189 protein-coding genes, 2 tRNA genes, 2 pseudogenes and 1 riboswitch are annotated in these 227,506 nt (G+C 48.9%); of the genes and pseudogenes, 116 read left to right on the forward strand and 77 right to left on the reverse strand.

What is annotated here, in order from left to right; translation table 11 throughout:
• The 3 genes and pseudogenes from L9G74_RS10595 to L9G74_RS10605 form a co-directional block, all read right to left on the reverse strand.
• Positions 1-359, reverse strand: a pseudogene (locus L9G74_RS10595) (hypothetical protein); the annotation flags it as partial.
• A 57-nt stretch (positions 360-416) separates the two neighbouring features.
• The gene (locus L9G74_RS10600; RefSeq protein WP_238896292.1) at positions 417-4,721 is read right to left on the reverse strand and encodes an EAL domain-containing protein; all 4,305 of its coding nucleotides are present in this window, start codon (positions 4,719-4,721) and stop codon (positions 417-419) included.
• Between the two features lie 153 nt (positions 4,722-4,874).
• A complete protein-coding gene (locus L9G74_RS10605; RefSeq protein WP_438944557.1) occupies positions 4,875-7,664 on the reverse strand; it encodes an insulinase family protein in 2,790 nt (929 codons plus the stop codon).
• 341 nt (positions 7,665-8,005) lie between these two features.
• On the opposite strand from L9G74_RS10605, the gene sixA reads away from it, so the two are divergent.
• The gene (gene sixA, locus L9G74_RS10610) at positions 8,006-8,476 is read left to right on the forward strand and encodes a phosphohistidine phosphatase SixA (RefSeq protein WP_238896294.1); all 471 of its coding nucleotides are present in this window, start codon (positions 8,006-8,008) and stop codon (positions 8,474-8,476) included.
• Positions 8,477-8,579: 103 nt separating this feature from the next.
• Here sixA and smrB read toward each other — a convergent pair whose 3' ends face one another.
• On the reverse strand, positions 8,580-9,110 hold the full coding sequence (gene smrB / locus L9G74_RS10615) for an endonuclease SmrB (RefSeq protein WP_238896295.1): 531 nt from the start codon (positions 9,108-9,110) through the stop codon (positions 8,580-8,582).
• A gap of 81 nt (positions 9,111-9,191) precedes the next feature.
• Between smrB and prmB the strand changes: the two genes are divergently transcribed.
• From prmB to L9G74_RS10640, 5 genes are read left to right on the forward strand one after another with little or no spacing between them, the layout of a single operon-like run.
• Positions 9,192-10,136 (forward strand): 50S ribosomal protein L3 N(5)-glutamine methyltransferase, encoded by a 945-nt coding sequence (gene prmB / locus L9G74_RS10620; RefSeq protein WP_238896296.1) that lies wholly within the window; start codon positions 9,192-9,194, stop codon positions 10,134-10,136.
• 38 nt (positions 10,137-10,174) lie between these two features.
• Positions 10,175-11,269 carry a chorismate synthase gene (aroC, locus tag L9G74_RS10625; protein ID WP_238896297.1) on the forward strand — a complete coding sequence of 365 codons (1,095 nt, stop codon included), beginning with the start codon at positions 10,175-10,177 and terminating at the stop codon, positions 11,267-11,269.
• A 21-nt stretch (positions 11,270-11,290) separates the two neighbouring features.
• A complete protein-coding gene (locus L9G74_RS10630; protein WP_238896298.1) occupies positions 11,291-12,475 on the forward strand; it encodes an MFS transporter in 1,185 nt (394 codons plus the stop codon).
• 32 nt (positions 12,476-12,507) lie between these two features.
• Positions 12,508-13,644, forward strand: a complete 1,137-nt coding sequence (locus L9G74_RS10635; protein ID WP_238896299.1) for an ATP-NAD kinase family protein — start codon at positions 12,508-12,510, stop codon at positions 13,642-13,644.
• A 3-nt stretch (positions 13,645-13,647) separates the two neighbouring features.
• Positions 13,648-13,914, forward strand: a complete 267-nt coding sequence (locus tag L9G74_RS10640) for a YfcL family protein (protein ID WP_238896300.1) — start codon at positions 13,648-13,650, stop codon at positions 13,912-13,914.
• Between the two features lie 139 nt (positions 13,915-14,053).
• Here L9G74_RS10640 and mnmC1 read toward each other — a convergent pair whose 3' ends face one another.
• Positions 14,054-15,931: an FAD-dependent 5-carboxymethylaminomethyl-2-thiouridine(34) oxidoreductase MnmC1 gene (gene mnmC1, locus L9G74_RS10645; RefSeq protein ID WP_238896301.1), complete on the reverse strand. Its 1,878-nt coding sequence runs from the start codon at positions 15,929-15,931 to the stop codon at positions 14,054-14,056.
• Positions 15,932-16,095: 164 nt separating this feature from the next.
• Here mnmC1 and fabB point away from each other — a divergent pair, with 164 nt between their 5' ends.
• The 10 genes from fabB (at position 16,096) to L9G74_RS10695 (ending at position 28,874) form a co-directional block, all read left to right on the forward strand.
• Positions 16,096-17,310 carry a beta-ketoacyl-ACP synthase I gene (gene fabB / locus L9G74_RS10650; protein ID WP_238896302.1) on the forward strand — a complete coding sequence of 405 codons (1,215 nt, stop codon included), beginning with the start codon at positions 16,096-16,098 and terminating at the stop codon, positions 17,308-17,310.
• Positions 17,311-17,697: 387 nt separating this feature from the next.
• Positions 17,698-18,825, forward strand: a complete 1,128-nt coding sequence (gene pdxB / locus L9G74_RS10655; RefSeq protein WP_238896303.1) for a 4-phosphoerythronate dehydrogenase PdxB — start codon at positions 17,698-17,700, stop codon at positions 18,823-18,825.
• A complete protein-coding gene (locus tag L9G74_RS10660; protein WP_238896304.1) occupies positions 18,826-19,842 on the forward strand; it encodes an aspartate-semialdehyde dehydrogenase in 1,017 nt (338 codons plus the stop codon).
• A 176-nt stretch (positions 19,843-20,018) separates the two neighbouring features.
• Positions 20,019-23,054, forward strand: a complete 3,036-nt coding sequence (locus L9G74_RS10665) for a FimV/HubP family polar landmark protein (RefSeq protein ID WP_238896305.1) — start codon at positions 20,019-20,021, stop codon at positions 23,052-23,054.
• 181 nt (positions 23,055-23,235) lie between these two features.
• The gene (gene truA, locus L9G74_RS10670) at positions 23,236-24,021 is read left to right on the forward strand and encodes a tRNA pseudouridine(38-40) synthase TruA (protein ID WP_238896306.1); all 786 of its coding nucleotides are present in this window, start codon (positions 23,236-23,238) and stop codon (positions 24,019-24,021) included.
• A gap of 24 nt (positions 24,022-24,045) precedes the next feature.
• Positions 24,046-25,341 carry a bifunctional tetrahydrofolate synthase/dihydrofolate synthase gene (folC, locus tag L9G74_RS10675; RefSeq protein ID WP_238896307.1) on the forward strand — a complete coding sequence of 432 codons (1,296 nt, stop codon included), beginning with the start codon at positions 24,046-24,048 and terminating at the stop codon, positions 25,339-25,341.
• 5 nt (positions 25,342-25,346) lie between these two features.
• Positions 25,347-25,979, forward strand: coding sequence for an SPOR domain-containing protein (locus L9G74_RS10680; RefSeq protein WP_238896308.1), 633 nt, complete (start codon positions 25,347-25,349; stop codon positions 25,977-25,979).
• A 106-nt stretch (positions 25,980-26,085) separates the two neighbouring features.
• Entirely contained in the window at positions 26,086-26,574 is a 489-nt protein-coding gene (locus L9G74_RS10685) for a CvpA family protein (RefSeq protein ID WP_238896309.1), read from the forward strand.
• A gap of 39 nt (positions 26,575-26,613) precedes the next feature.
• On the forward strand, positions 26,614-28,128 hold the full coding sequence (gene purF, locus L9G74_RS10690; RefSeq protein WP_238896310.1) for an amidophosphoribosyltransferase: 1,515 nt from the start codon (positions 26,614-26,616) through the stop codon (positions 28,126-28,128).
• Between the two features lie 245 nt (positions 28,129-28,373).
• A complete protein-coding gene (locus L9G74_RS10695; RefSeq protein WP_238896311.1) occupies positions 28,374-28,874 on the forward strand; it encodes a DUF6622 family protein in 501 nt (166 codons plus the stop codon).
• A gap of 101 nt (positions 28,875-28,975) precedes the next feature.
• On the opposite strand, the gene metG is transcribed toward L9G74_RS10695, so the two are convergent.
• Positions 28,976-31,006 (reverse strand): methionine--tRNA ligase, encoded by a 2,031-nt coding sequence (gene metG / locus L9G74_RS10700; RefSeq protein WP_238896312.1) that lies wholly within the window; start codon positions 31,004-31,006, stop codon positions 28,976-28,978.
• Between the two features lie 158 nt (positions 31,007-31,164).
• Between metG and apbC the strand changes: the two genes are divergently transcribed.
• Genes apbC through L9G74_RS10745 form a run of 9 tightly spaced genes read left to right on the forward strand, consistent with a single transcriptional unit; the run spans position 31,165 to position 38,057 of the window.
• On the forward strand, positions 31,165-32,283 hold the full coding sequence (gene apbC / locus L9G74_RS10705) for an iron-sulfur cluster carrier protein ApbC (RefSeq protein WP_238896313.1): 1,119 nt from the start codon (positions 31,165-31,167) through the stop codon (positions 32,281-32,283).
• A 3-nt stretch (positions 32,284-32,286) separates the two neighbouring features.
• Positions 32,287-32,925: a uridine kinase gene (gene udk / locus L9G74_RS10710; RefSeq protein WP_238896314.1), complete on the forward strand. Its 639-nt coding sequence runs from the start codon at positions 32,287-32,289 to the stop codon at positions 32,923-32,925.
• A gap of 12 nt (positions 32,926-32,937) precedes the next feature.
• The gene (dcd, locus tag L9G74_RS10715; RefSeq protein ID WP_238896315.1) at positions 32,938-33,519 is read left to right on the forward strand and encodes a dCTP deaminase; all 582 of its coding nucleotides are present in this window, start codon (positions 32,938-32,940) and stop codon (positions 33,517-33,519) included.
• A 4-nt stretch (positions 33,520-33,523) separates the two neighbouring features.
• Positions 33,524-34,351 carry an aminodeoxychorismate lyase gene (pabC, locus tag L9G74_RS10720; RefSeq protein WP_238896316.1) on the forward strand — a complete coding sequence of 276 codons (828 nt, stop codon included), beginning with the start codon at positions 33,524-33,526 and terminating at the stop codon, positions 34,349-34,351.
• Complete coding sequence (mltG, locus tag L9G74_RS10725; RefSeq protein ID WP_438944558.1) at positions 34,351-35,358, forward strand: endolytic transglycosylase MltG; 1,008 nt, start codon at positions 34,351-34,353, stop codon at positions 35,356-35,358. The genes pabC and mltG overlap by 1 nt, the downstream gene beginning before the upstream one ends.
• Entirely contained in the window at positions 35,358-35,996 is a 639-nt protein-coding gene (gene tmk / locus L9G74_RS10730; RefSeq protein ID WP_238896318.1) for a dTMP kinase, read from the forward strand. Before mltG ends, tmk begins: the two co-directional genes overlap by 1 nt.
• Positions 35,993-36,895: a DNA polymerase III subunit delta' gene (holB, locus tag L9G74_RS10735; RefSeq protein ID WP_238896319.1), complete on the forward strand. Its 903-nt coding sequence runs from the start codon at positions 35,993-35,995 to the stop codon at positions 36,893-36,895. The genes tmk and holB overlap by 4 nt, the downstream gene beginning before the upstream one ends.
• A gap of 9 nt (positions 36,896-36,904) precedes the next feature.
• Entirely contained in the window at positions 36,905-37,231 is a 327-nt protein-coding gene (locus L9G74_RS10740; RefSeq protein ID WP_238896320.1) for a PilZ domain-containing protein, read from the forward strand.
• A gap of 43 nt (positions 37,232-37,274) precedes the next feature.
• Positions 37,275-38,057, forward strand: a complete 783-nt coding sequence (locus L9G74_RS10745) for a TatD family hydrolase (RefSeq protein ID WP_238896321.1) — start codon at positions 37,275-37,277, stop codon at positions 38,055-38,057.
• Positions 38,058-38,376: 319 nt separating this feature from the next.
• Here the strand turns inward: L9G74_RS10745 and rsmF are convergent, their stop codons facing one another.
• Positions 38,377-39,807, reverse strand: coding sequence for a 16S rRNA (cytosine(1407)-C(5))-methyltransferase RsmF (rsmF, locus tag L9G74_RS10750; protein ID WP_238896322.1), 1,431 nt, complete (start codon positions 39,805-39,807; stop codon positions 38,377-38,379).
• Positions 39,808-39,877: 70 nt separating this feature from the next.
• On the opposite strand from rsmF, the gene L9G74_RS10755 reads away from it, so the two are divergent.
• The 3 genes from L9G74_RS10755 (at position 39,878) to L9G74_RS10765 (ending at position 43,211) form a co-directional block, all read left to right on the forward strand.
• The gene (locus tag L9G74_RS10755) at positions 39,878-41,104 is read left to right on the forward strand and encodes a nucleoside recognition domain-containing protein (protein ID WP_238896323.1); all 1,227 of its coding nucleotides are present in this window, start codon (positions 39,878-39,880) and stop codon (positions 41,102-41,104) included.
• A gap of 181 nt (positions 41,105-41,285) precedes the next feature.
• Positions 41,286-41,819, forward strand: coding sequence for a hypothetical protein (locus L9G74_RS10760; protein WP_238896324.1), 534 nt, complete (start codon positions 41,286-41,288; stop codon positions 41,817-41,819).
• A gap of 624 nt (positions 41,820-42,443) precedes the next feature.
• Complete coding sequence (locus tag L9G74_RS10765) at positions 42,444-43,211, forward strand: hypothetical protein (RefSeq protein ID WP_238896325.1); 768 nt, start codon at positions 42,444-42,446, stop codon at positions 43,209-43,211.
• Between the two features lie 257 nt (positions 43,212-43,468).
• Here the strand turns inward: L9G74_RS10765 and L9G74_RS10770 are convergent, their stop codons facing one another.
• From L9G74_RS10770 to L9G74_RS10780, 3 genes are read right to left on the reverse strand one after another with little or no spacing between them, the layout of a single operon-like run.
• Positions 43,469-46,066: an MlaD family protein gene (locus tag L9G74_RS10770; protein ID WP_438944563.1), complete on the reverse strand. Its 2,598-nt coding sequence runs from the start codon at positions 46,064-46,066 to the stop codon at positions 43,469-43,471.
• Positions 46,053-46,682: a paraquat-inducible protein A gene (locus tag L9G74_RS10775; RefSeq protein WP_238896327.1), complete on the reverse strand. Its 630-nt coding sequence runs from the start codon at positions 46,680-46,682 to the stop codon at positions 46,053-46,055. The genes L9G74_RS10770 and L9G74_RS10775 overlap by 14 nt, the downstream gene beginning before the upstream one ends.
• A complete protein-coding gene (locus L9G74_RS10780) occupies positions 46,660-47,310 on the reverse strand; it encodes a paraquat-inducible protein A (RefSeq protein ID WP_238896535.1) in 651 nt (216 codons plus the stop codon). The genes L9G74_RS10775 and L9G74_RS10780 overlap by 23 nt, the downstream gene beginning before the upstream one ends.
• Before the next feature lie 172 nt (positions 47,311-47,482).
• Here L9G74_RS10780 and L9G74_RS10785 point away from each other — a divergent pair, with 172 nt between their 5' ends.
• The 9 genes from L9G74_RS10785 (at position 47,483) to L9G74_RS10825 (ending at position 61,255) form a co-directional block, all read left to right on the forward strand.
• Positions 47,483-47,770: a YebG family protein gene (locus L9G74_RS10785; RefSeq protein ID WP_238896328.1), complete on the forward strand. Its 288-nt coding sequence runs from the start codon at positions 47,483-47,485 to the stop codon at positions 47,768-47,770.
• A 3-nt stretch (positions 47,771-47,773) separates the two neighbouring features.
• Positions 47,774-48,232, forward strand: coding sequence for a free L-methionine (R)-S-oxide reductase MsrC (locus L9G74_RS10790; RefSeq protein ID WP_238896329.1), 459 nt, complete (start codon positions 47,774-47,776; stop codon positions 48,230-48,232).
• Positions 48,233-48,479: 247 nt separating this feature from the next.
• Positions 48,480-49,133, forward strand: coding sequence for an RNA chaperone ProQ (gene proQ / locus L9G74_RS10795; protein WP_238896330.1), 654 nt, complete (start codon positions 48,480-48,482; stop codon positions 49,131-49,133).
• Between the two features lie 30 nt (positions 49,134-49,163).
• Positions 49,164-51,227, forward strand: coding sequence for a carboxy terminal-processing peptidase (prc, locus tag L9G74_RS10800; RefSeq protein WP_238896331.1), 2,064 nt, complete (start codon positions 49,164-49,166; stop codon positions 51,225-51,227).
• Between the two features lie 94 nt (positions 51,228-51,321).
• Positions 51,322-53,913, forward strand: a complete 2,592-nt coding sequence (gene pepN / locus L9G74_RS10805; protein ID WP_238896333.1) for an aminopeptidase N — start codon at positions 51,322-51,324, stop codon at positions 53,911-53,913.
• Between the two features lie 3 nt (positions 53,914-53,916).
• Complete coding sequence (locus L9G74_RS10810; protein ID WP_238896334.1) at positions 53,917-54,135, forward strand: DUF2835 domain-containing protein; 219 nt, start codon at positions 53,917-53,919, stop codon at positions 54,133-54,135.
• A 450-nt stretch (positions 54,136-54,585) separates the two neighbouring features.
• Positions 54,586-59,433, forward strand: coding sequence for an NAD-glutamate dehydrogenase (locus L9G74_RS10815; RefSeq protein WP_238896335.1), 4,848 nt, complete (start codon positions 54,586-54,588; stop codon positions 59,431-59,433).
• A 62-nt stretch (positions 59,434-59,495) separates the two neighbouring features.
• Positions 59,496-60,515, forward strand: coding sequence for a quinone-dependent dihydroorotate dehydrogenase (gene pyrD / locus L9G74_RS10820; RefSeq protein ID WP_238896337.1), 1,020 nt, complete (start codon positions 59,496-59,498; stop codon positions 60,513-60,515).
• 206 nt (positions 60,516-60,721) lie between these two features.
• Positions 60,722-61,255, forward strand: a complete 534-nt coding sequence (locus L9G74_RS10825; protein ID WP_238896338.1) for a cell division protein ZapC — start codon at positions 60,722-60,724, stop codon at positions 61,253-61,255.
• A 110-nt stretch (positions 61,256-61,365) separates the two neighbouring features.
• On the opposite strand, the gene hisIE is transcribed toward L9G74_RS10825, so the two are convergent.
• The 8 genes from hisIE to hisG are packed head-to-tail and all read right to left on the reverse strand — an operon-like array spanning position 61,366 to position 68,608.
• Positions 61,366-62,016: a bifunctional phosphoribosyl-AMP cyclohydrolase/phosphoribosyl-ATP diphosphatase HisIE gene (hisIE, locus tag L9G74_RS10830; protein WP_438944559.1), complete on the reverse strand. Its 651-nt coding sequence runs from the start codon at positions 62,014-62,016 to the stop codon at positions 61,366-61,368.
• A 14-nt stretch (positions 62,017-62,030) separates the two neighbouring features.
• Positions 62,031-62,828, reverse strand: coding sequence for an imidazole glycerol phosphate synthase subunit HisF (gene hisF / locus L9G74_RS10835; RefSeq protein WP_238896339.1), 798 nt, complete (start codon positions 62,826-62,828; stop codon positions 62,031-62,033).
• The gene (gene hisA / locus L9G74_RS10840) at positions 62,810-63,547 is read right to left on the reverse strand and encodes a 1-(5-phosphoribosyl)-5-[(5-phosphoribosylamino)methylideneamino]imidazole-4-carboxamide isomerase (RefSeq protein ID WP_238896340.1); all 738 of its coding nucleotides are present in this window, start codon (positions 63,545-63,547) and stop codon (positions 62,810-62,812) included. Before hisA ends, hisF begins: the two co-directional genes overlap by 19 nt.
• Positions 63,544-64,224 (reverse strand): imidazole glycerol phosphate synthase subunit HisH, encoded by a 681-nt coding sequence (gene hisH, locus L9G74_RS10845; RefSeq protein WP_238896342.1) that lies wholly within the window; start codon positions 64,222-64,224, stop codon positions 63,544-63,546. The genes hisA and hisH overlap by 4 nt, the downstream gene beginning before the upstream one ends.
• Positions 64,224-65,291, reverse strand: a complete 1,068-nt coding sequence (hisB, locus tag L9G74_RS10850) for a bifunctional histidinol-phosphatase/imidazoleglycerol-phosphate dehydratase HisB (RefSeq protein ID WP_238896343.1) — start codon at positions 65,289-65,291, stop codon at positions 64,224-64,226. Before hisB ends, hisH begins: the two co-directional genes overlap by 1 nt.
• A gap of 43 nt (positions 65,292-65,334) precedes the next feature.
• The gene (hisC, locus tag L9G74_RS10855) at positions 65,335-66,402 is read right to left on the reverse strand and encodes a histidinol-phosphate transaminase (protein WP_238896345.1); all 1,068 of its coding nucleotides are present in this window, start codon (positions 66,400-66,402) and stop codon (positions 65,335-65,337) included.
• Positions 66,381-67,703 carry a histidinol dehydrogenase gene (hisD, locus tag L9G74_RS10860; RefSeq protein ID WP_238896346.1) on the reverse strand — a complete coding sequence of 441 codons (1,323 nt, stop codon included), beginning with the start codon at positions 67,701-67,703 and terminating at the stop codon, positions 66,381-66,383. Before hisD ends, hisC begins: the two co-directional genes overlap by 22 nt.
• A gap of 5 nt (positions 67,704-67,708) precedes the next feature.
• The gene (gene hisG, locus L9G74_RS10865; RefSeq protein ID WP_238896348.1) at positions 67,709-68,608 is read right to left on the reverse strand and encodes an ATP phosphoribosyltransferase; all 900 of its coding nucleotides are present in this window, start codon (positions 68,606-68,608) and stop codon (positions 67,709-67,711) included.
• A gap of 563 nt (positions 68,609-69,171) precedes the next feature.
• Here hisG and yoaA point away from each other — a divergent pair.
• The 5 genes from yoaA (at position 69,172) to L9G74_RS10890 (ending at position 76,936) form a co-directional block, all read left to right on the forward strand.
• Positions 69,172-71,139 carry a DNA repair helicase YoaA gene (gene yoaA, locus L9G74_RS10870; RefSeq protein ID WP_238896350.1) on the forward strand — a complete coding sequence of 656 codons (1,968 nt, stop codon included), beginning with the start codon at positions 69,172-69,174 and terminating at the stop codon, positions 71,137-71,139.
• 600 nt (positions 71,140-71,739) lie between these two features.
• Positions 71,740-72,468, forward strand: a complete 729-nt coding sequence (locus L9G74_RS10875; RefSeq protein ID WP_238896351.1) for a hypothetical protein — start codon at positions 71,740-71,742, stop codon at positions 72,466-72,468.
• Entirely contained in the window at positions 72,465-73,358 is an 894-nt protein-coding gene (locus L9G74_RS10880) for a radical SAM family protein (RefSeq protein ID WP_238896352.1), read from the forward strand. Before L9G74_RS10875 ends, L9G74_RS10880 begins: the two co-directional genes overlap by 4 nt.
• 580 nt (positions 73,359-73,938) lie before the next feature.
• Positions 73,939-76,413 (forward strand): M1 family metallopeptidase, encoded by a 2,475-nt coding sequence (locus L9G74_RS10885; RefSeq protein WP_238896354.1) that lies wholly within the window; start codon positions 73,939-73,941, stop codon positions 76,411-76,413.
• Positions 76,403-76,936 carry a DUF6702 family protein gene (locus L9G74_RS10890; RefSeq protein ID WP_438944560.1) on the forward strand — a complete coding sequence of 178 codons (534 nt, stop codon included), beginning with the start codon at positions 76,403-76,405 and terminating at the stop codon, positions 76,934-76,936. Before L9G74_RS10885 ends, L9G74_RS10890 begins: the two co-directional genes overlap by 11 nt.
• 68 nt (positions 76,937-77,004) lie before the next feature.
• Here the strand turns inward: L9G74_RS10890 and L9G74_RS10895 are convergent, their stop codons facing one another.
• Positions 77,005-77,934, reverse strand: coding sequence for an alpha/beta hydrolase (locus L9G74_RS10895; RefSeq protein ID WP_238896355.1), 930 nt, complete (start codon positions 77,932-77,934; stop codon positions 77,005-77,007).
• 298 nt (positions 77,935-78,232) lie between these two features.
• Between L9G74_RS10895 and L9G74_RS10900 the strand changes: the two genes are divergently transcribed.
• Positions 78,233-78,574 (forward strand): hypothetical protein, encoded by a 342-nt coding sequence (locus L9G74_RS10900; protein WP_238896357.1) that lies wholly within the window; start codon positions 78,233-78,235, stop codon positions 78,572-78,574.
• Positions 78,575-78,617: 43 nt separating this feature from the next.
• Positions 78,618-78,824, forward strand: coding sequence for a hypothetical protein (locus L9G74_RS10905; protein ID WP_238896358.1), 207 nt, complete (start codon positions 78,618-78,620; stop codon positions 78,822-78,824).
• Between the two features lie 71 nt (positions 78,825-78,895).
• Here the strand turns inward: L9G74_RS10905 and hemB are convergent, their stop codons facing one another.
• Positions 78,896-79,903 carry a porphobilinogen synthase gene (gene hemB / locus L9G74_RS10910; RefSeq protein WP_238896360.1) on the reverse strand — a complete coding sequence of 336 codons (1,008 nt, stop codon included), beginning with the start codon at positions 79,901-79,903 and terminating at the stop codon, positions 78,896-78,898.
• A gap of 297 nt (positions 79,904-80,200) precedes the next feature.
• Between hemB and tsaB the strand changes: the two genes are divergently transcribed.
• The 6 genes from tsaB to rnd all read left to right on the forward strand — a co-directional run bounded on the left by tsaB (position 80,201) and on the right by rnd (position 85,962).
• Positions 80,201-80,914, forward strand: a complete 714-nt coding sequence (gene tsaB / locus L9G74_RS10915; RefSeq protein ID WP_238896361.1) for a tRNA (adenosine(37)-N6)-threonylcarbamoyltransferase complex dimerization subunit type 1 TsaB — start codon at positions 80,201-80,203, stop codon at positions 80,912-80,914.
• Positions 80,915-80,999: 85 nt separating this feature from the next.
• Positions 81,000-81,293 carry a hypothetical protein gene (locus tag L9G74_RS10920; protein WP_238896362.1) on the forward strand — a complete coding sequence of 98 codons (294 nt, stop codon included), beginning with the start codon at positions 81,000-81,002 and terminating at the stop codon, positions 81,291-81,293.
• The gene (locus L9G74_RS10925; protein ID WP_238896363.1) at positions 81,286-81,975 is read left to right on the forward strand and encodes a M50 family metallopeptidase; all 690 of its coding nucleotides are present in this window, start codon (positions 81,286-81,288) and stop codon (positions 81,973-81,975) included. The genes L9G74_RS10920 and L9G74_RS10925 overlap by 8 nt, the downstream gene beginning before the upstream one ends.
• A 36-nt stretch (positions 81,976-82,011) precedes the next feature.
• Positions 82,012-82,908 (forward strand): alpha/beta fold hydrolase, encoded by an 897-nt coding sequence (locus L9G74_RS10930; protein ID WP_238896364.1) that lies wholly within the window; start codon positions 82,012-82,014, stop codon positions 82,906-82,908.
• 192 nt (positions 82,909-83,100) lie between these two features.
• The gene (gene fadD / locus L9G74_RS10935; protein ID WP_238896365.1) at positions 83,101-84,774 is read left to right on the forward strand and encodes a long-chain-fatty-acid--CoA ligase FadD; all 1,674 of its coding nucleotides are present in this window, start codon (positions 83,101-83,103) and stop codon (positions 84,772-84,774) included.
• 69 nt (positions 84,775-84,843) lie between these two features.
• Positions 84,844-85,962, forward strand: a complete 1,119-nt coding sequence (gene rnd, locus L9G74_RS10940; RefSeq protein ID WP_238896366.1) for a ribonuclease D — start codon at positions 84,844-84,846, stop codon at positions 85,960-85,962.
• 52 nt (positions 85,963-86,014) lie between these two features.
• Here rnd and L9G74_RS10945 read toward each other — a convergent pair whose 3' ends face one another.
• A complete protein-coding gene (locus tag L9G74_RS10945) occupies positions 86,015-87,607 on the reverse strand; it encodes a bacteriohemerythrin (RefSeq protein WP_238896367.1) in 1,593 nt (530 codons plus the stop codon).
• A gap of 283 nt (positions 87,608-87,890) precedes the next feature.
• On the opposite strand from L9G74_RS10945, the gene L9G74_RS10950 reads away from it, so the two are divergent.
• Positions 87,891-88,250 carry a hypothetical protein gene (locus L9G74_RS10950; protein WP_238896368.1) on the forward strand — a complete coding sequence of 120 codons (360 nt, stop codon included), beginning with the start codon at positions 87,891-87,893 and terminating at the stop codon, positions 88,248-88,250.
• Positions 88,251-88,360: 110 nt separating this feature from the next.
• On the opposite strand, the gene hypA is transcribed toward L9G74_RS10950, so the two are convergent.
• From hypA to hyaA (L9G74_RS11020), 14 genes are all read right to left on the reverse strand, one after another.
• Positions 88,361-88,708, reverse strand: coding sequence for a hydrogenase/urease nickel incorporation protein HypA (gene hypA, locus L9G74_RS10955; protein WP_238896370.1), 348 nt, complete (start codon positions 88,706-88,708; stop codon positions 88,361-88,363).
• The gene (gene hypE / locus L9G74_RS10960) at positions 88,708-89,715 is read right to left on the reverse strand and encodes a hydrogenase expression/formation protein HypE (protein ID WP_238896371.1); all 1,008 of its coding nucleotides are present in this window, start codon (positions 89,713-89,715) and stop codon (positions 88,708-88,710) included. The genes hypA and hypE overlap by 1 nt, the downstream gene beginning before the upstream one ends.
• A 3-nt stretch (positions 89,716-89,718) precedes the next feature.
• Positions 89,719-90,843, reverse strand: coding sequence for a hydrogenase formation protein HypD (gene hypD, locus L9G74_RS10965; protein WP_238896373.1), 1,125 nt, complete (start codon positions 90,841-90,843; stop codon positions 89,719-89,721).
• Positions 90,836-91,081: a HypC/HybG/HupF family hydrogenase formation chaperone gene (locus L9G74_RS10970; protein ID WP_238896374.1), complete on the reverse strand. Its 246-nt coding sequence runs from the start codon at positions 91,079-91,081 to the stop codon at positions 90,836-90,838. The genes hypD and L9G74_RS10970 overlap by 8 nt, the downstream gene beginning before the upstream one ends.
• Entirely contained in the window at positions 91,081-91,863 is a 783-nt protein-coding gene (gene hypB, locus L9G74_RS10975) for a hydrogenase nickel incorporation protein HypB (protein ID WP_238896375.1), read from the reverse strand. Before hypB ends, L9G74_RS10970 begins: the two co-directional genes overlap by 1 nt.
• A gap of 29 nt (positions 91,864-91,892) precedes the next feature.
• The gene (gene hypF / locus L9G74_RS10980) at positions 91,893-94,268 is read right to left on the reverse strand and encodes a carbamoyltransferase HypF (protein ID WP_238896376.1); all 2,376 of its coding nucleotides are present in this window, start codon (positions 94,266-94,268) and stop codon (positions 91,893-91,895) included.
• A 1-nt stretch (position 94,269) separates the two neighbouring features.
• Positions 94,270-96,066, reverse strand: coding sequence for a NiFe hydrogenase (locus tag L9G74_RS10985; protein ID WP_238896378.1), 1,797 nt, complete (start codon positions 96,064-96,066; stop codon positions 94,270-94,272).
• Position 96,067: 1 nt separating this feature from the next.
• Positions 96,068-96,667 carry a HyaD/HybD family hydrogenase maturation endopeptidase gene (locus tag L9G74_RS10990; RefSeq protein ID WP_238896379.1) on the reverse strand — a complete coding sequence of 200 codons (600 nt, stop codon included), beginning with the start codon at positions 96,665-96,667 and terminating at the stop codon, positions 96,068-96,070.
• 7 nt (positions 96,668-96,674) lie between these two features.
• Positions 96,675-97,346 carry a Ni/Fe-hydrogenase, b-type cytochrome subunit gene (gene cybH, locus L9G74_RS10995; protein WP_238896381.1) on the reverse strand — a complete coding sequence of 224 codons (672 nt, stop codon included), beginning with the start codon at positions 97,344-97,346 and terminating at the stop codon, positions 96,675-96,677.
• A gap of 11 nt (positions 97,347-97,357) precedes the next feature.
• Positions 97,358-99,061, reverse strand: coding sequence for a nickel-dependent hydrogenase large subunit (hyaB, locus tag L9G74_RS11000; protein WP_238896383.1), 1,704 nt, complete (start codon positions 99,059-99,061; stop codon positions 97,358-97,360).
• Positions 99,062-99,065: 4 nt separating this feature from the next.
• Entirely contained in the window at positions 99,066-100,202 is a 1,137-nt protein-coding gene (gene hyaA, locus L9G74_RS11005) for a nickel-dependent hydrogenase small subunit (RefSeq protein WP_238896384.1), read from the reverse strand.
• Positions 100,203-100,658: 456 nt separating this feature from the next.
• Positions 100,659-101,333: a Ni/Fe-hydrogenase, b-type cytochrome subunit gene (gene cybH / locus L9G74_RS11010; protein ID WP_238896385.1), complete on the reverse strand. Its 675-nt coding sequence runs from the start codon at positions 101,331-101,333 to the stop codon at positions 100,659-100,661.
• 10 nt (positions 101,334-101,343) lie between these two features.
• A complete protein-coding gene (gene hyaB / locus L9G74_RS11015) occupies positions 101,344-103,047 on the reverse strand; it encodes a nickel-dependent hydrogenase large subunit (protein ID WP_238896387.1) in 1,704 nt (567 codons plus the stop codon).
• Between the two features lie 3 nt (positions 103,048-103,050).
• Positions 103,051-104,187: a nickel-dependent hydrogenase small subunit gene (gene hyaA / locus L9G74_RS11020; RefSeq protein ID WP_238896388.1), complete on the reverse strand. Its 1,137-nt coding sequence runs from the start codon at positions 104,185-104,187 to the stop codon at positions 103,051-103,053.
• Between the two features lie 322 nt (positions 104,188-104,509).
• Between hyaA (L9G74_RS11020) and L9G74_RS11025 the strand changes: the two genes are divergently transcribed.
• Positions 104,510-105,169, forward strand: coding sequence for a response regulator (locus L9G74_RS11025; protein ID WP_238896389.1), 660 nt, complete (start codon positions 104,510-104,512; stop codon positions 105,167-105,169).
• A gap of 2 nt (positions 105,170-105,171) precedes the next feature.
• On the forward strand, positions 105,172-106,569 hold the full coding sequence (locus L9G74_RS11030; RefSeq protein WP_238896391.1) for an ATP-binding protein: 1,398 nt from the start codon (positions 105,172-105,174) through the stop codon (positions 106,567-106,569).
• Here the strand turns inward: L9G74_RS11030 and nikR are convergent.
• Together nikR and asnS are read right to left on the reverse strand one after the other, a co-directional pair.
• On the reverse strand, positions 106,566-106,979 hold the full coding sequence (gene nikR / locus L9G74_RS11035) for a nickel-responsive transcriptional regulator NikR (RefSeq protein WP_238896392.1): 414 nt from the start codon (positions 106,977-106,979) through the stop codon (positions 106,566-106,568). The genes L9G74_RS11030 and nikR overlap by 4 nt on opposite strands.
• Positions 106,980-107,102: 123 nt before the next feature.
• A complete protein-coding gene (gene asnS / locus L9G74_RS11040; RefSeq protein ID WP_238896393.1) occupies positions 107,103-108,503 on the reverse strand; it encodes an asparagine--tRNA ligase in 1,401 nt (466 codons plus the stop codon).
• Positions 108,504-108,694: 191 nt separating this feature from the next.
• Between asnS and L9G74_RS11045 the strand changes: the two genes are divergently transcribed.
• Positions 108,695-109,030: a hypothetical protein gene (locus L9G74_RS11045; protein WP_238896395.1), complete on the forward strand. Its 336-nt coding sequence runs from the start codon at positions 108,695-108,697 to the stop codon at positions 109,028-109,030.
• On the opposite strand, the gene L9G74_RS11050 is transcribed toward L9G74_RS11045, so the two are convergent.
• Both L9G74_RS11050 and pabB read right to left on the reverse strand, forming a co-directional pair.
• Positions 109,022-109,606, reverse strand: coding sequence for a CoA pyrophosphatase (locus tag L9G74_RS11050; RefSeq protein WP_238896396.1), 585 nt, complete (start codon positions 109,604-109,606; stop codon positions 109,022-109,024). The genes L9G74_RS11045 and L9G74_RS11050 overlap by 9 nt on opposite strands.
• A 4-nt stretch (positions 109,607-109,610) precedes the next feature.
• Positions 109,611-111,059 carry an aminodeoxychorismate synthase component I gene (gene pabB / locus L9G74_RS11055; RefSeq protein ID WP_238896398.1) on the reverse strand — a complete coding sequence of 483 codons (1,449 nt, stop codon included), beginning with the start codon at positions 111,057-111,059 and terminating at the stop codon, positions 109,611-109,613.
• Positions 111,060-111,290: 231 nt separating this feature from the next.
• Between pabB and L9G74_RS11060 the strand changes: the two genes are divergently transcribed.
• The 5 genes from L9G74_RS11060 (at position 111,291) to L9G74_RS11080 (ending at position 121,398) form a co-directional block, all read left to right on the forward strand.
• Positions 111,291-112,808: a fumarate hydratase gene (locus L9G74_RS11060; RefSeq protein ID WP_238896400.1), complete on the forward strand. Its 1,518-nt coding sequence runs from the start codon at positions 111,291-111,293 to the stop codon at positions 112,806-112,808.
• Positions 112,809-112,878: 70 nt separating this feature from the next.
• Positions 112,879-114,939, forward strand: a complete 2,061-nt coding sequence (locus L9G74_RS11065; RefSeq protein WP_238896401.1) for a dipeptidyl-peptidase 5 — start codon at positions 112,879-112,881, stop codon at positions 114,937-114,939.
• A gap of 536 nt (positions 114,940-115,475) precedes the next feature.
• Complete coding sequence (locus L9G74_RS11070; protein ID WP_238896402.1) at positions 115,476-117,140, forward strand: glucan biosynthesis protein G; 1,665 nt, start codon at positions 115,476-115,478, stop codon at positions 117,138-117,140.
• Between the two features lie 12 nt (positions 117,141-117,152).
• Positions 117,153-119,363 carry a glucans biosynthesis glucosyltransferase MdoH gene (gene mdoH / locus L9G74_RS11075; RefSeq protein ID WP_238896404.1) on the forward strand — a complete coding sequence of 737 codons (2,211 nt, stop codon included), beginning with the start codon at positions 117,153-117,155 and terminating at the stop codon, positions 119,361-119,363.
• Between the two features lie 274 nt (positions 119,364-119,637).
• Entirely contained in the window at positions 119,638-121,398 is a 1,761-nt protein-coding gene (locus tag L9G74_RS11080) for an acyl-CoA dehydrogenase family protein (RefSeq protein ID WP_238896406.1), read from the forward strand.
• Positions 121,399-121,432: 34 nt separating this feature from the next.
• Here the strand turns inward: L9G74_RS11080 and dacB are convergent, their stop codons facing one another.
• Both dacB and L9G74_RS11090 read right to left on the reverse strand, forming a co-directional pair.
• Positions 121,433-122,986, reverse strand: a complete 1,554-nt coding sequence (dacB, locus tag L9G74_RS11085) for a D-alanyl-D-alanine carboxypeptidase/D-alanyl-D-alanine endopeptidase (protein WP_238896407.1) — start codon at positions 122,984-122,986, stop codon at positions 121,433-121,435.
• Between the two features lie 23 nt (positions 122,987-123,009).
• A complete protein-coding gene (locus L9G74_RS11090) occupies positions 123,010-123,180 on the reverse strand; it encodes a hypothetical protein (protein ID WP_238896408.1) in 171 nt (56 codons plus the stop codon).
• A 268-nt stretch (positions 123,181-123,448) separates the two neighbouring features.
• On the opposite strand from L9G74_RS11090, the gene pssA reads away from it, so the two are divergent.
• Together pssA and L9G74_RS11100 are read left to right on the forward strand one after the other, a co-directional pair.
• The gene (pssA, locus tag L9G74_RS11095; protein ID WP_238896409.1) at positions 123,449-124,756 is read left to right on the forward strand and encodes a CDP-diacylglycerol--serine O-phosphatidyltransferase; all 1,308 of its coding nucleotides are present in this window, start codon (positions 123,449-123,451) and stop codon (positions 124,754-124,756) included.
• Between the two features lie 18 nt (positions 124,757-124,774).
• Positions 124,775-125,551, forward strand: a complete 777-nt coding sequence (locus L9G74_RS11100; protein ID WP_238896410.1) for a tRNA-uridine aminocarboxypropyltransferase — start codon at positions 124,775-124,777, stop codon at positions 125,549-125,551.
• Positions 125,552-125,573: 22 nt separating this feature from the next.
• Here the strand turns inward: L9G74_RS11100 and L9G74_RS11105 are convergent, their stop codons facing one another.
• Positions 125,574-126,263, reverse strand: coding sequence for a tRNA/rRNA methyltransferase (locus L9G74_RS11105; protein WP_238896411.1), 690 nt, complete (start codon positions 126,261-126,263; stop codon positions 125,574-125,576).
• Positions 126,264-126,464: 201 nt separating this feature from the next.
• Here L9G74_RS11105 and dmeF point away from each other — a divergent pair, with 201 nt between their 5' ends.
• From dmeF to L9G74_RS11145, 8 genes are all read left to right on the forward strand, one after another.
• Entirely contained in the window at positions 126,465-127,553 is a 1,089-nt protein-coding gene (gene dmeF, locus L9G74_RS11110; protein ID WP_238896412.1) for a CDF family Co(II)/Ni(II) efflux transporter DmeF, read from the forward strand.
• Positions 127,554-127,567: 14 nt separating this feature from the next.
• Positions 127,568-127,993: a MarR family winged helix-turn-helix transcriptional regulator gene (locus L9G74_RS11115; protein ID WP_238896414.1), complete on the forward strand. Its 426-nt coding sequence runs from the start codon at positions 127,568-127,570 to the stop codon at positions 127,991-127,993.
• 116 nt (positions 127,994-128,109) lie between these two features.
• Positions 128,110-129,747, forward strand: a complete 1,638-nt coding sequence (locus tag L9G74_RS11120; RefSeq protein WP_238896415.1) for a phosphoethanolamine transferase — start codon at positions 128,110-128,112, stop codon at positions 129,745-129,747.
• A gap of 172 nt (positions 129,748-129,919) precedes the next feature.
• On the forward strand, positions 129,920-130,717 hold the full coding sequence (locus tag L9G74_RS11125) for a DUF2726 domain-containing protein (RefSeq protein WP_238896416.1): 798 nt from the start codon (positions 129,920-129,922) through the stop codon (positions 130,715-130,717).
• 719 nt (positions 130,718-131,436) lie between these two features.
• A complete protein-coding gene (locus tag L9G74_RS11130; protein WP_238896418.1) occupies positions 131,437-131,751 on the forward strand; it encodes a hypothetical protein in 315 nt (104 codons plus the stop codon).
• Between the two features lie 97 nt (positions 131,752-131,848).
• Complete coding sequence (locus L9G74_RS11135; protein ID WP_238896419.1) at positions 131,849-132,445, forward strand: DUF6624 domain-containing protein; 597 nt, start codon at positions 131,849-131,851, stop codon at positions 132,443-132,445.
• Positions 132,446-132,554: 109 nt separating this feature from the next.
• Complete coding sequence (locus L9G74_RS11140) at positions 132,555-132,992, forward strand: hypothetical protein (RefSeq protein WP_238896421.1); 438 nt, start codon at positions 132,555-132,557, stop codon at positions 132,990-132,992.
• A 142-nt stretch (positions 132,993-133,134) separates the two neighbouring features.
• A complete protein-coding gene (locus L9G74_RS11145) occupies positions 133,135-133,473 on the forward strand; it encodes a hypothetical protein (protein WP_238896422.1) in 339 nt (112 codons plus the stop codon).
• Positions 133,474-133,667: 194 nt separating this feature from the next.
• Here L9G74_RS11145 and L9G74_RS11150 read toward each other — a convergent pair whose 3' ends face one another.
• A complete protein-coding gene (locus tag L9G74_RS11150) occupies positions 133,668-136,367 on the reverse strand; it encodes a bifunctional acetate--CoA ligase family protein/GNAT family N-acetyltransferase (protein ID WP_238896423.1) in 2,700 nt (899 codons plus the stop codon).
• 106 nt (positions 136,368-136,473) lie between these two features.
• Positions 136,474-138,102, reverse strand: a complete 1,629-nt coding sequence (locus tag L9G74_RS11155; protein WP_238896425.1) for a methyl-accepting chemotaxis protein — start codon at positions 138,100-138,102, stop codon at positions 136,474-136,476.
• Positions 138,103-138,455: 353 nt separating this feature from the next.
• Here L9G74_RS11155 and L9G74_RS11160 point away from each other — a divergent pair, with 353 nt between their 5' ends.
• The gene (locus L9G74_RS11160; RefSeq protein ID WP_238896427.1) at positions 138,456-138,677 is read left to right on the forward strand and encodes a hypothetical protein; all 222 of its coding nucleotides are present in this window, start codon (positions 138,456-138,458) and stop codon (positions 138,675-138,677) included.
• A gap of 37 nt (positions 138,678-138,714) precedes the next feature.
• Here the strand turns inward: L9G74_RS11160 and L9G74_RS11165 are convergent, their stop codons facing one another.
• The 4 genes from L9G74_RS11165 to L9G74_RS11180 all read right to left on the reverse strand — a co-directional run bounded on the left by L9G74_RS11165 (position 138,715) and on the right by L9G74_RS11180 (position 141,625).
• Complete coding sequence (locus tag L9G74_RS11165) at positions 138,715-139,071, reverse strand: hypothetical protein (protein WP_238896429.1); 357 nt, start codon at positions 139,069-139,071, stop codon at positions 138,715-138,717.
• Between the two features lie 281 nt (positions 139,072-139,352).
• Positions 139,353-139,429: transfer RNA gene (locus L9G74_RS11170), tRNA-Pro, on the reverse strand.
• Positions 139,430-139,562: 133 nt separating this feature from the next.
• The gene (locus L9G74_RS11175; RefSeq protein ID WP_238896431.1) at positions 139,563-141,347 is read right to left on the reverse strand and encodes a DUF3413 domain-containing protein; all 1,785 of its coding nucleotides are present in this window, start codon (positions 141,345-141,347) and stop codon (positions 139,563-139,565) included.
• 65 nt (positions 141,348-141,412) lie between these two features.
• Positions 141,413-141,625 carry a DUF1414 domain-containing protein gene (locus tag L9G74_RS11180; RefSeq protein ID WP_238896432.1) on the reverse strand — a complete coding sequence of 71 codons (213 nt, stop codon included), beginning with the start codon at positions 141,623-141,625 and terminating at the stop codon, positions 141,413-141,415.
• Between the two features lie 73 nt (positions 141,626-141,698).
• Between L9G74_RS11180 and yejK the strand changes: the two genes are divergently transcribed.
• The gene (gene yejK / locus L9G74_RS11185) at positions 141,699-142,727 is read left to right on the forward strand and encodes a nucleoid-associated protein YejK (protein ID WP_238896434.1); all 1,029 of its coding nucleotides are present in this window, start codon (positions 141,699-141,701) and stop codon (positions 142,725-142,727) included.
• A 66-nt stretch (positions 142,728-142,793) separates the two neighbouring features.
• Here yejK and L9G74_RS11190 read toward each other — a convergent pair whose 3' ends face one another.
• Positions 142,794-144,143, reverse strand: a complete 1,350-nt coding sequence (locus L9G74_RS11190; RefSeq protein WP_238896436.1) for a dihydroorotase — start codon at positions 144,141-144,143, stop codon at positions 142,794-142,796.
• A 193-nt stretch (positions 144,144-144,336) separates the two neighbouring features.
• On the opposite strand from L9G74_RS11190, the gene L9G74_RS11195 reads away from it, so the two are divergent.
• The 4 genes from L9G74_RS11195 (at position 144,337) to L9G74_RS11210 (ending at position 148,127) form a co-directional block, all read left to right on the forward strand.
• Positions 144,337-145,221, forward strand: a complete 885-nt coding sequence (locus L9G74_RS11195) for a 6-carboxytetrahydropterin synthase (RefSeq protein ID WP_238896438.1) — start codon at positions 144,337-144,339, stop codon at positions 145,219-145,221.
• Between the two features lie 86 nt (positions 145,222-145,307).
• Positions 145,308-146,108: a M23 family metallopeptidase gene (locus L9G74_RS11200; protein WP_238896540.1), complete on the forward strand. Its 801-nt coding sequence runs from the start codon at positions 145,308-145,310 to the stop codon at positions 146,106-146,108.
• Between the two features lie 196 nt (positions 146,109-146,304).
• Positions 146,305-146,496: a hypothetical protein gene (locus tag L9G74_RS11205; protein ID WP_238896439.1), complete on the forward strand. Its 192-nt coding sequence runs from the start codon at positions 146,305-146,307 to the stop codon at positions 146,494-146,496.
• A complete protein-coding gene (locus L9G74_RS11210) occupies positions 146,487-148,127 on the forward strand; it encodes a diacylglycerol kinase family protein (protein ID WP_238896441.1) in 1,641 nt (546 codons plus the stop codon). The genes L9G74_RS11205 and L9G74_RS11210 overlap by 10 nt, the downstream gene beginning before the upstream one ends.
• A gap of 6 nt (positions 148,128-148,133) precedes the next feature.
• Here L9G74_RS11210 and L9G74_RS11215 read toward each other — a convergent pair whose 3' ends face one another.
• Positions 148,134-149,501: a sigma-54 interaction domain-containing protein gene (locus L9G74_RS11215; RefSeq protein ID WP_238896442.1), complete on the reverse strand. Its 1,368-nt coding sequence runs from the start codon at positions 149,499-149,501 to the stop codon at positions 148,134-148,136.
• Positions 149,502-149,626: 125 nt separating this feature from the next.
• Here L9G74_RS11215 and L9G74_RS11220 point away from each other — a divergent pair, with 125 nt between their 5' ends.
• Both L9G74_RS11220 and L9G74_RS11225 read left to right on the forward strand, forming a co-directional pair.
• Positions 149,627-150,130, forward strand: coding sequence for a hypothetical protein (locus tag L9G74_RS11220; protein ID WP_238896444.1), 504 nt, complete (start codon positions 149,627-149,629; stop codon positions 150,128-150,130).
• 209 nt (positions 150,131-150,339) lie between these two features.
• Positions 150,340-150,897 (forward strand): BON domain-containing protein, encoded by a 558-nt coding sequence (locus L9G74_RS11225; RefSeq protein WP_438944561.1) that lies wholly within the window; start codon positions 150,340-150,342, stop codon positions 150,895-150,897.
• A 136-nt stretch (positions 150,898-151,033) separates the two neighbouring features.
• On the opposite strand, the gene L9G74_RS11230 is transcribed toward L9G74_RS11225, so the two are convergent.
• Both L9G74_RS11230 and L9G74_RS11235 read right to left on the reverse strand, forming a co-directional pair.
• Positions 151,034-151,591 (reverse strand): VOC family protein, encoded by a 558-nt coding sequence (locus L9G74_RS11230; RefSeq protein WP_238896445.1) that lies wholly within the window; start codon positions 151,589-151,591, stop codon positions 151,034-151,036.
• An 11-nt stretch (positions 151,592-151,602) separates the two neighbouring features.
• Positions 151,603-152,097, reverse strand: a complete 495-nt coding sequence (locus tag L9G74_RS11235; RefSeq protein WP_238896447.1) for a L,D-transpeptidase family protein — start codon at positions 152,095-152,097, stop codon at positions 151,603-151,605.
• Between the two features lie 219 nt (positions 152,098-152,316).
• Between L9G74_RS11235 and L9G74_RS11240 the strand changes: the two genes are divergently transcribed.
• Together L9G74_RS11240 and L9G74_RS11245 are read left to right on the forward strand one after the other, a co-directional pair.
• The gene (locus L9G74_RS11240) at positions 152,317-153,174 is read left to right on the forward strand and encodes an ion transporter (protein WP_238896448.1); all 858 of its coding nucleotides are present in this window, start codon (positions 152,317-152,319) and stop codon (positions 153,172-153,174) included.
• Positions 153,175-153,185: 11 nt separating this feature from the next.
• Positions 153,186-154,541, forward strand: coding sequence for an MATE family efflux transporter (locus L9G74_RS11245; protein WP_238896542.1), 1,356 nt, complete (start codon positions 153,186-153,188; stop codon positions 154,539-154,541).
• A 52-nt stretch (positions 154,542-154,593) separates the two neighbouring features.
• Here L9G74_RS11245 and L9G74_RS11250 read toward each other — a convergent pair whose 3' ends face one another.
• Positions 154,594-156,384: a SulP family inorganic anion transporter gene (locus L9G74_RS11250; protein WP_238896544.1), complete on the reverse strand. Its 1,791-nt coding sequence runs from the start codon at positions 156,382-156,384 to the stop codon at positions 154,594-154,596.
• Positions 156,385-156,591: 207 nt separating this feature from the next.
• Here L9G74_RS11250 and L9G74_RS11255 point away from each other — a divergent pair, with 207 nt between their 5' ends.
• Positions 156,592-156,738 carry a hypothetical protein gene (locus tag L9G74_RS11255; protein ID WP_238896450.1) on the forward strand — a complete coding sequence of 49 codons (147 nt, stop codon included), beginning with the start codon at positions 156,592-156,594 and terminating at the stop codon, positions 156,736-156,738.
• Between the two features lie 39 nt (positions 156,739-156,777).
• Here the strand turns inward: L9G74_RS11255 and L9G74_RS11260 are convergent, their stop codons facing one another.
• The gene (locus tag L9G74_RS11260) at positions 156,778-159,477 is read right to left on the reverse strand and encodes a M16 family metallopeptidase (RefSeq protein ID WP_238896452.1); all 2,700 of its coding nucleotides are present in this window, start codon (positions 159,475-159,477) and stop codon (positions 156,778-156,780) included.
• Positions 159,478-160,663: 1,186 nt separating this feature from the next.
• On the opposite strand from L9G74_RS11260, the gene L9G74_RS11265 reads away from it, so the two are divergent.
• Positions 160,664-162,568: a HAMP domain-containing methyl-accepting chemotaxis protein gene (locus L9G74_RS11265; RefSeq protein WP_238896454.1), complete on the forward strand. Its 1,905-nt coding sequence runs from the start codon at positions 160,664-160,666 to the stop codon at positions 162,566-162,568.
• Positions 162,569-162,712: 144 nt separating this feature from the next.
• On the opposite strand, the gene fadE is transcribed toward L9G74_RS11265, so the two are convergent.
• Positions 162,713-165,166: an acyl-CoA dehydrogenase FadE gene (gene fadE / locus L9G74_RS11270; protein ID WP_238896455.1), complete on the reverse strand. Its 2,454-nt coding sequence runs from the start codon at positions 165,164-165,166 to the stop codon at positions 162,713-162,715.
• A 220-nt stretch (positions 165,167-165,386) separates the two neighbouring features.
• On the opposite strand from fadE, the gene L9G74_RS11275 reads away from it, so the two are divergent.
• Entirely contained in the window at positions 165,387-166,190 is an 804-nt protein-coding gene (locus L9G74_RS11275; RefSeq protein ID WP_238896457.1) for a class II glutamine amidotransferase, read from the forward strand.
• Here the strand turns inward: L9G74_RS11275 and L9G74_RS11280 are convergent.
• Positions 166,131-166,871, reverse strand: a complete 741-nt coding sequence (locus L9G74_RS11280; RefSeq protein ID WP_238896458.1) for a DUF3108 domain-containing protein — start codon at positions 166,869-166,871, stop codon at positions 166,131-166,133. The genes L9G74_RS11275 and L9G74_RS11280 overlap by 60 nt on opposite strands.
• Positions 166,872-166,885: 14 nt before the next feature.
• Positions 166,886-167,242: an MGMT family protein gene (locus L9G74_RS11285; protein ID WP_238896460.1), complete on the reverse strand. Its 357-nt coding sequence runs from the start codon at positions 167,240-167,242 to the stop codon at positions 166,886-166,888.
• A gap of 254 nt (positions 167,243-167,496) precedes the next feature.
• Here L9G74_RS11285 and imuA point away from each other — a divergent pair, with 254 nt between their 5' ends.
• The 3 genes from imuA to L9G74_RS11300 are packed head-to-tail and all read left to right on the forward strand — an operon-like array spanning position 167,497 to position 172,995.
• Positions 167,497-168,282, forward strand: coding sequence for a translesion DNA synthesis-associated protein ImuA (gene imuA, locus L9G74_RS11290; RefSeq protein ID WP_238896461.1), 786 nt, complete (start codon positions 167,497-167,499; stop codon positions 168,280-168,282).
• Positions 168,275-169,885 (forward strand): Y-family DNA polymerase, encoded by a 1,611-nt coding sequence (locus L9G74_RS11295; protein ID WP_238896462.1) that lies wholly within the window; start codon positions 168,275-168,277, stop codon positions 169,883-169,885. Before imuA ends, L9G74_RS11295 begins: the two co-directional genes overlap by 8 nt.
• On the forward strand, positions 169,882-172,995 hold the full coding sequence (locus L9G74_RS11300) for an error-prone DNA polymerase (protein WP_238896464.1): 3,114 nt from the start codon (positions 169,882-169,884) through the stop codon (positions 172,993-172,995). The genes L9G74_RS11295 and L9G74_RS11300 overlap by 4 nt, the downstream gene beginning before the upstream one ends.
• 59 nt (positions 172,996-173,054) lie before the next feature.
• Here L9G74_RS11300 and trhA read toward each other — a convergent pair whose 3' ends face one another.
• Positions 173,055-173,723: a PAQR family membrane homeostasis protein TrhA gene (trhA, locus tag L9G74_RS11305; RefSeq protein ID WP_238896466.1), complete on the reverse strand. Its 669-nt coding sequence runs from the start codon at positions 173,721-173,723 to the stop codon at positions 173,055-173,057.
• 291 nt (positions 173,724-174,014) lie between these two features.
• Here trhA and L9G74_RS11310 point away from each other — a divergent pair, with 291 nt between their 5' ends.
• The 3 genes from L9G74_RS11310 to L9G74_RS11320 all read left to right on the forward strand — a co-directional run bounded on the left by L9G74_RS11310 (position 174,015) and on the right by L9G74_RS11320 (position 176,497).
• Positions 174,015-174,713: a hypothetical protein gene (locus L9G74_RS11310; protein WP_238896467.1), complete on the forward strand. Its 699-nt coding sequence runs from the start codon at positions 174,015-174,017 to the stop codon at positions 174,711-174,713.
• A 487-nt stretch (positions 174,714-175,200) separates the two neighbouring features.
• Positions 175,201-175,458, forward strand: coding sequence for a chemotaxis protein (locus L9G74_RS11315; protein WP_238896469.1), 258 nt, complete (start codon positions 175,201-175,203; stop codon positions 175,456-175,458).
• A 1-nt stretch (position 175,459) separates the two neighbouring features.
• Positions 175,460-176,497 (forward strand): putative metalloprotease CJM1_0395 family protein, encoded by a 1,038-nt coding sequence (locus L9G74_RS11320; RefSeq protein WP_238896470.1) that lies wholly within the window; start codon positions 175,460-175,462, stop codon positions 176,495-176,497.
• Here the strand turns inward: L9G74_RS11320 and L9G74_RS11325 are convergent.
• From L9G74_RS11325 to cmoA, 4 genes are all read right to left on the reverse strand, one after another.
• Positions 176,476-177,402, reverse strand: coding sequence for a LysR family transcriptional regulator (locus L9G74_RS11325; RefSeq protein WP_238896472.1), 927 nt, complete (start codon positions 177,400-177,402; stop codon positions 176,476-176,478). The genes L9G74_RS11320 and L9G74_RS11325 overlap by 22 nt on opposite strands.
• A 184-nt stretch (positions 177,403-177,586) precedes the next feature.
• Positions 177,587-179,290, reverse strand: coding sequence for a M3 family metallopeptidase (locus L9G74_RS11330; RefSeq protein ID WP_238896474.1), 1,704 nt, complete (start codon positions 179,288-179,290; stop codon positions 177,587-177,589).
• A 26-nt stretch (positions 179,291-179,316) separates the two neighbouring features.
• Positions 179,317-180,285 carry a tRNA 5-methoxyuridine(34)/uridine 5-oxyacetic acid(34) synthase CmoB gene (gene cmoB, locus L9G74_RS11335; protein ID WP_238896545.1) on the reverse strand — a complete coding sequence of 323 codons (969 nt, stop codon included), beginning with the start codon at positions 180,283-180,285 and terminating at the stop codon, positions 179,317-179,319.
• Entirely contained in the window at positions 180,282-181,013 is a 732-nt protein-coding gene (gene cmoA / locus L9G74_RS11340) for a carboxy-S-adenosyl-L-methionine synthase CmoA (RefSeq protein WP_238896476.1), read from the reverse strand. The genes cmoB and cmoA overlap by 4 nt, the downstream gene beginning before the upstream one ends.
• A 291-nt stretch (positions 181,014-181,304) precedes the next feature.
• Between cmoA and aspS the strand changes: the two genes are divergently transcribed.
• The 5 genes from aspS (at position 181,305) to ruvB (ending at position 186,087) form a co-directional block, all read left to right on the forward strand.
• Positions 181,305-183,089: an aspartate--tRNA ligase gene (aspS, locus tag L9G74_RS11345; RefSeq protein ID WP_238896478.1), complete on the forward strand. Its 1,785-nt coding sequence runs from the start codon at positions 181,305-181,307 to the stop codon at positions 183,087-183,089.
• A 90-nt stretch (positions 183,090-183,179) separates the two neighbouring features.
• A complete protein-coding gene (locus L9G74_RS11350) occupies positions 183,180-183,926 on the forward strand; it encodes a YebC/PmpR family DNA-binding transcriptional regulator (RefSeq protein ID WP_238896480.1) in 747 nt (248 codons plus the stop codon).
• Positions 183,927-183,931: 5 nt separating this feature from the next.
• The gene (ruvC, locus tag L9G74_RS11355; protein ID WP_238896481.1) at positions 183,932-184,453 is read left to right on the forward strand and encodes a crossover junction endodeoxyribonuclease RuvC; all 522 of its coding nucleotides are present in this window, start codon (positions 183,932-183,934) and stop codon (positions 184,451-184,453) included.
• The gene (ruvA, locus tag L9G74_RS11360; protein WP_238896483.1) at positions 184,450-185,067 is read left to right on the forward strand and encodes a Holliday junction branch migration protein RuvA; all 618 of its coding nucleotides are present in this window, start codon (positions 184,450-184,452) and stop codon (positions 185,065-185,067) included. The genes ruvC and ruvA overlap by 4 nt, the downstream gene beginning before the upstream one ends.
• A 12-nt stretch (positions 185,068-185,079) precedes the next feature.
• Positions 185,080-186,087, forward strand: coding sequence for a Holliday junction branch migration DNA helicase RuvB (gene ruvB, locus L9G74_RS11365; RefSeq protein WP_238896484.1), 1,008 nt, complete (start codon positions 185,080-185,082; stop codon positions 186,085-186,087).
• Between the two features lie 102 nt (positions 186,088-186,189).
• On the opposite strand, the gene L9G74_RS11370 is transcribed toward ruvB, so the two are convergent.
• Positions 186,190-187,422, reverse strand: coding sequence for a uracil-xanthine permease family protein (locus L9G74_RS11370; protein WP_238896485.1), 1,233 nt, complete (start codon positions 187,420-187,422; stop codon positions 186,190-186,192).
• Positions 187,423-187,575: 153 nt separating this feature from the next.
• Here L9G74_RS11370 and L9G74_RS11375 point away from each other — a divergent pair, with 153 nt between their 5' ends.
• Positions 187,576-188,727, forward strand: coding sequence for a DUF2066 domain-containing protein (locus tag L9G74_RS11375; RefSeq protein ID WP_238896487.1), 1,152 nt, complete (start codon positions 187,576-187,578; stop codon positions 188,725-188,727).
• 26 nt (positions 188,728-188,753) lie between these two features.
• Positions 188,754-189,464: a DnaA inactivator Hda gene (hda, locus tag L9G74_RS11380; protein WP_238896489.1), complete on the forward strand. Its 711-nt coding sequence runs from the start codon at positions 188,754-188,756 to the stop codon at positions 189,462-189,464.
• A 119-nt stretch (positions 189,465-189,583) separates the two neighbouring features.
• Here the strand turns inward: hda and arsC are convergent, their stop codons facing one another.
• Both arsC and bepA read right to left on the reverse strand, forming a co-directional pair.
• Positions 189,584-189,937: an arsenate reductase (glutaredoxin) gene (gene arsC / locus L9G74_RS11385; RefSeq protein WP_238896490.1), complete on the reverse strand. Its 354-nt coding sequence runs from the start codon at positions 189,935-189,937 to the stop codon at positions 189,584-189,586.
• A 61-nt stretch (positions 189,938-189,998) separates the two neighbouring features.
• On the reverse strand, positions 189,999-191,468 hold the full coding sequence (gene bepA / locus L9G74_RS11390) for a beta-barrel assembly-enhancing protease (RefSeq protein ID WP_438944562.1): 1,470 nt from the start codon (positions 191,466-191,468) through the stop codon (positions 189,999-190,001).
• A 372-nt stretch (positions 191,469-191,840) separates the two neighbouring features.
• Here bepA and L9G74_RS11395 point away from each other — a divergent pair, with 372 nt between their 5' ends.
• Complete coding sequence (locus L9G74_RS11395) at positions 191,841-192,929, forward strand: AI-2E family transporter (RefSeq protein ID WP_238896492.1); 1,089 nt, start codon at positions 191,841-191,843, stop codon at positions 192,927-192,929.
• 86 nt (positions 192,930-193,015) lie between these two features.
• Here L9G74_RS11395 and msrA read toward each other — a convergent pair whose 3' ends face one another.
• Positions 193,016-193,495 (reverse strand): peptide-methionine (S)-S-oxide reductase MsrA, encoded by a 480-nt coding sequence (msrA, locus tag L9G74_RS11400; protein ID WP_238896493.1) that lies wholly within the window; start codon positions 193,493-193,495, stop codon positions 193,016-193,018.
• A 167-nt stretch (positions 193,496-193,662) separates the two neighbouring features.
• Here msrA and astE point away from each other — a divergent pair, with 167 nt between their 5' ends.
• The 17 genes from astE to thiH all read left to right on the forward strand — a co-directional run bounded on the left by astE (position 193,663) and on the right by thiH (position 213,205).
• Positions 193,663-194,679 carry a succinylglutamate desuccinylase gene (astE, locus tag L9G74_RS11405; protein WP_238896495.1) on the forward strand — a complete coding sequence of 339 codons (1,017 nt, stop codon included), beginning with the start codon at positions 193,663-193,665 and terminating at the stop codon, positions 194,677-194,679.
• Positions 194,680-194,829: 150 nt separating this feature from the next.
• On the forward strand, positions 194,830-196,008 hold the full coding sequence (locus tag L9G74_RS11410; protein WP_238896497.1) for a thiamine pyrophosphate-dependent dehydrogenase E1 component subunit alpha: 1,179 nt from the start codon (positions 194,830-194,832) through the stop codon (positions 196,006-196,008).
• Between the two features lie 2 nt (positions 196,009-196,010).
• Positions 196,011-196,988 (forward strand): alpha-ketoacid dehydrogenase subunit beta, encoded by a 978-nt coding sequence (locus tag L9G74_RS11415; protein ID WP_238896499.1) that lies wholly within the window; start codon positions 196,011-196,013, stop codon positions 196,986-196,988.
• A gap of 9 nt (positions 196,989-196,997) precedes the next feature.
• Entirely contained in the window at positions 196,998-198,569 is a 1,572-nt protein-coding gene (locus L9G74_RS11420; protein WP_238896501.1) for a dihydrolipoyllysine-residue acetyltransferase, read from the forward strand.
• Between the two features lie 227 nt (positions 198,570-198,796).
• Positions 198,797-199,867, forward strand: a complete 1,071-nt coding sequence (gene nadA / locus L9G74_RS11425) for a quinolinate synthase NadA (protein ID WP_238896502.1) — start codon at positions 198,797-198,799, stop codon at positions 199,865-199,867.
• A 323-nt stretch (positions 199,868-200,190) separates the two neighbouring features.
• Positions 200,191-202,191, forward strand: a complete 2,001-nt coding sequence (locus L9G74_RS11430) for a methyl-accepting chemotaxis protein (RefSeq protein ID WP_238896504.1) — start codon at positions 200,191-200,193, stop codon at positions 202,189-202,191.
• Between the two features lie 132 nt (positions 202,192-202,323).
• Positions 202,324-202,411: transfer RNA gene (locus L9G74_RS11435), tRNA-Ser, on the forward strand.
• Positions 202,412-202,855: 444 nt separating this feature from the next.
• Entirely contained in the window at positions 202,856-203,491 is a 636-nt protein-coding gene (locus L9G74_RS11440) for an HNH endonuclease family protein (protein ID WP_238896505.1), read from the forward strand.
• Between the two features lie 450 nt (positions 203,492-203,941).
• Positions 203,942-204,067, forward strand: coding sequence for a hypothetical protein (locus L9G74_RS22315; protein WP_275297374.1), 126 nt, complete (start codon positions 203,942-203,944; stop codon positions 204,065-204,067).
• Positions 204,068-204,271: 204 nt separating this feature from the next.
• Positions 204,272-205,468 (forward strand): amino acid aminotransferase, encoded by a 1,197-nt coding sequence (locus tag L9G74_RS11445; RefSeq protein WP_238896507.1) that lies wholly within the window; start codon positions 204,272-204,274, stop codon positions 205,466-205,468.
• A 152-nt stretch (positions 205,469-205,620) separates the two neighbouring features.
• The gene (locus tag L9G74_RS11450) at positions 205,621-206,457 is read left to right on the forward strand and encodes a glucosaminidase domain-containing protein (protein WP_238896508.1); all 837 of its coding nucleotides are present in this window, start codon (positions 205,621-205,623) and stop codon (positions 206,455-206,457) included.
• Positions 206,458-206,640: 183 nt separating this feature from the next.
• Positions 206,641-206,741, forward strand: a riboswitch (TPP riboswitch).
• A gap of 156 nt (positions 206,742-206,897) precedes the next feature.
• Positions 206,898-208,787 carry a phosphomethylpyrimidine synthase ThiC gene (gene thiC / locus L9G74_RS11455; protein ID WP_238896510.1) on the forward strand — a complete coding sequence of 630 codons (1,890 nt, stop codon included), beginning with the start codon at positions 206,898-206,900 and terminating at the stop codon, positions 208,785-208,787.
• Positions 208,784-210,325, forward strand: coding sequence for a thiamine phosphate synthase (gene thiE / locus L9G74_RS11460; protein WP_238896511.1), 1,542 nt, complete (start codon positions 208,784-208,786; stop codon positions 210,323-210,325). Before thiC ends, thiE begins: the two co-directional genes overlap by 4 nt.
• Positions 210,318-211,100, forward strand: a complete 783-nt coding sequence (locus L9G74_RS11465) for a HesA/MoeB/ThiF family protein (protein WP_238896513.1) — start codon at positions 210,318-210,320, stop codon at positions 211,098-211,100. Before thiE ends, L9G74_RS11465 begins: the two co-directional genes overlap by 8 nt.
• Positions 211,097-211,297: a sulfur carrier protein ThiS gene (gene thiS / locus L9G74_RS11470; protein WP_238896515.1), complete on the forward strand. Its 201-nt coding sequence runs from the start codon at positions 211,097-211,099 to the stop codon at positions 211,295-211,297. Before L9G74_RS11465 ends, thiS begins: the two co-directional genes overlap by 4 nt.
• Positions 211,298-211,299: 2 nt before the next feature.
• The gene (locus L9G74_RS11475) at positions 211,300-212,073 is read left to right on the forward strand and encodes a thiazole synthase (RefSeq protein WP_238896547.1); all 774 of its coding nucleotides are present in this window, start codon (positions 211,300-211,302) and stop codon (positions 212,071-212,073) included.
• A 1-nt stretch (position 212,074) separates the two neighbouring features.
• Entirely contained in the window at positions 212,075-213,205 is a 1,131-nt protein-coding gene (thiH, locus tag L9G74_RS11480) for a 2-iminoacetate synthase ThiH (protein WP_238896516.1), read from the forward strand.
• A 61-nt stretch (positions 213,206-213,266) separates the two neighbouring features.
• Here thiH and bcp read toward each other — a convergent pair whose 3' ends face one another.
• Both bcp and L9G74_RS11490 read right to left on the reverse strand, forming a co-directional pair.
• Positions 213,267-213,740, reverse strand: coding sequence for a thioredoxin-dependent thiol peroxidase (gene bcp / locus L9G74_RS11485; RefSeq protein ID WP_238896517.1), 474 nt, complete (start codon positions 213,738-213,740; stop codon positions 213,267-213,269).
• Positions 213,741-213,764: 24 nt separating this feature from the next.
• On the reverse strand, positions 213,765-214,307 hold the full coding sequence (locus tag L9G74_RS11490; RefSeq protein ID WP_238896518.1) for a glycine cleavage system transcriptional repressor: 543 nt from the start codon (positions 214,305-214,307) through the stop codon (positions 213,765-213,767).
• A gap of 176 nt (positions 214,308-214,483) precedes the next feature.
• Here L9G74_RS11490 and dapA point away from each other — a divergent pair, with 176 nt between their 5' ends.
• Complete coding sequence (dapA, locus tag L9G74_RS11495; RefSeq protein WP_238896520.1) at positions 214,484-215,368, forward strand: 4-hydroxy-tetrahydrodipicolinate synthase; 885 nt, start codon at positions 214,484-214,486, stop codon at positions 215,366-215,368.
• 4 nt (positions 215,369-215,372) lie between these two features.
• A complete protein-coding gene (bamC, locus tag L9G74_RS11500) occupies positions 215,373-216,485 on the forward strand; it encodes an NlpB/DapX family lipoprotein (protein ID WP_238896521.1) in 1,113 nt (370 codons plus the stop codon).
• A gap of 69 nt (positions 216,486-216,554) precedes the next feature.
• On the opposite strand, the gene ttcA is transcribed toward bamC, so the two are convergent.
• The 4 genes from ttcA to L9G74_RS11520 form a co-directional block, all read right to left on the reverse strand.
• Positions 216,555-217,496, reverse strand: a complete 942-nt coding sequence (gene ttcA / locus L9G74_RS11505; RefSeq protein ID WP_238896523.1) for a tRNA 2-thiocytidine(32) synthetase TtcA — start codon at positions 217,494-217,496, stop codon at positions 216,555-216,557.
• Positions 217,497-217,573: 77 nt separating this feature from the next.
• Entirely contained in the window at positions 217,574-218,500 is a 927-nt protein-coding gene (gene uspE / locus L9G74_RS11510) for a universal stress protein UspE (protein WP_238896549.1), read from the reverse strand.
• 99 nt (positions 218,501-218,599) lie between these two features.
• Positions 218,600-219,349 (reverse strand): electron transport transcriptional regulator EtrA, encoded by a 750-nt coding sequence (gene etrA / locus L9G74_RS11515; RefSeq protein ID WP_238896524.1) that lies wholly within the window; start codon positions 219,347-219,349, stop codon positions 218,600-218,602.
• 227 nt (positions 219,350-219,576) lie between these two features.
• Positions 219,577-219,750 (reverse strand): cbb3-type cytochrome oxidase assembly protein, encoded by a 174-nt coding sequence (locus L9G74_RS11520; RefSeq protein ID WP_238896526.1) that lies wholly within the window; start codon positions 219,748-219,750, stop codon positions 219,577-219,579.
• A gap of 203 nt (positions 219,751-219,953) precedes the next feature.
• Here L9G74_RS11520 and L9G74_RS11525 point away from each other — a divergent pair, with 203 nt between their 5' ends.
• Entirely contained in the window at positions 219,954-221,150 is a 1,197-nt protein-coding gene (locus L9G74_RS11525) for a pyridoxal phosphate-dependent aminotransferase (protein ID WP_238896528.1), read from the forward strand.
• A 24-nt stretch (positions 221,151-221,174) separates the two neighbouring features.
• On the opposite strand, the gene L9G74_RS11530 is transcribed toward L9G74_RS11525, so the two are convergent.
• The 5 genes and pseudogenes from L9G74_RS11530 to L9G74_RS11550 form a co-directional block, all read right to left on the reverse strand.
• Complete coding sequence (locus L9G74_RS11530) at positions 221,175-222,440, reverse strand: tyrosine-type recombinase/integrase (RefSeq protein WP_238896529.1); 1,266 nt, start codon at positions 222,438-222,440, stop codon at positions 221,175-221,177.
• Positions 222,441-223,638: 1,198 nt separating this feature from the next.
• A complete protein-coding gene (locus L9G74_RS11535) occupies positions 223,639-224,514 on the reverse strand; it encodes a hypothetical protein (protein WP_238896530.1) in 876 nt (291 codons plus the stop codon).
• A 75-nt stretch (positions 224,515-224,589) separates the two neighbouring features.
• On the reverse strand, positions 224,590-225,249 hold the full coding sequence (locus tag L9G74_RS11540) for a response regulator transcription factor (RefSeq protein ID WP_238896532.1): 660 nt from the start codon (positions 225,247-225,249) through the stop codon (positions 224,590-224,592).
• Entirely contained in the window at positions 225,242-226,696 is a 1,455-nt protein-coding gene (locus tag L9G74_RS11545; RefSeq protein WP_238896533.1) for a sensor histidine kinase, read from the reverse strand. Before L9G74_RS11545 ends, L9G74_RS11540 begins: the two co-directional genes overlap by 8 nt.
• A 578-nt stretch (positions 226,697-227,274) precedes the next feature.
• Positions 227,275-227,506: pseudogene (locus L9G74_RS11550) on the reverse strand (hypothetical protein); the annotation flags it as partial.

The following is a 227,506-nucleotide window of genomic DNA, read 5'->3' on the forward strand; positions in this document are numbered from 1 at the left end:
GGTACGCTAGCTAACTCAGCTGGCTTCAGTTTAATGTACGGTACGCTAGCTAACTCAGCTGGCTTCAGTTTAATGTATGGTACGCTAGCTAACTCAGCTGGCTTCAGTTTAATGTACGGTACGCTAGCTAGTTCAACTGACTTCAGTTTAATAGAAGGTACAGCGGCCGCAGCTTCATTAGCATTTACAACGTTGTCGTATTGAGGCGCTGCACGTTGGAGTTCATTGGTGATATTGGTGGTGTCAATTTCAATTCTTGGCGTGGCAGCAAGTGATGAAAATGAGGTAACCAAAAAAGCGCTAACTAACAGTCCTTTATTCATAGCATTTTCTCTCTTTATTGATAGATGAAGATTCACATTTTGATCTTCATTTGGCAGAGATTATTAAGCACATGCTATGCCAACTTTTTAAATCTAGTTGTTATTCAACTTTTCTGAGGCAAATGTTGTATCAGCTTTGGTTTGTAAGTAATTGGTAAACTCTTTCGCTGAAATCGCTTTGCTATATATAAATCCTTGTATTTCTTCGCATTTTAACGCCTTCAGAATGCTCAACTGCTCGGAGTGTTCAACGCCTTCTCCTACGACTCTAAGGCCCATGTTGTGAGCGATAGTAATGATAGAATCCACCATCTTGAGGTCACGATCGGACTTATCAATATCATCTACAAATGCTTTATCTATCTTAAGTGTATGAATTGGAAACCGTTTTAAATAAGAAAGCGAAGAGTAACCAGTACCAAAATCATCAAGCGCTAGACTGATCCCCATATTTGCTAACTGATGCATTACTTTTATCGCTTTTTCTGGCTGGCTGATCACCGTCCCTTCAGTGATTTCTAGCTCTAAATTACTGGCCGGTAATTTGGTGAGACGTAAAATTGACTCTATGCGTGTTTGCAAGTCAGGTAAGGCAAATTGCCGTGACGATAAATTGACAGCTACACGCCCATCAAAGAGCCCCTGCTCACGCCAGCCTTGTGCTGCGAAACAAGCTTTTCTTAGTACTACGTCGCCAATTTCCACAATTAATCCTGTTTCTTCGGCCAGCGGAATAAATTCTATTGGAGAAATCAGCCCATGGATTGGGTGATTTAGACGAACTAATGCTTCCATTCCGGCTAGTTTGCCTGTCGCAACATGGATTTTTGGCTGGAAATAAACATCAAGGAGATCATCACGCAGCGCTTCACGAATAAGACTTTCAACCTCTAACTGCCTTAAAGCGTTACGATTTAATGATTCTGAGTAGAATTGGTAACGATTGCCGCCTGCCGATTTGGCGTGGTACATCGCAATATCGGCTTTACGCAGCAATGCTTGTTCGTTTTGTTCGTCTTCCGGATACAGCACAATGCCAATACTGACGCCAACGACAATAATTTCGCCAGATAGCGAGAACGATTCTTTGAATGCTTCTATAACCTCGTTGGCAATAATGGCGCTAGCAGCAATATCTGAACTCTTATCAATTAATAAGGCAAACTCATCGCCGCCTAAGCGATAGAGGTTGGTATGCTTAGGAATAATATTTTTAAGACGTTGTGCGACAAATTTCAGTAATTGATCGCCGATTTGATGTCCAAGAGAGTCATTAATTTTCTTAAAGTTATCTAAGTCCATCATCATTAGTGTGTGATGAGTGTCTTTCTTAACTAAGTTTTCTAACGTGACCAGTAGACTCGAACGATTTGGCAACGATGTAAGTAAGTCAGTGTTTGTTAAACGACGTAGTTCAGCTTCCTGTTTTTTGCGTAAGGAAATGTCTGAAAAAACACCAACAAAATGCGTCAGTTCGCCTAACTCATCGTAAATGGCATCAATGCTTAGTTCCATTAAAAACTCACTTCCATCACCTTTGACAGCTTCTATTTCGGTCATCCAACGACCTTGTTGCTGCAATAGAATCATGATCTGCCGATTGTATTCGTCAGAATATTTAGAAAAATGTAGTGGGGTAGCGATGAGTTGTTCTTTTACACATTTTGTGATGTCGCAGGTTGCATCATTGACTTCAACAAAATGAAAGCGGGTGTCTAAAATAAACACGCCCTCGGATATATTTTCGATGGCTCGCTCAAATAATTTGAGTTGTTCCTCAGTCGTCTTAAAACTATTGATATTTTTGATGGTACCGGTCATACGCAGCGGTTTATCTTTATTATCACGTTCAACCACCTTAGCGCGGTCAAGAATCCACAACCAATCACCGCTGTTGCTTCGTACACGGTAGGTCGCTTCAAAGTGCTCTGTTTCACCATTAAAATGGCTATCAAGAGCATTCTTCACTCGGTTAAGGTCTTGTGGATGAATATTACTTTCTTTCTGTGAGATACCAGCACGATGGCCGTCTTGCGGAAACTCTAATGCTCCCCATATATTGGAACGGTATATCTTGCCTGACTCAATATCCCAGTCCCACATCTCATCGCCACTACCCCACAAGGAGAGTTTGAGGCGTTCTTCGCTTTGGGCTATTTGTCGTTGCACGGCTCTGCGTCTTAGAAATGCACGTGACACAATAAACAGAAAACTTAAAGCGACTAGAGCATAGATAACTTTGGCTTCGGTAGTCATCCAAAATGGGGGTCTTATCTCGATAGCATAGCTTTCAATATCGCCTTTTTTTCCTGTCAACGGGTCAATAGCATATAGCTGAAAAACATAGTTTCCTGGTGAGAGATTTGTATATGTTGCATTATCAATACCGTTACTCGATATCCAGCTGTCAGATAAACCTTGCATTTTATACACGTAATTTACCTTTGTCTGGCTAGTGTATGTAGAGCTAAAAAAAAGTGTGAAAGGGTAGTCGGTATAATTTAAGGAGAGAGGGGCTATTTTTGATAGAAAATCCACAGCCTCGGATTGAGGCACTGGAATGTTAAATAAGGAGTAAGACACAATCTTTGCATTAGTTTTAATCGGTGATGTAATCTTTTCTAAGAAGGCTTTTTTTTGTAAAATGCTTAGCCCGTCCATACCTCCCAAGATAAATCGGTTATTGATATTTATAGCTGATTGGGAGTTGTATTCTTCTTGCGCCCCGAATGTTTTTTTTATTGAGAAAAATTCGTTATTATATAATGCTATGACATCTCTAACTGATGATGCCAATAATAAGTCATTGCTGGATGTCATAGAAAATATAGGTTGTCCTGATTTATACAGTTCAGAAATTGCTCCATGCTTATCTATTTTTAATATTTTGTTGCTTGTACCAAAGTATAGTTCATCTTGATATTCTGAAATTGAAAAAACAAAATCCGAATCATATATTTTTTTTAGGTTTAGGTCGGTTGAAATTGTATACAAACCTGACTGACTCGCTATAAATATATTTTTGTCACTGTTTTTGTAAATATCAAAGATCGGGCTTTTTTTATTGGTTGAATATGTTTCCAATATTTCATTGGTTCGGCTATCTAGGACTATCAGATCACCTTCTGTTGTACCAATGTAAACTTTCTCATCAAAGACTCTTATTGCTGATGTAGAGATATTTAACGTTGTATTTAGTGGTGGATGCGATGATTGGTTGTCAGCTTTTTGGGGGAGTTGATAAATATCTAAGCCGGACAGCGAGCCGACATAGATTTTGTCTTCTGATAATCCGATGGTTTTTGCACCAAATTTTTTTGACTTGAATGAAAAGCATAAAGAAGTAAGTTCGTGATTATATATTGCTACCGTTTCACCTTCTAGAGCAATGGCAATATATTCTTTATTACTTCTAATAGACCAAATGCTAGAATGATTTAAAGGAATGTTTTTTAAGATGTTTCTATCGTTCCAAATTATTGAAAAACCATTGTTATAGTTGGAGGTGAAAATTCCACCTTTTATTTTTTTTATGAAATTCTTGGTGAAGAAATTTATTTCTTTTATATGTTCTATTTGGGTTTTCTTGTTTTCCAAGTTGTATTTCAATATGGATTTTTTTTGGAAAAAGATGATTGATTCATTATCTACAATGAATGAGAATATTTTTTTGTTTGAGTGTATTATTTCTTCGTTTTCATTATAGATTGAGTTGTTTTTTAAGTAATAGAGTTTGTTGTTATTAGAATAGACATGTTCTACATTGGTGCTGTAGAGTTTTCCTTCTGAGTAAAGGTTTCCACTATAGTCGAGAATATAAAGTTTGTTATTGGCGATAGCAGCTGTTTTAACATCATTATGAAGTAACTTCTCCCTGTGTTCTTCTTGGTTCTTTATGGTAATTACGTCATCTTCTGATATTACTTTTATGTAGTCATTGTAACCGTTGATACTTGTAATGGCCGTTTTAATTGTACTTTTTGTAAATATGCCTCTTTCACTGTTGTATATTTGAAGCCCTTTATCGGTACCCACATAGAGCTTCTTTTTACCTTGGTCAAAATAAAGTGCTTTGATGAAAGAACTACCTAGCCCCGATCCATCATTGACATAGAATTGTTTGAAGGATTTACCATCAAATCGGTTGAGACCGTTAATGGTTCCAACCCATATGTAGCCTTCTTCATCTTCGGCAACAGAAGTCACAATACTTTGAGATAAGCCTTCCGATACACCATAATTATCAACATTAAGTGTGACCGTCGGACTTAAATCACTTGTGGCGACATCTGCAGCAGGTGTTGTTACCTGCTGGGGGTCATCGATATTGGCCAAAACGGCACTGGAAAAAGTCAGTTGGATAAAAAATAGCAACCCAAAAAAAATCTTAATCGGCATAGTTGTTGTCTTTATGTGGTTGATGCCAAGTCAGTAATTGTTCACTGTTTCAGAAAGTAACGTTTTTGTCAAAAGTAAACGTTTATCTAACAAATAAAACTGTTTAGTTTGATACTTTTATCGACATTTTGACGGTTAATTCGCTCCGCTTGGTTAGAATTCGAAGTTATTGCTGGTTTGCTTAAACGCACGCAGGTCGTTGATCGATTTGCCGTCAGGCGTACGCGCGTTATCGCGATGTTGTTCACCCGTGCTAAATAACACCAATCTGTCGGCCGTTTTTGTACGCATTTTCTGCATCATAAATTTAATCAGATCAGCGCGTGTTAGCTTGGTGACTTCTGATACCACTTGTTCTCGTTGGTTAAACTGGTAATCCTTGTTGCCGATGCTGACCCAATAACGTTGACTGCGAGTTTTCAGGTTGGCGTCATGCTCCATCACTTGATGGATCAATCCCTCCTTGGTGCTTTCCCACTGAGTATTGGTGATTTGCATGACGGCGTAATTAAAATCGGCAATGAACTGATCGATGATTTCTAATAGTTGAGTTGGGCCCGCTACCGGTGATTGTACATAAAAGATAATACCGGGATGTCGATTCAGTGGTAGATAACCGGTACCGAGCATATAGCCGAGCTGTTTCTCGGTGCGTAGCTCATGGAAGAAGGGCGACGACATGGTATGGTTGAGCAGGCTGAACAACGCCATCTCTGCTGGGGTCGCGCCTACTGATTGGTAATAGACAATAATCGCGCTGTCTTGATGATTGATGTCAAGTTCTCGCAGTAGCGTACCGCGTCCCGCAAGATTGACTAGCTCTCGACTCGATTCGTTAGTTGGTGAGGTCACCAAAGAAAGAATATGCCGTAGTTTCTTAGCTAGGGTTTTGGCTTCACTAGCAAGCCAATCGCCGTAGACTAGACCTTCAAGGTAAATTTTCTCGAAGAATGACTCCACGTGTTGTTGTAGATCGTCAAAACTACATTCTTCGAGCAATAAGGCCATTTTGTGTGGATCATAACTGCGCTGCTGTAGTGTCACCGTGAGTGCCGTAAACAGCTGCGAAATCGGTTTCGATTGCACGTGGTTATACCAACTGCGCAGCAACTGGGCCTTCATATTATGAAATCTTTCGGCGGAGAACTGGGCGCCTTTGGCTTTCTCAATTAACACCGCGAGTAACTTCTCTTGCTGTCCGGTGTAGCCGGTGAGATGCAGAGTAATCCCCCCTTGGTGTGGATAGATGTTGTAGCTTAAGCCCGCAACTTCTGCCGCATAAGTGTATTCGGCTAAATGATCTAGCAGGAGTTCTACATATAAGCGGGTGAGGGCGGCGTGGCGCGCGCTTTTGGCCGCTTCGGCCGAATCTAACGATAAATAAAGATGTCCTTTGGGAACATTAAACTCGTCGTCTTTCTTGTGCCAGATACGAAAACCAGCGCCTTCAGCAACGATGACCGGTACTTCAGCTACATCCTGCTCCTGCCTGACGAAGCTGTCAGCCACAATAAACGGGTTGGCGGCAGGCAGATGCATTCCCTCCGGTATCTTGGGTGCGCGCCATTTCGCCATTATGTCACTATCGATGTCGTTGACGGCGTAAGGCGTGTCGTACCAGTTTGCCTGTTGATTCGCCGGAAGCTCACTCGCAACCAGTTGCAACCGCATATTCTCTGGCGTCATGAGCGACAACATGTAGCGCGTCCGCTCTACATCAAATGATTGCATCATATAATCACCCCACATGGCATCTTCAGGGGCAAAGTGATGTAAGTTCATGCTCAGATGGCTGGCCAGATCCATCGCCTTGATTTGTTCTTGGTAACGAAATGACAGCGCGAGTAGATTTTTACGTTCTTGATAACGCCATGCTTCCAAACCGTGTTCGGCGATAAGTTTTATATAGGCAAAACACGCATACACCACCTCTTGATAGTGCTGCAGCCCTTTTTCTGTTAGCTGCACGCTGATGTTGTACTCTTTGAAATTGTAGCCTTGAATACCGCCGCCGGCAGACAGATTAACTGCAAGTCCTTGGTTTTTTAGCCAAGATAACAAACTGCCTTCAGACTCATTGCCAAGAAGGTGACTAATGAAGGTCAATGGTTTCTGCCGATATTGCGCACTGATCGACGGAATACTAAAACTGATGCCTAATTTCTTTTGCTCTTTTAAGGGCAAAATGGTGATTAACTTGCCGAGTTCATTGCTGCTTAACAGCGGAGTATCTGGGTAGTCTTTGAGCAGCGGCTTACGCGGAATTAATGCAAAGTATTTATGGGCAAACACCTCTAGTTCATCCAGCGATTGTGGCGCTACCAAACATAACGTCATTAAATCTGCGCTGTAATGAGATTGATAGAAATCCACCAATTCCGCTCTAAGTTGCTGGGGATCTCCCGCGAGAGTCTGTAAATTGCCAACGGAGAATTTCGAAAACGGATGCGCTGGATTGACCGTCTCTTTCAGCACTTGATAGACGCGACGAATATCGTCTTTTTGTTTTAGGCGAAACTCAGACTCAATGGCATGGCGTTCGCGGTCAACCAACTCTTCATTAAATAGCGGTGCGATAAAAAACTGACTGAAGCGGTCTAGCGCTTCTGGATACACTTCATCATTCACCGAAAAGAAGAAGTTGGTGTGTTCGGTGCCCGTCCAAGCGTTATTGTTGCCACCATGATGATTGATGAATTCGAGAAAGCTGCTGGCGTCTGGGTATTTCTCTGTACCTAAAAACAGCATATGTTCGAGGAAATGTGCCATGCCCGGACGTTCGGCCGGGTCGTCAAAGTGGCCGACATTGACCGCAACTGAGGCGGCGGCTTGACTTGCATCACTGTCACTAACGAGCATAACTTTCATGCCGTTGGACAAGCAGAGAAAGCGATACGCTCTCGAATCGTTCGGGCTGGTAATAACGTCGTGTGTTGGCGTCAAAAGTCAAATCTCAGTCACAATGCAATTGCTACTATAATGGAGCCGAATCAGCCGCTTGGCAAATGTAGCTACGGGCTGTTTCTCTTTGCTGGTTGTTTTTGCAGCTGGCAGCGCGTGATTTAGACAAAGTAGGTGATGTACCGTGTCGTTATTCCCCGTAAACAGCAGCTAACACTAAATAGATTTCGCTCTGTCGCTGCCCGCTGGGGGCATTTAAACGCCAAAGATCAACAGCCTCTAGTGCATTAAACCAGCAAAAAGTAAACAACGGTTGTCCCAACAGGAGAAAAGATTACAATAGGCGGTCATAATAAAAACAGAACCTCAGCAGTGAGTGGTATATGCAGCTATTTCTAATGCGGCACGGGGAAGCAGAACATCATGCGCGTAGCGACCGCGAACGGGCATTGACAGACGCTGGTCTGCATCATTCTGGCATGATGAGTGAGTGGCTTAAAAATAGTATCACCGAGTTTGATTTGGTGTTGGTTAGTCCTTATTTGCGTGCCATGCAGACGTGGAATGAAGTCGCTACCCATTTTGCCTCACCTAAAAAGGTTAAAATATTGGATGAGTTGGTGCCTGCAGCCGATCCTGATATGTCGTCGCGGTTAGTGCTGGCTTATGCTGAGCAGTTTAAGGCGCATAACGTGTTGGTGGTTTCCCATATGCCATTGCTTGGTTATATGGTGAGTGAGCTGGTGCCAGGTATTGAACCTCCACTATTCGCTACCTCGTCGGTGGCGATGATCGATTTCATGGGCAAACACGCATCGCTCATGTGGCAACAATCGCCGCACAGTATCGGCTAAATCACTTCATAAAAAATAAGCGCCAATTAGGCGCTTATTTTTTATCTGGCTTCGGACAACCGAGAGTTAATATCTTTAAGGTGTGTTAACTGCTGACGGCGTTTTAACGTTTGTGCGGGTGAGCGCCAACATCGACTAATACCAATAACGCGGCATCGCCACCCCATTCTTTATTCGCCTGATGAAAGGCTTTTACGTCGGGGTGCTGCGCTAACCACAGCGGCAGTTGCTGTTTAAGAATGCCGGTGCCATGGCCATGCATCACGCAGCAGCAGGGGGCATGCTCGCGCACACAGGCTTGAATAACCGCAGCTATTTCGCGTTTGGCTTCTGCTTGGCGCATACCGTGTAGATCTAATAAATACTCGGGCACGTAATCGCCACGCCGCAAGCGTTTAACTTCAACCGCTTCGGTATCTTCCCTATGCCAACGCATCGGTCCATCGCTGGGTAATAAGGGCTGATAAATGTCAGAAAAGGTCACTTCGGCTTGTTTGCGGGCTTTATGCTCCACAATCTGCTGACGGGATTTTTTAGGCGGCCGAAAGTGCAGCGTGTCTTGCTGTAATGGCTTGACTCCGCGCAATAATTTGGCAAATTCGGCTTCGCCGTTGTCATCGAATTCTTCGTTCATGGCGGCATTTTATTGAATTCTATTCCTTCTGAACAGAGTTCAGTTACAATGGGGCGGTTATAAGCATCCCGGAGTGGTATTTTGGACAAGATTTTTGTTGATGAAGCAGTCACAGAGCTGCGCACCGTAGCTGATATGTTGCGTTGGGCGGTGAGTCGTTTTAACGACGCAGGGATTTACTACGGTCATGGAACCGACAATGCGTGGGACGAAGCGATTTCATTAGTATTTCATTCGTTGCACCTGCCAGAAGAGATTGGCCCACAAGTGCTGCACGCCAACCTTACCAGTAGCGAAAAACACAAAATCGTTGAATTGATCATCCGTCGCGTACGTGAGCGTATTCCGGTGCCTTATTTGACGCATCGCGCCACCTTTGCTGGTTTAGAATTTTATGTCGACGAGCGCGTGTTAGTGCCGCGGTCACCGATTGCAGAGATGATTGAAAATCAGTTCAGCCCTTGGCTGTATAACAAGCCAGTGAATCGGGTGTTGGATCTGTGTACTGGCAGCGCCTGTATCGCCATCGGTTGTGCTTATGCGTTTGAAGAGGCCGAAGTGGACGCGCTGGATATCAGCGAAGATGCATTAGAAGTGGCGCAAATCAACATTGAAACACTGGGTGTGATGGATCGCGTTTATCCAATGCAATCCGACTTGTTCTCGGCGTTGCCTAAAGGGCCACAATACGATTTGATCGTGTCCAATCCGCCATACGTTGATGCCGAAGATATTGCCGACATGCCAGAGGAATATCATCACGAGCCTGAAATCGGTTTAGCATCTGGTTTTGATGGTTTGGATTTGACCAAACGCATTATCGCCAACGCCGCGGATTATCTTACCGAAAATGGCCTGTTGGTGGTTGAAGTGGGGAACTCTATGGTGCATTTGATGGAGCAGTACCCAGAGGTGCCATTCACTTGGGTGACCTTTGAACGCGGTGGTGACGGCGTATTCGTATTGACCCGTGATCAACTGGTTGAGCACCAAGCGGAATTTGCCGCATTTCGCGATAGCGAGTAATTCATAAAATAAAATCGACAGAGGGGTGGAGTAGCTAGATGTCAGGAAACAGCATTGGTCAAAATTTTGTAGTAACCACGTTTGGAGAAAGTCATGGTGTAGCGCTTGGCTGCATTATTGATGGTTGTCCACCAGGGCTGGAATTGACTGAAGCTGATATGCAGCACGATCTTGATCGTCGCCGCCCCGGCACGTCGCGTCACACCACCGCTCGTCGTGAGCCAGATGAAGTGCAAATTTTGTCTGGCGTATTTGAAGGCAAAACCACTGGTACATCAATCGGTTTGCTGATCCACAATACCGATCAGCGCAGCCAAGATTACTCCAATATCAAAGACCAATTCCGTCCCGGTCATGCCGATTACACCTACCAGCAAAAATATGGTACCCGTGATTATCGCGGCGGTGGCCGTTCATCTGCCCGCGAAACCGCGATGCGCGTTGCTGCTGGCGCAGTCGCTAAAAAATATCTCAAAAGCCATTTTGGGGTAGAGATCCGCGGTTATCTGTCACAACTTGGTCCCATCGTCGCTGAGACTATCGACTTTGACCAGATTGAGCAGAACGACTTTTTCTTCCCCGATGCCAGTAAAGTTGAACAGCTCGATAGCTACATGCGCGAGCTGCGTAAAGAGCATGATTCGATTGGCGCCAAAGTATCTGTGGTCGCCACCAATGTGCCTGTCGGTTTAGGTGAGCCGGTATTTGATCGTCTCGATGCCGATATCGCCCATGCCTTGATGGGCATCAACGCAGTTAAAGGCGTGGAGATCGGTGATGGCTTTGCCGTTGTTAATCAAAAAGGCTCTGAACATCGCGATTTGATGTCGCCTGCAGGCTTCGCCTCTAATCATGCCGGTGGCGTGTTGGGCGGGATCTCTTCTGGTCAGCCGATTTTGGCACACATGGCATTGAAACCGACCTCAAGTATCAGCATTCCTGGTGAAACCATTACCGTGCAAGGCGACAGCACTGAAGTGGTCACCAAAGGCCGTCACGATCCCTGCGTGGGTATCCGTGCCGTGCCGATTGCCGAAGCGATGCTAGCGATTGTGCTGCTGGACCATCTGCTGCGCAATCGCGCGCAAAATTTTGATGTGAACAGCCCAACACCTGTACTGGGAATGCGTTAACTCTTTAAAGCTAACTACACTATGTCAAATCTATTCACTACCGGAGGACCATTACGATGGCTCTCCGGTTGTTACTTTTTCTACTTCGCCATTCTGGGCGCGTTAATTCCTTATCTGGGCGTGTTCTTTGAACATCGCGGCTTTGATGCCGCTGAAATTGGCTTCTTGATGGCGATTTTCATGGGCACCCGCATCGTTGCGCCCAACATCTGGGCGGCAGTGGCGGATCGGCGTGGCCTGCGGGCTGAGTTGGTCAAGCTGGGGAGTTTTACGGCGGCAGTCGGTTACTTAAGCTTTTTCTACGATGGCGGCTTTTGGTATCTGGCCGCCAGCTTGACCTTTTACACCTTCTTCTGGAACGCGATTCTGGCGCAGGTGGAAGTGTTGACCTTAGACACGCTCGGTAAAAACGCGCATCGCTATGGTGCTATCCGTAGTTACGGTAGCGTCGGTTATATCATCTGGGTGGTGATCACTGGCTGGCTGGTCAATGAGTGGGGCGCCGAAATGGTGCTGTGGGTCGGCTTAGCACTGTTTACTGGTTTGTTTATCTGCTCCGCGCCGCTACCTTCGAGCAAAGCGCTTAATCCGGTAGATGCCGCTAAACCAAAAAAACCATTGGTGTTTAACCGCGCCATTGTGCTGTTTCTATTATCCGCATTGTTATTGCAAGCCAGCGTTGGGCCATTTTATGGTTTCTTCGTGCTATATCTGAAAAAAGTCGGTTATAGCGAAACCGTCTCTGGCGTGTTTGTGGCGATGGGCGCATTGGCCGAAATCTTCATGTTTATGCTGGTGCCTAAGCTGCTACGCAAATTTAACCTGAAAACCTTGATGATGTTTAGCATGTTGATGACCGCCATTCGCTGGTGTTTGGTGTCGACGGTACCAGACCATATCGGCGCTTTGGTGCTGAGTCAGATTTTGCACGCATTTACTTTCGGCTTAGTGCATGCAGCGTCGATCCAATTTGTGCATCGCAATTTCGCCAAGGAGCACGCCAGCAAAGGCCAAGCGCTGTATGCCAGTATGAGCTTTGGGTTAGGCGGGGCGATCGGCAACTGGATCAGCGGCCATATCTGGGGCGATGGCAGCGGTGCGGCTTATGTGTGGCTGTTCTCCGCCGCTTGCGCATTAGCGGCCATGGTGGTGGTGTATTTTATTCCGACATCAGCCTGTAAAGTGGAAACCACGGCAGAGGCCTAAAGTTGGCTAAATAATGCGATTAAGGACGAACCATGAAACCGCAGCATAAGTTTCGCTTAGGACTGATTATTAATCCGCTGGCTGGCTTGGGGGGCAGTGTCGCCCTCAAAGGCAGTGACGGCGTGGCTGACGAAGCACTAGCCCGTGGCGCAGAGCCCAAAGCACCGCTGCGCGCAGCGCAAGCATTAGCCGCATTGCAGCCATTTGCTGATAAAGTGGAGGTTTACACGGCCTCTGGCGAACTGGGTGAGCGGGTGGCAAGCGAGTTAGGCTTTGCCACACAGGTGTTGTATCAGGCGGATGCATCACCAACGACTGCAGCGGATACCAAAGCAGCGGTTAACGCGCTAGCGGCCGCATCACTTGATCTATTGCTGTTTGTCGGTGGTGATGGCACCGCACGCGATGTGTATAGCGTGGTTGATGAGCAGCAAGTGGTGCTTGGTGTGCCCGCTGGCGTAAAAATCCATTCTGGCGTGTATGCCATTACGCCGCATGCGGCTGGCAAAGTGCTGCAACTGCTGTTAAACGGTGAGTTAGTTAGCTTGATGGACGCCGACGTGATGGACATTGATGAAGTGGCTTTTCGTGCCGGCACAGTCAAGGCGCGGCGCTTCGGTGAGATGCGCGTGCCTGCTGAGCCACGCTACATTCAAGCGGTTAAGATGGGCGGCCGTGAAGTTGATGAGTTGGTGCTGGCTGATATCGCCGCTGAAGTGATTGATAACATGGAAGATGAGCTGTTTATCATGGGCTCAGGTTCTACCGTGGCTGCCATTATGGAAGATTTGGGGCTGCCTAACAGCTTGCTCGGTGTGGATTTAGTACAAGATAAACAGCTCGTTGCCAGCGATTTAACCGCCAATGAGTTGCTAACAGCGAGCAAAGATCAACCCACGAAACTGGTGATCACCTTAATTGGCGGCCAAGGGCACATCCTCGGTCGTGGCAATCAGCAGTTGTCGCCAGCGCTTATTCGGCAGATTGGTAAGGACAACATCATCATTGTTGCGACTAAAACCAAACTGAAAGCACTTGAAGGTCGGCCACTAATCGTGGATAGTGGCGACCCTGAATTAGATGCCGAACTGTGCGGCTATTATCGAATTGTGACCGGATACCGGGATTACGTCATGTACCGGGTTGCCAATCCGGATTTAGCGGAGTGACACATGTTGGAACATTATGAGCAGCAGCTCGAGCAGTGGATAAATGAGATAGTGGTAACTGGCGATGACGATGCTTTATTTGCGAGCGGTTACCTGCAAGGTCATTTTGCGGTGGTGTTATCAGAGTTAGAAGTAGAAGCCGATCACAGCGTGGCTGCGCTGGATGATAAAATGAAAAACTGCTTAAAACTGGCCGCTAAAGAGCTAGAAGATCACGACTATCGCTTAGTGGCCGATGCGTGGCAATCGCTGCGTACCAAACTAGCATAACGATAGCACTGGCGGTGATATCATCGCCAAACGATAACAAGCCCCATCACGCTGATGCGCATGGGGCTTTGTTGTATCTCAGGCTTAATGATGATGTGAATAGGCTTGGCGGAGATGAGTGAAACAACGCATGGATTCGTTAGCTATTTAGCGCACGGCCTTTAAGCAATTTACGCATCCACATGCGATTCGGATTCAGCGCTTCAAGCACGGCTTGGTTCACTGGCATCGGCAAGCCTAACAATTCACAGGCGAGGATCTCCGCCGCCAGCGGACCGCTACAGATGCCACGTGAGCCTAAACCTGCCAGCAAGTACAAACCCTCGAGTACCGGTGCAGCGGTGTTTTGCCAATATTCGATACTTTCTGGTGTGGGGCCAAGTTCATCAGCCTGAGCAAAAATTGCCGCCGCATCTGGCGCGGCACCGACCATCGGTAAATGATCGCGCGTGACCATTCTTACGCCAGCGCGGGCAGCGGTGCCAATCTCAATCGTCTCTACCCAAGTGTGCTCAGGGTAACTCAACCGCATTTTATCGAGGTTATCTTGCTGCTCGCTGGCGCGAATGTCGATGCTGCGGTCGCCTTTGATGTAAGTGGCACCCAAGCAATGTTGCTGTTGCCATTGCGGCGTTAAATAGCCTTTGGCGCACAGCACGGTTTTTAATGGGTTTAACTCGGTAGTGCTGTTGATTTCACTCACTTGACCACGAAACGGTGAGATAGGCAGTTGGGCGGTTTGTGGCAGTAGCGTGATGCCAGCGCCATTAGCCAGCACCAGTTGTTTAAACGGGCCGAAACTTTGCGCTGCACCATGTAACAGCCAGCCATCGCTTACTTGCTCAATCCGCTCGATATGGCAATTAGGCATAAATTCACATAAGCCTGTCTGCTCGGCTTGTCGTACCGTTGCTTGGCAGAGTTGCTGCGGGCACACCCAACCAGCAAGCGGGTAGTAAAGCGCTTGTTCTTTAAGCTCAATGCCCGCGATGGCAGATGCGGTCGCGCTATCAATTTGCGTTAGCAGTTCGGCGGGCCACGGTTGACCAGCAAATATTTTATCGAGCCGCTGGCGACTGCGATCATCAAAACCTGTCTGTAGCACACCACAAAAATCATACGGCAGGGTAGGTTCGGCTTGCGCTAGCGCGGCGATTTGCGCGCGGCTAAATTCATAACCTTGCACGAAAAAGTCGTTTTGGACTGAGCTTTCGGGAGTTAGCAGCGGATATAACGCGCCTTGGCGGTTACCACTGGCCGCTTCGCCTGCGGCCGCTTCGGCACAAAATAGCGTGCTGGCTTGCCCTTTATTGGCTAAGGCGAGTGCCAATTGGCTGCCTGCAACACCGGCGCCAATAATGGCGATGGCATGCAGCGCGGATGTCACCGCCGGTGCAACATACACCGGAAACGGCAAACGTTGCTGCTGCTGTTGATGGCATAAAGCCGCCCGTTCGCTAGCGGCGATGGTATCGTCTGTCGTGCAGATTTGCTCGGTTTGTGTTAACTGCAATCCAGCCGTCATCAATCTATGGCTTAATACGGCATCAGCTTTACTGAGTTCGACACGGGCACTGCGGGTACTCATCGCGGCCATGCGCCAGATGCAGTTTTGCGTTAACGCACTTGCGCTACTATCTAAGTGCCAACGGTCAATAAAAGGCTGGTTGAACACTTGTTGCGCTAATTGGGTTTGGCTAAGGTGGCCGTGAATTTCCACATAAAAATGCTGACAAACAAAGCGTTGCCCGTTGCTAAGTGCCATACTGGTCATCTGTTGCAGTGCGTTGATGAGTTGACCCCATTCGGCGCTGAGATTTGACGGCAGTTGTGTTAACTGCTGCCGTAGTTGCGCCAGCAGTTGCTCAGTCGGTGTATCGTTTGCTGATAAATACAGCAATATATTCGGTGCTGCTGCGGTGGCGGATGCGCTAAGTTGCTTAAAAATTGACTCAATCGAGCTTGTGCCGCAAAAAGCGTGAGTCAAAAATGAGCGGTTGTTTTGGAATGTTTGCACTGTAACTACCGGAAATTTAAAGGGCTATATGTGACTTTGACGTCGTAAATGGGCATCATTTTAGCCTGAGTCATGGAAAGCTGACCACTTGTCGAGAGTAAAACCGCTAACATTGCGTCAGCAAAATTTGAATGTACACAATTGTACGGAATGGATAGTAAAACATGAAAAGAGTCGTGATCACCGGAATTGGCGTCGTTTCAAGTATCGGTAATAACAAACAAGAAGTGACTGAATCATTACGTGAAGGCCGCAGTGGTATTACGCATTCAGCCCAGTTTGAAGAGATGCAACTGCGTAGTCAGGTCTGGGGAAACGTTAAACTCGATCCATCTGAGCTGATCGATCGTAAAGCATTACGTTTCATGGGCGATGCAGCGGCTTACGCTTATATCGCGATGCAAGAAGCGATTGCCGATGCCAATCTGACCGAAGAACAGTATTCAAATCCTCGTGTAGGCTTAATCGCAGGTTCAGGCGGTGCATCATCTGCCAACCAAGTACAAGCGGCTGATACGCTGCGTACTAAAGGTGTTAAGCGCATTGGCCCTTATATTGTGCCTCGCATCATGTCGAGCACGGCCAGTGCATGTTTGGCAACCCCATTTAAAATTAAAGGCATGAACTACTCGATCAGTTCTGCTTGTGCTACCAGCGCCCACTGTATTGGCCACGCCGTTGAGCTGATCCAAATGGGTAAACAAGACATGGTATTTGCCGGTGGTGCTGAAGAGATCAACTGGACCCTGACCATGGGCTTTGACGCCATGGGTGCACTGTCATTCAAATACAATGACACACCAGAAAAAGCGTCTCGTACCTATGACGCCGACCGTGATGGTTTTGTTATCTCTGGTGGCGGCGGTATCGTGGTTGTTGAAGAGCTGGAACATGCTCTGGCACGCGGCGCGAAAATCTACGCAGAAGTGGTCGGTTATGGCGCGTCTTCAGACGGTTATGACATGGTAGCGCCAAGCGGTGAAGGTGCCATCCGCTGTATGCAGATGGCGATGCAAGATGTAGATACACCAATCGATTACATCAACACTCACGGTACTTCTACGCCTGTAGGTGACGTGCGTGAACTGGAAGCGATTAAAGAAGTCTTCGGTGACAAAGTGCCACCAATTGCTTCTACCAAGTCGATGACTGGTCACGCCCTCGGTGCCGCTGGTGTGCACGAAGCTATCTACAGTTTGATCATGTTGGAAAATGGCTTTATCGCGCCATCAATCAACATCGACAACTTAGATGAAGCAGCGGTTGGCATGCCAATCGTACGCGAATATCGCGATGCGCCGTTGACTACCGTCATGAGCAACAGCTTCGGTTTCGGTGGTACTAACGCGACATTAGTGATGCGTAAATACCAAGACTAATCAGTAGTCTACTGTGTGAAGAAGGAAGCTGCGGCTTCCTTTTTTATTGCCTGCGTGGTGCGAAGCCAATGAGTCGCTATTACGGGGCAATGTTTGAATTGATTAAAGTTTTGAACCCAGCGCTGTTAGTGAGGTTTAGCCCAAGAAGCACGCGGGCAACCGCAGAGATTAACAAGCGTTTGCATGAAGCTTCGGACAGCAACAGCACGCAATTAATTTGGTGTTAGCTGCTGCTGGTGAAGCATAACTAAGCAGAACATCTAAGGCGCTGCATTATTTACACTCTGCCTGCTGCAAAAACAATCAGCAAAGATAAACAGCCCCTAGGACATTGGTCACAGTCCTTGGTAAGATGCCGCTCCACTTTGGTTAATTCTAAAACGCCTCATGAAATTGGTGGTTGATGAAAACATGCCGTATGTTCGCGAACTATTTGCGGATTTCGGTGAAATTGTGGCGGTTAATGGCCGTCATCTTTCGGCAGAGCAAGTCAGTGATGCTGACGTGCTGTTAGTGCGCTCTGTGACGCAGGTTAACTCAGCGTTGCTTGCCCAAAACAGCCAACTCAAGTTTGTCGGTAGTGCCACGATTGGTACTGATCATATCGACCAAGACTATCTCGCTTCACGCAATATTCCGTTTTCCAGTGCACCTGGCTGTAACGCAACATCGGTCGGTGAATACGTGTTTAATGCCTTGCTGGAGCTGGCTGAAAAATACGGTGCCGACTTGCATGACAAAACCGTCGGCATTGTGGGGGCGGGTAATACCGGCTCAGCCGTGGCGCGTTGCCTTAGCGCATGGGGCGTTAACGTCATGCTGTGCGATCCACCGCTGCAGCGCAGTGGCGATGATCGAGAGTTTTTCCCGCTCGATACCTTAATCGCACAAGCCGATGTGCTGACGTTCCATGTGCCGCTTACGCATGACGGGGCTGATGCCACGTTCCATCTGCTCGACGCTGCCAAGATTGCTCGCTTAAAATCCAACATGTGGTTGATCAATGCTTGTCGTGGCGAAGTGATAGACAACCACGCGTTATTAGCGCGGCAGCAAACTCAGCCGATGCCGGTGGTCTTGGATGTGTGGGAGGGAGAGCCGCAGCCATTGGCAGCACTGGTGCCGCTGGTGGACATTGCCACACCGCATATTGCTGGCTACAGTCTTGAGGGTAAAGCCCTCGGTACGTTTATGTTGTACCAGCGCTTGTGTGAATTGTTAGGGCGGAGCATCGATAAATCATTGGCCGACCTGTTGCCAAAAGCTTGGTTCCAGCAGGTTAATTTGCGTCAAACACCAGATCAAGCTGGGTTGTTACGCTTGTGTCGTTTTGTCTATGATTTGCGCGATGATGACCGCCAATTCCGGAAAATTCATCAAATTCCGGACGGATTTGACAATATGAGAAAAAATCATCGCCATCGAAGAGAATTCAGCGCGCTAGCTCTGGTAAATGCTGATGGTTCTGAGGTAGATTGTCTCACTAAACTAGGTTTTGCAGGAGTCGTTCGGTAAATGTCGCAGGAATATAATGTTGTAGTATTGGGTGCTTCCGGTGCTGTGGGCCAAACCATGATTGAGGTTCTGGAGCAGCGCAACTTTCCGGTAGCCAAATTGTTTCCGTTAGCTAGCAGCAGAAGTGCAGGCAACACGGTAACCTTCCACGGTAAACAAGTTGAAATTCTCGACGTGGAAACCTTCGACTGGACGCAAGCGCAAATTGGTTTCTTCTCAGCAGGTGGTGATGTTTCTGCTAAATGGGCACCGATTGCCGGTGATGCAGGCTGTGTGGTTATCGATAACACCTCACACTTCCGCTATGACGCAGATATCCCATTGGTGGTGCCAGAGGTTAACCCGCATGCGATTGCGGATTTCCGTAACCGTAACATCATCGCTAACCCAAACTGTTCAACGATTCAGATGTTGGTAGCGCTGAAACCTATTTATGACCACTTTGGTATCAGCCGCATCAACGTTGCTACCTATCAATCGGTCTCTGGTACCGGTAAAAAAGCGATTGAAGAGCTGGCGACACAAAGCGCTAAATTGCTGCAAGGTTTGCCGTCAGATCCTAAAGTGTATCCAAAACAGATCGCCTTCAACGTGTTGCCACATATCGATAAATTTATGGATAACGGCTACACCAAAGAAGAGATGAAAATGGTGTGGGAAACCCAAAAAATCTTTGGTGACAACTCCATTCTGGTTAACCCAACGGCCGCGCGCGTGCCAGTATTTTACGGTCACTCAGAAGCGGTACATATCGAAACATTGCAACCTGTTGATGCCGCAGCGGTGAAAGCCGTGCTGCGTGATGCGCCAGGTGTGGTGTTGTTTGAAGATGATGATGACTATCCGACAGCCGCCACTAACGCTGCTGGTGAAGATCCGGTGTTCGTCGGTCGTATTCGTAAAGACATTTCGCATGAGTATGGCATCAACCTGTGGGTGGTATCAGATAACATTCGCAAAGGTGCTGCACTGAACAGCGTACAGATCGGTGAATTGTTAATTCGCGATTATTTTTAAAGCTATTGATTTTGTTCGATATGTGATTAAAGCCTGCATCGCGCAGGCTTTTTTTGTTTTGCAATTGTGAACAGTAGCAGGGCAGTGATTTCTGGTTTATAGTAAACCCAATAAATACAAATGCCTAACGCCTGTGGTTTATGGGCGATCATCAGCGCTTAGAAAGGGAATAGTGAATGAACTTTCGCACTTCTTACTTGGTGGGCTTGGCAGCGATTTTTTCCGCAGTTGCTGTACCGCTGTTTGTGCCACAAGCTCAAAGTGAGGTTCTAAAAGTTACTGGTCCTAATGGAGAAACTCGCCAGCAAGTTCGGCAGTATGGACCTACATCAGTTAACGACACATTTTGGAGTATCGCTCAGAAAGTTCGACCTGACGATAGCATCTCAATTTATCAAGTGATGGCCGCCATTTTCGAGGCCAACCCACAAGCGTTTACCAGCGACAACTACAACAGTCTTGAACGTGGCATGATTTTGCTGATCCCATCCAAAGAAGTGATGGCGGCCATTCCTGTAAATCTTGCGCGTAGTCGTGCCGAACAAGACGATAGAAATTGGAATTCAAAAGCGGTCACAACGGCGGCCGCTAAGCCGGTGCCTAAGCTTACCCCTGAAGTGAGCACTCCTGCGCCGAAAGCGACCCCGCCGACTCAAGCTGCGAAGCCAGCACCTAAAGCTGCAGAATCCGCAGTCGTTAATGCCGCTAACGCAGAGTTGGAAGCACTACGGCAGGAAAATGGTCAGCTAAAACAGCAGCTCGCCGATCTACAGCAGTCGTTGGCCTCATCTGAATCTCAACGCGAAGCGCTACAACTGCAAAACAAGTCGCTCGATGAGCGCTTTGCTCAAATTGATGCGGAATTGGCGGATACCAAGCTGCAATTAGCGCGGTTAAAAGAGGAGTTGGCTGCTCAGGCTGCTGACGCGGAACAGAAAGCGGCGGCAGCGCAAGCCGAAACGCAAGCGCCCGCCGTGGAAATGCCCAGCGATACTTGGCGTAACTTGTTAGACAATCCGCTGTTGCTTGGTGCCATTACTGGCGGCCCAGCGTTGCTATTGTTGTTACTGCTATGGTTCTTCCTCCACCGTAAACGCGCTGCAGCAGATGCTGCCGCCAAAAATGAACCGATGGACGGTGCAGGTGCCGCCGCACCTTTGTCTGGACTGAATAGCGACCTTGATGCTGACGAAAGTGCCATCCATTTAGACGATGAACAGCACGATTCACTCGATTCGCTGCTGGATGTTGACAACATTGATCTGCAACCGGAAATTGAGCTGGAGCATGAAGATGAGCAGATGGCGATGGCGCAAGAGATGTTTGTGGATTCAGGGGCATCAGATGATGCTGAGCTGTTGGCTGCAGACGAAGGGCAATCTCTAGATGATCTTTGGGCGGAAGCCATGGGTGAGCAAGAGCCCGCACCGCAGCAAAAAGCGGCAGCAAAAGATGACTTTGATTCACTGCTCGATGGCGTAGATAACGAACCGTCGTTGCAAGCCTCGCTGCCAGATGATGTTGCTGCGGTATTGGAGCAGGATTTTGGCAGTGACGATGCTACCGATGAGCTGTTAGCTGAACTGGATGAGGAACTGGGTACGAGTGATACCGATCTTGATGCCGATGCTTTGCTAGCTGAGCTAGAAGGTGATTTCGGTGCTAGCCGTCAACCCGAAAAAGCATCTGACCAAATCATTGATGCCGATGAACTGCTTGCCGCGCTTGAAGGCGATCTAGAGGATAGCGACGAACCAGCAAGCTCAGTGTCTGAGCACACGCTCGATGCCGATGAGTTATTGGCTGAATTTGCTGAAGCCGCACCAGCTGAACGCGAAGACGTGACAGCCGATATTGCTAATGACGACGCTCAAGCACCTGCTGTTACGGCTCAAGCAACAAGCGCAGAAGAGACCGCACTAGATGAAGATCTCAGCGCCGCGATTGCCGCTGAATTGGAGCAAGACGACGACGGCGAATTAGCACTCGATCCCGATGCACTATTGGCAGAACTACAAGCTGAACCAGAGCCAGAAGATCTGTCTGAGGCTATTGCCGCTGAACTTGAAGATGAAACCTTAGCCGAATCTGCCGATGAACTTGATCCAGAAGCTTTGTTGGCTGAATTGGAAGCCGAACCACAGCCAGAAGATCTTTCCGAAGAGATAGCCGCCGAGCTTGAAGAAGATGTATTGACAGAGCCAGCGCTTGTCGAAGAGTTAGATCCGGACGCGTTAATCGCCGAACTGGAAGCGCCCGAAGATCTGTCCGATGAAATTGCCGCTGAACTGGCAGATGAAACCAGTGCTGATTTGGCAGACGACGATTTCTTAGACGCTGATGCGCTGCTGGCTGAACTTGAAGGCGATGATGCTACGCTGTCACTCGATGACGACCTCTCTGCTGATGCCGGAGATGCGCCAAGTGAGTACGATGAAATGGATGCCGATGCATTGTTGGCTGAACTGCAACAAGACAGCCCACTCGCCGTAGCGCCAGACGATGCCGCTGACGATGAACAGACATTTGATTTCTCGCTAGAAGATGAGTTATCCGTTGATGACGATGAAAATCTCGACAATCTGTTAGCTGAGTTGTCACAAGAGGAAGAGAAAAAGGCGAAGTCGAGCAAAGATAGCGGTTTCTTTGACGATCTAAAAGCGGCGCGTAAAGCTGATGCTGACGCAGATCTCACCTCATTGAGTGATGATGAGCTGTTAAAGCAGTTTGCTATTGATGCGCCAGATACTGACGATGGCGATGTTAGTTTCGAATTGACCTTAGATGATGATGAGCCTGAAGACACACCGCGTCTTACCGTCGATGAAGCGTTGGCCGCGCTGGACTCGCAAGAGATAGCTAAACGGCCAATTCGGCCAGTGTCTGATATCGATTTAGCGGCATTCCAGAAAGAGAATGGTTTCATCGATATTGAGCGCTTACTGAATGACGCGCAGGAGTCAGAAAGCGAAAGTGATCCGTACCAATCGCGCGATGTTGACGTTGGTGATATTGACTCCCTGATGGGCGACACCGCCATGGTTGACGTGGATGACGAAGAAAACTCCGTCAATGCCAAACTTGACTTAGCCCGTGCCTACATCGAAATTGATGATAGCGATAGTGCCAAAGTGTTGCTGCAAGAAGTACAAGCGGATGGTAACGCCCGTCAGCAAGAGGAAGCCGCCCATTTACTTAAAGATATAAGCTAACATTATCCCGAAGAAACGGCACCGCAAGGTGCCGTTTTTGTTGGTAGAGAACTGATGGACATTATCGCTATAAACCGTATGGTTGTTACTGCTGCGAGTTTAACCAGTTCCGCGGATTAACAGCGGTTTCAGCGTGATGATTGTGATAGAATCCGCCACCTTAGATTGAAAGGGGGAGTGTATGCGGATTGCATTAGGCGTCGAATATGACGGCAATGGTTTTTTTGGCTGGCAACGACAAAACGAAGTTGATTCTGTGCAAGGCCAGTTAGAGCGCGTATTGTCACAGATTGCTAATGAGCCGATTGAATTGCAATGTGCTGGCCGCACTGATGCTGGCGTACATGCGACTGGGCAAGTGGTGCATTTTGATACCACCGCCGTCCGCAATGTTGGTGCTTGGACCATGGGCGTCAACGCCAATCTCCCTGACAATATCGCCGTACGTTGGGCGCAAGAAGTCGATGACGAGTTTCATGCGCGTTTCTCTGCCACCGCCCGTCGCTATCGCTATATCATCTTCAATCATAACTATCGGCCCGGCATTTTGCGCCGCGGCGTGAGCCATTATCACGGCGATTTGGACGAGCAAAAAATGCATCGCGCCGCGCAACAGTTGCTTGGTGAGCACGACTTTACTAGCTTCCGCGCCGTGCAGTGCCAATCGCGTACACCATTTCGCAATGTGCACCGCGTAGATGTTATCCGCCGTGGCAACTTTGTGATTGTCGATATCTCGGCCAATGCGTTTTTGCACCACATGGTGCGTAATATCGTCGGCTCGTTATTAGAAGTGGGTTATGGCAACAAGCCAGAAGCCTGGATTGCTGAAGTGCTGGCAGAAAAAGATCGTACCAAAGCGGCTGCAACAGCTAAGCCGCATGGCTTGTATCTGGTAGATGTGACTTATCCCGAGTCATTTAACTTACCCCAGCCTCCATTAGGGCCACTTTTCCTCGATATTTAATCTGGTAGTAATAGGAATACTTTCATGACTAAGCCTGCTGAACCGCTGCAAGCGCCTGCTCACAATGCCACCATTGATGTGTGGCTTGATTATCAACTCGCTTTGCATTCGATTGAGATTGATATGGGCCTTAGTCGCGTGACGCAAGTCGCTGAGCGATTGGAGCTACTCCGCAGCGACAGCAAGGTGATTACGGTTGGCGGCACTAATGGCAAAGGCACGACTTGTCGCATGTTGGAAGAGATCTTACTCGCGGCAGATTATTCCGTTGGTGTTTACAGCTCGCCCCACTTAGAGCATTACAATGAGCGTATTCGCATCAACCATAACAATGTAGCTGATGCCGCTATTGTTGCTGCTTTCGAGCAGATTGAAGCTGCGCGCGGTGATATCTCGCTGACGTTTTTTGAATTCGGTACCTTGGCAGCGCTGCTGCTGTTCAAACAGCAACGGCCAGATGTGGTGATCCTCGAAGTCGGCTTAGGCGGTCGCCTTGATGCGACCAATATTATTGACGCAGACATCAGTGCGATTACCTCGGTCGACCTCGATCATCAAGCATTTTTGGGCAACACCCGTGAACAGGTTGGCTACGAAAAAGCTGGTATTTGTCGCCAGAGTCGTCCACTGATTGTTGGTGAACCCAATATGCCAGTAACGGTCGCAGAAGTTGCAAGCGCCAAAGGCGCAGCGCTCAAACGGGTAGGGCATGAGTTTAGCTATCAAGCCGATAGTCATCAGTGGCTATTTAGCGGTGAACTGTGGCAACTTACTGCGCTGCCGCTGCCACAACTGCCATTACCGAACGCCGCGACGACACTGGCAATACTGGAACAGTTGATGCCGCAACTGCCCGAGGCTGCCATTCATGCTGGTTTGAAAAATGCCACTTTGGTCGGCCGCATGGAGCAATTAAGCCAACAACCGTTATTAGTGCTAGACGTTGCTCATAATCCCCATGCTGCGCGCTATTTGGTGACCAAGTTAGCGGAATTGAGACAACAACGTCCTGTCAGCAGCCGCTGCTATGCCATTTGCGGTATGTTGAAAGACAAAGATATTCACGGTGTGTTGGAAATTGTTGCGCCGATGGTAGATGCTTGGTCGCTGGTGACTATTCATAACGAACGTGGCGCAACTGCGCAAATGTTGCAGCAAGCCTTGCCAGAAGGGCAACATGCAACCCAATTTGATGATTTTTCGACTGCTTGGCGCACGCTTGCAACCACAGTTCGCCAAGAAGATGTGGTAATCGTGTTTGGCTCCTTTTACACTGTGTCAGGTTTTAAAGAAGTTGTGCAAACTATCGGAAAGGAATAGAGATTTTGGCAACACAGTTTCACAATCGTTTAGTGGGTACTATTGTTATCGCCGCACTCGGGGTGATTTTTCTACCAGATATTTTAGACGGTAAAAAATCGCTTAAACCTGAGCAGTTTGCGGAGATCCCGTTACGGCCAGAAACCGTGACGTTGCAGCCCGATCCGCAAGTAGAAAAAGTGTTAGAAGAACCACAATCACTGCAACCGATATCCACCGCAGATGACAGCGCGGAAACCACCACGATTGCCGCAGCCGATAAACCCAAGCAGGAAACTAACAGCGTTCCGCCAGCCGAACAGCCCAAGCCAACGGCAACCGCAACCGCAACCGCAGCCGTTACCGAGAAACCGCCTGAGGAACCTAAACCAACCGTAGCCACTAAGCCGCAAGTGGCATGGACGCTACAACTAGGTGCCTTTAGTAGTGCGGCAAATGTCAAAGGATTGGTGGCAAAACTGCGTAAAGCGGGCTTCGCTGCCTACACGCTGCCATCTACGCCAGTAGAAGGCAAACTCACTCGGGTATTCGTTGGTCCTGAGGTCTCACTCGACAAACTGCAAAGCCAACAACAAAAAGTGGAATCACTCACCTCGCTAAAAGGTAAAGTGATCCGTTTCAATCCATTAGAACATTGAGTCAATGACGTTTTTCAGAACAATAATTTCTGAATGTGGAGGTGAGAATGCTCTCACTCTCTGGTAGAATCGCGCCGTTCTCAATCATTGCTGGACACTTCTACCCATGGTTTGGATAGATTACGCCATCATTATCATCATCGGACTATCGACACTGGTCAGTTTGATCCGTGGCTTCGCTAAAGAAGCAATGTCGCTAGTCGTCTGGTTTGCTGCCTTTTTTATCGCGAGTCAGTTTTATCAGGAACTTGCAGCCTATATCACGCAGATTAACGACGAAATGTTGCGCAACGGCGTTGCCGTAGCCTTGTTGTTTGTTGCGACCTTGATTGTAGGCGCCATCGTTAATTACTTGATTGGACAGCTGGTATCCAGAACCGGCCTAACTGGCACCGACCGTGTGCTAGGGCTAGTTTTTGGGGCGATTAGAGGCGCGTTGATAGTGAGCGCTTTGCTCTTTTTTATGGATGCCTTTACTGGCGCCCCCAAAACAGATTGGTGGCAGGCATCGAAGTTAGTGCCAGAATTTGGAACGGTGATCCAGTGGTTCTTCCACTACTTGGAAAACACCTCCAGCTTTGTACCCAAAATATAAAAAGATAATTCAAACATCTTAATACGAGGAAACTTACCCATGTGTGGTATCGTCGGAATAGTTGGCCGCTCATCGGTTAATCAAACCATTTATGATGCATTAACTGTGTTACAGCATCGTGGTCAGGATGCGGCGGGTATTGTGACCGTAGACGAGCGCGCATTTCGTTTGCGTAAAGCTAACGGCCTAGTCAAAGATGTGTTTGAACCTAAACACATGCAGCGCCTGCAAGGCAATGCCGGTATCGGCCACTGCCGTTATCCAACGGCTGGTAGTTCAAGTGCCTCTGAAGCACAGCCTTTCTATGTGAATTCTCCGTTCGGGATATCGTTGGCACACAACGGTAACCTGACTAATACCGTGCAACTGGCTGAAGGCTTGTTGCAGAAACGTCGCCACGTCAACACCACTTCTGACTCAGAAGTGTTGCTGAACCTGCTGGCAGACGAAATCGATAAAACTGACAGCGCAAAATTATCACCTGATGAAGTGTTTGACGCCGTAGCGCGCGTACACGATCAAGCTCGTGGTGCTTACGCTGTGGTAGCGATGATTGTAGGTAACGGCCTGCTGGCGTTCCGCGATCCCTTCGGCATTCGCCCACTGATCCTCGGTAAACACGAAACGGCCAACGGTACTGAGTACATGGTGGCCTCTGAAAGCGTAGCGCTAGATGCTGTTGGCTTTGAAGTGATGCGTGATGTTGCACCGGGTGAAGCCATTTACGTCACCTTAGACGGTGAACTTTACACCCGTCAATGTGCGCAATCACCGGTATACAGCCCATGTATTTTTGAGTTTGTGTATTTTGCCCGTCCAGATTCAACCATCGACAAAGTGTCGGTTTACGCTAGCCGCGTGAACATGGGCACCAAACTCGGTGAAAAGATCAAAAAAGAATGGTACGACCATGACATCGACGTGGTCATCCCAATTCCTGAAACGTCTGTAGACGTAGCGTTGGAAATCGCCCGCACCATGGATCTGCCATATCGCCAAGGTTTTGTGAAAAACCGCTATATCGGCCGTACCTTTATCATGCCGGGGCAGCAGCAACGTCGTAAATCTGTACGTCGGAAACTGAACGCCATCAACGCCGAGTTTAAAGATAAAAACGTGCTGTTGGTGGATGACTCTATCGTGCGCGGTACCACTTCTGAGCAGATTATCGAAATGGCGCGCGAAGCTGGAGCCAAGAAAGTGTACTTTGCCTCTGCTGCACCAGAAATTCGTTTCCCGAACGTTTATGGTATCGACATGCCAACCTCGAATGAGCTGATTGCCTATGGCCGTGACTCAGATGAGATTGCTAAGTTGATTGGTGCTGATGGCATCATCTTCCAAAACCTCGACGATTTGGTTGACGCGGTGCGCATGGAAAATCCAGATATCAAACGCTTTGAAACCTCAGTGTTTGACGGTCATTACATCACTAAAGATGTTGACCAAGCTTATCTGGATCACCTGACGCAACTACGTAACGATGACGCCAAAGCTAACCGCAACCGCGACATCGGTACCAACCTAGAGATGCACAACGAAGGGCATCCGTAGGCCGATTCCGTTTCATTGAATTGAAGATTGAAAAGCAGCGCCGAGGCGCTGCTTTTTTTATCATATCAAACCACCGCCTCGGGCTCCGGTGATTGTTTTGTGGCATTACCATGGGACTAAATACCGTATCGGAAGGTGATTGTGGATTGCGACAAGTAAGCAACATGGTTTCATTTAGCTTGACTGGCTAAAACTCATATGGCATTTGTAGTCACATTATTTACATAATGTTCACATGGACGTTTATGGCTTGGAATATCTTAACCCACACACCTACTTGGGTTTATTTACTGTTCATCGGTTTGTGTTTACTTGGCTGGAAGCAAAGCCGAACTCGAACGGTAAAGCAATCAATGTTACTGATGTTGCCTCTCGCGATGTTGCTTTATTCCTATTTTGGCGTTCGGTCCAGCTTTGGACAAGCGCCCAACGTATTGCTGCTCTGGTTCGTCGGCGTTGTATTGTGCACGTTGATAGGCCTCAAATTATTCCCGCCTGTGTCGGCGCAATATCGGGCAGCGGATAACACTTTTGTGGTGGACGGCAGTTGGTGGCCGATGCTGTTTATCCTAGCTATTTTTTTGACACGATATGCGGTAGGGGTGATAGCTAGCATTAACCCGACGATGTTTCAGAATACGCTGACGGTGTTAGTTTTCGCGATGCTCTATGGTGTGTTAAGTGGCGCATTCGTCGTAAGGGCGATCAGCGTGTTAAAAACTAAGCATCAAGTCCGCGCTAGCTGAGTGCCACGGCTTAGCGTGTATGTCATTAACCTTAATTTGTTGTGCTGCGAGTAACAAAAAGGCCGCTTTCGCGGCCTTTTTAATGTTCAACGTCAAGCGAATTACTTTACGCGCATACCCGGTTGGGCGCCTTCGTGTGGTTCCAAAATCCACAGGTCTTTGCCGCCTGGGCCAGCAGCCAGCACCATGCCTTCAGACATGCCGAAACGCATTTTACGTGGTGCGAGGTTGGCGACCATCACCGTCAGTTTGCCTTCCAGGTCTTCTGGATTGTAAGCCGATTTAATACCTGCAAACACTTGGCGCGTTTCGCCGCCGATATCCAATTGCAGTTTCAGCAGTTTGTTGGCTTCTGGTACGGCTTCCGCTTTTTTGATCAGCGCGATACGCAGGTCAACTTTTGCAAAATCATCATATTCGATGGTGTCGCTGATTGGGTCATCTGCCAGTGGGCCTGTAGCTTGTGCTGGTTCAGCTGTGGCTTGCAGGTTTTCTTTTGAGGCTTCAACCATGGCGCTTACTTTGTCTAACTCAACACGTTGCATCATAGGTTTGAACGCGTTGATGGCATGGCCGTCAATTGAGTTATTTAAGCCTGACCATGTCAGCTCAAGAGCCATAAACGCTTCAACGTCGCTAGACAGACGTGGCAACACTGGCTTGAGGTAAGTCACCAGAATGCGGAACAGGTTCAAGGCCACAGAACAAACTTGGTGCGCGCGTTCCAGCGTTTCATCCGCTTTGACCAACTGCCAAGGCGCTTCATCCGCCACATAGGCGTTGGCAATATCCGCTAGCGCCATGATTTCACGAATCGCTTTGCCAAATTCGCGCGCTTCGTAGAAGGCTGCAATCTGCTCTTGTTTGGCAAGGAATGATTCCGCCAAGCTGTTGTCGCTAACTACCGCTAATTTGCCGTCAAAGCGTTTAGTGATAAAACCTGCGGTACGGCTCGCCAAGTTGACCAGTTTACCGACCAAGTCAGAGTTCACACGTTGGGTGAAGTCTTCCAAGTTCAGGTCGAGGTCATCGATACGGCCAGACAGTTTAGCTGCATAGTAGTAACGCAGATATTCTGGGTCTAAGTGATCCAGATAGGTACGCGCTTTAATGAAGGTGCCTTTTGATTTTGACATCTTGGCGCCGTTCACGGTCACGTAGCCGTGAGCATAGACGTTGGTTGGTTGGCGATAGCCAGCACCTTTCAACATTGCAGGCCAGAACAAGCTGTGGAAGTACACAATATCTTTACCGATGAAGTGATACACCTCAGCGTTTGAATCGGCGTTCCAGAACTCGTCAAAGTTCAAATCACCCCGTTTGTTGCACAGGTTTTGGAATGAACCCATGTAGCCGATTGGGGCATCCAACCAAACGTAGAAATATTTGCCTTCAGCGCCCGGAATTTCGAAACCAAAATATGGCGCATCACGGCTGATGTCCCACATCTGCAAGCCTTGCTCAAACCATTCATTCAGTTTGTTGGCAATTTCAGGTTGCAGTGAACCTGAGTGTGTCCACTCTTTCAACATGCCTTCAAACGCTGGCAGGTCGAAGAAGTAGTGCTCTGATTCTTTCAATACTGGCGTCGCACCACTGACTGCTGAACGTGGATTAATCAGTTCAGTCGGGCTGTAAGTTGCGCCACAAGCGTCACAGTTGTCGCCGTATTGATCTTCTGACTTACATTTAGGGCAGGTGCCTTTAACGAAGCGGTCTGGCAGGAACATCTGTTTTTCTGGGTCAAACAGTTGCGAAATGGTTTTGGTTTTGATGTAACCGTTTTCGCGTAGTTTGAGGTAGATACCTTGCGCTAATTCGCGGTTTTCTTCGCTATGCGTGCTGTGGTAATTATCAAAACCGATGTTGAAGCCAGCAAAGTCGGCTTGGTGCTCAGTGTTCACCTGAGCAATCATCTCCTCAGGAGAGATCCCCATCTGCTGGGCCTTAAGCATGATAGGTGTGCCGTGGGCATCATCTGCGCAAATGTAATGACATTCGTTGCCGCGTAACTTTTGAAAACGCTGCCAAATATCGGTTTGAATATACTCCAGCATGTGCCCCAAATGGATTGGTCCATTGGCATAAGGTAGGGCGCTGGTCACAAGAATTTTACGTTGAGAATCTGACATCTTTTATACGATCTAACTAAAGGCCCAAATAGTGGCACAGATACTAACCGATCCATCGCTTATTTTCACCAATCGGTGCGATAAGTGCGTTAAATGTATTCCAAATTCGCTGCTAATATCTGGTACACTTGCCCAAATTTATTTGCGGGGATTGTGTTTTGTCTTCTGAAACTCAGGATTTTCGTCTCGACGATGCACTGCTGGCAAAAGTGTTAGCAGTTTTAAACGCTTATCAAGATCCTTACCTGAAACAAGGTTTGGTTGATGCAGGAATGGTTAATAAGCTGGCTTTGGAAGGCCAACGCTTGCAACTGGGGTTAGTTTATCCCTATCCGTGCCAGTCGCAGTACCGCGACACAGTCATGGCAATCACCAATGCTTTGGTAGCGGCCTGTAGCGAGATTGAAGAAGTAGAAGCTGAAATCGATCTGCAAATCAAAAGTTATTCTGCCCTCGGCAATATCCCGCCAATTCCTAACGTTAAACAAGTGATTGCCGTTGCTTCAGGCAAAGGTGGCGTCGGTAAATCAACGACCTCAGTCAACTTGGCGCTGGCGTTAGCCGCTGAAGGCGCAACCGTCGGTATTCTGGACGCGGATATCTACGGCCCATCCATTCCGATGATGCTCGGCGTGGAAGGTTTCCGCCCACTGTCACCAGACGGTAAACACATGACTTGTGCCAATGCGCATGGCATTAGCGCACAAAGTATCGGTTTTATTTTGGGTGAAGACCAAGCCGCTGTATGGCGTGGCCCAATGGCAGCGGGCACCTTAGTGCAGCTAGTCAATGAAACGCTGTGGCAAGACCTTGACTATTTAGTGGTCGACTTGCCACCAGGCACAGGTGATATCCAACTGACACTGTCACAAAAAGTGCCAGTGAGCGGCGCGGTTATTGTGACCACACCACAAGATGTGGCTTTGGCGGACGCGCAAAAAGGCGTGACCATGTTCCAGAAAGTGAACATCCCAGTATTAGGCGTGGTGGAGAACATGAGTTTCTACCTTTGCCCCGAATGTGGTCATAAAGATCACCCATTTGGTAGCCACGGTGGTCAACGTATTGCCGACCGTTACGGCGTGCCGTTGCTGGGCGCGTTGCCACTGAATATTCAGATCCGTGAAAACATGGATAACGGTACCCCATCAGTTGTGGCGGAGCCGGAAGGTGAAGTCGCGGGTATCTATCGCGATTTAGCCCGTAAAGTTGCTGCTGGTTTAGCGCTGCAACAAGTAAGTCCTGTCGTTTCTATTGCAATTTCGGATGATGAGTAACCCATGAGTACGCCTGATTGTGTAGTGATTGGTATTGCCGGCGCCTCGGCTTCCGGCAAAAGTTTAATTGCCCGCACTATTTATGAAGAGTTGTGCCGTGATTTGGGTACAGACCAAATTGGGGTGATCAGTGAAGACAGTTACTACCGTGACCAAAGCCACTTGGCGATGGAACAGCGGGTGCTGACCAACTATGACCACCCTAAAGCGTTAGATCATGAGCTACTGGGCACGCACTTGGCGACCTTGAAAGAGGGCAAGCCAGTCGAGATCCCATGCTACAGCTACACCCAGCATACCCGCACAGGCGAGTTCATGCTGATGACGCCGAAGAAAGTGATCATCCTCGAAGGCATTTTGCTGCTGACTGACCAGCGTCTACGCGGTTTGTTAGATGCCAGTGTGTTCATGGACACACCGCTGGATATCTGTTTGCTGCGCCGTTTGAAACGTGACGTAGAAGAACGCGGCAGAACCATGGACTCAGTGTTGGCGCAGTACCAAAGTACTGTGCGACCAATGTATCTGCAGTTTATTGAACCGTCTAAGCAATACGCGGACATCATCGTGCCTCGTGGCGGTAAAAACCGTATCGCGACCGATATTCTTAAAGCGCGAATTCAGCACCTGTTGGTGAAGTAAGGAGAGTGCCATATGCGTTTGACAGATAACGAAATTATCGCCGCGCTGGACGACGGTACCATCGGCATTGAGCCTCGGCCAGAAAACGACGCCATCAGCGGCGTCAGTGTCGACGTGCGTTTAGGGCATGCGTTTCGTGTATTTAAAGACCATACCGCGCCCTATATCGATTTGAGTGGCCCCAAAGCCGAAGTGCAAGAAGCGCTGGATCGGGTGATGAGCGACCAAATTGATATTGCTGACGGTGATGCGTTCTTCCTGCATCCGGGCGAGTTGGCGTTAGCTGTGACCTTTGAAAGCGTGCATCTGCCAGCAGACATCGTCGGCTGGTTGGATGGTCGTTCATCCTTGGCGCGTTTGGGGTTGATGGTGCACGTCACAGCGCATCGTATCGATCCGGGTTGGCAAGGTCGCATCGTGCTGGAATTCTACAACAGCGGTAAATTGCCGTTGGCACTGCGCCCAATGATGACCATTGGCGCGCTGAACTTTGAGCGTTTGTCTGGCCCAGTGGCTAAGCCATATAACACCCGCAAAAACGCCAAATATAAAGATCAGCAAGACGCGGTAGCGAGCCGGATCAGTCAGGACTAAGCGCGTGGCGGACGTCTGGATTAACGGCGACAAGGAAAGCATGCTCGATCCGCGCGATCGGGCATTTACCTATGGTGACGGTGTGTTCGCCACCATGGCGGTGGATAGCCGTGGTCAGCTGCGTTTTGCTGAGAGTTATTGGCAGCGATTGCAAGATGGCTCCGCTCGACTTGGATTCCATTGGCAACCCAGCGCCAGCCTGTTAGCGCAGATCCATGACCTCGCAGCCAAACATCCACTGCATTGCCTCAAGTTACAACTATCTCGTGGTGTTGGTGGTCGCGGTTATGCCGCGCCGGCAACGCCGCAAATCACCGAAGTGATATCTATCAGTCCACTGCCAGCCCATTATCGCCAGTGGCAAACCGACGGCATCAGCTTGGCAACGTCATCGGTCAAGTTAGCGCGCCAGCCGTTATTGGCAGGCTTTAAACACTGCAATCGTCTCGAGCAAGTATTGATAAAACAGCATGCATTACCTGCGGGGTATGACGACTGGCTAGTGTTAGATACTGAGCAGCAGGTGGTTGAATCTTCGATGGCAAACTTGGTGTTGTTGGTTGAACAGCAACAACAGTTACACGCCTTGGTGCCTAGCCACGCTTATGCGGGGGTGGCTGGCGTAATGCGGCAACAACTGTTGCAGGCGTTACTGGCCGAAGGCATTCATCTTCATATTCGTGAATTCGGCATCAGCGAACTACGACAAGCCAAACATCTGTTGCTGTGTAATAGTTTGCTGGGTATGGTAGACGTTTGCCGAGTCGATAATTCATCTTTTGCGCGTTGGCAAGGTACAGCGCGCTTGCAGCAACTACTGGTACCTCATTAATGACTAAATGGATGTTACGACTCTTAGCCGCGTTGTTCAGTGTCGCGGTCATTGCCGCTGTTGCAGGAATGTGGGCGTTTCATCAAACCCAAGCGTTAGCCCAACAATCACTAGCGGTTACTGAACCGCAGGAACTTACGCTTGAACATGGCACCTCGTTTCGTTCCCTCGGTAAGGCATTAGCCGACAAGCAGTTAATCACCTATGACTGGCGCTGGAAACTGCTAGGTAAGCTGCATCCTGAACTTACCGCTATCCAAAGTGGTCTCTATCAAATTGACAGCAGCGACACAGTAAACAGCTTGCTTGAGCGCATCATTCGTGGTGATGAAAAGCGCTTTTTCTTGACCTTGATTGAAGGCAAAACGGTGCAGGAATGGCTGCTGTATTTGCAAACCTTGCCACATCTGAGTGTTGACCAAGAAGCCTTCAACCGTGTGCTGGCGGCACATGGCGATAGCAGCAATCATCCCGAAGGTAAGTTTTTCCCAGATACTTATCAGTACCGCGCTTCAAGTGGTATTGAGTCGATATTGACCCAAAGTTATCTCAAAATGCAGCAAGCACTCGATAAGGCTTGGCAGCAGCGAGACAGCAATTTGCCGCTGGAAACGCCGTATGAATTGTTAACGTTGGCATCGATTATTGAAAAAGAAACCGGGCAGGAGTCTGAACGGCCATTGATTGCGGCAGTGTTTATCAATCGCTTACGCAAAGGTATGCGCCTGCAAACCGATCCTACGGTGATTTACGGCATGGGCGCGCGCTACGACGGCAATATTCGCCGTAAAGATTTGCGTGAAGCCACGCCGTACAACACATATCGTATCAACGGCTTACCACCAACGCCCATCGCTGCGCCTGGGCTTGAATCTTTGCTAGCAGCGGCGCATCCTGCCGATGTGGCATATCTTTATTTTGTGTCGCGTAATGACGGCTCGCACATCTTTTCCAACACGCTGGCCGAACATAATAAAGCGGTCGATAAATATCAGAGAAATCGTTAATGGATCATTCGACACCCGCCGGAAAATTTATTGTGATTGAAGGCTTAGAAGGCGCCGGTAAATCTAGCGCTATTGCCTTAGTTAAACAGTTTTTGACTGAACTGAATCAGGCTGAGCCTGTATGCACTCGCGAGCCAGGCGGTACGCCGTTGGCCGAAAAAATCCGCACCTTAGTGAAAGAGGTCAATCACGATGACCCACTGTGCGATGAAGCCGAATGTTTGTTGATGTACGCAGCCCGCGCTCAGCTGGTCGCCAATGTGATTAAACCAGCTTTGGCCAACGGCCGTTGGGTGCTGGGCGATCGCCACAACTTGTCGTCACTGGCGTATCAAGGCGGTGGCCGCGGTATGTTGCCGTTGGTGCAAGCAATTAGTGCAGCCACGCTCAAAGGATTTAAACCTGATTTGACGTTATATTTGGATATTCCACCTAAAGTGGGCTTGGCGCGGGCAGCAAATCGCGGCGCGTTAGATCGTATCGAGCAGCAAGCTATCGACTTTTTTGAGCGCGCCCGCAACACCTATCTAACGTTAGCCAACGCCGATGACACTATCGAGGTGATTGATGCATCACAACCAATGGATGCGGTACATCGCGATATTCTCAGTGCGTTACAACGTAGGTTAACCGCATGAGTCAATTACCTTGGCTGCAGCCAGCATTACAACAGTTTCGCCAACAACAGCAGGCAGGGCGGTTAGCTCACGCGCTATTGTTGCCGTTAACTGTGGGTGATGGCGGTTTATTGCTGGCCGAGCAGTTTGTGGCGCTGACACTGTGTGAACAGCACAGTGCGTGCGGCATGTGCCGCAGTTGTAAGTTGTTGCAGGCGGGTAACCATCCCGATGTGCATTGGCTTAAAGCTGACGGCAATCAAATCAAAGTCGAGCAAGTCCGCGAACTGTGCCAATCGTTAACCGCGACCGCCCAGCAGGGCGGTTATCGCGTCGCGGTGATAGAGCAAAGTGAACGGATGAATACCGCTGCGGCCAACGCCTTGCTGAAAACCCTCGAAGAACCTGGGCGTAACACCTTGCTGATCTTGCAAACCGATATCAGCAGCAGTTTGTTGCCCACCATTACCAGCCGCTGCCAACGAGTGGCAGCACCAACGCCAACAGCTGCTCAAGTGCAGCAGTGGTTGGCACCTCAAACCTTAACCGATGATGTTTTGGCATGGGCTTTGCCAGTATTAGGCGGTGCTCTGGCATTAAGGGATGCGCTACAAAGCGACCGTTTTGCTGAGCTGGCCAAGCTGAAAGATGCCATCGAACAGAGTTTTATATCTGGTCACGTTGATCCACAACTGGCAGATATTAAAGAAGATAGTATTTTTGATGCGCTATCCTTAAGTTATCGCGTACTGCTGCAACAGATGCGCGCCGGCAATAAGGATGCATTTGTAATGAGTGCGATTGCGGCGTTAGCCGAGCGGATCATGCGTGATAGCCAGCAACTGCGACGGATGCCAACTGTCAATTATTTGGCATTAATCCAGAGTTATGTCCTAGACTATAACAGACTGAAAAACTAACACTATCTTATGGTTGATTTGATCGCTAACTTTGACACTTTGCACCAGTTGTATCGTGCCTATATGCCGTTCATCGCGCCGGCAGGGTTATTTGTGGCTACGACGGAACCACATTTTCTCGGGCAAGAGCTGAAAATTGGCTATCGCTTGCCCGGCGCGACGCAGGTCAACGAGTTTCATGGTGTGGTGGTGTGGATTAATCCTCTCGGGGCCTCTGGCGGTCGCCCAGCCGGTATTGGCGTTAAAATTCTTAGCGATGCGCCAGAGCATAAACAACGCATTGAGAACCTGCTGTCCCGCGAACTTGCCAGCGGCGATTTGACCTGCACCATGTAGCACAGTTATCCTGTGCGCCCTCAAGTGATTCCCGGAAGTTGTTGTGTTAGTTGATTCCCATTGCCATCTTGACCGTTTGAAAGCGGCGCCAGATGAAGCCTCATTAAATGCTGTGTTAACCGATGCCGCAGCGCTCGGTATTTCTCATTTCCTCTGCGTTAACGTACGCCTGCAAGAATTCGAAGCGATGCAGCAACGGATGCAGCCATACAACAACGTATTTTTGTCGGCGGGTGTGCACCCGCTCGATGTCGAAAATGGTGTGTCGGCCGATGATTTGCGTCGCTTTGCCGCCAACGAACGGGTGGTCGCCATTGGCGAGACTGGCTTGGATTATTTTTACAGTCCAGACAACAAGCGTGAACAGCAACAGTGTTTTGAAACCCAAGTTGAAGTTGCGGTGGACATCAACAAGCCGCTGATCATTCATACCCGCGATGCACGCCAAGACACTTTAGATATTTTGAAAGCTGGTCATGCCGAGAAGTGTGGCGGGGTATTGCACTGTTTTACCGAAAGCTTGGAAATGGCACAAGCGGCCATTGAGATGGGCTTTTACATTTCGATTTCGGGGATTGTCACGTTCCGTAACGCTGACGCGTTGCGTGAGGTGGTCAAACAGCTCCCTAAAGAGCGGCTATTGGTGGAAACCGATTCGCCGTTCTTGGCGCCAATACCGCATCGCGGTAAAGAAAACCAACCGGCATTTGTTAAGGATGTGGCGCAGTTTATTGCAGATCTGCGTGGTGAGTCATTGGAAGAACTGGCCAGTTACACCACCGCTAACTTCTTTAATTGTTTTAAAGGCGCGGCAAAACTGCGTTAATTCGGCAAATTTTGCATAAAAAAAGGCCCAAAACTATTTCCAATGTTCTGGGCCTAGGGGAATGGCTCATAAAGAGCCGTGCGCTTAAGTTGAGATGTGACAGGATTGCTATCTCTGATTAAAGAGTAGTCGATATTTAACATTTCGAATCATAACGAGCGAAAATGTCTAGATGATAAAAGCATAAAATATAACCAGAGGTTATATTTTATGCTAAGTCTCTAAAATTAAGCGGGTTATCGTAGGGGCTGTTTATCTTTGCTGATTGTTTTTTGCAGCTGTCAGAGCGTGATTTAAGCAAGGCAGGTAATGTGCCTAGTTATTCATTACCAACAGTCCCTAAGCTGCTTGATAGCTTGTCACGCACTTGATGGCGTGGCAATTGGTTCTTTAAGCGGTGACCTAAGTGCTTCACCATGCCCAATGGCACCTGCTGATAACTCACTAAACATTCACCTTGCGCTGGCGCACTGCTGGTTAACGCAATATCGCGCCCCATCAAAAACTCAATTGCTTGCGCTTCATCCAACTCGATAGCATCCGCCGCTGCGCCCAGCGCTGACAACGCCTCTTGTTGTAACTTTATGCCGTGCTTACTCAGCTCTGCCAGCTTTAAGCCGATGCGCTGAAACCGAATCAACGGCAACAACGGGGCGATGCCGTGCGGGAACAACCATAGTTCATCATCGCGTTGCCATACATCGTCAATGTTGAGCTCTGCGTTGAGCCTCTCTGCCACATAGCGTTGCAGTTCGGCAAAGGTTTTAGCGTTGACTTGGGCAAATGGAAACTTGCGCTGTGCTTTGGGGGCGGGTTTTAGCCGTTCAACTGAAGCGGTTTTGCGTAGCTTGGCGACAAAGAAGCCTTCGCTATCGTAAATTTGCGGCCAAATGTGCAAAAAGCCTTCATCACTGCAGGCTTTATCTGCGCCATCAAACAAGTGTTCTAGCGAGACAAACTCCACCGCATGTGGGTAAGTTTGCTTGAGGAAGTGACACACCTGATGGTTTTCTAATTTATTCAACGTACAAGTGGAATACACTAAGGTGCCTCCGGGCTTGAGTGCTTGAAACGCGGAGATGATCAAATCTCGTTGCGTTGCGGCAATCTCATCAATATCGCTTTGGCGCCAGTCTTTCAGGGCGAGCGGATCTTTACGAATGGTGCCTTCGCCACTGCAAGGCGCGTCCAGCAAAATGGCATCAAACGTTTCGTACAGATACTCACCAAATACCCGCGCATCAAAATGCGTCATGGCGGTGTTGCTTACGCCCATTCGGGCAATATTGGCATGGAGAATTTTGGTACGGCTTGAAGAATATTCATTGGCAACCAACACACCTTGGTTGTGCATCAACGCCGCGATTTGCGTGGTCTTTGAACCCGGTGCAGATGCCATGTCCAACACGTAATCGGCTTGGTCTAGTGCAGCAAACAATGCCGTTGGCGGCATCATTGAACTTGCTTCTTGGATGTAAAATAAACCTTGCAGATGTTCTACAGTATTACCGGGTTGTACGTTATCGGGGGCGGTAAACCAAAAACCATCAGCGCACCAAGGAATCGCGCTGAGTTGCCAACCTTTGGCAATAAGCTGTTCAGCGAGTGCCGCCGAGGTGATTTTTAGTGTGTTAACTCGCAGCGACGGACGCAGTGGCTTGTCACAATAGGCGATAAAGTCATCCATCGACAGCCCATCAGGCAAATCTTGGGCGATGCTATTGATAAAATCTTGATTTAATTGAACCATAACCGATAAAACAGCATTACAAAGTGCGCGGATTATAGCACCTGCCGATTCAAAAAGCTGGAGAGCGATTTTGCTTAATAAAATTTGGACTTACTTTTTTGTCATCGCGTTGGCGGCGATAGTGTGGCGTTTAGCTCACGGTGATACACAAGTCGCTGGTGTTGCCATAAAAGCCGTATTTGATAGCGCCGAATTGGCGGCAACTATCGCGTTAGGGCTAATCGGTGTGCTGAGCCTGTGGATGGGCTTAATGAGGTTGGGGGAACAGTCCGGCATGATCGGCTTGATCTCGCGGATATTTGAGCCGCTATTAGGTAAGTTAATGCCGGAATTGCCCAAAGGTGACCGTGCTTTTGGTAGCGTGACCATGAACCTCACCGCCAATATGTTTGGCCTCGATAATGCCGCTACACCGCTTGGACTTAAGGCGATGGAAGATCTGCAACGGCATAATCCCAGTAAAGATACTGCCAGTAACGCGCAGATTATGTTTTTGGTGCTGAACACCTCATCGGTGACATTAGTGCCGGTGACGATATTTCTTTATCGCGCCCAGCAGGGCGCTGCTGCTCCCGCCGATGTGTTTCTGCCAATTCTGTTAGCAACCTCTGCCTCAACGTTGGCGGGGTTGATATCGGTGGCGGTGATGCAACGCTTGCCGCTGCTTAATTTAACCTTTGCCGCTTATGCGGGTGTATGCCTTACCTTGTTTGGTGCGATGATCGCTTACCTGACCACCTTGACGGCCGATGCGATCGGCGCGATGTCCACACTCATCGGTAATTTAGTGTTGCTTAGCTTAGTCTTTTTATTGGTGCTTGCGGCGGTGGTGCGCAAGGTGCCGGTGTATGACGAGTTCGTTGAGGGCGCCAAAGAGGGCTTTAGCCAATCTGTAAAACTGATCCCGTATTTATTAGCGATGCTGCTGGCCATTGCGTTATTGCGTGGCTCTGGTGCGTTAGACCTATTTTTGGATGCCGTGCGTTGGTGTGTCAATTCCGTTGGTTTAGATAACCGCTTTGTAGATGCGCTGCCCACCGGCTTAATGCAGCCGTTAAGTGGCTCTGGTGCACGTGCTCTGGCGCTGGAAACGATGTCGCATTACGGCGTTGATTCATTCCCGGGGCGTCTATCCGCCATCTTCCAAGGCAGTACCGAAACCACGTTTTATGTATTTGCCGTGTATTTTGGGGCTGTCGGCATCAGAAATGGCCGTCATGCCATCGGTTGCGGTCTGATAGCCGACTTGACCGGGATTATCGCCGCGATATTTGTCGCGTATTGGTTTTATGGGTGAGAGTGCTTAAGGGGAAATGAATAATGCTTCAACTTAACGCTGCCCCATTGCATGCTTTAACATCGTTTGCTGGAAGATTATGAGACATGATTGTTGACCAAATTTTAGTAATGCTACAGAGTGACTATTCTATCGGTGGCAATTCACTACAGATTTGGGCATTAGGCGTAAGAGGGCTTTTATGGAACTTTCAAATACTCTAACAATTTCTCAATTAGCATTTGGTGTAAATGCAGTTATTGGATTTATGCTCACGCGTTACTTTAATGAAATAAATAGCTTCACTGAGGCGGGGTCGCGATTTATTGGTGAGTACAAAGTACACGAAGCATCTTTTGATGTTGAGGAAGATGACTTAATTAAAGCTGTAGAGCGCGTGTTGCCTGACTTCAAAATGATATCAAAAATATATCTGATAATTATGTTTTACTCGCTTCTGTGTGTCATTGTTAGTTTCAGCGTATTGATTATAGCTTCGTTATACCCAGCGCTTGATGTTAGCAGTTTTGTATTTGTTCTTATTTCATTTATTTTAGTTGTTCTAAATCCTTTTATTTATCATGTGGTTGAATGTAGATTTGTCATAGAATACGAACATGCCAAAATGTTTATGGAAGATATAAATCAATATGCTGAAGATTCTGAGAAGTTGCAACCATTCAAATCATTGATATTCCTAGAAAGTTATAAAAGAAAACATAATTACAAGTGGTAATAGCGAATCCCTAACCGGGTAGCAGTAGAAACGCAATGGCTAAATTCAATAGTGGAAAGGCATACCACGGGTCTGAAGTCAGGGCGTGAGCGTACTTCGTTTGTTTCTTGAACAAGTCGTATTCGAGCTTAAAAACTAAGTCAATTTCCACAAAATTTGCCGAGAAAATACAAATTGTTTAGTTCAAAAGATAAACGCATTGCTTGTTTGATAAACGAAGAGGTTAGTGTGCTCTCACCTTGGGTCTGAAGTAGTCATGAACGGAGGTCTTACCTGAGCAACAGGTACCGACTATTTCTACTTTTTTTCCTAAGTGCCCAGATAAGCACATCATGCGAGTTTTAGATTATGAAGTCAGGTCAGAAGACTGTAAAATCCATAACACTTTGAGTTTTCAATAAAAACTAAGCGTTTTTTACACTGGCTTTTGAGCTCTATTGTGAGAGCTGTAAGCACAAAGATTTTGTGAAAATTTCAAATACTGGCTGGCATGGTGGTACTCATGATCAGACACTATACAAATCCAACTTATAACAAAGCTAAGCACATTTGCCCATGCAAAAGACGCATAGATTGGACTTCGCTGTCGCTCGGCCAGTGTTGCATTACAAGGGAAGGTATCGAATGGCATCAAGATTTTTCTCAGACCCAGAATCAGTACTAGGGACATTAGCGAGATTATTCGCAGCTGATGGTGCTGCGAGAGAAGTGGCTATCTTGACTTACTCTACGCCAGAAATCGTAGAGTCACATTACGATAATTGGAACGGAGGTACGTATTATTTCAATCTATTCTTGCATGTTCCAATTAATCTGTACCCGCAGGTAGAAGGCTCAAAGGACCAAATAGCAACTGCGATAAAGGAACAAATCCAAGTATTCCTGCAAGGCAATGAGCATGAGATCCTTTCGGAAATTGCCATTGTCCCTGCTGTTGTTGACGATCCTCAATGGCGTGAAAAAGCAGCAGCTTGGTTGTCTGGTTCAAAAGTATCTAATCAAGGCCGAGTAAGATCAGATAATGTTGCTCCTCTTACGCAAGATGGTTTGCTTTTCAGATCCCGACCCGAAATTCATGTTTATAAAGCATTAAAAGCAACTGGCGTATCATTTGCTCCACTTCCGGTTTTTATTAGAGGAGGCGAGTCTTACAGTCGTATTGAACCTGATTTTGTACTTATCTATAAGGGCATCACAATGGTTCTTGAAGTCGATGGTGATACAGTGCATACAGAAACACCTGCCGAAGCTCAGGCAAGAATTCGGACGCTCCAACATGAAGGTGTTCATGTAGAGCGTATCGCTGCAAGTGAGTGCGATACGCCGCAAAAAGCTAAAGAAGTTGCAGAAAAGGTTTTAAATACATTTCAAAAGCTCAAAGATGCAAAATAAGTCTAACAAAAAGCTGCACGACGAATTCGATTTTGTGTATTGCGCGTTGCAACGTTTTCAGACAAAAATGCTCGCCGTAATATGTTCAGGTGAGCTTGGAACTACCCCATAGAATTTTTATCCGAAACTGACGAGTTAGAGTTAAGGTTTCAACTCGGAATTGTCCAATGCTTTGCTAGAAAGGCGGACTTTTATTGAGTCCGCCTTTTGCATTTTTATCAGTTCCGAATCCATCGGTTTTTAATAATCATTAGCCACTACAAGGTTGGTGACCAGCTAAGCCATTTTTCTTCTGGCTTGTCGGCTAGTTCGAATTGCTGAGGTAGTTGCTCTGCTGCGGTAGCGGGGTGTTCAGTAGCAACTCCAATGCCGCCGGTGAGAATGGTTTCTACCGAGCCCGCATCAATCTGCACGCCGGAGAAAATCCCCGCATCCACTTTTATGCCAGACAAATCAAAGAAGCGGCTGCTGGCATTGATCAAGTGACGATAACGTTCAGCGATGATGGCGTTAATCACTACATGGTCACCACTGTCGGCTAACTGATATTGCGCCACTTTACCAATCAAAATACCGCGATAGAAAATGCCAGTACCTTGTTTGATTGAGCCTAGCTCCGCGCGTACCAAACTGAGTTGCAGCGGGTTACCGTTATCAATGCCATCATCGGCAGCTTGCACTGCAAAACTGTCAGCACGTGTCGTTTGTTTACCGGGCGTGACGCTGATAAAGGGACCAGTGAGCACTGCGGTTGCGTTTTTCACGCCCCGTAGCGATAGCTCGGCGTCTTCAATACGATATTGGCTATCACTACGCAGCAGTTGATCGGCAAAGCGCCCATCGATATAAGCGCTGGCGCGTAGGCTTTGCAGATCGTCGGCCAAATGTACTTGGGCAATGGTACCGACCGAGTTACCTAGGTAACGAATATCAGCGCCAGCTTTCATGGCTGAATTGACTGGGAGTTGTAAGGTGAACGGTACTGATTGGCGTTCAGCCAAGCTTTTAGAGGCATATAGCAAGTGGTTGTCGCTAGCTGATTCATCAAGCAAACCAAGCGAAATACCGCCTTTTAAAATGCCGGAAAGTGGTGCTACTGCAACGTTGACCCCGCCTAAGCCACCATCAATGGTCAGTGCTTCAGTTGGCCAAAAGATGCTGCGTTCGTTAAGTAATGATTGGTAGGTATGCTCAATTGCCAGTGATATAGCGAACTGATCTTGTTCTGCCTGCCACTTCACTCCGGCAACTTGGCCAATCTTCATTTTTTTGTAGTACACGTCGCTACCGGGATTGACTGCGACGCTGCTGCTATACAACTGCCATGTGAGTTGTTGCGCTTGCTGCTGTGCCAGTTGTGCTTGCTCTGCCGATTCATAGATAGGTAAGGTGGCATCGGCAGTTAATGCTGCGCCGTTACCGGGGCGTAGGTCGATACGGCCTTTGGTCAGGTTGCCAACGTCAGTGCCTTTAATTTCAATACCATCCAGCGATGCGTTAACTTGCACCGGTGGCTGCACAATAAAGTCACTGCCTTGCGTCACCAGATTTTTGAATGGCGCCTCAATTTCAACCTCAACATTCACTTGGCTAAAATCTTTCGCTAAGTTAACGCCAGTAACTTGGCCGATAGTAACATTGCGATAGCGAATTTCTGCCCCAACGGCTGCGCCCGGATTATTATCGGCGTGTAACGTCAGTTTGAGCGGATTACCGTCTAGCTCAGGCGCGCTGCTAAGTAGCGGGTATTCAGTTTGTGCGGCGCCAGTGCCGGGACTAAAACGAATAACATTGCCGCTGATTAAGCGTTCTGGATGGCTGATCTTGCTTAATGACAGTTGCGCACCCTCGGTCCAAAATTCGGCGGTGCCGCCAATCAATTCGGAGTAGGGGGTATCCATACGCACATGAATGGCTACGCCGTCCTCGGTAAGACGCAACTCTTCTACTTCACCTACTGGTAAGTCGCGAAACACCACATCCGTGCCGATTTTAATGCCGTCAGCAGATTTGGCTGTCAGCAAAAAGCTTGCACCACCGTGGGCTTCTTTCTCGTTATTGTAGAGTTGGTACAGCTGTTCAGATTCAGCTTCTTTGGAGGCATCTGGTGAACTGAAACTGACGCCACCGGCCAAGATTGACGCGATACTTTCGGTATCCACTTTAATGCCGGCCAAGGACGCATCCACTCGAACGCCGGAGACGTTCCAAAAGCGTGAGTCTTGCTTAACTAAATGCGCATATTGGTGTTGCACAAAGCCTTTGAGTTGAATGTGATGCTTTTCATCGAGGTGGTAACTAACAATGTTACCTACGGGAATTTGGCGATAGAAAATAGGCGAGCCAACATCAAGTGAACCGAGTTTATCGGCTTTCAATTCAACCACTAAACCATCTTCAGATGGTACGATGGCCGGTGATTCGCGCTCCGCTTCAAAATGGTCGCGATAATCGCCGTCGCCGGGCAGCATGCCAATATAGTTGCCGGAGAACAGCGCATCTAGCCCTTCAACACCGGTGATGGTTGCTTTAGGGGTGACCAACCAAAATTTAGTGCTGTCTTTCAATAGGTTGCCAGCGCGATAGTCCAGCACCAGATCAACGTTCACGCCTTTCAGTTGGTCATCAATGGAAATATCGACCACTTTACCCACGTTCAGGCCTTTATAGCGCACTAAGGTTTTGCTGACATCGATCCCGGTGGCACTTGGAAAATGCACTCGCACGTCGATACCCGATTCGCGAATGCTTTTAATCCCTAACCACGCGCCCAACGCCAGTGCGATGATGGGCAGTAACCACACGGGAGAGAACAGTTTTTTGCGCACAACTTTTGGTTGTTCAGGAGTTGTCATCATTTTTATCCAGTTGATCCCAAAGTAGCCGCGTATCCAAAGTTTTGGCGGCTAACTGAGTAAATAAAATAACCAGTGCAAAGGCGGTAGCGGCAGGGGCGGGTTGTGCATCCAGCAATTGCCCCATATTCACTAATGCTACCGATAACGATATGACGAATAGATCGAGCATCGACCAGCGGCCAATCCATTCAATAATATGAAAACCTGTAGTGAGTTTACGTTTTGATATCGGTATTTTGAAGGTGATCGCCGACAGATAAAATCCTAAGCCAAGTATCTTCAACCACGGCACTAAAATACTGGCAGTAAATACAATAATGGCAATTGGCAGCAGGTCGGCATGCACTAATCGCAAAATGCCGGAGAAAATCGTTTCGTGGGTGACATTGCCGCTTTTCACCAAAGTGGTGATTGGATAGATATTGGCTGGCACCAATAAAATGGCGGCGGTGATCAACAACGCCCAACTGCTTTGCAGGCTGCGGTAGTCACGTGGTGTAATCTTGGCGTGGCAACGGTCGCAATACTGCTCATGTTGGTCATTGAGCAGGCCACAGACATGGCAGCGATAGATGCCTAAATCGAGTCCTCTAGCTTTCGTCGCTGGCTTCACCTACATATCCCCACATGTGTTCGAGATTATATTCTCGCTGCAAAAATAGCGTCACCACAAACAATAAAGTGAAGCACAGTGTGCCTAAGCCGAAATAGACATCAGCAAAATCAGACAACTGAAACGAGGTCACCAAAAAGCTGATCACATAGATTTCGAGCATCGAAAGCTGACTAATGAGTCCGTGGTAACGTAGCAAGCCATTTAAGGTGTCGCGGCCAAACTTAGTGCGATACCAACCTGTTTGCACAATTAGCACTTGCGCCAGAATGGAGCAAAGTAACACTGCTGGTGCCAACACTGCGCCAAGCAATACGCCTAAACCAACAACCCAATAGCCTTGGTGCCAAACCGCCATCGCGCCATCAAACACGGTGCTGGTACGAATACTGCCAAGAAAATGCAGCTCTAACACTGGATAAATCATTGCTGGGATATATAACAAGATGGCGGTAATGCACAGCGCCATGACCCCATTGAGCGCACAATAGGGTTTATCGTATAACGGTGTATTGCATTGCGGGCATACGGCTCTAACACCTGACGGCAGCGCGCGTTTGCTGACCACTAAATCACACCCACTGCACACAATCAGATTGCAATGCTTACCCGGCTTAACCGGTGTCATTAACATAGGGGGAACGACTCCAACAGGCATCTAAAATGGCGTTGGCTTTCAATGATATCGCTAGCCAACCATCAGGAGTGGTAATCATAACAGAAACAGAAAGAAGGTTGCACGTAGGCTAGGGAATATGCGATGCTAACCACTGTATAAAAATCCAGTTCAAGAGGCAGTCATGGCTGTTATTACAAAATTTGTGGTTGTCAGAGATGGGGTAGAAAAAATGACGTTTGCTTCCAAAAAAGAGGCTGATGCGTATGATCGCATGCTCGATGTCGCTGACAATCTAATTCCTTTTCTGCAACAAGGTGAGTTAGAGCTACAAGACAGTAGCTTGGAAAAACTTGCTTTTTATTTAGCGTCCAATAAAGATACGCTGGCGAATCTGCTTAAAGGTGCTGCTCCCGTAAAGGCCGCGCCCGCTAAGCGGAGTAAAAAATCTGAAGCGCAACAAAGCGAGTAGTTAATGACCTCTGAGTTTTACCATTCTCTCAACCGTCAGGTTGAAGCACTATTTACCGGCGAAGACGATCTGATTGCCGCCATGGCCAACTTTTCAGCACTGATCAATGAACAGTTAACCGAGCTTAACTGGGCGGGGTTTTATCTGCTTAAAGGTGACGAGCTGGTGTTAGGCCCGTTTCAAGGCAAAGTGGCTTGTGTGCGTATTCCGGTAGGTAAAGGCGTATGTGGTACTGCCGTAGCATTGAATCAAACCCAGCGGGTTGATAATGTGCACGAGTTTGATGGCCACATCGCCTGCGATTCGGCGAGTAACTCTGAAATTGTGGTGCCAGTACGCCATAATGGACAAGTCGTTGCAGTGTTAGATATCGACAGCCCAGTATTTTCAAGATTCACTGAAATTGATCAATTGGGCATTGAAACCTTGGTTTCTACCTTCGAAAAATGCGTGTTTGCTTAAAAGGCGCACGATTTTGCACTGATTGTAGTCGATTTCGTCACAAGGCCGCTTATAATAGGCGGCTTTGGTGGACTGCTAATACTTTGTTTCTGGTAAGTAACAGGCAGAGTTGCTATGGTAAATTGATACCGTCAGCAGCCCTTTCATTCAAATAAGCGCGCTGTCCAGAGCGGATAGTAGTAATTAATGACCCAGTCGCGTGCACTTAATAACCCGTGCTGGCGTCCCTGTAATTTGTGGATCTATTATGGAATCAACAGAAAAGTTGACCGATACCAACGCCATTCTGGCATATCTTTACGAGACGTTCCCGTTATGTTTTATCGCTGAGGGCGAAGCTAAACCTCTGAAAATTGGTTTATTTCAAGACTTGGCTGAACGGTTAGCCGACGATTCCAAAGTCAGCAAAACACAGTTACGTATTGCTATTCGTCGCTACACTAATAGCTGGCGCTATTTGAAAGCCTTGAAAGAAGGCGTACAACGCGTTGATCTCGATGGCAACCCATGTGGTGCTTTGGAAGCTGAGCATGTAGAACATGCACAGAAAGCGTTGAAAGAAAGCCAAGACAAAGCTCGCGCTCGTCGTCAAGAAGTGAACAAAGCCGCTGGTAAAGATGAGCAGAAGCCTCGCGATGCTGCAAAACGTAAGCCTCGCGCTAAAGCAGAATTCGCTAAAAAAGCCGTTGGTAAAAAACCAGCAGCTAAAAAAGTTGAAGCTCCAGCAGTGAATCTTGTGCCTGCTGAGTTGTCCCAATTGTCATCTGGTCAAAAAGTTAACGTGAAACTGGGGGCGACTCCGGTACCAGGTGTGATTAGCGACATCAACAAAGAAGACATTCAAGTTCAACTGAATACAGGGTTGACTGTGAAGGTAAAAGCAGAGCATATTCTGCTGTAACAAGGAAAGATACTTAGGAGTAACTTGCTGATGCGAAAGATTATTATAGCTGCGTCAATGGCCAGTATGTTGTTGGGTTCCCAGGCGTTTGCTATATCCCCCACCATTCCGATCAGCGAGTTACCTGAGCTGCATCAAGAGCCCCAACATCAGGTTACTAGTAAGCGTGTCGCTGGGCTCTTTACTCGATCTCATTACCATCGCATCACCTTGGATGACCAGTTTTCTCAAGCGATATTTGATCGTTTCTTGGAGCAACTGGACTATCGTAAAAACATCTTATTACAAAGTGATGTCGATAAATTCAGACAGCAGTACGAGACCAAATTTGATGACATGATCAAAAGCGGTCAGTTAGAACCTGCTTACCAAATGTTCGATTTAGTACAGCAAAAGAGCTATGAGCGTTTCGCTTATGCGCTGACCTTGCTCGACACTAAAATGAACTTCGATGTTGCCGGTGATAAATACGTTTTTGATCGCAAAGAAGCTGCTTGGCCGAAGAATGAAGCCGAGCTGGATGAATTGTGGCGCCAACGTGTTAAATACGATGCGTTAAGTTTGAAATTGACGGGCAAAGAATGGCCTGAAATTGTCGAAGTGCTGCAAAAGCGCTACAACAACGCCATCAAACGCATGAAGCAAACCAATAGTGAAGACGTATTCCAAGGTTTGATGAACGCCTTTGCACGTAGCATTGAACCGCACACTAGCTATTTGTCACCACGCAATGCCGAACGTTTTGAGATGGAGATGAATCTCAGTCTGGAAGGTATTGGCGCCGTATTGCAGATGGAAGATGACTACACCGTCATCAAAAGCTTAGTTGCCGGTGGCCCGGCCGCATCTAGCGGTAAGTTGGAGCCAGACGACAAGATTATCGGTGTTGGCCAAGACAACGGCGAAATCGTTGATGTAATTGGCTGGCGTTTAGATGATGTGGTTGACCTGATCAAAGGGCCGAAGGGTAGCAGCGTGACCCTGCAAGTGTTACCTAAGAAAGGCGGCAACACAGCTAAACCATTCAACGTGACCGTTACTCGTGACAAAATCCGCTTAGAAGACCGCGCTGCAACCTCAAAAGTGATTGAGCCAACAGAAGGCCCATATGCGCACCGTAAGATAGGTGTGGTTGAAGTGCCAGGCTTCTACATGAACCTATCTAACGATGTCGCGAAAGAGTTGGAAAAACTCAAAGCGGATAAAGTGGAAGGTATCGTGCTTGATCTACGCGGTAACGGTGGTGGCGCATTAACTGAAGCGACATTGATGACCGGTTTGTTCATCGATCAAGGTCCAGTAGTGCAAATCCGTGATGCTTCAGGCCGTATTACTGAAAACCGCGATAACGATGGCAAAACCTACTACGATGGGCCGCTGACCGTATTGGTTGACCGCTATTCAGCATCAGCGTCAGAGATTTTTGCTGCCGCGTTGCAAGATTATGGGCGTGCACTGATTGTGGGTGAATCTACCTTTGGTAAAGGTACGGTACAACAGCATAAGAGCTTGGGCCGTATCTACGACATGTACGATAAGCCGATTGGACACGTGCAATATACCATTGCCAAGTTCTACCGTATTAACGGTGGCAGCACCCAGCGTAAAGGCGTAACACCGGATATTCTGTTCCCAACAGCGTTGGATGCAGGTGAATACGGTGAAGCTGAGCAAGATAATGCATTGCCTTGGGATCAAGTTCCGCCAGCGCAGTATCAGCCACTGAACAACGTGACTAATGCTGAAGTGAGCGTGTTAGATAAAGAACACGTGCAGCGTATCGCCAAGAATGTTGAGTTTTCTTACGTTCAAGAAGATATCAAACTGTTCCGCGCTCACCATAAAGAGAAGAGTGTATCGCTGGTAGAAAGCGAACGTCTTAAAGAGCGTGATGATGAAGATACTAAAGCCTTAGCGCGTTTGAACGAACGTCGTCAAAAGCACGGTTTAAAACCATTAGCCAAGTTGGATGATGAAGAAGAGGTTAGCAAAGAGGAAAAAGAGATTGCTAAACCGGATGTCTTCCTAGATGAGGCCGCCTTTATCACCCTAGATATGGTGGATTACAAAGCCAAAACTAGCCACAACGGCTAAACTAAACACCACTAAAAAAGCGCGCATAATGCGCGCTTTTTCGTCACATGACTGCATGATGCAGCATAGTAAAAATTCAATTAGAGGCCGTAATATGTCAGATAATCAAACCTCTCCAGTCACCGCGGTACAGCCTGCCGCCAAACGCCTTGCCGATTACCTGCCACCAGACTACTTGGTGCCAGCATTGAATTTAACTTTTCGTTTAGCACCGCAAACGACTCGCGTGACAGCGGTCAGCCAAATCGAACGTAATGGTGAGCACCAACGGCCACTGATATTAGATGGCGAGCAACAACAGATCGAACAAGTGCTGGTTGATGGGGCCGAAGTGGCTTATCAACACACAGATGGCAAACTTACGCTTGCTAACGTACCGGCCAAATTTGAACTGACCCTAGTGACAGTGATTGATCCTCAAGGTAATTCAAGCCTTGAAGGTCTGTACATGTCAGATGGTGCCTATTGCACCCAGTGCGAAGCGGAAGGTTTCCGTCGCATTACCTTCTTCCCTGATCGCCCTGATGTGTTAAGCCGTTTCTCGGTGCGGATTGAAGCACCGACTGAATTCCCATTTTTGCTCAGCAACGGCAACAAAGTGGAACAGGGGCGTTTGGATGATGGTTGGCACTATGCTTGTTGGCAAGACCCATTCCCAAAACCTTGTTATCTGTTTGCCTTAGTTGCCGGTGATTTTGACCTGCTCGAAGACAACTTTACGACGAAGAGTGAGCGTGACGTCAAGTTGCAGGTGTTTGTTGATAAAGGCAATTTGAATAAAGCCCACCATGCCATGGCCTCGCTAAAAAAAGCCATGGCGTGGGACGAAAGTCGTTTTGATTTGGAATACGACCTCGATATCTACATGATCGTGGCGGTGGATTTCTTCAATATGGGCGCCATGGAGAACAAAGGCCTTAACGTCTTCAACACCAAGTATGTGTTAGCAGATGAACAAACCGCCACCGATGAAGATTTCCATGGTATTGAATCTGTGATTGGCCATGAATACTTCCACAACTGGACTGGTAACCGCGTCACTTGCCGTGATTGGTTCCAACTGAGTTTGAAAGAAGGCTTAACCGTATTCCGCGATCAAGAGTTCAGCTCTGATGTTGGCTCTCGCGCCGTGAACCGTATTCATGCCATCAAAGTGATGAAAAACCATCAGTTTGCCGAAGATGCTGGCCCAATGTCACATCCAATTCGTCCGGAAGAAGTGATTGAAATGAACAACTTCTACACCGTGACTGTGTATGACAAAGGCGCTGAAGTGATCCGTATGATGCACACTTTGTTAGGTGAGCAAGGTTTCCAAGCGGGCATGAAACTCTATTTTGAGCGTCATGACGGCCAAGCGGTCACCTGTGATGATTTTGTGCAAGCAATGCAAGACGCCAGCGGAAAAGACCTCAGCCAGTTCCGTCGTTGGTACAGTCAAGCAGGCACACCAGAGCTGACGGTGACTGACAGTTATGATGCAGATAAAGGCGTGTATCGTTTAGACGTTAAACAATTCACCCCAACACGCAGCAACGAACAGCCAAAACTGCCGCTGCATATTCCATTTAGCGTTGAACTACTCGATAACGAAGGCAACAGCCTAGTGAATGAGTTACTGGAACTCACCGAAGCGTCACAAAGCTTTGAGTTTGATGTTAAGGGCGGGGCACCGGTGCCATCACTGTTGCAAGATTTCTCTGCGCCAGTGAAATTGCATTATCAATATGCCACCGCACAACTACTCGTACTGATGGGCTTTGCCAGCAGTGAAGTGGCGCGCTGGGAAGCTTCTGTGTCTCTGTTTAGCCAAGCGGTGTGGCAAAACGTGGCACGTTTGCAACAGCAGCAGGCCATGAGTTTAGATAGCAGTGTCATCGACGCCTTCCGCGCCGTGGTATTGCACGCTACCCAAGACCATGCGTTATCGGCTGAGATGTTGAAATTTGCCACTGCTAACTCATTGATTGAGCAGGTTGAGCAAGTGGATTTGGACGCATTGTTCAGCGCACGTGACTTTGTAATCGATGCCATCGCCGATGCCACAGAAGATGAACTGCTGGCACGTTATCGAGAGTTGGTCGGGCAAGATAATGCTGCCAGCCGCAGCTTTAAAAATGCCATTTTGGCCTTGTTAGCCCGCAGCGCCGATGGTCATGAGAGTTTGTTAACGCAACAGTTCAACGCTGCCGAAGGGATGACTGATGCGCTGGGCGCACTAGCTGCCGCCGTGGCTGGTAGCGCCGATTGCCGTGACGAGCTGTTAGAGCAATTTGGTAAGCAATGGCAAGATACGCCGCTAGTGATGGACAAATGGTTCACGCTGCAAGGTTCTATCAATGAAGACAGCGTGCTGCAACGTTTGACAGGCTTGCAAGATCATCCTGCATTTAGCTTCAATAACCCGAACCGCGTTCGTTCATTGCTGGGTGCCTTTGCATCGACTAACTTGCCGCAGTTCCATCGCGCTGATGGGCAAGGCTATCAGTTTTTAACCAACGTGATTAAAAAGATGAATGGCCTCAACCCACAGGTGGCAGCGCGGATTATGACACCACTGATCCAGTTCAGTAAATTTGATGCGCAGCGTCAGCAGCAGTTGAAAGCTTGCTTGCAACAGTTGTTAGATTTGCCTGATTTGTCGCGCGATGTGTATGAGAAAGCCAGCAAGGCGTTAGGGCAATAGTCGATGCGTGAGTTTGTTTTTCGGATGGCTCTCAGCTTTGATGAGTTTAAGCCTTATTACCAAGGTTATGCCGAAAATGTACAAGTCACCGATATCAACGGGTTAGTGCTGCGGATTGGTGCGCGGCACTTTCGACCATTTCTTACCGGCAGCGGCATTAATGGTACTTTCAAGTTGGTGATCGATGAGCAAGGGCGCTTGCAGTCGTTGCATAAACTGTAATTATTAGCCACCTCGCGGTGGCTTTTTTGTCACTGCTCTACCACAGTTCGGCTTTGCTAGGGGCTGTTTATCTTTGCTGGTTGTTTTTGCAGCAGGTAGAGCGTGATTTAGGCCAGGCAGGTGAGGTGCCGTGTAGTTACTCTCCACCAACAGCCTAGGCGCGGGGGAATGTTAGTATTTTTGTTTTGTCGATTAGCTAAAAGGCGTGTTATCGGTAACATTGTCAGTTTTGGTAGGGCAAGTGTTGGGGTAACTGTCCAGCAACAGTAAAAAAATCTTTACTGAGATTGGATAACATATTTATTTCAAACTAAAATTTTGCTCGAAATGAACAATATTTGGTAATAAACTTCGGCGTATGACCTCGGTCACACTATTCATTCTAGGCCAGGGTCTGCAAAAATCCCTTAAATGAAAAAGCGTTCGACCGACGCTTAAGGAAACCTCATTATGGCTTTGAACCATTCAACGCCCTCCGTATTGCTGGAAAATGTTGTCAGCCTAATCCATAACAAAATTGCGCATGATAATGCTAAGCAAGTCGAGCAGTTTGCCACTTGTATGTATGCGCACATGTCAAAAGACGATTTACGCGCTCGCAATGACAGCGATCTTTATGGCGCACTTTTGAGCTTATGGAATGCGCTCGACAAGACCGAAATTGGCCAAACTCACATGCGGGTGTTCAACCCTAGTCAGTCTAAGCATGGCTGGCAGAGTACCCATACCGTGATCGAAGTCGTGCAACCTGATATGCCGTTTCTGGTGGACTCGCTCAGCATGGCGCTGAGCCGTTTAGGTATCACCGCACACATGATGTTGCACACGCCGTTAGCGATTGAACGCGATGGCAAACGTATTGAACGAGTTTCGCCGGTAAAAGGCAGCAGCGATGATAGTGACAAGGTGGCTGTTTTTCTCATTGAGATCGACCGTCAAAGCAGCGAAGCCGATTTAAAACACATCGAAAAAGAGCTGGAAACAACGCTGGCTGACGTGGCTGCTGCTGTATGTGATTGGCAGCCAATGATGGAAAAGATGGCCGACATCGCCGAGCAGTTGCCTAACTTGCCATTCCCAGGCCAGCAGCACGAACTCGATGAAGCCATCAGCTTTATTAAATATCTGAGCGATCATCATTTTACCCTGCTAGGTTATCGCTACTACGAGCTGCGCCGTATTGAAGGCGATGTCGAGCTGGTGCCCGATATGAACTCCAGCCTAGGTTTGATGAAAAAGCCGGGCAAAGATCAACCCGAGCACGGCTTACGCCTGTCTAATTTCTCTGACTCGGCTCGCCGCCAAGCGCTAGATAGTAAAGTGCTGGTGTTAACCAAGAGTAGCGCCCGCAGCCGCGTGCACCGTCCAGCCTATGTTGACTATGTCGGCATCAAACGTTTTGACGAGCAGGGCAATGTGATTGGTGAAGCACGTTTTGTCGGTCTGTACACGTCAAACCTGTACAACCGCAGCCCGCGTGCTATTCCAATGTTGGCCGAGAAAGTACAACGTGTGATGGACATGTCTGAACTGACACCACGCTCGCACGATTTCAAAACCCTGCTGAACATTTTGGAAAACTTGCCACGCGATGAAATTATTCAAGCGTCAGTGGATGAGTTGTACGAAATGGCGCGCGGCGTGCTGGAAATGCAAGATCGCGATAAGTTGCGCTTGTTTGTGCGTAAAGACGGTTACGGCCGCTTTATCTCTTGCTTGGTGTATGTATCGAAAGACCGTTACAACACCCGCCTGCGCCAAGACACGCAACGTATTCTTGCCGAAAGTTTTAAAAGCTCAGAGGAAGTGGAATTTACCACCTATTTCTCTGAATCTTCCCTATGCCGTACCCATTATCGGGTCAAGGTAGACAATAACAATAATATGGATGTCGATGTGGCACAGATAGAACAAAACCTGATTGAAGCCGCCCGCTCATGGGACGATAAACTTTCCACTGCACTGCATAGTTCAGCCGGTGAAGAGTTGGGCACTCGTTGCTTTAAACGTTACGCCAGCGCCTTCCCGCAAAGCTATAAAGATGACGTATTGCCGCCATCTGCTGTAGTCGATATTCAACAGCTCGAAGCGCTCGATGATGACCATCGTTTGGGTATGCTGTTCTATCAACCACAAGAATCCGCTAAGCAAGGCAACAAAGTTCGTCTGAAACTGTTCCACAAAGATGAGCCAATTCATCTGTCAGACGTACTGCCAATGCTGGAAAACTTTGGTCTGCGCGTGATTAACGAACGCCCATACGAAGTGATTACCGCTGACGGCGCGACATACTGGATCCTCGACTTCTTGATGACAGTGCAACATGCGGTGTCTGATGAGATTGTTGACAGCCAAGACCGTTTCCAAAACGCCTTGTCACTGGTATGGAACAAAACCTTAGAAGATGACGGTTTCAACCGCTTAGTATTGGCAACTAACCTGACTGGCCGCGAAGTGTCAGTGGTACGTGCTTATGCTAAATATATGCGCCAGATTGATGCGACCTTCAGCCAAGCGTATATCGAAGAAACCTTTGCCCGTTATCCGCAAATCGCCGATTCACTGGTGAAAATGTTCGTGCGTAAATTCAATCCAAAATTGAAAACCCGCACTACCGCCAAGTTTGTTGAGCAGATCAATCTGCGCCTTGAAGATGTGGCTAGCCTTGATGACGACCGTATCATCCGTCGTTATCTCGACTTGATTAACGCAACCCAGCGTACCAACTTCTATCAAACCACTGAGAATGGCGAGTTCAAGAGCTATGTGTCCTTCAAGTTCGCGCCGGACCAAATCCCTGAAATGCCAAAACCGCTGCCGAAGTATGAAATCTTCGTCTACAGCCCACGGGTTGAAGGTGTGCACCTACGCGGTGGCCGCGTAGCGCGTGGTGGTTTGCGTTGGTCGGATCGTCGTGAAGACTTCCGTACTGAAGTACTGGGTCTGGTAAAAGCGCAGCAAGTGAAAAACACCGTTATTGTACCGGTGGGCGCTAAAGGTGGTTTCGTCTGTAAACAGATGCCACAACAAGCCTCACGTGAAGCGGTATTCCAAGAAGGCCAAGCATGTTATCGCCTGTTTATCCGCGGCTTGCTGGATATCACTGACAACATCGTCAACAAAGAGATCGTGCCGCCAGTGGATGTGGTCCGTCATGACGAAGACGACCCATATTTGGTGGTTGCAGCCGACAAAGGTACTGCGACTTTCTCTGATCTTGCCAACAGCATTGCGCTGGAATATGGCTTCTGGTTGGGTGATGCGTTTGCTTCTGGTGGTTCACACGGTTACGACCACAAGAAAATGGGTATCACTGCCCGTGGTGCGTGGGAATCTGTGAAACGTCACTTCCGTGAAGTTGGCATTGATTGCCAAACTACCGAGTTTACCTGTGTGGGTATTGGTGACATGGCCGGTGACGTGTTTGGTAACGGTATGTTGTTGTCTGAGCATACTTTGCTGCAAGCAGCGTTCAACCACATGCACATTTTCATTGACCCAACGCCTGATGCAGCGAGCAGCTTTGCTGAGCGCCAACGCATGTTTGATCTGCCACGCTCAAGCTGGGATGACTACAACAAAGCGTTGATCTCTAAAGGCGGTGGCATCTTCCTGCGCAGTGCTAAATCGATTTCATTAACGCCTGAAATGAAACAGATGCTTGGCACCAGCAAGGCCACGATGAACCCAACCGAACTGATCCACGAATTGCTGAAAATGCCAGTGGATCTGCTGTGGAATGGCGGTATCGGTACTTACGTTAAATCGTCTAAAGAAACCAACGCCGAAGTGGGCGACCGCGCTAACGATGCATTGCGTGTTAACGGTAACCAACTGCGTGCCAAGATTATTGGCGAGGGCGGTAACTTAGGTTGTACTCAGTTAGGCCGTATCGAATACTGCGCTAACGGTGGCCGCATGAACACTGACTTCGTGGATAACGTTGGCGGTGTGGACTGTTCCGATAACGAAGTCAATATCAAGATTTTGCTGAACAGCTTAGTGGCCGAAGGCGACTTGACCCTGAAACAGCGTAACGTGTTGCTAGAAGAGATGACCGACGAAGTCGCCGATATCGTGATTCAAGACTGTATCGACCAGACCCGCACCATCTCCGTGACCCAAACGCACGCAGCGAGCCAGTTGAAAGAACACATCCGCTTTATCCATTATTTGGAAAAAGAGGGCAAACTGGACCGCGCGTTGGAGTTCCTGCCAACAGAGGAAGAACTGAACGAACGTCAGGCGGGCAACCGTGGTCTGACACGTCCAGAGCTGTCAGTGTTGGTGGCTTACGCCAAAATGCTGCTCAAAGAGCAACTGGTCACGCCAGAAGTGACCGATGATCCACATCTGAGCCAGTTGTTGGTGGATTACTTCCCGAAAAAACTGCAAAAAATCTATGCAGACAAGATGAGTTCGCACCCATTGCGTGGCGAAATCATTGCCACCTCACTCGCCAATCAGTTGGTGAACGAGATGGGCTTAAACTTCATCCAACGTATGCAGGATGAGACTGGTGCCTCAGTTGCTGAAGCCGCTGTATGTTACTCTATGACAAGAGAAATATTCGGATTAGGTGATTTAGTTTCAAACATTTCGAAACTGGGCAGCAGCGTACCGGCCGTGGTTCAAAGTGAAATGTTGCATCAGTTGCGTCGTAATATGCGCCGAGCTTGTCGCTGGGTGCTGCGTAATCGCAACCGTAGCTTCAACATTGAGCAAACCGTTAGCTTCTTCAAACCGGTGTTTGAAGTGCTGCGTGACAACGTTCACAACTACTTAGTTGAAGACGAATGGCACGGTATCGATATTGATGTCAAAGCATTGGAACGTGAAGGTGTACCTGAAGATGTAGCCAACTTGGTTGCTAAAATGAGTACCTTGTTCTGTGCCTTGGATATCGCCCAAATTGCTGAAATTGAGCAAAAGCCGGTAGCGTTAGTGGCTGAGACTTATTATAAGTTAGGCGCTAAAGTCGAGCTGCACTGGTTCCTTGAGCAGATTACTGCGCAAACCGCCGCGAACCATTGGCAAGCGCTGGCACGTGCCGCCTTTAGAGAAGAACTCGATTGGCAGCAACGCTCATTGACCTCGGTAGTATTGCGTAACTGTGATGGGGTGTGTGACTCATCAGCGGTGTTAACGCAATGGATTGACAGCCACCAAAGCCTGCTGGAACGTTGGTTCAGCATGTTGGCCGATTTCAAAACGTCCGGTGTGCATGAGTTTGCTAAGTTTTCGGTAGCGTTGAGAGAGCTAAATCTCCTCATTCTGCACTGTGAAGGGCAGCGATAAATATTATAAAATTTCAAGCCCTGGCATAATGCCGGGGCTTTTTTTAGGTCTTAGGAGAACACATGTTTTACGAACTCGCACAAAAGGTCATGTTTCAGATGGACCCGGAGCTTGCGCATAACTTTGCCATGAAAGGGCTTGGTGCTACCGCAAACTCGCCACTGAACTGCTTTTACAAGCAGAATATTGCCCCTGCGCCGGTGACATTTATGGGGGTGACATTTCCCAACCCTGTAGGTTTAGCCGCTGGCATGGATAAAGACGGTGAATGCATCGACGCATTTAGCGCCATGGGCTTTGGTCATGTTGAAGTCGGTACTGTGACGCCACGTCCGCAACCGGGTAACGACAAACCGCGCTTGTTTCGTATTAAGCCTGCAAAAGCGATCATCAACCGTATGGGATTTAATAACAAAGGTGTCGATAACCTCGTTAAAAATCTTATTGCGAAAAAATCCAATGCAGTGGTTGGTGTGAATATCGGTAAAAATAAAGACACACCAGTAGAGCAGGGCAAGGATGATTATTTAATCTGTTTAGATAAAGTTTATCCATATGCCGATTATATCGCGGTGAATATTTCATCGCCGAACACTCCCGGTTTGCGCACTATGCAATATGGCGAGTTATTAGAAGACTTACTTAGCAGTTTAAAAACTCGTCAAAAAGAGTTAGCTGAAAAATATAATAAGTATGTACCGATTGCCCTAAAAATTGCCCCTGATCTTAACGAAGACGAAATTCAAAAAATCGCCGATGCGTTATTGGCGAACGAATTTGATGGTGTCATTGCCACCAACACCACCTTAAGCCGTGACGGTGTCAGCGGTTTGGCTAACTCCAACGAGACGGGTGGCATGAGTGGCAAGCCACTCAATGAGCTATCTACCAAAGTGATCAAGCAATTGGCTACCTGCCTGAAAGGACAGATCCCGATTCTTGGCGGCGGTGGTATTAACAGCGCTGAAGATGCATTGGCAAAACTAGATGCTGGCGCCACTATGGTGCAAATTTATTCAGGCTTTATTTACCAAGGCCCGAAATTAATTAAAGATATTGTGGATGCATATCGATCTAAATAAATAGATCTGATCGCAAATACAATATTTGATCTAAAAAAGGATCGCGATTGCGATCCTTTTTAGATCTTGTTAAATAAAAATATTTTTTGGAAATTTTATCTAAACTGTTGTAATCTTGGTCAAATAATAGCAGCTTAATTTTGAAATTGATTAAATTACCAGCTAAATTGACATTGGATAAATAATAAGGCCGAACGGATTACGCTATGTTATTAATGCCTGATAAAACTTGGCAGTGGGGATATAACGCTTCGTACGATGCGTTAAGTATATCTCTGGGTGCCGATATGGAGTTTCTAACTCCTTATAAAAGTAAGGTGTTGATCCCTGATGCATTCAGCGCTGCTGAGTTCGATGTTGAACATGCCCGTTATTACATGGACATTGTCGAGCGGTTAGGCAAGCGTATGTCACTGGCAGACGCCTATCTAGTGCAGGTTGCGCTAAACGCCACCGCTGCGCGTTTTATGCAAAAACCGCAGATGCCTAAATCCTGGTTCTTTGAGTCGAGCGACGTTTGCGTTTACAGTGAGCCCGGCAAACTGTTTGATTTACGCTGTAACGGTGACCGTGTATTGGTGTTGGTGGTAGAGACCAGCCTGCAGGCATCGTTGGTGATGTTGCTCGATGAATGCTGCGCCTTGAGCGACAGCAAGCAGCTAAAGCGGTTTGATACCATCAAAGTGATGCACGATAGATTGCATCCGTTACGCGCCCAGCAGCAGATTGTGGCCGCATAAATCAACGCACATATTGCGTAGATGTTAATGGTTTGGAAATAACAAAGGCGATCATAATGATCGCCTTTGTTGATCTTGCACATCGATCGCCGTAAACGATCTCTAGCGGCTTATTTTGCTTTGCGGTGACGCTTAGCCAGATTGGCGTGGATCTGCGCCAAACTCATCTCTTGGTCTTCCAACAGCACCAGCAAGTGATAGATCAAATCTGAGGCTTCGTTCACCAACTCTTCTTTATCATGCGTTGCTGCTGCCAAGGCAGTTTCTAATCCTTCTTCGCCCACTTTTTGCGAAATACGTTTGGTACCACGGGCAAACAGTGAGGCGGTATAGCTGCTGCTTGGGTCAGCATTTTTACGGCCATGGATTAAGGTTTCCAATTCATGCACGAATGGATGCACCTCTTCACCATCCCAGCAACTTTCCGTGCCGTTGTGGCAGGTTGGGCCAACTGGCACGGCTTGCACCAGCAGCGAGTCGTTGTCGCAATCCACCGCCACTGACACCAGTTGCAGATGGTTGCCTGAGCTTTCACCTTTGGTCCACAAGCGTTGTTTGCTGCGGCTGAAGAAGGTCACTAGCTGTTTATCAAAGCTCGCTTGCAGTGCTGCTTGGTCCATATAACCGAGCATCAGCACTTTGGCGGAATAGTAGTTCTGCACCACTACTGGCACCAAGCCATCTTGTTTTTGCCAATCAATGCCAGCCAGCAGCGTTTGTTGCTGCTCGGTGGTCATTGCAAATAGAGTTTCAGTTTCCATGGAAAATCCTGTTATTAAGCGATGCGCTGATGGCGGTCATCAGCGCGAATGCAGATCTGCTGTTCACGCAGATACTGCTTTAAATCGGGAATCGGGATGATGCCTTTGTGGAACACGCTGGCGGCCAGCGCGGCGTCTACTTGTGCTTCAACAAATACGTCGCGGAAGTGCTCCATGGCGCCCGCACCACCCGAGGCCACTAATGGCACATCACATACGGCACGTACTTTACTGAGCTGCACTAAGTCATAACCTTGGCGCACACCATCAGAGTTCATCACGTTCAATACGATTTCACCGCAGCCTTGTTTCTGGGCTTCTTCCACCCAATCGAGCGTATACCATTGGGTATCGCGGGTAGCGGCTTCATCACCGGTAAATTGTTTGACTTTGTAGCTGCCACTGTCGGCATCAAAGAAGGAGTCGATACCGACGACCACACATTGACGACCAAACTCGTCGTGCAAACGACGGATCAAGCTTGGATCAGACAGTGCAGGGGAGTTGACCGAAATCTTATCGGCACCAAAGGCGAGAATTTCTCGTGCTTGTTCGATAGTTTTAATCCCGCCAGCCACGCAGAACGGAATATCGATGCGCTCCGCCACTCGGCTTACCCAAGATTTATCGACCACGCGGTCGTGGGCACTGGCGGTGATGTCGTAAAACACCAGCTCATCAGCGCCTTCTTCGGCGTAACGTTGTGCCAATGGCACAATATCGCCAACAATTTCGTGGTTACGGAATTGCACACCTTTAACCACTTTGCCTGCTTTTACGTCGAGGCAGGGAACTATGCGTTTGGCCAGCATGTGATTGCCTCCTGTACGCTGAATTGATTGGTGAGTAACGCTTTGCCAATAATGATGCCACTGGCGCCGCTGTCGCGCACTGCGGCGACATCGTCCAAGGTGGCTATACCGCCCGATGCTTGCCATAGGATTTCTGGAAACTTCTCTGCTAGCTCTTGATAAAGTGAATTGTTGGCACCGGTCATGGTGCCATCGCGGCTAATATCGGTCACCAGCGCGTGTTTCAATCCTACCGGCGCAAACTCGGCGACCAATGATTCCAGCGTTTTACCGCCGCCACTTTGCCAGCCGTGAACCGCCACAATTTTCTCGCCGTCAGCGTTGATGTTCACATCCAGCGCTAAGCAGATGGCTTCGGCACCAAAGCGTACAAACCAGCTTTTAACTAGCTCAGGTTCGCGCACCGCCAACGAGCCAATCACTACCCGCGAAGCACCGCATGCCAGTAACTCTTCGACCTGTTCGACCGAGCGAATACCGCCGCCCACTTGCAGTGGGGTGTTCAAACCAGCGGCTAATTCGGCAATCAGTTTCGTTTGGCGTTTGGCGGGGTCTTTGGCGCCAGTTAAATCCACCAAGTGCAGTTGTTTAGCACCTTGTGCTTCATAAGATTGCAGCTGCGCTAGCGGGCTTAAATCAAAGGTGGTTTGTTGGTCGTAGTCGCCTTGATACAGGCGCACAACTTGACCGTCAATCAGATCGATTGCAGGAATGATCATGCGGCACCTCCGATCACGCGTGCGTTGTAAGCCGCTAAGCTGTCACTGTCCAATTTGAGGAAGTTTGCCAGCATTTTAGCACCCACTGCGGCGCTTTTTTCTGGGTGAAATTGCAGCCCCATAAAGTTGCCGTCGGCAATCGCCGCGCTAAATACTTCACCGTATTCACTGGTGGCAATACTGTATTCGCTCACTGGCGCGCAGAATGAATGCACAAAGTAAACAAAATCACCGGCGTTGATGCCTTCAAGCAGCGGGTGCACTTGGCCGTTTTTCAGCACGGGCGTTAGTTGGTTCCAGCCCATGTGGGGCGTGGGTAAACCTTGAGTATCCAAGGCGCGCACTTCAGTCGGGATTAAGCCTAAGCATGGCGTATCGGCGGCGATAGCGCCTTGTTCGGTGGATTTGCTGGTCATCAACTGCATGCCAAGGCATACGCCCATTACGGGTTGTGTTAAGCCTTGTACCAGCGCCATCAGGTTTTTCTGCTTCAGCGAGTTCATCGCTGCTGGCGCGCTACCCACACCGGGCAATACCACCCGCGTTGCCGCTTTAATGGCATCAGCATCGTCAGTCACCAATACATCGGCGCCCAAACGCTCAAACGCAAACCGCACTGAGCTTAAGTTGGCGCAGCCGGTATCGATGATCACGGTCGCTGCTGTCGTTTTAGTCATTACAGCACTCCTTTACTTGATGGCAGTGCGTCGCCTTCCACTTTGATGGCTTGACGCAGGGCACGCCCTAGCGCCTTAAACAGCGCTTCTACCTTGTGGTGTTCGTTGGCACCAGTGCAGCCAATGTGCAGTGTGCAACGTAAACCGTCGGCAAATGAACGGAAAAAGTGCGGCACCATCTCTGTTGCCATGCCGCCAACCGCATCACGCTCAAACTCACCACTGAATTTAATAAACGGACGGCCAGACAGATCCAGCAAACATTCGCCACTGGCTTCATCCATCGGCAAGCTAAAGCCGAAACGGCCGATACCACGTTTGTCACCCAAGGCTTGGCGCAACGCATCGCCGAGCGCTAAACCGGTGTCTTCCACGCTATGGTGATCGTCGATGTGCAGGTCACCTTGCACTTGTACGCTCAGGGTAAAGTTACCGTGAGTGGCGATTTGATCCAGCATGTGGTCGAAAAAGCCAATCCCAGTATTAATGCTGTTGCCACTGGCGTTGTCCAAATCCACTTTGACGCGAATGTCAGTTTCTTTGGTGGTACGTACCACTTCCGCTTGGCGGCCGCGATTCAGCAGTTGTTGACAGATATCGTCCCAACCTAGCGTGTCGCGGTTGTACTGGAAGCTTTGCAGCCCCATGGCGTCAGCGAGTTGCACATCAGTGATGCGGTCGCCAATCACTGCCGAGGTGGTGAAATCCACTTTGCCAGCCGTGAGGTAATCTTTCACTAAGCCCAATTTTGGCTTGCGGCAGCTACAGTTATCGCCGGGAAAATGTGGGCAGATCAGCACGTCATCAAACTTCACGCCTTGGCTTTCAAAAATCTGCATCATCAGCTTGTGTGGCGCATCGAAATCCGCTTGCGGGAAGGAATCGGTGCCCAAGCCATCTTGGTTCGATACCATCACCAAGCGGTAGCCTGCGGCCATTAACTTTAGCAGCGCGGGGATCGCTTGCGGCTCAAACGCCAGCTTATCGAGGCGGTCTAACTGTTTGTCGACCGGCGGCTCTTCTACCAAGGTGCCATCGCGATCGATAAAGAGAATTTTCTGACTCATAGGGTGTTCACCTTATTTGCCGCTGTAGCGGCTAATTTTGTTCTTATTTGTTTAAAATATTACGCAGCACGGCAATAATTTGGTTGGTTTCGGCTTCATTGGTGAAGCTGAAACGAATCGCATCCACTAAGCGAGGGTCGCGATACGCCCGCGCCACAATCCCCGCCTCTTTCAAACCATTGCTGACCGTTGCCACATCATCAAAATACGCTAGCAGGAAGTTCGCACCACTTGGCACCACGTTGGCACCCAGTTCAGTTAAGGCATCACCCAAGCGTTTGCCTTGGGCTTTGAGCAACTCCACATCTGCCAACATATTGCTGATGCCGGCATCGCTGAGTGCATTTACCGCCAAGGTGGATACTGGCAGTGGCACTGGATAGGGTGCGATCACCAACATGATGATGTTGATAACATCGGTATTTGCCATCAAAAAGCCACAGCGAGCGCCTGCTAAGGCAAAGGCTTTGGACAGGGTGCGCAAGATCACCAGATTTGGGTAACTTGCCAGCAAGTTGGCCACGCTGTATTCCGGGCAGAACTCAATATAGGCTTCATCCACCACTACCAGTTGCTCGGGCAGTTGTTGCAACACTTGCTCGATGCGTTCAACGCTCAAAACGGTGCCCGTTGGGTTGTTGGGGTTACAGATGAACACCAACTTGCAGCCTTTTACGCCGCTGACATCCGCTGGCAACGCATAATCTTCCGTCAGACTCAGCGCATTAACGCCCACATTGAAGGTCTTGGCGCTAATGCTGTACATGCCGTAAGTCGGGCCAAAGATGGCGATGCTGTCGCGGCCGGGTACGCAGAAGGCGCGGATCAACAGCTCAATCGCTTCATCCGCACCGCGACCACAGACGATGTTAGCCGCCGGCACTTTGCTGTATTTGCTGTACGCCTCAATCAATTCTGGTGGTTGGCATTCTGGATAGCGGTTCAAACGCGCCAACTCCGTGCGGTTAAACGGGCTTTCGTTGGCATTGATCCAGATATCGCCACGGCCACCAATACGGCGGGCGCTTTGGTAGGGTTCTAAATTCAGTAATTCAGGGCGAGCCAAACGCTCAGCCAGATTCAGCGTACTCATTTCAATTGCTCCGACCATGTGACGGCTTCAGTTTCAATCGCCTGCAACCGCAGCGCAACGGCATTTTTGTGGGCGTCTAACTGCTCGGCGGCGGCCAGCGTCATGACGGCTTGTCCTAAATTTTGTAAGCCAGTGGCAGACAACTCTTGCACCGTAAAGCGGCGGGAGAAATCGGCCAAGCTCAGGCTAGATACCGTGCGGCTATAACCATAAGTCGGCAATACGTGGTTGGTGCCGCTGGCATAGTCACCGACAGATTCTGGGGTGAAACGTCCTAGAAATACCGAACCAGCGGCGCGCACATATTTCAACACTTCGCGTGGCTCAGCGGTTTGAATGATCAAGTGCTCTGGGCCATACAGATTGGATACGGCAGCGGCTTGCTGCATGTTGTTCACCAGCAAGGTGCGGCTGCATGACAGCGCTTGAGTGGCAATCTCTGCCCGTGGCAGTTGCGCCAATTGCTGATTCAGCTCAACTTCTACCGCTTCAGCTAACGCTTGGCTGTCGGTGACCAACATCACTTGCGAGTCTGGGCCGTGCTCTGCTTGCGATAACAGATCCGCGGCGATAAACGCAGGCGAGGCATCTTTATCGGCAATCACTAACACTTCCGATGGTCCTGCTGGCATGTCGATGCTGACGCAAGCGCGCGAGTCTTGTGACACTTGGCGTTTTGCTTCGGTCACAAAGCGGTTGCCTGGGCCAAAGATTTTGTCGACGGGCTTAATGGTTTCAGTACCAAAGGCGAGGGCGGCGACCGCTTGCGCGCCACCAGCTTGATAGATTTCATTGACGCCGCACTGAGTGGCTGCGTAAACAATGGCGTCATCAATCGGCGGCGGGCTGATCAGCACGCGACGGTCGCAACCAGCGATTTTTGCAGGCAACGCCAACATCATCACGGTAGAGATCAGCGGCGCACTGCCACCGGGAATGTACAAACCCACAGCTTCAATCGCTTCGCTGCGTAGCTCACAACGGACGCCCGGTTGGGTATCTAAGGCAATCGGCGTTGGCTTTTGCGCTTGGTGAAAGGTGCTGATGTTTTGCATCGCCAGTTGAATGGCGGCCTTCAACTCATCGTTGACGCGACTGCAAGCGGCGTCGATGTCAGCCGTCGATAACTGGATGTTGTCGATCTGCGTTTTATCGAAACGGGCGGCATAGTCACGCAGGGCGGTGTCGCCTTTAGCAATCACAGTGTCGATAATCTCGCTCACCGTCACTTCTAATTGTTGGTCACCCACCAGTGGTGAGCGGGTTAGCGCGGCTTTTTGTGCCGCACTGTCCAACTGATCCCAATTCAGCAATTCCATCGCACTTACCCCATCATTTTTTCAATTGGCATCACCAGAATTGAAGTGGCGCCCAACGCTTCCAGTTCTTCCATGGTGTCCCAGAACAGGTCTTCACTGCTTACTGCGTGGATGGCAACGCGGTTGGTGTCGTCATTCAGTGGCAATACGGTGGGGTTTTCTGCCCCTGGCAGCAGTGACACAATTTTGTCCAGTTTATCGGTTGGGGCGTGCAGCAGAATGTATTTGCTTTCACGGGCGCGGATAACGCCGTTGATGCGGCTCATCAGTTTGTTGATAAGGGCTTGTTGAGCGGGGTCTTGCGTTTGATTGGATTGGATTAAGCAGGCCATTGAGCGGAAGATAACATCGGTTTCATATAAGCCGTTGGCTTCGAGGGTGGCACCGGTGGATACCAAGTCGCAGATACCGTCGGCCAAACCTGCACGTGGCGCCACTTCTACTGAACCTTTCAGCATGCAATCGCGATAAGCAATGCCTTGTTGGTTCATGTAGCGACGCAGCAGGTTAGGGTAGCTGGTCGCCAAACGCATGTTTTGCAGGCTTTGCGGGCCGTCGTATTCCACTTCGTTTGGTACTGCCAGTGACAGGCGGCACGCACCAAAATCCAGTTGGCGCAGTTTGTTCACTTCGGCGTTTTTGCCTAAAGCTTCGCGCTCCAGTTGTTCCTCTTCCAGAACGTTTTCACCGACGATACCGAGGTCAACCACACCGTCCATCACCAAGCCTGGAATATCATCGTCACGTACGCGCAGTAGATCCAGTGGCATGTTGTCAGCGTGAGCGATAAGACGTTGTTCATTCACGTTAAATTTAACACCGCACAGTTTCAGTAACTGTTGCGATTCTTTCGACAAACGCCCGGATTTTTGGATGGCGATTCTGATGCGTTTCGATGTTGTCATTGTGCTATTTCCCTGATTGTTGATTCGTAAATTTGGTACCAGATAACAAAAAACCCCCGGAATTCCTTCCGAGGGTTATAAGTGATCTTGAATCAACCGCCAGAAGGAATGCACCTTCGGCAGTCAGCTCCGAAGGCTACCGCTTATGATGGTGATGGTGGTGGTTGCCGAACTGGAACTGAGTCATGTAACTAAATCCTGTTTTATCAACTTAATCGCGGTGCAATTAAGTAAAATTCTTTGATGTTTACTGCTATGCAGCAACAATGTGATGGTTAAGTTAATCTGTTGAAACTTAATTTGCAACCCCCAATTTTGCATTTTTCATCATTCACTCATAAAAGCTTGCAGGCGGCGGCTAGCTGATACCGCCATTTCGTAGGGTGGCGCGTGTTTAAAATAGACCGTGCAGTTTGCCGCGAATGATCAATGCCTTGCAAACTTGCAGCGGCTAATCGCGTGCCTCAAACACGCGCTGCTTGCGGCTAAAAAGCACCAGCAACAGCCAACCGCCGCTAAACACTTGTGGTCGCCGTATAAAAAGCGATAATTCAGCACTGTATTTGTTACCACGCTGCATTTGGCCGGAGTTTTTTATCAATCGCTTGCAACAAGAAGTCGCCCGTATATTTGCCGACAATGGCGCGCTCGCCAGCGGCGTGCGTGGTTACAAAATTCGTCATGAACAAGTCACCATGTCGCAAGCGGTGGCGGGCTTGCTATCTGATAAACAGACAAGCAAACCGTTAGTGCTAGAAGCGGGCACTGGCGTGGGTAAAACCTTTGCTTATCTGGTGCCAGCGTTGCTCTCTGGTCAGCAAGTGATTATCTCCACCGGCAGTAAAAACCTGCAAGAGCAGCTGTTTTATAAAGATATTCCAGCGCTGCTGGAACTGCTGCAAATCTCCCCCAAAGTGGCGCTGCTCAAAGGCCGTAACAACTACTTGTGCCAACTGCGGCTGGAGCAACAACTTAACGGCGCGCAATCGCTCGATGAGCGGGTATTGGATGATCTGCTGCGTATTCAGCTATGGTCGGCGTCGACTACCGATGGCGATCTCGGCACCATCGCCAGCGTGTCGGAACAATCGCACGCCTTGCCGCTGGTGGCCTCCACCAAAGACAGCTGCACCGGCAAACGTTGCCCACATTACGATGCTTGTTTTACCCGCAAAGCGCGCCTAAAAACCCTTGATGCCAAATTGATTGTGGTCAACCACCACCTGTTTTTTGCCGATTGGGTGTTAAAAGACACCGGCTTTGCCGAGCTGTTGCCCGATGCCGATGCGCTGGTGTTTGATGAAGCGCACCAACTGCCCGATATCGCCGTCAGTTATTTTGGTCAGCAGTTATCGCTCAACAGCTTGTATCGCATGCTCGAACGGATGGAAAAACTCTATGAAGCCGAGTTTCGTGATACGCCACAACTGGGTGAACTTATTCGCCGGCTGATGACGCGTTTGCGCGATTGGGGCATGAGCCTTACTAACCGCGACTTGCAAGATTGGCGCATGGTGCTGGCCGACAAAACCCTCGCCAGCCAAAGCTGGCAAATGCTAGATGAGTTTCACAGCCTTGAACGCGTGCTGCTCGGTAACGTTGGTCGCCATGATGACCTCGATGACTACTTTGAAAAGTGGCAAGAACTCACTGGCAAATTCAATCAGTTTCTCGCCTGCGACAACCCGCAAGCGGCGTACACCATTGAGCCAAGTAAAGATCTGCCGTTACTGCGCATGGCACCGATTGACGTCACCAAAGAGTGCCAAGCGCTGTTCAATGCCGACAAAAAATGGGTGTTCACCTCCGCCACGTTGCAGGTTAACCGATCGCTCGCGCACTTCAGCAAAGGCTTGGGCTTAAAAGCGTGCGATGAATTGATCCTTGACAGCCCATTTAACTACCAGCAAAACGCCTTGTTTTGTGTGCCACGGCAACTGGGTGATGTGCGCAGCAACAGCGATTATCAATTTACGCGCTGGTTAGAGATCTGCATGCAGGCCATCAACGCCGCCAAAGGTCGCACTTTTATTCTGTTCACCAGCCACCGCATGCTGGAAAAAACCGCCCGCGCGCTGCAAGGCCGCTGCCACTACCCGTTGCTCGTGCAGGGCACAGCCAGTAAACAAAGCCTGCTGAAAAAATTTCGCCAACTCGGCAACGCCGTGCTGCTTGGCACCGGCAGTTTTTGGGAAGGCGTCGACGTCCGCGGTAAACTACTATCTTGCGTCATCATCGACAAACTGCCGTTCGTGTCACCCGACGATAATCTCTACCGCGCTCGTGCCAATGCCCTCAGCCAACGCGGCGGCGACCCATTCCGCGACATTTCGCTACCGCAAGCCGTCATCGCCCTGAAACAAGGCTTTGGCCGCCTCATCCGTGATGAACAAGATGCCGGCGTGCTGATCCTGTGCGACAACCGCATCGTCAACCGCGACTACGGCGCCGCATTTCTAAACTCACTGCCACCAATGGCGAGGACGCGTGAGATGGCACGTGTTGTCCATTTTTTGGAGCAAATCAAATGATATTCATCATTTGATTTATGGGTTGGTTGTGTTGGCTGAACGTTGGGAAGCTTTTTGACAGCAACTCATTTGCTGATTGTTTTGAAGTGGTTAATCACCTGCGGTGGGGACATGCATGGATGCATTAATGCCGTGGAGGACAGGACGTCCAAGAACGGCCAATGCACATGCAGCCATGTGGCACGATGCAAGTACGTCTCTGTAATCTCGACGCCAGCCAATTACATCCATGTAATTGGCCAGCTCGTCATCCTCGGCTCGCGCTCATAAGCACATCGCTGCGCGATATTCGCCATGCTGGCGACGGCCACAAGTCCGCATGTGCTGGATATTCTCGGCGTTATCCTGTGAAATTCGTGTTTGCTGAAGATCAATCCGGTGAAAGCTTTATGCTCAAAAAGGTCCTAGTTTAAAGGCTCAGGGGCATTTCTATTGTCATTAATTGGCCTATTTTCCCCGATGATTCAGTGTGGTGGAGATGAAATCGTAATGTGAACTTGTATCTACTTAGTGAGTAGACGATGATTTAATAATTTAATTTCGGTGGTAGCATTAGTACCCTCGTCAACACGACTATATTTTCATTATGAGGTAATAAAAATGATGAGTGCTAGCTCAAGAGAGCGCTGGAGTACTAAGACAATTACAACGATAACTTTGCTTGTTTCAGTTGTTCTGATTGCTACGTCGCTCCTTTATACTGATAAATTTGCAGATTGGAAAAATATTCAGATCAGTGTTGCTTGCTCAATATTGGCTAGTAACATCATAATGTTTTTAACTTCAGAGTATATGCTGAGAAGTCAAAGAAGAAGCGAAATTATTGACCGTTGGGGAGTTGAAGCAATCTACAGAACTAGAGCAGAGATGAATACAGCTACTAATATTTCTCTGTTGCAGTGTAATGAAACCATAGAAATTGTGGCGTTTGGACTTAAATCTTTCAGGGAGGCAAAGTCTGAAGAGATAGAAACTCTTTTACAAAAAGGGGTAAGCATTAAAATTTTGACTATAAATCCAGATTCAAAAATACTGGATTTTGTCGACCAACGAGAAGATTTATTGACAGGGTCAACTAAAAAATCGTTAGAAGATTTGGCTTCCTGGGTTGCAGCATTGAAAGCAAAATCAAAAAAATTTAATATTGAAATTCGTTTCTACGACGCGTTACCATTGGATTTTTACTTCAAAGTAGATGAGAGAGTTTACGTAGGACCATACTTAAAAGGTTTATCCAGTCAGCAAACTATATCTTATGAATTTTCCAGAGGAGAAGGTTATTCCTATTGGAGTAAGTATTTTTCTAAACTTTGGGAAGAAAGTAAGTGATACGTAAACCAGATTATGAAAGAGGTCGTGTTTTCATTAGTCCAATATTAGGTTGCAATGCTCAATGCCACTTCTGTTATATATATGATAAAGGCTATACAACGAAAGCGGTAAAAAATGGTTTCGATATAGATCAAGTTCTCCTCTACCTAGACTCTCATGCAGCCTTTCAGCACGGTAAAGATGGTTCAATCATCTCAATTGGTGCATGGGGAGATCCTTTTCCTCGGTATAGTAAAAACTTGTGTTACCACTCGATGAATTGGTTAAAAAAACTTGCAGAGCTTAGAAACCCAATTCAAATCATGAGCCGATATGAATTGCATCAAGATATACTGGAAGAAATTGTTAATGTGAATCGATATCATGGACATTTAATGTACTCCACATCGATTAGTTCAATTGAAAATTTTAGGCTAATCGAACCATATTCTGACATGCCAGTTAAAAGGTTAAATAGTGTTAGACTTCTCAATGATGCTGGTATTGCGACAAATGTAATGGTTAAGCCATTTATTCAAGGCATTACAGATTTAGAAGTGAACCAAATCGCTTTAGCATTGCTCGATAGTGGAATTAGGCATTGTGTTGTGGGAGATTTGCTCCTAGACAGTACAATTAAAAATAAGCTTTCCATCAATAATATAATAACTGCTAGTGGTAGTGATAACTTATGCAAACAAGTGTTGGATTGTACTTCCGGGGAAACTTATGAACTTAATACATCCATTGAAATGAACGATTTTTGCGATGCACTATCATATCGTGGTCTTAATGTTTTCAAAAAGTCTAGTTGTGTAAACTCTTTTATACTAGGTAAGCCAAATCCAGCAAATTATAAAGATTCAGACCCTAATGGTTATTGTATAAAGTGTGGCGTTTGTGAATAAAAAGGATGCAACTAATAATGGTGTTAAAATCGTTTTTTTATAAATATATGGAATGGTTCCCATAAAAATTTTCTGCTGTAAACCGTGTGTGAACCCTAAACATTCAGGCAACTCCGATTTCCCCTTCGGCGTGGCGTAGGTGCGTTGGGCAGACATTGAGTAATCGAGGTATGGATACCGAGAAGCGATGGTGAGTCAGGGACGACGAATCAGAGCGATTTGCGAAAATGGCAAACCAGAAGCGCCGTAGCGTTTCACGCCGTGGGGCGTCGTCGGGTTTCCAAAGGGCGAGGGACGAGCATCGTCCTTTGGCTCTGGTGTGGAACGAGTAGTTCCACGACTTTCGCAACGGCAGGTTGCAATCACGCAGTGATAATCTTTCCCACGCGTTAGCGTGAAATGGCGCCAGCCATTCAGCCATGCAACCGCAGGTTGCTAATCCCCGAGTATTACTGCTCGCCCCACATTTCCATTCTGTTACAAATTAGTTACCCATCCTTGCCATATATCCGGCCTGTCGATGTTAAAAATGTTATAACATAACGCCCTTAGTTAAGCCCCCGATTGATAAGGACACATAATGAGAACGCGCCCAACGCGTCTGCTATGGTTAGCGCCGGTACTAGGTTTACTCGTACACGTGCCAGCGACTTATGCAGCAATTCAACAAACTAAAGGCGACTTCGAAGATAAGTTTCGACAACTAGACGAAGTGCTGCCAACCCCGAACGTTTACCGCAACGCCGCAGGCGAGGCGGGTCATCAATACTGGCAACAACAAGTCGACTACGTGATTAACGCCAAACTCGACGAGAACAAAAAGCGTATTGATGCGTCTGAAAAAATCACTTACCACAACAACTCGCCAGACACGCTGAAATATTTGTGGATCCAACTGGATCAAAATAAATTCCGCCCTGATTCCATGTCAGCGTTGACGGAAACCTTTGGTGGCAATAGCGGCCGTGGCCCAGCATCGCAATCCGCCAGTGATGATAAACCAGCAAAACTGAGCTTGGGTGCACTGCGTCGCCAGCATTTTGTGGCGGATCACGAGCTGGGTTTCCAAATCAATTCGGTTAAGAGTGACGGCGACGATCTGCACTATGTGATTGTGGGCACGCTGATGCGTATCGATTTGGCCGAACCGCTCAAGTCCGGCAAGTCTGTTAAATTCTCCATCGATTACGGCTACAACATTGTCGAAGAAGATGCGGTATCTGCGCGTTCTGGCTACGAGCATTTCCCTGATGATAAGCGCGAAGGCGGCAATGATATCTTCCTGTTGGCGCAGTGGTTCCCACGTTTAGCGGCGTACACCGACTATGAAGCATGGACCAATAAAGAGTTTTTAGGCCGCGGTGAGTTTACCTTGGAGTTTGGTAACTACGACGTGTCGATGACCGTGCCAGCCGATCACATTGTGTCGGCCACCGGTGTGCTGCAAAACCCGAAAGATGTGCTGACCAGCACGCAACGCGATCGTCTTGAGCAAGCTAAAACCGCTAAGCGTCCAGTATTTATCGTGACCGAGGAAGAAGCGCTCGAAAACGAAAAAGCGGGTACTGATAAAACTAAAACGTGGCGCTTTAAAGCCGACAACGTGCGTGATTTTGCGTGGGCCTCCTCACGTAAATTTATGTGGGATGCCAAAGGCGTTGAGCAGGGCGGCCCGCAAAAACATGTAATGGCGATGTCGTTCTACCCGAAAGAGGGCGGCGATTTGTGGAAGAAATATTCCACTGAAGCCGTGGTACATACGCTGGATGTGTATAACCGTTTCACCTTTAACTATCCGTACCCAACCGCGCAGTCAGTTAACGGCCCGGTAGGTGGTATGGAATATCCGATGATTTCGTTCAACGGCCCACGTACCGAGCTGCAAGATGATGGTTCGCGTACTTACTCGTTATCAGAAAAACGTTTTCTGATCGGGGTGGTGATCCACGAAGTCGGCCATAACTATTTCCCGATGGTGGTTAACTCGGATGAACGCCAATGGACGTGGATGGACGAGGGCTTAAACAGCTTCTTGGATGGCGTTGCTGGCCGCGAGTGGGACCCAAAAATCCCTTGGGGTGTGGAGCCGCGTGATGTTGTGGGTTACATGAAAGGCTCGTCACAAGTGCCGGTAATGACCCAGTCCGACTCCGTACTGCACCTCGGCCCGAACGCTTACACCAAACCAGCGGTTGCGCTGAACATTTTGCGCGAAACCATTCTTGGCCGTGAACTGTTTGATTTTGCCTTTAAAGAATACGCCCAGCGTTGGATGTTCAAACGGCCAACGCCGTCAGACTTTTTCCGCACCATGGAAGAAGCCTCTGGTGTGGATCTGGACTGGTTCTGGCGTGGCTGGTTTTACACCACCGATCACGTGGATATCTCTATCGACCGCGTCTACAAATTGCGACTGGACACCGAAAATCCAGACATCGATTTGCAGCGCCAACGTGAAGCGGAACTCGACAAGCCGCTGTCGTTGACCGACGAGCGTAACCGTAACGAAGGCCGCAAGCTGTGGGTGGATCGTTTTGAAGATATTAAAGACTTCTACGACACAAACGACCAATTCACTGTGACCAACAAAGACCGCAATAAGTACCGTGAATTCCTGAAAGATTTGGAACCATGGGAGCGCCAAACTCTGGAGCGCGCAGTCAGAGAAGATAAAAATTACTATGTGATGGATTTTAGTAATTTGGGCGGTTTGGTGATGCCAATTCTGTTAGAACTGGATTTTGCCGATGGCACCAAAGAGTCGGTGCGCATTCCAGCAGAAATCTGGCGTCGCAGCCCGAAAGCGGTATCTAAGCTGATTGTGACCGACAAGGATAAAGAACTGGTGAGTGTGACTGTCGATCCGCGTTGGGAAACCGCTGATGTGGACGTAGAAAACAACTACTACCCACGCCGCATTATTCCGTCACGTATTGAAGCGTATAAAGATAAGAAGGGCGACGGTCGCGTGAATATGGATCTGATGCAAGACAGTAAAGCCGAGCTGAAGACCGAAGACGATGACAAGAACAAGGACGCCAAGCATGACGAATAAGCCGCCGCGCTATATTCGCCTGAGCGTACAGCTTGGTTCGGCATTGTTGCTGATGTTGATGGCGCAGCTCGCTGCTGCGCATCAAATCAAAGCCGCCATCACCACGGTGTTGTTCAATACCCACACGCAGAACATTGAGGTGATGCACCGTTTTAACCTGCACGATGCCGAGCATGCGGTAAAAGCGCTGTTCGATAAAAAGGCTGACATTCTCGGTGACGACAAGACGCAACAGCAATTTGCTGATTATGTTGCGGCGCGTTTTGAGCTGCTGGATGCCAACGGTGCGCCGTTGCAGTTAAAGTCGGTGGGTTATGAAATTGAAGGCAAGTTTTTCTGGGTCTATCAGGAAACCGCCGAGCCACCAAATCTGCAAGGCTTAACCATTCGCCATAATGCGCTGCGCGATCTGTGGCCAGCGCAGATCAACACCTTAAATGTTGAAGGCCATGGTGACATTAAAACGCTAACATTCCGCGATAACGTGGAGCTGTTAAGCGTGGAGTTTGATGCACAGCATTAGCATGCATTGCACCTTCGGCCATAAAAAAGCAGCTGTAGTGACAGCTGCTTTTTGTCGTTTTATCCGCGCTATTTTTTAATGAACTCGCTGATACTGCTGACGACCTTGTCGGCTAACGGAAGTTCGGGGTTGTTATAGGTTTGAATGTTGGCTTGTCTATCTTGCGGGGCAAGTTTGAGTATGTGGTTCATGCCATCAATGACCACTTTTTGCGCCTGCGGGTTGGCATCGGCTAGCAGTGTTGCCTGCAGTGTATCAACTTGAATATCGTGTGAGCCTTGCAGCACCAGTAGCGGGAGTTGTAGCTTGGCAATCTCTTTGGCGGGGTCGTATTGGAACCAAGATATCAAGTAAGGTTGCACGCTCGGCCGAAACAGCGCATTAAGCATAGTTGGTACCTCGGCCACTGTTTGCCCTTGCTCTAGCTTGGCGAGAATCGGGCTGGCTTGTTCTTTTACCACTTCTGGCTGCGCCTCGAGTTGGACGCGGATAATTTTGGCGGCGGAAACACCGACACCGGCAATAGACACCAGCTTGCTGACAGGCGTTTGTTGCGCTGTGAGTATGCCAACCAGCGAGCCTTCGCTGTGACCAATAATCACCAATTTTTTGAAGTGTTGTTCTCGCCGCAAATAATCGAGCCACAGTACCGCATCATCCACATAGGTGCTAAAGCGCAAATCGGTTTCTGATGGCCCAGCATCTAAACTGGCGGCCACGCCGCGCTTGTCGTATCTCAGTGACGAAATCCCTTGGGTTGCCAAACCTTCAGCCAGCAGTTGCAAACTGTTGTTCTGCATTAAGGCATTATTGCCGTTACGGTCGGTGGGGCCAGAGCCTGCAATAATCAACGCCACTGTGCCTTGGTCGTTATCTGCTTTGATCAAGCTGCCAGTTAACGCGCCGGTGGTGGTGGCTAAGGTGACTTCGGTTTCGCTGGGGCTGGCAAGCGCACTGCTGCTGGCGATAAGTAAAGCGGTAGCTATCAACGTTTTCATAATATTCCCTTACATGAACGAAGTGATGTGAGCGAAGCAACTTTGCCAGTATGTGGAACGCAAGCCATGGCGTCTAGCGGTTAAATGGTAAACAATATCAACATATTCAACTGCGCCGCCGCACAAGTGTGGTATCAATCCTTGCTAATCAGTAGTAGTTAGGTAGCCTAAGAAATTGTAACCTGTTGCCGCGCTGACAATCGCTCAGTTGTTGGCAGCTATTACTCCTATAATTGCTATTACAGCTATGCCAATAAAATCTAACAGCGCCATACAGCGCCAACAACGAGCGGACGTTATGACGGATCAAAACAGTGCTGATAATAAGTTTCGTATCACTGTAACCTATCGAGTGGAGCCGGGCTGTTTGGGGCCAACAGGTGTGGAATATATCGAAGAGTTTTGTCGCTATGCCCAGACCGAGTTTGAAAAACTCGCTTATGCGTCAATGGATTGGGCGATTATCCCGCGTTATGACAAAAAGCTGCCAGAGATCCAATATCAGCTCGGTGGCAAGAATCTTTCAACCGACAAGGCCACCATCTATTTTGCTAAGCAAGGTTTGGCGATTGCACGTTTTGAAGAGTTGTTAGAGTTAAAAATTGCTGACTTGATTGAAAAGCACTTAGGGCGGCATTAAAGCTGATGGGTGTGACTGTTTTATTGAAGTAGGGAAGTAATAAATGGATGTAGCGAATGCGGTAAAACAAGCGGTGAAAGGCAGTTGCGGCGGTGTGATTGGCTATTGGCTTTACGGGTTCTTGAACGGCTTTGAAGATGTCAATTGGTACTATTCTCTGGCGCTGGCCGCCGGCATTTTTGTGCTGTTGTGCGGATATTATTTGGTTAGAGCGCAAGGTGCTAGCAAGATACGTGTCGCGAAAGAATAGAATTAACTCTCTGTAAAACATAAAAAAGAAGGCCGCGGCCTTCTTTTTTAATGAGCGAAATACATCAGTGCTTAGGCTTGTTTATCTTCGGCTAACCATTGGGCGAACTGCTTGGTGTAGTAGCTGACAATCACGCTGGCACCGGCACGTTTGAAGGCGATAAAGCTTTCAGTCACGATAGCGCGTTCATCAACGGCACCCGCCATAGCGGCAAATTTCACTGAGGCATATTCACCACCTACGTGGTAAGCGGCCAGCGGCAGATCGGTACGGTCACGCAGGCGAGCCAGTACGTCCAAATATGGCAGGCCGGGTTTCACCATCAGAATATCGGCACCTTCTTGCTCATCCAGCAGGGCATCAGCCAAGGCTTGGCGGCCGTCAGCGCAATCCAGTTGGTAACCTTTACGATCACCTTTCAGCTCGCTAGCAACGGCTTCGCGGAATGGGCCGTAGTAGGCTGAGGCGAATTTGGCTGAGTGCGCCAGAATCGATACGTTTTCATAACCTGCGGCGTCCAAACCATCACGCATGGCGCGGATTTGACCGTCCATCATAGCTGATGGCGCCAGCATATCGGCACCGGCTTTGGCGGCACATACCGCTTGTTTTACCAAGTTTTCTACGGTGACGTCGTTACATACGTGGCTGTGGGCGTCGATAATGCCGCAGTGGCCGTGGTCGGTGTATTCGCAGAAACAGATATCTGGAATAACTACCATTTCTGGTGCGGTGGCTTTGATGGTTTTGATCATACGTGCCAGCAAGCCGTCGTCATTCCAAGTATCGCTACCTTGCGCATCTTTATGATGTGAGATACCAAACGGCATGATGTAGCGCACGCCCAGTTGTTGCAGCTCTTTGATTTCCGCTTCTAGCATGCTTTCTGGGAAACGACTGATACCCGGCAGCGTTTTGATTTCGACCGGCTCAGTGATGCCTTCTTCGATGAAAATACAGTGGATTAAGTCGTCCAAGCTGATGTGGTTTTCACGCACCATGGCTCGTAGAGGCTCAGAGCGACGCAAACGGCGCATACGGCGTAATGGAGCGACAAATTTGGTTTGGCTATCTGACATGAGCTTTCCTTAGTTAAAACTGTTGCGGCTCGCGCAAGCGAAAGGCGTACTTTACTTGAGATTGCACCATTAGAGTGTGCTTCTATAGAAAGTGCTGACAATATAGGGGCTTTACTTAAGCAAACTATGAAATCGATCACAAATGTTTTGTTGTGTTCGATTGATGTCAGTCTGTTAGCTGCACAAATCATCAACAGTAACGCCAATACCGGCCATTGGAATCAATCCGTTTGGTGGTATGATTGCCGCGTTTTTTATTTGCCAATGATGTTGGCACCAAAAAAGGTTTAGTTATTCATGAGCTTCAACGCCTCCAGCATGCCGGTCATTCTGGCACTCGATACTTGTACTGAAAACTGCTCCGCTGCACTGAAAACCGCTAACGGCCAGTGGCATGAGCGGGTCGATGCGCCGCGTGAACATAGCCAGCGCTTATTGCCGATGGTGCAAGGTTTGCTGCAACAGGCACAGTTGAGCATGGCGGATGTGGGCTTGATTGCTTACGGCCGTGGCCCCGGCAGTTTTACTGGCATCCGTATCTGTACCTCGATGACCCAAGGCTTGGCGTTAGCGCGTGAAATCCCAGTGATTGGTATCTCTACCTTGGCGGCGATGGCGCAGCAAGCCATTAGCGAACATGGCGCGGAGCAAGTGTTGTGTGCCATTGACGCACGTATGGGCGAGATCTATTGGGCGGCGTTTCAAGCGGTGGATGGCATGGCGGTAGAAGTGGCGCCGGAGCAGGTTGCTGCACCAGAAGCTTTAACCGTACCGTTTGAAAATGCTAAGCCGATCTACTGCTGTGGTACAGGATTTGAAACCTATGCCGATTTGCTGCATATTAACCCACAGTTAACATTGCTCGATGCCGTGAAATATCCCGATGCCAATGCTATGCTTGCACTGGCTGAGCGTGGTTATCTCGCGGGCGAAGCAACATCAGTGGATGATTTGAAACCGGTATATTTGCGCGACACCGTGGCGTGGAAAAAACTGCCAGGGCGCGAGTAAACTCAGCGGGTGGGCGTGAATGACTCATGCCCGCTGCCGCAACGACGATTTGTGGTAGTTAACGTGCGAATGGATTAAGACAACGATGGCAATCTCACCAGTATCAATTAATAACACGCCGAGCTTAACGCAGGCGGTGGCGAGCAATCGCCCCGCGCAGCAGCGTGAGAAAGTGATATCGCCAGAAATTACCGCTGAACAAGCCACACGCTCAATCACCATTGATAGTGATGTCGTCGACGCTAAATACCAAGCGAGCCTTGAGTATGACAGCGACACCAATGCCCATTCCAAGGCCATTTCTCAATATCTGTTAACGCAACATGCCGATCAACGTGACACCATTTCCAGCATGGTGGGCGTCGACGTTTATGCCTAGTTCTTTACCTCAAACCGCTGAGCAGCGTATTCCCGGTCGCGGTCAGTTTATTGTTGAACTGATCGTCGCGCTGATTTTGTCGCGCGCGCCATTTATCTCTACGCCGTTTAAATGGTTGGAGTGTTACTTCCACGAATTATCCCATGCGCTTGCGACCTTGCTGTCGGGCGGCCGTATGAGCCATATCGAGTTATTCAGCAACGGCGCGGGTTTATGTTTCTCCAGCGGTGGCTGGGCCACCTTTATTGGTTTTAGTGGCTACGCTGGTGCGGCAGCTTGGGGCGCTTTGCTGTATTTTCTCGCCTGTAGCCGTTATGCCGCCAAGTCGGCATATGCGCTGATGGGCAGCGGCGTGTTGGTTACCATGCTGCTGTGGGGCAGGGATGTGCTGACTATCGCCATCATGCTGTCGCTCGCCGTACTGTTTTTATTGCCGCTGAAGTTCTATCGCACCGTGATCATGCGCGGTAGTTTGCGCTTAGTGGCGCTGATTGTGTTACTCAACGCCTTATCCAGTCCCGCCGTATTATTGGGCATCAGTGAACGTAATGATGCCGCGACTTTGGCGGACCAAACGTTTATTCCTGCCTTCATTTGGGTGTTGCTGTGGTTTGCCTGCGGTCTGCTAGCGTTAATGAGCTGCTGGTGGCGAATTAACCAAGCGCGGAAAAATGTTGTATGACATCAGCTTTTGCGAACATAAATTATATAAATCGTCATGTTAGACACTGACAAATCTCATCAACTGTGGCAACCTTGCGCCGCCGCTGAACCGCTGTCGTTTGAGATAGCCGGTCAGCACTATGCCGCATTAGCTTGGGGCGAGCCACATCTGCCGTTATTGGTGATGTTTCATGGCTGGTTAGACAATGCCATGAGCTTTGCGCCATTAGCCGAACAGCTACAGCAGCACTTTCGCATCATCGCTTTTGATTGGCCAGGTCATGGCTGCTCTGATTGGCGCCCGGGAAGTTATCCTTTGCAGTGGGTTGATTATCTGCTGGATATGGATCGCATGTTGGCGGCGCTACCGCGCAAGCCGCAGGTGGTGCTCGGTCATTCACTCGGTGGCATCGTGGCAGGTGCTTACGCCGCGCTTAATAGCGATCAGTTTGATCAACTTATTCTGATTGAAGCCTTTGCGCCGCTGCATGAAGCGCCGGAGCAAGCGCGTGGCCGTTTGCAAAAGAGTTTGCGTCAGCATCGGCAACGCGGTGTACGGGCGCGGCATTATGTTGAGTTGGCGCAACTGGTGCAGCAACGCCAACAGCTCACTGGATTAGAACACCATTGGTGTGAACTGATCCTTGCGCGTAATCTGGCTACCGATGAGCAGGGCAGTTATTGGCGTATCGACCCACGCTTACGCTGGGTTAGCCCCAGCCGCATGACTACCGAGCAGGTGGCATCGGTGATGACCACGGTACGCCTGCCCACTTTATTGCTGTATGGCACCGAAGGTTATGCCAACGTGCAGCAGCAATTGCCGTTGGCGGAGCAGTGGTATCAAGCGCTGACCTGCCAGCAGTTAGCAGGACATCATCACCTGCACATGACCCATGCCGCCGCCACTGCTGAGGCGATAATTCGCTACATTGCAGCGACAAAAGTCTAATGACGGCCGCTAGGAAATTATGTGAAGATGATCAAAATTCAAACGGGCGTATGATTTCTGTCACAAGATAGAACCCAGCACCCAAGTGTGGCCAACTGAGGCTACCGGAAAACTAAAAAGATAATGGCATGTGTCCGTCGGCACTAAGCAGCAACAACAGACGGCATTGCTACCGGATATTAGGAGAGATTTGTGGATCTACGCTGGATAAACCAGTTACCTGCTGAGGTGCCTGCTGAAATCGATGCGGATCGTTTTCCTTCTTTAGTGGCGTTATTTGACAACGCGATTAATCACTATGCGGATCAAACGGCTTACGTCAACATGGGCGTCGGGCTGACTTACCGCAAGTTGGAAGAGAAGAGTCGGGCTTTTGCCGCTTATCTCCAACATGATTTAGGCTTAAAACGGGGCGACCGCGTCGCATTGATGATGCCGAACTTATTGCAATATCCCATTGCTTTGTTTGGTATTTTACGTGCGGGTTTGGTGGTGGTTAACGTTAACCCGCTGTATAAACCACGCGAGTTGAAACATCAGTTAGTAGACTGCGAAGCCAAAGCGATTGTGGTGGTATCCAACTTTGCTAACACCTTGCAGCAAGTCATTGATGAAACACCGGTTGAGCACGTCATCATTACCGGCATTGGCGATCTGCTCGGCGTACCGAAACGCACTTTGGTGAACTTTGTGATTAAGTACATCAAGCGCATGGTGCCGAAATATCATCTGCCAAACGCAATCTCTATGCGTAAAGCGCTGCGCCATGGCGCGCGTCATGACTTTACCGAGATACAGTTAACCGGTGATGACTTGGCCTTTTTGCAATATACCGGCGGTACCACCGGCGTGAGCAAAGGCGCGATGCTGACTCATCGCAACGTGGTTGCCAATATTCTGCAAGCAGATGCGACTTTCTCGCCGCTGCTGGATGATGGCAAAGAGAACGTGGTCACGGCGTTGCCGCTGTACCATATCTTTGCGCTGACGGTGAACTGCTTCCTGTTCTTGCACAAAGGTTCACAAAACCTGCTGATCACCAATCCGCGTGATATTCCGGGGTTTGTAGCGGAACTGCGTAAGTTCCCATTTACCGCCATCACTGGGGTAAACACCTTGTTTAACGCCTTGGTGGCTAACCAAGAGTTTTCCCAACTGGATTTCTCTGGTCTGAAACTCACCGTAGGTGGTGGTATGGCGGTACAACGTGCCGTGGCCGAAAAATGGCAAGCGATGACCAAAAGCAAACTGCTGGAAGGTTATGGTTTGACCGAAGCCTCGCCAGTGGTGGCTGCGTGTCCGCACAACCTGAAAGAATATAATGGCTCAATCGGCTTCCCGCTGCCGTCAACTTTGATTCAGATCCGTGATGCTGAAGGTAATAGCTTACCGCAGGGCGAAATTGGTGAATTGTACGCCAAAGGGCCGCAGGTGATGAAAGGTTACTGGAATCGACCAGAAGAAACTGCCAAAGTGATCGACGCTGATGGTTGGTTGGCCACCGGTGATATCGGCTATATGGATGAAACGGGTTTCTTCTATATTGTTGACCGCAAAAAAGACATGATTTTAGTGTCGGGCTTTAACGTGTTCCCTAATGAAGTGGAAGATGTGATTGCCTTGCATCCTAAAGTGGTGGAAGTGGCCGCTGTTGGTGTGCCGAATGATGCCAGCGGTGAAATTGTTAAGGCCTTTATTGTGGCGAAAGACAAATCTTTATCGAAAGATGAAATTGTCGCCCATTGCCGCCAGTATTTAACGGGCTATAAGGTACCAAAACTGGTAGAATTTCGCGATGAACTGCCAAAGAGTAACGTCGGCAAGATCCTGCGAAGGGAACTTCGTGAGGAAGTTAAATCCGCTTAGTTACTGTAAAGCCGGCAAAGATGCCGGCTTTTTTATGGCCGCTGTCGCAGAGTTAAACAGGAGTATGTTTTGCAAAAGTTTGTGTACGTTGATACTGCTGATGCATTGCAAGCATTAGTCGCGCAGTACCAACGCAGCCCATTGTTGGTGCTTGATACTGAGTTTGTTCGCACACGCACCTATTACGCGCAGTTAGGGTTAATTCAAGCCTTTGATGGCACCACCCTGGCGTTAATTGATCCGGTGGCGATTAAAGATTTATCGGCATTTTGGGCGTTACTCACCGATAGCAATATCATGAAGCTACTGCACTCTGGCAGTGAAGATCTGGAAGTGTTTGCCCACCTTGGTCAATGCCAACCTGCGCCACTGCTGGACTCACAGCTGGCCGCGGCATTAGCTGGTATGGGCCACGGCTTAGGTTACGCCAAGTTGGTGCAGCAGTTGTTGGGTGTTGAACTCGATAAAGGCGAATCGCGTACCGACTGGCTCAAACGCCCGCTGAGTGATGCGCAGTTGCAGTATGCCGCTAATGACGTGGATTACCTGTATCAACTGTATCCGAAACTGTGTGCTGCGTTGGAACAGCAAGGCCGTATGGCGTGGGCGTTAGAAGAAAGCCAGCGTATGACCGAAGGCCGCTTAGATGCGCCCGATTTACCACACGCCTATTTGAAAGTGAAGAACGCGTTCCAATTGACGCCAATGGAGTTAGCGGTACTGCGCGCACTGGCGGCTTGGCGTATGGCTAAGGCGATAAAACGCGATTTGGCGGTGGGCTTTGTCATGAAAGACCATACCTTGCTGGCGCTTGCGAAAAAGCAGCCAACGTCACTGAATGAACTGCTGCAATCGCGCGATCTCTCCGACCATGAGAAACGGATTCACGCCAAAGAGTTGGTTAAAGTTATCGCCAACGCCGACAAGCAAAACCTGCCGGAACCCCTTGATGTGCTGGCGTTGAAGCCCGGTTATAAGTCGGCATTTAAACTGATTAAAAACGCGATTACGGCGATTGCTGAAGATAAACAGGCGCCGATCGAACTGCTGGGTTCAAAAAAACTGATCCATGAATATCTGGAATGGATATGGAATCAAAAGCAGGGCGCTCAGCCGTTGGTACTGCAAGGCTGGCGCGGTTCGCTATTAGCGGAAGGTTTAGCCGCGATTGAACCGCAACTGCTGTAACGCGGTAGTTGCATCAGCGCTAACCGCGTTGTGGGAGACTCAAGGCATGTCATTACGACATGCCTTTTGCTTTAAAGTGGTCGCAATAGGCGCGGTCTTCTTTTTGAATATGTTTAATCAGCCACGCTTTTAAGAAGTCCATCAGTTCATCACCGATATCTTCACCGGCTTCCACTCGTTTTTGAAACGCCAGCACTTGCTCCACTAAGCGCGTATGGTTGGCGCTATGGGCTTGCTCTTGCGGATATTGCAGCAGTTCAAATAGCGTTTCTTCGTATTTAAAGTGATTGGCGGTGTAATCAATCAGCCCTTGTACCACGCGTTTGGTCGACGCCGCGCCATACTTATGGTGCAGCAGGTAGTAAAGCTCGTTGATCAAGTTAACTAAGGTTTGGTGCTGACGATTGATTTCAAACAGGCCTAAATCCAAGTCCGCGTTCCACTGCATCAATTTAGGCCGCACTTTATCTTCACGCTCGATTTGGTCGCTATCCACATTAAAGCGGTGCAACAGCGAGGTGATTTCGCCCGCCATGTTACGCACGGTAACGCTTGCCATCAGGGTTTCTTGAGTGGCAATCACGTTGTTGTCCGACTCCTGTTCAATTTCGCTCAGATAACGGTTTAATTGCTCGGTTTCTGCCAACTGCTCTGACGACAGGGTAGAGATGTTATTGCTCAGTTGGTCGAGGTCGTTGATTTGCTGATTTAAGGTGGTAAAGCTGATTTCTGCCTCTTCCGCAGCGTTAAAGGCGTTGTCGATGCGGCGCTTGTTGCTTTCCATAGCGCTGACTACGGCGTCAATCTGAGTTTGTAGGTTGGAGATTTTGCTGTCGATATCTTGGGTGGCGGTTTGGGTTTTGATTGCCAGCTTGCGGACTTCATCGGCAACCACCGCAAAGCCACGGCCATGTTCACCAGCGCGGGCTGATTCAATGGCGGCATTGAGCGCTAGCAAGTTAGTTTGCTCGGCAATGGTGGTGATAGTGTCAATCACCTCGCCAATGTGGGCGCTCTCGCGACTTAATTCAGCAAAGTGCGCATCAGAGCGGGAATATTGGCTGCTCACCTCTTTAAGTGTGCTTTCTAGTTTTTTCATTGCCGCAATGCCATTGCTGGCTTGGGTATTGGCGGCCGAGGCTTGTTGATAGCTCTGCTCACAATAGTCGGATACGCGCGCAGAAATAGCTAACAGTTGATGAATCGCCTGCTTAGATTGACTGACATCCTCTTTCTGCTTGATGGCGCCGAGTTTGGAAATTTCAGAGTCTTTTTGCACCGTGTTAGCCACTTTCAGCATATGGGCGCTGGTTTTGCCAAGAAAAAACACGGTGCGGGAAACGTCTTCGCCGACGCGGTTTATCGCCCGAAACAGCGAGCCGCCTAACTGACTTTGTTGGTCAATACGGGTACTCAGGTCGCCTTGCGCAAGCTCCAACGCGGCCGCGCGCGCCTGCAATATAATCCGACGGAACAAGGTGAGCAAACAGGTGATGCCAACGGCATAAAGCAATAACAGCGACAATAAAATCCATTGTTGTTGCATCGCGAGGTAGGCGGCGATGGGAAGAAGAAAAATCACGACAATGGCACTGCCTGCCAGCGGAGAGATATTTATCACCCGCGCTAGTCCTTTATCTAACATGGGAAGCCTCATTTTTTAAGCGTACATCAGGGCAACCCGATTATATTAGTGCAGCCCTAATGTAACCATTGTCAAAAAGGCGTATAACCTTGATTGATTTGGAGAATTATTGTTTAAAAGTTGGTCAATAAGGGAGCTTTGACTACCGAGTAGCGGGGATGAGAACAGCGCCGATAGATCATTCGGCAGGCATTGGACTGAAAATATTGACCGTGTGGCGTGCATGCGTCAGAGTCATATCTCTTTTAGCGGCATAGCGTTAACTAGATGATTGGATTATCAAATGGGATTTGAATGGGTGCAACGCAGTAGTTACCTGATCGACCAACAGCCATTGGCGGTTACCTATAACAGACTGACCACCCGGCTGGTCATCAGCAACGGTGAAGACGTGTTGTTTTCCCGGTTAGTGATGTTTGCGCCAATTCGCTGTACCGCAGAGTTTGCTGTTAACGCAACGCACTACACACTCAAGCTGAGTTGGCTGCCCATTTGGAGCGCGAAACTGATGCGAGGCGCGGATGTGATGGTGACCGAACTATTCCCCAAACGTCGGCGTCGCTCGATCATCGTGCTGGGATATGCACTGTTCATGCTGCTGGCGAGAGCCTCATTTATCCTTTTCGATGCGTTGACCGCGTGACTTGTTGGTAAGCGCTTCTAGGGACTAGCTGGCTAATCGCAATGGTGTGGCAATTAATCAGCTTGAAAGCGAATAAGCCTGCTCCAGAGCGGAGCAGGCGATAGGAAAATTTAGTCGTACATCAGTTCCAGTTGCATTAGCAGCATCTCTTCACCACCGCTGACTTTGATATCGCGACTCTGGCACGCAGGGCAGAGATAGGCGATTTCATCAGGGATTGAATGGGCGCCGCAGGCACGACAATCAAGCTCCAATGGTGCAATCTCCATCTCTAACTCGGCACCACGGCAGATACCATCTTCACGGAAGGTATCAAACGCGGTTTTCACTAGCTGCGGTTCTACACCGCTGAGCGCGCCAATTTTTACCGCAACGCGAGCAATGCCAGTGGCTTTGTTCTCGGCGGCCAACTCTTCACATTGGTTGATCAACGCGCTGACGATAGAAAACTCATGCATTAGCAGATCCTCGGCAGCAGCTCGCCTTGTGGAAGATCGAGGTAACGTTTGCTGCCCCATGGCGATTGCATGATCACTCGGCCCTGATGCTCGTCGGTAACTGTGCCAATGATGGCGGCATCTTGGCAGCCACAGAAGCGTTGCATGATTTCCACTGCGGCCTCAGCGGCCGCTTGTGGCAGGGCAATGACGAAGGTGCCTTCGTTGGCGAGATCCCACGGCTCAAAGCCGTAGAGTTCGCATACACCACGGACTTCGTCACATACCGCGATCTGTTTCTCTTCGATATCAATGCCAACGTTAGCGGCTTTGGTCCACTCGTTGAGCACGGCAGCAATGCCGCCACGGGTGGCGTCGCGCATGGCGTGAATATCAAGGTTAGCGGCAATCAAACGCTCAACCACGGGCCACAAAGTGGCGCAGTCAGAGGTCAGTTCGCTGTCTAGCTGTAAGCCTTCGCGGGCGGTGAGAATGGCTGCTCCGTGGCGGCCGATATCGCGAGACAGAATAATGGCATCGCCCGGGCGAATGGCACTAACAGAAATGCCCGGTTTTACGATGTGGCCGACCCCAGACGTATTGATAAACAGGCCATCGGCGCAGCCTTTAGGCACCACTTTGGTATCACCGCAGACAATGCGGGCACCGGATTTTTTCAACTCTTCGGCCATGCTGTTAACGATGGTTTTCAGCTTATCAAGCTCAAAGCCTTCTTCGATGATAAAACCACAGCTTAAATATTGCGGTTCGGCGCCCATCATCGCCAGATCGTTCACGGTACCTGCGATAGCTAATTTACCGATGTTGCCACCTTGGAAAAACAGCGGGGCGACCGTGAAAGAGTCGGTAGTAAAGGCGGTGGTGCCGTTTAAATTCAGCGCGGCGGCGTCTTCTTCACGGCGCAGAATTGGGTTGTCAAAGGCATCAAAAAACAGTTTGCCAATAAGCTCTGCCATTTCGCGGCCACCGCCGCCATGACTTAATTGAATTTGGGTAGGTTTCGCCATGATTTACTCCACTCCAGCATAGCGATAATAGGCGTTACAGGCGCCCTCTGAGCTGACCATGCAGCTGCCTAATGGTGTTTGCGGGGTACAACCGCGGCCAAACACCTTACAATCGTTTGGATTCGCTTTGCCGCGCAGAATATCACCGCACTGGCAGGCTTTGTGATCGTCGATCTCTTTCACTGGCAAACGCTCACCAAAGCGAATTTCGGCATCGCGATGGGCGTATTCTGGCCGCAGTTGCAGTGCTGAGTGGGGAATCGGCCCCAAACCACGCCAGCGGAAGCTGTCGCGCACTTCAAAGAATTTCTCGACTTTCTGCTGTGCCACCACGTTGCCTTGCTCGGTAACGGCACGTTGATATTGGTTTTCTAATTCGGCGCGGCCAGCCACTTTTTGCTTAACAATGGCAAGAATGGACTGCATCACGTCTACCGGTTCAAAACCGGCAATCACCACTGGGGTGTGGTATTTGTCGACGGTCGGCTGATAGATTTTGCTGCCGGTAATCACGCTGACATGTGACGGACCAATAAAGGCGTTCACTTTCGTGTCGGGATCGGCCATTACCGCATCAATTGCTGGTGGCACTAACACGTGGTTGATATGAAACAGTAGGTTGTCTAACCCCAGCTTTTCCGCTTGTTCCAGCAGTACCGCGGTCATTGGGGTTGAGGTTTCAAAGCCAATAGCAAAAAATACCACGGTTTTATTCGGGTTTTCTTGAGCGATTTTGATGGCATCCAGCGGTTGATACACAGGCCGAATATCACAACCTTTGGCGCGGAACTGTGCCAGTGAACCTTGCGAGCCTGGCACGCGGATCATATCGCCCAAGGTCACCAGAATCACATCATCAATGCTGGCGAGTGCCGCCGCTTGGTCGATGCGTTCTTTGGGCATAATGCACACTGGGCAACCGGGGCCATGAATGAAGTGAATATTGTTTGGCAGCAGTTGTGGCAGACCAAACTTCATAATGGTGTGGGTGTGGCCGCCGCAAACTTCCATCATGTAGACCGGTTCTTTGAGGTCTTTGGCCAGTGCGTGGATTTGGCGCGACAACTCGTTAATGGTCTGCGGATCGCGAAAACCATCATACAGCTGTTTAAGTTGTAGCTCAGGCATGCTCCTCAGCCTCCAGCTTTTGCACGATTTCGCGATAGAGTTCGAGGCTTTCGAGTGCGGAGGCTTTATCAATTTTGTTCATGACAAAACCGATATGGATCAGCACGTAATCGCCAATTTCTAACGGTTCATCCAGCAGGTGACAACTTACAGTGCGTTTAACGCCTAAGGTATCCACGGTAACGCTGCCGTCTTCGGGATGTAGCTCAACAACCTGCGATGGAATAGACAAACACATTAGGCTGGCTCCTCAGTTTTACTTGCTAGCGTACGGTTGAATGCCGCCAGTTCTGTGGCAAACCATTGCGCTACCGCTTTCATGCTTTCCGGTTCTTTTACCGAGACATTGATGACTTTGGCCTCAGGGTTGAGTTTCAACACCGCAGCTTTGGCGACTTCGGGATCAAAATCGAAATAAGGCAGTAGGTCGCACTTAGTGATGAATACCACGTCGGCCTTGCGGAACATGACGGGATATTTTTCGATTTTATCTTCGCCTTCAGGCACCGAAACCAGCACTACATTTTTGTGGGTGCCGACATCGTAGCTGGCAGGGCATACCAAGTTACCGACGTTTTCAACAAAGCAGATATCCATGTTATCCAGCGGTTGCTGATGCAGCGCACCATGCACCATAAAGGCGTCTAAGTGGCAGGCGCTACCAGTTTGGATCTGCACTGCGTTGATGCCTTTAGCTTTCAAACGGTCGGCGTCACGGGAGGTTTCTAAATCGCCTTCAATTACACAGTAACGTTGGTCAGTGTAGTTAGTTAAGTGTTCCAGCAGGGTCGTTTTACCGCTACCTGGGCTACTCATCAGGTTAAAGGCCATCACGCCGTGTTGTTCAAAATGCTCACGGTTATGGGCGGCTTCGATATCGTTTTTATCGAGGATTTTATGGATAACCGACAAGGTCTTCTTGTCGTTTAGCTGTGGGTTAGTCATCAGATGATCATGGCCATGATCGTGGTGATGGGCATGACCTTCACTTGTCAGTGAACAGCCGCAATCTTTACACATATCTACTCCGATATTTCCTGTGAAACCGCTTACTGCGGTTTTGCTGAATCCTTTGCGGTTTGCTTGAGTTGGTGCAAACCGTACCAAAGTTGTCCGAGGGCGATACCGCCATCATTTACCGGCACTAGCCCTTGCGGTAACCAAGAGATGCCTCGAACGCTCAATTGCTGCTGACAAAACTCAGTTAAGCAGCGGTTTTGAAATACGCCTCCCGTAAGTACCACCGGGAGAGGTTGCGATAGCAGTTGCTGAGTGGCGCTAGCGGCATCGCAGATGGCGTGGCCGAGTGCGTGGATAAAGCCTAACGCCAATGCCTCAACTGATGCGCCATTGCGTAAGCCATGGACGACATCAATAAATAATGGTTGTGCTTGCCAACTGCCGAGCGGTAACGCCGCATCCGCATTCCTCTGTAATTGCAAAGAATACGGCATAACATCACTTGCTAATGCGCGTCTTGCCGCACTTTCAACTAAAATGCCGGCTTGGCCTTCAAACTGTGTGTGCTGCATCAAGCCCAGCAGTACCGCCAGTGCATCAAATAATCGGCCGACGGAGTGGGTCATCGGCATCTTGCCGCTGCTCATCACTCGCTTGAGGTTGTTGAGCTGATTGTCACTTTGCTCGGCAAAGCAGGGCAGTTGTTGCAGTTGGGTGTTATCCAGCTGCTCGGTTAATAGCGCGAACAGCAAACGCCAAGGCTGCTTGATGGCAAGTTCGTTACCAATCAAGGCAAACGGCTGCAAGCTGGCTAACCGTTGATACTGCTGATTATCCGCCAGTAATAATTCTCCGCCCCACAGTTCACCATTATCGCCAAGGCCAGTACCATCAAAACTGAAACCGAGCACTTGGCCTTGGTAGTCATTGGCCGCCAGCGTTGCCAGTACATGCGCGTAGTGGTGTTGTACGCTGATACTCGGCGCTGCTTGGTTTTCCGCCCAGCGGCTAGAGGCATATTGTGGATGCAAGTCGCGCACAATATGGCTTGGATTAAAGCGATACATACGCTGAAAACTGGCAAGGGTGCGTGCAAAATAGCCTTCGGCACCAATACTGAATAGATCACCAATATGTGGGCTTAAACAGAGGTTATTGCCGATGTTGAGCGCCAGCGTATTTTTCTGCTGTGGGCCCACGGCCAGCACGGCTAACTCGTGAGTGGCGATGGTCTTCGTTGGCAGCATCAGCGGCGCATAACCTCGGGCTAAGCGTAATACTTGCACGGCGCCACCAACCCACTGCACCACTGAATCGTCGCAGCCATTGAGGATGGGGCGGTTGTGATCTAATACACCATCAACCACCTTGAACGGCTCATTGGCGAGTTGGGCGATGATGTCATTGCTGTTGGTTATAATCGGCTCACCGGACAGATTGGCGCTGGTGGCAACCAGTGGGAAATCGAGTTCATCCAGCAACAAGGTATGTAGTGGGGTGTACGGCAGAAACAAGCCGATACGGTCGATATTGGGCGCCACTGCTGCACTTAATGGTTGTGGTGATGTAACGTCATTTTTTGCCAGTAGCACAATGGGGCGTTCTTGACTGGCAAGTAGCTGCCATTCTTGCTCGCTAGCACTGGCATAACGTTTTGCCATGTTGATATCGGCCACCATGACCGCTAATGGTTTGGCGGGGCGTTGTTTGCGCTGTCTTAAACTGGTGACAGCGCTATCTGAGGTGGCATCACACACCAGATGAAAGCCACCTAAGCCTTTAATCGCTAATATTTCACCACGCTTAAGTGCGGCGACCGCTAATTCCAATGCCGATTGGCGCTGGCCTAAGATCTCGCCCGACGCAGCTATATAGCGCAATTGTGGCCCGCATTCAGGGCAACTGACGGGCTGGGCGTGATAACGGCGGTCGAGAGGATTTTCGTAGGCGGCGCGGCAGCTCGGGCACATCTCAAAGGCGGCCATCGAGGTGTTCTGTCGGTCATACGGCAGGCGATTGATAATGCTGTATCGTGGGCCGCAGTGGGTGCAGTTAACAAACGGATAGCGATAGTGGCGATTATTGGCATCACGCATCTCTGCCAAACAGGCAGGGCAGCTGCTTTTGTCGCTGCTGACCACCGTTAAGGCGTTATCTGTGTTATCACTTTTTTTGATAGAAAAGTCAGTCAGGTTGCTGTCAGTCGCAATTTCTTGCTGCTGGATATCATCAAGCCGCGCTAATGGCGGCCTGTCGATAAAAAGTAAGCTATCAAATTGATTGATCGCATTGGCGGAACCTTGCACCACCACGGTGACGCCTTCACCGTTATTGAGTACATGACCCGTTAGCTCACAGCGCAGGGCTAGCTGGTAAATCCATGGGCGAAAGCCCACACCTTGCACTATGCCGTGCATGCGATAACGGCGTGCGATACACGGCGATGTGGTCGGTGTGGTGTTCATGTTATTTACCTCGGCGTTGGCGCAAGTAAAGCGCGCCAGTGGCTAGTAAACTGCCATCTAAATCTTGTTGTTGGCTGCTAGCCATAGGGAAGTTTTTCCCTAAGCGCAGGCCTAGGCGTTTAACTAGCACTGGGTTAGCAAACTCATCCCCCGCGAGATAAACGCATTTGATACCAACATTCAGATCTAACCGCTCAATCCAGTTGGCGATAAAGTCGGCCAACGAGTCATTCATCGCGAATGCGAGTTTGGCTTCATCTTCGTCACCGGCGAGGCGGAAACTGACTAAACTGCCCAGCGCTTTGCTCCACACAAAACTGCTGTCGCTGTTATCAGCCATTTGCGTCAGCGGGAAGTCAATCCGTGGTGAATTGGCGCTGCGGTTACTCATCGCTGCGGCGATAAATGCTTGCGCCAACGCTTTAGCGTTGTCTGCTTGAATACCAACAATGACCGCAGCCACGGCCCACAGTGCTTCCAATGAGGCCACTTTAGTTACGCTTGCGAGATCTAACCCGAATAAACGTTGCTCAATCTCTGGATGTTTAGCAACAAACTTTTGCCATACGGCGGCATGTTCACTTTGTTGCAGCACATCTGCCACCGCCTTACCGCTGCTCGGCAGCTTAGGCAGGGTGATAAATGGCGCAAAACTTCCTTTGCTGTCACAAGTGATGATTTTGCTATCAAACTGACGGCTAAAGTACAGCACGGCGTAATTGGTGTGGTGAGCAAACTCTGCAGCTAAACCCAGTGCGGCACATTCTGCGGCGTAAGCTGCATTGGTGCTATCCCACACATCGGCATCGCTCAAGCTGCTATCAATTACCGGTTGTTTACGAGAACCACCGCTGTGCGCCACGTACGCGCCAAAGCGGACGTCATCGTGTAACGGCTCTTTGACTGCTACACCCGTGCTAGCGTTACTCAAATGGCTAGTATTGGCTCGCACAGGGACATCAGCACTGAGAATATTGGCAAACACTGGGCGTTTAGCGCCGCTGATATAGATCCAATCAACACCTTTCACCCGCAGCAATTCACACAACACTTGCTGTAGGCGCGTGGCGGCAAAACCCACCGGCAATAATGCTGGCGCCAGTTTGAGCTCTGCTTGCGGCTTGAGTATCAGCAGCGGTTTTTCAAGCGACGACAGCGATAGCACTTGGCGATTTTCCAACACAAATTGTTGGCTCAAGGTATTGGGATTGCAGATCAGCACGGCGCAATCATCGTTAGCGATGGGAGTGCGGCTTAACTGAATATCGCCGATGACATCGGTCAGCGTAATGCTATTACCATCAAGCAACTGCTTAGCCAACTGCACTAAATCCGCTGGTTGCAGCGCGGCTAATGCAGGTTTGGCGTTGATAGCTGCATCGCCATGACAGTGAGTGCAGGGCAGATTGAGCGTGGCAAAGTTGGCGTGTTGGTTATCGCCAAATTGCGGTTGGCAATGCTGGCAAAACGCTAAGGTCGCATCATTGTCAGCCAGCGGTTTATCGCTACCGAGACGCTGCTCAATTGGAATAATCCGAGACTCAAGCAGGTAGGTACTGATTAAAAAGTCTTGTGCCAGCGCATTTGCTAAGGCTTCTAGCGGTGCTTGCTCGCCTTCGGCTTCAATAAAATAGCGCCAAGTGATTGGCAGTTGCTGCAGTGCAGCATCACCTTGTACCTGTACCGCTTGCAAACCGACGGTTAGCGTTAGCGGTTGATAATTAAGGTATTGATTACATAAGTGACCATACCAAGGCACTTGACGAGAACAGTCAAACTCAAATCTAAGCAGTTTCATATTATTCAGTATCCTGCGCTTCCGTTGCCTGCGGCGCATTGCCACTTTCCCGATCGCCCATGGATAGGCGTGGAATGTAGGAGAGGGGGATTAGCTCAGCAATATCGGTATCACCAATTTTTTCGCATTGCCAGCCCAGCTGAGTGAAATAGTTGATTAAGGTTTTTTCCATCACAGGTACAGCAGCAGCGATGCGGTCGGTCAGACCAAGGGTCATCGGTTCGATCACTGTGGGTGTGACACCCAGTACCATAGTGTGGGGACGGTCGCCGACCATCTCCATCATGGTTAGCGTTTGCAGCATTTCCACTTCGTGGGCACTGCCTTGCCAATCAATTTCTGGCGGGGCGTTATCAAAATCAAAGAAATAAACCTCACCCGGGGCACAGCCAGCAGCATTGACAGTATCAACCACAATAAGTGATTGGTATTGCGCAAGAATTGGCGTAAGACCTTGGGCGAGAGTGCCACCGTCGAGCATCACTAACTGATGCTCGGGGTGGCTGAACTTATAGTTCTCGTGAATATAATTGACAAAATGTACGCCGATGCCTTCATCGGCGTACAAGACATTGCCAATTCCCAATAGCAATGTATTCATTGGGCTCCTAGTGTTTCTCTGGGTGGTAGTCGTAGCCAGAAACAATCGAATCAACAGAGTTGTGTTTGAAACGAATGCCCATCCAGACTGCCATGTATACGTGGATAACTAAGAAAATAATGAATACCCAGGTGATGTAGTGGTGCCAAATGCGCACCTGAGCTAAACCACCAAGTAATTCAGTGCACCAGCTTGCTGCCCCCCACAATGCACCACCTAAACCTTCATGGTAGATGTTGGCGTAAAGGATCAGACCTGAAATACAGATCAGAAACGCCATGACCGAGATCATTAGGTAGGTCATGTATTGCAACGGACCATAAACCCCTTTGTGATCAAGGTGACCCATCCAGAAGTAAGACTTAATCTGAATGATCCAGCTGCGGTAGTTCAATACGTCTTGTAAAGAACGACGTTCGATGTCGTTTTTACTAAAGAAGTACAAATACGCGCGAGCGAGTGTCACCGCACACAAAATAAAGCCAAAAATGAGGTGAGAAAAACGGATCCAACCTTGTACAAGTACGTCGGTTGAAGCGGAACCCACTACAAATGGCCAGGCGATATAAAAGCCAGTTGCTACCAATGCAACAATTGACAACGCACGTAGCCAGTGAAAAATACGGACAGCGGCGCCGAAAATTTTCACTTGCTGATAGGAAACTCCAGCTTTTGACATGGTAGACCTCCTTAACAGGCGCTTGGGTCAATGCGGAATTCACCCAAAGATTGTCCTTTGTAATCCATCACATGTACTGCACAAGCCATACATGGGTCGAAAGAGTGGATAATACGCACGACTTCTAACGGTTTAGTTGGATCTTCCAGTTGCAGACCAATCAAAGATGCTTCGTAAGGGCCAATTTTGCCGTTAGCGTCTTTAGGACCTGCGTTCCAAGTGGTAGGAACCACGGCTTGGTAGTTTTCAACTAAACCATCTTTGATGCGGATCCAGTGGCTCAACATGCCGCGTGGTGCTTCAATCATGGCGTGACCAACATACTCTTTGCTGGAGTCAATGTTGGGTTCAACGTAAGTTGTTTCGTCAGCCAACAAGTTGTGTACCAGTGCATTGAAGGTTTTCACCGCTTCTGCAGCAACAATACTGGTTTGCAGCATACGCGCAGCAGTACGACCTAGGGTAGTGAACAAGGCTTCAACCGGTAAGCCAGTGGCTTTTAGTAAACCGTTAACGGAATCGACCACCACTTTGTTGCCTTTGGCATAGTTCACCAACAGACAAGCTAATGGGCCGACTTCAATCGGTTCGCCGTTGTAACGAGGTGATTTTACCCAGCTGTACTTGTTGTCACCATCCAGTGTTGGCAGTTTGCCGTAAACAGTGTCACGTTCTACCAAACCTGTGTAGTTAGGCACGGTAGTACCATCGTACGGATGTTGTGGTTTATCAGCGGTGTACCAAGCGTGGGTAACGTCTTCAGCAATCAAGTCTGGATTGATGTCAGTTACGTTGCTCAGGTCGCCATTGAGGATCACGCCTTGATCGAACATGAATTCTTGGTCGCCAATCGCAAACTCTTTGGTCGCCATGAAGTTTTTGATGTTTACCCCACCCAGTACTGAAGGTTCAGCACCAAAGGCCGCCGCAGCCATCACGATGTCGGCACGGTAAGCACGTTCAATAAAGTCTTGCACGATATCGTGTTTTTGTTTCCATTCTTGCAGACGTGCTGGGCTCAGCATGTCGCGTACAGATGTCACACCACCCACAACCAAAGATTGTGGATGTGGTTGTTTACCACCGAAAATAGCCAGCATTTCAGCGGCAATACGTTGTACTTCCAACGCTTTCAGGTAGTGAGACAGGGCGATCAGGTTTTGTTCTGGTGAGAACTTGTATGTTTTGTTGCCCCAATAAGCGTTAGCGAATGGGCCTAACTTACCAGTTTCCACAAAGCCTTTAACACGTTCTTGCACGGCACGCAGTTCACCGTCGCTGGTGGCGATTGGGTTATGCACGTATTCGTGAGCAATTTGCGAAGCTTTCACTGGGTCTGCACTCAGAGCTGATACTACATCTACCCAGTCTAAGCCGTGTAGGTGATAGAAATGCACAATGTGGTCATGCATAAACAGTGAAGTTTGCATCAATGAACGCAGATAACGTGCATTCAATGGGATTTTCAAACCCAGTGCATTTTCAACGGCTTCAGTACCTGCGCGGTAGTGTGAATAGGTACACACACCACAGATACGTTGCACCAACAGACCTACGTCCATTGGCGTACGGCCTTTCAAAATCACTTCTAGGCCACGCCACAGTGTTGAGGACGACCATGCATTTTTTACAACATTGTTTTCATCGACTTCCACTTCAATACGCAAGTGGCCTTCGATACGAGTAATTGGGTCAATAACGACGCGTTGATTCATTTAATTAGTCCTCCTTGGAACCGGCAAATACACTAGCAACAGCATGAGCGCCGATACCTACAACGGTCGCTGCGAGAATCACACCACCGATGGTGTCAGCTGTTGCATCAAGACCATGTAACAATTGACGGCCAAGAGGTTTTTCAAAGTCTGCCATGTCATCCCAGAAGTTAGGTTCTGAACAACCCATACAACCGTGACCTGCCAATACCGGCCAGCTGACATGATGGTTAAAACGTTCGGTAGGGCAGTTGTTGTAAGTGTAAGGACCTTTACAACCTACTTTGTACAAGCAGTAGCCTTCTTTAGCGCCTTCATCACCGAATTTTTCAACAAATTCACCGGCATCGAAGCGACCACGACGTTCGCAGTTATCGTGTACGCGTGCGCCGTAAGCCCATTTTGGACGGTTAAACATATCCAATGCTGGCAGGCGGCCAAACATAACGAAGTACATCAAAGTACCAACGATGTTTTTTTCACTTGGTGGGCAACCACCTAAGTTAACTACGGCTTTGTCGACAACTTCATAAACACCTTTTGCCCCAGTTGGGTTAGGTGCTGCAGCTTGTACGCCACCGAAAGAAGCACAAGTACCAACAGAAACGATCGCCGCAGCGCCTTCGGCAGCTTCTTTGATGATTTGCATGCCAGTATGGCCTTTACAACCTACAGTGAGGAATGTGCCGTTATTAGCAGTTGGCACCGCGCCTTCTACTGCTAACAGGTAGTTACCTTTGTAAGCTTCCAATGCGTGTTCGAGATTTTCTTCTGCTTGCCAACCCGCCGCAGCCATCAGCGTTTCGTGGTATTCAAGTGAGATATGGTCGAAGATCAGCGTGTCTAGGTTAGGCGTATCAGTACGTACCAGTGATTCAGAACAACCAGTACATTCTGCTAAGTGCAACCAGATTAACGGTACGCGGTCTGCTAGTTCTGCCGCTTCTGCTACCAAATTGGTAAACGGTAGTGGCAGGGCTAATAGTGCAGTAACTGAAGCGCTCCATTTCATGAAATCACGACGAGTGATCCCAAGCTTGAGCATACGCTCTTGTAAAGACGTTTCTTGACGAGGAGGAAGTTGGCGTAATGCCTCTAACCGCTTCCGACCTTGTTCAAAAAGGGCTGAATGTGTGTCCATGGTTTGACCTTTTATGTTTTTTGAACGGGCTTTTTTGCGTTATAGCTCACACGGCTAACGGCGGCGATCTTAGAGGTCAACCAGTTGGGGATGTTTGAGATACGTCAACATTTCCAAGAAATTGGGATTTCTAGAAAATTTAGATTATTAGAATATGAGCAAGATCAATCCCAATTGGACGTATTGGGACATTTTGGCCATGTTGGTTTTGAAAGATTTTTTCACTGGAATACAGCGGATTGGAAGTTATTTTTACCGAAAATGTGCAATAAATTATTAAGTAAACCCTTAAATGGTGTGTTTTTGTTCTAATCTTTGCATCGAAAATGGCAAGAGTTGGCGTGAAATTTGTCATTTCAACAGCATTTTTCGGTTAGCGTGCTGTTTAATAAAACGGTCACTCCGCCGCACAATGCTGCGACGGAGTGCACGCATACTAACGATGTTATTGTGAGCTTAATCAGTATGTTTCGGGTGATAGTCGTAACCCGACACAATTGCATCTACCGCATTATGTTTGAAGCGAATGCCCATCCATACCGCCATGTAGATATGGATCACCAAAAAGATGATAAACGCCCACGTCACATAGTGGTGCAGAATGCGTACCCAAGCTAAGCCTCCAAAGGCTTCAGTCACCCAAGATGCTGCGCCCCACAGCGCACCGCCCATGCCTTGATGGTATACGTTGGCATATAAGGTCAACCCGGTAACGCACATAAACACCGCCAGCAAGGTCACCGCTAAATAGGTGACATATTGCAATGGGCCGTAAACCCCTTTGTGCTCCAAGCCGCCAATCCAAAAGTAGGACTTAAGCTGAATGATCCAGCTGCGATAGTTTTTCACATCCTGAAATGAACGCCGTTCAATATCGCTTTTGCTGAAAAAATACAGGTAAGCGCGTACCAAGGTCACCGCACACAGGATAAAACCGCAGACTAAGTGCGCGTAGCGGATCCAGCCTTGCACTAACACATCGGTGGTATCGGCGCCGACCAGATAGGGCCAAGAGATATAAAACCCGCTGGCCGTTAATATCACGATCGACAGTGCCCGTAACCAGTGAAATATCCTGATGGCGGCACTAAACACTTTTACCCGTTCATAAGCGGGAGTGGCAGTTGCCATAATTTCCTCCTTAGGCGGCCGTTGGACCGACGCGGAATTCACCCAATGATTGGCCTTGGTAGTCCATCATATGGACTGAACATGCCATACATGGGTCGAAAGAATGAATAATCCGCAACACCTCTAATGGCTTGGTAGGATCTTCCAGTTTCAAACCGAGTAATGAAGCTTCGTACGGACCAATGTTGCCATTAGCGTCTATCGGGCCTGCATTCCACGTTGTTGGCACTACCGCTTGATAGTTTTCCACCACACCGTGCTTGATGCGCACCCAATGACTCAGCATACCGCGTGGCGCTTCAATAAAGGCGTGACCGACGTACTCTTTATTCGGATCGATCTGCGGTTTGGTGTAGAGGGTTTCATCGCTGGCGATATTGGTGACAAGGGCATCAAAAATCTTGTGGCATTCGTCGGCCAAAATCTCAGTTTCAATCATCCGCGCCGCAGTACGGCCTAAGGTGGTGTATAGCGCTTCTACCGGCAGGCCAGTTTCGTTCAAAAAGCTATTCACAGCGTTAACCACTTTTTGGTTGCCACGGGCATAGTTCACTAACAAGCAGGCGAGAGGGCCAACTTCCATCGCTTCGCCGTTATAACGCGGTGATTTCACCCAGCTATATTTTTCAGCTTCATTAATGGACGGCAGTTTGCCGTACACGGTATCGCGTTCAACAAAGCCGGTGTAGTTGGGAATGGTGGTGCCATCGTATGGATGCTGCGGTTTGTCAGCGGTATACCAAGAGTGGGTAACATCTTCGGCAATTAAGCTTGGGTCAACGTCAGTCACTTTGCTCAAGTCGCCGTTATGCACCACACCTTGTTGATACAAGTATTGGCCGTCGGCACCGTAGAACTCGTTAGTGCAGATAAAGTTGTGTACGTTCACGCCGCCAAGCACAGAGGCTTCACCACCAAAGGCATCTGCCGCCATACGAATATCTGGGTGATACGCCCGTTTGATAAAGTCGCGCACGATGGCATGTTTGGCTTGCCACTCTTGCAAACGCGCAGGGCTTAACATGTCACGTACCGAAGTGACCCCTCCAACCACTACCGATTGTGGGTGTGGTTGTTTGCCGCCGAAAATCGCCATCATCTCTGCAGCAATGCGCTGCACTTCCAACCCTTTAAGATAGTGCGATAGGGCGATCAAGTTTTGCTCTGGGGTAAAACGGTAGGTTTTGTTGCCCCAATAAGCGTTGGCGAACGGGCCCATGCGGCCTTTATCGACAAACCCTTGCACGCGTTTTTGTACAGCGCGCAGATCGCCTTCACCAGCCGCCAGTGGCTCATCGGTATATTGAAGGGCGACTTGTGCCGCTTTGGCAGGATCAGCGCTGAGCGCTGAGACGACATCGACCCAATCCAGTGCGTGCAGATGATAGAAATGCACAATATGGTCGTGATAGTGCAGGGCGCTCATCATCAATGAACGTAAATATTTAGCATTGAGCGGGATCTGCACGCCCAGCGCATTTTCTACCGCTTCAGTACCGCAACGATAATGGGAATAGGTACAAACCCCACAGATACGCTGCACCAGCAAACCAACGTCCATCGGTGTGCGGCCCTTGAGGATGACCTCGATACCGCGCCACAGCGTAGAAGAAGCCCACGCTTTTTGAATCACATTCTGCTCGTCAACTTCCACTTCAATACGCAGGTGACCCTCAATACGGGTGATAGGGTCGATAACAACACGTTGACTCATTGATTAATCCTCTTTGGAGTTGGCAAACAAACTAGCGACTGCGTGGGCGCCAATACCGATAACAGCGGCACCGATAATGACCGCACCAACCGTGTCGGCGCTGGCATCTAAACCATGCAGTAGTTGTCGTCCAAGAGGTTTTTCAAAGTCGGCCATGTCGTCCCAAAAGTTGGGTTCAGAGCAACCGATACAGCCGTGCCCCGCCAGCACAGGCCAGCTAACATGACCATTAAAACGTTCGGTTGGGCAGTTGTTATAGGTGTATGGTCCTTTACAGCCCACTTTATAGAGGCAGTAACCGTCTTTGGCGTTGTGGTCGCTGAATTCCTCCACAAACTCGCCCGCATCAAAGTGACCACGACGTTCGCAGTTATCGTGCACTCGTGCGCCGTAGGCCCATTTTGGCCGGTTAAACATATCCAGTGCTGGCAAGCGGCCAAACATGACATAGTACATTAAAGTACCAACGATATTTTTCTCACTTGGTGGGCAACCGCCTAAGTTGATCACCGTGCGGTCAATCACGTCATGCACGCCTTTGGCGCCAGTTGGGTTAGGTGCTGCCGCTTGTACGCCGCCGAAAGAGGAACAAGTTCCAACAGCAATAATCGCAGCGGCACCCGCTGCAGCTTCTTTTACCAGTTCAAGCCCGGTTTTGCCTTTGCAGCCCACAGTGAGAAATACGCCATTGTTGGCGGTAGGCACCGCGCCTTCGACCGCTAACAGATAATTGCCGTGATATTCGCTCAACGCATGTTCAAGATTTTCCTCAGCTTGCCAACCTGCGGCGGCCATCAAGGTTTCGTGATATTCAAGCGAGATATGATCGAATATCAGCGTATCCAGATCTGGTGTATCGGCACGAGTAAGCGATTCAGAACAACCGGTACATTCGGCCAGATGCAGCCATACTAGAGGCACGCGATCAGCGAGTTCGGCGGCTTCCGCTACCAAGCTGCTGAACGGTAGTGGCAATGCCAGCAACGCAGTCACTGCGGCGCTCCATTGCATAAATTCACGGCGAGTAAAGCCGTGTTCTAACATTTTATCTTTTAGGGATGCTTGCTGACGTGGAGGCAATTGCCTGAGGGCGTCCAGCCGTTGTCTGCCTTGCTCAAAGAGCGCTGCATGTGTATCCATGGATTAACCTTAAATTATTGATATTGCTCAATACGCACGTCGCGAAAGGCGTAGCGTTACACCGAAGCGGAGGAACCACTTCAAACTTTAGAAAAGGTGAGGTCGATCAAGAATTACGACGAATGGTGACAATCTAAGTAATGTAACTAATGCAATATTGATCTAGATCAATAATGATTTGGATTAGGTTAAAAATGCTGCGTTTTGAACCAATTATCAGACTGATACTCAAACATCACAGATATTATTGGTCACGCTATTAATGGCGCCGTTGCTATGCGGTGTGATCTTCCTTTTTGTTCGTTAATAAGAAGCTCTTATTATGCGCATACTGTTGATTGAAGATAATGATTTGCTCGCCCAAGGTTTGCGGCTCAGCCTTGAAAAGCTAGATATTCAGGTGGACCATGTGACCACCATCAAGCAAGCCGAAGTTGCGGTAATGAACGAAGCCCTAAGCGCCATTGTATTGGACTTAGGATTGCCCGACGGCAACGGCCGCAGTTTGCTGCAACAGTGGCGCCGCCGCGGTATTGATATTCCCACCATAGTGCTCACCGCCAACACCGATTTTGATACCAAATTAGCCTGTTTGGATATCGGTGCAGATGACTATCTTGCTAAGCCATTTGACGTACGTGAACTGGTAGCACGAGTTAAGGCGATTGTGCGCCGTCATCATGGTATGGCCGAGAACAAACTGGAAGTCGGCTCATTGTCGATGGATTTAAACACCCATGATGTGTCATTTCGCGGAGAGTCGATTCAACTCTCTCGTCGTGAGTTTCAACTGCTACTGGAGCTGGCTCAGTCGGCGGGCCGTGTGCTCACCCGTGGGCAATTAGAACAGCTAACCTACGGCTGGGATGAAGTGGGGAGCAATTCCATTGAAGTGCACATCCATCATTTGCGTAAAAAAACCACCACTGAACTGATTAAAACCATTCGCGGTATCGGCTACACCTTGGCGGAAGTGGAGTAACTATGTCGCTGCGTTTAACCATGATTGGCGTGATGCTGCTCGGCATCTCGCTATCTATTGGTATTTCCACGTGGTTGAGTACCCACGATTCTGAGCAACAGATTGAAGAGCTGTTTGATGCGCAGATGCTGCAAAGCGCCAAAATGTTAGAACTGTTTTACGGCGCGCAGCCGAAAGATCATCGTGAAAATTTAGTCGACCATCCGTTGCTGCTGGAGATCACTCCCGCTAAATACGAAACATTTCACCAAGATGCCAATGCCGAGTCGTTAGCGTACGAGCAAAAACTGGCATTTCAAATTTGGAATCCGAAAGGGCAGTTATTAGTCCGCTCCGCCAATAGCCTGCCATCACCGATGACTGAGTTTGAAGTCGGTTATCGTGAAATCACCATGGGGCATCGCTTATGGCATTTATATACCTATTACTCCAAAGCCACCGATGTGTGGATCATTACCGGTCAACGTAACGATGTACGGCAAGAGCTGGTGGACCAGATCATGGGCAACAGTGTGTTGGGGCCGGCGATTATCTTCCCGTTAGTGGCGTTGTTGATGATTTTTCTGTCTTACTGGTTATTTGAGCCAGTGCAGGAGTTGGCTCGGCGGTTGTTGCAGCGTTCTCCGGCGGATCTCACCCCAATCCATATGAAGTTACCCAGCGAGTTGGTGCCGGTACGCGACGCGATGAATGGTTATATTGAGCGCATCGGTGATGCCATGGTGCGCGAGCGTAAGTTTAGCGGCGATGCGGCACATGAGTTAAAAACGCCGTTAGCCATCATCAAGTTGCATCATCAGGGCTTAGAACAGACCAATGATCCACAAGAGTTACAACTGCACCATGCAGCGATTGATAAAGGTATTGTGCAGATTGCGCATACCATCGAGCAGTTGTTATTGCTGTCGCGGGTGGATTCTCTTACTGGGCTAAATGTGGGGCTTGAATCCCCTGAGCAATTGATTAATGAAGTATTAAATGATCTGCTACCCATTATTGAACCGTACGATTGGCAGTTAGATTTTGCACCTGCTTTGAAAGCGCGCGGTGACGGCTTCTATCTCAAACTGGTGTTTAAAAATATTATTGAGAATGCCTGCAAATATTCACAAGGGCATAGCCCGATTAGCATTCGTACTTGGGCAGCAACAGATGAGCAGATGGCGGTAATCCAAGTATTAGACTCAGGCCCGGGGTTGAATGAACAAGATTGTTTGCAGATTAAAGAGCGCTTTTTCCGCGCCGCAGGGGAGAAAGTCTCAGGCTCAGGTTTGGGGTTGTCTATCTGCGCGCAAATTGTTGAGTTGCACCATGGCCGCTTAGATATCCAACCCGGTACACCGCGCGGGTTGGATGTTCGCGTCTATCTGCCATTGGCACAACCCAAATCGAAAGCTTAAACCACACCGGCGCGACTGAGGCGGGCGAGATTAACGCCTTTTAGCGCCGAAATCTGATTCACCAGATGATTCACCTCTTTGGCTTGGCCTTTCAAAATAATGGTTTCAAGGCAGCGGTGGTGATCAATATGCACATGAGTGCTACACAGAATGTGCACTAAGTGATTGTGTTGGATCTCAATTAACTTTTCTGACAAGCCGCGTTGATGATGGTCAAAAATCAGCGTCAGCACGCCGACCACATCCTCAACACTGTCATTCCACTGTTTATCGACAATACGGTCACGAAACAGATCACGAATGTACTCCGAGCGCGATTGATAACCGCGAGAGGCAATATCCGTTTCGATTTCTTCAAATAGTGACTGAGGAAGGGACACGGTAAACCGTTGAATTTCGTCGTTTGCCACGGTAACTCTCCGCCAAATAATGCATCATAGAACTTTACTGTGATAATAAAGGCGCGACTGTGAGACAAATCGCGCCCTTATAAAAGCAAAAACGCGCCAGTTGGCGCGTTTCTTCACCGCAGCTTAGAAGTTCGCGGTACGTGGTGCTCGAGGGAATGGGATCACATCACGGATGTTGCTTACGCCAGTGACGTAAGATACCAAACGCTCAAAACCTAAACCGAAACCAGAATGTGGCACGGTGCCATAACGACGCAGATCACGATACCACCAGTAATCTTCTGGGTTTAGGCCCATCTCTACCATACGGGCATCCAGCGCTTCCAAACGTTCTTCACGTTGTGAACCACCGATGATTTCACCAATGCCTGGCGCCAATACGTCCATTGCCGCGACGGTTTTGCCATCTTCGTTGAGACGCATGTAGAAGGCTTTAATATCTTTTGGATAGTTCTTCACGACTACTGGCGCTTTGAAGTGTTCTTCCGCCAGATAGCGTTCGTGCTCTGATTGCAGGTCAACGCCCCATTCAACTGGGTATTCGAAACTCTTACCGCAGTTTTGCAGAATGGTCACCGCATCGGTGTAATCTACTTGAGCGAAGTCGTTACTGACGAAGCTTTCTAGACGCTCGATAACGGTTTTATCAACGCGTTGAGCGAAGAATTCCAAATCGTCACGGCGTTCGGTCAATACCGCATTAAAGCAATATTTCAGCATTGCTTCTGCTAAGTTGGCGATATCGTCCAGCTCTGCGAATGCCACTTCTGGTTCAACCATCCAGAATTCAGACAAGTGACGGCTAGTGTTAGAGTTTTCGGCACGGAACGATGGGCCAAAAGTATAAATTTTTGACAACGCACAAGCGTAAGTTTCGCCGTTCAACTGACCAGATACTGTCAGGAACGCTTCTTTACCGAAAAAGTCTTGGTCGTAATCCACTTTGCCATCGGCAGTGCGTGGTAAGTTTTCCATATCCAGTGTCGATACACGGAACATTTCACCAGCGCCTTCACAATCTGAAGCAGTGATCAGCGGGGTAGCAACCCAAATAAAACCGTTTTCGTGGTAGAAGCGGTGAATGGCTTGTGATAAGCAGTTACGCACGCGCATTACCGCGCCAATCAGGTTGGTACGTGGACGCAGATGCGCCAGTTCACGCAGATGTTCAACACTGTGGCGTTTAGCGGCCATTGGGTAGGTATCAGGATCTTCCACCCAACCAGTCACTTCTACGTTAGTGACTTGCAGTTCAAAGTCTTGGCCAGCGCCTGGGCTCTCAACCACTTCACCGGTGACAATCACGGAGCAACCAGCCGTTAAGTGCAGCACTTCGTCATTGTAATTGGGCAAGCTATTAGGCACTACGCCTTGGATCGGATCGAAACAAGAACCATCATAAACGGCGAGGAACGAGATCCCAGCTTTAGAATCACGGCGAGTACGAACCCAGCCACGTACCGTGACTTCGCTTCCCACCGGATGCTCACCTTTGAATACAGATGCGACAGATGCAACACTCATTATTGCTTTGAACTCCACTGATATAAAACACTGTCTGTTCTTAGTGTTACTGGCATAACGCCGGTTGAACACCTATTTTGATCACACAGCAAAAAAATTTGGAGGTTCATATTACCTTGCTGGTGGCTTTTCTCAAGCTGAAAAAGGTATTCTTCATGATGATCAAGGATTTTATGCGGCAGGAGTCTTAAATGAACAAGTTGCGCGTGTTGCAATTGTTGTTAGCCGCCTTATCAATTGTTGGCTGGGGTCTAGCTGTTTATGCGCTGCTGATATTTGATGAAGCGCGCCCAGATCGGCAAGTTGGCTATTTTCTCAGCCGTGGTGTGCAGGTAAGACTGCGTTGGGACCCCGTGGCGACAACACATCTAGAACAGATTATCTGGAGTTGTGCAGCCATTAGTTTGCTCAGTTTGTTGGTGAACTGGTATTGCGCCAGCCACAGTCGCATGGGCTATTGGTTCAACATTCCTTTATTGTTGCTGATTTCAATCACGTCTGGGCTGTATCTACGTTTCTTAATCTAACTCATTGGTTAGCTGGCGGCAGAAGGTATCGATTATCGCCGCCGTCGCGCCCCAAATTAACCGCTGCTGGTAAGGGATAAACGTTATCGGCGTCGGTTTTTTCTTGCGTGGAAACCACAAGGTTTTACGGTTTTGCGGCGCCAATAAAAAATCCAGCGGCACACTAAAGCTGTCGGCCACTTCGTTGGCATCCAATATCGGCGTAAATGCTTGGTGTACTAAGCCGACCACCGGTGTAATGCTAAAGCCCGTCAGCGTATTGTGCACCGGCAAGCAGCCGAGCACTTCCACTTGCTGCGGTGCTAACGCGACTTCTTCCCATGCCTCTCTTAATGCCGTAGCAATAATGTCGTTATCTTCAGGCTCTGGTTTACCGCCGGGAAAGGCAATCTGCCCCGGATGCGCTTTTAGGTGCGTCGGCCGCTGTGTCAGCAGTAACTCCACGCCGCGTGGTGTTTGATACAAGGCCAGCAACACCGCCGCTGAGCGCAAGCGTATCCCTTCGGTAGCAACGCGGCGCGGCTGCGGCGAAGCGCTTAAAGCAAAACGGGTACGCAGTTGCGCCAGATTGTCCATGTGCTTATTGATCCGATTGTGCCGATGTTGGCGCTAAGATTGGCAGAATTTTACTCACTTTATCAAACGTTTCTTGATATTCCGCCGCACCTTCTGAATCGGCAACAATGCCGCCGCCCGCCCAACAATAGAGTTGGCCTTGTTGGCCGAGCAGGGTGCGGATAGTAATGCTGCTATCCATGCCACCATCTTGACTGATATAGCCGATGGAGCCGCAATAGATGCTACGGCGTGACGGTTCAAGTTCGTCAATAATCTCCATGGCGCGGATTTTTGGTGCGCCAGTGATGGAGCCGCCCGGGAATGCGCCACGTAATAGATCGCTAGCGTGCAACTGCGGTGGCAATTGGGCGGTAACGGTACTCACCAGATGGTGCACGGCGGGGAAGCTCTCAATATCAAATAACTTAGGCACGCTAACACTGCCTGCGGCGGCCACTTTGCCGATGTCGTTGCGCAGCAGATCAACAATCATCAGGTTTTCGGCGCGGTTCTTCTCCGATTGCTGTAACTCACTCGCCAGTCGCTGATCTTCTGCGCTATCACTTGAACGTGGTGCGGTGCCTTTAATCGGTTTGGTTTCAATCTCACCGCGGTTGCTCAGCTTTAAAAAACGCTCCGGTGAAATCGACAACACGCTGAGGCCATCCCAATGGAAAAACGCCGAAAATGGCGCGCCGTTGCTGGCACGCAGCAGTTGATAGGCTTGCCACTCATCACCTTGATAGCTGGCGCTGAACCGTTGCGTTAAGTTGATTTGGTAACAATCACCGCTGTGTAGGTATTCTTGAATGCGCGAAAACTTGGCTAAATATTGCTGTTGAGTCAGCTGCGTTTGCCACGCTGAGGTTAAGCTGAAACTCAGCGGCGCGGCGGTCGCTGTTGTTATCATCTTAACTAAGCGAGCGGCGAGAGCGGTCAAATCGATGTTGGCATCAGCCGTGACTAACTGCCATTGCTGCCCAAGAGGTTGTTGATTATCGCGGATCAGCGCCCACGCGTAGATACCCGCCATTAGTTGCGGAAATGCCAAATCATCGGCGGCGTGGCTCGGTAGTTGTTCATACTGGCGGCCGAGGTCATAACTTAACGCCATAATGGCGCCGCCGCTAAACGGTAAGTCGCTAGCTAGTGGTTGTGGAAAATACTGCGCTAACAGTTGATGAACCACCGTCAGTGGTTCCTGCGTGGTTTCAGATGTGGCGGTGACCTTGCCTGCTGTATCAAAATGCTGCAAATGGCACAGATTGCTTCCATCTTTAGTCGTAGTCCACACCTTTGCCAGTGGCTCGGCGGCGATGATATCGAAGCGTGCATCGGGATGATTGGCATCGGCGGAATCAAGTAATACCGCATAAGGTAAATACCGTAACGCGCTGAAAACATTGACGGTGTCGAATTGCCATGGCAGCGATAACAGAAAATTATTTGTTGAAACTGAGATGTCGGACATCCTTTTTACAACCTAAAATGTGATGTGGCCCAAACTGTGGTGAGCGGTTATTATAACCGCCAACCTATACCAAGAACCAATCTGCCTTTGGTAACTTCGCGTTATTTAACGTGTTTACTGCCAGTTTTTCGTGCAATGGCAGCTATCTTCATCCCTGATTAATCTGTTGCTGGGGAACAAGGTTAAGCAGAGCAATGAAGGCGAAGGGCAGCGATGCTATGGAGCGCAACCATGTCTGTTATTAAGCAAGCCGACTTCATCGACAGTATTGCCGATGCACTGCAATATATCTCGTATTACCACCCGAAAGATTTCATCGACGCCATGGCCGAAGCCTACGAGCGTGAACAAAACCCTGCGGCTAAAGATGCAATCGCACAAATCCTGATTAACTCGCGCATGTCAGCGGAAGGCCATCGTCCATTATGCCAAGATACCGGCATTGTGACTTGCTTTGTGTATGTGGGCATGGGCGTGCAGTGGGATAAAACCGATATGACCATTCAACAGATGGTCGATGAAGGCACTCGCCGCGCTTATACCAACAGTGATAACACCCTGCGCGCCTCGATTGTTGCCGATCCTGCGGGCAGCCGTAAAAACACCCGCGATAACGCGCCAGCCGTAGTGCACATCTCAACCGTACCGGGCGACCATATTGAAGTGGCGATTGCTGCCAAAGGTGGCGGTTCAGAAAACAAATCTAAAATGGTGATGCTCAACCCATCGGATGATGTGGCGGCATGGGTCGAGAAAACACTACCCACCATGGGCGCGGGTTGGTGTCCACCGGGCATGCTGGGCATCGGTATTGGCGGCACCGCCGAAAAAGCCGCGGTGATGGCCAAAGAAGCCTTGATGGAAAGTGTCGACATTCATGAGCTGAAAGCCAAAGGCGCCGAAACCACTGAAGAAAAACTGCGTTTAGATATCTTCGAGCGCGCTAATAATTTGGGGATCGGTGCTCAAGGGTTAGGCGGTTTAACCACCGTATTGGATGTGAAAATTAAAACTGCGCCAACGCACGCCGCCTCTAAACCGGTAGTGATGATCCCGAACTGTGCCGCTACCCGCCATGTGCATTTTCATCTCGACGGTTCAGGCCCCGCAGAACTGCCAGTCCCATCATTAACTGATTGGCCGGAAATTACCCGTGAAGCGGGCGAAAACACCCGCCGCGTGAATCTGGATACCGTAACCCAAGCGGATATTGAAAGCTGGAATAGCGGCGATACCTTATTGCTATCCGGTAAAATGCTCACTGGTCGCGACGCGGCACATAAACGTATTCAAAGCTTGTTGGAAAGCGGTGAAGGGCTGCCAGCCGGCGTCGACTTCAAAGGCAAGTTTATCTATTACGTTGGCCCAGTGGATCCTGTCGGTGATGAAGTGGTTGGCCCAGCAGGCCCTACGACCAGTACCCGTATGGATAAATTTACCGAGATGATGCTGTCGCAAACGGGCTTGATGGGCATGATCGGTAAAGCCGAGCGCGGCCCTGCAACGGTTGAATCCATTAAACAGCACAAAGCGGTGTATTTGATGGCCGTGGGCGGCGCTGCTTATCTGGTATCGAAAGCGATTAAGAAAGCACGAGTGATCGCCTTCGAAGATCTTGGTATGGAAGCGATTTATGAGTTTGACGTCGAAGACATGCCTGTTACTGTAGCGGTTGACTCGAACGGGGTTAACGCTCACGATACAGGTCCGGCTGTTTGGAAAGTGAAGATCCAACAAGCCAAGGAATAGAGCTTCCTCGAAGGGGCCGCAATGGCCCCTTTTTATTGACTTAAAATAAACTCCTTAAGAAGAGCAATCGATGAAAATCAACAAACTTGGTGTAGCGCTTTTAGCTGCGGGTGTTTCCCTCGCTGCCAGTGCTGCTGATAAAACACCTTTCACTGTGCAAGATCTGGTCAAGCTCAATAAATTGCATTCTGTCGCTGTGTCACACGATGGCAGCAAACTGGTTTACGGTTTGAAAAAGGTAGACGAAGCCGGCAAGGGCGATTCCGATCTTTACCTTCTCGACTTAACCAACAAAGATGCTAAACCTTATCGTCTGACCAGCGCCGCAGGGACTGAACATGACGTTGCATTTAGCAGCGATGATAACAGCATCTATTTTGTGGCAGCGCGCAACGGCAGCAGCCAGCTCTATCAACTGCCACTTAACGGCGGTGAAGCGCGTCAGGTGTCTGACTTGCCGCTTGATATCGAAGGCTACAAGCTGTCAAACGATGGCAAACGTGTGGTGATGAGCATTCGCGTATTCCCTGAATGTCCAACGCTGCAATGTTCGGCAGATAAGTTCAAAGCGGAATCTGAGCGTAAATCGACTGGCCGTGAATACAACCAACTGATGGTACGTCACTGGGATACTTGGTTTGATCATGCGCGTAGCCACCTGATTGTGGCGCCGATTGTTGATGGCAAACTGGGTGACACGGTAGACGTGACTCAAGGCCGCGATACCGAAACTCCGCCAAAGCCGTTCTCAGGCATGGAAGAAGTGACCTTCTCGGTTGACGGCAACTATGTCATTTACAGCGCCAAAGCACCGTCCAAGGACCAAGCGTGGACCACCAACTACGATTTGTGGCAAGTACCTGCAACTGGCGGTGAAACCATCAATCTGACAGAAGATAACAAAGCGTGGGATTCGCAAGCGGTATTTTCAGACGATGGCCGTTATATGGCTTATCTAGCGATGAAACGCCCGGGCTTTGAAGCTGACCGTTTTGGCATCATGCTGCGTGATACGGTTACAGGCCAAACCAAAGAAGTGGCACCGCTGTGGGATCGCAGTCCATCATCTTTGAGCTTTGGTAAAGATAACAACACCCTGTATGTAACGGCTCAGGACGTTGGTCAAGTGTCGGTATTTGCCGTTAATACTCAGTTTGGCGATGTGCGCCCACTGTATAACGATGGTAGCAACAGCCTTATCGGTATGGCTGGCGATCGGCTGATTATTCGTCATTCATCGTTAGTTGAGCCGGGCGATCTGTGGTCCATGAACATGGACGGTCAAGATTTACAACGGCTTACCGATGTAAACCGCGCTAAGCTGGATAAAATCAAGTTTGGTGACTTCGGTCAATTCAGCTTTAAAGGCTGGAATAACGAAGAAGTGTACGGTTACTGGTTGAAGCCAGCGAACTTTGAGCCAGGTAAAAAGTACCCAGTAGCGTATTTGGTACACGGTGGCCCACAAGGGTCATTTGGTAACGGCTTTAGCTCGCGTTGGAACCCAGAGTTATGGGCCGGTGCGGGCTATGCAGTGGTGATGGTCGATTTCCACGGCTCAACCGGTTACGGTCAAGCGTTCACTGATTCCATTTCGCAAGATTGGGGTGGTAAGCCATTAGAAGACCTACAAAAAGGTTTGGCGGCCGCGGCAAAACAGCAAGACTGGATCGACGCCAACAATGCTTGTGCGCTGGGCGGTTCATACGGTGGTTACATGATGAACTGGATCCAAGGTAACTGGAACGATGGCTTTAAGTGTCTGGTTAACCATGCCGGTCTGTTTGACATGCGTTCTATGTATCATGTCACTGAGGAGCTATGGTTCCCTGAGCATGAATTTGGCGGCACTTATGAGCAATCAAAAGATCTGTACGAGAAGTTCAACCCAGCCAACTACGTGCAAAACTGGAAGACGCCGATGTTAGTGATCCACGGTGAGAAAGACTTCCGCGTGCCTTACGGTCAAGGTCTGGCTGCCTTCTCTTATATGCAACGCAATGACATTCCGTCTGAACTGTTGATTTTCCCTGATGAAAATCACTGGATTTTGAATCCAGATAATCTTGAGCAGTGGTATGCCAATGTGTTGTCTTGGATGGATCGTTGGACTGGTAAAACGGCCCAATAACAGCAACATTAGTGACTGGTGGATCTCGTATATACTATAAACACGAGCTTCACCATCCAGCCAAAGCCGATGGAGACATCGGCTTTTTTGTTGCTTAATTCCGCAGTCGTAGTGGTGCTGCCGCAGTTTTGTCAATTTATGTCAGCCCATTAACCTTTGGTTAAGCTTAAGCTCCCTACATTGGACAGCGAGCCAGACAACATTTTGAAAAGAACTGTTTGTTAAATAAAAATAAAATATGTAACCAAAGTGAGTCTTTGGCACGAATAACTCGCCAGATTGTTTGTTTATTTGGCAATAAGTGGCAAACAAAATATCGCTAATTTCAGCTTGGCTCGATGACTACAGTAAAACTGCGTCAACCGCTTAATATTTAACTGATTATCTAGCTTACTAAAGCTTTATTTACATTGGATTTAGTAGTAATTTATTAGAGTTATTTTAGTGCCTTTCTCTTTTTGAAAGTCCCACCGTTTTTGGGGCAAGAATTGTCTGCTAATTCAGAGTTTCCATCTTGTATAAAAGGTCCGTCATCAATGCGAAATAGAATCGGAAAAATCAACGTTTTGGCCCTTGTGGTCTCAATCGGACTGTCCAGTACCGCTTTTGCTAGCGTTAATCCAACTACGCCATTGATCCAAGAGGGAAAAGTCGAGTCAGTTTTGGCGCCAAAATCCGCCGCGATGGAGAAAGACAAGCCAGCAGATGGTGCGATTAAGGCGCAGTTTGCTAAAAGCGGTATCTTTAGCCCTGACACGGTAAAACGTCTCGCCAAAACCTTGTCTGAAAAGCCTTATCAAGCACCGGATGAAACGCTGCCAGCGCCGTTGAACAATATGACGTACGAGCAGTATCGCGATATTCAGTTCCGCCCCGATGAAGCAATTTGGAAAGGCACCAAGTTGCCATACCAGATGCAGATGTTTCACCGCGGTTTTTACTACAAAAGCAAGGTTGAACTTGCACTGGTCAACGGTAATTTAGCTACACACTTGGCCTACAACCCAGAATACTTTAACGCGAATAACGTGTTTAACCAGCCGTTGCCAAAAGGCGATATCGGCTACAGCGGTTTCCGCTTGCACTATCCGATTAAACGTCCTGACTACTTTGACGAACTGCTGGTATTCCAAGGCGCGACTTATTTTCGCGCGTTGGGCAAAAACAATACCTACGGCATTTCCGCCCGTGGTCTGGCGTTGAAAACGGCTGACGCCGAAGGGGAAGAGTTCCCGGTATTTAAAGCATTCTGGATTGAAGAACCACAAGCTGATTCTAATCTCATGGTGATTTATGCACTGTTAGACAGCCCAAGCGTTACTGGTGCATACCGTTTCTCGGTTCGTCCTGGTGACAACACGCAGATGGATGTCGAAGCGGTGCTGTACCCGCGTGTGGATTTGGCGAAAGTTGGCCTAGCCCCAGGAACCAGTATGTATCTGCATTCGCTCAACGGCCGTCAAAACACCGATGACTATCGTCCAGAAGTGCATGATTCTGATGGTCTGTTAATGTTGAACGGTCGCAGTGAACGTTTGTGGCGGCCGCTGGCAAATCCGCGCAATCTGCAAATTTCAGCCTTTATGGATAACGCACCGCAGGGCTTTGGTTTGATCCAACGCCAACGTCATTACAGCGCCTATCAAGATATCAACGCCCAGTATGAAAAGCGCCCGAGCTTGTGGGTTGAGCCGCTGGGTAACTGGGGCCAAGGTTCAGTGGTGTTAACTGAAATCCCTACAGATGCCGAAATTCACGACAATATTGTGATGTTCTGGCGACCAAAAGATACCTTGAAAGCTGGTGGCGAATACCGTTTTGCCTATCGTTTAGTTTGGGGCGAAGAGCCTTCGGTGAAAGCGGGCAATGTCACCGTTGAGCGCACCGCCAGTGGCCGAGCCGATGTGGCTAAGCCAACCCCTAAACGTTTGTTTGTGATTGACTATTCGTTAAATGGCGCACCGCGTCCAGCAGCGATGCCAACCGCGAAAGTTGAAGCCTCCAACGGCGCAATCAGCAACGTGAAGGTTGAAGAAAATCGCCACAATGGTGGTTATCGTGTGAGCTTCCAGTTTGATCCCGCCGACGCTACGGTGGCGGAATTACGTGCCGAATTGCAATTTGCCCAGCCAGCGGTTGAGCCGGTTGATACGCAAGGGATCGGTAAAGTGGAAACTTGGTTATACCGTTGGTCTAAGTAGCAGGAGAGTTACATGGAGTCTCGTTTCAGCCATAGTCTGATTGAAGAGCAACATCCTGTGTTAGAGGGTGGGGCGGCGATGCCGCCCGAAAAGCCGCAGCCGATGCCTGCGCAAGATTTGCGTAAATTGAGTAAAGGATTTCCACGGCAAAGCGTCAATCCTAACGGTGTTAAGTCTAAAGTAAGCCGTCGCCTATTGGTGGTCGGTTCAGCGTCAGCCATTTCGTTATTTGCTATCTACGAAATGTTGCAGGTATTTAGTGTCGCATCGGTGACACCGTTGGAATATCTGGTACTGGCGCTGTTTGCGATTAACTTCTGCTGGATTGCGTTGGCATTCAGTGGCGGTGTTGCTGGCTTTATCAACATTATGTCGCGCCGCTTCAAACCGCGTAGCAATACCACCGAGGAGTTGTTGACCGACAAAGTTGCGGTGTTAATGCCGACCTACAACGAATCGCCAGATCGGGTGTTTTCAGCGGTAGAAACTATGGCAATGCGTCTGGTGGAATACACCAAGGATACCCAAGAGCACCAACAGTTTTCTTGGTTTATTTTGTCTGACACCACCGACCCAGATATCGCCTTAGCGGAAGAACAAGCCTTTTGGTTATTGCGTAAACGAGTGGCGGGCAAGGTTAAGGTTTATTATCGCCGTCGCCGTAAAAATACTGCACGTAAGTCCGGTAACGTCGCGGATTTTTGTACCCGTTGGGCGGGACACTACGAAAGTATGTTGGTGTTAGACGCCGACAGCTTAATGCAAAGCCACTGTATTTTAGAGCTGGCAAAACGGATGCAAGCCGATCCTGACGCGGGCTTGATCCAAACCATTCCGTACTTAGTTAGTGGTGTGACCGTACTAGCTCGTTTGCAACAGTTTGCCGCGCGTTTTTACGGTCCAGTGATTGGTACCGGCTTGGCTTGGTGGGTGCAAAAAGAGGGTAACTTCTGGGGCCACAACGCCATTATCCGCGTAAAAGCGTTTGTGGAATGTGCCGGTTTGCCCACGCTGAAAGGTAAACCACCGTTTGGCGGTCATATTCTGAGTCACGATTTCGTGGAAGCGGCGTTGATTCGCCGTTCTGGCTGGAGTGTGAAAATCGCCGCCGATCTGCCGGGCTCTTTCGAAGAATGTCCGCCATCGATGATCGATATGGCGATTCGTGACCGTCGTTGGTGCCAAGGCAACTTGCAACACAGTCGCATTTTGCCAACTAAGGGCTTGCATTGGATCAACCGCCTGCACTTAGTGACCGGTATCATGTCGTACCTGTCATCACCATTTTGGCTATTTTTGATTCTGTTCGGTTTGGCGCTAGCGTTGCAGGCGCACTATATTCGCCCTGAATATTTTACCGATCAGTTCTCACTATTCCCTAAATGGCCGGTGATGGACTCCGACCGCGCATTGCGGCTGTTTTATATCACTATGGGCATTTTGTTTGCGCCAAAGATCTTTGGTTCAGTCTTGCTGCTGACCGACAGTAAACAGTGCAAACAGCTGGGCGGCCGCCTGAAAGTGTCGGGCAGTATTCTGCTTGAGATCATTATCTCGGCGTTGATTGCGCCCATCATGATGTTTATCCACTGTGGTGCAGTGTTTTCCATTCTGTCTGGACAGGACAGTGGTTGGGCGCCGCAGCGACGTGATGACGGTAGCTTGCCGTGGAAAGATGTGTTGTATCGTCACCGTTGGCACATGATTTTAGGTATTGTGCTAAGTTATTTGGCCTATTTGGATTCATGGATTTTGGTGGCGTGGTTGTCGCCAGCATTGCTGGGGTTGTGGATTGCCGTGCCACTGTCGATGGCAACTGCATCGCAAAAAGTGGGCCGTTGGGTGAAATCGAAAAAACTGCTCGCCACGCCAGAAGAGATTGAACCGCCGCAGCTTATTTTAGCGGCTGCGCAAGCGCGTAAAGCCTATGAAAGTTCGCTGGCACAGATTTGGCACTTGCCAAGTTTGCTTGAACGCCCTGAGCTGATGGAACTGCATATGGCCATTATGGACAAGTTGCCGACGCATATACCCGGTGGTCAGATTGAAGCCTTAGACGCCATTGCGCGAGTGAAAGTACACGAAGCACAGAGTCAGCGACAATTACTCAGCGTGCTAGATAACAAAGAACGCAGCTATGTTTTAGGTAATCCACTGCTGTTGCAGATTATGCAGAAGTTACCTAAAGAACACGCCGATGACGATGTGATCAGTATCTGCTAAGTCTTGTACAACTGCTCACCAAAAATGCCGGATGCTTAATTGCTCCGGCATTTTTTATTGTGGTGAATGTCTAGGGGCTGTTTATCTTTAGCGTTTAATTTTTGTTCAAATCAAACGCGTTATGAACGAGGCGCGGCCTGCGACGCTTAGTCAGCAAAGATATATAGCCCCTAAGAATAAGCGTGATCAAGCCAGCGCTTTAGTGCGTGGGGTTTGCTAAGTTAACCGATAGCGATTAAATTAAACAATCGTTTGAATTTGCTGAGGTTAACCCATGAGTTCATATCACGCACCAACCGACGAGATGATGTTCCTGCTGCAACAGGTGTTCGACGCACCTTCCGTGTGGCAAACCCTGCCTGCCTTAGCCGATAACATCGATATCGACACCGCCGCAGCAATTTTGGAAGAAGCCGCCAAAATCAATGGTGAGTTAGTGGCACCGCTCAATCGTACTGGCGATGAGCAAGGTGTCAGATTCACTGGCGGTCAAGTGTTTACGCCTGATGGTTATCGCGATGCTTATCGACAATATGCTGAAGGTGGTTGGGTCGGTTTGTGTGGTGAACCCGAGTTTGGCGGCATGGGTATGCCCAAAATGCTCGGCGTACTGGTAGATGAACTCGGTTACAGCGCCAATAATGCGTTTAACTTATACGGCTCATTAACCGCTGGTGCGGCGCTGTGTATTCACGCTCATGGCGATGACGAACTCAAACAACGTTTCCTTCCCGGTTTATATTCCGGCGAATGGGCAGGCGCCATGGATATGACCGAACCGCAAGCTGGTTCCGATCTACGCTACATCAGCACTAAGGCTGAGCCTCAAGCGGATGGTAGTTATTCAATCAGTGGCAGTAAGATTTTTATCACAGGTGGCGATCATGATTTAACCGCCAACATTATCCATTTAGTGCTGGCAAAAATTGCCGGTAGCGACGGTATCTCATTGTTCGTCGTGCCTAAAATCAAAGTGGATGCTGCTGGCAACTGCACTGAGGCCAACGGCGTCAGTGCTGGTGCCATCGAACATAAGATGGGGCTTAAAGCGTCTGCCACTTGTGTGATGAATTACGACAATGCCGAAGGATTTTTGGTTGGCCGTGCCAACCGCGGCTTAGTGTGTATGTTCACCATGATGAACTACGAGCGCCTGTCGATCGGTATTCAAGGGCTGGGCAGCGCGCAAGCGGCATATCGCATGGCGGCAGATTATGCCAAAGAGCGCCTGCAAGGCAGCGATAGCAGCAACGCGCAGCAACAAGCGCCAATTATTGTCCACGGCGATGTGCGTCGTATGCTGCTCAATTGTCGCTGCTTAACCGATGCGGGCAGGGCGCTGGCGGTGTTCACTGGTTTACAGTTGGACTTAGCCAAATATAGCCAAGACGAGGCCCAAAAAGCCTATGCCACCAAGCTGGCGGCATTACTTACTCCAGTGACCAAAGCGTTTCTTACCGACCGCGGCCTAGAATGTGCCATTAGTGCGCAACAAGTGTTTGGTGGTCATGGTTATATCCGCGAAACCGGCATTGAGCAGTGGGTACGTGATACGCGTATTGCACAAATATACGAAGGCACCAATGGCATTCAAGCGATTGATTTCTTGGGGCGTAAGTTAGTGGCGGATAGGTTGGTGACGATTACTGAGTTGTTTAACCAGTTGTCGTTGCAGTTGGCGCAAAGCAGCGATGTACCATCCCATCTGATTGCGCAGCAACAAACCATGCAGGACGACTTTTTAGCGGCAATGCATGAGGTGATGGCAGCCAAAGATGACGATAGTAACCTGATCAACGCCGTGGCGGTGGATGCGTTGGACGCTTTTGGCTACCTGATGTGCGGCTATTTCTGGTTATTGATGCAACAAACCGCGAAACAACAGCAATCAACTTTGCCTGAAGCATGGGTGACTGGCAAATCACAATTGGCAGAATACTATTTTGCCCGTCTTGCGCCACGTTTTGCCATGCACTTAGTCAGTGTTCGAGCGGGTTCAACGGCAACGATGCAAGTGGATATCGCCGCATTTTAATGGGGTTTAGTCGTGCAGTGAGCGGCTAAGTGGCTCACTGCTGCGATTGGTTTGCTGCCGAGCTTGGCGGTGCCAGTTTAGGCTGGTTTTTAGCTTTGCTTGTTGCTGCCGCCGCAATGGCGCTTGGCTTAGTGAATTGTTTAATTAATTGCTTCAGCAACGGTGGCGCCAGTGTCGCCGGATGATATTGATTGGCGGGTAAGCCGGTTTCGAGCAATACAAACGGGTACAACTTAGCGGTATCATCCTCGCCAATTTGAATATATCCCGCCAAATTATCCACCCCGGTCATACTGCCGGTTTTCGCGCGGATCTTGCCGCGCAACTGCGGATTCACAAAACCGCGCTTAAATTTGAGCGTGCCATTGTAGCCAGACAACGGCAGCGCTTTAATCAGCCATTTCAATTCGTCATCACGCTGTAGCAGCAGCAGTACCGAAAACAGTTGTTCGGCGTTAACTTGGTTGTAACGCGATAACCCAGAACCATCGATAATATTGGCGTCGGTCATATCTACGCCCAAGCCACTCAAGGTCTGTTTCAGCGCTTGCGCACCATATTCAAAGCCATTGTGCTGAAACAGCTGCTGGCCCATGCGTTTTAGCACGGCATCGGCAATCAAGTTGTCAGACTTGGCCAACATCTCGGTCAGTAGCAGTTGCAATGGCATTGATGGGAATTGGCTGATTAAGGTGGCGTGTTCGATGCTGGCTGGCGCGACTTTAATATCACCCGCTAGCTGAAATGTGTTGCCGATTTGCTGTTTAATTTGCGCTTGAATATAGGCGGCGGGATCTACAATCGCCACCTGCAATGGCAGTGGGTCTTTCATCTGGTAACAGCCGGTAAGCTGATACCGATTGCCTTGCGCATGGCCTAGATGCAGCTTACACAGTGCACTGGGGGCGGTGGGTTGGTAACTGGCGCTGTTATCTATGGTTAACGGATAACTTAAATGTACGCGGCTAGGGTAAATCTGCGCGCTAACCTGAGTTGCCTCTTTTCCCTTAGGTTGAATGCTGGTGACGGAACCCTTAACACAATTCCTATCGAGGATCAGTTTGCCCACTGGCGCCGCAAAACACACACCGAGATCATCCCACAACCAACCCGCGCCCCATTTAGGGCTGTCATCATCAGCCAGTAAAATCACATCGCCACTGACTTCGGTAATGCCCGCTTTGGGCACCTCTGCCATCAAGCGCCCCAGTTGCTCGCTGGTTAAGCGTGGATCGCCATCGAATTTCAGCAGCAGGTTACCGTTAAGTTTGGTGCCTTCGCGTTGGCCTTGATAATACAAGCCGGTGCTAAACACAAAATCAGGCCCTAGCACCTTGGTGGCGGCCACCGCGGTAAACAGTTTTAGGGTGCTGGCGGGCAGTTGGAGTTGTTGGCTGTTGTGGTCAATCAGCCGTTTGCCGCTGGGATCAGCCACAATCAGAGAGACGTTGGTGTTGTTGGGTTGCAGTGTTTGCCAGTCAACATCACTATTGGCTGCATACGATGCAAAACCTAGCGCACATAGCATCACACTTAACAGGAATTTGCTGACTGGTTGAGACAGAAAAACGTGGCGGGGTTGCATCATGATGAGCCTAACTCGGCAAAGGATTATTCATCGGCGTCATCCGACACCATCAAGCGATAAAGTTTCAAAGTGACAAATACCACTAAGATCAGAAACAGTGGCATTACCATCGCGCCTAACCAATCTTTAAAATGGAAGATGCCCCAAGCGGCGCCCAATGTCGCCAGCAGTGTAAACAGTAGCTCTTTTTTCATCAATAAACCTTATTATCACGCATTTTTCTGCGCACTATTTTGCCCGCAGTATAACCCGCTGCGCCAGTGATGGCGGGTATTTATCAGCGCAAAAGTAACAAATTGGCGATTAATAAAGCAAATTGCGCCCTTGGCTTAGCGGTTCGAGGAGAAAATTCTTGCCGATGGGGTTACAAGTCGGTAAGTTCTTATCCCTTATTTTGGCAGCAGCGTTTTGCTGAGCAAGTGATATAAGTTCCCTTGGTGGAATTATAGACAGGAGGATATCTTGCTGGACCATTCTGGCGGCATTGCCATTGCCCCTGAGAATATACATTGGTTGTTAACGCCGGTGCATTTCAGGGAAACACTGCTTGAGCAGATCAAGCAAGCACAAAAAGTCATCTATATTGCAGCGCTATATTTAGAAGATGACGATGCTGGACGTGAGATCCTCGACGCACTGTTAGCTGCCAAAGCAGCCAATCCTCAGCTTGATATTAAAGTCTTGGTTGATTTCCACCGCGCTCGCCGTGGCCTGATTGGTCAAAAAGGCGATAGCGGTAACTATTTGCTGTACCGTAAATTGATGCAACAAGCCGCTGCGCCGTTTGCTATTTACGGTGTGCCGGTTAAGTCGCGCGAATTTTTAGGGGTGTTACACCTCAAAGGCTTCATTATTGATGACAACGTCATCTATAGTGGCGCCAGCCTCAATAACGTGTATCTGCAAAAGCAGCAACGTTATCGTCTAGACCGTTATTATTTGATCAACTCGGCTGAATTGGCCGCCAGCATGATCGATATGATCGACCAAGATATTCTGGCCGATGAAGCGGTAGTTAAACTCACTGACGACAACTGCTGCAAACCCGATAAAAACCAACTGCGGGCATTCAAGCAACGTCTAGCGCATGCGTCTTATCGTTTCCGAGCTAAACACAATGGCTTGCGAGTGACGCCGTTGGTGGGCTTGGGGCGCAAGAGCAACAAGCTCAATAACGCAATTTTAGAATTGGTGAAATCATCGCAGCGCGAGATGTTCATCTGTACGCCATACTTTAATCCACCATATTCGTTGGCGCGGGCAATCAGTCGCCAGCTGCGCCGCGGGGTGAAGATTGACATTATCGTTGGCGATAAAACCGCTAACGATTTTTATATTCCACCAGAAAAACCGTTTTCTACCATTGGTGCGCTGCCGTATCTGTACGAGCAATCACTGCGTAAGTTTATGAAGCGGCAACAGTGGGCTATCGAAAAGGGCTTGCTGAATGTCTACTTGTGGAAACACGACGATAATAGCTTCCACCTCAAAGGCATTAGCGTGGATCATCAGCAACATCTGCTGACTGGCAGTAACCTCAATCCCCGTGCTTGGGCGTTGGATTTGGAAAACGGCTTGTTAGTGCATGATGAGCAACAACTGCTGAAAGATAAGTTTGTTGAAGAACAGCAACGCCTGTTGGTGCACGGCCATAAGTTAAGCCATTATCGCGCGCTGGATACGCTGCAACAATATCCAGCACCGGTGAAGAAGATCCTTAACCGAATCCGTCGCTTAAAAGCGGATTTGTTGCTGCGACGCATTCTGTAACTAATCAGGTACACAAAATTGCCGTTAGACGTTGAAGTTAACTGCGCGACTGCCGCGCAACAACCGCCTCATGCGGTGCATCGCTTGTTTGACTATCGGCAATCACTGGCTACGCGGCCTTATGCGTCGCGTGGCAATAAGGTGCTACGTTGTCGCCGTTGCATGCTGCCACAAACGGTATGCACCTGCGCTTGGCGTAAACCGTGCGAGTCAAATGCCGCCTTTGCTTTGGTGATGTACGATACCGAAGTGCTTAAGCCAAGTAACAGTGGCCGGTTGATCGCCGACCTCATCCCCGATACTCACGCGTTTTTATGGTCGCGCACTGCGCCCGATGCAGGGTTATTGGCCTTGCTGGCCGATCCGCAATATCAAGCTTATCTGGTGTTTCCAGCAGAATACGCGCTGGAACAACAGCAAGTGGTGCCGCAACTGCCAACCACAAGCGACGACACTAGTGCGAAAAAGCCGCTGTTTATTTTGCTTGATGGTTGTTGGCGCGAAGCGGTAAAGATGTTCCGCAAAAGTCCGTATCTGCACCATTTGCCAATGTTGTCGTTCAGCCCAGAGAGCATCGCCCATTATCGACTGCGCAAAGGGCAGCGGGATTTCCAATTGGGGACGGCAGAAGTTGCCGTATTGACCTTGCAAGCCTGTGGTGAGCAAGCCAATGCTGACGCACTGTCAGATTGGTTTAACCTGTTTGTGGAATGTAGTTTGTTGGGGCGTAGCCACAATAAAACAGCATCACTGGACAGCATTGCCGCGTTGCGCACTATCGTCGCACAACGCTAAGCGACGCTAAGCATAAGCAACGTTAGGCTTTAGTTGTGTGTTTCAAAATGTCGCCCACTAACTGGTGGGCCATCTTAATATCCCGTTCGCCCAACTGCGCCACACCATCCAACAACCACTGTTTTAATTTTTCATCTTGTTGATTACCCAATTGCGCCATGGTTTGCAGCACACGTTGCTTCAACGCTTGGGTTTGATGTTCATCAGCACTTTGCTGTTGTAAGCCGATACGTTGCTCGGAGCGCTTCATGCCAAGTTCGTAGCAATACACCATCACCGCTTGCGCCAAGTTGAGTGAGGGATAATCACCTGCCAACGGCACGTAACTGTAAAGATCGCACAGTGCCAAATCGGTATTCGATAAGCCGCTAGCTTCGCAACCAAACACAATCGCCACGCGTGATTGCGGCTTGTTGGCTAACAACTGTGCCAGTTCATCTGGGCTGTGGAAGGTATGCGGGCTACTGCGATCGCGCGCGGTGGTGGCCACTAACAGATCGAACTCATCCCGCAGCGACGCTAAGCTGTCAGCGGTACGAATGTTGGTTAATACATCCTCTGCACCGCAGGCGACCCATTGCGCTTCCTCTTCGGTGTGCGCTTGCGAGTCCACCACAATCAACTCGCTAAACCCTTGGGTTTTTAATGCGCGTGCCGCCGCGCCAACGTTAGCCGCGCGGGCAGGGCGTACCAAAATAAAACTCAATGACATGACAGCTCCTTATTTTTGCCGCCACATTATAAAAGGGTTTAGCAGAAAAGTGCTGCCTGTTTCGCAGCCATTCGGGGCAAGCGTGCGAAAAATATTGTCGCCTGGTGCTGGGTTTTCCGTGCAGTGAGTTTGCTTTTTGTTTGAAACTAGAATAGTTTGACTATCAAGTTAATTGATGTTCAAACTAAAACGGATATCTTCATGGCTCAGCAATTTCATACCACTGCACGTTGGCAGCAACCACACAACTTTAGTCACGTCAACGAAGGCGGTGAACGTAGCACTAAGTTGGTATTAGTATTAACCCTGATCACTATGGTGGCCGAGATCACCGCCGGTACCATCTTCGGTTCGATGGCGCTGTTGGCCGATGGTTGGCACATGGGCACCCACGCGGCAGCATTTATGCTGACCTTGTTTGCCTATTCTTACACCCGCAAGCATGCCAACAACCCACGCTTTACTTTTGGTACGGGCAAAGTCAGTGTGCTCGGCGGTTTTACCAGTGCGGTCGCACTCGGCTTAGTCGCAATTCTGATGCTGATTGAATCGGTCATGCGCTTGCTGCATCCAGAGAATATTCAATTTGACCACGCCATCTTGGTGGCGGTGATTGGTTTGATTGTGAATATTGTCAGCGTGTTTTTGCTCAAAGATAACCACGGCCATCACCATCATGGTCACGATCACGACCATCACCACCACGATGACCACAATCTAAAAGCGGCCTATTTCCACGTATTAGCCGATGCGTTGACCTCGTTGCTGGCGATTGGCGCCTTGGTAGCGGGTAAATATGCGGGACTGACCTGGTTAGATCCATTGATGGGCGTTGTGGGCTCAATAATTATCAGCCGTTGGGCGTGGGGATTAGTTAAACAAACTAGCCCGATTTTGTTAGACGCCTCAGTAACTCCAGCACTGAGCCAACAGATTGTTGCCAAGATTGAAGCGGAGCATGACCACAAGGTGATTGATATTCACGTGTGGCCAGTCAGCGCCGACAATCATGCTGCAATGGTCACGTTAGTTAGCCATGAGCCAAAATCAGCGGATTATTACCATGCGCTGCTGGCCGATATCACTCAGATTGACCATCTCACGGTGGAAGTGAATCGCTGTGACGACTGTCACGAAGCTGACCACCCACGCCATAGCTGTTGCCAGCAAACTGCGCTGCATGACCATGACCATGACCATGACCATGACCATGACCATGACCATGACCATGACAATGACCATGACCACGATCATGAGCATCACCACCATCATCACGGTCATCATCATTAAGGTAGGGCAGTTATATGGCGAGTGACGTAATTCAGCAGCAGATCAACCATGCAATTATTGAGTTTTATGAGCGGCTATCCTCATGGGAGCAAAGCGTGGTGCGCGATCAAGGCGTATCGCTAGCGCAGATCCATGCGGTGGAAATTCTCGGCGCTAATGGCCCGTTGCGCATGAAAGACTTAGCCGACAAACTCGGCGTTACCACTGGCACCTTAACGGTGTTAGTGGATCGCTTGGTAAAAAATGGTTTAGTTGAACGGCAGACTACTGAGGGCGACCGTCGCGCGGTGGCAGTGAACTTAACCGCCAGCGGCCAGCAGATGTTTGCCGAACATGATCAGCTACATCTGCAGTTAACCAAAGAGATGACCGCAGCGCTGGATGCGACCGAATGCCAGCAGTTTTTGAGTTTTCTTGAGCGCATTAACCGCGCGTTTTAGCGCGGTGAGTTGCCACCTAAAATAATATTAATCTGACGGAAAAACCTCTTAAGCAAACCTTAAGTCCTCAAAGCTAAAAATAATGCGTTGATTGTTAACCTATCGATGTATATAGGATGCTTACAGGACTTCAGGTGCTTAAATCGCTCTCGGTAAACCGCGTCACATTCTTGCTGGCGCTATTCTTTGTGATGGTGTTTAACTTGCCGTTCTTTGCGGTGGTTAAACGCGGTCTTGAACACCAAGCGCACATTGACCCACTCTTTGTCGCCACGATCCCAGTATTCTTAGTCGCCATATTGGCGGCACTGTTTTCGCTGTTTAGCTTCCGCTATCTGCTCAAACCGTTTTTCATTGTGCTGATCTTACTGTCATCCAGTGTATTTTTTGCCGCGTTTAAATATGGTGTGGTGTTCGATACCGGCATGATTGAAAACACCTTTGAAACCAACAGCTCAGAGGCGATGACCTATCTCAATTGGGCGTCGATACTCAATTTTGTGCTTACCGGTTTATTACCATCGTTACTGTTGCTCAAGGCCGACATTGCTTATCGTCCGTTTGGCAAAGAGCTACTGCGCAAACTGTATTTCATCGTGGGTAACGTGCTTGTGGCAGGCGCTATCGCGTTTATCTTCATGCAAAACTACGCTTCCTTTCTCCGTAACAACATGGAAATTAAGCGTTATTTGGTACCCAGCTACTTTGTTGGCTCAGCGATAAAGTATATCGACCAACATTACCTGCAAGCGCCGTTGGTGTATAAACAGTTAGGCTTAGATGCGAAAGCTGAGCCGATTGCACCGCAAAGCAAGCCGCAGTTGTTAGTCATGGTGGTAGGTGAAACCGCGCGGGCGATGAATTTTCAATACTACGGTTATCAACGCGCCACCAATCCTTACACCCAGCAATACAACTTGCTGGCATTTGATGATGTGCAGTCCTGTGGTACCGCCACGGCGGTATCGCTGCCGTGCATGTTCTCGCGTATGAATCACAGTGATTACGATGGCCGCCGCGCCAGAGCGCAGGATACGGTGGTTGACGTGCTTGATCACGCTGGTATCAATGTGTCGTGGTTTGATAATGACAGCGGCTGCAAAGGTGTGTGCGATCGTGTGAGCAATACCGTGATTGACGTTAATATGGATTCGGCACTGTGTGACGGCAAATTCTGCAAAGATCAGGTGTTGGTTGATGCGCTGAAACAAGCATTGGCACAACCCGCTAAAGACAATAGCAACCGCTTAATTGTATTGCATCTTATCGGCAGCCACGGCCCAACTTACTATCTGCGTTATCCAGCGGAACAGCAGCAATTTATGCCAGATTGTCCTCGCAGTGACATTCAAAACTGTAGCCGCGAGCAGTTGATGAATACTTACGACAACACCATCTTGTATACCGATTACATCTTGTCGCAAGTGATCAGCACCTTACAGGCGCAACAGCAGTATCAACCAGCAATGATGTATATGTCTGATCACGGCGAATCTTTGGGCGAAAAGGGGTTATACCTGCATGGCACGCCTTATAATTTCGCCCCTAAAGAGCAAACCACCGTACCTTGGCTGGTATGGCTGCCCAACGATTTTGCCAGCGCCAATGGCCTGCAATCTCAATGCCTGCGCGGCTTAACAGCACAGCAGGGCATCAGCCACGACAATCTGTTTGATACCTTGTTAGGCATGTTCAATGTGCATTCGCAAGTGTACCAAGCGGATAAAGACTTATTTGCCCACTGCCGCAGCTAGCGGCCTTGAGCAGTGAGGGCTGACAAATTCACCGTGCGGCGAGGGCTTGCCGCACCTGCCAAATATCTATTCGCTAACGAGTTAGCCGTGTGACGCTAAGCTAACTCTCGCACGCCTTGATTGACCAATATTGAGTAATGCTTCAGAGTGGCTAGCATTAGCCGCTCACAACATGGATTGGACAGAGTTAAATATGGAGAGTGCACTGCTAGTTGTATTCGTTTGCATCGTACTGTTGGTCGTTATTCAACTTTTCACCAATAAATCGCATCAAGCCCAATACTCGTATCAATCAACGCAATTTTTGCTGACCAAAGCCGAACGCTCTTTTTATGGTGCATTAGTCCAAGCAATTGGTAATGACGCCTTGGTCTTTGCCAAAGTGCGCATAGCTGATGTGCTGGTGCCTAAATCTGGCATGAATCGCACCAACTGGCAGCGAGCATTTAATAAAGTGTCCGCAAAGCATTTTGATTTTGTGTTATGCCGTAAAGACGATTGCTCATTCATACTCGCCGTTGAACTGGATGACGCCAGTCACAACACCAAAAAAGCGCAGCAACGTGATGAATTCGTCAATAGCGCCTGCGCCTCAGCTGGGTTTTCGTTACTCAGGATTAAAGCCGCCAGAGCTTATGTTATTGCCGATCTTAGACAGCAGGTTAACGATGTCATCAACACGTCCGACAGCATCACAAACGGCGAGGTTATCATCGCGCCAGAAGCATATAGCGATGTACCCGCGGTAAATGAGGCCGAGACTGCACCGCATATTCAGACTGAACAAAAAATTGATGAACTCACGCCAAGAACATGCCCTAAATGTGGTGAAGTGATGGTGTTGAGAACAGCTAAATCAGGCAGCAATGCTGGAAACGAATTTGGGGATGCAGTGCATTTCCTAAATGCCGTTGTATTGTGGAGTAAGGTTGCCTCTTTCAGAGTTACAGGGCTAATTGAGCCAATTTAAGTAATGTCGCAATGTGGTATATTGTTAAATCCGCATTTTCATTAGTCAATCACATAGTCATTTTAAATATCCCAATGAAAGTACTCATATTTTCAATTTTGATGGTTATATTCAACGTCTTGAATGGTTTCGCTTTTGGATTCTATGCGTTCGGAGATGAAAGCTCCCCTAGTACGGTCAGTATGATTGCAAAGGACTGTATATCTTTCATGATTTGCATTGTCCTTTTTGCATTGCTGTACATAAAATCTAAGAATCATTATGTATTGAATTGCCTTCTGGTGTACCTGTTTAGTGAAGTTTTTGGCTATTCCATTACGTATTTGATAACGGGTGAATTATTCTTGTCTCAGACACTTCTGATTGACATCGTGGAGTTAGCTTTAGGTATATATGTCGCCTCATTGATAGGGGCAAAGCTCATCAAGCTCCGCAGATTTGAGGGTATTTAAGCTATCGATAATGTATACCCCAAAACGACTTAACTCGTCGTCTGTGGCGCAGTCAAACGCAGACTTTCTTGCCTAAAATTTCACTTAAATGTTGTGCTTCTTTGAAATGTCTAAAAGCTGGACTGGCATACAGTCATATTGAAAGAGGACGGTTTTTATCCCAACCTTGTGCGCGTTTTCACTAGTCCAGCAAGATAAATGCGCATGCGCACTAATAAAATGTTATAAGTCTCAAGAAAATAGATCTTATTCTAAGAAGGAACTCATATGGACGAGCAGTTGCTTATAGAAAAAGCTGAAGAGTTAATAAGCCTGAAGCGAGAAATAAATAAATTGATGTCCAAAATGCAAGAGCTGAAGCAAGAGATAATGCCTGCCATCCAAGAGCATGGGGCAGTCAAGTTCGATTTTGGTCGGGTTTACTATAGTGAATCAAAAGGTTCAGAAACGTTCAGTCGAAAAGATGTGCTTCAATATTTAAGGGATGCATACGGGGATGCTCTAGCGGATCAAGTCGATGAAGATTGTACGAAACATGGTGAACCTAAGAAACTCGTCTACGTTAAGGTCAACGACTTATAACAAAAAATTGTAGTCGCCCGCAAGCGGGCTGGGACCTCCGCTGCTACGCAGCTCCGGCGCCTAAATTAGGCGTTATATGCTTAAAAGGAATTTTTAAATGCGCTTCTTCTTTCTACTTCTCTTTATTCCCTCCTTTGTTTCAGCTGAGATTAATCTTTCTATGCAAGCTCAACTTATTGAGATGGCAAACCAGGATCAGGCAATACGAAAACAGTTAGGAGATGCCGGTTGGGATAAGGCTCCGAAAGAGCTTCATGCTAAATTAGCGTCAGTAGATCATCAGAATACCGAAAAACTCAAAGCCATGTTGAGTAATCGACAATGGCTGACAAATGCTGAAGTCGGAAATGAGGGGGTTGGAGCAGCATTTCTTATAATACAGCACTCGTCAGATACTGAGTTTCAAGAAAGAATGCTCCCACACTTAAAGAGAGCATATTTAAATAATGAAGGTGTATCAGGACAACAAGTCGCACTTTTGACTGACCGCATACTTATTCATAAGGGGCAAAAGCAACTGTACGGTACACAAGCAGATATTAAAAATGGTGAAGTCATTTTCATGCCAATCTCACAAGTTGATAAAGTGGATGAAAGAAGAGCTGAAATGAACATGCCACCATTGGAGTTTTACAGAAAGCTCATGGAGGAAATGTATGGCATTAAAGACCACGCCGAAATAGAGTTAAATTAGTGCGCATATAACAAACAAATTAAGTCGCTCGCAAGCTCACTGGGGGCGTTCAATTTGGGCTTTTGCTGTGTTTTTGACTGCCCGTTAGCTTAATCGTTAAGGTTTCATAATGTACGAAGAAGAAATCCAGTTTTTGAAAAATGTTGAAGACCCTTTAGATAGTAACAATCAGCGCGACTTATTGACTGATGCTGAATGCAAGGAGCTTCAATCTAAATATCCCGGTATTCCCAATGAATACACTTCATATTTAATGGAGGTAGGCTATGGATCTGTCAGAGAAGACCAATACATGATTTATGGTTACCCGACGCTATGCCATGAAGATAGTGACTTTTCTTGGTACGAAACAAACGGAGTTAACTATTTGGTGATAGGAGATGACTTTGCGGGCAACCTATATGCGCTCAACATAGACTCTGGGTATAAGCCTGTATTACTTGATCACGAATGTAATGAAGAATTTCCACATCGTGGAAGTATAAAGTCTTTTTTCAGGCAAATGATGCTTTTGGACGAAAATGGCAATGATCAAAGAGAGCCTTAATAAGACCAAGCAACATCACTTGCTGCACTCTTTGGCAGCCTTGCGCTCGCGCTTTTTGTGCATAGCCTCGACATTGTTGCACAAAAGTTACAATCACAAGTCAGCCGTTTTTGGGCATCAAGCGCGATAAATGAGATCACTTATGAGCTTCGATTTTATAATTCTAAGGCCAGAACAAGAACTGGATGCCGTTTCCGCACTAGATGAAGTGGAGTTGGCCTATTCATTAGGTTCTGCTTGTGAAGTCTACTCTTATCTATCTACATTCTTTTCGAGGGGTGATAGTGGGTACTGGCTTGGCGAAAATGGCGAAGTTATTGAGATAATGGAATACGAAGACAATTCGCAGTCCCTGCACTTATCACTTCAATTCGGTCAGAATTGGAGTGACTCTATGAGTGACGATTTTATGGAGATGCTGAAAGTTATGTGCGCACCAAAAGGCTGGGCGGCTTTTTCAGACAATGAGCGTATTGCGTAGTTAAGCGCCTCACAAGCCGCTTAACACGTTTTTCCGCAAAAAGTGCGGCTTTCACAGGCACTTTTACCCATAAACAAGCCATTGCCAATCTAAATCTCTACCTCTAAATATGCTGCATTGAAAACACTACTGGCTTGGCAAGCAAATAGCAAAAGACCGCTTTGGCGGTCTTTTGCTTTGTTATCCGTTGCAAACTATTGGTTTTGCTCGTTGTTGAGATCCATATGCATATGGATCAGCCGTTCTTCCATATCAAAGGTGACGGTAAAGCCCAACGTTTTGGCTAAGTTAGCCATGTTGCGGTTTTCAAACATGGTAAAGCCGGTGAGCACTTGGGTGCCGCTGGATTTGAAGTAAGCAATCAATTTTTCCAGCAGCAGTTTGCCGATACCAATCCCTTGGTGTGAGCTGCGTACCGCCATGGCAAATTCCGCTTCGGTATTGTCCGGATCTATCGAGGCTCTGACCGCACCAAGGGTAATATCTTCGCCGCTATCGTCTTTAATGGTGGCGATGAAGGCCATTTCGCGGGCGTAATCGATCTGCGTCAGTACCGCCATCTCTTCATGTGTCATTTGTGACCGGACACCAAAATAGCGTTTGTAGCGGTCTTCATCGCTGAGTGAATTATCAAACGCCAAATGCTTGGGTTCATCTTCGGGCAGAATAGGGCGCAGCATGACTTTCAGACCATTGCGCAGTGTGGCGTATTCTTCCAACTCTTTTGGATACGGTAATATCGCCAAGCGGGCGGCATTGTCTTTTACCTGTTGGGTGAGCTGAATATTCACATCCAGCAGGGTGATGGTGGTACCCGACGCCAATACGGGATTGAGATCCAAGCGTTCGATTTCGGGGCAATCAATAATCAAGTTAGAGATTTGCGTCAACATGCGGCACACCGCCATCATGTCTAGGCCGTTTGGCAAGTGGCGGTCATGCACTTTGCCGGTCTTTAAGCCTTGGATCACCATGTAACGCGCCAATGCCAAGTTCAGCGGCGGCAGCGCTACTGCGGCATCACGCGTGGGTTCCCATTCTGAGCCGCCCTCACCAAGCATAATCGCGGGGCCAAACACTGGGTCATTAATTACTGCCACCCGTAACTCTTGCGCGCCAGCGGTGAGCGCCATGCGTTGCACTATCATGCCTTCGATACGGGCATCAGGGTTGGCGGCGCGCACGCGACTGGTGATCGCTTCTGCCGCTTGGCGTACTTCGTCGGCGTTGGTGAGGTTGAGCATGACACCGTGTACGTCTGACTTGTGCAAAATATCGGGTGATTGAATTTTTAGTGCCACCGGATAGCCGTTCTCTTCGGCAATTGCAATGGCGGCATCGGCGTCTGCCGCGAGCCATGTGTCGATGGTATTGAGGCCATAGGCCGATAAAATATCGCGCGCGTCGTGGGTTTCTAACACCTGACGATTGCTGGCCAAGGCTTGCTGTAATAAGCGGTGAGCAGTGGCAATGTCGGCGTTGGCGGTAAAGGTTTGCGGGACTTCTTGCAGCAGTTTTTGGTTACGGCGAAATTCGACCATATGCATGAAGGCGCGCACTGCACCTTCGGGCGTGCGATAGGTGGGAATACCCGCTTTTGAAAAATGGCGCCGCGCTTGGTAAGCGGAATCTTCACCGCTCCAGTTGGTCATCACGTTAACTCGATGTTTGCGCGGGTGTTGTTTTACGGTTTGGATCAGCGCTTCGGCAATGGCGTTGCCATCACCCAATGCTGATGGCGAGTGTAGCACCAGCACGGCATCAAGCTCGTCACTGTCCATCAAAATCGATAGCGCTTCACAGTAACGTTTGGGATCGGCATCGCCGATAATGTCGACCGGATTCTGTTTCGACCAGGTTGTAGGCAGCACTTGATTTAGCTTCGCCACGGTTTCCGCCGATAACTGCGCTAGTTTGCCGCCTTTGATGATCAACTCATCTACCGCCAATACCGCAGGGCCGCCGCCGTTACTGAGAATACACAGCCGTTCGCCTTGTAGCGGATTGAGGTGCGCCAAACTTTCTAATGCGGCAAATAGTTCAACCAGATCGGTTACGCGCAGCATACCCGCGCGGCGAAAGGCCGCTTCATAGACGGCATCGTTCCCTTGGTCAGCGCCGGTGTGATGCCTTGCGGCTAAGCTGCCTTCGCTGCTGCGGCCCGACTTAATCACCAAGATCGGTTTGTGGCGTGACGCCGCCCGCGCCGCTGATAGAAAGCGCAGTTTATCGCTGATGGAATCGACATAAAGCATGATGGCGGAGGTGCGTGAATCGCGGCCGAGATAATCCAGTAACTCGTCAAAATCGATATCGCTGGCATCACCGAGCGAGATAAAAGCGGAAAAGCCGATGCCTTTGTTGTTGGCCCAATCCAGCACTGTGGTGCAGACGGCGGCCGATTGTGACACAAAGGCAATCTTGCCTGATAACCCGCTGGTGTGTGCCAGCGTGGCATTGAGGTGCAAGTTGGGCAGCATAATTCCCAAACTATTTGGCCCCAAAATGCGCATACCGTAACGTTTGGCATGTTCCAACATCAGGTCACACAACGACCGTTGCTGTTCGTCTTGCAATTGGCTCATACCGGAGGCGATCACAATCGCCGTTTTGCAGCCAAACTGTGCTAGCGTTTCTATGATTGCTGGCACGCGTTCACCGCGAGTACAGACAATCGCTAAATCGGGTTTTATCGGTAAGGATTCAATATTGGGATAGGCCAGTACGCCCATAATGGCGGTTGCGTGCGGATTGACCGGCATAATTGGCCCTTCAAAGCCACTGGCCATGAGGTTTTTCATCACCACCGAGCCGGCACGAGCAGGGGAGTTAGAAGCACCAATAACGGTTATCGATTTAGGCGTGAACAGGTTACGAATGCTGCGCTGGCTCATGGGGATTTTCCATAAAAGAAAATTGACCTGCGGAGCATGATTCCACAGGCCAATCATTTCAACAATAGGCTAAACGTCCAACGCTCACGTTATCATAAACAAGGAGTTATACCTTAAATTTCACCACCACATCTTTAAGCTGATGCCCGAGATTGGCGGCTGAACCAATGGCTTGGCGGCTACTATCTACTACAGAAATGGTTTCTTGGCTGCGGTCAGCCAAATCTACCAAGTTACGGCTGATCTCTTCAGTCACATTCGCTTGTTGGTCGGTAGCTGATGCGGTTTGCACCGACATCTGGTTAACCCGTTCTGTCGAATGGCGGATCTGCTCCAGCGCTGATTGGGTTTGCTGGCTCAGTGATACGCTTTCTGCCACTAACCCCGCGCCTTGTTTGATTGAGGCAACGGCACTTCTTACGCCTTGCTGCAGTGCATCAATCATTTGCTGAATATCTTTGGTGGATTGCTCGGTGCGACCCGCAAGGGTACGCACTTCATCGGCCACTACCGCAAAGCCGCGACCTTGCTCGCCTGCGCGGGCCGATTCAATGGCTGCGTTCAATGCTAGCAGGTTAGTTTGTGCGGCAATCTCGCTGATCACATGCAGTACCGAGGTAATGTTGTTGGAGGTGACTTCTAACTGCTGGATGACATTAACCGCGTTATCGACTGAGGAAGACAGTTGATTGATTTTATCTACGGCGTTCTGCAATACCGCCGCGCCGTTATCCGTTAGCCCGCTAACGCTGTCTATTTCATGCGCGGTTTCCTGTGCCAGTGAGGCCACTTCTCGCACGGATGCAGCCATCTGATTGACCGCGGTAACTATCTGCTCGACCGATTGCCCTTGGTAATGAATTAACGAGCTGGTTTGCTCCGATTGTTCATCCAAACGTTCCACCTGATTGCTCAGCGAGCTGGAGTGATTAACTACCGCGGTAAACATCTGTTGCAGCTGCGCAATAAACTCATTGGTGGCGGTGACTAGATGATCGATCTCCACCAGATTAGCGGGTTTTAAGCGGCGCGTGAGGTCGCCATCGCCCTGGCTCAAATCTTTTATCTTTTGCGTGATGTCAGCTAATACGGTGGTGACAATACGTGGGCCGAAGAATGCGGACAGGATGGCAAACAGCACCATGACTACTGTCAGACCTTTTTCAAAGACACCAAGATTAGCGGCATAACTTTTTGCTTCTTCACTGACTTGATGGGCTTGTGCATCGGCGGCTTCTCCTGCGGCGTTATAGATTTTACGCAGCGCAGCAAAGTTACTATTTGAGGTACTCAAGTAATGCGTCATGGCCTCTGAATTTTTGCCCGCCTTTACCGCGCTAATGGTGGTGGCGGTGTCTTGCTGCCACTGCTTGAACGCTGTATCAAAGCCGTTGGTGGCATCTTCTACTTGCGGATACTGCGACATCAGCGTTTGAAAACTTTGCATACGCTCAAGCGCTTGCTGCAAGTTCTCATTAATCGCCTCAATCTGTTTTTGCTGCTTGGCTGCGGTGTCAGCGGTGGTGATCAGCTGTAGCTCAGCGAGTTTGGCCTGATACAGATCTCTATCCGCGTTTAAAATCGCTGAAATCGCCACATTAAATTCATTCCCTAATTTTTCCGTTGCATCCTCTGCATGACTGCTACGAAATTCATCGATAACCGCTAACGCGATTAAAGCCAGTGCCAACGCTGAAAACAGCAGGGTAAAGCGAGCACGCAGGGAATTGAACATTTAACTTACCTCTCAACAAAAAGTACCTCGTGTATTGAGTGTAGAACAGATTCGCCGAGAAGGAGGATGATTTATTAGGTAACTAATTGAATTTATAAGTGGTTGCTACCTACTTAGGTGTAAAACTTTAGTCGGTATAACCTAGTCAAATCATTGCGGCATTGCGTCGGTGGTTGTGAACACCAATAAGTAATCGCCAATCTCAGTAATTAAATCGATGTCGACGTGCTATCAGTGACCATTAACACAGCATTTTACCCGTGAGGGTGAACGGTGTAACCGATAACCGTACAGGTCAATGCCCAAGGGCAAGTGGCGGTTAATCAGAGTTTAACGCTATTAAGGAACGCTTCATGAGCAACATCTATGAGCGCCTAAACCAACTCAATCCGCGCCCCCAACGCGCAGTTGCTACCGTGGTTTCTGTCGCCAACGGCATGACCACTATGCAACACGCCGACGGCAGCTATCAGTCGGTGCTCGGTGATCGTTTCGTCAGCGGACAGGTTTATATAGTTGATGGTCAGGTGCAAGGCTCGGCAGCCAACCTGCGATACAGCGAGATTGAGGTTTAAAAGCCCTCACAACCATGAATTAATAACTAACATTGGGTTAAACACCATTTGAAGGTCTTTTAGCTGCCGCTTCTTCAAGTTTGTCGGGCTGTGGATTTCCGTGAGCGAGCCAATCCTGATCAAAAACACGAATTAGATCTTTTGCAAATATCTCAGCTCTGCTTCCTGTAAACCCATCACCAGGAAAACCAGAGTCCTGTTGCACCACGAGAATAGTTAAAGGTGGTAGTTCGTTTAATAAGCAATAGGATTGTATAGGCTCTAAGCATTGACCTAATCCCTGAGCAGCGATCCCTGTTAATTTACTTAGAATTCCGTAAGTGATTGTCTGACGATTTTTGGCGCATAGAGCTAATACAGCCCATATTTGACATGCTCTTTCTGAACGTTTCATATGACCTCCATGTTATTAGGACATACAAAATATAGTAAACGATGGAGTTTAAAAGGGCTCTGTTTTTGTCATTTTTGGCGGCGCGCTACAACTCGACCGGCAAATATCCCACTATCAACAACAATTAAATGCCTTGTAGAATGACGTCGTCGCCACGACGATATTAGCCCAAAGCCGTGCTACATATGTGCTACATAAAACAAAAAACCTCGAGCCAAAGGTTTTGACTCGAGGCTTTAGCTACTTACCAATTTACAGTATAAATCAATAAGTTAAATATTTGGTCGGTGTGAGAGGATTCGAACCTCCGACCCCTGACACCCCATGACAGTGCGCTACCGGGCTGCGCTACACACCGAGAGTTGTGATGATAACATCATCTGCGCAGTTATCGTGGCAGCACTTTAGCAAGAGCCACCACACTGCGCAAGTAGCAATTATCTCGTTATATGTTAATTGCTTAGATTATGTTCTTTATCGTTTATCTTAGCCTAATGGTTGTATAAACGACGTCCCTCGCGCATCACATCTAACAGCTCTGGTGCACTCATTTTCTTGCGCAGGCGCTGCGAGTAATCCTCGTTGTAGATGCGGTACTTGCCGTGGCGGTCAATCACGGTGATTTCGTTTTCTTGGTAGATAGCAAACACGCGGTTATCGCCAACATACAACCAAGTTGAGGCGTCAGGTTGCAGCAGGTGACGGCCAGCACTGTAATCGCTTGGGGCATTGGTACAACCGAGCACTTGCGTCATCAGCGTAGGCACAATGCCGTAATGGCTGCTGCGGTAACTGACTTGGCTGCCGCCAGCTTCTGGCCAGTGGATCACTAATGGCACTTTCACGTTTTGTGGCGATAGGTTGTGGCGCGCTTCATCTGAGTTACTGGTAAACACTTTGCCGTTAACACCGGTGACGATAATGATGGTGTTGTTTGGCAGCGCTTCAATCAAACGTTTTAGCTGTTGATCAACAAAGTTAAGTGATTGGCGGTACTGATTGAACAACACTTTTTGCGCTGGTTTTAGGTCTTTAGCTGACTTAATGGTTTCCACCCCGAGGAAGCCAACTGGCGTGTCGTAATCCTCTGGCGAACGCAAGTTGAGCAGGGCAAACCAATGACCTTGTTGCTGGCGGCGCCATTGGTTAAAACTGTCGATGTTGCTGATGTCGGCCATCGCACTGCCCATTGATTCGTCGGCTAAGTGCACGTTGAAATCGTTGAAAATGGCTTTCGGTTTGGCGCTATTAACGTTGGAGGCCACGCTAAACATGTCGAGTTGGTATTGCTCATTCTTAAGCGTTTGCGTGAGCAATGGTGAGGTGAAATCTAGGTCCACCGAATCGATATAACTGCCTTGCAAACTATAAAGGAGCGAGAACATGCCGCTATAGAATTGGTTACCACCGCTAAAATGGTTAGTAAACGACATGTTCCTTTGTGAAAATTCGTGGAAGAACGGCATGGTTTGCGCGTCAACCAGATCACTTCTAAAGCTATCAATGGCAACCACTAACACATTCGGGTGTTGCTGCTGCGGCATTTTGCACTGCAATGGATGCTGCGGGTAGTGCAAACGCTTTTCAAATGGTAGTGATGATAAGCTACTACCGTCGATGCCATGGTTTTCCATAAAGGTTTTGGCGGTAGCAGGGTAGGAAATTGGATACGCGTCATCAAAGCGGGTAATGGCGGTGACTTCGGCAGCGTCAGCCCAAATGTGGACTAAATGGCTGCTAATAAAGCACACACTGATAACGGCGACTAACTTATTACCGACATTGCGGCGCTGGATGCGGTCAATGCGTTTCCACAGCGCGTTGGCGAGCACCAGTTCAATAACTAGCACCACCAGCGGTGTTACAAATATCGACACGCCTTGCAGTAAACTGTTGAGGTCGGCAAAGGCCAAATCAAACGCAAATGGGCTCATGTGCATGCCATATTCGCGGTAGATCACCGCATCATATAACAGCGCACAAATGCCAATAGTGGCCACAATGGCGGCGTAACCGCGCAAAATGCGCGAGTAGGGCAGCAGCAAGGTGACGGGGAAGATAAAGACTAAGTAAACAATGAAAGCAAGAAAGCTGAAGTGGCCCAGCGTAGAGATGGCTAAATAGCCCCATCCAATAACGCTGTCGGGAAAACCTACGGTACTCAAATAACGCACACCCGCGACCATTGCGAGTAAGCCGTTGAAAAAGGCAAACCAGTGGCCCCAGTTTACCAATCTTGATACTTGATCCCTGACGAGTTGCTTTTTACGCTCCACCTTGGATTCCCATCTCTTGCTTTATGTCGATATCTTAATGCGTTGCCAACGAAAATTGCTATTCGTTAACGTAAAGATTGTGTCAGCGCTTTGGCAAATTGCTCCGCTAACTGCGCTTTACTCTCAGGACTCACGCGAGTAGACAACAGATGTGAAACCGTGTTGCCCAGCGCCATCAGGCTTAAATCGACTGGGGCTTGATGTTTTTCTAACACTGCCAGCAGCTCAGCGATCAGAGCTTCAACTTCAGCGTTGGTGTATTTAGATTGAAGTGCCATATTGAAAAATTTCACTCTTTAACGACTTAGCGGCATATAATAGCGGATTTACAACTGACTAGCACTAACGCCCATGAGTATTCACGTCGAACAAGCCATTATTCACTCAATTATTCAAGATAAAGATGGACAGCTCTCGTGCCGCTTGCGTCCACAACCGCTGCTGAACGGTAATGCGGTTGAAGCCATTGTGGCGGAATTACACCAAGTCTACTCAGCCAAAGCGGGCAAAGGCTTTGGTTTTTTCGGAGTTAACGGCAACGACGGTGAAGCCAATCCAGCGTTTAAAGAAGCGCTGCGCGATTACACCTTGGGTAAACAAGGCTTTGTTGAGTTTTCCGCGCTAGCGGGCAATCTGCTGCAACAAGAGCTGTCAAAATACGATTTCAGCCAAGGCGGATTTTTGCTGCTGGCTTGCTACACCTATTTGGCGAGCGATTATCTGTTTGTGGCGCTGCTGAACGCCAAGCCATCAATGACCGTACTCGATGATATGGAGCTGAGCCAAAACACGCACTTGGATTTAGCTAATCTGCAGTTGGCAGCGCGTATCGACCTGACCGAATGGCAAGCTGATGACGAGTCACGCAAATATATCTCGTTTGTGCGTGGTCGTGCTGGCCGTAAAGTGGCGGACTTCTTCCTCGATTTTATGGGTTGCGTTGAAGGCGTTAATCCAAAAATGCAAAGCAAACAGCTGATGCAAGCGGTGGAAGACTTTGTTGCTGAAAGCGACATGACTAAAGAGGAACGCCAAACGTGTCGCGATCGCGTATTTGAATACTGCACTGAGCAAGTCGATAGCGGCAGCGAAGTGATGCTAAAAGATTTGGCTGACGAATTGGCCGAGTCCGGTATGGATTCATTTTACGATTTTGCTGCCGGTGGTGAATATGCGTTGGAAGAGGAGTTTCCTGCCGATAAATCTACCTTGCGCCAGCTGAAAAAGTTTTCAGGCACTGGCGGCGGTGTGTCACTCAGTTTCGACAGCAGCCATTTAGGTGAGCGGGTGATTTATGATCCGGTGTCGGACACCATTATGATTAAAGGCGTGCCTGCCAACTTGAAAGATCAACTGGATCGCCGCCTGAAAGGTGACTAACCGAGTTGCCTGAAGCTAAAAATAAAGCGCCGATTTGGCGCTTTATTTTTCTTGAGGTGTTAGCAATTAACGGCGGTTGAACTGCAAACGTTCACCCAAGCTGTTATCAATAAACTTGCTGCCGTCAAACACGTGTTTACCGTTCACCCAAGTACCGGCGATGCTCGCCTTGAATTGGTGACCATCAAATGGTGACCAACCACAGTGGTAACGGATGTTTTCTTTGGTGACGTTAAACGGCGTGTTTAAGTCAACCAATGCTAGGTCGGCAATGTAACCTTCGCGCAGATAACCACGGTCTTTCAGCTCAAAGCGTTCCGCTACGGCGTGACTGGTCTTTTGCACAATTTTCTCTAGGGAGAAAATGCCTTGGGCGTGCAGGTCGAACAGGCTCAGTAGGGCGTGTTGCACTAATGGCAAGCCGGATGGCGCTTTAAAATAGCTGTCGGCGTGTTTCTCGTCCCATGTGTGTGGCGCGTGGTCGGTCGCAATAATGTCGATAACATCATTATTCACCGCTTGTTGAATCGCCAATTGGTCGGCACGCGTTTTCACGGCTGGGTTACATTTGATCAAGCTACCCAGTCGCTCGTAGTCGCTGTCGTTGAAATACAAGTGATGTACACACGCTTCGGCGGTGATGTTGGCACCTTTCAGGTCCGCCAGTTTTTTACCTGCTTGGAACAGATACAGTTCATCAGCAGTGGTTAAGTGCAGAATGTGCAGACGAGATTTGTGTTTAATGGCTAATTCGGCTGCCATTTTAGACGATTTTAAGCAAGCTTCGCGGGAGCGGATTTCGCCGTGCAGCGACATTGGCACGTTATCGCCGTATTTTTCACGCATAGCGGCTTCGTTAATGGCGATCATTGGTGTGTCTTCGCAGTGGGTGGCAATCACTACTGGAGAGTTGGCGAAGATTGCGTCTAATGTATCTGGGTTATCCACCAACATGTTGCCGGTAGACGCGCCCATAAAGATTTTTACACCACAAGCTTGGTTCGGATCTAAGCGTTTAATCTCTTCCAAGTTGTCGTTGGTTGCGCCTAGGTAAAAAGCAAAGTTAGCTAAAGAACTTTGCGAGGCGCGGGTATATTTGTCTTCTAATGCCTGCAAGTTGGTGGTTTGCGGGTTAACGTTGGGCATCTCCATAAAGCTGGTGATACCGCCTGCAACCGCGGCACGAGACTCGCTAGCAATGGTGCCTTTATTAGGAAAGCCAGGCTCACGAAAATGCACTTGGTCGTCAATCATGCCGGGCATTAAGTATTTGCCGCTGGCATCAACCACTTTCGCATCCGCTGGGGCGCTGATGCTAGTTGCGATTTTGGCGATACGTCCATTTTCAATCAGTAGGTCTTGGGTACTGATGGTGCCTTCGTTCACCACTTGAGCATTTGTGATTAGGGTTTTCATTAGGGTACCTGTTAAGCATTGATTAGTTAGGCAGTGACATAGGTATAATAACGGAATATAAATGGAATTGCTGTCACAGAAATCATTTGATTAGATAGTGGCTGTCAATCAACACGGCCAGTTTAGCGCACCATTTGCGCTAACATACGGCTATCTTTTAACGAGTGGACTGTTTCTCTACTCAGGAGTATTAATGCAACTTTTTGTTAAAGATCTTACGGTTATCGATTTTTCATACCTGTGCCCGATCCGTGGCATGGTCGGAGAAAGCTGGATTGTTGATGTTTTGCTGGATGGTGGTCTCGATCAGCAAAACATGGTGCTCGATTTCGGCAAAGTTAAAAAGCTGATTAAACACGTGATTGATGATGTAGCTGATCATCGGCTGTTGATCCCAACGGCTTGTAGTAAAGTACGTTGGCAACAGCAGAACGAACGCGTGTGGATGGACTTTGATAGCAAGCGCGGCAGTATTCATCTGGCGTGTCCTACCGAAGCGTTCGCTTTAGTGCCAGCAGAGATTATCGATTTTGATTCAGTGAATGCGTTCCTACAAAAAGCTCTGCGGGATGCGCTGCCTGATAATGTGGCCGAAATCAGCCTGACGTTGCGTAACGAAATGTTGGATACGCCGTTTTATCATTACAGCCACGGTTTGAAAAAACACGACGGTAATTGCCAGCGTATTGCTCACGGACATCGTAGTCCGATCAAAGTTTTTGAAGACGGTGCCTCTGCGCCAGAGTGGGATAAATATTGGGCTGACCGTTGGCATGATATTTACCTCGGTACTGAGGAAGACCTAGTGGCTATCGAGACTATGTCGCTATCGCCACAAACCCGCGCTACCGATGCCAGCCATTACGGCTTTCATTACCAAGCACCGCAAGGTGACTTTCAGTTAGCCATTGCTAAGGATTGCTGTGAAATAATTCCACACGACACCACCATCGAGTTATTGGCAAAATTTATGGCCGATACGTTGGCGGCTAAAGTGCCGGGCAAGCAATTTCGCGTTATGGCGTTTGAAGGCATCGGCAAAGGTGCCATTGCTAACGCCCAAGTGGAGCGTAGCTAATTATTTATTCGCGTAAGGAGTCGCACAGTTTGAAATTTGTTAGCAGCAAAATCGCGTTACTCAGTTGTTTGCTCGTTGCGCCATTGATGGCGGCACAACCTCACTCGACCAGTCGCACCAGCTTGGAAGGCAAAATGGCGCAGGGCGCGTTAGTACGTGGTACGACCGAACCCGGCAGCGAAATTAGCTTGGATGGTAAACCGCTGCGGGTGAATAAAGCCGGGCAATTTGCGTTCGGGTTCGAGCGCGATGCGACGCCTGAGCATCAATTGGCTATTCGCTATCCCGATGGTAATACTGAAGAACTCAGCTTAAAGGTGACAGCACAGGATTACCGCATCTCACGTCTGACAGGCATTAGCAAAAAGATCATGGAGCCCAATCCAGATGATGTGGCGCGCGCCAAGCAAGATTCGCAGATGGTACGTGAAGCGCGTGATACCGATAGCGACCTTAACGCCTTTGCTGGCAAGTTTATCTGGCCGGTGACCGGCCGTATTTCTGGCGTTTATGGCAGTCAACGGGTTTACAACGGCGTTGCGGGTAATCCGCATTACGGCGTAGATATTGCGCGGCCAACTGGCACGGTAGTTGTGGCACCAGCAGATGGTGTGATTACCTTGGCGGTGCCTGATATGTTTTATTCTGGCGGGACGATGATCATCGACCACGGTTTGGGTGTGAGTTCATCATTCCTGCACCTTAGTAAGTTGTATGTAACGCCGGGCACTAAGGTAAAGCAGGGGCAAAAAGTGGCGGAGATTGGCGCGACCGGGCGTGTTACCGGCCCACATTTGGATTGGCGCCTCAACTGGTACCAGATGCGACTCGATCCGCAAACAGTCGTTCCGGCGATGTCCAGCGTATTACCGAAGAAGACTCAATAAGTTAGCTGTTCAGCTTAGTGTGAAATCCTTGCCACTGATCGGTAAAAAATGCTTACCAGTCAGTTGGTAGGGATTATATTTGTAGATTGTAAATAATCTAACATTCTGAAATTTAAAAACATTATTTTCTCTGCTCTGTTTGGCACGTAACTGGCATTTGTTTTCGCAACTAATAAAAATCTGTTGTGGAGGAGTTATGCTTGGATGGAGTCTGTTTGTTAGCACCGTGTTCTTACTGATCACCCCCGCTGTATCTGGCTTTGATTCTCAAACTCAACATCTCGGGATCTCACCTGACTTTGTACTGGCGCTACTTGGGTTGGCTTACGCCACGCATGTAGTGGTTAAAATGGTGCAAAAATTACAGGATAAAGCCCTATGCCGTTAATCGTAACCTATGCCTTGGTAGCGCTGGCAGCGTTAGTGCTTGGCTATTGGTTACCATTGGCGTTTGCATGGTTGTGGCCGCTGCTGTTGTGGTTAAGTGTTTCTTTTGCGCTAGTTGCGGCGGCTTATGTGCTGCACCGCCCAGCGATTTTCCGCAAGAACAGTAATGGCCGTGTTGGTCCAGTGATGCGTTGGGTGCTGTTTCCGTTTCTGTTGGTGATGACGCTATATAACAATCTGGCACGCCGTTTTGATGCGGTGCCAGCGATTAGCGAAGTTACTCCGGATCTGTTTCTCGGCAGTCGGCTTATTTACAGCGATTTGGATGACCTGAAACAACGTGGTATTAGCGCAATTTTGGACGTTACTGCGGAGTTTGATGCCATTCCGGCGGCAATGCTTGAAGAAGCGGGTATCAACTACCTTAATGTGCCCGTGCTCGATCATGACGTGCCCACCACCGCAGCGTTGCGGCGGGCGTTACAGTGGATGTCACGCCAACAACGTCTTGGCCGTAAAACCTTAGTACATTGTGCGCTTGGGCGTGGCCGCTCAGTATTGATGGTAGCCGCGTGGTTACTGACCCAAGATACAGAGGTGACATTAACCGACGTACTGAAAACCATTAAAAAGCATCGCGACAGCATCAGTTTGAATGCGCGCCAAATTAAGTTATTGCAAACACTGTGGCACTCAAACGAGTTTGCCGCCAAGCAGCGCTTATGGCTGATTGTGAATCCAGTCAGCGGCGGTGGTAAATGGCCGCAGCATCGTGAACTTATCGAACAACGACTGAACGAATTTTATGATGTCAGCGTATTGGAAAGTTCGCCGGAGATGTCCGCCCGGCGCTTAGCGCAGCGTGCGTTGCAAGAGGGCGCCGATGTACTGGTGGCCGGTGGTGGCGATGGTACGGTGACGGAAGTTGCCTCAGTGTTGGTAGGCACCGATTTACCGCTGGGGATTTTGCCGTTGGGTACCACCAATGCGCTCAGCCACGTACTGTGGGGCATTAGTGCTAAACTCGATCCGATAAATTCAGCGCTGGATAACATTCTCAACGGTGAACAACGGCGCATTGATACCGCTAAATGTAACGGTAAGACCACCTTGTTGTTGGTCGGTGTTGGTTTTGAAGCGCAGATGATTAAAGAAGCGGACCGCGAACAGAAGAACCAACATGGCGAGATGGCTTACTTACAAGGGTTTTGGAACTCCATCAGCCAAAATAAAGTGCTGCGGCTAAAGGTGCGTGCTGATAGCGGCAAATCTATGTACCTCAACACGGGATCGCTGACGGTAGCTAACGGCGCGCCCAATACCACCTTGCTGGCCCAAGGGGCAGGTTATACCGATCTGCGTGAAGGCTTGCTAGATGTGACGTGGTTGACGCCACATGAGGACACAGAGTGGGGCAAGAGGTTGTTTACCTTAGCGGAGCTAGCGCTCAATGGCCTGACGGGAACCGGCTTAGACATTCACGCCCACCATATAAAAGTTAAGCGACTGCGAATAAAGGCATCGCAGCCGCTTGATTATGTCATTGACGGTGAAACTGAACGTGCGAGAAAACTGGATATCAAAGTGCGACCAGCATCGCTCAATGTGTTATTGCCGCCAAGTAAAGGTTAGCAGCCCCTAGATTTGTTCGTCGTCTTGCTGATACTTCTCTAGCTTGTTGTACAGCGTTTTTACACTGATCCCCAATTGATCCGCCGTGGTTTTGCGGTTGCCTTGGTTTTCCGCCAAGGTGGCCTCAATCGCGGCACGGGTCAAATCTTCTAACGGAATGCCAGCCGGAATATTTTCAAGGCTGGCATTCTGCTTATAGCCGTCGCCAAGAAAATCTTGCTGTAACTGCAAGTGATGCGGTTGGATCACATCGTCGGCCAAAATATAGGCACGTTCGATGCAGTGCTTCAATTCGCGTACGTTACCCGGCCAGTGATAATCGGCAATTTTACTCAGTGCTTCTGGTGAAATACCAATCTCGGTGAGTTCCTGCGCGTTACGGTAGGCGAGAAAATGTTTGGCAAGGCCAACAATGTCATCGTCGCGTTCTCGTAATGGCGGGATCATCAGTGGAAACTGCGCCAGACGGAAATAGAGGTCCTCACGGAAGATCTCCTGCTCAATCGCTTCTGCTGGATTACGGTTAGTGGCGGCAACAACGCGTACGTTAGCTTGCTGAATATGTTGGCTGCCCACCGGACGATATTCACGGTTTTCCAATACTCGCAACAATTTTACTTGGTGCGCCAAAGGCATTTCGGTGACTTCATCTAAAAACAGGGTGCCGCCTTCGGCTTGAGCGAAGAACCCCTGATGATCTTTCACCGCGCCAGTGAAGGCGCCTTTGATATGACCAAACAGCTCGCTGTCCACCAGCTCTGGGGATAATGCGCCGCAGTTAACCGCGATAAAAGGGCCGTTGTTACGGTTGCTAGACAGATGCAGCGTATGAGCGACTAACTCTTTACCCGCGCCACTTTCGCCCATAATCAGCACTTGTGCTTCACTGTTGGCCACTTTACGCATGGTGCGATATAACTTACGCATTACCTTTGACGAACCTACCAGCAAACCGAATTGGTCCAATTCGCTGATGGTAACTTGTTCGCTGCGCGCTACCTGCAGTGCAGTGTAGTCAGCAATAAAGTCATCAAGCACTTCTTGCAGCAATTTTAGATCGAGTGGTGGGCGTAAATGAAAACCCGCCCCAGAGCGGATAAGCTTATCGAGCGTCACATTTGGTTGCCCGTCGCTAATAAATACCCACTCAAGCTCCCCTGGCAGTCGACTGCTAATGATACGGTTGAGACCTGCCGACATATCACCAGTCATTTCAATCAATGCCAAATGTACATCTGCGTTGAGTAACGCTTGATCCCATGGTTCATCCTCAGATGCATAGATAAAGTGGCAACCTTTACGTGCAAGTACCGAAGAAAGCTGCTTCTTAAGTGTATCTTTTTGGATATGAACAAAAATTTTAGGTATAGGCATGATTAATCCCTTCAAGGAGCCAACGCTACTGTATGCCAGTTTCATTTGTGACACAAATCAATCTTGCAAGTTGGTACAGCAATTGAATTACTTCTGAGCAAACTCGATAACTAAGGGGTAGTACCGTGTACTTAGAGTCTCCTAGTCACTATGTTGCCGAGGCGCCGGATCGCGCATTGTTGTACCTTAGTTTACATTTGCTGATGGATGGCTTAATACAACGGCAACAAGCGCTGCAATGTGCTGAAAATTACAGTGTGAGAAATTCCCTGGGCAAGCTGCTGCGACTGCATCGCAGTATGTCGCTAAGGTTGGTCGATATTCTGCAATTAGATATGCAGCGTGTTGAGCAATGGCCCTCGTTAAAACAGATAGTTACCTCGTTACCTGCGGGGGCGCAACGTCGCTTCAGTAGCACGCAGCGCTTGCTGGAAAACAGCGGGGATAGCAATGACTCCTACTGCGAAGATTTGGCCCGACCCGAACACATTTTGGTTGGTTGGCTCAGGTATGCTTGCAGCATTGTTTGCAGCCCCAGATTGAAGGCGTTAATCGCCGATATGATCGCCGCTTGGCAGATCTGTTTAGAAGGGATCAATAGTGAATTATTGACCGCAGATCCTCGGTAAAAATTACTGACCAGCACGAAATAGTTACAGCGCTATGACTTCTTGATTGACGACACAATGGTTGGGTAAAAAACACAAATTATTTATAAAACATGAGGTTAATAAAGTTGGCATCGTTCTGGCTTTAGTTAAAACGACAAATTTCGAAAATGATGTTTATTCATATTTCGACTCTCAGCGAAAGCTGAAACATGACCAAGGAGGTTATTATGAACAGCAAGATGACGAAAACTGCAATTGCATTGGCCGTATTGATTCCTGCTTTTACCGTATCAGCACAGGACTGGAAAGACGAAGCCAAGGACGCGTGGATCGATGGTAAAGCTGAGACAGTTTTGCTGCTAAACACTAACCTGAACAACTTTGACATCAATACTGATGTAAACAATGGCAAAGTGGTTCTGACCGGTAAAGTTAACAGTGATGTTGATAAAGCGTTAGCCGCTGAATTGGTTGAAGGTATCGATGGCGTAAAATCCGTTGATAACCAGTTGACAGTTGTTGCTAGCTCGTCAAGCAAAGATGACGCAGAGAAAGATGGGCAGGTATTGACCGATACCAAGATCACTACGGTAGTGAAAACCCGTCTGTTGTTTGAGTCTGAAGTGTCTGGTACTTCCATTGAAGTAACCACTAAACAGGGTGTCGTCACCTTAGAAGGCACATTGGCGAGTGAAGCCGAAAAAGATTTGGCACTGGCCATTGCGCGTAACACTGATGACGTAAAAAGCGTGGTCGACAACATTAAGATTGATGCCAACTCATAATTGAGTCACATCAACTGATGTTGCTCCTACAAAAACAGCCTCATTTGAGGCTGTTTTGCTATGTGCGATAACTAGAGAATAGGCATTACCCGCACAGTCCCAATCGCGTGCTTAGCTGCGCGAATATCCACCAGTCCTATTGTTCGCTAGCGATAATCGCTTCAATGGTGTGCGGATGTACTTTGACGCAGATGTCTGCACGTTTGAACGCGATCGTCGGGTTGGCAAGACGCTCCGCCGCAGAAGAGGGCGAACTGGCTTTTACCTTAATATCGCTATTACCGGCAAAAACTTCAGCCAGTGCTGGTGAGAGCTGCAATAGTTGCTGTTGTAATGCATCACAATCTTGCGCCTGTTGCGGCAACACTAACTCTACATGCTCCCAGCCTTCTTGCGGATAGGGTTTGTTAGGATAGGGCAGTTCAATACAACTCACTTGCCGTGCTGCAATAGTTAGTGGCTGTTGCAATTTGATAATTAAAATGGGCCGACCATTAATGATGTTGTCCGAGATAATCTCACCGCGTTGCTGTAAGGCGTGTGATAATTCCTCGGCCGCAGCAGTAGTATTTACCCGCACAGCGGCATGATCACAATGCTGCAAACTACTTAAGCCTAAATCATCTATTAATTGGGTAATCTGCTCAGAAAATCCCGCTAAGCTCGTTTGCAACTGTTGATAGAGTGCGCTCATTTAGCAGTTCCTCACGGCCAGATTTCGATAGGTGTACCGGCTTGCACCAGCTGCCAAATCTCATCCATCTGTTTATTGGTGACTGCAATACAGCCATTGGTCCAGTTGTACTGTTGCGCTTCTTCCGGTGGCAAATCGGAATGGGGGTTCTCACCGTGGATCATAATTTGTCCGCCGGGGCTGACGCCCAGTGCTCTGGCGCGAAACCTGTCTTCATCATTGGGATAGGAGATATGAATAGAGCGATAATACGCACTGTTCGGCTTTTTGTAGTCCAGTACATAACGTCCTTCAGGCGTTCGTTGATCACCTTCAGAGAGTTTGTGCCCTTTGGGGCTATCTCCCATAGCAATACGGTATTGTTTTAGCACTTTACCTTGCTGCAATAACTGCATCATCGATTTAGATTTTTTAATGACGACTAAATCGACTTGTTCAGATGCTAGCGCGACGTTAGATATATTCAGCAGCAGTAGGCTGAGCACTACAGACTTAATGGACAACATGGAGGTACAGCACACTCTCAACTAATGATGATGGGAAACGACGCATCATACCCGTTCCCAGTAAGGTATAGAAGTCTTGCAGTGATGCTGTATGATTATGACCCAAAAATAAAAATTGCGAGTGGCTGATGATTTTTATTGCGCTAAAAATTCAGCGGCCCTCAACGACATCATGCAACTAAAATGAATACGTTGCGGATTCAAAGGGAACATTGAGTTATGAGTAACACCGCGCCAGCGGCTGACCACGACAATCCACTCAAGAAAAAATTACGCGAAGTGATTTTTGGTACGGAGACGCCCGCCGGTCGTCATTTTGATTTGGCGTTAATTGCCTGCATTATTTGCAGTGTCGCCTTAGTTTATCTGGATACGGTCGCCGAAATTCATCAAGCGTACGGCACGTGGATTTATCTGCTGGAATGGCTATTTACGCTGATTTTTACCGTTGAGTACGGTTTACGTTTGTACTGCTCCACCAATCCGCTGCGGTACAGCTTGAGCTTTTACGGCATTGTCGATTTGCTCAGTATTTTGCCGAGTTATTTGGCGCTGTTCTTCCCGGGTGCCAACATGACCTTGGTGATCCGTGTACTGCGTTTGTTCCGCATCTTCCGCGTATTAAAACTGCTGCGTTATCTGAGTGAAGGCAACATGCTATTGCGTGCGATGCTCGAGTCCTCGCGCAAAGTGTTTATCTTTTTCTTTTCGGTAAGCCTGATCGTCATGGTGCTAAGTGCGGTGATGTACGTGATTGAAGGACCAGCGAATGGTTTTACCTCCATTCCGAAATCAGTTTACTGGACCATAGTGACCATTACGACCGTGGGCTATGGTGACATCACCCCGCAAACCAGTCTCGGGCAGGCGATAGCGGCATTTACCATGTTGTTGGGGTACTCCATTATTGCCATCCCAACTGGCATACTCACGGCGGAAATCGGACAAGAGATTAATCGTAATCGAGATTTACGCCGTTGCGCTAACTGTTTGAAGAAGGGCCATGAATTGGCAGCCCATTATTGTGATAACTGCGGTAGCGAGTTAGAAGCGCCGTTGTCGGAGTCAACCGACTGATGGCCCCACCGATAAGAAGCGCCAAATTTATTGAAGGCAGCATACTACGGCATATTTTGGTGATGAGTTCGACTGCGGCAATGGGCATCTCAGCGGTGTTTGTCGTCGACCTTATTGATATGTTCTTCCTGAGTTTTCTCAACGATGTGCGCATTGTGTCTGGTGTGGGCTTTGCCACCACTATCTCGTTTTTTACCATCTCGATTGGTATTGGATTGTCGATTGCTTTGGGCGCGTTAATGTCGCGCGCGGTCGGCGAGCACGATTGGGACAAAGCTAAGCGTATTCTGATCAATAGCAGCGTGGTGACAGCATTGGTTACGTTGTTGATGGCCTGCATTGTGTTAAGCCTTGTACCGTCACTGCTCAGTTTGATTGGTGCTAATGGCAAGACCGCCAGTTATGCCGCCAGCTATTTGTACATTCTGGTGCCATCGATGCCGATTATCTGCTTAAACATGTCGTTAAGTGGTGCACTGCGGGCAGTAGGTGATGCCAAGTTGTCGATGTACTCCACCTTGGTCGGTGCGGTGGTTAACTTCGTACTCGACCCTTTGTTGATTTTCGTGCTGGATATGGGCATTGAAGGCGCGGCGATTGCCTCGGTTGCTGCGCGAGTGGCAGCGTTTGCGGTATCAGTTTATGGCGTTTTCTATAAACACCAACTGTGGTCGTCATTCTCGCCCTTGAGTTTACGGCAGGACTTTCGCGCCATTGCCACTATCGCCGTGCCCGCCATGTTAACCAATGTGGCGACGCCGTTTGGTAATGCGTTTGTGACTAAGGCGATTGCCGATTTCGGTGATAGCTATGTGGCGGGGTTTGCCATTATCGGCCGTATCACGCCAGTGGCATTTGGGATGATCTTTGCGTTATCTGGCGCCATCGGTCCTATAGTTGGGCAAAACTATGGTGCTGGCTTGTTGGTACGCTTACGCGAAACGCTGACTCGGTCACTGCAATTTTGTGTGGCTTACGTGGTGGCAATCTCGGCTTTATTGCTGTTATTGCAAGATTATTTGATTGGTATGTTCGATATGGAGGGTGACGCTGCGTCACTGATCCAGTTCTTCTGCACTTGGCTGGCGGTGTTTTTCAGTTTTAATGGCGCCTTGTTTGTTGCCAATGCATGTTTCAACAATCTCGGTAAACCGCGATTTTCCATGTACTTCAACATCGGCAAAGCCACGTTAGGCACCATTCCGTTTGTGATAGTGGGAGCCAATTGGGGCGGCGCTTATGGTGTGTTATTCGGGCAAGCGCTTGGCTCAGTGTTGTTTGCAACATTGGGGGTGCTGAGTGCCTATCGGTTGATTAACGAGATTACCGTGGGGCAGCAACTGTCTATCAACCAGCGCAAACGTTAAGTTGACCGAAATTTGGCATTAGCAACATTACGCCGCTAATGCCAATAACGGCTCACAGTAAGGAATGGGCCAGCACTTCGTCGGGATCGTCTTGTTTGCGGACTTGCGGTGCCAAGCCCTGCGACACCGCGGCTTTATAGTTTTGCAACATCCGCACCGCCATGGTGAGGTCAGGGCGGATGACAATACCGCCATCGCCGGTATCCACGCCGGAAGCCTCACACCAAGCAAGTAACTCACGTTTTCTCCCCGCTAAAATCAAGGTGATCCCTTGCGTTTTTAGCTGCCTATATAGCTCATCGATCATCGCCATCACACTGAGATCCAAATGGCTGAAGCAACTGACGGCATCAACAATCACGGTCTCTACCGGCGGAGATTGATCGGCAATCCGTGTTAGTAGCCGACGTTTAAAGTACACCGCATTGAAGTAAGTGAGCGGTGAGTTAAAACGATAAATCAGAATGCCCGCAATCGGTTTCACTTTATCGCTCTTGCCTAAACTGCGCAGAATCCCTTTTTGATTGATGCCAAGCACTTGATCGTCCGGGCGCATCACCACTTTTAAAAACTGGAACAGGCCCAGCAGTACCGCCAAGGTGATGCCGGGGATCACGCCGATAAACAATACGGCGAGTAAGGTGATTACTGCCAGCGTAAAGGCGCCGTTATCGCGTTTGCGTAAGCGCCATAACGCTTTAATGTCGATGAGCGAGATGGACGCAATCACCAACACAACGCCCAGCGCTGAGGCGGGAATATAAGCCAACGGCGCGGTAGCAAACAGAATGATCACTAAGATAATCAAAGCGCTGATCACCGATACCAGTTGGGTTTTACCGCCATTGGCATCATTGACGGCGGTGCGGGAATCGGCGCCACTGACCGCGAAACCTTGCGCCGCGGCGGCGGCGATATTGGCCAGTCCGAGTGCACGAAATTCCTTGTCGGCGTCAATATCGTAGCCGTTTTTGGCGGCAAAACTACGTGCTGTCAGCATCATGCTGATAAAACTCACCATGGCTAAGTTCAACGCGGGCATCACCAGTTCCCGCATTAAGCCGAGTTCAAATACCGGTGCTTGAAAATCAGGTAAACCGCTGGCGATGTTGCCGACAACCGCCACGCCGTCCTCTGACAGACTCAGCGCCCAACTCACATAGGTGGCGACGGCAATGGCGATCATCGCTGCGGGCCAATGTGGCCGCATCAATTTAGCCAGAATAAAAAACATCAACGTCAGCAGGGCAATCGCCAATGTGTACCAATGGGTTTGTGCCAGATACTGAGGCGTGTGCAGCAAGCGTTCTAGTAAGTAGGGCTCTTGATATCGAAAGCCGAGGATCTTGGAAAACTGGCCGACAATAATGGTGATTGCCACGCCGTTAAGCAGCCCCATCAAAATCGGTTTAGAGAGAAATTCGGCTAAAACGCCAATGCGAAAGCGGGAAGCGAGTAAACACCAAACCCCGGTCATAAAGGTCATGGTCATCACCAACTGCCAATGACGTTGCGGATCGCCCGCCGCCAGCGGGGTCACTACTGCAGCCAGTACCGCGCAGGTGGCAGCATCTGGGCCAACAATGAGTTGCCGTGACGAACCAAACAGCGCATACACCAACATGGGTAACACGCAAGAATAAAGCCCCACCACTGCATTGACACCGGTGAGCTGCGCGTAGGCAATAGCGACGGGCAGGGCGACGGCGGTGACGGACAATGCCGCGCGCAGATCATCTTTAAACCAGATGCGTTGGTAGTGAGTAAACAGCTTTAAACCGGGAAACCAATCGGCGAATCGATGTAGCAACGAGTTGGGTGCATCTTTGGTAACGGCATCCATCATGTCGTAGATATACTCAAACGGGAAGAATGTATCATTTATGACATGAAATCCGTGAATTCGCGAGTTGAGTCATGCTAATCCTAGGGGCTGTTTATCTTTAGTGTTTGATTTTTGTTCAAATCAAACTCGTTATGAGCGAGGTGCAGCCAGTGACGCTTAGTCAACTAAGCAAGCTGGGGGTAACAAAGTTCAGGAGGCGTTTAAATGAACCCTTCGGGCAGCGATGGGGCAATTGGTGATAAGCAAAAAAGCAAAAAAGCAAAAAAGCAAAAAAAAAGCCTGAAGCAACGTGCTTCAGGCTATAAATACCACCGTCCAATGGCGGGCAAGGAAGATTGTTTACACTTTTGAAACACAGCTCAGGCGGAGTTACCACCTAAGCCGTTGGGGTTAACGCAGTTTGTTACCGTATACGTCCCACACTTCTACCGGACCCAATTTCAGCGCCCGTACTTCAGCTTCGACTTTGCTCAAGTCACCAACAATCACCCACGTTAGTTCATCAGGCTTGTAGGTCGCTTTGGCAAGATCGCGAGTTTGCGTTAGTGTGGCATCGGCTAGACGCTCCGCCGCACCTTCGACGCGAGTGTATGGCTGCTGATAATAGTCACTATTAATCATGGACTGCAGATACGCATCATTGTTGGTGAAACCTTGAGGAATCGAATGCACGATAGACGATTTATCGCGTGCTAATTCCGCTTCTGTTTGCGGACGTTGGCCGATAAATTCACTTATTTCGCGCTTAATTTCGCTCATTGCTGCGGCAGTTTTATCTGTTTGCACCGTTCCGCTGGCGGTGAATACGCGTGGGCCGGTCGGGGTATTGTTAACCCTACCGCTAAAGCCATAGGCCCAGCCTTTGTCTTCACGCAGGTTCATATTCAGGCGGCTGTTGAAGCCACGGCCAAGGGCTGAATCCATCAGTGTTTGGATGGCCGCTTTATCTTGTTCAAATGCGGCTACAGTGTGACCAACGGAAATACTGCTTTGTACCGCGCCTGGAGCATCAACCAGAATCACTTTGCCCACTTGTCCCTGTGCCGCAGTGATCTCCGGCAGTACCGAAGGAGTGCGCTTATCCCAGTTACCAAAATATTTGTTCGCCAGTTTAGTGGCTTGTGGCAAGGTGATGTCGCCCACGAGATATAGTGTGGCGTTGTTCGGCGCTAGCTCATGTTCATGGAAGCGCTTGATGGTGTCACGATTGATTTGCTTCGCTTCAGTACGGGTGACGATATGGCCGAAAGGATGGTTGCCACCCCAAATCGCTTTGCCATAAACATCCCGCGCAGAACGCAACGGTTCCAGCTCGTAGTTGTCGTAAGAGGAATCAATGTTACTGATCACCTTGTCCAGCTCTACTTGCGGGTAGCTTGGGTGACGAATCACTTCCGCCGCTAGCGCAAATGCATCATCTAAATTACTGGCAAGGCTGCTCCAGTTTACGCCGCTGCGTTGCTTGCCAGCAGTGCCATGGATAGTGACAGCTAAGCTATCGAGTTTCTTCGACAGTTCATTCATGTTGTATTCGTCGGTGCCCATGGTGAGCATGCTGAAGGCTTGTTCAGCCGTACCCGGCGCGTAGAACTTATCGGCGAGAGAGCCAGTGTCAAACTGCATGCTGACATCGACGAGAGGTAAGTTGTGTCGTTCAGCCACAACCACTTTCATGCCATTATCAAGCACCATCTGATGGATAGGTGGCATGGTGATCTTGCCATTAAATTTACCCACTTGCGGCATCTTGCTACGATCAACGCTCGCTTCAGCAACTTGAGTGGTCGGCTCAGGTAACATGCGAATCTCGTAGTACGGTTTATCTAGCCACTTTTTCGCCACTGTGCGGACATCATCGCTGTCAGCGCTACCAATCCACTGGCGTTGTTTGTTGACAAACAACGGATCGTTGTGGTGAACAAGACCGGTGATCAGTTGTGCGCCAACATCTTGGTTGCTTTCCATTGATCTGAGCAGTGAGACTTCTGCACCTAAGTTGATTGCCTCAAGCTGTTCCGTCTTTGGTCCTTTTTTGAAGAAGGTTTGCAACGTTTGCGCGATGATGCGGTTCACTTCTTCTGGGTCAACGTTTGGCTTTAAGGTGACGTCTAGTGAGAATGTGCTACTTACATCATTCGCATCCACATTGGCCCAAACTTCTGTGGCCAGCTGTTTTTCGTCGACCAACACATCATAGAGTGGTGTGTTTTTGCCTCCGGCTAAGGTGTCGGCCACGAGGTTCATCAACACGGTATCTTTGGCGCTGCTGTTAGGTAAGGCCCACACGCGGCTTAAACTGATATTCGCCACTTTGTCATAGACAATCTCTTGCTTGTTGTGGCTGAGTTCAGGTATCCATTGGGTGATCTTGTCCATTGGCTTGCCCGCAGGCACATCGCTAAAGTAGTGGGCGACTTTTTCTTTGGCGGTTGCTACGTCAATATCACCAGACAATACCAATACCGCATTGGTGGCGCCGTAGGCATCATTAAACCACTGTTTAACGTCATCTAACGAAGCGTTGTTGAGATCTTCCATTGAGCCAATGGTGGTGTGGTCATAAGGGTGACCTTTGGGATAGAACGTTTTTAAGAAGTGCTCGTAGATTTGCGAGCCTGGGCGCAGTTGGCCTTGACGTTTTTCATTCTGCACCACCGCACGTTGTTCATCTAACAACTCTTGCGTGATACTGCGGCCAAGGTAGCCCATGCGATCTGATTCCATCCACAATGCCAGATCAATAGCGTTGCTTGGCACTGTTTGATAGTAATTGGTACGGTCCAAGTTGGTGGTGCCATTCATTGCCACGGCACCGGCTTTGTTGAACGGCACAAAATACTCGCCATCACGGTGAATCGTGCTCTGGAACATCAAATGCTCAAACAGATGCGCGAAGCCCGTTTTTCCTTCAGGCTCATTTTTCGAGCCCACTTTATACCAAACGCCAACGTAGATATTCGGTACACTACGATCTGTGTGAACTATGGTCGTCAGGCCATTGGATAGCGTAAATGTTTGATAATCAATGTTGATTTTTGCCAATGCATGTTCAGGAAGTTGTTTGGCAAGGACCTGGGGGCTTGGCAACATAAACATGCTAGCTAAAAGTGCTGAAATTACTGTTTTATTTATATTTTTCAAAAGAATACGTCCAAGTAACGCAAAATCGTTATGGCGTCATTAAGCCATATAATCCTTACGCCAACCTTGCCGACAATGTGTACTTTATGTTTTGCTGATGTTTACAAGATGTTTTCGCAATTTCTTTGGCGTGTGAGCGTTCTAGCGAAGAATACTGCGTTGGTTGATTATTTGTTAAGGGAGAAAAGCTGCGGAACTTTGTGCTGTGCAGCTGGCATAATTGCCCCGATCTTGTGGTTGCTGCCGCCTGTTTGGACTCTCCGGTAAGAAGGGGATGTCATCACGCTATTGAATACAGCATTTTGATATTTCGACACCTAAATTCCTTGTCACACATTCGCTTCTGTAAGGATGCATCAGTTTAAGTATTTTATTTCCATCTAAATCATCATTCAAAGCATTACTAATACCTCAAATTGAGTAAATTATTTTTTTGTCGGAGATTTCTGCGAGCTCCTACTATAGAATCGCCGCCTTAATTATTCTTTTTAAGAATAACTTATGCAACACAGCAGTCCGGCAGCGATTTAGTGCTAAAAAGACGATTGAGTTGGACATAAGGAAAGGTGTGATTGTTTATCCGAGCCACGTTAAAAACTTGGTCTAGAGTGTGTTTATCTCGGGCGATACCGGAATCGTAAGTGGCAAGTCATCGCCATGCTGCCACTTTAAACATATTGAAAAATATCGTTTCGCGAAATCCTATTATTCCCCGCTGCACTCTAGTATTTGGCTAGTTCTCGAATGAGCGGCCGCGCGTTTTACAGTGTGGGGAATATATGCGGTTACTCCTTTTAACATCATTACTCTAAAAATGTTGACGTCTCTAGGGGCTGTTTATCTTTGCTGGTTGTTTTTGCAGCAGGCAGAGCGTGATTTAGGCAAGGCAGGTGATGTGCCGTGTAGTTATTCTCCACCAACAGCACCTAACGCTGAATAAATTGCGCTCTGCCGCTGCCCGAAGGGTTCATTTAAACGCCTGCTGAACTTTGTTGCGCCCAGCTTGCTTAGTTGATTAAGCGTCGCAGGCCGCGCCTCGTTCCAAATGTGTTTAATTTGAACAAAAAAATCAAACACTAAAGATAAACAGCCCCTAGGGCGTTTACCTTCACTATCCAAGGATTAAATAACGGCTATGGAAAATATTTCTCTTGCGGTGAAATTAGCAATAGCATTCGGATTTATGATCGTGCTGAGTATCGTCCTCACTGTCTCCGGTTGGCTCGGATTGACGAAAGTGATTGACAGTGGCAACAAGCTTTTTCAAATACAGACGATGTCACAGACCGTCGCCAGTTTAAAAGCGACGCGTGAAAACTACCAACGCACCATGGCATTAGAGGACAAGCAGCATCTGTCGCAAATGGTGCAGCAACTGCAGCAAAGCCTACAAACTGAACTTCCTAAATATCGTTCAGAGGATGCGCGTCGACGGATAGAGCGAGCGCTGGTCACGGTCAATGACTATCAGCAGATTCTCAATCAGCTTGCGTCCATCATCGACCAAAAAGTCGTCAAGACTGATCAGGTGATGTCAATGGCTAGCCACATCAACAAGTTACAGCGCGAGCATGTTAAGCAACTGCAAGATCAAGCAAATGACGAGGTGCCGTGGCAAGCAATTGCAATGTTAAATGCCGCTGATACCTACATGGAACAGCTTGAAAAGTTAGCGGTAACTTGGTTAGTTGCACATGCTGATGGACAGCAGACTTACCGCCAGATTGAAGCCAAAGCACAAAGTATGACAGCGCTATGGCAGCAAGCTTCCTACGTTGATGCGCGTGTGAACATTGGACAGCTGAATCAAGCCCTTAACGAGTTACTTGCTGGCTATCGACAGCTCTTGCAGCTGGATGAGAAAGTCGCCAGCGCCAAGGATACCTTTATTGGAAGTGCAGCTTCGCTACGTGACGACGTTAAAGAGTTAAAAGAGTTTCAATCACTTAGCCGAGCGCAAGCCAATCAACAAGCAAAAATCATGTTAGCGTCTGTTGCAGGGTTAGCGTTGGTTATCGGTTTTGCAGCAACATTGATCATGAAAGCGCAAATTGTTACGCCAATTCAAGAAACCGTAGCGCTGGCGGCACGAATCGCCAAAGGTGATTTAACCCATAAGGTGACCTCTAAACGTCAAGATGAGTTGGGCGTGTTACAGCGTGCGATGGGCGAAATGAGCCAATCATTGAAAGAGCTAGTGAGCAATGTGTCCTCGGGCATTGCTGAACTATCGTCTTCAGCCACGCAGTTGTCTGCTGCCACCGTACAAAACCGCGCTAATTTAGGTAAGCAACACATTGAGATTGAACAAGTTGCCGCCGCCATCAATCAAATGACCACCACCGTACATGATGTGGCGAATAACGCGGAGCAAACCTCCGTAGCCACCGGAACTGCGCAACAGGTGACGCAAGAGGGCACAATTGGTGTGCAGCAAGCGATTGTGAGCGTCAGAGAGTTGAATCAGGTGATTGAAAACACCTCCGCGGTCATGGCGCAATTGGCGAGTCAAAGTGACAACATTGGCTCTGTGCTAAGTGTGATTAAATCGATCGCGGAACAAACCAATCTGCTGGCGTTGAATGCGGCCATTGAGGCGGCACGGGCAGGTGAGCAGGGCCGCGGTTTTGCCGTGGTGGCCGACGAAGTGCGACAACTGGCCCAGCGCACGCAACAGTCCACTGCTGAAATTGAGCAGATGATCCAACAGTTGCAGCAAGAATCTCAAAATGCAGTGAAGATGATGGAAGTCAGCCAGAATCTCGCCAGCGGTAACTCTGATATGGCTTCTGCGGTTGGTGAGCTGTTTGAACAGATCGCTAAGGCGGTCAGTGATGTGCAGCAGATGAACCATCAGATTGCCACCGCAGCCGAGGAGCAAAGTGTTGTTGCCGAAGAGATCAATCGACGGGTAGCGGAAGTTAACGATATTGCAGGGCTGTCTGCAACCTCGTCTAACGAAACCGCTGAAGCGACAGAACGGTTGGCGGCCCTAGGGGCGCAGTTAAAAGTGTCTATCTCAGGTTTTAAAGTCGCGTAACGCAGTGATGTTCGCCATCACCTGCTAAATGAATAAAACCCCAAGCAGTCAACCGGGCTGCTTGGGGTTAATCTTTCAAATATCTTTACCTTAACGAACTCGACATCAAGTGATGCATTGTTGCGATTGATGCCGTTGCTGTCGTTATGCCGCTTTGTGTTTGCGGCTCGCGCTGGCTGCCGAAGTGTTTGCTCGCAGTGCGGCCGGGTCAAAGTCATCCACGTTAATGGATAACAAACGACCTTGCTCAGCCAGTTGCATCAACTTCACTTCATCATCCGACAACACCCCAAGCGCTTGGCCTTCAGCGGCAATTTTATCTAATTGCATGAATGGGAAACGCTTGCCAGCAGCCTTGCACACTTTGTCGTACAGCGGTTCGGCTTTGAGAATATTCAGCAGCGTTTGCTCTTGCATTCCCACTGGGTTATTGGCCTTGGCTTGCAAATATTGACCAACGCCCAAACGGCTGCGGCTGTTACACGGCGTTTGCATAATGCGGGCAACTTGATGATCTAACACATCCGATGGACGTTTTACTGGACGACCAAAGGGGAAGATCACTAGCCGTAATACTGGGCCAAGCTTGCTCGGGAAGTTATCCAGCAACTCATCCAAGGCCACTTGTAGGCGATACAAACAATCTTCTACGGCCCATTGCACCATGGGTAAATCTTCACTGAGGCGACCGTCGTCTTGATAACGTTTCAGTGTAGCGGAAGCTAAGTAAAGTTGGCTGAGCATATCGCCCAAGCGCGCAGAAACCCGCTCTTTACGTTTCAGGCTGCCACCTAAGGTTGCCATCGCCAAATCCGATAACAAGGCTAAGTTAGCGCTGAAGCGATTCATCTGTTGGTAGTAACGTTTGGTTTTGTCTTTCACTGGCGCATTGGAGAAGCGACTGCCCGTCACGCCCATCCACAAACTTCTGACAAAGTTAGATAAGCTGAAACCGATGTGACCAAACAGCGCGCGGTCAAAGGCGCGTAAGCCGCGCAGCTCTTCACCGTCAAACGCTGCGGCCATTTCTGCCAGAATATACGGATGGCAGCGAATAGCGCCTTGACCATAGATGATCATCGAGCGAGTGAGAATGTTGGCGCCTTCTACGGTAATCGCGATCGGTGCTGCTTGATAGCCGCGGCCAAGATAGTTATTCGGGCCAAGACACACCCCTTTACCGCCATGAATGTCCATCGCATCGATCATACATTTCTGCATGCGGTCGGTGAGGTGACATTTTACAATCGCCGAGATCACTGAGGGTTTCTCGCCACTATCAATGGCGGTTGTGGTTAATGACGCTACGGCATCCATCAAATAGGCGTTGCCACCAATGCGGGCCATCGGCTCTTCAATGCCTTCAAGTTTGCCAATAGGTAATTTAAATTGACGGCGAATACGGGCGTAAGCACCGGTTGCCAACGCGATAGTTTTTATGCCACCGGCAGAGTTGGACGGTAGCGTAATGCCACGGCCGACAGACAAACATTCCACCAACATGCGCCAGCCTTGGCCTGCCATTTTGGCACCACCGATGATAAAGCTTAACGGCACGAACACGTCTTTACCGCGCGTTGGGCCATTTTGGAACATGCAGTTCAGCGGGAAGTGACGACGGCCAATCTCTACGCCGTTAATGTCGGTTGGGATCAACGCACAGGTGATGCCTAACTCTTCTTCATCACCGAGCAGATGCTCTGGATCGCGTAGCTTGAAAGCTAAGCCGAGTACAGTCGCAATCGGCGCTAGTGTGATATAGCGTTTGTTCCATGTCAGTTTCATCCCCAGCACTTCTTCACCTTGCCAAGTGCCTTTGCATACCACGCCGAAGTCAGGAATGGAGCCAGCATCGGACCCCGCTTCTGGGCTGGTTAATGCAAAGCAGGGGATCTCTTCACCTTTAGCGAGGCGTGGCAGGTAATGCTGTTGCTGTTCCTCGGTACCATAATGCTGGAGCAATTCCCCCGGGCCTAATGAGTTAGGCACCCCGACGGTAGACGCCAACTCGCTACTGATGCCCGCCAGCTTTTGTAGCACGCGGGATTGCGCATAAGCCGAAAACTCCAAGCCACCATATTGTTTCTTGATGATCATGGCGAAGAAACCGTGGCTTTTCAGGTATTGCCACACTTCTTCAGGTAGATCGGCAAGTTCATGCGACACTTGGTGTTGGCTCACCATGGCACAGACTTCTTCTACTGGGCCATCTAAGAAGGCTTGTTCAGCGGCGCTTAAACGCGCTTTAGGGTAGTTGTGCAGTTTGCGCCAGTTGGGATTACCCGCGAACAAATCGGCTTCCCACCAGGTGGTGCCCGCATCGATGGCTTCTTTTTCGGTCGTCGACATCTCCGGCATGATCTTGCGGTACATCTTTAATGCCGGTGTGGTAATAAATTGTTGGCGAATAGATGAGATGTTGAGTGGCAGCGCTACTAATAAGAAAGGTAGCCACACCCAAACTCCGACTGCGCCCAGCAGATTGCCGAGAATAATGACTGCGGCGCTGAGCAGAGTAGCAGATGTTAGCGAGACCCTTAGGTAAGCGGCCGCCCCCAGCACGGATAGCAGTGCAATGAGCCATATTAGGGTAGTCACGTTACTTCTCCTCGATTAATCGGGTTATCTAATAATTATTACGTTTGTACAATAAATGAGGCTGGTCTGACCTCTATTTAGATAAAAGTAATAGACAAAAAGTGTGAACTCAAGCGATTTTCAAACAATCGTTTTAATCTTTAGTCGTAGCAAGTTGTTCCATTGATTGGCGATCTCGCTACAATGGGCAGCAGCTAAGCTTTTGAGGAACGTTGTAACCATGTGTGAGTTGTTGGCAATGAGCGCAAATGTGCCCACCGATATTGTATTTAGTTTCACTGGATTGGTTGAACGCGGTGGGGTGACTGGCCCCCATGTTGATGGTTGGGGCATTACATTTTATGAAGGTAAGGGCAGCCGCACGTTTAAAGACGCTGCGCCTAGCAGTCAGTCTCATATTGCGCAGTTGATCAAATCCTACCCGATTAAAAGCGAAGTGGTGATTAGCCATATTCGCCAAGCCAATCGCGGCCAAGTCTCGTTAGAAAATACTCATCCGTTTACTCGCGAGCTATGGGGACGTTACTGGAGTTATGCGCACAACGGGCAGCTCTCTGATTATCAAACTATGCTGGCTACCAAGCGTTTTCAGCCGGTGGGGGAAACCGATAGTGAAATGGCGTTTTGTTGGATTTTAGAAGCCATTGCCAACGAGTTTGGCGCGATTCCGCCAGTTGATATGCAGCCAGTGTTTGAGTACATCGCGCAGTTAGCGCAGCAGATCCGTGACAAAGGGATTTTTAATCTGATTATTTCTGATGGCGATTACTTGATGTGCTTTTGCAGTAATAATCTCAGCTACATCACGCGGCGGGCGCCATTTGGTAGCGCGAAGTTATTGGATACCGATGTGGTGATCGACTTTGATAAAGAAACCACGCCAAACGACGTGGTTTCAATCATTGCGACTCGGCCGTTAACTAATAACGAGAATTGGCATGTGATGCAGTCGGGCGAATGGAAATTATTCCGTCTTGGCGAGATCATCACTGAAGGTGGTAGTACCGAACTCTGCGCGAGTTAATGTCAGCTGTAGTGCGCTATCGCCTTTTTTCTGATGCTCAAATTTTATCGGCAGATAGCCCAAATCGGGCGCCATCCACGCAACGGTGCGGCGCTTATCTGTGTTGCGCTTCACTTCTAACTTGATGGTTTGATATTTGTGGCCGTTAACGATGATCGTTTCTGGCCCTAAATTGGTAAAAGTGTAGTCATTGATTTTATTATCTTTGACCATGTTATACGCCAGCTCTTGTTTACCGAGGCTCAAATCCAATCTAAATTGCAATTGCACCATCATGGCATCGTACAGCGGGCCGGTGTAATCCAGCGTTTTGTTTTCCGCTTTGTAGACGCTAAACACTTTGCCGAGATCTTTAGCAAAGCGCACTTGCTCGGAGAAATCAGAGCCCGTACCGGTGCGCTGATGTTCAAACTTTTCTGGCAGTAGTTGTTCACCCTTACGGATAAAGTCACTGCTGATTTCGCGCTGATCAGACACGATCAGTAAGCTCAGCTTGCTTTGCAGGGCGTAGTGGTAATGATTGTCGATGGGCTTATCCAGCACAAAGCGTGCATCCCCAAGGCCAATGCTACCGTATTGCACGTGATATTCCGCCACTTGTGGCGCTAGAGGATCTTGAGCGGCAAACAGGCTCAAAGGTAATAATGTTGCGATACCGGCAAATACTGCGGCTAGTTTCAATCTGTCACTCCTTCTTAGAACGGCATTCCTAGCACTAACGTGGCAATGTCTGGGTGCCACTCATACTCAGACCGATTAATTTTACCTTGGTTCACCATCACCCCCTCGCTACGCAGCAGTTGGGTTTGTTCACGAAATGGTGCGGTATCAGCGGCAAAAGCAATTTTGCCTTGAGCGTTAACCACGCGGTGCCAAGGTAAGCTTAGTTCAGTTGGTGCGAGTTTGAGGGCGCGCGATACATAGCGGGCGCGACCAGGTAATCCTGCCATATCAGCCACTTTGCCATAACTGGTGATGGTCCCAGAAGGGATCATGCCAACAATCCACCAGATGCGTTGCATCGGCGATAAAGGTTCAGGATTGTCAGACATCATCAGCGGCCTGTGTCGGTTGGTGGTCGGTCATTAGTCTCGATTGTAGAGAATTGCTATGAGTGAGGTAAAGCTCCGAGGGGCTGTTTGCCAAGAATACGCCTCCAACATTATCAGCCTTGCCTAAATCTCATTCTTTCAGTTGCAAAAACGATCAATAAAGGTCAACAGTTGTTAGCTTGCTCCTGCTTCGAGCGCTTGCACAGTGCCCAAATCGCACTATACTGTATAAAAATACAGTATTAGGTGTTTTTATGCATTTACCCTCACAACCTGCGCTGACATCACTGCTTAATCGGCAAGATTTATGGCTCGGCGAACAAGCGGCAACCCAACTTCATGGCATGAGTACCGGCTTTGCTGAACTGACGCAACATTTGCCTTATTGGCCTGCCCACGGGGTGTGTGAGTTGTATAGCCAAGGGCTAGGCTGTGGTGAACTTGGGCTGCTACAGCCGTTAATGCACGCAGTATGTAGTGCAAGTGAACCAGCACCGATTATGTTGATTGCTCCGCCAGCGTTACCTAATGCTTTTGGGTTGGCGCTACTGCAACTACCGCCAGAGCGGTTTATTTGGCTGAATATCTCCTCTGCACGAGAGGCGTTATGGGCGATGGAGCAAGTGCTGCACAGTGGCAGTTGTGGTTTAGTGATTGGTTGGTTTGAGCAGCTATCACTCAAGGCGGCTCGGCGACTGCAACTCGCGGCTGAGGAGGGTAACAGCTTAGGTTTTTGTGTGTTGCCATTAACACAAGCAGGTAATCAACATCCGTTACCGTTGAAATTAGCACTGCAAGCCGATAGCTCGGCGGTTCGCTTAAGTATTCTCAAACGTCGTGGCGGCTGGCCGGTGAATGATATTGCCTTGCCCCATGTGGCGGTGCCGATGTGGCGCAAGATGGCACTTGCCGCAGCGGCAGAACCGGCACGGTTTACTTCTCCACGTGAGCCGATAGCGCGGCAACAAACAGCGGTAGGTTCGCTGTCATTTCTGCCAGCGGCCAACGACCATGCGGCAGCCGAGGCGCAAGATGGCTGAGTGTTGGCTGGCAGCCTATTTCCCGGGGCTGTTATTACAGTTTCATGCGTGGAGCTTGAGTGCTGGTCATGTTAACGGTGGCGACGTATTTACCGGTTTGCCGCCGCAAGCGTTGTTCGATCAGACCTCGCGACAAATCGTGGCGGCTTCTCCAGCGGCGCAAGCGGAAGGTGTCACTATTGGCTTGAGTACCACCACCGCTCAAGCACTGTTGCCAGCACTGCAACTGACGGATCACACACAGGTGGATCGCGCTCGGCTCACCCAATGGCTGTGTCAGTGGCATTATGATTTTAGTGCGCGTATTTTCCCGGCGTTGGTGGATGAGGTCAAAGAGGGCAAGCAGAGCAATGTGGCCCAACAATCATTGCAGCTGGCGATTTGGCCGCAAGAAACGCTGTTACTCGAAGTCGGCTCCATGCTGCGCTTGTTTGGTGGTGTAGATAAGCTACTGGAACGGTATCAGCAGCGGCTGAGCCACTATGGTTTACTGGCGCATTGGGCGCTCGCTAAACAACCGCTACATGCTGCTATTCTCGCGGCGCAACATCAGCATCACGCGCCAGCACTGACAAGGCAGCATCGCGTTTCCACGCCAAGACAAACTCGCTTTAGCACGCCAACGATATCTTCTGTGGCGGCAACGGTGACTTGTCCTGAGCTGATCGCCAGTGAGTTACCCGATCATCTTCCCATTAGCCAACTGCCACTGGCAGCGCCAACGCGACATCGATTACAGCAGATGGGCATTCACCGCTGGCAGCAGTTGCGACAACTACCGCGCGCCGAGCTTGGCAAACGCTTTGGCCAATCACTGTTAACCTTGTTATTGCAGCTAGAAGGGCGACTAAGTTGTCAGCGTCCGGCGTATCAACTGCCACTAACGTTTTCACTCGCGGTGTTATTGCCGCACGATGTGGAGTTTATTCAAGGGCTGACGTTTCCGCTGGCGCCGATGTTAACGCAGTTGGCCGATTATCTGCGTGGGCGCCAATTAGCAGTACGGCAGTTACAACTCACGCTGCGGTACCGCGAACGAGATCAAGCGCCGCTGAGCCTCAGCATTGATTATCCTTTGGGCGAGTATCGCGCTGATGGCTTGCTGCAACTGTGTCGCTTGCAATTAGCGCGGCTCACTCTGGCATCACCCGTCACCGAAATTACATTGCTAGCAGAACATTTTGTCGAACCTGAAATCCCTAATACTTGCCTTGCCGATGATAGCCACACCCGACAGCCACTGACACAACTGCTCGCCAAACTACAAGCCAGATTAGGCGCCGAGCAGGTGCGTAGCCTCGCGGCTAGCGCTCATCCACTACCAGAGCAAGCAAGTGCTAGTCACACCATTACTCAGTGGCCGCCGCCAGCGCAGCCACAACCTGCTGCGCTGGCCTTGCGGCCATTATGGTTATTGAATGAACCGGAACTGATCGCCGCCGATGAGGTGACGTTACTGCGTGGGCCGGAGCGTATCAGCTACTGCTGGTCAACATCCCTGTATCCACTGCGAGATTATTACGTTGCGCTGCACCAGTCGGGGCGTTATTGCTGGGTGTTCCGTAGTCAGCAACAACTGTTACTGCATGGGTGGATGTCGTGAACTACGCCGAGTTACATGCTATTTCCAATTACAGCTTTCTCCGTGGCGCTTCCCATCCACATGAGCTGGTGGAACGCGCGGCGCAGTTGGGCTATCACGCGATCGCCATAACGGATGAATGTTCGCTTGCTGGTGTCGTCAAAGCGCATGAAGCTGCGCAGCAACAGCAGATAACATTGCTGGTGGGCGCTGAGTTTCACTTGGCTGAAGGTCTGCTGGTGGTATTAGCGCAAAATCGTCAAGGGTATGCCAGCCTCAGCCAGTTGATCACCTTGGGACGGCGGCGAGCAGAAAAGGGCAGTTATCAGTTGGTGTTAGCTGATTTTGCTGCATTACAGCATTGTGTGTGTCTGTGGCGACCACCGTTATATGCCGAGTTGCTGACGGAGGATAGTGGCAGCGATATCGCTATAGCGCAGCAGCAATTAGCCACGTTAGCAGAGCGGGTAAGCTCGACGCTGACACACTTGCCTTGTTATCTGTTGGCAGAACGACAACTGAATGCGGGTGAAGCGTGGCAACTTGAGACATTACAGCGCCTGTCTGAGCGCTGGCAGTTGCCCTGTGTCGCCGCAGGAAATGTGCATATGCATCATGCCACTGAGCAGCGCATGTTGGATGTGTTGACCTGTATTCGGCATGGCAAAACGGTTGATGAGGCCGCAGGCTTACTGCAACAAAATGCTGAAACTGCCATGAAACCGATTGATGCCATTGCCAAACGTTTTCCAGTGGAGTGGCTTGAAAACAGCATTCATATTGCCGATAGCTGTCAGTTTAGTTTGACTGAACTGCGTTATGAATATCCGGCTGAATTGGTACCGAACGGTTTAACCGCGACACAGTATTTAGCCCAAGAGGTGGATAAAGGCGCTATCAAACGATTTGATGGCAATGTGCCGGACCCCGTTAAAATACAGTATTTACGCGAGTTGGAGATTATCGCCGCGCTCGGTTATGAGTATTTTTTCCTCACTATTTATGATTTGGTCACCTTTGCTAAGCGCAGCCATATTCTGCACCAAGGCCGCGGCTCAGCGGCTAACTCGGTGGTGTGTTACTGCCTTGGTATTACCGAAGTTGATCCAACGAAGGTCAACATGCTGTTTGAACGATTTATTTCAAAGGAGCGTCATGAACCGCCAGATATCGACGTTGATTTTGAGCATGAACGTCGCGAAGAGGTCATTCAATATATCTACCAAAAATATGGCCGTCACCGAGCCGCATTAGCCGCCAGCGTGATTACTTATCGCTTTCGCAGTGCCATGCGTGATGTGGGTAAATCGCTGGGATTGGATGAACAGCGCGTTGAACAACTGCTGGCGAGTGTGGATAGGCGTGATAGTGAGGTGTGGACCCAGCAACTGCAAACGCAAAACTTAATCGCCAGTGCCGGGCATGCGCAATGGCTGTTGCCGTTAGTTGAGCGATTAATGGGATTCCCGCGGCATCTATCGCAGCATGTTGGCGGTTTTATTATCTCTGCGGGGCCGTTGGCGGAGTTGGTGCCGATAGAAAATGCGGCCATGGCCGATCGCACGGTGATCCAGTGGGATAAAGATGACTTAGAGAGTCTTGGTTTACTCAAAGTCGATGTGCTGGCGTTAGGTATGCTCACCGCTATCCGCAAGTGCTTCAGCTTGATTAGCCGTCATTATCAAGCGCAGCCATTTACTATGTCGCAGGTGCGATGGGAGGATCCACAGGTATACCGCATGCTGCAGCATGCTGACAGTATGGGCGTATTTCAGGTGGAATCGCGCGCACAGATGTCGATGCTGCCGCGATTACGCCCGCACTGTTACTACGACTTAGTGGTGCAGATTGCCATTGTGCGGCCAGGGCCAATCCAAGGCGATATGGTGCATCCCTATCTACGTCGCCGTGATGGCTTGGAGCAAGTTGATTATCCTTCAGCAGCGGTGCGACAGGTGCTGGAACGTACGCTGGGTGTGCCAATCTTTCAAGAGCAGGTGATTCAATTAGCGATGGTGGCTGCAGGCTTCTCTGGCGGTGAAGCCGATCAACTGCGTCGTGCCATGGCCAGCTGGAAACGGACTGGTGAGCTGAGTAAGTTTGAGCAAAAATTGACGCAAGGTATGGCCGCCAACGGCTATAGCGAGCAGTTTGCGCAGCAGATCTTCCAGCAAATTCGTGGCTTTGGTGAATACGGTTTCCCTGAATCTCACTCTGCCAGCTTTGCGTTACTGGCGTATGTTTCCGCCTATCTGAAATATTACTATCCCGCCGCATTTTGCTGCGCATTACTCAACAGCCAACCGATGGGGTTCTATAGCCCATCGCAGTTGCTGCAAGATCTTAAGCGGCATCATGGCACGGTACTGCCAGTTTGCATTAATCGTAGTGATTGGGATTGCACCTTGGAGCCACTCGATGACGGAGATTATGCCTTGCGTTTGGGCTTACGTTTGGTCAAAGGCTTGAGCCAACATAGTGCCCAGCGGTTACTCGCTGGCCGCCAGCAAGATTTTTCCACTATGGCGGAAGTGACACAATTTGCCATTCCTCGCGATGAGTTAGAAGCGCTGGCGAGTGCCAATGCTTTTGCCTCGTTGAGCGGTGATCGCCATCAAGCCCGTTGGCAGTTGGCTGCGAGCCAGCAACTGACGCTGCCATTGCTCGCTCACGCTGAGCAGCAAGAACCTGCTGTCGTGCTGCCCGCCGTCGATGAAGTTAGTGCCATGCTAGCGGATTATCAGCAACTTGGGTTGACGCTAGGTAAACATCCGCTGACGATGTTGCGCGCTAGCGGTCAACTTAGCGGTTGTCATACTGCAGAACAGCTATGGCAGTGTCGTCATGGGCAAGTGGTACGCGTAGCGGGGCTGGTTGTAGGGCGGCAACGCCCTGGCACCGCTAGTGGGGTGACGTTTATTACGTTAGAGGATGAAACGGGCCACACTAATCTGGTGGTTTGGGCCGCTACTGCCAGTGCGCAACGGCGGCCATTCTTATCGGCACGTATTTTACAAGTGACCGGTGTGGTGGAATTTGCCGATGGCGTATTACACGTGATCGCCGGGCAACTGACCGATATCTCCCATTTAATGGCTCAACTCGCTGTTAGCTCACGTGATTTTCACTAGGGGCTGTTGACCTCTCGAGTTTGATTTTTGTCCAAGTTACAAGCCCTATGAACGAGGCGTTACTTAGCAGGGATCACCGTCAGATAGATACACAAGAAATGACATACGGCGCCGCCAAGTACAAACAGATGCCAAATGGCGTGGTTGTAGGGGATCCGCTTAATGGCATAGAAGGGTACGCCCAAACTGTAGCTCAAACCACCGGCAACTAAGAGCCAGAAACCCGCCACAGATAAATTGCTCACTAACTCAGGCAACACCGCCATACAGAGCCAGCCCATAGTTAAGTAGAGACAGAGACTGAAGAATTTGAAACGGTGCACAAAGAAGCTTTTAAATAATACGCCGCTAGCTGCTAGTGCCCAGATAGCGATTAACACCCATTCGGCATCGCTGTTTGCCAAAGCGATGAGCATCAACGGTGTGTATGTGCCAGCAATCAGCAGATAGATGGCGCAGTGGTCTAAAATTTTTAGTCGCCGTTTCCAATGCAACGTTGGCACGCTGTGGTACAGGGTAGAGCACAGAAACAGCAGAATAAAACTGCCACCATAAAGCGAAACACCTGTAAGTTGAATAGTGGTCAGTGATGCCGCACCTTTGCTCAGCATCAGTACTAAACCAACGATGCCAAACACCACACCGATGCCGTGAGTGATACTGTTAATCCACTCTTCCGGCGCCGAATAGTCAGAGGTATATACTGCGGTAGATGCGTAATTAGACATAAGATTGTTCAACGAGCCAAGTTTGCTTGAGTCTATCAAGTCAGTAGACTAAACACTATCAAAATTAGATTACAACTGTACGCTGAGTTAAAAACCGCTGTGTTTGTTGCTCGCGGTTGCCACAAATCTAGCATAACTCATTGAACTATCAATAAGTTACCTGTTCAAACGTTTTAGCTAATTATTGCTAACATTTGCACGGATCGCATGACAACTTTGGCACATGGTGAACTCTGGTCACACCCACAGCTTAATCATCAACCACCCGCAACCGTAGCCCTATGGCCTAGTATGCTGCTTGTCGCTGTGGTGCATCTCATCTTGCTGAGTTGGTTTTCGCTACGCCCAGTATTACCGGTATTAGCTGAGGTAAAACCGCCACCACTGGTGATTCACTCTTTTTTGTATCGAGCGCCAACCAAAGTTAATGTGTTGCCGCCGTCCGATATTGCTCCAGATGAAGACATTACTACTGAGGTAACAGTCGCCTCGGCAGCGGTGACACCGAACCACAGTTCTGAAGCCACTATCGCCACCTCGGCGGGATCTGCCAGTGACAGCGTGATTGATGCTGCGCCAGCTACGACGCCTGTAAATGAAATAAAACCTGTCGCCAAAGTGAACATTCGTGACCTTACGGCCAACTACCTACAACAGCAACAAAGCCAAGCCATCGGCAAACTGCCTGCGGATTACGCTACATCAGTTTCTAAGCAAGGCTTCAGTGATATGACGGCAAAGCCCAAGTCGTTGCAACTACCACAACAAACGCTGAGTGAACGCGATGGCTCGTTGGATGCTGCACTCGATCCTAATCGGATCGTCAAGGTGGGCAGCACCTGCTATCGCGTGGTGAAAACGCCAACACAACTCAATCCCTACGCCGAAAATTTGGGTTTTCCATTTAAGTGTGGTCAAACCGATGATGAGAAATTGCTAGAAGCGTCATTAAAAGCCCGCATACAACAGCATCGTCAGAAACCCTACTAGGGGCTGTTTATCTTTGCTGGTTGTTTTTGCAGCAGACAGAGTGTGATTTAGGCAAGGCAGGTGATGTGCCGTGTAGTTATTCTCCACAAACAACAGCTAACGCTGAATAAATTGCGCTCTGTCGCTGCCCGAAGGGTTCATTTAAACGCCTCCTGAACTTTGTTGCACCCAGCTTGCTTAGTTGACTAAGCGTCGCAGGCCGCGTCTCGTTCATGATGCGTTTAATTTGAACAAAAATTAAACACTAAAGATAAACAGCCCCTAGGTTCAGAATTTGAAAATTGCCTGCATTTTATGGTGTTAGCTAACAGCGCTTTGCTCTCAGTTTTACGATAGAAAAAACTGGCACGAAGCGGCAGCGGGATTGGTATTTTTTCCAGTGACAACACTGTACATTTGCGGGTGGATGCACAATAATTAAGCGATGCATCATGCTGGTGACATCCATATTAGCTACGCATGATAACCATTCCGCAAGGAGACCAAGATGCAAATTCAATCTGCCTTTAGTGCTGGTGTGCAAGGGCTGCAAAATGCCCAAAACGGGTTAATGCAAGCGACAGTTGAAGTAGCTAAACCGACTGAAAACCAGCAAGCACAAAGTGGGGTAGAAGCTCCGCAAACCACCGATAAAACGGGCGCAATTGTCTCTGCTTTGGCCTCAGAACGTCAGGGCGAAGCGTCAGCCAATGTGATTTCACGTGTGAACGAAACCATTGGCAGCATAATCGACATCGAGGTGTAACGTGCTGACGGCGCTTTCTAGCGGAAATGCGCCCACACTGGCAGCCGTTAATGTCAGCAGGCGTGAGCGTGTTGCCGCCGCAGCGCCAGTTACTCAGACTACAGCTGTTACTCCCGCGGTATCTTCTCCATCCTTTACCTCATCACAAACCGCGCACTTAGCGGCGGTTGAACATCCCTCTAGCGCACTCGCCAATGGTGCTGCTGAATCCAGTGCATCAGGCCAAAATCGTGATGGTTTAGTAAGTTTGAGCAAAGGCTTTCTTGGCGCCGCCAGTTTGTCCGACGCCGCTAGTGCAACCGAGACTGAAACCTCAGCGGCAAGCGCCGATACTGATGATTCGCGTGCCAGTGCTGATGAAACTAGCGAGCAGCAGCAAAATGGCACGCCAGATCCTAACGCAGCGGCGGGGCCATTACAGCCTACCGGACCCAATGGTGTACCGTTATCTGAGCAAGAGTTACAAGAAGTTGAAGAGTTATCGCAGCGCGATGATGAAGTACATGCGCACGAACAGGCGCATGCGGCAATTGGTGGCAACTTAGCCGGTCAACCAAGTTTGGAATATCAGCAAGGGCCTGACGGCAAACGCTATGCGGTCAGTGGCGAAGTACAGATTGATATTTCTGTGGTGCATGGCGATCCTGAAAAAACCATGCAAAAGATGCGACAAGTCTATTCTGCGGCGATGGCTCCTATGGAACCTTCTGGTGCAGATCTCCGCATTGCCGCCGATGCTATGCGTAAATATAACGAAGCGCGGCAAGAATTGACCGATGAGCGTATGACGCAGATGAAAACGTCGGCGAGCACATCCGCTAGCCCAACCGCTCAGGCGGATAGGGAACGCAGAGGCGAAGCGCCGACCTATAACATGGGCATTGCGTTAGTGATGGCAAAGCTTGAGCCACAAAATGACGCTAACAACAATCAAGATGCTAGCGCCAATCGTATCAATGAGTTGACGTTACCAAACGGTAGCTTGAATAGCCGACAGTATGCCAATGCGGCTGAGTCTTACAACTCAACCAGCATGTAAGGCGTTAGTTCTGATGAGCTTTGTGCATGCTGTTCAAGAATGATCGACTCCAGCAGTTTACATGCTGGCCCTTGATTATCCCGTTGCGGCACCACCAAGGTGAGAACGATGCGGCGGGTGCTAGCGCCTTTGACTTTTAAGCGCACCAACTTACCGGTTTTAATCTCATCTTCAACCAAGTGCCGTGGTACCCAGCAAAAACCGATACCTTTTGACAAAATCACCTTGGCTTCATGGAAGTTACTCACCGTCCAACGCTGCTCGGCTTTGAGCCAACCAATCTCTTGTGTCGGATTAACGCCGGTATCTTTGATCACTAACTGTAAGTGTTGCGCCAGTTCGTGGTCGTCTTCCAGTTCGCCAACTTCCGCCAGTGGATGCTGTGGGTGACACACCAGATAAAACTCTAAATCACACAGCGGTTCAGCAATGTAGCCTTTCGGCGGCATACCGCAAATAGCTAGGTCCACCTCATTATTGACGATCAGCTCATTAGTACCATTGATCACGGTATCGACCACCGTAATTCGTGTACCACGGCTTTCCGGCAAAAATTTGGCGAGAGCATCAGTGAGAATATCCATTGGATAGACCAGCTCACGGGCGATAACTAACGATGGCTCCCAACCTTGCTCCAAATTACTCGCCAGTTGTTCTAGCTCGTTAACAGTTTGGGTGAGGTGGCGTGAACGGCGTAACAGCACTTCGCCTTGCTCGGTGAGATATGCTTTGCGACCACGAACTTCAAGCAACTGAATACCCAGCTGATATTGCAGTTTAGCCACCGCATGGTTGAGTGACGACTGACTCTTATTCAACTGTTCAGCAGCTTGAGCATAACCGCCGTAATCAACTACAGCTTGCAGAATGCGCCATTGTTCGAGGGTGGATTTAGGTCTGTGCATATGTACAATTAAATCGAATTGTTTCGCTGATAGTGCCCTGAAAAATCGAATTAATCAAATCATTGCCGCCGCTACGTTGCCGAAAACATGCGCTATATCAAACTGAAAGCGCCCATTGGCAATTCTTGCCAAGAAACGGGCCTACATCGGTTACTAAATAGGTGCTGAATTGTCGGCTTGGCCGTCATTTGGCGGTTAGTGGGCAAACAGCTTGATGGCTGTCGGCATTGTCAGTGTTGGCGCTTGGTTCATCTGCCAGTTGCGCAATAAATCCCGCCATTCCTTCAGGCCAAATCTGTTGCAGTAGTTGTGCGACGTCTTGCTGCTGCTCATTAACGACAATGCGATTGAACAGTAACGCGGCGTCGCAGTTTTGCGTGTGTTGCATCAGCTCGCTGGATAATTGCTGTTGCAGTAGATGACTAAAATACAGCGGCCCGGCATCGGCGATGCCGGGGAAGGTAAACGGTAGCAATGCGGCCTGTGGCCAGTCGCGGCCAAAAGATGCGGCAAACTCGTGCGATAAATTAATGCTGCGGTCTTCGGTATAAAACTTTAACGCTGCCAACGCATTAATGCGTTCAAACTGCTGTTGGTACTGCTGAAACAGCGCTTCACGCGAGTTAGCCGCGTAATTTACTGCCAATTGTTGGTCTAAATAATGCGCTAACCAGTCTTGCGCCAAATACTGCGTGTCAGATTCTGCGGCAAACTCATTCAGTAAAGAGTAACGGCCGCTGGCGGCCATCGTGGCTAACATCTCCGCCATGGCGTTATTTGCACGTTTCACTTGCGCTGGTCGAGAGAAATCGGCCGGCAAACTGAGGTAGCTGATCCCAGTTTGATGTCCGACCACACTACGACGCAGCAATAATGCCATCGGTTTACCGGAAGTGAGCATCACATCACCAAGTAAACGCTGCTGATGCCAAAGCCGCAGCCATTCATGGTTAATGGTTTCTAACCTTACGCCTAAGGTGGCTAATGCCGCCGTTAGCTGTTGTAAATATGCTGCTTGTGACAACTGAGCAAATGGTGTTTTGGCGGCTGTGCGCAGTTGCTGACCAATGTTCCAAGGCGTAACGACGACCGATTGCTGCATTGCTTGTAAAAAGGCTTTGGTGTTATTGGCATTGCCAATCAAGGTGTGTTGAAACTGCAGCTCGGCATAGTTGTGGAAACCCTGCGCTTGGGCAAGTTCATCGCGTATATCCGTTAATGTGGCGAGATCAGCTTTTACGGTATCCACGGCTCGCGTTTGAAACGCGGACCAGACTTTGTAACGGCAATCTTCATCGGGTTGCGCCATTAAGTACCGCGCTATCGATTGATCAAATGGTTGGGCTTCATCAGCGGGGCTACCTAAAGCACAGCTGCCGAAATCTAATTGGAAGCTACTGCTGCTGAGCCGCTGTTTTATGGCGGTTTGCGCTGTTGTTAACCGGATTTTATCGGCGTCGTTAAACTGCTGCTGTTGAAAATATCGATAACGAGCGGCGAGGGCGCGCTGTTGTGGCTGGGAAGATGTGGCAAGCTGCTCAATTAATGTGGTGAGTTCGGGCGCATGTAGCAGTTTGGTGGTGGTCGTCGCCACCGCCAGCTGACATTGCAGCAACCACTCTTGATCATCACTTGATAGCTGAAACTGACGATAGTATTGCACGCGGTCATTGAGATTTTGTAAGCCGAGCGTTTGGCGTTCCAGCGTGGTGGCATCGCTGAAGTCAGCGCTAAAGTTATCGTTGTACTCTAGGCACTGATTCACAAACAGTGATACCGCATCGAGCGCGTGCGCTGCAGAACTACTTAGACACCACAGCATGGGGGCTGCAATCAAATAAAATGGACGGCGTTTGCTTTTTCTTGTGGCATTGCGAGTTAATTGCATCTGACGTCCATGTCTCCTGTATCAATTTATTTGATAGCAATAAATGTTGCTCGGCGTGGTGCAGGGTGACCTTCAACTGTCAGTGCGGGATTGTTCGGGTCGAGGAAGTCAGGTAAAGATTCGTTACGCATCCATTCCGTCGTACGCTGCTCATCAAGCGAGGTCTCATCGACATTAACACAACGTACTTCGGTGAATTCACACTTTTTCAACCATAGCGCTAACGCGGCAACCGACGGAATAAACCAAACGTTATTCATTTTGCCGTAGCGCTCTGGCGGCACTAATACCGTGTTCTCGTCGCCTTCAATCACTAACGTTTCTAGCACTAGTTCACCGCCATCGCGCAGTTGATCGCGCAATTGCAGCAGATGATCAATCGGTGAACGACGGTGGTACAACACGCCCATCGAAAACACGGTATCAAAGGTGTCATAGGATGGCAGTTCCTCAATCCCTAGCGGGAGCAGATGCACCGGATGATGTTCACCCGCTAAGCGCTTAATGGCTTCAAACTGACATAAAAACAGTGATGATGGATCGACACCTACCACAAACTTAGCGCCTTCACCGTACATGCGCCACATGTGATAGCCACTGCCGCAACCAACATCCAGCACTGTGCGGTTTTCTAGTGGCGAGATATGTGGCAATACGCGATCCCATTTCCAGTCTGAGCGCCATTCAGTATCAATGTGAATGCCGTGTACATAAAACGGGCCTTTGCGCCATGGGTGCAATAGTTGTAGCAGGTTTTCTAGCTTTTCTTTGGGACCGTCGGCTAACTGCTCGCCGCTACCAATGGTCACTGAGGTTTTTAAATCCAGCGTATCGGGGGCAGGGTAATTGAGCTTAGCGAGCACTTTCTCCCACTTTGGCAGCGCGCCATGTTTATTCTCGCGTTGCCAGGTTGCCAATTTGGCTGGCAGGTGCTCTAACCAAACTTGCAGTTGGTTTTCAGCAATATCTTTATAAAAACGGGTAAAACTAATCACTTGACCGCCACCATTGAGGCAAAATTTAAACACTGGAACCACACGTTGTGATGGGTAAAACCCACCTCATTAAAGCGCGCTTGATGAATGGCGAGCGTGTCGGTTTTCATTACGTTTTCTATCGCACTGCGTTTTTGGCTGATTTCCAGCTCGCTGTAGCCGTTAGCGCGTTTGAAATCTAAATGGTGTTCATCAATCACTTGTTGGATAACATCATCGTCAAACCGCAGCTTTTCAGACAGAATCAACACACCACCGGGGATTAATCCTTGATAGATTTTGCTTAGCAGCGCACGACGATCTTCTGGTGGCAAAAATTGCAGTGTAAAGTTCAACACCACCATTGAGGCGTTACTAATGTTGATGTCGCGAATATCCGCACAAATCAGCTCTACCGGCGTGTCACTCACATACGCATTAAGATGTTCGCGGCAACGTTCGGTCATGGCCGCAGAGTTATCAACCGCGATAATTTTGCAGTTTCTGCCACCGATATGACGGCGCATACTCAAGGTCGCAGCGCCGAGGGAGCAACCTAAGTCGTAAACCTGCGTGTCGCTTTTAACAAAACGAGCGGCGAAGTTGCCAATAGAATGCACAATTTGACCATAACCCGGCACGGAACGCTGGATCATATCGCTAAACACCCCGGCGACTCGGTCATCAAAAGTAAAGTCAGCGACTTTACCGAGCGCTTCGGCGTAAATATTGTCTTGAGAAGATTGCATCGGTAGGTTCTTAAATACGAAAACCGGCGTATTTTACAGATTTCTGCCCGCCAGCAGCAAGGGATTCGCTCAATAGAACACGTTTCATCTTGTACAACGGGCAAAATTTGTCGGTATTTTGGCCGTTTATCTTCACTGACCCCGTCTGGCTATGGTCAAAAACCTTAAAGTGTTTGATACTTCACCGTCTAGTAAAGCGGGGCTTTGGTAAATGGCATTAATTCAATATAATGCTGCCCCAAAATCTAATTTTCGTACCGGCGCCATCCGGCAGCAACAAAGGATAATACGATGCGCAGCCATTATTGTGGGGACGTAAACAAGTCTCACGTTGGACAAGAAGTAACTTTGGTAGGTTGGGTTAACCGCAGCCGTGACTTAGGCGGTGTGGTATTTTTGGATCTTCGTGACCGCGAAGGTTTGATCCAAGTAGTTTATGATCCTGATTTGCCAGAAGTATTCGACGTTGCCAGCTCGCTGCGTAGCGAATTCTGTGTGCAAGTTAAAGGCGTGGTGCGTGCTCGCCCAGACAGCCAAGTCAATGCACATATGCGTACTGGTGAAATTGAAGTGTTGGGTACTGCACTGACCATCATCAACGCTTCTGAGCCGCTGCCGCTGAGCATGGATAACTTCCAAAACAACAGCGAAGAACAACGTCTGAAATACCGTTATCTGGACCTGCGTCGTCCAGAGATGACTCAGCGTTTGATCTTCCGCGCCAAAGTGACCAGCGCGGTACGTCGTTACCTCGATGGTAATGGCTTTTTGGATATTGAAACCCCAATTCTGACTAAAGCGACTCCAGAAGGTGCGCGTGACTACTTAGTACCAAGCCGTACTTATAAAGGTCACTTCTTTGCGTTGCCACAATCACCACAGCTGTTTAAACAGTTGCTGATGATGTCTGGTTTCGATCGCTACTATCAAATCGTTAAATGTTTCCGTGACGAAGATTTGCGTGCTGACCGTCAGCCTGAATTTACCCAGATCGATATCGAAACTTCATTCATGACCTCTGACCAGGTAATGGCGAAAACTGAAGAGATGGTACGCGGTCTGTTCCAAGAGCTGCTGAACGTTGACCTCGGCGAATTCCCTAAAATGACTTGGGATGAAGCGATGCGTCGTTTCGGCTCAGACAAACCTGATTTGCGTAACCCGCTGGAATTGGTTGATGTTGCCGACTTAGTCAAAGACGTTGAGTTTGCGGTTTTTCAAGGCCCAGCAAACGATGCCGAAGGCCGTGTAGCCGCTATCAAAGTTCCTAACGGTGCTTCGCTGTCACGTAAACAGATTGATGACTACACCAAGTACGTCAGCATCTACGGTGCTAAAGGCTTGGCATGGATGAAGGTGAACGACATCGATGCAGGTTTGGATGGCATTCAATCTCCGGTACTGAAGTTCTTAAACGAAGAGATCGTTAATAACATCATCAGCCGTGTTGATGCTAAATCTGGCGACATCATCCTGTTTGGCGCAGATAAAGCTAACGTGGTTGCTGAAGCCATGGGCGCGCTGCGTTTGAAACTGGGTCAAGACCTCGATCTGCTGCAAGGTGAGTGGAAACCACTATGGGTGGTTGACTTCCCAATGTTTGAGAAAGCCGATGGCCGCTGGTACGCCGTACACCATCCATTTACTGCACCAAGCACGGTAACTGCCGCAGAGTTGGCAGCGAACCCAGGCACAGCAGTATCTGATGCTTACGACATGGTACTGAACGGCGTAGAGCTGGGCGGTGGTTCTGTGCGTATCCACAAACAAGAGATGCAAGCCACTGTATTCAAGATTCTGGGTATCTCTGATGAAGAAGCCCAAGAGAAATTTGGCTTCCTGTTGGAAGCGTTGCGTTATGGTACGCCACCACACGCTGGTCTGGCCTTTGGTCTGGACCGTATGGTGATGTTGATGACTGGCGCAACCTCAATCCGTGATGTTATGGCGTTCCCTAAAACTACGACTGCGGCATGTCCTTTGACTGATGCGCCAAGTCTGGCGAACCCACAACAGCTGGTTGAGCTTGGGATTGATGTGACTAAAGCAGAAAAAGCTGCTGAAAAATCAGAATAATTTTTGTTTAATTTGAACCAAACCGAGGCACTTGCCTCGGTCTGTTTATCTATCGGGCGACCATTTCCCGATAATAAAGAGGAGTAATTTATGGCAGGTCATAGTAAATGGGCCAACATCAAACACCGCAAAGGTCGTCAGGACGCGAAGCGCGGTAAACTGTTCACCAAATTCATTCGCGAACTGACAGTGTCAGCACGTGAAGGTGGTTCAGATCCTGATTCCAACCCACGTCTACGCGCCGCCATGGATAAAGCGTTATCTAACAACATGACGCGTGATACCGTAGAACGCGCTATCAAACGTGGTGCCGGTGAATTAGATGGTGAAAACCTAGAAACCATCACTTATGAAGGTTATGGCCCAGGCGGTACTGCGGTACTGGTTGAGTGTATGACAGACAACCGTAACCGTACTGTGACTGGCGTGCGTAACGCGTTCAACAAATCTGGCGGTAACTTAGGTACTGACGGTTCAGTAGCCTACCTGTTTACCAAGCAAGGTGTAATCAGCTACGACACGGGTGCCGATGAAGATGCCATCATGGAAGCGGCGTTAGAAGCGGGTGCGGATGATGTGTTGGTCAATGACGATGGTTCTATCGACGTTTACACCGAACCTGCAGCGTTCGGTACCGTGAAAGATGCGTTGGACGCCGCGGGCTTCGAATCAGTCAACGCTGAAGTCACTATGGTGCCTTCAACCAAGTCTGATCTGGATGAAGAAACTGCCGCTAAATTCTTGCGTCTGATCGACACCTTAGAAGATCACGACGACGTGCAAGAAGTTTATCACAACGCAGAAATCTCTGACGAAGTGATGGAAAAACTCGACTAATCCCTATGCCCATCATTCTAGGGATTGACCCCGGCTCGCGGATCACCGGTTATGGCGTGATCCAGTGCCTGGGTCGCCAGCAACTTTATCTCGGCAGCGGTTGCATTCGCACCGCTTCCGATGACTTACCGCAACGTCTACAGCAAATCTTTACCGGCATCAGCGAAATCATTCGGCAATACCAACCCGATGAAATGGCGATAGAGCGGGTGTTTCTCGCCAAAAATGCCGATTCGGCGTTAAAACTGGGGCAAGCCCGTGGCGCGGCTATTGTGGCATCGACCAATGCGGGATTACCGGTGTCGGAATATACGGCAACGCAAATCAAAAGCGCGGTAGTGGGCACGGGGCGGGCGCAGAAAGCGCAGGTGCAGCATATGATCACCCAAATTCTTAAGTTGCCCGGAAAACCACAAGCCGACGCCGCAGATGCGCTCAGTGTTGCAGTGTGTCATTATCATACCTGTCAAAGCTTGGTTGCCTTAAGTGGTCAAGCTACCACGAGAACTTACGGAAGATATCGATGATTGGTCGTCTACAGGGCGTTATTATTGAAAAGCAAGCGCCAGAGGTGCTGATTGATGTGCATGGCGTCGGCTATGAACTGCAAATGCCAATGACCAGTTTTTACGAACTGCCAGAGCTGAATCAATCCGCGATCATCTACACCCACTTTGTGGTGCGTGAAGATGCACAACTGCTGTACGGTTTTATCACTAAACAGGAGCGTTCACTGTTCCGTTTATTGATCAAAGCTAACGGCGTTGGTCCTAAATTGGCGCTGACCATTTTATCAGGCATGACTGCCAGTGAATTTGTTGGTTGTGTTGAGCGCGATGATATCGCCACTTTAGTGAAACTACCGGGTGTTGGTAAAAAGACGGCCGAACGTTTGTTGGTTGAAATGCGCGACAAGCTCAAGAGTTTGATGGAAGCCTCCAGCGGCAGTGAACGTGAGTTTGTACTCAAGTCCAACTTCACGCCTGCTGCAGTGGAAAACACCGCTGAAGAAGATGCTATTGCTGCGTTACTGGCGTTAGGTTACAAACCTGCACAAGCCAGCAAAGCTGTATCTGGTGTGTTCGTTGATGGCATGGATTCAGAAACACTGATTAAAGCCGCGCTTAAATCGATGTTATAGGAATAAGCATTCATGATTGAAGCAGATCGTCTCATTCAGCCCCATAATAACAACCCTCAAGAAGAGTTGATTGACCGCGCCATGCGGCCGAAATTGCTCGATGAGTATACTGGGCAAAATGAGGCTCGTGCGCAGCTCAAAGTGTTTATTCAGGCGGCAAAAAACCGTAACGAAGCACTGGATCATATGCTGATTTACGGCCCCCCGGGGCTAGGTAAAACCACCTTGGCGATGATTGTTGCCAACGAGATGGGCGTCAATATCAAATCAACGTCTGGCCCAGTGTTAGAAAAAGCCGGCGATTTGGCAGCGCTGCTGACCAATTTGGAAGCGGGCGACGTGCTGTTTATCGATGAGATCCACCGTCTCAGCCCGGTGGTAGAAGAGATTCTTTATCCCGCCATGGAAGATTACCAGCTGGATATCATGATTGGTGAAGGCCCCGCAGCACGCTCAATTAAACTGGATATTCCGCCGTTCACCTTAGTGGGGGCAACGACTCGTGCGGGGGCGTTAACTTCACCACTGCGGGCGCGTTTTGGTATTCCGCTGCGGTTAGAGTTCTATAACGTGGATGACCTCAGCACCATTGTAGCCCGTTCAGCTACGATGCTGGACTTACCATTGGATGCTGCTGGCGCGCGCGAAATTGCCATGCGTTCGCGTGGCACGCCACGTATTGCTAACCGTTTGCTGCGCCGTGTACGTGATTATGCCGAAGTTAAACATGATGGCCGTGTTACCCAGCATGTGGCGCAACAAGCGCTGGATATGTTGGATGTAGACGGCGAAGGTTTTGACTACATGGACCGCAAGTTGCTGCTAGCCATTATCGACAAGTTTATGGGTGGCCCAGTGGGTCTCGATAACTTGGCGGCGGCGATTGGCGAAGAGCGTGAAACCATCGAAGATGTGTTAGAGCCGTTCTTAATCCAACAAGGTTTTATTCAGCGTACCCCGCGTGGCCGAATCGCCACCGATCGCGCTTATCGTCACTTTGATATGATGAAACCAGAATAATCTCCGCCGAGTAGGGGACTGACGCATAGTTTCGCGCTGACCCAATAACAACAAAAGCCGCTCAATGAGCGGCTTTTTCGTGGTGAGTTATCCAGCTAAATCTTAATGTTCAGCTTTATCGTGATGGTGGCTGTGTGGCAGCACTAAGTTCAAAAAGATCGCCACAATACCGCACAAGCTAATACCTGTTAGGCTGAAATTGCCAATACCAAACGCCATACCGCCGATACCGAATACTAAGGTGACGCCAACGATGGCCAAGTTACGCGGTTCGTTCAGATCCACCTGCGCTTTGATCATCGCATTCAAGCCCACCGCAGCGATAGACCCAAACAGCAAACACATGATGCCGCCCATGACAGGCACCGGAATGGTTTGTAATGCCGCACCTAACTTACCAACAAACGCCAGCACAATGGCGCAGATGGCTGCCCAAGTCATCACAACAGGATTGAAGTTTTTGGTTAAGGTTACCGCGCCAGTCACTTCAGAATAAGTGGTGTTTGGTGGGCCACCGAGCGCAGTTGCCGCAATAGTTGCTAAACCGTCACCCGCCAACGTGCGGTGTAAACCAGGCTTTTTGAGAAAGTCTTTACCAGTAACGTTGGAAATTGCCATGACATCGCCAATATGTTCTACCGCTGGCGCAATGGCGACAGGGATCATATAAGCGATGGCGTACCAGTTAAATTCCGGCGTCACAAATTCAGGCATAGCGAACCAAGCTGCGCTGTTAATCTGCTCAAAGCTGACAATGCCAAGGTAGAGGCTGGCTAGATAGCCAACCACAATCCCGGACAGAATTGGCATCAACTTCAGTAGGCCTTTGGCAAAGATTGCCACGGCGATGGTGGTTACCAGCGAAAGCATTGAAATAATCAGTGCTGGCTCAGCGGCAACCAGTACCAGTTTGCCGTCACCACTTTTACCCAACGCCATATTTACCGCTGTCGGTGCTAATCCTAAACCGATGATCATAATCACCGGGCCAACAACCACAGGCGGTAACAGTTTTTTGATAAAACCTGAACCGCGCAGTTTGATGATGGTGGCGAGCACTAAGTAGACACAGCCTGCGGCAATTAACCCGCCCATAGTGCCGGCGATACCGAAATTGCTCACACCAAATTGGATAGGTGCGATGAATGCAAACGATGATGCCAAAAATACTGGCACTTGACGTTTGGTACAAAACTGAAAGATCAGCGTACCGATACCGGCGGTGAATAGCGCAACGCTGGCGTTGAGTCCCGTGAGTAACGGGACTAGCACCAATGCGCCGAAGGCGACAAATAACATCTGTGCGCCTTGCAGTGGAAGGGTGAGGTTTTTCATTATTATGCCCTTGGCTGTTAAAATTCGGCATATGCTACCAGCATGCTGTTATGGCTTCAGATAATTTTTGACGATTTAGCTCAAATTTTTGCCAATCCGTTAGCTTTCATAACAGTTGCTGACTGAATAGCCGCAAAGCAAGCGCTGACAGATTTGCTGGAACAATATCTGTGGTACACTTGCGCCACATCAATCGTAGGCAACCAAGCACGTATGCTCAAATATCTATCAGGGATTTTCGCCACTATTAGCTTACTGTTGGCGACACAAATGGCGGCTGCGGTCGAAATTGACCAGCTTGATAGTTCGACTGTGACTGTTGATTCACGCGCCAACAATGATCGTTCCAGCGCCTTACAACAGGCGTTGTTTAATGTGTTATTGCTTAACTCTGGTGCCAAAGAGTTACGCGACAATGCCCAAATTCAAGCCGCATTATCCAATGCATCATCCTTGGTGGTGCAATACTCCTACGAGCAAGCTGCCGATGGCTTACAGCTCAGAGCCACCTTTGAACACGATAAAGTGATTCGGCTGTTGCGTGACGCTGGATTGCCGGTATGGGGCAAGCAACGCCCATTGACGTTAGTGTGGTTAGCGTCCGATGCCGATGGCGAACGCCACTTGGTAGCTGATGAATCCACAGCAGAAGAACGCCAAGCGTTTGCTAAGTTTTCTAGCGTGCGCGGTATTCCGCTGATGTTCCCTCTGATGGACCTCGACGATCTGATGGCGGTCAACGTCAATGATGTGCGTGGTCAATTTGCTGATACTGTCGCCAGAGCTTCTGCTCGCTACCAAGCGGATTATTTTGCCATGGTAACCTTTGATAGCAGCGCGAATAATCAAGTGCGTTATCAGATGAACTTATACGCCAGAAACTCGCAGGCAACGCCGTTCACCACGGCATTGGTGAGTCGTAGTGGTGACGCCCAAGATCGCGGCACCGCCATCGATGAGATCATGCTGTCGTTGTCAGACTATTTTGTGCAACAGTACGCGGTGACCGATTCAGGCCAGGCCGATGTGGCTCAGATTGAATTTAACAACGTGGCGCATATGCGCCAGTTGGTTGAGATAGATAACTTCTTCAGTCAACTGTCAGCCGTCAAAAATTTCTATGTTAAGTCGGTGCAAGGCAATCACGTTATTTATCAGCTACAACTATTTGGTAGCCGTGATGACTTAAGTAATGTGTTGCGGCTGGAACAGCGTATTCGTCTTGATGACAACCAACCGATCAGCTCCCCCATGGATAACACCAACAATAATTTGATAGGTGTTTACCGCTGGGATGCGAAATAGTCATTATTGCCAACGTGGACGTTCGATTGAGTCAAAATAATCCAATACAGCTATCGTTGCCGGTTTATCTTCCCGATGACGAAACGTTTGAGAGCTATTACCCCGCCAGTGGTAATGATGAATTGATTAAAGCCCTCGGCGCGGCAGCCGAAGGGCAAAAACAGCAATCTTTATATGTTTGGGGGCCAGAGAAATCTGGCCGCACCCATTTGTTGCACGCTGCTTGCGCACATGCCAATGAACTTGAACGCAGCAATTTTTATGTACCGCTGAGTATTCACGCCAGTATTTCTCCGGCGTTACTCGAACGTCTCGAACAGCTTGATCTGGTGTGTATTGATGATGTCGATGCCATTGCTGGGCACCCTTTGTGGGAAGAAGCCCTGTTCGATCTGTACAACCGCGTAGCGGAGCTTGGTCGCTGCGCTTTGATAGTGGCTGGTCGTAACGCACCTGTGGATGCTGGTTTTTCATTGCCTGACTTAGTTTCACGCATGCAATGGGGCTTAAGTTACCAGCTGAGCCCAATGGCCGACGACGAGAAGCTGGCCGCACTGCAACGCCGGGCAGCCATGCGGGGATTGCAACTGCCAGAAGAAACCGGCAAGTTTCTGCTGGCACGCTTGGCGCGAGATCTGCGCACATTGTTTGATGTACTGGATAAGCTAGATAAAGCATCGATGGTGCATCAACGCAAACTCACGATTCCATTTGTAAAAGAGATCCTGCGTTTGTAGTTGTTGTAACATTGCCAAATAAAAACGCCGCTAATCATTAGCGGCGTTTTTATTTGAGTAAGCGATCAAAGGGGCAGGAGCGTTGGTTGCGACGGCTGGCGCTATCCACGCATATCCGCTTAGATGATTGCTAATACATTTTCCGGTGGGCGCCCCAGCGCTACACGCTCGCCGTTGATGGCAATGGGGCGTTCAATCAGTTTCGGTGTTGTCACCATTGCTTGCAGCAGTTGGTTTTCTGTCAGCGCACTGTCATCCAAACCTTGCTCTTTGTATTCCGCTTCTTTGGTGCGCATTAGTTGGCGTGGGCTATCAAAGCCTAATTTCTCTACTAGCCAATGCAGTTGCTCAACACTGGGCGGATTTTTCAGATATTCCACAACGGTAACACTGACACCTTGTTGCTCTAACAGCGCTAATGTTTCGCGACTCTTAGAACATCTTGGGTTGTGAAACAGGGTGATATCGGTCATGCGGTTTCTCCGTCTATTATGGCGTCTGCTACTTGCGGCAGCGCCTTATGATGCAGTGGGTTTACCCCTGAAAACGTTTCATCAATTCATCGGCATCGCGGAATTGACGTAATTGCGCTTCAATGCGAGCGATGAGCAGTGGTTGTCCGGTTGCTTCGCGGTAGGCAAAATTGAGCTGGTCGATAGCACCTTTATAATCAGCGCGCAGTGCCCGCAGTTGCGCGTTGGTGTAAAACTCCTGCGCCTTGTCGCCAAGCTGATTATAAGCTTGGCTGAGCATCTGCACGGGCAACAAATTGTTTTTATCGTCGTACGTCATCTGCTCTAGGATTGGAATCGCCTTTGCCGCTTGTTTGTTTTCGATATAGACGTTGGCTAAGTTGGTGTTAAGCACGAGGGACGACGGACGATATTTCAGTTGCTGGGTTAATAGTTCGATAGCCTTGCCGTAATCTTTGCGCTGGGTGTAAAGGTCGGTCTTGGTATCGAGATAGAACAGGTTATCGGGATCTTGTTTCAGTAACTTATCGATAATGGCTTCAGCCTTGTCGAACTCATTCAAGCGGAACAACGCCAACGCCTTGCCATAAAGCGCGGCCTGTTCAATAGCAAAATCACGTTTTTCTAACTGCCGTTCAAATAGCGCCAACGCCGCTTGGGCAGAATAGCTAGAAAAACGCACTTCAATACGGGCTTTGGCTAACTGAAAATTGAGACTCGGCGGCACGCGCACCGGGGTATATTGGGCGGCGCGGTCGCGGGCTTCTGACACACGTGACTCAGGAATAGGGTGGGTGAGCAACATTGGCGGTAATTTGGTGGTGTAACGATATTTCGCCACGAGTTTACCAAAGAAGTCTGCAGCAGCTTTGGGATCAAACCCGGCCGCGACCATCACGCGCATACCAATGCGGTCGGCTTCTTGCTCGTTGCCTCGAGTAAAGTTGATGCGGCTTTGTGCACTCAGCGCCTGAGTCCCCATTAAGGTAGCCATCCCCGCTTGCGGTGCGGCAACGGTCAACAAAATCGCGCCAAGAATACCCGCCAGAGTCAATGGTGCACTGCGGCTTTGCGCCTCCATCGAACGCGCGAGGTGACGTTGTGTGACGTGGGTAATTTCGTGCGCCAATACCGAGGCGAGTTCACTTTCATCATCGGCGTACAAGAACAAACCGCTGTGAACCGCTACGTGACCACCAAAGAAGGCAAACGCGTTAATTTCATCGTTTTGCAGCATGAAAAAGTAAAACGGTGTGCGCACGTCATCGGCGTGTGATACTAACCTGCCGCCTAACTCTGAAATATATTGCTCAAGTAACGGGTCATATAATACCGGCGCTTGGGCCCGGATTACCCGCATATAGATGTCGCCATACTGTAGCTCGCGGTCCATGCTTAAGGTGTTAATGGCGGCAGTACCCAAATCGGGCAGTTCGTTGCGCGCAAAACTTTGTGCCGCACAACTGAGGGATAGCGCGACGGTAACACTGAGCAGGGATTTTTTGAGTAAACGACGTGTGAGAGTATTCAAACTAAACCTTTGGTGTTCTGTGGAATATCTAACGAGCTGCGCCTAGCATAATGATGGTGGTCGATGAATTGCAAGCGTGAGATGATAAACCCAAGCTTTTGACTATCAAATGCTTTATATCGTAACCAAATTGCTGCGTTAGTGCACAACATGTGGCAAATGCCACCGAAATTAAGACTCGATTGGCTGGTCGATGTTCCCGCCTTCCAAAAAAAATGGCATATTCATATCACCTTGGCAGGTGGTGTGGCGCTCACTGTATGTTAGATGTGAATCGAACTCACATGCTAAAGGTCCATAGTCCTCAATTTAGCGTCATGCCACATATTGCCACATCGTTGCCTAATATAGGGCTGTTACAGGTTAATCTGAATGTTTGAATATATACGTCGTTGGTATTTAGCGCGCTTTAGTGACCCGCAGGCGGTCACCTTACTGTTTTTTATGTTGATATTGGGCGGCGTGATCTTGTATGCCGGCCACCTGTTGATGCCTTTGTTGCTCGGGTTAGTTTTGGCCTATCTGCTGGAATGGCCCGTCGCCCAAATGGCCAAGATCGGTATCAATCGCACCATGGCAGCCTCATTGGTGTTAGTGGTATTTATCGCCATCATGTTGCTGATCACCTTTGGTTTGATGCCAAGCATCTGGCGACAAGCAACGGCGTTTGTCGCCGAATTTCCCAATATGGTCGACAAGGGGGTAGCGTTATTGCAACGCCTTTCCAGTGACTATCCGCAATATATCAGTGCAGATCAGCTAGATACCATGCTGCAAGAGAGCAAAAAACTGGTGGATTCTGAACACTTAGTCAATTTTGCTAAACAATTATTGGGGATCTCCGCCTCATTATTGGTGCTATTGGTTTACGCTATTTTGGTACCGCTGTTGGTGTTTTTCTTTCTCAAGGATAAAGAGCAACTGATCAATGGCTCACGCCGTTTTCTGCCACGTAATCGTGAACTGGTGAAAGCCGTATGGTTAGAGATGGATCAACAGATCTTCAATTACATCCGCGGCAAAATTATCGAGCTGGTGATTGTTGGCGTGGTGAGTTACATCTTCTTCGCCTTGATGGGGTTAAACTACGCCGCGTTACTGGGCGTATCTGTCGGCATTTCCGTACTCATCCCATACGTGGGAGCTACGTTAGTCACTTTGCCGATTGCAGCCGTAGCGTTCTTTCAGTGGGGCTGGAGTGCTGAGTTTGGTCAGTTGATGATTGGCTACGGTGTGATTCAGGCATTAGATGGTAACTTATTGGTGCCCGTATTGTTCTCCGACGCGGTAGATCTGCATCCGGTATTCATCATCGCTGCGGTGTTAGTGTTTGGTGGCCTGTGGGGCGTTTGGGGTGTGTTTTTTGCTATTCCATTGGCGTCTCTGGTTAAAGCCATTGTCAACGTTTGGCCCAATGATGGTTTGGAGCGGCCGATATCCGTCAAAAACTCGGGCGAGTGATATTGCCCAAATAGCAAAGGCGTGCATTAAGCACGCCTTTGCGTTTTAATCAGTCGCGTTGAGCGGTGTTCGTCTGCCGCTGCTGATTAATATTCAATATGACAACTAGGTAAGTTGTTCTTTTGAATATAATCTTGGTGATAATCTTCGGCAGGGTGGAACTGCTGTGCGGGCACGATTTCAGTCACAATCTGCCGCGTGCCCCATTTGCCACTTTTCATCAGCGCCAGCTTAGAAGCCTCAGCTTCAGCTTTCTGCGTTTTATCATGAAAAAACACCACGCTACGGTATTGGGTGCCCATATCTGCGCCTTGTTTGTTGAGGCTCGTTGGGTTGTGATTTTTCCAAAAGATTTGCAGCAGATCGTCGTAGCTGACTTTTTCAGGATCAAACTCGACCTGAACCACTTCAGCGTGACCCGTTTCGCCAGTCTTCACTTCTTTATAGGTAGTAGCCTTGTTATCGCCGCCCATGTAACCACTGGTGGCATTGATGACACCATCAACTTGGCGGAAAAAATATTCAACGCCCCAAAAACAACCGGCACCAAATGTTGCAATTGCCATAATGTAACTCACTTTAGATGTCTAGATGGCCGCAATTTTGACAGGGCAGACGCCACTACGCAAGTGTTTCCCGCCGCATTCATCAGCGCTTGCGCTATGAAGCTGACAACGATACCTGTTAATATGTGCGCCATTGTCATTTAGCTCCTGCCAACATAAGGATATTTATGGGCGCAAAGATGTTCTCTAACGATGATTTATTACAGTCGCTTTTGGCCGCAGCCACACCACTCAGCGACCACGTTACCCACGAACATTTTAGCGCACAGCTTTTAGCTGAAGGCATTTTGCTCATAGAACCTCAGCAAGCAGGCGACACCGACATCGTGTTGTCCTGTGGCATTCACGGCAACGAAACCGCTCCGATTGAGTTGTGCAACAAGTTGCTGCAGCAGATCTTTACTGGTGAGTTGCAACCCAAGCAGCGTTTGCTGTTCATCTTTGGTAACCCAACGGCGATGCGCCAAGCGACTCGTTTTGTGGTTGAAAATTTAAACCGCTTATTCTGCGGCAGTCATCAGCAGGGCGAGCAGAACCTAGAGCGCCAGCGGGCGGCCGAGTTAGAGCAGGCGTTGGTAACGTTTTTTAACGACGCCTCTCGCCAGCGTATTCACTGGGATTTACACACCGCCATTCGTAGTTCCAAGCATGAGAAATTCGCCGTGTGCCCGTATCAACCGCAGCGGGGCTACCAGCGGCAAACGCTAGCGCCATTAGCGGCGGCGGGCATTGAAGCGTTTCTATTTAACCATGCGCCCGCATTTACCTTTAGCTATCACAGTTCCCACACATTTGGCGCTGATGCATTCACTGTCGAGCTAGGTAAAGTCGCGCCATTTGGTGACAATGATTTAAGCCGACTCAGCGCACTTGAGCAGGTGCTACGGGCGTTGATTGAGCAACAACCGTTAGCCGCAGACAATAATACCTTGGCACAGGCCAAGTTTTATCAAGTCAAGCGGGTGATTACCCGCGATGAAACCGAGTTTAGTTTTACTTTTCCAGATGATACCGCTAATTTCACCGCCTTTACGGCAGGCGATGCAATTGCAAAAAATGGCAACAAAACGGTTTTTTGTGATGTAACAGGCGAAGCGGTGGTGTTCCCTAATGCTAAGGTAGCCATCGGTCAGCGGGCGGCACTTTGTGTGGTGTCGGTTGCCTTAAATGATGTTTGTATGTAAAGCATTTTATACGCTAGCGCACAGGCTAAAATGTTCAAATTCGGCTAAGGGATGTTGCCGTTCGCGTAAACTTCCCCTAGTGTCAACTCGCAAATAACAAATACCATATTGAGCTAGTTAAGCTCGGTTGAATGAGATGAAGAGCACTCTATGAGTCAATCTAATTTTTCACAATCAGTGGTACATCGAGCGTCGTTTCTCGATCGTGACTCACTCGAGATCCCAATCCTAAAAATTTTGCAGGCAGACGGCACCACTTACGATAAGGCGCAGTTGCCACAAATCGACCAAGCTTTGTCCCAACGCATTTTTGATACCTGTGTGTTTACCCGGGTGTTGGACGAGCGCATGTTGGCCGCACAGCGCCAAGGCCGTATTAGCTTTTATATGACCTGCACTGGCGAAGAAGCTGCAGTGATAGGCAGCGCGGCGGCACTAGAGCCTGACGATATTATTCTGGCGCAATACCGCGAACATGCGGCGTTACGTTATCGCGGCTTTACCACCCAGCAATTTATGGATCAGCTGTTTAGTAATGCGCAAGATTTAGGCAAAGGCCGGCAGATGCCGATCCACTATGGCATCCAAGCACTGAACTTCCAAACCATCTCATCGCCGTTAGCGACACAAATTCCGCAAGCATCGGGGGTGGGCTACTCATTGAAGATGCAGCAAAAACCTAATGTTGCCGTGTGTTATTTTGGCGAAGGTGCCGCGTCTGAAGGTGACTTCCATGCGGGCTTGAACATGGCCGCAGTACACAAGGTACCGGTGATCTTCTTCTGCCGTAACAATGGTTACGCTATTTCAACACCAACGGATGAGCAGTTTGCGGGTAATGGCGTCGCTAGCCGTGGCGTTGGTTACGGTATGCACACTATTCGTGTTGATGGTAACGACATGTTGGCCGTGTTAGCAGCCACCCAACAAGCGCGCGCTTACGCGGTGAAAAACTCTGCGCCAGTGTTGATTGAAGCAATGACCTATCGTCTGGGGGCGCACTCATCATCCGATGATCCGTCAGGCTATCGTTCCAAAGATGAAGAGGCCAAGTGGCAGCAACATGATCCCGTGCAACGTTTCAAGCTGTGGTTGGTCAATCAAGGTTGGCTCACCGAAGCCGAAGAACAAACGCTTTACAGCCAGTATCGTGATGAAGTCTTGGCCGCAGTAAAAACGGCTGAGAAAGTCCCTGCGCCGCACATCGATTTGCTGATTGAAGATGTTTATGACCAGCCAACGCCGCGTTTGAAGCAGCAATTAGCTGAATTGAAACAGCATATCGAAAAATATCCAAAAGCTTATCCGAAAACGGCAGGGAGACTGTAACCGTGGCAAAGATGAACATGTTACAGGCCATCAATCAGGCGTTGGCTTTAGAGATGGAACGCAATCAGCAGATGCTGGTGTTTGGTGAAGACGTCGGCCACTTTGGTGGGGTATTCCGTGCAACATCCGGTTTGCAGGATAAGTTTGGTAAAGCGCGTTGTTTTAACACACCTTTGACCGAACAGGGCATTGCCGGTTTTGCCAACGGTTTGGCATCAAACGGCATGACGCCAGTGGCGGAAATTCAATTTGCGGATTATATCTTCCCCGCATTTGACCAGATCGTGAATGAATCAGCCAAATTCCGCTATCGTTCTGGTAATCAATTCAGTGTGGGTGGTTTAACCATTCGAACGCCTTACGGCGGTGGCATTGCCGGTGGACACTATCATTCACAATCGCCAGAAGCGTATTTTACCCAAGTGGCAGGCTTAAAAGTGGTCGTGCCGCGTAACGCTTACCAAGCCAAAGGCTTGCTGTTATCAAGCATTCGTGACGCTAACCCAGTGATCTTTTTCGAGCCGAAACGTTTGTACCGCGCCTCGGTAAATGATGTGCCCGAAGACGATTACACTTTGCCCTTAGGCGTGGCCGAAGTGGTACAAGAAGGCAGTGATATCACCGTGCTCGCTTGGGGCGCACAGGTAGGGGTTATCGAACAAGCGGCAGAAATGGCTAAAGAGCAGGGCATCAGCTGCGAAATCATCGATTTACGGACGTTGGCGCCATGGGATATTGACACCGTGGCTAAATCAGTCACTAAAACTGGGCGGCTGATTGTTAGCCATGAAGCGCCGTTAACCGGTGGCTTCGCTGGTGAAATCGCCGCTACCATCCAGCAAGAATGTTTCCTCTATTTGGAATCACCAATTATGCGCGTATGTGGCTTAGACACACCGTATCCGCTGGTGCATGAAAAAGAGTACATGCCGGATGCCACTAAAGTCTTCGAAGCGATTAAAGCGTCGGTTAATTTCTAGGAGTTGTGAATGATTAAGGATTTTATTCTTCCAGATATCGGCGAAGGCGTAGTGGAGTGTGAACTCACTGAATGGCTGATTGCAGAAGGCGACACCATCGCGGAAGATCAACCGGTGTGCGAAGTGATGACCGACAAAGCCTTGGTGCAAATCCCTGCGCCTTATGCTGGCGTCGTTCAAAAACTGTATTACCCACAAGGCGCCGTGGCACAAGTGCATCAACCATTATTTGCTGTCGAAGTGACCGATGAAGAGGGTGCTAGCGCTCCGGCACCAGTCGCTACGCAAGAGAAGGTAACGCCTGCCAGCAAGGCTGCCGGTCAGACGGAAGATTTCTTGCTGCCAGATATCGGTGAAGGCATCGTCGAGTGCGAGTTGGTGGAATGGTTAGTGGCCGAAGGCGACACCATTGAAGAAGACCAACCTGTATGTGACGTAATGACTGATAAAGCGTTAGTGCAGATCCCAGCCATTAAAGCCGGTGTCGTCAGCAAGCTGTACTGGAACAAAGGCGATATTGCTAAAGTGCATAGCCCATTGTTCCAGATCACCACCGCAGGTGACGCTGTGGCGACAACAGCCGTGACCGCTGAAGTCCCTGCAACCGCTAACGCTGCAACGACCGCAGCCAACGCTGAATCATCTGCTAGCACGGCAATGAGTGCGCGCGCGGGTAAAGCGGTTGCCAGCCCAGCGGTGCGTCGCTTAGCGCGTAGCCACGATATCGATTTGTCGTTAGTCCCTGGCAGCGGTAAACATGGCCGTGTTTATAAAGAAGATATTGCCCGCTACTTAGAAGATGGCGTGACCACGGCGGCGGTCAGCGCTGCGCCAACATCTGCGCCAGTCGTTAACGCACAACCTGCGGCAGTGAGTGTTGCTGATACGGTTCGTCCAATTAAAGGCGTGCAAGCGGCAATGGCGCGGCAGATGACTGAATCGGCAGCGACGATTCCGCACTTCACTTATTGCGAAGAGATTGATGTCACTGAACTGGTGGCATTACGTGAACGCTTAAAAGCCAAATACAGCACCGATGATCGCAAGCTAACCTTGATGCCATTCATTATGAAGGCTTTATCGATGGCGCTGACAGAGTTTCCAACCATCAACAGCCGCGTTAATAACGACTGTACTGAACTCACCTTACTCGCGCGTCACAACATTGGTATGGCAGTGGATTCAAAAGTCGGCTTGTTAGTGCCCAACATTAAAGATGTGCAGCACAAATCGATTCTGGCATTGGCGAGTGATATCACTCGACTGACTAACGCCGCCCGCCAAGGACGTTTAGCGCCGGACGATATGAAAGGTGGCACGATTACCATCTCTAATATTGGCGTGATCGGCGGCACGGTAGCAACGCCAATCATCAACAAGCCAGAAGTGGCGATTGTGGCATTAGGTAAAATCCAAACACTGCCGCGATTTGATGCTAATGGCAATGTGGTTGCTCGCCAGTTGATGAATATCAGTTGGTCTGGCGACCATCGAGTGATTGATGGTGCGACCATGGCGCGGTTCTGCAACCTGTGGAAACAATATCTCGAAACACCAGACGAGATGTTGGTCGCTATCTAACGTCACACAGTGACACTCATGAAAGCTTCAACGCCGGTTGGAGCTTTTTTGCTTTTGCAGTGCGATATGGAGAATTTGCGAAGCGGCGCGATAACGCCGTCGGCCGCTGCTGATTAATGCGTTGTTAGACTTTTAGCTGCATTCAGCGCTAATCCACATAAAACGGTTACGCTCTGGTGACAGTTTTCGTATAATTTGCGAACCGTTTTTTTACAGTTGCTCGAGATATGTCGCAAGAACTGCTGTCATCTACCACTGTTTATCCGTTTCCAGCGAAACCGCTGCCGCTTAATGACGCCGATAAAGCGTTTTACAAAGCAGAGATTAAAAAGCTGCTGCAGCAAAAAAATGCTGCCTTGGTAGCGCATTACTACACCGATCCAGAAATTCAAGCGTTAGCCGAAGAAACGGGCGGTTGTGTATCTGATTCGTTGGAGATGGCACGTTTTGGTAAGCACCACGAAGCATCAACCTTGATTGTGGCAGGGGTGAAGTTTATGGGCGAAACGGCCAAGATTCTTTCACCAGAAAAAACCGTATTGATGCCAACGCTGGAAGCGACTTGCTCGTTAGATGTGGGCTGTCAGATTGAAGATTTCAGCGCCTTTTGTGATGCTCATCCTGACCATACCGTGGTGGTGTACGCCAACACTTCTGCCGCTGTAAAAGCGCGTGCCGATTGGGTAGTGACCTCCAGCATTGCGTTAGAGATTGTCGAACACCTTGACAGCCAAGGTAAGAAAATTATCTGGGGCCCAGACCGCCACCTTGGTAGTTACATTGCTAAACAAACTGGCGCCGAAATGCTGCTATGGCAGGGCGAGTGCATTGTGCACGACGAGTTTAAAGCCAAAGCTCTTCGCCAACTTAAGCAGCAATATCCGCAAGCCGCCGTGTTAGTGCATCCTGAATCGCCAGCTAGCGTGGTAGAAATGGCTGACGCCGTTGGCTCGACTAGTCAGCTGATAAACGCGGCGCAAAATATGGCAAACGATACTTTCATCGTCGCCACTGACAAAGGCATCTTCTACAAAATGCAGCAAGCTGCACCCGGCAAAAAGCTGATTGAAGCGCCAACGGGCGGCAATGGTGCCACTTGCCGTAGCTGTGCCCACTGCCCGTGGATGGCAATGAATGGCTTGAAAGCGATTTACGCCGCGCTGACCGCTGACAGTGGTCAATTGGCCGATCACCAAGTATTTGTTGACGACAGCTTGCGCGAAAAAGCATTAGTGCCGCTAACACGCATGTTGGATTTTGCCGCAGAGCTAAAAATGCAGGTAAAAGGTAACGCCTAGCTTTATGTTCTAGCCGCAGATAACGCCGCTATCTATCTGGATTACGGCGCTTTATTTTCTATATTAGGCGCTGCTTCCCTTTGGCGTTTAAATGAACCCTTTGGACAGCGACAGAGCGCGATTTATCCCGTGTTAGGCGCTGTTGGTGGTAAACAACTACCCAGCGCATCACCTGTCTTGCCGAGATCACGCTCTATCTGCTGTAAAAACAACTAGAAAAGATAAACGGCCCCGATTACCTCGCATTTTCAATCCGTCAACTATACTCAGGTTCATTCCTCTCAGGATTAACAACTATCCCCATATGAATATTGGAGACCTGAATGAACTTCCAATGGATTGGCAACCTGTCAATAAAGATCAAATTTCTGCTAGTGATCCTACCGCCACTGCTATTGGCGCTGCTATTTGGCAGCATTGACATTTGGCATAACGTCAGCAGCTTGATGGATACTAAGCGCGTGCTGAATTTGTCGCATTTAGTCAATGTGCAAAGTAACTTAGTGCACGAGCTACAAAAAGAACGCGGCATGAGTGCCGGCTATCTTGGTTCCAACGGCGTTGCATTTGCTACTGCGTTACCCAATCAGCGTAAATTGACCGACAAACAACTAGAGATCTACCAGCAGTACACCGCTGAGCGCCATTTTTCCGAGGCCATGACCGAGCGCATTAACCAAATTAATAGCGAACTGGTGCAACTGGATAATATCCGTAAACGTGTTTATGACCAGCAAATCACCGTGCCGGAAGAGGTGGCTTACTACAACAAATTGAATAGTGCGTTGTTAGCGTTAGTGGACTTGGTAGTAAAAGCCGGTGAAGACAAAAAGATTGCGGTAGAAGCAGCGTCTTTTTCGTCGTACTTACAAATGAAGGAGCGCGCCGGTATTGAGCGAGCCGTGCTTAGCGCCACGTTTGGTAACCGTGATTTTAAACCTGGCGCTTATAAAGGCTTTATAACTTTGGTAGCAGAACAGCAAAGTTTTGAAAAGCGCTTTATGGCACTCACACCACAACGGTTGTTGAGCCAATATCAGCAACTGTTGCAAGACCCCAAAATTGCCCAAGTTGAACAGCTTCGCAATATCGCCTTTGAGCGTAACAGCGATGAACTAGCCCAGCAAAAGCCAGAAGACTGGTTTGCTGCATCAACCGCTCGCATTGAATTACTGCGCCAGTTTGAACTGGTACAACAACAAGATTTAGAAACAAGCACCCAAACCCATTATGCGGCATTGTTACAGGCTACTTGGTTTGAGGGGGGCATCATTGTCGCTGGCTTGTTACTGATTCTATTGTTCAGCTATGTGGTCATCCACAACATGTTGTCGCGCCTGACCGCGCTGCACCACGGTATTGGTCAGGCCAAACAAAACTTCGATATGACTAGCCGAGTCGTGATTAACGGTAATGATGAAATTGGTGAAATAGGCATGGCATTCAACGCGATGTTGACCGATTTTGATGGTGTTATTGCCAGCGTGCGCAATAACGCCAATACCCTCAATCTCGTTGTTAATCGCATCAACGAGTACTCGCACCAATTAACGGAAAATGTGGCGATAGGTTATAGCGAATCAGAACAAGTGGCTTCCGCCATGACGCAAATGAGTTCTACCGTGCAAGAGATCGCCAGCAGCGCAGTTAAAGTCACCGACGCCACCAAAGTGGCCAGCCAAGAAGCCAAAGAGGGCAATCTGGAAGTCTGCAAAACCGCCGATGCCATAAGCGAACTGGCGAGCGAGATTGAAACAGCATCACAGTCGATTCAACAACTTGACGCCGATATTCATAGCATTGTCGGCTTGCTTGAAGAGATTAACGGTATTGCGGAACAGACTAACTTGTTAGCGCTTAATGCCGCAATTGAAGCGGCTAGGGCAGGCGAAATGGGCCGCGGTTTTGCAGTGGTGGCTGACGAAGTGCGCAACCTCGCGCAGCGTTCGCAAAGTTCTACCGAAGATATTCGCAAGATGACAGACCGCCTAAAAGTTGGTGCTCAGCAAGCGGTGACCGCCATTGGTAAAGGTAAACAACGTGCTGAGTCCAGTGTAAAAGAAGCCAATCGTGCGGGCGAAGAGTTGTATCAGATTGTCACGCAAGTTGAGTTGATTGAGAGCATGAACGAGCAAATTGCCGCCGCCACCCATGAGCAGTCGATCGTGTCGGAAGATGTTAACCGCAATGCGCTGCGGATCAGCGAAACATACAGCAGCACGAAACAGATTGCTGACGAATTTGCAGATCTGAATAAGTCGCTGCAACAGGACGCTGAAAATCTGAAGCGCCAAGTACAAAAATTTAAGACGTCACTCAATTAAAATCAGTCACTTGCTCAGCAAATATTCACTCAACAGGGGTAACCGTTTTTTTGCTTGACCACCTACAGGCTTTTGCGTAAAGTACCGCTCCGTTAACCGCTGGCTGAGTGTTGTGATGCGGTGACGATAAACGGTGAGGTGTCCGAGTGGCCGAAGGAGCACGCCTGGAAAGTGTGTATACGGAAACGTATCGAGGGTTCGACTCCCTCCCTCACCGCCAGAATTTAGAGACGGGGTTCAGTGCAAACTGAACCCCGTTTTGCTTTTGCGGCATTTATGGGCCATTCCCAACTCTGTTGCCAAAGTTCTCCTTATCAAAATCCAAGCCTTTCAAACATGCGATTTGCCATTGTCTTTGCATAGTCCGCTATCCCACGGCCTTAGTGTTTTTGATCATATTGGTATCGAAGAGGCCGAGCGGTCTTGCTGTACATTCGCGTTGTACATGACAAAGCAGCGCACAAACAGGTGCGGTAATAACTTTTGTTGTTTATGTGTTTTCGCGATTTTATAAAGCCAGTTAATACAGCAGTGATTAGGTTAAAAAGCGTTTGCTGAACAGACACGCTAACTGGTTGAATTTTAGCCGCTTTATGGATGTCAGCCCTAACGATGTTATGGCATAGTGTGCGCCTCAAATTTGCTGTCCATTAGAGGTTGCTTAATGTCGTTCAACCTACGTTTGCTGCTAGTGCTGTGCCTGCTTTCGGCACCTGCTCATGCACTGGTAAAAAAATCCTCCAGTGGTTTATGCCACGATGAATCCAGCCGTTATTATGCGACTACGCAACATTTCACCGCATTTAACACACTTGATGACTGTCTGCGTTCTGGTGGCAAATTGCCCAAGCAGGCCAAAAGCCAGAGCAGCAGCCAAGTTGCGGGCTATACTCGGGAGAAGTTTGGCCATGGTTGGCAGGATGTTGATCGCGATGGCTACGATACGCGCCAAGAGGTATTGATGTCGCAAAATACTGGCACGCTAGTGTTTAATAGCAAGGGCCGCGTTATTCACGGTAAGTGGATTTCATTCTATTCCGGTCAGGTATTTACCGATGCTTCTAAGCTGGACATTGACCACGTGGTGCCGTTGAGTTGGGCATGGAAACACGGCGCAGACAAGTGGAGCCAAGAAAAGCGTGAGCAGTTTGCTAACGACGAACGCAACCTTGTCGCCGTAGAAGCCTCAATCAATCGCTCAAAAGGGGATAAGGGGCTGGATGAGTGGCTACCACCAAGCAATCAACAGCAGTATAAGGCGCGGTTTATGCGCATACTTAAACTTTACGGTTTTAGTTAATCTAGCGAGCCTTGGCCGCTGCGCCAAGGCACTTCAAACGCATAATCAGCTCAGCCAGTAGCGGAATAACAACTCCACAGCGCTTTTTTCTGGGCTCAATCGGCCACGGTCTCGCTCCCCGCATTTAGATAGGCATGTCTACATCAGCCATCACCACTTGTTTATAGAAATAGGCAATAAAATCAGCGAACCATGCTACTTCATTGGTTTGACGCTGTAGAACAATAGCTCGAAGTCAAGGATGTCTGGCTAGGGGCTGTTTATCTTTGCAGGTTGTTTTTGCAGCAGACAGAGCGTGATTTAGGCAAGGCAGGTGACGTGCCGTGTAGTTATTCTCCACAAACAGCACCTAGGAGCTGTTTGTGGTGTTGCGCTACAACACCAAGAGCATCTCACCGGGCATCAACACAATATTAAGATATCGAGTGATAGCTGCATAAGGAGTCAGGTATGTGCCAAGAAACAGATCAAACAAGAAGAAAGTTAGTCAAAGCGACTGAAATCAACGATGCGCGGGAAAACGTAGTCAACAAAAAAGCGCGTTATCGCTATGTGATCGACGCCGCGACTTTCTAAGCTTATTCAAGTAAGCTCTGACGTAAGGACGATATTTTATCGTCCTTTATCTTTTCCGTTTTACAGTATCGTTTTTATCGGCGCGTTAAATTCAGAATTTTGCTAATTAGCCAAAGGTTTTTTGCGCTGAGTCTATGTCGCGTAAGCGAGTGATGGTATAACTGTCGCCAACAAGCTTTACTCAGCACAGCACAGGAAAATGTAATGATATTTACCAACGTGATTGCCGCTCCCGCTGACCCAATTCTCGGTTTGACGGACGCGTTTAAAAAGGACCCTCGGCAGGAAAAAGTCAACTTAGGCGTTGGCGTTTATAAAACTGATGCAGGTGAAACACCTGTGCTGGCATCGGTAAAACTCGCTGAAGAGAAGTTACTGAAAGAAGAAACCAGTAAAAACTATCTCGGGATTGAAGGCGTTCAGCTGTATAACAAAGTGGTACAAGAACTGTTGTTCGGCCCCGATAGCGACCTGATTAAGCAACAACGTGCAGTTACGGCACAAGCGCCAGGTGGTACTGGCTCGTTGCGTATTGCCGCAGAATTTGTGGTCAGAAACACCGAAAGCCGCACCATTTGGGTAAGCAACCCAACATGGGCCAACCACCAAAACATCTTCGAAACTGCGGGCCTTAGCACCAAAGAGTACGCCTACTACGATGCTAGCACTCATGGTTTAAACTTTACCGCTATGTTGGCCGATCTGGAAAGCGCCCAAGCTGGTGATTTGGTACTGCTACACGGTTGTTGCCACAATCCATCTGGTATCGATCCAACGGTTGAGCAATGGCAAGCGATTGGTGAGTTATGTGCTAAGAAAAACTTGGTGCCGTTGTTTGACTTTGCTTACCAAGGTTTTGGCGACGGTGTTGAGGAAGACGCCATTGGCTTGCGCACTGTGGCCGCTATGGTGCCTGAACTTATCATCGCCAACTCGTTTTCTAAAAACTTCGGTTTGTACAACGAGCGTATTGGTGCTGTGACGTTAGTTGCTGAAGACCAAGCCGCAGCACAAAAAGCCTTTAGCCAAGTTAAACGCACCATTCGCGCTAACTACTCTAATCCGCCAGCACACGGTGCGCTGATTGTAAGTACCATTCTGTCTACGCCTGAATTGCGTACTATCTGGGAAAACGAAGTCAAAGAGATGCGTGAACGCATCGCTAAAATGCGTACGCTGTTTGTGGAAACACTGGCAGCCGAAGGGGTTAAACAAGACTTCTCTTTCATCTCCGGACAAAAGGGCATGTTCAGCTTTTCCGGCTTGAATAAGGCGCAGGTTGAACAGCTAAAAGAGCAATTTGCTATCTATATCGTCGGCTCTGGCCGTATCAGCGTAGCCGGTATGACCACCAGCAACGTACCGGTAATTTGCCGAGCGATTGCTGCGATACTGAATTGATTTAGCATAGAATTTTTACCAAAGGCCGCAGAAATGCGGCCTTTTTTGTATATTCAGTAACTGCTGAAACAACGCTTAAATTTTGTTAAATCACTTTGCTCGCTTATAATCGGCGGTTAATCAATTCTCTTGAGCATTACTAAGGGGGCTGTTTGAGAACAGGAAGAGTCGGTTCATCGGTGCTAGCAATCGCCGTTGTGATTGCCGCGGTTATCGCCTTAAGAGTTATTTTTATTCCAATTAATGACTCTGATCCATCGACCACACCACTGGTAGAGAAGAATCAGCTTGGCATAAATCTCATCCCCGACTTTTCGGAAATCGCGGATGTTGAAGCCAAAAAGAAAGCGTTTTTTGATTTCCTTCGACCTGTGGTACGTAAACAAAACCGCGTTATTGCGGGGGAACGTAAATTTCTGCTGTCAGTAAGATCGCACCTAGAAAATGGTTTGAACTTAGACAATGCCGAAGTCTATCGAGTACAGACGCTGGCAGAGAAATATGACTATGGCATGCGTAATATCGATCTCTCCTCTGTGAAGGAGTTACTGCGTCGAGTCGATATTATCCCAGAGTCAATGGTATTAATTCAGGCCGCCAACGAATCCGGTTGGGGCAGTTCACGCTTTGCGCGCGAAGGGTTTAACTTCTTCGGCCAGTGGTGTTTTAGCGAAGGCTGCGGTTTGGTGCCGCAGTCACGCGGTGATGGTCAAATCCATGAAGTGAAAGTGTTTGCCAGTGTCGATGAGTCGATTGCATCGTACATGCGCAACCTCAATTCCAATGGTGCTTATCGGTTATTTCGCTCGATTCGCGCGGATCTACGTGCTCAGTCTGAGCCGTTAAGTGCTGAAAAATTGATTTATGGCTTGGTGAACTATTCAGAGCGACAAGACGCATACATAGATGAGTTACTTGATATGCTGCGTCACAATGAAGAGTTCTTACAGTCTGGCAATACCACCACAACCGCATTCGTGCACGGTTAAACGTCATCAAAACAGCAGACAGTTAGCCTCTAACTATCTGCTGTTTTTCTTTTTATCGATGGTGGATTTTGATATTAAATCGCGACCAATCAATAAGATAACTAATCAAAAATTTTCACTGCTAGATAAACTTTTTTGTCATACAAATTTATTGCCTAGCTAACTTATCTGTGTTTATACTTTTGCCACTTGTCGGAGTGCCCAACTGGGCTGAGACCGTTAATTCGGGATCCGTTGAACCTGATCAGGCTAGCACCTGCGAAGGAAACAAGCTGTACGTTTAAGGGTGTTGCTGCGCTATTGCGGCAAAACCAAAACGTTGGTGATGGCGTATAACTCAAGCTTTCAGCCATGTTGCTGGCGGCGTTAACGCAGCACCTATGCTTTCCTCATCAACTCTCCTGACAAGCAATTTTCTTTCAATCAAAGTGAGATTGCTTATGTCAAACCGTCGTAACCAGCGCCAACAGGCGCAATCCTTTATCGCCGAACTTACGCCGCAACTGGCCGAAGGTGCCCGCAAACATTATGTGCAAGGCAGCCGTTCTGATTTGCGCGTGGGAATGCGTGTGATCAGCCAAACCGATAGCCTTGTCACCAAAGCTGATGGCAGTGTTACCGCCGTTGCTAATCCCGATATCCCGGTGTATGACACCGCTGGGGCTTACAGCGATGCCGCCGCGGAGATTGATTTACAACGTGGCTTAGTTCGTTTTCGCGAGTGTTGGATCGATGAGCGCCAAGACAGCGAACAGCTTGATGATGTCACTGCTGCGTACACTAAATTGCGTCGCCAACAACCGCCGTTAACCCTGCAACGTTTTGGCAATCTGCCACCGGTGCGCCGCGCTAAAACCAACCAGCGAGTCACACAATTGCATTACGCTCGTCGCGGCATCATCACGCCAGAAATGGAATACGTCGCACTGCGCGAAAATATGGCGCTGGCATCTATCGTCGACGAACAGCTCAATCGTCGTCAGCCGGGCGAGGCGTTCGGTGCCAATATTCCACGACAGATCACCGCGGAATTTGTGCGACGGGAGATTGCCGCCGGGCGTGCCATACTGCCGCTGAACATTAACCACCCTGAAGCGGAACCGATGATTATCGGCCGCAATTTTCTCGTCAAGGTAAACGCCAATATCGGTAACTCTTCGGTGTCATCCGGTGTTGAAGAAGAGGTCGAAAAACTGGTGTGGGCCACCCGTTGGGGCGCGGATACGGTGATGGATCTGTCCACTGGCCGCCATATTCACGAGATCCGCGAGTGGATTATTCGTAACTCACCGGTACCGATTGGCACCGTGCCCATCTACCAAGCATTGGAGAAAGTAAACGGTGTGGCAGAAGATCTCAATTGGCAAGTGTTCAAAGACACCTTGATTGAACAAGCGGAGCAGGGCGTGGATTACTTCACCATTCACGCCGGTGTGTTGCTGCGTTTTGTACCACTCACCGCTGAACGCACCACCGGCATTGTGTCTCGTGGCGGCTCGATCATGGCGAAATGGTGCTTGAGCCATCATCAGGAAAACTTTCTCTATCAGCATTTCCGCGAAATATGTGAAATTTGCGCCGCCTACGATGTGTCACTGTCACTGGGCGATGGTATGCGTCCGGGCTGTATCAGCGACGCTAACGATGCAGCGCAATTTGCTGAACTCGAAGTGTTAGGCGAGTTGGTTAAAGTGGCGTGGGAATACGATGTGCAAACCATTATCGAAGGCCCAGGTCATGTACCCATGCAGTTGATCCAAGAGAACATGACCAAGCAGCTAGCCTGTTGTCATGAAGCGCCGTTCTACACCCTTGGCCCGCAAATCACCGATATTGCCCCAGGTTACGACCATTTTACCTCGGGCATCGGTGCGGCGATGATCGCTTGGTACGGCTGTGCGATGTTGTGTTATGTCACGCCCAAAGAGCACTTAGGCTTGCCCAACAAAGAGGATGTTAAGCAAGGGCTGATCGCCTACAAAATTGCCGCGCATGCGGCCGATGTCGCCAAAGGACATCCGGCGGCGCAGCTGCGTGATAACGCTATGTCAAAAGCGCGGTTTGAGTTTCGTTGGCAGGATCAATTTAATCTTGGGTTGGATCCGCAAACCGCGCGTGAATATCACGATGAGGCATTGCCGCAGGTATCTGCCAAAGTGGCGCATTTCTGCTCCATGTGTGGCCCTAAATTCTGTTCGATGAAGATCAGCCAAGAGGTACGCGACTACGCTGCTAATCAGCAGCAAGGCATGCAGCAGATGGCCGACAGTTTCAACCAGCAGGGCGGACAACTGTATCAACCGCTGATTGCAGAGGAGGTTGAACAATGACAGCATCAAATTCCTCCTCTCGGCCAACAGTGTGGTGCATTGCTGCCACTGACAGCGGCGGTGGTGCAGGTATTACGGCAGACGTGCGCACCGTTAGTGATTTAGGTTGTCATCCCTGTGCGGTGGTCACGGCCATCACGGCACAAAACTCGCTGATGGTGAGCGCCGTAGCCGCAGTGTCCAACGCCACGTTACTTGACCAGCTAAATGCTCTGTTACTCGATATGCCGCCTCAAGCGATAAAAATCGGATTGCTGGCAAGCCAAGCACAGCTTGATTGTTTGGCCGCATGGTTAGCGGCACACGTCAGCCATGTGCCTATGGTGCTCGATCCGGTGTTATCCGCTAGCAGCGGCAGCGACTTTGGCCGAGCTAAACTGGACTTCACGCCGTTGCTGGCAATCACCACGGTGTTTACGCCAAATGTGGCCGAAGTTGCCGCATTAATCGGCAGCCAATGTAGCAGCAGCGAGCAGCTGATAGCGGCGATGCCACAACTTTTAGCCATGACACCGGCACATCTGCTGCTCAAAGGCGGCGATATTGACGACGCCGCATCGGCCGAAGACTTGTTGTATCTGCGTCAACCACCGTTTTGTGCCGCGCAACATGCGGAACAAGGTTTTCGATTACGCACGCCTCGTATTGCCACCGGCAATAATCACGGCACCGGCTGCATGTTATCCAGCGCCATTGCGGCATTTATTGCCCAGGATTGGGTGATACCCGATGCCATTGTGCTGGCAAAAGCTTATGTGCAGCGCGGTCTCAGCGAGAGTTACCAAGCCGGGATGGGCACAGGCGCGCTAGGCCATAGCGGTATGCCGCAGTGTTTGAATGATTTTCCGCAAGTTCTACCGCTGCAAGGTTCGCTACCAACATTCGAGGCTCATCACGATAACTTTGCTTTTGTCAGCCCAATCTATCCAGTTGTTAGCAACTGCGCCCAGTTGACCGAATTATTGCGAGGCGGTTGTCTTACGCTGCAACTGCGGGTCAAGTCTGACGATACGGCGCAGTTGGCAGCGACTATTCAACAGGCTATTACGCTGGCTAAGCGCTATCACGCGCAGCTATTTATCAACGATCACTGGCGCCTCGCGCTCAAGTATCACGCTTATGGCGTGCACTTGGGGCAAGAGGATGTGGCGGAAGCTGACATTGCGGCACTGCGCGCGGCAGGCATAGTTATTGGCCTTTCTAGCCACAGCTTTTTTGAAGCGCTTATCGCCTTGAGTTATCGGCCTGATTACTTGGCCTTAGGGCATATCTTTGCTACCACCACCAAGGTGATGCCATCACTGCCGCAAGGGCTCACGCGATTGCAGCACTACGCCAATATCTTTGCCTCTGCCATCCCCACGGTAGCCATTGGTGGCATTGATCTCGGCAACCTAGCGCAGATCCGCGCAACCGGCGTACAAGCCGCAGCGGTCGTGCGCGCTGTTACCAACGCGGATGATGTGGCAGATGCCTATCTGCAACTGCAGCAACAGTGGTTACAAGGTGAAACCACATGGGAGGTGGCGTATGACTAAGCCAATAACAGCATTAACCTCGCGGCAGTTTATGCGTTACTCGCGGCAAATCATGCTGCCTCATTGTGGTGAAGCTGGCCAGCTAACACTGTTAAATGCGCATGCGGTGATAGTCGGCGTGGGCGGCTTGGGGCAACACGTAGCGCAGTTACTGGCGGCAGCGGGTGTTGGTCGCCTGACGTTGATCGACCACGACACCGTCGCGCTGGATAACTTGCCGCGACAAACCTTGTATCGCGACAGTCATGTTGGTCAAGCCAAGGTGTTAGTCGCGGCGCGTAAGTTGCGGCAACGCTATAGCGATTGCAACGTCGACACCGTGATTGAACCATTTGGTGCGCCAACGCAGCAACAACTGCCGAGAGCGGATGTGGTACTAGATTGCTCCGACAATTTTGCCTGTCGCCATGCTCTCAGCGAAGCAAGCTACCAGCAGCAGTTACCATTGGTGAGCGCGGCGATTGCCGCTGAGCAAGCATGGTTAGCGATGTTTACAGCCAATGACATCGCCCAGTTTGGCTGTTTGCATTGTGTGTTTCCTGCCGACACGCAAACATCGCAAAGCTGCGCGAGCAATGGCGTCATGGGGTCAGCGGTCGCGACGGTTGCTTCACTTCAGGCTGATGTGGCACTGCGCTATCTCTTGGGCGCCACATCACAACTTGCAGGGCAGATGTTGCATATCGATTTTGGCGCTCTGCAATTTACTAAATTGCAACGTAGCCGTGATCCCTTGTGTGAAAACTGCGCCAGCCCGCTAAGGAAATGCTCATGAAATTAATTATCAACGGCCAACCGCAAGAGGTTGCCACCGATATTACCTTGCAGGTCTTGCTGGAAAGCCAACGGATTGCCCCCAACAGCATCGCGTTGGTGCGCAATGGCGTCATCACGCCACGCAGTAGCTGGCACACCACTCAATGCTTGCCGAATGATCACATCGACATTTTTTCTGCCGTGGCAGGAGGTTAATGATGCTTACCATTGCTGATACACAATTTCCCAGCCGATTGTTCACTGGCACCGGCAAGTTTGCTAATGCTGATACTATGTTAGCGGCAGTTCGCGCCAGTGACGCGGCGTTAGTCACCGTCGCGCTTAAACGGCTCGATTTCGGGCGTAGCTCTGACGACATTCTCCAGCCGCTGCAAAACGCGGGGCATAAACTGTTGCCGAACACCTCCGGTGCGCGCACTGCCAAAGAAGCGATTTTTGCCGCAGAACTTGGCCGTGAAATGCTTGGCACGGAATGGGTCAAAGTCGAAATCCATCCCGACCCGCGCTATCTGATGCCAGATCCGATTGAAACCTTTCAAGCCTGTGTCGAATTAGTGCAGCAAGGTTTTAAGGTGTTGCCATACGTGCATGCCGATCCGGTGCTGTGCTGTCGTTTGCAAGAGATTGGTTGCGCCGCGGTGATGCCGCTGGGCAGTCCGATTGGCTCAAATCAAGGGTTAGCCAGCGAGCCGTTTTTAAAAATCATTATCGAACAAGCGCAAGTACCGGTCGTGATTGATGCCGGTATTGGCTCGCCCGCACAAGCGATGCAGGCGATGGCGTTGGGGGCCGATGCGGTGCTGGTAAATACCGCTATTGCGTCTGCGCGTGATCCGGTGGCGATGGCTGCGTGTTTTCGTCAAGCCGTCGACATTGGTCGTCGCGCCTACGAAGCGGGATTAGGAGCGGTGCAGCATCAAGCTAACGCATCTAGCCCGCTTACCGGATTTTTGCAGCAAGGAGTTGCGTGAAATGGCGCCAGCATTTTCTGAGCGCTTGGATGCGCTGCTTGCTAACGGCCTCGATAAACAGCGGCTCACTCTCAACAGTGTCAGCCGCACCGACGTCGAAGTTTATCTCGCCAATCCGCAGCGGATTATTGGCAATACGGAGGCGCTGGCAGCCTTGATATCACCAGCGGCGGCGCACTATCTCGAACCGTTAGCCCAGACCGCGGCAGCCATTACGCGTAAACGTTTTGGCAGCAATATTCAGCTCTATGCGCCGCTGTATGTGTCCAATCTCTGCGCGAACGACTGCGATTACTGCGGCTTTAGCAGCAAAAATCCGATCAAACGCAAGGTGTTGAATGGTGCAGAGTTAGACGCCGAAATTGCCATTTTGCAGCGGCGCGGTTTTGATTCGGTGCTGTTAGTGGCGGGCGAACATTCGCGTAAAGTTGGGCAAGATTACTTTATCAATGCGCTGCAACGCTGCGCGCCACATTTCAGCTATTTGGCGTTAGAGATCCAACCGCTAACCACGCGGGAGTATCAAACCTTAGTCAGTCATGGCTTAGATGCGGTGATGGTCTATCAAGAAAGCTACCAGCCAGCAGTTTATGCCGCGCACCACCATCATGGTAAAAAACGTGACTTTGCTTGGCGGCTGAATTGCCCTGACCGGGCGGCGACCGCTGGCGTGGATAAAATCGGCATTGGCGCTTTGTTGGGTTTGGCTGATTGGCGCATTGAGAGTTTATTGCTCGGGCATCATTTACGTTATCTGGAGCAACGTTATTGGCGCAGCCGCTTTAGTGTGTCGGTGCCAAGATTGCGCCCATGCGTTGGCAGTAGCATTGAGGTGCAGTTTATGGCCGATAGCCAACTGGTACAGCTGTTGTGCGCTTTGCGGCTGTTTTCGCCCAACGTGGAGTTGAGTTTATCGACGCGAGAATCAGCCTCGCTACGGGATAACTTGCTGGCCTTGGGAATTACCCATATGAGCGCCGAAAGTTCGACCGAGCCAGGTGGCTACGCCAATCCGCAATCAGCGCTCGATCAATTTGCCATCAGCGATGAACGTAGTGTGCCGCAAGTGATTAACGCCATTAAAGCGCGCGGATTACAGCCGGTGTTTAAAGATTGGCAGATGCAGTGGTAAGCAATACCCGTAAAAAAGCCCGCTGTGCGGGCTTTCATCGTTCAAACGGGCGTCGGCTTAGTTACGCTTGTTGATCTAGGTAGGCGAGCACCACCTCGTGGTGATCTTTGGTTTTGAACTTATCAAAGAATTTTTCCACCTTGCCGTCTTGGCCAACTAAGAAGCTAAGGCGATGAATACCGTCGTACACTTTTCCCATGAATTTCTTTTCACCCCAAACGCCAAATGCTTCGGCAACTTGGTGGTCTTCATCGCTAAGTAGCGTGAAATTCAGCTCATATTTGTCTTCAAATTTTTTGAGCTTAGCTGGCGCATCAGGGCTGATACCGAATACGGTAACGCCACGTTTAGCCAGTTCGGCATAAGTGTCACGCAAGCCACAAGCTTGCACGGTGCAGCCGGGCGTCATCGCTTTAGGGTAGAAGTACACCAACACGCGTTGGCTTTTTAAGGTTTCGCTGAGTGATACATCCTCGCCATTTTGATTTTTTAAGGTGAATGCAGGTGCCTGTTGGCCCTCGGTTAATGGTGTCATGAGGTTATCCTTCATTGTTTGGGTTTAGCTAATATCGGGAACTTGTACGCCTTGCATCCGTTTGATGCTGCATGAAAGATTAAGCGCTTGCGCCTCGGCGGCGATACTTTGTTCCAAATCTTCCAAATTGACGTTTTCAGGAATGTTGATTGCCAAAAACAGGTGCTGAGTATTCGCGTCATCATCGGTCGAAAACGAGCGCACGGCACCAAGGTCGAGTGAGCGTTCCGCTAAAAATGCGGTGATTTTGCGCAGGGTGCCACGTTGATCGAGACCATGAAGCGTGACTTCCAGTCGTGAAGCGTAGTTTTGTGGAGTATGTTTTGATGTACGTTTCATGACGGTCAGCAGTTCTAATTCCACACTTAGCTGTGGCAACTGACTTTCCAGTTGGGTGATGGCAGGCCAGGAGCCGGACATCATCATGATGATAGTGAATTCATTGCCGAAGCCCGCCATTCTGCTATCAACAATATCGCAATCGCAGTCACTGGCGAGTTTGGCGAGTCGTGCCACCAAACCGGGGCGATCGGTGCCCATGGCAGTGACGACCAGATAGTTGGTCATGAATTTTCCTTATGTGATTTGCTGCACTAAAGAGGTGTTAACTATGTTGTCGCGCAACAATTTTTGTGCTGTCGCTAATCCTACCACAACTAATTCCAAATGTTAGCTCAGCAAGCCCTTGTCATCTAAATGCAGCGTCAGTACCATAGCGAAGCCTTTATTTTTGGGGAATTCTCATGATTGACGGAAGCATCGTTGCCTTAGTAACACCAATGAACCCGGATGGTTCAGTAGACTACGCAAGTCTCGAACGTTTGGTTGAGTTTCATATCACCGAAGGCACAGACGCTATTGTGTCTGTTGGCACTACGGGTGAGTCGGCAACGTTACCGATGAAAGAACACGTTGAAGTGGTTAAACACACGCTGCAATTCGCTGCGGGCCGTATTCCGGTCATCGGTGGTAACGGTGCAAATGCTACGGACGAAGCCATTGAACTGACCCATGCGCTTAATCAATTAGACGTGGTAGGTATGTTGGGCGTAACACCTTATTACAATAAGCCAACGCAAAAAGGGCTGATCGCGCATTACAAAGCCATCGCCGCATCAACCGATGTGCCGCAGATCCTGTATAACGTACCGGGTCGCACCGCTGTGGATATGAAGCCTGAAACCGTGGCAGAACTTAGCCACGTCAGCAACATTGTGGCCGTAAAAGAAGCGACAGGCGATTTAAGCCGTGTGGCTAAGCTGCGTGAATTGTGTGGCGCTGATTTCAAACTGTACAGTGGCGATGACGCGACGGCCTGCCAATTCCTATTACAGGGCGGTAATGGGGTGATTTCTGTGGCCAACAATATCGTACCGCGTCAGTTCAAAGCGATGTGTGATGCGGCGTTGGCGGGCAATCAAGCCGCAGCAGAAGCTGCCGAAGCCGATATTCGTGCGCTGTACACCACCTTATTCTGTGAATCAAACCCAATCCCAGTGAAATGGGCGGTTCATCAAATGGGATTGATCACTCATGGCACAATTCGTTTGCCTTTAACTGAACTTTCTAGTGAGTTTCATGGTCTGTTGATTCAAGCAATGAAAAATGCCCGAATAGAGGTCCAATAAATTAATGCCAACATTTAAATATCTTAGCGTTGCTGTTGCAGTACTGTCAGTTACCGCTTGTAGTACGCCGATTGAACGTAGACAGCCAAATGGCACCTTTGATTATGTCAATGTGAAAAATCAGGCTCCTCTGACCATTCCCGATGGATTGAATGCGCCTAAATACAGCAAAGAATATGACATTCCAGCCGTCGGTGAAAAAGCCGATGTTACGCTCTATGGCCAGAATCTTGATATTCGTCCACCACTGCAAATTCTGCCGCTGGCCGAAGGTACTCACGTAGAAGAGGGCAGCAGTGACATTAAAATCGTGGTTGAATCCATTAAAGGTTCTGCCGATCTGAAACAAGAGATGCTGTCGGTTGTTGAAGGTTTCCTCGCTAAATACAACTACCCAATTGCGTTTGAAGATAAAGAGCAAGGCGTTATCAAAACCGATTGGATAGATAGTTCACAGATTCTCGATAGCCATTGGTTCTCTGAAGACAAAGTGTTCTCTGTACGTCAACGCTATCAATTTGATGTGGAAGTGCGCCCACATGGCCGCACCGGTTATTTGAAAATTAGCTTGCTTGAAAACCAAGAAAGCTACAACGGTGATGAGCAAAAGATCCTGCTGAGCGGTGAAGACAAAGACCGTTACGCGATTGAGATGTTAAACCGCACCATTTCCTTCATGAGCGTTGAACGCGGCAATATCATTCGTGCTAACCGTGAAGCGCAAAGCCAAGGGTTGGGTATTAGCTATGTTGCGCCTGCCACTGACAGTGACGAAGGCGTATTTGTGGTTGATGCACCGCTGAAACGCACTTGGGACCGTTTGACTTTAGTATTGCCAGACGTGGGTTTTGAAGTGGTGGATATGGACTCAAACAAAGGGTTGTACTACTTGTCGTTTAAAGACAACACTGGCTTCTGGTCATCGTTGTTTGGTGGCAAGAAAATGAACCTTGATAACGGTAACTATCGTATGGTGGTCACCAAAGCGGCTAACGATGAAGAGAAAACCGAGATCCGCTTCCATGACAGCGAAGATAAACCGGTTGATGCAGAAGTGCTGCAATCGGTATACGACAACGTTGCTGAGATAATGACGAAAAATCGTATGGACAACTAAGTTGTCCAATGCACTAAAAAAGCCGCTCATTGTGAAATGGGCGGCTTTTTTGTATCCGTTTTTAAATGCTTACGGCTGAAACACTTCAACCACATCGATACGCTTGGCGGCGCTATCTAAATCGATATGGCCGCTGTTGGACACATCCATAAAATCAAACGCTGGCAAGTCGGCTTCGGCAACATCACCTTGCATTGTGGCGTTAGGGTCTTTGGTTAACGACACAAAATCAAATGCGCTACGGTCGACACCTTGTGATGGCGCGGTGTTTTGCATAGCGGTGAATATTGTTTCAATCCGACCGGGGAACTGTTTATCCCAACTCTTAAGCAGCGCTTTCACTTCTGCACGCTTAAGGTTTTCTTGTGAACCGCACAGGTTACAAGGAATGATCGGGAACGACTTCAGCGTCGCATATTCCTCGATATCTTTCTCACGCGAGTAAGCCAGCGGACGGATCACCACGTTAGCACCATCATCAGACAACAACTTAGGTGGCATGGCTTTCATCTTGCCGCCGTAGAACATATTCAAAAACAGCGTTTCGATAATGTCATCGCGGTGATGCCCAAGTGCAATCTTGGTGGCGCCAATTCGATGGGCAAAACCATACAAGGTGCCTCGGCGTAAACGCGAGCACAGCGAGCAGGTGGTTTTTCCTTCCGGGATTTTCTCTTTAACAATCGAGTAGGTGTCTTTTTCCAAAATATGGTAAGGCACGTTGAGACTGTCGAGATAGGCTGGCAGCACGTCTTCAGGAAAACCTGGTTGCTTCTGATCGAGGTTAACTACCACAATCTCAAAATCCACCGGCGCACGCTGTTGGAGATTCACCAAAATATCCAGCATGGTGTAGCTGTCTTTACCACCGGACAAACACACCATCACGCGATCACCAGCTTCAATCATGTTGTAATCTGCAATCGCACTGCCCACTTCTCTACGCAACCGCTTTTGCAGTTTGTTGAGGCGGGTGATCTGTTTTTTATCCAGTTCACTAACGTCAGACATAAAAATAGCGCCCTGTGAAATAACCAATAAGTTCAGGGCGCGTATTATTCCAGCTAACGGTCAACGGGTAAAGAGCGTTAACCCACAGGTGACTTATATCCGTCCGGTTTTATCGCCAACAAATCACAATTGATCGAATCGATGACGTGTTCGGCGGTATTACCAATCAATGCCGCGGACAATCCGGTGCGGCCAACGGTACCAAGAACCACCAATGCCACGTTGAGATCTTCGGCAATTTCGGGGATCACATCTTCCGGTAAGCCTTCTTTTACATGGCAGTTGGTTGTAGGCAAACCATATTCGTTCGCCAGATAGTTCACCCGTTGTTCATGCTGCATACGAATGGTTTCGTTGTAAGTACGCGCATCAAAGTCTGGCAGTTCAATCGCTAAGTTCACCGGTGTGCCGGGATAACCGTTGACTAAGTGCACATTGGCATTGAACTGACGGGCGAGGGCATTAGCGTACTCAATAATTTTGCTATTGAGCGTAAGATGCGCTTCATCTTCACAGGCGACATTGACGGCACAGAGTATATTGCCGTTATGGTGCCACTCTTTATCTTTTACCAATAATACTGGCACGGGCGACTTACGCAGTAAGTGCCAATCGGTAGGGGTAAAAATAACCGCTTTGAGTTTGTCGTGCTGGTGAGTGCTTTTGACGATTAAATCGAAATTCCCCTCTTGGGTGAATTTGATAATGCTTTCATAAGGGCGGTTGTGCCATAACACCTGCTGTTCAATTTCAATGCCTTGAACGGCAAACGGTGCAATGAGATCCGCTAACCATGCTTTGCGCTGGTTAACTACGCCAAGTCGCATTGCTTCGCGCTCTTGAGATGACAGGATAGATGTCATCTCATAGGACAGATCGAAAATGGAAAGAAAGGCAGTAATGGTTGCCTGACTCCCTTTGGCAAGTTCGACTGCACGAGAGAGTGCAGGCTGGATGTCTGAGGTTGGATCGACAACAACCAGAATCTTTTTATAGTCCATAATAACGTTCTCCGTAATCGGGATGACGTAGCTATATCATGTGCTATATCAGTTGCTTTGTCTCGTCAAAGATCAAAGAAAATACAAAAATTCTTCAGTCTGTTACGCTTTATTCGCTTGGCCTGCAAGCTGTTCCAAAGCAATGCTGTCGAGCACTGTGATGTACTTACCTTTGACTTCAATTAAATCCATTTTTTGGAAACGTCCCAGCAAGCGGCTGATGGTTTCAACCGTTAAGCCAAGGTAGTTGCCAATATCGCCGCGCGTCATGCTTAAGCGAAACTCTTTCGGAGAAAAACCACGCTCACCATAACGACTAGATAAACTATGGATGAAAGCGGCTAAGCGTTCTTCGGCATTCTTTTTACTGAGCAGTAAGATCATGCCTTGGTCGGTCATAATTTCACTACTCATCATGCGCATAATCTGCTGGCGTAATTTCGGCATTGAGCCTGACAGTTCATCTAAGGTGTTGAACGGAATTTCACACACCATTGACGTTTCTAGCGCTTGGGCAAAGCTTTGGTGTTGTTGCGAATAAATACCGTCAAAGCCAATCACATCACCCGCGAGATGAAAGCCAGTGATCTGCTCATCGCCTTGCTCGGTAATGGTGTAGCTTTTTAGCGTTCCTGAACGGATAGCAAACAGCGATTTAAGCGCATCACCAGATTTGAACAACTGTTCACCTTTCTGGATCGGCTTTTTACGCTCAATAATATTGTCGAGTTGATCTAACTCATTATTATTTAACGTAAATGGTATGCATAGAGTGCCCATGCTGCAGTCGTGACAGTGAATGGCACAACCTGTGGTCATTGGGCGACGAGCCTTGCTGGTATCAATAGCCATAGTTTTTCCTGATTAAAACTATTGCGTCATCTTAACGAGGTTTCTGGTCGCTATCTACAGCAGACTTGAGCCAGATCAAAAAAGTATGCCTCTGTCCGCAAAACGGATGACCACACTTGATTTTCTCAATAAAAGTTGATTACAGCTGCTGCTAAATTACCGGGTGACAATCAACGCTTGCAAAATTGATGTCGAATAACAGGTAGAACGCAGGCTGATAGGAGTAGCTACTGTTGTGAAGGGGAGTCAGGTGCTTGGCTGTCAGTTGAACGTTGTTCGTGTTCATTATGCTGTGCCACCGCGGCATTTGTCGCTCGAACTTTAGAGACCCAGAACAATGCGCCCATCGCCAATAAAATAACGAGCATAGCGAGTGGTAACAACACGAACATAATGTTCATTGATCCGATGTCCTTACATACGGTGAAAATGAGTGAAACGTTCGAATATTACTGCGACTAGCGCAGGTTTACCAGCAGCAATAACTTACTTTAACTACATCAAGCTAATATTGCGGTCAATGATGCTAATAAACTTGTCTGCGGATGCTAAAACATGGGTAAGATAACACCCAATGCTGAAGGGAAATGGAGAGCAGCCGCTGATGAAAGTTGCGCAACGCACACAACAGATCGAACCTTTTTACGCAATGGAATTGGCAAAACACGCCTTGGAAATTGAACGCCAACTCACGCCAGAACAACCGCCGATGATTCATCTTTCCCTTGGCGAACCGGATTTCACCGCGCCTGAGTTAGTGCAGCAAGCCGCCATCAGCGCCATCGCTGCTGGTGATACCAAATACACCTCGGCCTTGGGGCTTATGCCGCTGCGCGAACATATTAGCCAGTGGTACCAACAACGTTTTGGTTTGGCTATTGCGCCAGAGCGTATCATCGTCACTGCCGGAGCTTCCGCAGCATTGCAACTGGTATGTATGGCGTTAGTTGAGCCGGGCGATGAAGTATTAATGCCTGATCCGTGTTACCCGTGTAATCGCCATTTTGTCAGTAGCGTAGGTGGGCGCGCCACGTTAATTCCAACGGCCGCAGCAGACCGCTTTCAATTGACCCACGCCAAAGTCGCTGAACATTGGCAAGCTGCTAGCCGCGGTGTGTTGATCGCATCGCCATCAAACCCAACCGGCACATCTATTCCGGCAACGGAACTGCGTAACATCCATGCTTTTGTCAAACAGCAGGGCGGTTTCACCATCATAGATGAACTGTATTTGGGGTTAAGTTACGACCAAGCCTTTGGCCAGTCCGCTTTGGCTATTGATGACGACATCATTTCGATTAATAGCTTTTCCAAATACTTCTCCATGACCGGCTGGCGTGTGGGCTGGATGGTGGTGCCAGAAACGCTGGTTCCAACCATAGAGAAGCTGGCGCAAAACTTTTTCATTTGCCCAAGCGCCATTGCACAACAAGCGGCCATCGCCTGTTTTCAGCCGCAGAGCATCGACGAATATGAACAGCGCCGCTTAGAATATTTGCGCCGCCGTGATTGGTTTATTCCCGCACTAAACGCGTTGGGTTTAACGGTACCCGTTATGCCTGATGGCGCTTTTTACGCATGGGCCAATTGCCAGCAATGGTGCGAGGCGATGAATTTGCCATCCAGTTGGGAGTTTGCTTTTGAACTGATGCAACGTTGCCACATAGCGGTGACGCCCGGTCGTGATTTCGGGACTGCAGGCACCGAGCATTACGTGCGTTTTTCAACCGCTAACTCGTTGGAGAATTTGCAGCAAGCAGTTGAGCGGCTAGCCAAGCTCAAGGCGAGCTTGGCGTTTTAACTGCGACACAGCAGCGCAAGGGGGTTATTTGTCGATGCGCTGTTTTTTCTTAGCCGATGCCGCGCGGTCATGCAGATCAGTATGGGTGTAGATATTGGTCGTTGATAAGTCGACGTGGCGCGCATCATCCCGCACATGCACAGTATTGCGGCCTTCGGCCAAGTCAGTAGAGATCCCGCTATGGCGTAACCAGTGTACCGTAGCGGCTTTCATGCCATGCGCTTCGGCGATGAGTTCATCTTTATCCGGTGATTGTTGTGCGTCTTTTAGTAGCAATTCGGCTGCAAAATCAAAAACTTCTTGCATCAAATAACGTACCGCTCTGACAGACAACCCATCACGGATTTGACCATTTACGAGAATTTTTGGCAGTAATGGAATCGCTTCTTCCGGTGCTGGCAAGTCGGGCAGTTCCAGCCCGGTTTGCGCAGCAATTTGTCTGCGATACAGCTTTAACTCTTCAAGTAATTCGGGTGGAATTGTCACTAAATCGCTCTTATTGTTTTTACTGGTACCGGCGGGGATGTAGAAGAACCAATCGCCAGATACCCGTTGAAAGCAGCCCATGGTAGGCGTGTAGGTTTGCCAGCCGCGCACTGTGTGGCGTGAGATCTCCGAAATCCGCAAATAACGATGAAACAGCAGGGCCACGGCAAATCGCGCTTTAGCCCATTTGAACGGATTAGCCTGTGCCATTTGCCGCGAGGCCAACGTGAGATACTGCACCTGGGTTGCAGTAAAGAGTTTGGTAGTGATCTCCTGCGTAGGTGCTGCGCTGGCAATGCTACGTTTTCTTGCTGATAGCGCGGGATTGCCCATGGCAATTTCTGCGTCATCGACCAAAAACTGATAAAAAGCGCTGACGGATGCCAGCATCGCCTTGATAGAACTCTGCGTAGGAGCAGGGCGGTTGGCCACACATGGCCGCCACTGCGGGTTGAATGTCGCATCATTATTGAAGCGTTTTACCTGGTACGGGCTGCACCAATCTTTAGGCGGATTACTATAAAAGCGCACCATGTCCAACAAATCACTGGGACGCAGCACCGTGACCGACGCCCGTTTTATCATCCAAGACCACAACAGTAACTTTTCAATGTCGCGGCGATAAGACCGAAACGTGTTAGGGCGACTTTGTACGCCACGAAGAAAACGACAGGCTTCTTGATATTCCAGCAAGCTAGCATCAACAGTGCTGAACACGCCATCAGCTTGATGATATTCAGACAACACCAGCTCAATATCTGAATTGTGGTCGCCAGCAAATAGCGGCTGTAACAGTGGTTGCATAACAAATAAAGGCTAATCATAAAGGTGGCTGAGTGTAACACATTTTTGCTGATAACCTCGATTATCGGCAAAAATTAATAGGGCACTTTGAAGAGTGCTTTTCATACTTTAGCGTTGTTAATCGATCGGCTTATACATTCAGTAACATATTGTTATTTATTAATAATAACGCCAATAAAACACATATGTTGACGACATAAATTAATAAAATCCAAATTTATAGAATCATGTGCGTTGTACTACCGACGGACAGCAAACGGCCGCCAAACCTCGCTAAACAAAGTGCCACTTGCGCCATTGTGTTGTGAGGACATTTGTCGAAACTCGGCATTGATACAGCCGTGGGCAATTTAGGTGGATCATCATCTATCTGGTTGTAGTCGTCTTATGTAAGCTCGCGACTATTTAAATCTGTTCAAGGCTTGTCCATCACCAAACCATCGCCGGTGGCAATGCCGCCGCAGCCACATCGCCACAATAAGCTTGGCGATATTCGAACGGTCTGAACTGATAAGCAATCCATTCCAAAATGCGCACTACGTTGCATGCAATAGAATTCGGCCATACTTAGTGCTGCAGATTTCAATCTCCGAACGATGGCTAACGGCCAATTAACATAAAGATGTGTGACGAAACTGCATAGTTGCAGCATCCGCCGCTAGCATGGATAGCTACCGTCATAATGATGGGCGAACAAAGTTACAGGCTAAACTTGTTTAAGCTCGATCTCACCAAAACAAATGGAATGAGTTTGCAGCTTCAACGCCAAAAAACGATGTGATGCCGGGATACGTGGTTCGTACGTTGGACGCAACTGCTATAGACAACGTCAGACTGGGACCAACTGCTGTAGACGCATTAAAACTGCAATGGGTTTCTGAAATATGACCAGTGAACCAAGCAATACAAAGCTGCACATCATGTTGATATCGATGACAGCAGCAAGCCGCTACAATAATTATTCATTTGGCGGTAACTGATTTTCACATATAAGCGGCTTTTGACCATAAACCGACAATCACACAGCCCAAACCCCAAGCAGCCACACAGCGCCATATCTAAATTCGCACAATGTATATTATGTTAAATTAGATATCCGAGATAACCTTGGTCTGCTGCTCTTGTTCTTGTTGTGCTTATCAAAAATACAGTTCCTCTAGAGCGAGTCCAAACTCGCCCTTAGTATGCTTGCCTTTTTTTAATGAGGCATTTCCTTCAAGCCGGCAAAGTGAATACTGGTTTCGACGTTATAACAGTCGCCGTACATGTAGCGTCCGCCATCGGCACTTTCCACATTGACCGTTTTGACCGCTGCCGAAACAGTACGAACGCTATTAAGTAAGATTGCTTTATCTTGATCCCATAAGTTCACTGCTGATGATAACGTTTGCTTACTGCCTTGAATAAAATCGATGTTGTAACCTAAGTCAGGTGTGCCCCAAGTTTGATAATCCATGGCAAAACTCATACCCACAGGCTCTTTGGAAAAGTATTTTTGTGCAACACTAACATCAAAATGCCCATCAACCTTGGCACCGACCCAACTGCCTTTTTCAATGCCTTGGCTAGATTTTCGCTGTTCTTCAATATCATATCTTTTGCTATTGGATTGATTTATCCAAACTTCACTTGTGACGTTATCATGATAGCGGTTGTTAAGTTGGTACTGCCAACGGCCACTGTCCGCAATGGCGTACTGATCCTTTTCAAGGACTCTTTTACCACCAGTCAATAACAAAGTGGTTTCTGTACCATCATTGTGATTGAGTGTAGCTTTAACCATTCCTATACCACGGCAGAAGGTTTCAACCTTATTGCCAGTAGTAAAAGCAACCGCAAGGTTTAATTCGTCGTTTGGATTTACACCTTTGACATTAAGGTAAGTACTATAGATATCTTTATATAACGGATGGTCATTTGAAACATCAGCCAGAATACCTTCGAGCTGTTGTATTGTTTGTGCTTTTTCGTGACGGTTTTCTAATATCTGTTGATAACGGTGGGCAATGTCTAACTCCCCTGCTTGAGCCAGGCCCGCGATGAACAGCAGACCAAGTGATATGGTTTTTTCCATGTTGTACTCCATGCGTCTTTTCCATTGATGTAGCGCATAATGACATGGCAATCACCAGTTAAATTCACCGTTATGTCATGGTTGTGTCATGAAGCGATAGCCCATACCGCGAACTGTCGTGAAAAACTCTTTGCCGAGCTTTTTTCGTAAACCGAGGATAAAGTTATCTACGGTGCGATCTGTGCCAAAATAATCTCCGCCCCATACCGCGCTGATGATTTGCTCGCGGGACACAATTTGTCCAGCTCGTTGCAGTAAAAACTGCAATAATTTGATCTCTTTTGCTGAAAGCACAATCGGTTGGCCATTTTGACTTAAACTTTCGGTTTTAAAATCGAAGCAATAATTACCAAAAGTGACCGATTGCAGATTGGCTGAGCCTATTTTTCGCTCGATCCGGGCGAGCAATTCCTCTAATGCAAATGGTTTTTCCATATAATCATCAGCACCGAGCTTTAACCCCCGGACTTTATCCTGAGTTTCCGTTCTTGCCGAAAGCACAATAAGCGGAGTTTTATTACCATCACTACGCAGCGCCGCAATAACTTCAAAACCATTCATCCTAGGCATCATAATATCGATCACAATCAATGCTGGTGTTTCTGTTTGGGCTAGCCATAGGCCTTGCACACCATCAGTGGCTTCAAGGACTTGATAACCCTCCATTTGCAACGCTTTTTTTAAGCCTAGGCGAATATGTGGGTCGTCTTCTACAATAAGAACGGTTTTATTCATTTGGTATTTCTAAGGTTAATATAAAGGTTGCGTTGGGCTTGCCGGGGTTGGCAAGCATGATATCGCCGCCAATTTGCGTCACCAGCTTTTTTACTATTGTTAATCCGATGCCTAAGCCATCTGGTGAGCTTTGTTTAGCACTTGATGCGCGAAAAAATTCGGAAAATATGTGCGTAGCATCGGATTTCGCTACACCCGGTCCTTCATCTGTTACGCTAATTTGAAGTTTACCTTGTCTAAAAATCACCGAACAATGGCCTCGCTGCCCATAACGTACGGCGTTTTTATATAAGTTTCTCAATACAACTGCTAGACGTTGCGTTTCAAGATAAACACTTTGCCGACACTGAAAATCTAAAGTAATAGCACCATCAAATTCGTCTACCAATTGCCGTATAAAACCTTCAAATGATTTTGCACTTAATAATATTGGATTGGCTTCGCTGTTTGGGTTATTGATCAATACGATATCACTAAAAAGATTGTGTAATCTGTCACTACTTTGAATCAAAGCCCGCAACAACTCTTCATCGTGACCATATTTTTGCAATAACTCAAGATTTAGCTTCATGCCCGTCAATGGGGTTTTAATCTCATGAACCAATTGGTTTAAAAAAGTGATTTTTTTATCGACCTGTTGTTTTTGCCTAGTCAATTCTAATAAATAGAGCGTCAATGCCAACAAACATAAAAAAATACCCGCAATGCTATATAGCAGCCTAAAATCACTATCAAAATCAAACAGTGCGGTTTCATCCAACTGCAAAAACAAGGGATTTTGTTTTAGCTTGCTATTACCAAGGTGATTTAGCGCGTTAAACTCGGGGAGTAAATGCGTCGTCAAGTATTCGCCTTTAGGAATAAATAGGGTCACTTCGCCAATTTCGTTGGCTTTAAGCAGCACTTCATCTAACACAAACTGTTTGCCCACCCCCGTATAATCACTACGTTGTGCCAACTGCTTAAAGAGTAAATCAAAAGCCGTTTTAGCTTCAGGCCAGATCAGCGTTTGTTCATAAGGCGATAGTAAGCCATCAGGTGCCTGCTGATATAGCTGCCACCATTTTCTTACCGCGATTGCCCTATCCCAACTGCCCTGCTTCATTAATTGTTTGAGCAAAAAAGACTTTTGGTCGACATTGTTAAGTTGTTCAAACCTCGACCAGTCAGCCGAAGATTCACTGTGAGCGGGAAAAAACGCTGAACCTATTAACTTCCCTCGCCGGTCAACAGTAAGATGATAACCAGGCACGACTTCTTGTGTTTGGTTGAGATAGTCAACAACCCGCTGCTGCCACTGTTTATTCCAACCAGCCTCAAGGTTTTGTTCTTGTGCAGCCAAGTAAACAGACATCAATTTGCTTTCGTTTAGCTGCTTAACATAAAAAGTGTAAAACAGCAGGCTCAAGCCTGATACCAATGCTAACAATGCAATTTTGGACTTCATTTACACCTGTTTAATATAGAACGAGTTGTTGATCATTCTGAAGTTTTGGATATTTGGAACGTGGTTTTTTGTAATCGACATGAAGCACTACGCCATCTTTTGGGCTTCTACCACAGCAGGCACAGAAGTTTCGTTATAGCTCAAAGGCCTGTTGTCTCCGTTGACGCCATTATCTAGTCTTCAAAAATATACTTTTTCAGGTTCACTGAATGGCAATTCTTGCCAGTTTGTGATTACCCTCGGCTCAGAATACCTAGGACCAATAATCACGGCATAAGCGTTATCGTCGTCAGTTGCTCTTAGCCATTTCCAAACAGCCTTCAGAGCCCCATTTTCAGACTTAAATGGGCGAGTACGTCTAGTGTTTTCGTGAAAAGTTACTGAAATCATGAGTATACTTCCTCGTATGAAATATGAAATGTGTGACATCTCAAAAGTCATTAGCATTAAAGAAACTCATATCCTCTTAAGTTCACGTAAATTGCTCTACAACAGGCCTCTACAGACAAAGAGCGGACATCCAACGCAGCGCTCTGCGGCAGTCAAAGGCCCAGAGCGCGTTGTTAGGTTTTTTTATTTCACTCAAGATTGCCTTTAGAGTCCATAATTGCTTGGCATAAGTAGTTAGGCTCATCAGTACCAAGACGAACCAATGATCCGCCTTTAAGTTCTATCTCTACACCCCAAAGTCCAGAGATGTTATAAATCCAGCCAGTGCCGAAAGCGTGAATGCCCAGGGCAAGATCACGAACGTAATTTGAACTATTAGCATGATATTTCTCCAAAGGGCTGGACGCTTCATACTGGCTG

The organism is Shewanella electrica (genome assembly GCF_022321485.1).
Classification (GTDB): Bacteria; Pseudomonadota; Gammaproteobacteria; order Enterobacterales; family Shewanellaceae; genus Shewanella; species Shewanella electrica.

Bases quoted from the DNA above. Each gene is read 5' to 3' on its own strand.
- L9G74_RS10600 (WP_238896292.1), bottom strand. From the start codon at position 4,721: ATGCCGATTAAGATTTTTTTTGGGTTGCTATTTTTTATCCAACTGACT.
- sixA (WP_238896294.1), top strand. From the start codon at position 8,006: ATGCAGCTATTTCTAATGCGGCACGGGGAAGCAGAACATCATGCGCGT.
- smrB (WP_238896295.1), bottom strand. From the start codon at position 9,110: ATGAACGAAGAATTCGATGACAACGGCGAAGCCGAATTTGCCAAATTA.
- aroC (WP_238896297.1), top strand. From the start codon at position 10,175: ATGTCAGGAAACAGCATTGGTCAAAATTTTGTAGTAACCACGTTTGGA.
- L9G74_RS10630 (WP_238896298.1), top strand. From the start codon at position 11,291: ATGTCAAATCTATTCACTACCGGAGGACCATTACGATGGCTCTCCGGT.
- L9G74_RS10635 (WP_238896299.1), top strand. From the start codon at position 12,508: ATGAAACCGCAGCATAAGTTTCGCTTAGGACTGATTATTAATCCGCTG.
- L9G74_RS10640 (WP_238896300.1), top strand. From the start codon at position 13,648: ATGTTGGAACATTATGAGCAGCAGCTCGAGCAGTGGATAAATGAGATA.
- fabB (WP_238896302.1), top strand. From the start codon at position 16,096: ATGAAAAGAGTCGTGATCACCGGAATTGGCGTCGTTTCAAGTATCGGT.
- pdxB (WP_238896303.1), top strand. From the start codon at position 17,698: ATGAAATTGGTGGTTGATGAAAACATGCCGTATGTTCGCGAACTATTT.
- L9G74_RS10660 (WP_238896304.1), top strand. From the start codon at position 18,826: ATGTCGCAGGAATATAATGTTGTAGTATTGGGTGCTTCCGGTGCTGTG.
- L9G74_RS10665 (WP_238896305.1), top strand. From the start codon at position 20,019: ATGAACTTTCGCACTTCTTACTTGGTGGGCTTGGCAGCGATTTTTTCC.
- truA (WP_238896306.1), top strand. From the start codon at position 23,236: ATGCGGATTGCATTAGGCGTCGAATATGACGGCAATGGTTTTTTTGGC.
- folC (WP_238896307.1), top strand. From the start codon at position 24,046: ATGACTAAGCCTGCTGAACCGCTGCAAGCGCCTGCTCACAATGCCACC.
- L9G74_RS10685 (WP_238896309.1), top strand. From the start codon at position 26,086: ATGGTTTGGATAGATTACGCCATCATTATCATCATCGGACTATCGACA.
- purF (WP_238896310.1), top strand. From the start codon at position 26,614: ATGTGTGGTATCGTCGGAATAGTTGGCCGCTCATCGGTTAATCAAACC.
- L9G74_RS10695 (WP_238896311.1), top strand. From the start codon at position 28,374: ATGGCTTGGAATATCTTAACCCACACACCTACTTGGGTTTATTTACTG.
- metG (WP_238896312.1), bottom strand. From the start codon at position 31,006: ATGTCAGATTCTCAACGTAAAATTCTTGTGACCAGCGCCCTACCTTAT.
- udk (WP_238896314.1), top strand. From the start codon at position 32,287: ATGAGTACGCCTGATTGTGTAGTGATTGGTATTGCCGGCGCCTCGGCT.
- dcd (WP_238896315.1), top strand. From the start codon at position 32,938: ATGCGTTTGACAGATAACGAAATTATCGCCGCGCTGGACGACGGTACC.
- mltG (WP_438944558.1), top strand. From the start codon at position 34,351: ATGACTAAATGGATGTTACGACTCTTAGCCGCGTTGTTCAGTGTCGCG.
- tmk (WP_238896318.1), top strand. From the start codon at position 35,358: ATGGATCATTCGACACCCGCCGGAAAATTTATTGTGATTGAAGGCTTA.
- holB (WP_238896319.1), top strand. From the start codon at position 35,993: ATGAGTCAATTACCTTGGCTGCAGCCAGCATTACAACAGTTTCGCCAA.
- L9G74_RS10740 (WP_238896320.1), top strand. From the start codon at position 36,905: ATGGTTGATTTGATCGCTAACTTTGACACTTTGCACCAGTTGTATCGT.
- rsmF (WP_238896322.1), bottom strand. From the start codon at position 39,807: ATGGTTCAATTAAATCAAGATTTTATCAATAGCATCGCCCAAGATTTG.
- L9G74_RS10760 (WP_238896324.1), top strand. From the start codon at position 41,286: ATGGAACTTTCAAATACTCTAACAATTTCTCAATTAGCATTTGGTGTA.
- L9G74_RS10765 (WP_238896325.1), top strand. From the start codon at position 42,444: ATGGCATCAAGATTTTTCTCAGACCCAGAATCAGTACTAGGGACATTA.
- L9G74_RS10770 (WP_438944563.1), bottom strand. From the start codon at position 46,066: ATGACAACTCCTGAACAACCAAAAGTTGTGCGCAAAAAACTGTTCTCT.
- L9G74_RS10780 (WP_238896535.1), bottom strand. From the start codon at position 47,310: ATGACACCGGTTAAGCCGGGTAAGCATTGCAATCTGATTGTGTGCAGT.
- L9G74_RS10785 (WP_238896328.1), top strand. From the start codon at position 47,483: ATGGCTGTTATTACAAAATTTGTGGTTGTCAGAGATGGGGTAGAAAAA.
- L9G74_RS10790 (WP_238896329.1), top strand. From the start codon at position 47,774: ATGACCTCTGAGTTTTACCATTCTCTCAACCGTCAGGTTGAAGCACTA.
- proQ (WP_238896330.1), top strand. From the start codon at position 48,480: ATGGAATCAACAGAAAAGTTGACCGATACCAACGCCATTCTGGCATAT.
- prc (WP_238896331.1), top strand. From the start codon at position 49,164: ATGCGAAAGATTATTATAGCTGCGTCAATGGCCAGTATGTTGTTGGGT.
- pepN (WP_238896333.1), top strand. From the start codon at position 51,322: ATGTCAGATAATCAAACCTCTCCAGTCACCGCGGTACAGCCTGCCGCC.
- L9G74_RS10810 (WP_238896334.1), top strand. From the start codon at position 53,917: ATGCGTGAGTTTGTTTTTCGGATGGCTCTCAGCTTTGATGAGTTTAAG.
- L9G74_RS10815 (WP_238896335.1), top strand. From the start codon at position 54,586: ATGGCTTTGAACCATTCAACGCCCTCCGTATTGCTGGAAAATGTTGTC.
- pyrD (WP_238896337.1), top strand. From the start codon at position 59,496: ATGTTTTACGAACTCGCACAAAAGGTCATGTTTCAGATGGACCCGGAG.
- L9G74_RS10825 (WP_238896338.1), top strand. From the start codon at position 60,722: ATGTTATTAATGCCTGATAAAACTTGGCAGTGGGGATATAACGCTTCG.
- hisIE (WP_438944559.1), bottom strand. From the start codon at position 62,016: ATGGAAACTGAAACTCTATTTGCAATGACCACCGAGCAGCAACAAACG.
- hisF (WP_238896339.1), bottom strand. From the start codon at position 62,828: ATGCTGGCCAAACGCATAGTTCCCTGCCTCGACGTAAAAGCAGGCAAA.
- hisA (WP_238896340.1), bottom strand. From the start codon at position 63,547: ATGATCATTCCTGCAATCGATCTGATTGACGGTCAAGTTGTGCGCCTG.
- hisH (WP_238896342.1), bottom strand. From the start codon at position 64,224: ATGACTAAAACGACAGCAGCGACCGTGATCATCGATACCGGCTGCGCC.
- hisB (WP_238896343.1), bottom strand. From the start codon at position 65,291: ATGAGTCAGAAAATTCTCTTTATCGATCGCGATGGCACCTTGGTAGAA.
- hisC (WP_238896345.1), bottom strand. From the start codon at position 66,402: ATGGTCGGAGCAATTGAAATGAGTACGCTGAATCTGGCTGAGCGTTTG.
- hisD (WP_238896346.1), bottom strand. From the start codon at position 67,703: ATGGAATTGCTGAATTGGGATCAGTTGGACAGTGCGGCACAAAAAGCC.
- hisG (WP_238896348.1), bottom strand. From the start codon at position 68,608: ATGACAACATCGAAACGCATCAGAATCGCCATCCAAAAATCCGGGCGT.
- L9G74_RS10875 (WP_238896351.1), top strand. From the start codon at position 71,740: ATGATGAGTGCTAGCTCAAGAGAGCGCTGGAGTACTAAGACAATTACA.
- L9G74_RS10885 (WP_238896354.1), top strand. From the start codon at position 73,939: ATGAGAACGCGCCCAACGCGTCTGCTATGGTTAGCGCCGGTACTAGGT.
- L9G74_RS10890 (WP_438944560.1), top strand. From the start codon at position 76,403: ATGACGAATAAGCCGCCGCGCTATATTCGCCTGAGCGTACAGCTTGGT.
- L9G74_RS10895 (WP_238896355.1), bottom strand. From the start codon at position 77,934: ATGAAAACGTTGATAGCTACCGCTTTACTTATCGCCAGCAGCAGTGCG.
- L9G74_RS10900 (WP_238896357.1), top strand. From the start codon at position 78,233: ATGACGGATCAAAACAGTGCTGATAATAAGTTTCGTATCACTGTAACC.
- L9G74_RS10905 (WP_238896358.1), top strand. From the start codon at position 78,618: ATGGATGTAGCGAATGCGGTAAAACAAGCGGTGAAAGGCAGTTGCGGC.
- hemB (WP_238896360.1), bottom strand. From the start codon at position 79,903: ATGTCAGATAGCCAAACCAAATTTGTCGCTCCATTACGCCGTATGCGC.
- tsaB (WP_238896361.1), top strand. From the start codon at position 80,201: ATGAGCTTCAACGCCTCCAGCATGCCGGTCATTCTGGCACTCGATACT.
- L9G74_RS10920 (WP_238896362.1), top strand. From the start codon at position 81,000: ATGGCAATCTCACCAGTATCAATTAATAACACGCCGAGCTTAACGCAG.
- L9G74_RS10925 (WP_238896363.1), top strand. From the start codon at position 81,286: ATGCCTAGTTCTTTACCTCAAACCGCTGAGCAGCGTATTCCCGGTCGC.
- L9G74_RS10930 (WP_238896364.1), top strand. From the start codon at position 82,012: ATGTTAGACACTGACAAATCTCATCAACTGTGGCAACCTTGCGCCGCC.
- L9G74_RS10945 (WP_238896367.1), bottom strand. From the start codon at position 87,607: ATGTTAGATAAAGGACTAGCGCGGGTGATAAATATCTCTCCGCTGGCA.
- L9G74_RS10950 (WP_238896368.1), top strand. From the start codon at position 87,891: ATGGGATTTGAATGGGTGCAACGCAGTAGTTACCTGATCGACCAACAG.
- hypA (WP_238896370.1), bottom strand. From the start codon at position 88,708: ATGCATGAGTTTTCTATCGTCAGCGCGTTGATCAACCAATGTGAAGAG.
- hypE (WP_238896371.1), bottom strand. From the start codon at position 89,715: ATGGCGAAACCTACCCAAATTCAATTAAGTCATGGCGGCGGTGGCCGC.
- hypD (WP_238896373.1), bottom strand. From the start codon at position 90,843: ATGCCTGAGCTACAACTTAAACAGCTGTATGATGGTTTTCGCGATCCG.
- L9G74_RS10970 (WP_238896374.1), bottom strand. From the start codon at position 91,081: ATGTGTTTGTCTATTCCATCGCAGGTTGTTGAGCTACATCCCGAAGAC.
- hypB (WP_238896375.1), bottom strand. From the start codon at position 91,863: ATGTGTAAAGATTGCGGCTGTTCACTGACAAGTGAAGGTCATGCCCAT.
- hypF (WP_238896376.1), bottom strand. From the start codon at position 94,268: ATGAACACCACACCGACCACATCGCCGTGTATCGCACGCCGTTATCGC.
- L9G74_RS10985 (WP_238896378.1), bottom strand. From the start codon at position 96,066: ATGAAACTGCTTAGATTTGAGTTTGACTGTTCTCGTCAAGTGCCTTGG.
- L9G74_RS10990 (WP_238896379.1), bottom strand. From the start codon at position 96,667: ATGAATACATTGCTATTGGGAATTGGCAATGTCTTGTACGCCGATGAA.
- cybH (WP_238896381.1), bottom strand. From the start codon at position 97,346: ATGTCAAAAGCTGGAGTTTCCTATCAGCAAGTGAAAATTTTCGGCGCC.
- hyaB (WP_238896383.1), bottom strand. From the start codon at position 99,061: ATGAATCAACGCGTCGTTATTGACCCAATTACTCGTATCGAAGGCCAC.
- hyaA (WP_238896384.1), bottom strand. From the start codon at position 100,202: ATGGACACACATTCAGCCCTTTTTGAACAAGGTCGGAAGCGGTTAGAG.
- cybH (WP_238896385.1), bottom strand. From the start codon at position 101,333: ATGGCAACTGCCACTCCCGCTTATGAACGGGTAAAAGTGTTTAGTGCC.
- hyaB (WP_238896387.1), bottom strand. From the start codon at position 103,047: ATGAGTCAACGTGTTGTTATCGACCCTATCACCCGTATTGAGGGTCAC.
- hyaA (WP_238896388.1), bottom strand. From the start codon at position 104,187: ATGGATACACATGCAGCGCTCTTTGAGCAAGGCAGACAACGGCTGGAC.
- L9G74_RS11025 (WP_238896389.1), top strand. From the start codon at position 104,510: ATGCGCATACTGTTGATTGAAGATAATGATTTGCTCGCCCAAGGTTTG.
- L9G74_RS11030 (WP_238896391.1), top strand. From the start codon at position 105,172: ATGTCGCTGCGTTTAACCATGATTGGCGTGATGCTGCTCGGCATCTCG.
- asnS (WP_238896393.1), bottom strand. From the start codon at position 108,503: ATGAGTGTTGCATCTGTCGCATCTGTATTCAAAGGTGAGCATCCGGTG.
- L9G74_RS11045 (WP_238896395.1), top strand. From the start codon at position 108,695: ATGAACAAGTTGCGCGTGTTGCAATTGTTGTTAGCCGCCTTATCAATT.
- L9G74_RS11050 (WP_238896396.1), bottom strand. From the start codon at position 109,606: ATGGACAATCTGGCGCAACTGCGTACCCGTTTTGCTTTAAGCGCTTCG.
- pabB (WP_238896398.1), bottom strand. From the start codon at position 111,059: ATGTCCGACATCTCAGTTTCAACAAATAATTTTCTGTTATCGCTGCCA.
- L9G74_RS11060 (WP_238896400.1), top strand. From the start codon at position 111,291: ATGTCTGTTATTAAGCAAGCCGACTTCATCGACAGTATTGCCGATGCA.
- L9G74_RS11065 (WP_238896401.1), top strand. From the start codon at position 112,879: ATGAAAATCAACAAACTTGGTGTAGCGCTTTTAGCTGCGGGTGTTTCC.
- L9G74_RS11070 (WP_238896402.1), top strand. From the start codon at position 115,476: ATGCGAAATAGAATCGGAAAAATCAACGTTTTGGCCCTTGTGGTCTCA.
- mdoH (WP_238896404.1), top strand. From the start codon at position 117,153: ATGGAGTCTCGTTTCAGCCATAGTCTGATTGAAGAGCAACATCCTGTG.
- L9G74_RS11080 (WP_238896406.1), top strand. From the start codon at position 119,638: ATGAGTTCATATCACGCACCAACCGACGAGATGATGTTCCTGCTGCAA.
- dacB (WP_238896407.1), bottom strand. From the start codon at position 122,986: ATGATGCAACCCCGCCACGTTTTTCTGTCTCAACCAGTCAGCAAATTC.
- L9G74_RS11090 (WP_238896408.1), bottom strand. From the start codon at position 123,180: ATGAAAAAAGAGCTACTGTTTACACTGCTGGCGACATTGGGCGCCGCT.
- L9G74_RS11105 (WP_238896411.1), bottom strand. From the start codon at position 126,263: ATGTCATTGAGTTTTATTTTGGTACGCCCTGCCCGCGCGGCTAACGTT.
- dmeF (WP_238896412.1), top strand. From the start codon at position 126,465: ATGGCTCAGCAATTTCATACCACTGCACGTTGGCAGCAACCACACAAC.
- L9G74_RS11115 (WP_238896414.1), top strand. From the start codon at position 127,568: ATGGCGAGTGACGTAATTCAGCAGCAGATCAACCATGCAATTATTGAG.
- L9G74_RS11120 (WP_238896415.1), top strand. From the start codon at position 128,110: ATGCTTACAGGACTTCAGGTGCTTAAATCGCTCTCGGTAAACCGCGTC.
- L9G74_RS11125 (WP_238896416.1), top strand. From the start codon at position 129,920: ATGGATTGGACAGAGTTAAATATGGAGAGTGCACTGCTAGTTGTATTC.
- L9G74_RS11130 (WP_238896418.1), top strand. From the start codon at position 131,437: ATGGACGAGCAGTTGCTTATAGAAAAAGCTGAAGAGTTAATAAGCCTG.
- L9G74_RS11135 (WP_238896419.1), top strand. From the start codon at position 131,849: ATGCGCTTCTTCTTTCTACTTCTCTTTATTCCCTCCTTTGTTTCAGCT.
- L9G74_RS11140 (WP_238896421.1), top strand. From the start codon at position 132,555: ATGTACGAAGAAGAAATCCAGTTTTTGAAAAATGTTGAAGACCCTTTA.
- L9G74_RS11145 (WP_238896422.1), top strand. From the start codon at position 133,135: ATGAGCTTCGATTTTATAATTCTAAGGCCAGAACAAGAACTGGATGCC.
- L9G74_RS11150 (WP_238896423.1), bottom strand. From the start codon at position 136,367: ATGAGCCAGCGCAGCATTCGTAACCTGTTCACGCCTAAATCGATAACC.
- L9G74_RS11155 (WP_238896425.1), bottom strand. From the start codon at position 138,102: ATGTTCAATTCCCTGCGTGCTCGCTTTACCCTGCTGTTTTCAGCGTTG.
- L9G74_RS11160 (WP_238896427.1), top strand. From the start codon at position 138,456: ATGAGCAACATCTATGAGCGCCTAAACCAACTCAATCCGCGCCCCCAA.
- L9G74_RS11165 (WP_238896429.1), bottom strand. From the start codon at position 139,071: ATGAAACGTTCAGAAAGAGCATGTCAAATATGGGCTGTATTAGCTCTA.
- L9G74_RS11180 (WP_238896432.1), bottom strand. From the start codon at position 141,625: ATGGCACTTCAATCTAAATACACCAACGCTGAAGTTGAAGCTCTGATC.
- yejK (WP_238896434.1), top strand. From the start codon at position 141,699: ATGAGTATTCACGTCGAACAAGCCATTATTCACTCAATTATTCAAGAT.
- L9G74_RS11190 (WP_238896436.1), bottom strand. From the start codon at position 144,143: ATGAAAACCCTAATCACAAATGCTCAAGTGGTGAACGAAGGCACCATC.
- L9G74_RS11195 (WP_238896438.1), top strand. From the start codon at position 144,337: ATGCAACTTTTTGTTAAAGATCTTACGGTTATCGATTTTTCATACCTG.
- L9G74_RS11200 (WP_238896540.1), top strand. From the start codon at position 145,308: ATGGCGGCACAACCTCACTCGACCAGTCGCACCAGCTTGGAAGGCAAA.
- L9G74_RS11205 (WP_238896439.1), top strand. From the start codon at position 146,305: ATGCTTGGATGGAGTCTGTTTGTTAGCACCGTGTTCTTACTGATCACC.
- L9G74_RS11210 (WP_238896441.1), top strand. From the start codon at position 146,487: ATGCCGTTAATCGTAACCTATGCCTTGGTAGCGCTGGCAGCGTTAGTG.
- L9G74_RS11215 (WP_238896442.1), bottom strand. From the start codon at position 149,501: ATGCCTATACCTAAAATTTTTGTTCATATCCAAAAAGATACACTTAAG.
- L9G74_RS11225 (WP_438944561.1), top strand. From the start codon at position 150,340: ATGAACAGCAAGATGACGAAAACTGCAATTGCATTGGCCGTATTGATT.
- L9G74_RS11230 (WP_238896445.1), bottom strand. From the start codon at position 151,591: ATGAGCGCACTCTATCAACAGTTGCAAACGAGCTTAGCGGGATTTTCT.
- L9G74_RS11235 (WP_238896447.1), bottom strand. From the start codon at position 152,097: ATGTTGTCCATTAAGTCTGTAGTGCTCAGCCTACTGCTGCTGAATATA.
- L9G74_RS11240 (WP_238896448.1), top strand. From the start codon at position 152,317: ATGAGTAACACCGCGCCAGCGGCTGACCACGACAATCCACTCAAGAAA.
- L9G74_RS11250 (WP_238896544.1), bottom strand. From the start codon at position 156,384: ATGGATGCCGTTACCAAAGATGCACCCAACTCGTTGCTACATCGATTC.
- L9G74_RS11255 (WP_238896450.1), top strand. From the start codon at position 156,592: ATGAACCCTTCGGGCAGCGATGGGGCAATTGGTGATAAGCAAAAAAGC.
- L9G74_RS11260 (WP_238896452.1), bottom strand. From the start codon at position 159,477: ATGTTGCCAAGCCCCCAGGTCCTTGCCAAACAACTTCCTGAACATGCA.
- L9G74_RS11265 (WP_238896454.1), top strand. From the start codon at position 160,664: ATGGAAAATATTTCTCTTGCGGTGAAATTAGCAATAGCATTCGGATTT.
- L9G74_RS11275 (WP_238896457.1), top strand. From the start codon at position 165,387: ATGTGTGAGTTGTTGGCAATGAGCGCAAATGTGCCCACCGATATTGTA.
- L9G74_RS11285 (WP_238896460.1), bottom strand. From the start codon at position 167,242: ATGTCTGACAATCCTGAACCTTTATCGCCGATGCAACGCATCTGGTGG.
- imuA (WP_238896461.1), top strand. From the start codon at position 167,497: ATGCATTTACCCTCACAACCTGCGCTGACATCACTGCTTAATCGGCAA.
- L9G74_RS11295 (WP_238896462.1), top strand. From the start codon at position 168,275: ATGGCTGAGTGTTGGCTGGCAGCCTATTTCCCGGGGCTGTTATTACAG.
- trhA (WP_238896466.1), bottom strand. From the start codon at position 173,723: ATGTCTAATTACGCATCTACCGCAGTATATACCTCTGACTATTCGGCG.
- L9G74_RS11310 (WP_238896467.1), top strand. From the start codon at position 174,015: ATGCTGCTTGTCGCTGTGGTGCATCTCATCTTGCTGAGTTGGTTTTCG.
- L9G74_RS11315 (WP_238896469.1), top strand. From the start codon at position 175,201: ATGCAAATTCAATCTGCCTTTAGTGCTGGTGTGCAAGGGCTGCAAAAT.
- L9G74_RS11325 (WP_238896472.1), bottom strand. From the start codon at position 177,402: ATGCACAGACCTAAATCCACCCTCGAACAATGGCGCATTCTGCAAGCT.
- L9G74_RS11330 (WP_238896474.1), bottom strand. From the start codon at position 179,290: ATGCAATTAACTCGCAATGCCACAAGAAAAAGCAAACGCCGTCCATTT.
- cmoA (WP_238896476.1), bottom strand. From the start codon at position 181,013: ATGCAATCTTCTCAAGACAATATTTACGCCGAAGCGCTCGGTAAAGTC.
- aspS (WP_238896478.1), top strand. From the start codon at position 181,305: ATGCGCAGCCATTATTGTGGGGACGTAAACAAGTCTCACGTTGGACAA.
- L9G74_RS11350 (WP_238896480.1), top strand. From the start codon at position 183,180: ATGGCAGGTCATAGTAAATGGGCCAACATCAAACACCGCAAAGGTCGT.
- ruvC (WP_238896481.1), top strand. From the start codon at position 183,932: ATGCCCATCATTCTAGGGATTGACCCCGGCTCGCGGATCACCGGTTAT.
- ruvA (WP_238896483.1), top strand. From the start codon at position 184,450: ATGATTGGTCGTCTACAGGGCGTTATTATTGAAAAGCAAGCGCCAGAG.
- ruvB (WP_238896484.1), top strand. From the start codon at position 185,080: ATGATTGAAGCAGATCGTCTCATTCAGCCCCATAATAACAACCCTCAA.
- L9G74_RS11370 (WP_238896485.1), bottom strand. From the start codon at position 187,422: ATGAAAAACCTCACCCTTCCACTGCAAGGCGCACAGATGTTATTTGTC.
- arsC (WP_238896490.1), bottom strand. From the start codon at position 189,937: ATGACCGATATCACCCTGTTTCACAACCCAAGATGTTCTAAGAGTCGC.
- L9G74_RS11395 (WP_238896492.1), top strand. From the start codon at position 191,841: ATGTTTGAATATATACGTCGTTGGTATTTAGCGCGCTTTAGTGACCCG.
- msrA (WP_238896493.1), bottom strand. From the start codon at position 193,495: ATGGCAATTGCAACATTTGGTGCCGGTTGTTTTTGGGGCGTTGAATAT.
- astE (WP_238896495.1), top strand. From the start codon at position 193,663: ATGGGCGCAAAGATGTTCTCTAACGATGATTTATTACAGTCGCTTTTG.
- L9G74_RS11410 (WP_238896497.1), top strand. From the start codon at position 194,830: ATGAGTCAATCTAATTTTTCACAATCAGTGGTACATCGAGCGTCGTTT.
- L9G74_RS11420 (WP_238896501.1), top strand. From the start codon at position 196,998: ATGATTAAGGATTTTATTCTTCCAGATATCGGCGAAGGCGTAGTGGAG.
- nadA (WP_238896502.1), top strand. From the start codon at position 198,797: ATGTCGCAAGAACTGCTGTCATCTACCACTGTTTATCCGTTTCCAGCG.
- L9G74_RS11430 (WP_238896504.1), top strand. From the start codon at position 200,191: ATGAACTTCCAATGGATTGGCAACCTGTCAATAAAGATCAAATTTCTG.
- L9G74_RS11440 (WP_238896505.1), top strand. From the start codon at position 202,856: ATGTCGTTCAACCTACGTTTGCTGCTAGTGCTGTGCCTGCTTTCGGCA.
- L9G74_RS22315 (WP_275297374.1), top strand. From the start codon at position 203,942: ATGTGCCAAGAAACAGATCAAACAAGAAGAAAGTTAGTCAAAGCGACT.
- L9G74_RS11445 (WP_238896507.1), top strand. From the start codon at position 204,272: ATGATATTTACCAACGTGATTGCCGCTCCCGCTGACCCAATTCTCGGT.
- thiC (WP_238896510.1), top strand. From the start codon at position 206,898: ATGTCAAACCGTCGTAACCAGCGCCAACAGGCGCAATCCTTTATCGCC.
- thiE (WP_238896511.1), top strand. From the start codon at position 208,784: ATGACAGCATCAAATTCCTCCTCTCGGCCAACAGTGTGGTGCATTGCT.
- L9G74_RS11465 (WP_238896513.1), top strand. From the start codon at position 210,318: ATGACTAAGCCAATAACAGCATTAACCTCGCGGCAGTTTATGCGTTAC.
- thiS (WP_238896515.1), top strand. From the start codon at position 211,097: ATGAAATTAATTATCAACGGCCAACCGCAAGAGGTTGCCACCGATATT.
- L9G74_RS11475 (WP_238896547.1), top strand. From the start codon at position 211,300: ATGCTTACCATTGCTGATACACAATTTCCCAGCCGATTGTTCACTGGC.
- thiH (WP_238896516.1), top strand. From the start codon at position 212,075: ATGGCGCCAGCATTTTCTGAGCGCTTGGATGCGCTGCTTGCTAACGGC.
- bcp (WP_238896517.1), bottom strand. From the start codon at position 213,740: ATGACACCATTAACCGAGGGCCAACAGGCACCTGCATTCACCTTAAAA.
- L9G74_RS11490 (WP_238896518.1), bottom strand. From the start codon at position 214,307: ATGACCAACTATCTGGTCGTCACTGCCATGGGCACCGATCGCCCCGGT.
- dapA (WP_238896520.1), top strand. From the start codon at position 214,484: ATGATTGACGGAAGCATCGTTGCCTTAGTAACACCAATGAACCCGGAT.
- bamC (WP_238896521.1), top strand. From the start codon at position 215,373: ATGCCAACATTTAAATATCTTAGCGTTGCTGTTGCAGTACTGTCAGTT.
- ttcA (WP_238896523.1), bottom strand. From the start codon at position 217,496: ATGTCTGACGTTAGTGAACTGGATAAAAAACAGATCACCCGCCTCAAC.
- etrA (WP_238896524.1), bottom strand. From the start codon at position 219,349: ATGGCTATTGATACCAGCAAGGCTCGTCGCCCAATGACCACAGGTTGT.
- L9G74_RS11520 (WP_238896526.1), bottom strand. From the start codon at position 219,750: ATGAACATTATGTTCGTGTTGTTACCACTCGCTATGCTCGTTATTTTA.
- L9G74_RS11525 (WP_238896528.1), top strand. From the start codon at position 219,954: ATGAAAGTTGCGCAACGCACACAACAGATCGAACCTTTTTACGCAATG.
- L9G74_RS11530 (WP_238896529.1), bottom strand. From the start codon at position 222,440: ATGCAACCACTGTTACAGCCGCTATTTGCTGGCGACCACAATTCAGAT.
- L9G74_RS11535 (WP_238896530.1), bottom strand. From the start codon at position 224,514: ATGGAAAAAACCATATCACTTGGTCTGCTGTTCATCGCGGGCCTGGCT.
- L9G74_RS11540 (WP_238896532.1), bottom strand. From the start codon at position 225,249: ATGAATAAAACCGTTCTTATTGTAGAAGACGACCCACATATTCGCCTA.
- L9G74_RS11545 (WP_238896533.1), bottom strand. From the start codon at position 226,696: ATGAAGTCCAAAATTGCATTGTTAGCATTGGTATCAGGCTTGAGCCTG.